Genomic DNA, 230,686 nt, shown 5'->3' with positions numbered 1-230,686 from the left:
GTACGCCGTAGTAGCGATGCCGATGACGGCGCGGGGGTGGAATCAGCGCCGCCAGACGCTCGATCAGTTCGAGCGGCGTGAGCATCAAGCTGACGCTGCCGCCGGGACCCGGCTTGACGCTTTCATAGACCAGGTGTTCGGCGTTGATCTCTCGCAGACGCTCCAGCGCGAAGGCCGGTCGGGCGCAATACCGTAGCAGCCGCTCCAGGCCCTGGCGGTCGGCCCCTTCGATGCGCACGCTGGCGTCGAGTGAGAAGCCGCCACCGTGCTCCCAGTTCGCCATCGTCTCGGCATCTTCCGGCTCAAGTACACCGCGGCGGGTCAGCGCGCGCAGCAGACGGCGGCGGACCTTGGCCTGCACTTCGTTGAGCAACTTCTGGTCGGGGGCACTGCTTTCGTGAAACGTCGCCGCCCCCGAGGCGTCCGCCTCGAAGACGCCCTCGATGACGAGGCAGTGGAAGTGCTCATGCGGATTGAGCAGAGCGCCAAAGCGGTGGATGAAGGCCACCGCCCCGATGCGGGAATCGGAACCCGCCGCCGGGCAGGCGCGGCGCAATACTTGTTCCTCGACGCTCAGGAAAATGCGCAGCGCCAGGGTCTCGATCGCCGAATCGTGTTGGATGTGATAACGCAGCCGCTTGGGAACCGACAGCACCCACTGACGGACCGACAGTCGCGGCAGAACGTGGTCGGCCAGATGGGCAGCGGTTTCGACCATTCGCCGAGTGTTGCAAGCGGGACAGACGCCACGACCTGCAAGACTCAGGTTCATGATGACTTTCAAATGCAATACAGGTTCTCTGTGCCCAAAGTAGGTACGAGACCTTTTGGATCAGGTGAAGTCATCATCGCGTACCTAAGGCTCACTTGGCGAGCCTTGCCTCTTCTAAAATGGTTCAGATCAACCAATCAACACTACGCGGAGAGAAAGTGAAACTAGACCTTAACCTAGAATTGACCGAGGTCGATTGCGCTGTTGCGACGATTCGGAGTCTGACAAAGGCAATGGCTGACGCTGAAGCCCGAATTGCAGAATGCCATAAGCGCCAGACATTGGCAGAAGAGATGCTCGCTGCGCTCATGGCCCAAGCGAAGACCGCCACAAACGATGAAGACTTGAAAGCACGCAAAAAAGCCTGCCAACTAAATATAAAAGCCTGGAAACTAAGCCTCTTGGCGTATCAAAGTGACATCGATACCTGCAGGATGGACATTAATGACATTATGATGCGCTTCCCCGAGGCCAGAATGGATAACTAGGTCAGCCGTGATTCGATACTGGCTCATGCACGAATTACAAATTCAAATACACCAAGGAATAACATGGCACTTATGCATGACGACTTTAGTTTGACCGATGAGCAACTCGCGAGGATCAATAGTTACAGCGCCAGGACAGGTGCTGCTTATGCCAATGAGTGTGAAGGGCCTGCCATGGGCGGGCTCAAGGTGGAGTTTACCTGGACACCCGGTTTAGGCAGGGCTTCCGCACTCGGATATCATATAGCCTGGGCTACATAACCGTATGATTCATTACAACTATATTTCATTGCTTGTCCTTCTCTTACATCGCTTCGTATCGCCGAGCACTGGCACACATGATGGCAAGCTGAGCGTTGGGTTGCCGCAACACCCAACAAAAGCAAGAGATTACATTAAAAACAATAACTTGACTTATGCATTCCGAGTGCGGAAGCCCTGCCGGTTTAGGCCGATCGATCACCGTCTACTATGACGGCGCAGTAGAAGGTTGTCCAATAGAGTCCTGTTTCGATTGGTCTGCCGATAAGCCAAGCTGACCTACCCGCTGACCTACCCGTAGTGCGTCCTGGCTTTAGCACGCACTCCTCCCGACAGCGGTATTGATTTTTGCAGATGGGCTAAATCCTGCCCGTGCTCCAGAAATCACTTGAACGCCTCGTTCGGCTGCTCTACTGCGCAGAATGGAAGTTTGAGCCAGGCTCAAGTAAATCAAAATTAAATAAAGGAGAAAATTTTGGCTGTCCAGATTGAATTTTTGAATATGATCATCCCAATTACTGTAATCGACAAAAAGTACCCTGGAGGATGGAAACAATACCAGCACGACAACGAATTTAATGCTGCAGAGAGTGATGATAACTTTACGGACGGTGAACTACTCCGCCTGGGGGCAATGAACGAATTCTCACTCTATTTGATTGTAAGCGAATGGGAAGATCTGGGGCTCAAGGGATATGTGCGTGCAGGAAAAAAGAAAAAATGGAGAGATTTCTGCCTGTGTAATGCTTTCGATGGGCCCGTGGATTGTGATTGGCTCGCCTTCGACGCTACAGAAAGGAAGGTTAGCTGGCTTTGTTCTGGCCAGTAAGTCCTGCCATCTGACAACGGGGAACATGGGCAAGGTTTGAAAAAAGAATTTGCGCTACATACCGGCCAGGCTCATCTGGTGAGCGTGCTCCACTTTAAGATGAACTCCAACATCACTTGGAGAGCACCTTATGGCACACAACATCGGACAAATGTTCTACGTCGGAGAACTCCCGTGGCACACCCTTGGGCAAAAGCTCAAGCGAGCCGCTACGCTGGAAGAAGCCCTGGTGGCCGGCGGACTGGATTGGGAGGTGGGTACGGTTCCCATCGCGCCCCTTAATGAACCAAATTCCCGAATTTCTCACCGGGTCGCCGTAGTACGGTCTGACCGAAAACCTGGAGAAACCGGCCGCGTCGTCGGGGTCGTCCATCCCGGATTCGAGCCACTGCAGAACCGGCAAGGCGCCCTGATGTTCGATGCGCTGATGGGGCAGGGCAAACGCATTTACCACACCGGGGGCTACCTCAAGAACGGCGAAATCATTTGGCTGCTCGCCCGACTGCCCAACGACATTCGTGTTCGTGGTGATGATGTCCTTGAAACCTATCTTCTGTTCACGAATAGCCACGATGGCTCGGTGGCCATCGACATTCGATTGACGACCATACGCGTAGTCTGCCAGAACACACTGTCTTTGGCCCTGCATACGGGAGGAGCCGGCAAGGTATTTCGCCGGGCACACAACGGCAGTTACGCATTACTCAAGTTGGCAGCCCGGCAGTTCTTCGAGTTTTCCACCCGGCAGTCCAGGGAGGCTGAATCCCTTTTCACCCGCCTCGCCCAAAAACCCTGCACAAATGGCGAGTTTCAGGGGTTTCTGGAAAAACTGATGCCTGATCCGGGCAAACCCGCCACGGCGGATCAGAATCCATCCGTAAGCGCCTAGCAAAAAGTCATTCGATAATGAGAGCCGAAACCGTCCAGAATTTTGTCGACGTCAGCCTCAAGCCCGGCAGAGTTCCGTGCTTTGAAGGCCATCCACTCGTACTTCATTTTGTGCCAGAGCTTCTCGACGCGGTTCAGTTCCGGACTGTAGGGTGGCAGGAAGTAAAGCGTGAGGCCCTTCTCTTTCAGCAGGGCCAACAGGGGCTGGATTTCCTTCGCCTTGTGGATGGAAGCATTGTCCAGAATCACCGTCAGGGGTCTGCCGACGCTTTCCAGGAGGAGACCGAGGAAGCCGCCAAAAAGAGCTGCGGTCGTTGTCTCCCAGAACTTGGCCGTGAACAATTCACCCGTCGAGATCAACGCGGCCATCACATTCAGACGCTTTCCCCGCGCGGCCGTGATGCGGTGCACCTCTCCTGTCTCGGTCCAGGCGCTCCGATTGGGCTGGGTCTGCACAAAGCCGGCTTCATCCATATACGATAACGTGAGTTCGCCAAGCTTTGTTTTTTCAAGCAATTCATCTATTTCTACCTGGGCTGCTCGAAATTTCGCCTCATCCCGTTTTTTTTAGACTGTGCCGGGTCCTTTTCCAGACATAGTTCTTCTCTTTCAAGGCCGCCTGAACCACTCCCACCGAAACCTGTACGCCATGTTCCTCTGACAGGCGGTCCCTCAACTGGGGGGCCGTACAGGCATCAGCCGTCGCCCAGGCGCAGAGTACCTGCTGATACGTTTCCGATAGTTTGCGAGGGGCACCACTGCGCGGCAGGTCGCGCAGCCCGATGAACCCCCTGGCCAGCCAGGCATCCCTGTGGTTGGCTACGGTTTCCTTGTGGAGCTTCTGCTGTTTCGCCACTCCGTCAAGGGACCCTCCTTCAGCCAGGAGAAGTACGGTCCGGGCTCGCCGGCGTTCGCGCCAGTCACTGCCTCGCTCCTCTACCTGCGTCAGTTGCTGGCGCTCTTGTGCTGTGAGGGTCAACGTTTTGGCTCTGCGGGACATGGCGAGGCATTCGGGAGGTTGGAGCGGACAGTATGCAGGCATACTGGCTTAACTCGAAATATTTATCAGGAAGCGCTTACTTCGCGGCTATGAGACCCGAATGGAAACAATGCGGACAATCCGGAAGGACATTCTGGGGGTCCATGTGGAGGGGATTCCTTCCCTCAACATCCCTCCAGCCGAGAGCGACTGGTGGGGGGCGTTAAATACGATCACCGCCTGGTCAGATCATCTTCAGACGACCGGAAGCGACCGTTACGCCCATCTCCTGCTCGGCAGCGGCGACAAGCTGAAGGCGACTGCCCTGGCCCGAATTCAAGCCACGACAGGCGTCGACTATGCCATGGCGCCCTGAATCCCTGTAAACATCGATCAACACCGGGACAACACCATGGTTTCACTGCAAGGACTTTTCGACCGCCTTGTCGGCATTGCCAACTACGAAACCGAACTGCGCGACAAGGCCCATCGGGTGTATTGCACCCCGGCGCAGAACCTGTTCAACCTCGAAAAACCAGCCTGCTGGCGACGACCGGTGCGGATTCTGGTTAGGCGTCGATCATGATCCTGGACTGCGGGAGGGGCAAACCGCCACGCAGGCTTCCCGCCTTGTGCCCAATCCTACAGAAACCGGGTAATATGCCATCAGAGGCTCATCATTCGAGCCCGACGAGGGGCGTCCTGTTAATTCCTCTCGGCCATCAGGATGAGGGGAGTGCAATGAGCCAGACCGAGCGGTATTACAAGATCGACCAGTTGCTCCACGACCGCAAGGTTGTTTCCTTCACTACGCTGATGGAAGAACTCAGTGTTTCGCGAGCCACCCTGAAGCGGGATCTGGCCTACCTGCGCGACCGGCTCAACGCCCCGATCATCCACGACCGCGATGCCGGTGGCTACCGTTTCGACCACATGACACCGAAGGTCGGCGGCCAGTACGAACTTCCGGGGCTGTGGTTTTCGGCCGAGGAAATCCACGCCCTGCTGACCATGCAGCACTTGCTGGTCAACCTCGATACGGGCGGCATGCTCGGGCCGCACATCAAGCCGCTTCTTTCCCGACTGACCGCACTGCTGGGGACGGCCGATAACCCGGCCGAAGAGATCGTGAAGCGAATCCACATCGAAACGGTCGGGGCACGCGAGTTCCATCTCGACAACTTTCAGGCGGTGGGATCGGCATTGTTACGCCGCAAACGGCTGTTGATCGACTACTTCGCCAAAGGAAAGGCGGAACAGTCACAGCGCGAAGTCTCTCCCCAGCGCCTCGTCTACTATCGAAACAATTGGTATCTTGATGCCTGGTGCCATGTGCGCAATGACCTGCGGGCCTTTGCGGTGGATTCCATTGAACGCGCCGAAATCCTTGAAAAGCGTGCCAAGGATGTGTCCGAGAAGATGCTGAAGGAAGTCCTGGGCGCGGGATACGGGATTTTTTCAGGGAAGGACGTTCGCTGGGCAACGCTCCTCTTTTCGCCCGAACGATCGCGCTGGGTGGCGAGCGAACGGTGGCATTCGGAACAACAAGGGCGCTATCTTGAAGACGGTCGCTATGAACTGACGGTGCCCTACAGTAGCGACCCAGAATTGCTCATGGATATCCTGAAATACGGAGCCGATTGTCTGGTGATATCACCCCCCGAGTTAAAGAAGCGTGTCAGCGAAGAGGTTCGCAGGATGGTCAAGGCCTGCAAGTCACCGTAAACACTCACGGGTCAGTCCGCCGCACTGTCCCTGAAGGGCTCCTTTGGCGGGACCTTTCCCCTGAATAATGGCAAGAATTCATTCGCAGCGATGCGCTGATCTGTCCTCAGTCGCATGACTAAAAGCCTTCAAGGTAGTTCCATGAACAAAGATAACCTCGACACACGGCTCCAGAAAACAGGAGAGGGTGTGCCAACCCAGGGGTCTTCCGTCGATGCGACGTATTGCGTCGTACATTCCCTCTACACTCCCTCGCTTGTCCCCGCCGACCACTGATCAACGGAGCCTGATTTGACCTCAAACCCCCTTTCGTCCGGCCTGATGCTGATCCACAGCAATCGCCCCGAGATGCTGCGCGACCTGCTGCTGACCTGGATGAAGCGCTACCCGCTCGCTCCCCTGGAAAAAGAGGTCATCCTGGTACAGAGCAACGGCATTGCGCAGTGGCTCAAGCTCGCCCTGGCCGCCGATGCGGGGGAGGGGGTCGGTAAAACAGACGGGGGATGCGGGATTGCTGCGGCGCTGGATATCTTGCTCCCGTCCAGTTTCCTCTGGCAAGCCTATCGCGCGCTGCTCGGACGCGAGGCGGTGCCGGAAACGTCCCCCTTCGACAAATCGCGCCTGCAATGGCGTCTGATGCGCCTGTTGCCTGATGTCATGGGCCAGCCGGTGTATGCACCCCTTCGGCGTTTTCTGGACAACGATGGCGACTGCCGCAAGCGCTTCCAACTCGCCGAACGCCTCGCCGATCTTTTTGATCAGTATCAGGTGTACCGTGCGGATTGGTTGGCCGCCTGGGCCGCCGGGGAGGTGGTGCTGATCGAGGCCCGCGGGGGTCGCCGCCCGTTACCGGACGAGCAACGCTGGCAAGCCGCGCTCTGGCAGGCGCTACTTGTCGATGTCGGGACGAACACTGCAGCGTCCAGCGAGCGTCGGACCGGACCCAATGGCGGACGTGCGGCGGTGCATGCGGCCTTCATGCAGGCGGCGGAGGCTTGGCCCGAGGCCAGCCGCCCTGCCGGCCTGCCGCGCCGGGTCATGGTCTTTGGTATCTCGGCCCTGCCAAGGCAATCGCTGGAGGTGCTGGCGCAGCTCGCACGCTGGACGCAGGTTCTGATGTGTGTCCATAACCCGTGCAGTCATTACTGGGCGGACATCGTGGCCGACCGGGATCTGCTGAGCGCCAAGCCCCGTCAATCGCGTCGCCTTGGCGTACCCGAGATTCTGTCCGACGAGCTCCTGCACCTGCATGCCCACCCGTTACTCGCCGCCTGGGGCAAACAGGGCCGTGATTTCATCGGTCTGCTTGACGAGCACGACAGCGATGAGGCTCGCGCGAACTATTTACCGCAGTTCACCGCAATACAGGAGCGCATTGACCTGTTCGACCCGCACGGGGGATCAACCCTGCTGCACCAATTACAGGACGATATCCACGACCTGCGCCCCCTGAACGAGACCCGTGCGGTTTGGCCTCCCGTAGACCCGCGGCAGGATGCCTCGATCCGCTTCCATGTGGCCCACAGCGCGCAACGCGAAGTGGAAATCCTGCATGATCAGTTACTGGCCGCCTTCAATGCCGATACGAGCCTGCGGCCACGCGACATCGTGGTCATGGTGCCGGATATCGATGCCTATGCGCCCCACATTCAGGCTGTATTTGGTCTGCTCGATGAGAAGGATCGGCGTTTCATCCCCTTCAGTCTGGCCGATCAGGGCCGTCGGCATTTTGATCCGCTGGCCCAGGCCCTGGAAAAGCTGATCGGGCTGCCACAGTCCCGCTTTGCGGCCAGCGATCTTCTTGATCTGCTCGAAGTCCCGGCGCTGCGCCAGCGTTTTGGCATCACGGAGGATGATCTGCCGTTGCTCCATCGCTGGATCCGCGGGTCCAACATCCGTTGGGGTTTGCACAACGAGCAGCGAGCGAGTCTCGATCTGCCGGTACAACCCGAGTCGGACGCCCGGAACACCTGGCTGTTCGGGCTGCGGCGGATGCTGCTCGGCTACGCCGTCGGTGCCAAGGCGGGGGATTGGCAGACGATTGAACCCTACGACGAGATCGGCGGGCTCGATGCCGCCTTGCTCGGCCCGCTGGTACGCCTCGTCGATCAACTGGATGCCACCTGGCGAACGCTGCGCGAACCGGCGACAGTCGGCGGGTGGTGCGTGCGCCTGCGTGCCCTGATGGCTGATTTCTTCCTGGCGGACGAGAGCGGCGATGCCTACACCCTGCAGCAACTGGACACGGCCCTGCAGCGCTGGCTCGAAGCTTGTGACGAAGCCGCACTCAATGAGCCGCTGCCCTTGTCGGTGGTCGGTGAATTCTGGCTCTCCCAACTCGACGAAGGGGGCCTGTCACAGCGTTTTTTTGCCGGTGCGGTAACCTTCGCCACACTCATGCCGATGCGTGCCATTCCTTTCCGCCACGTCTGCCTGCTCGGCATGAACGACGGCGACTATCCGCGCACCCGGGTGCCCATGGATTTCGACCTCATGGGCAAGGATTACCGGCCGGGCGACCGTTCGCGACGCGAAGATGATCGCTACCTGTTTCTCGAAGCGCTCCTGTCCGCTCGTGACAGTCTGTACATTTCCTGGGTGGGGCGCAGCATCACCGACAACACGGCACGCCCGCCCTCGGTGCTGATCGGCCAGTTACGCGACCACTTTGCGGCCGGCTGGAAACTGGCGGGATACACGGGCGACGGCGAAGCTCTGCTCGCCGCACTCACCGTGGAACACCGGCTGCAACCCTTCAGTCCCGACTATTTCCCGGTGGCACCGGAGCCCTCGCCACTTTTTACCTATGCTCGCGAATGGCGTGACGGTGCGTCCCCTCTCCGAGACGAGGTGGCTACGGCAGATGGGCTGCTGCCGCCCCTGCGCCGTGATGAGCCGCTTTCGGTGCGCAGTTTGGCGAGCTTTCTGAAGGATCCGGTCAAGACGTTTTTCCAGCAGCGACTGAGTGTCTATTTTGACCGTGAAGACCCGGCGAGCGAGGATCAGGAGCCCTTTGAGCTTGATGGGCTAGAAAACTGGACACTGCAAGAGGAACTCATTCGTGTCCAGGAAGATGCCCTCTTGCATGACCAAGCGATTGAACCGGTATGTGCTTCTCAACTCGCACGCATCGTCCGCCGCGGCGAACTGGCCGCTGGCGGGTTTGGCGAGATCATGGCGAACACCCTCGTCGAACCCATGCCGGATCTCTTCGCACGCTATCAGGAGGCGCTTCTGCGCTGGCCATTGATCAGCGAGGGCGAGGAGGAAATCCGCTTTTCAACCGACATCGACGGACAGACGCTGGACGTGGCGGACTGGCTGGGCGGCATCCGGACGACGAATACGGGTCAACGCGGCCGTGTCGTGCTCGAGACGAGCAATCTCGTCGACAAGTACAAGCACTATCGCGGCGACAAGATGATTCGCCATTGGGTCACGCATCTGGCAAGTCACCTGGCCGGCGGGCCGCTGACGACGATGATCGTCAGCCTGAAAGGCGAGGTCGAACTCAAGCCGATCGAGATCGGCGAAGCCGAGGCGCACTTCAAAGTATTGTTGGTCGCCTGGCAACTGGGCATGCGCAAGCCGCTGCCCCTGGCGGCCAAAACCGCGTTTGCCTGGCTCAAAGCCATGCCAGCCCCAGTTCAGGACACCGCTGGTGCGAAAGGCATCACCAACGAGACTGAAAGCCCTGACGGCGGGCCGGATGTGGCGCCGCCGGTGCCAGAGTCGACCCTTGACAAGGCAATGGAAGCCGCACGCAAGGCTTACGAGGGCGCCTTCATGCAACAGGGCGAGGTCGATACCTGCGCTTATCTTCAGCGCGCCTATCCGGATTTTGACGCACTTTTTGCGGACGGGGAATTTGCCAAACTCGCCGAATCCCTGTTGCAACCGCTGCAGCGCGCGATCCCTGCCGCCCCCAAGAAAACTGATAAATCTACCGCGCAAACAGATGCAGGAGTCGCCGCATGAGTCCCCCCGCTTTCCCGGCTGCTTCCGCAGTTCCTGACGCCCTTCCCGAGGTGCTCGATGCCCTTCGTTTTCCGCTGCACGGCAGCCGGCTGATCGAAGCCAGCGCCGGTACTGGAAAAACCTACACCATCGCTGCCCTCTATGTGCGCCTGGTCCTCGGTAACGGGAAGGCGGATGCGTATTCCCGTGCGCTGACCCCGCCTGAGATTCTCGTCGTCACCTTCACCGATGCCGCCACCCAGGAACTGCGCGATCGCATCCGTAGCCGCCTGGCCGAAGCGGCGAGCTATTTCTTCGCCGACCCGACACAGCCCGTAGCAGACGATTTCCTGCGTGCGCTGCGCGCCGAGTACCCGCCCGAACAATGGGTCGGCTGTGCGCGCAAGCTGCAACTCGCCGCCGAATGGATGGACAAAGCGGCAGTGTCCACCATTCACGGCTGGTGCAACCGCATGCTGCGCGAACACGCATTTGACAGCGACAGCCTGTTTATCCAGACACTGGAAACGGACCAAAGTGAGTTACTCGCTGAAGTCGTGCGCGATTACTGGCGTACCTTCATGGTCTCCCTTGAGGCGAGTTCGGTTGCCGATGTCCTGCCCTGGTGGACAGGGCCGGCCGCCCTGCAAGGCGATCTGCGCAATCTCGTCGAGCACGCCGGCCTGCTTGACGCCAAGATAGAGCCGGCAGAGGCCTTGCGGGCTGCGCGCGAGGAAAAGCAGCAGGGTCTGGCTGAACTCAAAGCGCCGTGGGCGGCCTGGGTGGACGAATTGCGAACCTTGCTCGACGACGCCGTCGCGCGCAAGTGCGTCAACGGACACAAACTGCGGCCAGGCTACTACCGGCCCTGGCTTGAAACGCTAGGCAACTGGGCGAGCGACGCCGAAGCGGTTGAACTCGACCTCAAGACCGGTTGGACACGCCTGACCCCAGCGGGATTGGCCGAGGCCTGGACCAAAGGCGAGCCGCCTGCGCACCCGGCCCTGGACGCCATCGTGGTTCTCCAGGCGGCATTGAATGCCTTGCCGAACGCCCGCAACGATCTCCTGCGCCATGCCGCGTGCTGGGTGGCGGAACGTTTTGCGGCCGAGCAAGCCCGCCACGCCCAGATGGGTTTCAACGATCTGCTGACCGGACTCGATGACGCCTTGCACGGCCCAAATGGGATGCGTCTGGCCGAGATCATCCGGCGACAGTTTCCGGTGGCGCTGATCGATGAATTCCAGGACACCGACCCGGTGCAGTACCGAATTTTCGATGCGGTGTATCACGTCGAGAAAAACCATCCGGACACTGCACTGATCCTCATCGGCGATCCCAAGCAGGCGATTTACGCGTTTCGGGGCGCCGATATCCATACCTACCTGGCAGCCCGGCGTGCGTGCGCCGGCCGGCTCTATACCCTGAAAAAGAACTTTCGTTCGACCCACGCCCTGGTCGCTGCAACCAATCGCTGTTTTGAGGCGGCAGAAACCCGCACGCTGGGGTCCGGGGCCTTTCTGTTCCGCAGCGAAAACGGCAACCCGGTTCCCTTTGTCACGGTCGAGGCCCAGGGACGCAAAGAGGCACTACTGGCCGATGGCAAAGATCTGCCGGCGCTGACGGCCTGGTGGCTACTGCCCAAGGATGTGGCGAAGCCGATCAGCAAGGAAGACTACCGTGACCAAATGGGGGAAGCGTGCGCCAGTGAAATGGTGCGCCTGCTCAATCTGGGGCAGGAGGGACAGGCCGGGTTCGGTTCCGGGGTCGTGTTCAAGTCATTGCGTCCGGCGGACATGGCCGTCCTGGTCAATAGCGGCACGGAAGCCCTTGCCATCCGCAAGTCACTGGCCGCACGGGGTGTGCGCAGCGTCTATCTGTCCGACAAGGACTCCGTGTTTGAAAGCACCCAGGCCGCCGAATTGCAGCACTGGCTGGCCGCTTGCGCGGAACCAGACGACGTTCGCCTGTTGCACGCGGCACTCGCCACGGCCACGCTCAACCTGAGCTATCCGGAACTCGACACCCTCAACCACGATGAACTCGCCTGGGAAGCCCGCGTCGTGCAGTTTCGCGGCTACCGCGAGTGCTGGCGTCGCCAGGGCGTACTGCCCATGCTTCGCCGCCTGCTCAACGATTTCCGGGTCCCGGCCCGCTTGCTTGGCGAAGCGGGGGACCGTTCGCAAAATGGGGAACGCATACTCACCAATGTACTGCACCTGGCTGAACTTTTGCAGCAGGCCAGCCTTCTGCTCGACGGCGAACATGCACTCATCCGTTTCCTCGCCGAGCAACGACAGGAGGCGGAACAACAAAGGAAGGGCGGACGCGGCAACGGGGGCGATGCGCGTCAGATTCGCCTGGAAAGCGATGCCGACCTGGTGCAAGTGGTGACGGTGCATAAGGCCAAGGGCCTTGAATACCCGCTGGTCTTCCTGCCGTTTGCCTGCAACTTCCGACTGACCAAACCCGACGACCTGCCGCTGAAATATCATGATGATGAGGGCCGCTTGCAGCTTGCACTCTCCGACGAGGGCCGTGTGCTTGAACAGGCCGACCAGGAGCGCCTTGGGGAAGACCTGCGCAAGCTCTATGTGGCGCTGACCCGCGCCCGTTACGCGACCTGGATCGGCATCGCCCCGCTGGCGTCGCTCGAACGGAGCGCCTTGGGTTACCTGATCGGTGGCGGGCAGGCGCTGGCGGCCGGTGCGCTCGAAACCACACTGAACGACGTGTGTGGATCATGCGAACACATCGTGGTGGAACCGGCGCCTGAGGCCACCCACGATCGCTTCACGGCCCGAGGCCCAAAAACGGTCAGCGGACCAGCTCGCGTAACACAACGCGCGGTGCGTGAGCACTGGTGGATCGCCAGCTACTCGACCCTCAAAACGATTGAAGCAGACAAAATCTTGGTTCCCGACACGCCGGCCGAGGATGTATTCCGCGAAACGCGCGCGACGCAGGCGGCCTTGCCCATCCCCATAACCATTGGGGCGAGCGAACCGACGGCCCCACCGCCTTTCCTCGGCGCGCTGCACGCCCTTCCACGCGGCGCAGAGGTTGGCAGCTTCCTCCATAGTCTGCTCGAGGCGGTGGCGGCCCTGGGGTTCGCCAAAGTCGCGGCCAATCCCGCGTGGCTGGGCGACATGGTTGCCCGACGCTGCAACTTGCGTGGCTGGGAACGCTGGATCGGAACATTGACTGCCTGGCTCCAGGACTTCCTGGTTACCCCGCTGCACCTTCCGGCGAGGCCTGGGGTTCCTGCGGCCTCGTTTTCGTTCGCGGGACTGGAATCCTCCCTGGCTGAAATGGAATTCTGGCTGGCAACGCACCACGTCACTATCGAGGAGATCGACCGGCTGATCCGTACCCATACGTTCAATAGTGCGTCGCGTCCGTCACTGCAACCGGGACAACTCAACGGCATGCTCAAGGGGTTTATCGATCTGGTCTTCGAGCATGACGGTCGTTACTACGTGGCTGACTACAAGTCGAACTGGCTGGGTCCGGACGATGCCGCCTATACACCGGAAGCGCTATGCGATGCGATTCTCGACGCGCGCTACGAGTTGCAATACGTCCTCTATCTCCTCGCCCTGCATCGTTTGCTCAAGGCCCGACTGCCCGATTACGACTACGAGCGCCACGTCGGCGGGGCGGTGTATATCTTTCTTCGCGGTCTGCGCGCGCCGGGACAGGGTGTGCACACCGATTGTCCGCCCCGCGCCCTGATCGAAGGACTCAATGAACTCTTCATGCATAAAACCACCAAGGAATTGTTATGATCCCCTGTGTCTTGCCCGAGTCCAGCGTTGCCCTCCTTGAGACTCAGGACACCACGATCCCCATGCATGACCTGCTGACAGACTGGGCAGGGCGAGGCTGGTTACGTGAACTCGATGTGGCCTTTGCCAGGTTTCTCCGGCGCGAAGTCAGTGATGCCCCCGCCTTGCTGATTCTTGCGGCCGCTCTGACCAGTCACCAGCTCGGACGCGGACACGCCTTGCTTGATCTCGCGGCGACTCTGGATGATACGGCGTTCGCCTTGTCGCTCCCCCCCGAAGGCGCGACCTCACAAGAATCCGGGACTCCGGCACAACTGCCCGGCGAAGTATTGGCTGGGCTGACCCTGGCGCAATGGCAGACGGCGCTTGACCATCCCGTTCTGGTGGCTTGCGGGCCGGGCGACACCCCGCTGGTTCGGGTCGGCTCGCGCCTGTATCTGCGTCGCTACTGGCAGTACGAACTGGACGTGCGTGCAGGAATCGATCAGCGTCTCCAGGCTTCGACCACTTTGCAGGGAGCCCTGCCGATCCCGGAAGTGCGCCAGACCCTTGACGTGCTTTTCCCGCCAGCCTCGACGGCGGAGTCAACGACGAACTGGCAGAAGCTCGCCTGTGCGCTCGCCGCACGCAGCGCCTTCAGCATCATTACCGGCGGACCCGGTACCGGAAAAACCACGACGGTGGTCAAACTGCTCGCGCTGCTGCAGGCTCTGGCCCTGGCGACGCCGGGGGCGCGACCCCTGCGCATCCGCCTGGCGGCGCCGACCGGCAAGGCCGCCGCCCGCCTGAACGAATCGATTACCGGTGCGGTGGCCCGTCTGCCGCTGGCCGGCCTCACTCAAGGGGAAAAAGTCCGCGCCGCCATTCCGGTGACCGTCACCACCTTGCATCGATTGCTCGGCAGCCGACCCGATACCCGGCACTTTCGCCACCACGCCGGCAATCCGCTGGCCGTCGACGTCCTGGTGGTCGACGAGGGCTCAATGGTCGATCTGGAAATGATTGCCTCCGTGCTGGCCGCTTTGCCGACCTCGGCGCGGCTCATCCTGCTGGGTGACAAGGACCAGCTCGCTTCGGTGGAGGCGGGCGCTGTGCTCGGCGAACTCTGTCAGCGCGCGGGGGAGGGTCACTACACGCCGGCCACCGCAGCTTGGCTGCAGGCCGTCACCGACGAGACCATCAACCCGGCACTCATCGATGAGGCTGGCACCGCGCTCGATCAGTCGGTGGTGATGCTGCGCCACAGCTTTCGCTTTTCTGCTGCTAGCGGCATCGGACGACTGGCCGAAGCGGTCAATGCCGGCGATGGCGCTGCGGTGGACCAACTCTGGACGGCGGGCTATCCCGATCTGGCCCTTCTGCCCGTTGACCGTAACAACGAGGCGTCCTTCAAGGCGCTGGTCATCGAGGGTCGCGCCGACAACGAGCAAACCACGACAAGCGCGCCGTCTTCAGAGGCTGCGCCCGCACGCCACGGTTATCGTTACTACCTTGAAACCTTGCGTCAGGCGCAGCCCGCGCTCGATGCGATGCCGGCCCTATTCGACGATTGGGCCCGAAAGACCTTGCAGGCCCATGGCCAGTTCCAGGTTTTGAGTGCGTTGCGACGCGGTCCGTGGGGAGTGGAGGGCCTCAACGAGCGCATTGCCCGCATGCTCTACGAGGCCGACTTGATTCCGGCGAGCGAGGGCTGGTATCTTGGGCGCCCGGTACTGGTTACGCGCAACGACTATGGTCTGGGGCTGATGAACGGCGATATCGGTATCACCCTGAGGCGACCAGGGGCTGACCGCACGAGTTGGAGTTTGCGCGTCGCATTTCCGGCCGTGGACGACGCACAGGGGATCAAGTGGGTCTTGCCGAGTCGCCTGCAGGCGGTGGAAACGGTTTATGCGCTTACGGTACATAAGTCACAGGGCTCGGAATTCACCCATGCCGTCCTGGTTCTGCCCGACACCCTCAATCCGATCCTGACGCGTGAGCTGATCTACACCGGGATCACTCGCGCCAAGGCCTGGCTCACGCTGGCCCATGCCGGCAGCGTAAAGGTGCTGGGACAAGCCATTGCGCGGCGGGTGCTGCGCATGAGCGGGTTGATGGCCAGCGATCAGTCGAAGCGGGCAGGGGAAACCGGGGAGCCGCAGTGAGTTTTTCCTCCGGGGTGGGACACCGTTGCGGACATCGATTGGACGAGCCGTTGCCTATGGTGCTGAATGATCGTGTGGCGGCTACCGTCTTGGAAAACGGCCCAACCAGTCATTGCGATCTCGAACCCGGAAAACACTCATGCCGGTAACCCTCGACAACCCACTGGTGGTGGCCCTGTCATCACGCGCCTTGTTCGACTTCGAGGACGAAAATCGTGTGTTTGAAGAGCAGAACCACCGAGCCTACATGGCCGTTCAACTTGAGCGCCTCGAACAGACCGCCCCGCCGGGCGTGGCCTTTCCCCTCGTCAAGAAACGGCTGTCCTTCAATAGCGACGGACAGCACCGCGTCGAGGTGGTCGTTCTTTCCCGCAACGATCCGGTGTCGGGATTACGGGTTCTCCGCTCCGCCGAGGGTAACGGGCTCTCGCTGAAGCGTAGCGTGTTCACACGCGGACGCGCGCCCTACGCCTATCTTCGGCCACTTGGCGCGCATCTGTTTTTGTCCGCGCATGAAAGTGATGTGCGTAGCGCCCTGGAGGCGGGTTGCCCGGCGGCACGCGTTTTTGCGGAATCCGTGGTGGATGCCAATCGCCACCCCGAGGAGGTACGCATCGCCTTTGACGGCGATTCAGTACTGTTTTCTGACGAAGCAGAAAAGATCTATCAGGCCGATGGACTATCGGCCTTCGAGACGCACGAAAGACAAAATGCCGATCGTTCACTGCCGCCCGGTCCGTTCAAGCCCTTTCTTCTGGCATTGCAGCGCTTGCAGGCGGCAGGCGAAGGTCTTCCGGTGAAAGTACGCACGGCGCTGGTCACTGCACGAAGTTCACGGGCTCAGGAACGCGCCATCCGGACATTGATGGGCTGGAATGTCGTCGTCGATGAGGCGATGTTCCTGGGGGGGCTGGAGAAAGGCCCGTTTCTCCGGGAATTTGAACCCGACTTCTTCTTCGATGACCAGAGGCGTCACTGTGATTCTGCGGTGAGTGCCGGACCAACGGGGCATGTCATCAGCGGAATAGCGAACACCAGGCCTTAGCGGAATTTGTTTGCACCCTATCGGTTGGGTTCGGAAACTTGAAAATGGAGAGGATTCATGGACTGGTTTGAACGTATTACAGGGTTTAAAGAAACGGGCTACGAAGCAACCCGTCGGCAACTCGAGGTCGAGGGCAATCAGTTGCGATCACGGGTCAATGGGAATAGTTACAGCATAGGAAAACTCGAACTCGTGTCGCTTCGTAACCGTTCACCCCCCTTAAGAAAAGCCGCCAGCCTGATAATTTGTATGGCATAGTAGCGGAACTTGCAGACGACCTGACAGACGCGGCGCGATGCACCTGAGCAAACATGACCTGTTCCAGATGAACGACGATTGGCTGAAGAAGCTGCCGGCGGAGCTATTGCTGGAAGTGTCGAAGCGCCTGTTGCACGACGTGAAAGAGTTGCAGGATCGGCTGAATCAGACCCCGGACAACAGCTCGCGTCCGCCGACCAGCCAGGCGCCCTGGGCGAAGGCAGGCGGCTCGCAGGAACAGAGTAGCGCGGCGGACGAGAGCGACACAGCAGACGCTGCCACGGAGACAGCGACAGGAAGCTCGACGAAAGAGACAGAACCGGCTCAGCCGGTCGATGGCCAGCGGCCATCGACCCAGAAGGGGTCGGGGAAGCGGCCCGGCAAACAGCCGGGCAGTCCAGGCCATGGCCGCAGTCAGAAACTGACGATCACCGCCCGCTGCGAGCACCGCCCCGAGACCTGCGCAGCTTGTGCGGCAGTGCTGGCGGCGGACGCTGCGTCGCAGGCCTACACGGCTTGGGACGAAGTCGACATTGCGCCACCGGTCGAGGGCCTGATCGGACTGACCTTCCGTGTCACCCGTCACACGCTGCTGGAAGTGAGCTGCTGCTGCGGCCATGTCAGCCGTGCGCAACCTTGGCGGGCGCCGGCCGACGGGCAATGGCAGAAAGTTGAACTGGGGGAATGTCGTCTCGTGGGTCCCCGCCTGGCCGGGGTGATCGTCCTGCTCGCGCTGCGCATGCGCCTGTCACGGGCGAGCATTCGCGAACTGCTGATGGAAATGTTCGAGTTGACGCTGAGTACCGGCGTCATCGACGAAACGATCCGGGAAGCGGGCCGCGCCAGTCTGCCGCTGGAGGACGCCCTGGTGGCCGACATCGTGCAGGCCGCGCAACGGCATGTCGATGAAACCTCGTGGCCGGAGTCCGGCGCCCTGCTGTGGCTGTGGGCGTTGGTGACGACCCACACGGTGCTGTTCCTGATCGGCCTGCGCAGCCGGGAAATGCTGGAGAACGCCCTGCAGGACGGCTTTCCCGGCCTGCTCATCAGCGATGGCTACGGCGTCTATCGCGCCTGGGCAAACCGCTTGCGCTGCTGGCCGCACCTGCTGCGCAAACTGAGGGGGCTGGCTGAATCGAGCGATGCGCGAGTCTCCGGGGTGGGACAAGAGATGGAAGGCCTCCTGAAGACGCTGATGGCCGCCATCTACGCGGCGCGGATCGATCCGCCGCCGGAGGGACTACCGGCCCGCTACGCGAAGGCCATTGAGCGACTACGGCACCTGTGCGAAGCGCATCGGATGGATGACCACTCGGTGCTGCGTAGCGTCGTGCGCGAGTTCCTGTACGACTGGAACGTGATCCTGCGTCCCGTCGCCGAGCCCCACCTGCCGCTTTCCAACAATGCCGCGGAACAAGCGCTGCGGCACTGGGTGATTTCGCGCACCATCAGCCACGGCACACGCTCTGAAGAGGGGTCCCGTGCCTTCGCTTTCCTCGCCAGCCTCATCGAAACCTGCCGCCGTCGCGGCGCATCCGCCTGGCAGTATCTCGGTACCGTCATCGCCGCCGCTCGCAAAGGCTTGCCGCTCCCCACGATCCCCGCCATCCCGGCAAACGTGTAGGGGAGTGAATGATTACCAGTCATGTGCTTGGCGGCTCACGACCTGAAGTTTCCCTGATGGACTCCCTGAAATGTCAAACTTCTACGGCCACCCCGGCAGAGCCGGGGGATTTCCCGGCTTGGTTAATCAGCGGCTCCTTAAGGGGAATGATGCGAAGCATTATTGTCCCACTTGAACCGTTGGTTGGACGAAGCCGCTGCGCGGAGGTTCCGGTGGCGATGCGCTCGCATCAGAATATGACCTCACCCCTCGAACGAGGGACTCTCCCCTGACGAAACTGGAGGTCATGTTACGATGAGCACATCACCGGAAGCAACGTTTGATCGCAACTACGCACGGCATCTGCAACACCTGACCCTCAAGGGGCTGCAACCGAAGACCATCGAGGCGTACTCGCGCGCCATCCGGCGGATCGGCGAGCGGTTTGATCATCAGATTGACGCACTGTCCGAGCAGCAATTGCTGGACTACTTCACCGAACTGGTGGCGTCGCACTCGTGGAGTTCCGTCAAGCTCGATCTGTATGGCTTGAAGTTTTACTACGAGCACGTCTTGCGCCGGCCCTGGGCGATGCCCGGCCTGATCAAGCCGCCCAGAAGTCAGCGCTTACCCGACATCGCCACGGTCGATGAAACCCAGCGGATCATCACCCGCACGCGGGTGCTCAGTTACCGCGTGTTCTTTTTCACGCTCTATAGCCTCGGACTGCGCCTGGGGGAAGGGCTGCGGCTGCAGGTCGGCGACATCGATGGCGCACGCGGGCGCGTGCATATCCGTGACGCCAAGGGCAACCAGGACCGTCTGGTGCCGCTGCCGCAAGCGACCCATCAACTCCTGCGCCGCTTCTGGCAGGTGCATCGTAACCCGGTCCTGCTCTTTCCCAGTCGCCACGACGGCCTGAAAGGCGCGGCGACCGCCACGACGCCGATGGACCCCGGTGGCGTACAGACCACCTTGCACCGGGTAGTCGAGGCCTGCGGGCTAAACAAAAGATCACCCCCCACAGCCTTCGCCATTCGTACGCGACCCACCTGATCGAGGCTGGCGTCGATCTGATCGAGGTGCAGAAATTCCTCGGCCATCACTCGATTCTGACCACCGCTCGCTACACCCATCTGACCGACCAGACCAAGCATCACGCCATCGCACGGATCAACGGCCTGATGGATGGCTTCTCCATCACCTGGGGGCAGGTCAAATGATCCGCCTGGCTTCCGTCATTGACACCTTCGAGGCGGACTTCCTGGCGCAATACCGGGATCAACTCACGCCTGATCACTACCGCGCACTCGCGGCCATGAAACATTGCCGCTCGCAGGCCAGCCCCATGATGCAGGTCAAATGCACGGCATGTGAGCATCAGAAACTGGTGCCACATTCCTGCGGCCACCGCCACTGCCCGCACTGCCAGCATCATGAGAGTCAGCAATGGCTGGAACGTCAGTTGAAGAAGCAGGTGCCCGCCGAGTACTTTCTGCTGACCTTCACCCTGCCCGCCGAATTCCGGACGCTGGCCTGGGCGCACCAGAACGTCGTCTATGATCTGCTCATGAGTTGTAGCTGGGAGACGGTGCGTACCTTCAGCCAGAACGACAAACCGCTTCAGGGGACGCCGGGTGCCACTGCGGTGCTGCACACGAACACGCGCCGGCTGGATTATCACCCGCATGTCCATCTCGTCATGCCTGCGGCAGTGGTCGACGGTAAGCAAAAGCAATGGCGAACCAAGCCGCGAGGCAAGGCCAAAGGGGGCTATCTGTTCAACCACAAGGCTCTGGCCAAGGTCTTTCGGGCGAAGATCCTGGCGGCGATCGAAACGGCCGGGCTGACGCTTCCTGCTCGCTATCCCCAGGAGTGGGTGGTGGATTGCAAGTCGGTGGGCAGCGGCGAGTCGGCCCTCATCTATCTGGGGCGCTATCTTTATCGGGGTGTCATTCAGGAGAACGATATCGTCGCCTGCGCCAACGGGCAGGTGAGCTTCCGCTATCGCAACGCCAAGACGACGAGGAGGGAGCGGCGGACCGTGTCCGGCGCTCAGTTCCTGTGGCTGGTCCTGCAGCATGTCTTGCCGAAGGGCTTCCGGCGGGCGCGCAACTTCGGCTTTTTGCACCCCAACTGCAAGCACGTGATCGCCTTGCTGCACGTGCTGCTGAAGTTCGTTCCTGGTCAGACCTTGGCCTGGGTCAAGCAACGGGCGCTGATTCTGTGCACCTGCTGTGGGGCCGTGATGGCGATCGTGCGAACGCGCATTCCTTCGCCGTTCACGGGGCAGCTGCCCACCTTCATCGCGGCCGAAGGGAACCCCTGATCGTGTAGGAGAACCTTCCCTGGAGTGGCACGGGACTTCAGCGCCCGCAAGCTGAGATGCGGGTTCGCCTCCAGTCGGCGCCCATCCGGGGTTCTTCGCCCACCACCGCCCAGATGGGGCATCGTCTGTCCCAACGGCAGGCATTCGAACCAGGTTCAAGTTCCCGCCAGCTGAGCTGAATGTTCAGCCAGGAGACTTCCCAAAAACATATTTTCTAGGCGGCCCAGTCGGCTCCCCACGGGCTCGTCCAACAATCGGATCAGATCGTGGCTTCGCACGATCTATCCTTATTCGTTAGGCTGGTGAACGCAGGAGCGGGCGTAACGAGTACGAAGCCATTGCGTAGGATAGTTTGGCCGTGTTGAACGCCGACTTATGCAACCTTTTCCCATGTGCGGCGGACCAAATTGGCGAGCTTAGAGAAGACCTCAGGGTTCGTGTTTATGGTTGCTGCATCTGTTGTGATGAGGAATGCTTTTGGTTTGCGGGTAAAGGAAATTTTCGCCCCGTCCAATAGCTGTTGTGCTTCATCGGCGAGATGCGGGGCAATGCGGAAGCCCAAAAGAGACTTACTGCTGCTGCGCTTGTGAAGCCAGAAGTAGTTGTTTCGACCAACGCTAATAGACACGTAGTTCTTCACGAAGCCAACCTGAGGCGATTGGAGTTCATTGCCGACAACACCAAGAAGTGTGTCGGCTGTATCAGCAGTCCACTTTGCTTTCTTGTTCCAGTAATCGCGATTGACTTCGACGTCTTGATCCGCTGCGCCGTCATCGATTTCTTCATATGTGTCGAGAACTTTCGTGAAGTGCAGTGCTTTTTTGCCGCCGACTTCCACTAAGGCTACTTGAATGGCGATGATCGGTATAGAGTGACTGAGAATGTGGATGACGTTGAAAAAGCGTCGAGTGATGCTTTCTGCGACAAGTACAGCATAGTGTTGCCGCTGTGGCCATCGGCGCTTCTCGTTGTCCCAGTACTCAATGGTGCGAATGATGTGGGTTTCATCTGATTCGCCCAACATTACTTCGACCTCGTACATTGAGTCGTCTTGCGGGTCTTTGAGCAAAATATCGACCCGACCGCCTGAGTTCTGACGTCGTTCTTTGCTCAACGCATCTAGATCGCCCAAGCCAAGCGCTGCAGGGTTGCCCCAAATTTGATCCTGAAGCCAGTATTCGTCATGTCCCGCTTCTCGGATAGCCACAGATTGAGCAAAAGTTATATCTTCAGCCATGTTTATGTCCTGGAGGGTTGAGCTTAAAGGTTTTCTAGAGCAATCTATTCGACACGTCGGCCTACTTCTTGATGGTGCAATTCGTGCAAAAAAGCCCAACTTTGTTATCGAGAGACAGGTTCGCGCCACAACTTCGGCGCCGGCTCCCTGATGCGGCGTCATGGATTGCGCTGAAGACCACACCGCAGCATGCTTGGCGTCGTGTGTGTACGTAGCCACAAAAAACCGTGTAAAGCAGCACGGCGACAAGGCAGTTCCTGGGCACACTGCGAACGATCTGACCCTTCGCGGCGACATCGCCACCGCTCGAAGTGAGTACTGGCACACCCGGACTCCCTACCAGCCAGCTACTGCGATCGCTGCCCACCAATCAGCCCGCGGGGTTCCATCAAGTATCCGTCAATGCGGTGCACTGGCTAACCTGATTGGCTTGCTTGTGCGGTGGCGCCATGCCGACTCCAGGAAGGCAGTGAACAAAGTCCAGCGCAGGGAGAGAGTGGAATACCTCCGCAAGACCCGCCCACACCTGAAGTCCTTCTGAATCCGGCGGCGGTCAGCAGCATGGTGGGAAGCATCAATGACCCCGTGCCATGGTCTGCTGGTCCGAGCCCTAGGATAGTAGATCCAACGCCACTTCCGCAAGTGTGTGTTCCAGGCTCTGATAAGCCCTGACAGCAGTCGTGAGTCGGGAAAGCGTGCCGACGGAGCCTGAAAACCTCGCCAGAACCGCAGCACGAGGATGGCCATGGGTCGCCGCGGTGGCCAACGAGGCTGCCTCGGCGACCCATGGTGCAAGCGATCCCTGACGAGCCCGATCGGATCGTCTTTGTGCGGCCTTTACCAGGCGATGGGCGATGCGCCGATCGAATTGGTAGTCCGGTGCTGGTTGAGCTGGCGGGTCGAACTCGCCCTGGTCGGCATCGGCCATCTCCCACAGTGGCGGGCCGCGGGCCGGCGCGATAGGCGGCGGTGACGTCTGCTCGCCCAAGTGCGAGAGGATCTCGCGCACGGCGCAGGCGACGGTAATGAAGGCGATGATTCGCATCTCGCCGCCACAGCGTGGGCAGACGAGCGGAAAGACCTCATAGATCCGCGCGAGCAGCAACGCCCAGGCGTAGCGGGCCGCGCGACGCAGGAGCGCTTCCTCTGCCTGCTCCTCGCTGTGGGACGACGCGCCTGGGGCGGTGATTCGCGCCGCGATTGGCTCAGTCTCCGTCGCTGTAACAAGCGGCGTGGTCGGACTGTCTGGCACGCCGGCAAGCGCGGTGACCTGTGCGCGTAGCGGTTCGTTGGGCGCCAGTACGCCGTAGTAGCGATGCCGGCAAGCACGCCGAGCCGCGCGGCGAGACCGCGAACAGCAGCACGACGCACAGCGTACGCAAGGGCGAGACGCTGGCCCAGGTCGCCAGCCGCTACGGCATGACGGTGGCCGAGCTGAAGCAGGCCAACAAACTGCGTGCCGACCAGGTCAACGCCGGAACCAAACTCGCCGTCGCGGCACCCGAAACGGCCAGCAAGCTGCCGCCGGCGCGGGCGCGCATCGACGTGGCCGAGGTCGAGAGCCGGCAGGGCAAGGGGTCCGACAGCCGCCAGCTCCTGGCCAAGACGGAAACCAGGCCGGCCGCCAGGAAAGCCGACGAATCGGCAAACGAACGCGCGCACCAGGGCGCCAGAAAACCGGCCAAGCTGGCGCAATACACGATTCGCCGTGGCGACACACTGGTGTCGATCGCCAGGCAGTTCAAGGTCGAGAAAGATGACCTGCTGCGCTGGAACCGCATCCAGAGCAACGACATCAAGCCGGGGCAGACGCTGACCATTCAACTCGTGCAGAACACGCTCTAGGGCACACAGCGCTTCAACCAGAAAAACGCCGCCTGCGGGCGGCGTTTTGCTGCGCGCGAAGCTAGCCGTACAGGTGGCAACGCACGCTGTGCGTCGTCGACACGCTGGTCGTCTCGGGATAACGTGCGCTGCAGGCGGCGATGGCCTGCCGGCAACGCGGATGAAAATGGCAACCGGTGGGCGGTCTGGCCGGCGAGGGAGTTTCACCCGGCAGACGGATGAACTCCGGCTGCGCATCGAGGTGCGGGCTGGGGACCGCCGACAACAGGGCGCGCGTATAGGGGTGCTGCGGCGAACGCAGGACTTCGTCGACCGTCCCCTGCTCGACGATCCGGCCCAGATACATCACCGCCACCGCATGCGCCAGGTGGTCGACCACGGCAAAGTTGTGGGTGATGAACAGGTAGGCCAGCCCGAGATCGGCCTGCAGGCTGGCCAGCAGATTCAGAATCTGGGCCTGCACCGAAACGTCGAGGGCCGAGGTCGGCTCGTCACAGATCACCAGATCCGGCTGCACCGCCAGCGCCCGCGCAATCGCGATGCGCTGCCGCTGACCACCCGAGAACTCATGCGGATAGCGCCCGGCAGCCTCCGCGTCAAGGCCCACCTGTAGCAGCACGGCGGCGATCGCCGCGCCACTGCCCTCTGGCGAATGCACCCGCAAGGCGCGCAGGCCCTCGCCAATGATCTCGCCCACCGCCATGCGCGGGTTCAGCGAGGCGAAAGGATCCTGGAAAATCATCTGCATGCGCTGGCGAAGCGGCTGCAGCGCGCGCCGCGACTGACCACCGAGCACCTGCCCCAACACTTCCACCCGCCCCGCAGTGGCGGGCAGCAGTTGCAGGATCGCCTTGCCGACCGTGGTCTTGCCGCAACCCGATTCGCCGACCAGCGCCAGCGTGCGGCCACGCGCGAGTTCGAGCGACACGCCATCGACGGCGCGCACGCTGCCGACGGTACGCTGCAGGATGCCGCGGCGAATCGGAAAATGCACGCACAGGTTTTCCACCGCGAGCACCGGCGTTGCCGGCGCCGCCACAGCCGCCGCGATGACCACAAGCGTGGCATCGGGGACGTCGGGCGCATGGCCCGCGCCCGAGCCGCCATTGAGGTGACAGCGGACGCGGTGAGCGACGGCCACCTGCTGCCACGGCGGTGCTTCCTGGCGACAGAGTTCCCAGGCATGCGGACAGCGCGCCGCAAAGCGGCAGGCGCGCGGCATCTGCGACAATGGCGGCACCTGTCCGGGAATCGTCTCCAGCCGGCCGCCACGCCGTGCCAGATCGGGCAGTGCGGCGAACAGCATCTGCGTATAGGGATGGCGCGGCGACGAGAAAAAGGCCGCGCGTGGCGCCTCTTCGACGATCTGCCCCGCATACATCACGCCCACCCGGGTGGCCATCTGCGCGACGACGCCCAGGTCGTGGGTGATCAGCAGCATGCCCGTCGCGCGCTCGCCCTGCAGGCGCCGCAGAAGTTCCAGAATCTGCGCCTGGATGGTGACGTCGAGGGCGGTCGTCGGTTCGTCGGCAATCAGCAGACGCGGATTGCCGGCCAGCGCGATGGCGATCATCACCCGCTGTTTCATGCCGCCGGAAAGCTGGAAGGGATATTCGCCGAGCCGCCGTTCCGGATCGGCCAGCCCCACTGCCGTCAGCAGTTCGAGCGAACGCGCGCGCACCGCCGGCCCGGCCAGGCCGAGGTGCCTTTCGAGCACTTCGGCAAGCTGCCGACCGACGGTGAGCACCGGATTGAGGCTGGTCGCCGGCTCCTGAAAGATCATCGCCATGCCGCCACCGCGCACGGCGCGCATCTCGGCTTCAGGCAGGTGCAGAAGATCGCGGCCGGCGAAACGCACTTCGCCGCCGAGCATCCGCCCGGCCGCCGGCAACAGGCGGAGCAGGCCCAGCGCCGTCGCCGACTTGCCGCAACCGGACTCGCCGAGCAGCGCCAGCGTCTCGCCGGCGGCGACCTCGAAACTGATCCCGTCGACCGCCGCGAGCAGCGAACGCCCGCTGGCAAAAGCGATCCGCAGATCGCGGACGTCGAGCAGCACGGCTTCTCCCTCCCGGTTCATGCCGACCCCACCAGGCGTGGATCGAAAGCGTCGCGTACGGCGTCGGCCAACAGGTTCGCGGCCAGGACCAGGATGAACATGAAGACGAAAGCGGCGGCCAGCGACCACCACACCATCGGTTCGCGGGCCAGTTCCATGCGTGCATTGTTGATCATCGTGCCGAAGCTGATCATCGTCGGATCGACCCCGATGCCGACATAGGACAACACCGCTTCGGCCAGCACCAGGCTCGAAAAATCCATCACCAGGGCGATGATCACGATATGCATCAGGTTGGGCAGGATGTGGCGGGCGATGATCCGCAGGTCGGAGACACCGAAAGCCTGCGCCGCCTGGATGTACTCGAGTTCACGGAGCTTCAGCGTCTCGCCGCGCAACAAGCGACACAGACCGGTCCAGCTGGTCACCCCGAGGATGCAGCACAGCGCCAGCAGGCGCATGTCGGCACGCTCGGCGGCGGTGGCGAACCATTCCGGATGTGTGTCGATCAGCACCTGCATCATCAGCACGGCGGCGGCGATCAGCAGCACGCCCGGGATCGAACTCAGCGTCGTATACAGATACTGGATCAGGTCATCGACCCAGCCCCGGAAGTAGCCGGCCAGCACCCCCAGGAAGATCGACAGCGGCAACATCACCAGCGTCGTCACCAGGCCGATGACCAGCGCCGTGCGCACGCTCTTGAGCACCTGATAGAGCACGTCCTGGCCGACCTTGTCGGTGCCGAGAACGTGGTAATCGGCCGCGAGGATCAGCAACGGCAAGGCGAACAGCAACAGCAGGCCGAGCGCGGCGAGCACCGCATTGCACGCAAAATCGCTTTCGTTGCGCCAGATGCGCCGCCACGCCGCGAGATGCGAACAGGCTTCGGCGCGTGCCAGGGCGGCCGCTGTTGCCGCCGCCAGCGCCCACCAGACGAGGAGCGCCAGTCCGAGCGCGCACAGCAGGCGCATGCCGACATCGGCATCACGCCGTGCCTCGTCGGCACCCAGATGGGTGCCGGCATGCTTCAGGCGCGGGTACTCGCGCACTTGACGAAGCTCGCCGTCGGCAGTACGCGTCTCGATCGATTCCTTGGCGTAGGCACGCGTCGCCAGCGGTTCGGAATAGGTCTTCTCGGTACGCGTGCGCAGCGAGCTCAGCAGGCCGTCGAGCACCGACAACACCTCGACGGCATAGGCCACCGGCGGCTGCCCGTCGGGGGCGACGCCCGGCACTGCCGCGGCTTCGAGGCGCGGCCGATAGTGGATCGAATCAAGTAGCCCGACGCAGACGAAGGCCAGCAGGATCGTCGCCGACGCCATCCCGGCGCGACTGCGGCCGACTCGCCGCCAGGCGGCGCGCAGCAGCGGATTGCTCGCCGACAGCCAGCCGCTCCCGAGCACGCCGACCACCAGCATCCAGATCAGGACATCGGACCAGAGAATGACCGGAAGGAAATCCATCAGTTGAAGCGAATCCGCGGGTCGACAAAAGTGTAGGAAAGATCGGTGAGGATCAGTCCGACGATGTACAGCACCGAGCCGATGAAGACCATCGCACGCACGACGGCGAAGTCCTGGGCATTGATCGCGTCGATGGTGTAACTGCCCAGTCCGGGGATGCCGAAGAACGACTCGGTGAGCAGCGAGCCCATGAACAGCAGTGGAATGACGACCACGACGCCGGTCAGGATCGGAATCAGCGCATTGCGCAGGACGTGCCGAAACAGTACGGTCACCTCGGAAAGCCCCTTGGCGCGCGCGGTGCGGACATAGTCGCGCGAAACTTCCTCAAGGAAGATCGTGCGATACCAGCGCGTCGAAGAACCGATGCCCGAGACGACGCCGATGGCCACCGGCAGGATCAGGAACTTCCAGGCATCGAGGCCGCCGCCATAGCCCGAGATCGGCACCAGCTTCCAGATCTTGCTGACCAGATACTGGCCACCGATGATGTAGAACAGGCCGGAGATCGACATCATCGCCACGCACAGCACGACGCCCCAGAAGTCGAGATAACTGGCGCGAAAGAAGGTCAGCAGCAGGGCCAACGAGATGGTCACCAGCAGGCCGAGGAGGAAGGTCGGCAGCGCAATGGCCAGCGAAGGCCCCATCCGCGACGCAATCTCCCTGGCGATGTCGCGCCCGTCTTCGGCGCGCCCGAAATCGCCGGCGAACATGCGCGCCGATTTGGCAAAGAAAATGGTATCGGTGAGCATGGCGCTGCCGGCAGCCGACTGGTTGATGAACAATGGCTTGTCGTAACCGCGTTCGCTTTTCCAGCGGGCGATCGCTTCCGGCGTCACACGCTTGACGCCGAGCTGCATGCGCGCCATGTCGTCCGGCGTGTTGACCACGAAAAACAGCGCGAAGGTGATCAGGTTCACGCCGATCAGGATCGGTAGCGCGTAGAGCAGGCGACGGACGAGGTAGGCTAGCATGGTTGGCGAATATACCTCAACGCTTGCCCGGGGGCGGCTGCCGCATGCAACAGATCGTGCCGCAGCGCATCCCGAGGCGACGCCACACGATCGAGGATCGGCGAGCGCATCAGCGGGCCGTGCTGCGCTCGCGGCGACGATAGGCAATCGCCGCCGGCAGGATCACCGCCACGAGCAGCGCCGCCGCCGCCGCCAGCGGCCAGAGCACCGGCCGATTCCATTCCTGCCGCAAGCGCTGCCGCTCGGCGACGTTGATGCGCTGGTACTTGAGAATGTTGTGCCCCACCTCGGTCGGCTTGCGGTTGCGCAGCCAGACATGGCTCAGCGTATAGCTCGTCGGATGAAAACCGTAGATCCACGGCGCATCATGCTGCAGCAGCGTGATCGCCTGACGGATGATCGCCAGGCGATCGACGCCGCGCGGACCTTCGCTCTCCATGTTCTTCATCTGCTCGAAGAGCCGGTCGAATTCCGGATTGGCGTAGTTGGAGGCGTTTTCCCCACCCTTGGCCACCTTGCCTTCAGGACCGGCGAGCAGGAACAGGAAGTTCTCCGGATCGGGATAGTCGGCGTTCCAGCCGAGATAGTAGAGCTGCACCGCGCCCTTGCGGACCTTGTCCTGGAAGCGGTTGAAGTCGGTCGAGCGGACCACCAGCTGGATGTCGAGCTTGGCGAACTGGCGCGTCAGCCAGTCCAGCCGCGACTTGTCGCCCATGCCGCCGCTGGTGGTGTCGAGGTTCAGGACCAGCGGCTCACCGGTCGTGGCATGCCGCCCATTCGGCCAGCCGGCTTCGGCCAGCAGTTGCTTGGCGACCGCCAGCGGCTTGCGCCGCGCCTGTCCATCGACCCAGTCATAGACCACCGGATTGCTGCCCGCGGCCCCTTCGAGATAGCCGAAGATGCCCGGCGGCAGCGGGCTCGAAGCGGCGATGCCGCGCCCATTCATGAAGATCGAGATGAACTCCTCCTGGTCGATGGCGATCGACAGCGCTTGCCGCAGCCTGGTCGGTTGTTCCGCCAGGCCGCCGACGACCGGATCGAGCATGTTGAAGCCCATGTAGAAGATCGACGCGCGCACACTGGTCAACAGGCGAATCCCCTTCGCGCGCATCTCGTCGGTCAACTGCACGTCACCGCCGACGCCGAGCCGTACCGCCTGATCGAAACTGTCGGAGGAAATTCCCGAGGCATCGTAGTAGCCCTGCAGGAACTTGTTCCAGTACGGAATGCTCTCCTTCTCGCGCGAGAAGACCGCCTTGTCGATGAACGGCAGCGACTGGCCGCAGTCGGCCAGCAGCCCGTCCGCCTGGTCTTCGGGCTCGCCGTGGCAGGGATAAGTCTCGCCGTGGAAGTTCGGATTACGTTCGAGAACCATGCGGCTGTTGGGATTGTTCTGGGTGAGCATGAACGGACCGGTACCCACCGGATACCAGTCAAGCGTCAGGTTCTTCGCGGCCATCCCGGGCTGGTGGTAGAAGCGGTCGACCTCGCGCGGCACCGGGGCGAAGAAGGGCATCGCCAGCCAGTACACGAACTGTGGATACTTGCCGCGCAGCGTGATGCGATACGTGTAGCGGTCGACGCGCGTCACGCCGCTGAGCGGGAAGCGGTCGAGATCCAGCCAGTCGCCGGGCGGCAGGTCCCTGGCAGCCGCCTGCAGCGCCGTGCCGAGTTCGCGCAGGCCGACGATGCGCTCGGCCATCATGCTGAAGATCGGCGAGTGCAGGCGGGGATGTGCGAGGCGCTTGATCTCGTAGATGTAGTCGTCGGCGATCAGCTCGCGGCTGCCGGTGCGCGCAAAATCGGCGATCGTCTCGATGCCGCGCAGCGCCTCGCGCTGGCCGGACCCCTCGCCGGGCGGCGCACCGGCGTCACCGGCAAAAGCCGGATGCGGCTGGTAGCGGATGCCCGGACGAATGCGAATCTCGTAGACACTGTGCGCGATTTCGGCAACCGGCGCGTCGGCAGACAGTTCGCGGCCTTGCACGTCGTAGTAGCGCGGCACCGGCACCGCCTCGCTGGTCAGGGGGATCAGCGTATAGGGCCGCTGCAGGTAATGGTATTGCAGCGGTGGCTCGTACACCTGCGCGGTGAAGGTGATTTCGTCCTCGGTGTACGACTGCACCGGGTCGAGATGCTTGGGACGCTCGGAAAAGGCGGCGTAGAGGATGTTCCTGCCGCGCTCGGCGCTCGGGTACGGATCGTTCTGCTCGCTCCCGCAGGCAGTCAGCAGGAGCAGCAGCGACAGGAAGACGAGACGAAAAACGAGCATGGGCGGCAGTGTAGCGCGAAGTTCGGCGGTTTTGGTCCGGTGGCGATGCCCTGGCTTTCGGCAGGTACGCGCGGGCGTGACAACGATCGTCGAGGCGCCGATCGAATCCTTTATAATGCTGGGGTTAAGCTGGTCCACACCAGATACTTCAACACCAGCCCATTTTCGTTACGGAGAACCCATGGGATTCCTCGCAGACAAGCGCATCCTGATCACCGGCGTGCTGTCGAAGCACTCGATCGCCTACGGCATCGCCAGGGCCTGCCACCGGGAAGGTGCGCAACTGGCTTTTACCTATCAGAACGAGCGTTTCAAGGATCGCCTCGCCAAGTTTGCCAAGGAATTCGACAGCACGCTGATCTACCCGTGTGACGTCGCCGAGGACGCCGAAATCGAGCGGCTGTTCGCAGAACTCGGCGAACACTGGGACGGTCTTGAAGGCCTGGTACATTCCATCGCCTACGCGCCCAGCGAAGCCATCGAAGGCGACTTTCTCGACGGTATCTCGCGCGACGCCTTCCGCATCGCGCATGACGTCTCTTCCTACAGCTACCCGGCGCTGGCCAAGGCCGCCCGCCCGCTGCTGCTGAAGGGCCGCAATCCGGCGCTGCTCGCACTCTCGTACCTCGGCGCCGAGCGCACCATGCCCAACTACAACACCATGGGCCTGGCCAAAGCCAGCCTGGAGGCGGCCACGCGCTACCTCGCGTTCTGCCTGGGTCCGCAGGGCATCCGCGCCAACGCCATCTCCGCCGGCCCGATCAAGACGCTGGCCGCTTCAGGCATCGGCAACTTCTCCCGCCTGCTGGCCTATAACGCGCACAACGCGCCGCTCCGCCGCAACATCACCATCGACGAGGTCGGCAACGCCGCCGCCTTCATGCTCTCCGACCTCGCCAGCGGTATCACCGGCGAGATCATGTACGTCGATGGCGGACTGAACACCACCGCTCTCGGCAACGCCGACCCGCTGCCGGCCTGAACCTTCAGCGCTCGCCGCTGGCGGGCGCACCGACCGCGGCGAGGATCGCCTTCAGCAACTTCCAGGCGTGCCCCACCGTCGCGATCTCGACGCCTTCACCGGGGGCGTGCGCGCCGCGTATGGTCGGCCCGAAGGAGAGCATGTCCAGATCCGGATAGTTGGCGGCGATCAGGCCACACTCCAGGCCGGCGTGGATCACCTGCACCCTGGCTTCGGCGCCGTATTCGCGCCGGTAGACCGACTGGCACAGCGCCAGCAGCGGCGACGCCGGATTCGGCTCCCAGCCCGGGTAGTGGCCGCCCTTCTCCGCCAGCGTTCCCGACAGGGCAAAGAGGCTGACGATCTCGTCGGCCAGCGCGCTGCTGCCGCTGTCGAGCAGCGAACGGACCATGAAATGGCATGCCCCGTGCGCCGGCGTGAGCGCGACGATGCCGAGGTTGTTGGAAGTCTCGACCACGCCGGGAACTTTCTGGCTGCGGCGCCGGACACCGTGTGGCGCGGCATGCAGCGACGCCAGCCAGATCGCCTGCTCGGCGCCGGACATCAGATGTCGCGCTGCGGCGGGAGTGCAGCGGATGCTCAGCCCTTCATCGACGCCGCACAATTCCTGGCGCAACAACGACTGCCACGCGGCCAGGCCTGCCGCCAGCGCATCGCCCTGCCCGGCCGGCAGCGCGACGATTGCCGAGGCTTCGCGGGGCAGCGCATTGCGCGCCGAGCCACCGCCGAGTTCCGCCAGCCGCAGCGGCCAGCGACGCTCCAGTCCCTGCAGGACACGCACCAGGAGCTTGATGGCGTTGCCCCGCTCGGCGTGGATGTCGACTCCCGAATGCCCACCGCGCAAACCATGCAGCTCGATCCGCCAGACTTCGAAACCCTCCGGCAACGGTGCCGGTCGACCTTCCCGCTGCACGTCGACATCCAGCCCGCCGGCGCAGCCCAGGAACAGTTCGCCCCATTCCTCGGTATCGAGGTTGAGCAACAGGCGCCCCTGCAACAGACCACCCTGCAGCCCGCGGGCACCGCCCATCCCGGCTTCCTCATCGACCGTCAGCAGCGCCTCAAGCGGCCCATGCGGCAGCGACGCATCCTCCAGAACCGCCAGGATCAGGGCCACCCCGATGCCGTTGTCGGCGCCGAGCGTCGTGCCCTCGGCGAGTAGCCAGCCGTCCCGACGCACGGGCCGGATCGGGTCGCGGGAAAAATCGTGCGACGTCTCCGGGGTCTTCTGGCACACCATGTCCAGGTGCGCCTGCAGTACGACCGCCGGTGCCTGCTCCCGGCCGGCACTGGCCGGCTTGCGGATCACCAGATTGCCGGCGGCATCAATGCGGGTCACCAGCCCCCTGGCGAGCGCCCACTGCCGAAGTTCATCGCGCAATCGCCCTTCCGCCTTCGACTGGCGCGGAATGCGACACAGCGTCGCGAAGTGTGCCCAGACGGCCGTCGGCTCCAGGCCGCAGAAAACCGCTTCGAGTGGTGCTTGCGTCATGCTGTTGATGATCCTCCCTGATACGGCTGGAAAGACGGAGCGTCCGACCGCTTTGTCGCATGCCATGCCGTGTGTGCCGTGCCCGCAGAGCTTGGCGTCAGTTATAGCCGAGCTTGAACGGGTTGCGCAAGGGCACGCCGAACGCGTCAGCGGGGTGGCAGTTCCGGTTCAGCCCACGCGTAGTCCGCAAGCCACAATTCCCTCATCAAGGCTCCTGACTAGATGGATGACCAGCGTACGCCAGGCTGGTCGCCGCCGTCAATTCGGGGCACGTCAAAATCGTCGCGGCCATGCAGTAAAATAAAGCTTGTCTGCCGTGATTAGCCAACGGTCAAACCGGAGGTACTCTCGTAGGCAGATGATCGCCACTCATTTTTGGCGAAGCTGGAGTGCCCTGATTCCTCAGACAAGTTTTCAAGGAGAAGACAAAATTGAATGTATCTTTTGCCATATCGTTTGCGATTGCGCTGACTGTGACATCAGTTCATGCTCAGCAACCAGGGCAGCCTAATGCAGGCGCTCCACTATCCGCAAGACAAGCCGCTCTTAATCCTAACGGCTTCAATGTCGACTGGAATTGCGGGGGTTCCTCGGGCCGTTCTTACCTTACCTTTCGGGATGAGGGAGAGAAGATCGTCGTTGACATCAACAACTACGCCCGTGGAGCATGTAAATCAGAGGCCAAGATTACTGAGTCCAGTTTCACGTTTGACGGCTGTAGAGATACTGGAATCATTGTGTCCTATGACCCAAGCAATATAGAAACTCCGTTTAAAGCGCAGAGCCCTCGCTGTTCCTATGAGTTCAAGGCAAGGTAACTCTCGATCGCACGCCCATCTCAGTGTGCTGGCGGCACACGGCGATTCGAACAACGTTTAACCGCCGCGATTCGCCAGCGCCGGGACCAAACGTTTTCGGCGCGTCGAGCAAACGCCATTCGCCGTACCTGCCAAGGGTTGCCGCCATGACCAGTCTCTTCCCACCGTGGCCGCTGTTCTCCGCCTTCGTGATGGCCAGCCTGGTGCTGGCGGTGACGCCTGGGCCGGGCGTGTTCTACATCGTTACCCGCAGCATCGTCCAGGGGCGCCGTTCGGGGCTGGTGTCGGTGGCCGGCGTCGCGCTCGGCAACCTCGGCAACGCACTGGCCGCTTCGGTTGGTCTCGCGGCCCTGTTTGCGGTTTCCTCGCTGGCGTTCACGATCGTCAAATACGCCGGCGCCCTTTACCTGGTCTATCTGGGTGTGCAGATGTTGCGCACGCCACACGCCGAGCCATCGGCACCCGCGCCGGCAGTTGCAACGCTCGGGCGCATCTTCCGCGACGGCTTTGTCGTCGCCCTGCTCAACCCCAAGACCACGCTCTTCTTTGCCGCGTTCCTGCCGCAGTTCCTGAGCCCGGCGGTGTCGCCCGTGTTGCAGAGCATGGCGCTCGGTGCGCTCTTCGTGGCCATCGCCGCGCTGACCGACAGCGCTTATGCCCTGGCGGCCGGCGCGGTGGCGCCCGTGCTGGCGCGTGCGGGCGGCGTTCGCCGCGTCGGGCGCCGGCTTGGCGGCAGCGCGTTCATCGGCCTCGGGGTGTTCACCGCCCTGGCCGGATCGCGCGGCGTAAAGTAGTTTGGGTGCGACTCTATTGCGCCGCGGTTTCTCGGCTATCACGCGGCCGACTTGATGTCATTGTTCTGGGGTGCCGACAGATAGTTGCGCTGGCGCTCTTGGCGATGGTGAAAGCCCATCTACTCCTCGAAGTCGCCGCTGGCACGAAGTGAGCGCAAGCGGAGCACCGCTTCCGCGACGTCCAGAATCCAGCGAGCGCCGGTGAGGTCCTGGTTACGGTGCCGGCCGGCGGCTGCGTGCCGTTTCGAGGTGCTGGCACAAACGCTCGGCGCCTTCAAGCAGGCGTGGCGTGTGGCGCTGGATCAGGTCGGGCGGCACGAAGAACAGGTTGCCGCGCGCGACCGCGGTGATCGTGGACCAGCGTCGCCAGTCATCGAGCCACTCGGGCCGCGCTTCGTCCATGCCGCTGGCGACGATCGCTTCCGGGTTGGCGGCGATCACCGCTTCGACGGTCACCGTCGGCGCCATCGTCTCCAGCTTGCCGAATACATTGTCGCCACCACACAGGCGAATGACGTCGGAGATGATCTGCCGGCGGCCAACGGTCATCAGCGGCTGTTTCCAGATCTGGTAGAAGGTCGGCACCGGCGGACGGCTGCCATAGCGCTTCTGCAGGGCAGCGAGCCGTTGGCGAAAGCTATCGGCAGCGTGATTGGCGACCGCCGGGCTGCCGGCCAGCACCCCCAGACGCTCGATCTCGCTGGCCACGTCCTCGATGCGGTTGAGCTGCGAGAGATAGATCGGGATTCGCAAGGCGCGCAGGCGGTCGAGATGCGCGGCGGCGTTGCCGCTCTGCCAGGCGATGATCAGTTCCGGCCGCAACGCCGCCACGCGTTCGAGGTCGACCCGTGAATAGCCGCCGACGCGCGCGATCCTGCTCGCCGCCGGCGGGTACTCGCTGTATTCGACGGTGCCGACGATGCGCTCGCCGGCACCGGCCGCAAACAGGGTCTCGGTCAGATGCGGCGCCAGGCTGATGATGCGTTTGGCCGGCTGCGCAAGGCTGATCGTCGCGCCGCTGTCGTCGACCACGCGCACCTCGGCCCGGACCGGCGTGCCGGCAGCCAGCAGCCAGGTGGCGCAGAGCAGTCTGAACCACACCTTGCGCATCTCAGGCACTCCAGCTCGCCAGCGCCGCACCCAGACGCTGCCATTCGCTCTCGCCGCCCGGCAAGCCGACGCGCAGCAGGTCATGCGCCGCAAAATGCCGGGTCAGGATGGCCTGCCGCGCCAGATGTTCAAAGAGCGCAAGGCTCAGCGGCGTGGCCAGACTGGCAAAAAGCGCGCTGCCGGTCACTTCGCCGAACGGCGCCAGCAGGGCCGCCAACCGCTGCGCCGCGGCACGCAGATCGCGACGTGTCTGCGCCTGCCAGGCGTGGTCGGCCAGCGCCTGCCGGGCAGCGGCACGGGCCGGGCCGGAGAGCGGCCAGGGACCAAGCGCTTCGCGCAGGGCTTCGAGCTTGTCCCGCGCACCAAAGACGAAACCGACGCGCGCACCGGCCAGGCCGAAAAACTTTCCCAGCGAGCGCAGGACGATCAGATTCGGCGCCTGCGGGCCGCCGGCCAGCGCGGCCAGAGCATGCTCGGGTTCGGGGTCGGCAAACGCTTCATCGACAATCAGCCAGCCACCCCGCCGCTGCAGTCGTTCAGCCGCGTCGAGCAGGTCGCTGGCCGGCAGGATCCGGCCGTTCGGGTTGTTCGGATTGCAGAGCACGATGATCGGTGTCGCTGCTGCCAGTGCGCGCGCCAATGGCGCATGCGGCAAGCGGCGCAACTTGTGGCCCGCACGTTCCCAGGCCTGGGTGTGCTCTTCGTAGGTCGGTGTCAGGCAGGCGACGACCACCGGCCTGAACAGCGCCGGCAGCAACTGGATCGCCGCTTGCGAGCCAGGGAGCGCGAGCAGGCGAGCGCTGCCGTAGTAGCCGGCAGCCACCTCGTCGAGTCCGTCATCGTCTTCGGGAAGGCGCCGCCAGCACGCCGGATCGATGGCCGCTACGGGATACGCGCAGGGATTGATGCCGGTCGAGAGGTCCAGCCAGGCCGCCGGATCGCCTGCGCCGGAAGCCGCATATCGCCGCGCGGCAGCGCGCAGGCGCCCGCCGTGTTCAAGCACGCAGCAGTCCCCAGCACAGCGGCACCGCCAGCCACAGCAGAAGGCTGCGGCGAACGAGGGTCAGCGCGCGGGCAATGTCCTGGCCGCCGGCCGGCCGGCCTTCGCCGAGCACGGGCCGCGGCTCCAGTCGGCCGTGGTATACCGCCGCACCGCCGAGCAGGAGGCCCAGACTGCCGGCACCCGCGGCCATCACCGGGCCGGCGTTCGGGCTCTTCCAGCGCGGTGCCTGCCGCCGCCAGCAACGCAGGGCAACGCGCGCGCGGCCGCAAAGGGCGTACGACAAGGCCGTCAGACGCGCGGGAACAACGTTCAGCAGGTCGTCGAGACGCGCGGCAGCCCAGCCGAAGTCGGCAAAGCGCTGGTCGCGATACCCCCACATCGCGTCGAGCGTATTCGCCAGTCGGAACAGCAGCGCCCCCGCTCCGCCGAATAGCGCAAACCAGAACAGCGTGCCGAATACCGCATCGTTGCCGTTCTCTAGGGTCGATTCGATGCAGGCGCCGGCGACACCGGCAGCATCGAGATCAGTGGTCTGCCGCGAAACCATCCAGCCGACGTGCCGGCGCGCCGCGTCGAGATCGCCGCTCGCCAGATCGTCGGCCACCCGGCAGGCATGTTCGCCGAGGCTGCGCGCGCCGAGCGCCAGATACAGCAGGGCGGCGTCGATCAGAGCGCCCGACAACCCGGACGGAATTGTCCACACCGCCAGCAGCGGCAGGGGCAGAACCAGCAAAGCCCAGGCCAGCAACCCACGCAGGCAACACCGGCGAGGCGACGCCCCACCGTTCAAAGCACCTTCCACGGCAGCCGCCAGCGCACCGAAACCCACCAGTGGGTGCCAGCGCCGCGGCTCACCGAGCAGACGATCGAGCCCGGCTCCGGCAATCGCCGCCAGCGGCAGGGACAGCGCCGTCGGCATGCCGGCAGCAAGGAATGGGAAGGAAAACACGTTGGGCATGCGACAATCCGGGCCACGAAACCCGGATTCTACGATGAACGCGCACCGCACCCCCAGCCTGATGATTCAGGGCTGCACTTCCGACGCCGGCAAAAGCGTGCTGGTCACCGCCTTGTGCCGCATCCTGCACCGCCGCGGCGTACGCGTCGCGCCGTTCAAGCCGCAGAACATGGCGCTCAATTCGGCGGTCACCGTCGATGGCGGCGAGATCGGCCGTGCGCAGGCGCTGCAGGCGCTGGCCGCCGGTCTGCCGGCGCACTCCGACTTCAATCCGGTGCTGCTGAAGCCGGCCACCGACAAGCGCGCGCAGGTGATCATCCACGGCCAGGCGCTGCGCGACCTCGACGCGCTCGACTATCACGCCTACAAGCCGCTGGCGATGGCCGCCGTGCTCGAATCGTGGCAACGCCTCTGCGCGCAGTACGAGTGTCTGCTCGTCGAAGGGGCCGGCAGCCCGGCAGAGATCAACCTGCGCGACCGCGACATCGCCAACATGGGTTTTGCCGAGGCCGTCGATTGCCCGGTGATCCTGATCGCCGACATCGATCGCGGCGGCGTCTTCGCGCATTTCTGCGGCACGCTCGATCTGTTGTCGGCCTCCGAGCAGGCGCGCGTCAAGGGTTTCGTGATCAACCGCTTTCGTGGCGACATCGGGCTGCTCGAGAGTGGCCTCTCCTGGCTCGAAGAACGCACCGGCAAACTGGTTCTCGGTGTGCTGCCGTATCTGCATGGCCTCTACCTCGATGCCGAGGATGCCCTGCCACGGCAGACCGAAAACAAGGCGGCGGCCGTTCTGCGCGTCGTGTCGCCGGTCTATCCGCGGATCGCCAATCACAGCGATCTCGACCCCTTGCGCTTCCACCCCGAAGTCGATTTTCGTTTCGTCGGCCCAAACGACCCGCCACCCGCCTGCGATCTGATCGTGCTGCCGGGCTCGAAAGCGGTACAGGCCGACCTCGCGTGGTTACGTGCGCAGGGCTGGGAGGAAGCCATCCGTCGCCACCTGCGCTACGGCGGCAAGCTGATCGGCATCTGCGGCGGCCTGCAGATGCTCGGCCGCGCGCTGCACGATCCGCTCGGACTCGAAGGGGTCGCGGGCAGCATGCCCGGCCTCGGCTGGCTCGACTACGAAACGCAGCTGGCCGCGGAAAAGACGCTGGAGAATGTCAGCGGCGAGTTGCTGCTGCCCGGATCGCCGGCGGTCGACGGCTACACCATCCACATGGGCGTCACGCGCGGCGCGGCGCTGGCCAGTCCGGCGGCAGTCCTCGCCGGCCAGCCCGATGGCGCCCTGTCCAACGACGGGCAGATTCTGGCCACCTACTGCCACGGCTTGTTCGATTCACCGCCGGCGCTGACCGCACTGCTCGCCTGGGCCGGCCACCGCCCGACCGAGGACTTCGATCCGCGCCAGCGCCGGGAAAACGACATCGACCGCCTGGCCGACGCCGTCGAGCAACACCTGAACCTGCGCCTCCTCGCCGAGTGGCTGCCGGGCGTCGACGAACGCCGGTAAACCCTCGCGGTCACCGACCTGGTCGCCGGTTGTTCCCGATTACGGCAGCGTCGTCCTGGCAAACAGGCCAGGTTCGCCCGTGCAACCGTCGGGCGGCTTGTCGCAACCCACATATTGACCGCCGTCGGCAGCGCCGGAGATACTCTCGGGTCTGCCGGCACGGATTGCACGCTTGCCCCCGGCATCGCCGAAGCAGGGTTTTCAGGCCATCGCCGTCTGGCGGTGCCGACGCTGCCTCGTTTGCACAACCTCACGGAGGAGAACGGAGCCATGCAAGCACGCCGCCCGGTCCAAGCCGCCAGCACACTCTGCGCCTGCCTGCTGGCGCTCGCCCCCGCCGCCGCACTGGCCGTGGCACCCGCGCCGGCATCGACGCGCATCGCCCTGGTCATCGGCAACGCGGCCTACCGTGAGGCGCCGCTCGACAATCCCGTCGGGGATGCCCGGGCGATCGCCGAGCGTCTGCGCGCGGCGGGATTCCGCGTGACGCTCAAACTCGACGCGCCGCGGCGCGAACTGCAGGAGGCGATCCGCGGCTTCGGCGATGCGCTGGCCGAAGACAGCCGCGCCGTCGGCGTCTTCTATTACGCCGGCCACGGCGTCCAGCTCAACTGGCGCAACTTCATGTTGCCGGTGGACGCACGCATCCATCGGCCGGCGGACATCGCGGCACAGGGTGTCGACGTCGGCCTGTTGCTGGAGAGTCTCGGTCGCGCGCGCAATCCGCTCAACCTGGTGATCCTCGACGCCTGCCGCGACAACCCCTTCGGCAGCAATTTCCGCAGCGTCGAGCGCGGCCTTTCGCAGCTCGACGCGCCGCCCGGCACCCTGCTCGCCTACGCCACGGCGCCGGGCAATACCGCCGGCGACGGCAGCGGCGCGCATGGGCTATATACCGGGCACCTGCTGCAGGAAATGCAGGTGCCCGGAGCGGCGGTCGAGGATGTCTTCAAGCGCGTTCGCCTGGCCGTTCGGCGGGCCTCCGAAGGAGCGCAGATCCCGTGGGAAAGCACTTCGCTGGAAGGCGATTTTGCCTTCGTCGGCGACGCCAGCCGCGACCTCGCCCGCGAGCAGCGGGAGTTCGAAGCCGATCTCGCGGCCTGGAACGTCCTGCGTGCGACGAACACGCCCGAGCCGCTGGAAGCGTTCATTCGTCAGCGGCCGAGCGGCAAGTTCGCCGAACTGGCGCAGCATCGGCTCGACCTGCTGCTGCGCGAGCGCGGCGAAAAGCCCGTCGATGCCGCGCCACCGCCGCCGCTCGGCCCGGAAATGTGCGTCCCCGGCAAGGTCGCGCCCTACGGTGGTCCGGCGGTCCCCTTCCTGCCCGGCGAGCGCTACACCTATCGCACCGTCGATCTCCTGTCACAGGCCGAGAAAGCACGCACGACCGACCGTGTCCTCGACATCGTCGGCGACGAGGTACGCTTCAATGACGGCAACAAGGTGAGCGATCTCTTCGGCAACAACGTGCGGGCGCCCGACGGCAAACGCTGGACGCCCTACCAGTTCTTCATCAACGACTACGCGCTCGGCAAACGCTGGCACGCACAGTTCATCATCACCCAGCCCGACGGCGCGACCGTCGGCGTGCGTTTCGACCTGCGCGTCGCCGCGCGCGAGCGCATCACCCTGCCCGCCGGCACATTCGACAGCTATCGCATCGAAGCCCGTGGCAGCGACCTCGCCAGCGGCGCGCAACTCGAGCGCAGCGCCTGGGTCGCCCCCGAGCGAATGCGCGGCCTGCTGGCGATGGAAAGCGTCGTCCGCAAGAGCGGCACGGTGGTCAGCGCGGAGCGCGTTGAACTCACCGAGCATGTTGCCGGCGAGAGCCCCGCGCCGGCGCGCGCCATGGCCACCGAGCCCGTGGACAAGCCGCCGCCTTCTCCGTTGGCCTACTGAGTCGGCCGCCTGGAAGCCGTGGCGGCGGCCCGGATCAGGGCTTGGCCGGCGTCGGGGCAAGTGGACAGGGCGGCGTCCCGGCGGCGCCGCAGGGGCCCATGCCTCCCATGCCTCCCATGCTACCCATGCCACCCATTCCTGGACCCATCCCTTGCTTGCCGGGGCCCATCCCGCCGCCGCGGGTCCCTGACGATGGGGGTGGCACAGGGTTTTCCTGCAGGCAGGCCTGCCGTTCGGGGCCATACTTGCCCTTGCACGCGGTTCTTGCCGACTGCATGGCGGCGCAGCGTGCGGGATCGGCAGATTTGCCGCAATCGGGCGGCGGCATGTGGTCGGTCATGCAGTCCTGCCGGGCTGGTCCGCGCAGATCCTTGCAGGCGGTCTGCGCCTGCTGCCGGTCGAGACAGTGTTGCGGGTTGCCGGCCTTGCTGCAATCGACCGCTGTCGCCTGCGGGCCGGGTCCCATGCCGCCCATTCCCCCACCCATGCCGGCAGGGCCGGGCTGGGCCTGCGCCGGGAACGCGAAGAAGGCGGCGACGAGACCGCCGAGGATGACACCGTGAGTTCGTTGCATGTACTTTCTCCTTGAAACTGCTGGCACCATCGATCATGGTGAGTCAGCTTTGATGCAGATACGCCTCCAGAATGCGGCCCTGCCCGTCGGGGACGAAGCTCAGCAGGATATAGTCGCCGGCGGTGAGCGCAACGAAATAATGGAAGCCATTCGGATCCCGAATGTCGGGTTCCCCCAATAGTTTCATGACCTGATCGCGGTGCATGGCGACAGGGGCATGCCGATTCAGAAAGTCCTGTGCCATGAGCTGACGACAGAACCGATTCGACTCCCGCCAGGCCTCCTCGGAAAATTCCTCCGGCGTGCTCGCAAAGGGGAGGGACCAGTACGGATACGACCTGATGCCGATCAACACGATCAGGCCAAGGGCGAGCACCAGGCCGACCATCCTTGCGCACCGCCTCATGGGCGTGGGCCTGTCGAGTGCATCGGGTTCATGGCCGTTTTCTCCGAGGCATCGCTGCGCGGCATGACACCATAGTTTTGCATGGCTGCCGCGACCTGCGACTGTTCTGTGACTTCGCCAGGGTACAGCCGATAGCTGGGTGCGAGGATTGGTTCGACTGCAGCGGCCTGGACGACAAGTACGCTGTGGATCGGAAACCGAGGCCCTGCCTTGGCCTCAAGCGGTGCAGACCATAGGGGGAAGTCATTGGCACTTCTGGAGACGTTCCGCGCCGTGCCAATGACTTTGAAACCCTTCTGAACGAAGACATCAACGAAGCTGACACAGACGCGCGGGTTGACCAGAACATTACGCACACTTTTTGGCGACGCGATATTTGCGATGACGATATGGGTAGAGTCAAAGACCGCAAAGATCTCCTTCGGAGAGACGTTGGGCTGACCGGCTTCATCGGAAGTTGCCAGCCAACAAAGTACGCTGCGAGTTGCGTATTCCAGGACTTCAGGCGACAGCATAAGCGCTCCGATGGTGGGATTTGCGATGCCCAACGCCAGATTCAGCGGCGACCGAAGCGAGTCCGCTGCAATGAAGAGTTGGGCACTGGGGGTGCAGACGGTGGAGAAACAAATGGGTGCCCAGCCGCAATATGCTCAGCCTCTGATTTCTTCAGGTCTTCATATATTGCACGCGCGTCGTAGCCAAACCTGGCGGCGTGGGTATCTCGAATGGCTCGTACTTCATCGACGATTTCGTCATTCAACATTTTCTTCTCCAGGAAGTTCTTCCGGGGTGCAGATAGTCAGCTAGCTGATGACGGATGTTTCAACGTAGATTTTGCGCTTCATGAATGCAGTCCTGGCTCAGAAAACCGTGGTACGTCCCCTATTTTGCTCTGGGCCGGTGTCAGGCGCCGGCGGAGAACAGCGGCACGCGTGCCAGGTGATGCGAAATCCGCTCGCGTGCCTGTGTGGTGTAACCCAGGTCGCCGCGCGAGGCGTGCCATGCCGTCATGATGTCTTCCCGGGCGCGTTCGAGACGATCCGCCATCCGTGTCTCGTCATCGCCAATCTTGCGCGCGAGGCGCAGGAAGGATTCGCGCGTGACGTCCTGCCAACGTTTCGAGCGCGCGAGGTTGAGCGCCAATTGGTCGTCGGTCTGGTACTGAATCGTCGAGACGAAATCATAAGCGGGCGAAAGCCTGGCGTTGACACCATCAGTGTAGATCAGGCTCCAGTTCTTGAGGTGCGCATCGCCGTTGCCGGAAGCCACGACGAAAACCAGTCGCCGGATGAATTCGTCCAGTTCGGATTCTCCGGCGAGCTTGTAGACCAGGTTGGCCAGCGTTTCGTAGTTGTAGCTGGCGTACTTCTGCTCGGGATAGAGGCCAAGAATCTGCGCGAAGTCCTCGATGTGCACGCGCCTGCCTGCCAACGGGCGGTCAAAGCGGCGGACGCCCAGAGCCGTTTGCCCTGCGACTGTAGCGGCCTCCGGTGGCAGGCCAGAAATCTCCGCCACCGGAACCAACTGGATTTCCGGGATAGTGATGCCGCTGGCCTCTGCCCAGCGCATCGTTGCCTGTTCGTTCTCAGGTACATCCGGAAAGCGGGCGTCCGGCAACTTGACGACCCAGTCGCCGCCGATACCGCTGACCGGGATGGTCATTCCACGTCCTGCGCGCAGGGCCGAAAACTTGAGTTGCACTCCTGCCAGTGAGAAGTGCCAGTCGTCCGCGCGCGGTTGTTTATCGGTCGCCGGCAGAGTTGCTCCTGAGGTTTCCGGAAACGCCTCGGCGGCCACGATGCGCACGGCACCGGGCAAGTCCTCTCCCAGGTGCTGAAGAAGGAAGAACTCGCGATAGACCGAAACCCCGGCCTGGCGGGCGATCAATTCACGCAGGGGGCCTTCCGGCAGCAGGTTGGAAAACCAGGGCGGCGTGCGCTGTCGCGAGGAATGCACCTGGTCCGGATTGTCGAGAAACTGTTGTCCGAGGATCGGCCGTGGATAAGCGTTCCTGTACGACTCGAACAACCTGAACTCGCAACCGTCGTTGCGCGTCAGGTTCAGTTGACCGACGGGGATTTCGTTGAGCCATACGCCAAGAGGGTGCGCCATTCAGCCCGCCTCGTCGTCGATAATCAGCGACGCAATGCTCGGCCGATCGGACTCGTCCCAGCGGACATGCCGATCGAAAAACGACTGCACGCGCGGCCGAATCCACTCCGCACGCAGCTTCAGGAAAGCGGCGCTGTCGCCCTCGACCAGGCGCTGTTGCGCGGCTGTGCTGATGCCATGCGACAGCAGGAGACCGGGATCAGTGATGCCGGTCAGCAAGCGGCGTATCCCTCCCTGGTGCGGCGGATGGAAGAGCCGGTTTGCCGCCGATTGCAGGTATTCTTCTTTTTCGCCGGGGCGTGCCGAAGAAAAAATCTGCAGCAGCGGTGACGAGTCATGAACTGACGGTACCCGGCGCATGAGTTGCCCTGCTGCCAGCCTGTCACCCGTCAACAGGTTGCGTGGTTCGAGGCTGAGCAGGGCAAGGGCCAGCAGCTTGCTCGCCGCGAAGCGGAAATTGAAGCGATCGGCGGCGTCGGGTAGGACCGATGGCCTTTCCTTGACCATTTCCAGCATGCAGTCTACCGATCGTTCCTCGCTCTCCGGGAGAATGCGCGCCAAGACCTTGCGTGTCGATACCGTGTTTCCCTGATGAGCGCCTTTCAGCGCGCCGCGCCAGATCCAGCGTGCCAGCAGTTCGCGTGATCGCGGCGTCGGGTGGGGATGGAACTGGAAGAACCGGCCCAGGGCGACGAACGCCTGCTTGCAAGGCAGCAGGTCGTAATGCGGAATCCCCGCATCGCTCTTGAGGAACAGGATGATCTGGCTGGCCGTGGCCGCAGTCCTCCGGTACGCCTCCTCGGCTTCCGTGTCAGCCAGGCGTGGTGGTTCGCTGCGCGCGCCTTCCACGACCGACAGCCCGAGCAGAACGCGCAGCAGCCGGTGCAGGATGCTTTCCTCGATTCGCCCGAACTCCAGCTTTTCCAATTCGGACGAAATCTCGGAGATCGTCGATGGCCGGCTCTGAAAGCGCGCGCCATTGAGTGCATCGAATACGTCCGCATCGTCCAGCGACTTGCCGGCCGAATTGATCCGGTTGAAGATGTCACGCAGGATGGCCTGGTCGTCGCTGCGGACAATGTAAGTGGGGATCTCGTATTCGCGGATGCGTCGCCCCAGCTGGATTGCCGTGTCACGCCTTTGCCGACTGCCGGGGTCGGCGGCGTGGTCGAACAGCCATTGCATCAGCTTTTCCGAATCCAGCACGACGGTCATCGGTAGCCAGCGCGAGGGGTCATCGCGACGTTTGCCGGTAACCGGAGGAATGACAAAGTCGGCGGTGTCGAGGTCGAAGTACAGGGCAAAGCCGTCTGCGTCCGGGTCGGCAGCGAGCAGGATGCGGGCAAGCGAGACGATTCGCTGCTGACCATCGACCACCCACAGCGCATTCTCCATCTGGGGAGCGGGCAGGGTCAGCGATCCGATACGCCCTTCGCCCGCCGGCGCTGCGGTTTCCCAGAGCAGCAGCGTCCCCACCGGATAACCGCGATAAAGGCTTTCCAGCAGGAGCTTGGCATGCATGCGGTCCCACTTGAGGCCGCGCGGGAAGCTGGGAATGCGCACCCTGCCGCGCGCCACCCCGTCGAGCAGATCCTGGACGCTGAAGGTCCGCGCCTCCGGGCGGCTGTCGAGCAGCGTGCTGGCGGAAAGCTTGGCGGTGATCGTCATGGGTGTCGTGGTGGGCAGGTGCGGGCGATTGTTTCACATGCCTTGCGTTCCTGCACGCTCAGTTCCGGACGGGTGCTTGTCAGGCATTCGCCGCGTGGCTGTTATGGCCGCTTTCCCGAAGTGAGACACTTACCCCCTTCTTTCCATCATGAGTAACCTCGCCGCCAGCCCCAGAAAAACCAGCCCCATCAGCCGCTCCAGAAATTGTTGACGACCTGAGCTCGCAAGTAACCATTGCCCCAAACTACCACTGGCGACTGATAGAAGCGACTGAAAGATCAGCCCGAGCAATGCCAATACCGCGCCCAGAGCAATGATTTGAAGAAATATTGGCCCGTAGCCTGGATTCGCAAACTGCGGAAGGAATACGCCCGAGAACAAAATCGCTTTTGGATTGAGTAGATTCGTCAGAAATCCGCGCCGAAAATTCGCTACTGCCGTACGCGACGTAACTTGCGCACCGGCTTTAAACGCACTGGACCGAAAAGATCGAAAGGCGAGATAAACCAAATACGCTGCGCCACCGTAGCGGATGGTATCAAACGCCAGGGATGACGTTGCAACCAGGGCCGCTACTCCGACCGCAGCAAACACGGCATGCGCGAACATGGCCAACGCGATGCCCAGCGACGCCCAGAGAGCCGGCCGGCGACCTTCGCTAACCCCGGTCGCAACAATGAAAGCCACATCCGGGCCTGGGGTAACCAAAAGCACCAGGCTCGCAACAAGAAAAAAAGGCAATACCGCAACATCGAATGGCATGTTGTCTCCCGAGAATGGAATAAGGGCTAACGTCGTAGGTGAGGGGCGTCCGGAGCTCGAAGGTCGGAGGGTAGTGTTAGATTTCATTGCCTTTCGCAATTTCATCAACCAATTTTGCACCAAAGAAGTCGCTTTGAATCATTGGCTTCATTGCCTTTCCCCATGCTTTGCGTTCTTCGACTGGTAACGCTACCGACGCACTGATTATTCTTCTCTTTTCCCAATCGTCGCAACGGTCGAACCACTCTCGCACGGTTCTAAATTCACCCCGTGAAAGCCGACCTTTTAGACCCTCAAGCGCGATCATTGATGGATAGGTAACGCTCTCTTTGTTCGGTGTCTTGATAATTTGTAGCAACGCGGGTTTTCGAAAGTACTTGGTATGGCTTAAAAGAGATGCAAGCGTTGCCTGGTGCCACTCCAATGCACCAAAGGCTGAAGACGTGACCATTTTGGTATAGTAATCAGCGATCGCTGCTCGATTTTTTTCAGGTATCACATCTGCATTTTTCTTTAGCATATCAACGAAGTAGTCAAGGGAATAAAGGTAGTCGCCGCATAACTTTGCTACCTCTTCAAGCTGATCAAATTTCTGTTGCACGAGGCATGAAATAATTAGCTTTTGGATACCCTCAAACTCAGGTATTCCTTGCAACCGTAGTACAACTATCTCCTTGGTAACATCTACGCTGCGAAAGACCTCATATCTCTCGCTAGACGGCATGAAGAATGTCCGAACTATTCGGTTGTATCCACCGGTGAGCATCGTCACCTTCTTGATGATTGTTTCCGGACTTTCTTCAGGCTTGTGTTGTGCTTCTTCGTCTTCCTTTCTTGCAAGATATAGCTTTGTCTTGCCCGTATTCAGCATTAAGCCATCTCGAAAGAGTCGCGTTGTCAGAGAGTTCATCCAACGCTGTGCCGTTATCAGGTCCGGCGCAAATATACGGTAGTCGTCAACATACCTGACGAACCGTATACCTTCCGACAGAAGGAAGTGATCTATATCGATGAGCGCGGCTTCCGCGAGTATTCTGCTTGCTGCATTTCCTACCGGAATACCGTAGCTATCCTTCTTTGACCAGAGTAGCAAGAGGTCATTTATTTTTTTGACCAGCCCCTGACTTACGCCAATGTCAAGTAGTGTGGACTCGATTCTATGCAGATTGACCCGATCGTAGAAGGACGCTATATCACATTGAACAACGTAAGTACATTGCGAATCGTTGGCAAGTTCCTTAACTCTTTCGCGCCAAGTGGCATAGGTCACATCCTTACTGAACAATTCAGATCCGCTAGGCTGGAACCTTGCTGAGAAAACGACCTTCTCAGATATTGGAATTCGTGCCTTTTCAATATCCTCGGCCGCGAGCAGTACTAGTGACGTATATTTCGCGACGCAGTGTGGGTCAATTATCGCCGCCTTACGATAGTCAAAGACATACCGGTTCTTCGGAGTAAGAATATACTGTATTGGTTTAAAACCCATTTCATAAACGCCACCCCTATTTATCTTGGCTTTCGTTTCTGCAATAAAATCCTGTTTGAATTGACTGATTAACTGATTCTCTAGGCATTCGCGAGTGATGTCGCTGCATCCATGGCCGGCAAGGTGTTCGACACTTAGTGCGCAAGCCTGATCTGTGTTCATATAGATATCGTGCGTCTGGGAAAGATTTTAAGAAATCTTTGTGATCGAGAGCAGTTTTGCTACATACCGCTGCCGCCTACTCTCTGGCTTGGCGTCGCGTACCGCGCTGCAAGCCGTCTGGTTGCGGGTTTTCATTGATCCGTCTGCGGCTTCCGCATGGTACTAAATTTCCATGAAAATCGGCACTACGCAGTACAGCTCAGTAGCACGCAGCAGGAGCGCTTTGATGACTGCCTTGGGCAAGTTTCTTCTCCGTCCGATGCCCGATGGTTGTCGTTGATCTCTTATCCCGATACCACTCGCCCGCTGCGAGGTGATTGAGCAGTGAGGAAAAACAGATTCGTCGATCGAAGCTGCTCCGTCGTCGCTCGGAGAAATGGTGACGCAGCTTCGTGCTGCAAAGTCGTTGCTGCGAGCAACGACGCCGTTGCGCGGGGGGATGGTGTTTGTTCTTCGGAACAACGACATCGCTGCGCCAAGGGACGCGTTCGTGGTTCAAGCGAGGGAATGCCGTATCTGCGGACGACGCTGGCGCAGTTCCGAACGACGACAGCGTGCCTCGGCGGCACGGCGGCGTCGTTCGGAGGAACGGGCGCGCGCCGTGGCGGAATGCAGGCGAGTCCGCGAACCTGCCGGGTCCGGTGATGCGCCCCGATACCGGGGTGGCAGCAGGCGGGCGCGCCGACAGTTCATTCGGTGGCTGGCCTGCTTGTCCGGCGGCGGCCACTGAAACGGGTTGCCATGGTTTCCTTGAGTGCATCGAGTCCGACACCCTTGCCGATGGCCTTGGCGAGCGCATAGCCTTCGAGGGTGGCGATCAGGATGTCGCTCCGAGGGCCATTTCGGTGTCTTCGGCCTTCCTGTTCAACTGCCGCAGGCGGCTGAAACGCGAGTGCAGCAGATCGCAGGTGGCGAGATCGTGTTGCGCTTCGGCCAGGTCGTAACCGGGCGGGATGAGCTGCGCATTCTGGCCGGGCAACATCAGCGTCTGGCGGCACAGCGATTCGGACCTCTCGCCCATCTCTGCGCTCGGCGACCGCGCTCGGCGACCGCGCCCGCCGATAAGGCGCCGCGGTCACCACGCGCCGGCATCACAGCCAGCCTTCGACCTTGCTGCGCGCCGGCACGCCGCCGGCATGCACCACGCGGCCGTCGATGACCACGCCGGGCGTGCTCATCACACCATGGCGCATGATCTCCGGCAGGCTCTCGACCTTTTCGAGGGTGATCGCCACGCCCTTTTCCCTGGCCACCGCCTCGATGAGGGCGACCGTCGCGCGGCAGTTGGCGCAGCCGGTGCCGAGGACCTTGATGTTGTGCATGGAATTTCCCTTCCTTGGGTCAATAGTCGTTCGCCGCGGCCGGCGCGGCCGGGGGGTCACAACAGCCAGTTGAAGACGTAGCCGACCAGCAGGATGCCGGTGGCCACCACTGCGGCGAAGGTGGCGATCAGGGTCGGCTTCAGCGCCTTGCGCAGAATGATCATCTCCGGCGCCGACAGCGCGATCACCGCCATCATGAACGCGAGCACGGTGCCCAGCGCCGCGCCCTTGCCGATCAGCGCTTCGACGATCGGAATGATGCCCGCGGCGTTGGTATACATCGGTACGCCGAGCAGCACCGCGGCCGGCACCGCCCACCAGACGTCGCGGCCCATGAACGCGGCCATGAAATCCTCGGGCACATAGCCGTGGATGCCGGCGCCCAGGCCGATCCCGGCGAGCACGTAGGGCCAGACCTTGCCGACAATCTCGCGCACATGCGCCGCGCCGACCTGCAGCCGTTCGAGCCAGGACAGCTGCTCGCCGACCGCCTGCGCCATTTGTCCGGAGAGGATCTGCTGCACCCAGTCCTCGAGGTATCGTTCCATCTTCAGCCGGCCGATCACCAGGCCGGCGACGATGGCCACCAGCAGCCCCATGCCGAGGTAGAGCCCGGCCACCTGCCAGCCGAACATCCCGAACAGCAGTACCAGCGCGACTTCATTGACCATCGGCGCGGAGATCAGGAACGAGAAGGTCACGCCGAGCGGTACGCCGGCCGAGAGGAAGCCGATGAACAGCGGCACCGCCGAGCACGAGCAGAACGGCGTGACGATGCCCAGGCTGGCCGCCAGCACGTTGCCGAGGCCTTCGCGCCGGCCGGAAAGCAGCGCCCGCGTCCGCTCCGGCGAGAAGAAGGTCTGCACGACGCCGATGACGAAAACGATGCCGGTCAGCAGCAGCAACACCTTCGGGGTGTCGTAGAAGAAGAAATGCACGGCCTCGCCGAGCGGCGTCCGCCGCGACAGGCCGAAGACACCGATCACCGCGTCGGCGAACTCGCCGAGGTGACTGTAGGCGGCGACCCACAGCACGCCGCCCAGGGCCAGTCCGGCCAGCCAGAGGCCGAGCCTGGTGGCCGGACTCCGGCCCATCGCTGCAAGGTTCATGCGCCCACTCCAGATCATTCCGGCACACTGCTGATCGCTGGCCGGCGAAGTACCGGCCTATTATCGGGGAGACGGGTGAAGCGCGCAAAGGATGTACGCTTGCGGCCGGCGCGAGCGGCTTGCGAGTGCCCTTGTGCCGGTTTGCCGTCATTTCCCGACGCTGAATTCATCGCGCGCAGGGCGTGTTGCGACAGCACGACTGGCCACCGCGATGGTGAGCGCTATGGCGGCCAGCAGCGCCGCGACGGCGAAGGTGATCCGCATGCCGCGGGCAATGGCCTCGGGAGGCGCCGTGGCGATGTCGGGGGTGGCTGCCGCGAGCGCAAACACCGCGCCCAGCACGGAGGCGCCGGTGATCAGCCCGAGATTGCGCGCCAGGCCGAGCATCCCGGAAATGACGCCGCGCTGCGCCGGGCGGGTGACGGACATCACGGCGCTGTTGTTGGCGGTCTGGAACAGGGCATAGCTGGCGGTGATGACGATCATCGGGGCGAGGTAGCCGGAGATGCCGAACCGCGTCGGCAGCACCGAGAGCATGCACGAACCGGCCGCGACGCCGATGAGCCCGACGATGGTCATGCGAGGAGCGCCAAAACGGTCCACGCTGCGCCCGGCCGGCACGCCGCTCAGCGCGGCGGCGAGTGGGCCCGCCGACATGGCGAGTCCGACAAATGCTGCATCGAGCCCGAGCGCCCGCGCAAGATAGAACGGCCCGACCACCAGTGTCGTCATGATCACCGTCGCCACCAGCGCGCTCATCGCGAGACCGGCACGCAAGCCGGGATCGCGGAATATCGCCAGGTCGATCAATGGCGCGGTTGCTCGCGCCTCGACGCGCACGAAGAAACCGGCTCCGATGGCTGCCGCCAGGAGCAGAGCGATATTGAGCGGACCGAAATGGCTAAGCGCCATCGTCATCGCCAGGGCATAGGCGGCGAGCGTCAGGGCCAACAGCAGCATGCCCAGAGTGTCGAAGCCGGCCCGCTCGGTCTGCGGCCCCCGGCGATCCACCGGTAGATGGCGACGCGCGAGCAGAAAGGTCAGGAGGCCCAGCGGTACGTTGACCAGGAAGATCGCCCGCCAACCGAATCCGGCGATCAGCACGCCGCCGAGCGACGGACCGAGTGCCGTGCCGATTGCCGACATCGTGCCGAGCAGCCCCATGGCGCTGCCGGTCCTGGCCTGCGGAACCGCCTCACCGACCATGGCCATGCTGAGCGCGATCATGATCGCCGCGCCGCAGCCCTGCGCCGCGCGCGCGGCAAGCAGTTGCCCCAGCGTCGAGGCGACGCCGCAGAGTAGCGAGGCCACGCTGAACAGGACGATGCCGGCCAGCAGCAACCGGCGGCGGCCAATGATGTCCCCGACCCGTCCGACGCCGACGATCAGGGTGGTGATCGCCAGGAGATAGGCGAGGACGACCCACTGGACCTCCTGGAAAGAGGCGGAGAACACCTGGGCCAGGGTCGGCAAGCCGACATTGGCGATACTGGTGCCGAGCGAGGACAGCAACATCGACAGGGCCAGGCTGGCCAGCGCCCAGAGCACCGCCGGACAGCGTTCCGCGCTGCCGGCGACCAGCGCGTTGCGTATGACATGGATCGGTGGCATGTGCCCTCCTGTTCCGCGGACTCCCGAAGTGGAGTTGTCTGAGAGCTACTCTATGCCTTTGCCTGGCCTAGCGGAAGGCGCAGCGTTTGCACTTTGTGCGTGCGTTTGACGCCGCATCACGATCAGGCCGTGCTATGGTCGCGGCATGTCGATGCCCGATCTCAACCTGCTGGTCACCCTCGATGCCCTGCTCGCTGAAGGCAGCGTGGCGCGCGCCGCGCAGCGCTTACGGCTTAGCCCGTCGGCGATGAGCCGGGCGCTGACGCGATTGCGCGAGACGACCGGCGACCCCCTGTTGGTCAGGGCGGGACGCGGCCTCGTTCCGACCCCGCGTGCGCTCGAACTGCGCGCGCAGGTCAGCCGGCTGGTGCAGGAGGCCGGAGCGGTTCTACGGCCGGCGGAAAAGCTCGACCTCGAACGGCTGCAGCGAACATTCACGCTCCGGACCAGCGAAGGCTTTGCGGAAAACTTCGGGCCGGAGCTGATTGCGCGCGTCGCCGCGGAAGCGCCCGGCGTGCGACTGTGCTTCGTGCCGAAATCCGGCAAGGACAGCGCGCCGCTGCGCGACGCAAGCGTCGATCTGGAGACGGGTGTCGTCAGCCCGACGACGGCGCCGGAACTGCGGGTGCAGGCCCTGTTCCGCGACCGTTTGATCGGTGTCGTGCGCATCGGGCATGCGCTGAGCCAGGGCGAGATCACGCCCGAACGCTACGCGGCGGGCAGACACCTCTGCGTCTCGCGCCGCGGGCTGGACCGGGGGCCGATCGATGATGCCCTGCAGACGCTCGGGCTGGAACGCGCGGTGGTCACCATCGTCAGCGGCTTTGCGACCGCGCTGGCGCTGGCCCGCGCTTGCGACTTGATCGCCAGCGTCCCCGAGCGGCACACCGGTAGCCTGCGCACCGGGATGCACAGTTTTCCGCTGCCGATCGCCATGCCGGAGATCACCGTTTCATTGCACTGGCACCCGCGGATGGATGCCGACCCGGCGCATCGCTGGCTGCGCGGCTGCGTGCGGGAGGTTTGCGCGCAGGTGCTCGCCGATGCGTCGCGATGAAGCGGGCTTGCCGGATGCCGGATGGCTGTCCACACCGGGGCAGGATGTCCGGAATGCAGCCCTGCCGGTCTCTGGTTATACTCCGACGCAACCCGAAGCGACGCGCCTCGACACCGGCGCCGGCTTCCGGCCAGGCCATGACCATCCACTCTGCAGATCAGCCAGGAGAACGCCCATGAACCAACCATTCACTCAACTTCGCGTCGGCGCAGTGTGCGCCATGATCGCCGCGGCCGGGCTGGCCGGATGCGCGACGACGACCGATCCGGTGGCCATCGCACAGGTCGCGGACCGGAAGGCGGGCAGCACGGTGCCGGGCATTGGCGAAACCCGGGCCATCGCCGAGGAAGCGTTCATCTACGGGCTGCCGCTGGTCATGAACTACGCGGTGATGCACGAGTTCGTGGTGGACAAGAACTCGGGGCAATACAAGGCACCGTTCAATACCATCTACAACGAAGCCCGTGTCTTCACCTACCAGGATACGGCCGTCGTCACGCCCAACAGCGATACGCCCTATTCGATGCTCTGGCTGGATCTGCGCAGGGAACCGATGGTGATCTCGGTGCCGGCCGTGCCCAGGGGGCGCTACTACTCGGTGCAGTTGACCGACGGCAATACCTACAACTATGGCTATATCGGCAGCCGGGCGACGGGCCATGCCGCCGGCGACTATCTCGTTGTCGGCCCGGAGTGGCAGGGCGAGGCGCCCGCCGGAATCAAAAAGGTGTTCCGCTCGTCGACGCCCTTCGCGCTGACCATCTTCCGCACCCAGCTCTTCAACGCCAAAGACATGCCGAAGGTGCAGAAGGTGCAGGCCGGCTACCAGGCGCGGCCGCTGTCCGCGTACCTCAAGCAGGCCTCGCCGCCCGCCGCGCCGAAAATCGATTTCCGGCCGGCGACGACGGCGGGGATCAAGGAAAACTTTTACGAGTATCTCGACGCCGCGCTCGAATTCGTGCCGGTGACGCCGGAAACCAGGGAACTTCGTGCCCGGCTCGCCAGCATCGGCATCGGACCCGGCAAGACCTTCGCCTTCAAGGATCTGTCTCTGGAACACAAGGCCGCCGTCCTGCTGGCGATGAAGGCGGGCGACGACAAGGTGGACGCCTATCTTTCAAGCGGCGCCAAGGACATCAATGGCTGGAAGGTCGCTTCGGTCTTCGGCGATGCCGCCTTTTACCAGGGCGACTGGCTGAAGCGTGCCGCCGCCGCCAAGGGCGGCATCTACGGCAATGACGCGGTCGAGGCGATGTATCCGATGACGCGCGTCGACGCCGCGGGCGAGACGCTCGATGGTAGCAAACACAACTACACGCTGACTTTTCCGGCCGGGCAGTTGCCGCCGGTCAATGCCTTCTGGTCGGTGACGATGTACGACGGCAAGAGCCAGCTCCTGATCGAGAACCCGATCAACCGCTACCTGATCAACTCGCCGATGCTGCCGGCCATGAAAAAGAACGCGGACGGATCGCTCACCCTTTACATCCAGAAGGATTCACCGGGCAAGGCCAGGGAAGCGAACTGGCTGCCGGCACCCGCCGGCACCATCTACCTGGTCATGCGCCTCTACTGGCCGAAGACCGAAGCGCCGTCAATTCTGCCCGCCGGGGCCGGTACCTGGAGTCCGCCGGGTATCGTGGTGGCCAGGTAAGCGCCCTTGTCGCTGCGCTGGATCCGGGCTGCGCGGTGGACTGCCGGTGGTCGCCGCGAAGCACCGCCCTGGCGACGGTCGGCGCCCCCGACCAGCCGCGCTGGAATCGCCCGCGCCGGCGGCCACACCGTTGCATGATCGATGCGCGTCCGGTAGCATCCGTTGTTCAAGGGCGTGGTATCGGGGTTGCGGACGGCAGCGTGGCAGGCATGGCGGGTGACGGTTGCCGTTGTTGCCCGGCACCACGAGACATTCTGCCGCGCAGGGTGTTTTGCAAGAGGCTCCAGTGAGACCATTGTACGTCCGAAGCGAGAGCCCACACTGGACGGCGCCGGTGGCCCGCTGGGCCATCTGGGAACCCGTGCGGTCGGAGGGGCCGGGCGCGACTCCCGACGTTGGATTCATCGAGCCGATGCTGCGCCGACGGCTGAGTTCGCTGGCCAGGATGTCGTTGCGCGTCGCGCAGGACTGCGCCCACGACAAGAACGACGTACGCTTGGTTTATGCATCGGAGCACGGTGAGCTGGTACGCACGACATCGATGCTCCAGGATCTTGCCGCCGGCGAAGCGCTCTCCCCCACCGCCTTCAGCCTGTCGGTGCTCAACGCGACGGCCGGGATATTTTCGATTCTGCAGGGCAGCACCGCGCCCACGACGGCGGTTTCGGCCGCCGCCGAGAGCTTCGGTTACGGGCTGCTCGAAGCCTGCCTGCAGCTTGCCAGCGCGCCAGACGTTCCGGTGCTGCTGGTTTATGCCGACGAACCGGCTCCGGAGATCTATGGCCTGGTCGAGGACGGCGAGCGCAGCCGACACGCGGTGGCGATCCTGCTTGAAAGCGGCGCGGCACTCAACATCGACTGCTGCCGCACCGGCGCCGACATGCCGCGCAGTTCCGGGAGCCAGTCGCGGGCCTTCCTGCGCAGCCTGGCAACGGGCAGCAGCAGTTGGTACGCTGACGGTACGGCGTGGCACTGGAGCAGGAGATGAGCGACGGCCTCAACTACTGCTGGCGACTGCTGGCCACCGCGGGCTGTTTTGCGGTATTCGGCATCGGTGGCTTGCTGCTCACGCTGCTGGTCTTTCCACCGGTCGCGCTTTGCAGCCGGCCGCCGACCCGTTCGACGCGTGTGCGATGGATCATCCACAAGGCGTTCGGCGCGTTCATCTGGCTGATGGAGAGCGTCGGAATCATGCGCTTCGAACTGATCGGAGGAGAGAGCCTGCGGCATTGCCAAAACACCCTGGTGCTGGCCAACCACCCCACCCTGATCGATGTCGTCGCCCTGATCTCGCTGATGCCTGCCGCCAGTTGCGTCGTCAAGCAACGGCTGTGGCGCAATCCGTTTCTCGGCGGCGTGGTGCGCGCGGCCGACTACATCAACAACTCGCTTCCCGAGACCCTGATCGACGACTGCAGCAAGGACCTCGCCGCCGGGCATCCGCTGATCATCTTCCCGGAGGGTACGCGCAGCGTGCCGGGGCAAGCGCTGCGTTTCCTGCGCGGCGCTGCGTACATCGCCCTGAAGAGCGGCATGCCGGTGCTGCCGGTGTTGATCGACTGCCAGCCGACGACCCTCGGCAAAAACGACCGCTGGTACCGGATTCCGCAACGACGATTCCACCTGCGCCTCGAAGTACTGAAGCCGATTTCGGTCAAGGAGTGGGTCTCACCGAACGTCTCCCTGCCCATCGCCGCGCGCCGACTGACACGCGCCCTCGAGGCCTATTTCACCCTGGAACTGAACAAACATGGACGCCTTGAAGCTTGAAATCAAACGCCTGATCATCGAAGCACTCGATCTCGAAGACCTCACCGTCGACGACATCGATGATGATGCGCCGCTCTTTGGCGAAGACGGACTCGGGCTCGACTCGATCGACGCACTGGAACTCGGCGTTGCCCTGCGCAAGAAGTACCATATCCAGCTCGCAGCCAACGACGCGGCCAACCGCCAGCATTTCCGCTCGGTCAGCACGCTTGCCGAACTGGTCGGCAGTTCCGGGTCGACGCTCTGACAGCGCGTCCAACACCAGGAGACTCTCAGGGAGAAAGTCATGACCGACGAACAGATTCTCGAAAAACTGCAGGCCATTCTCTTCGAGGCCTTTGAAATCGACCCGGGGCGGGTCGGCCTGGAAACGCATCTGTTCGATGAACTCGACCTGGACAGCATCGACGCCGTCGATCTGGCGATCAAACTCCAGGAAATGACCGGCAAGCGCATCCGGCCGGAGAATTTCAAGTCGGTGCGCACGGTCAGCGACGTGGTGAGCACTGTGCGCACGCTGCTCGCCACCTGAAGAAACCGGTACTCCACCGATGATCGCCGCGCGCATTTTCCAGGTGCTGTTGTGGCTCGCCTATCCGGCGCTCATTTTCTGTGGGCTGCAGATTCTTGAGCCACGCTATCTGGCCCTTCTGCTGGCCATGCTGCTGCTGTTGCGCCGCCGTCGACTCGCGAGCCGTCTGCTGGCGGATCTGTCGCGTACCGATTTCATGATTCTGGTGGCGCTGCTGATGCTTTCGGGGCTGACCGCGGCGACCAACAGCGAGCAGTTGCTCCGCCTTTACCCGGTGGCGGTCAACATCGGCATGCTGCTGCTGTTCGGCCTGTCGCTCCGGCATCCGCCATCGATGATCGAGCGCTTCGCCAGACTCGGCCAGGCCGACCTGCCGCCGGCCGCGGTGCGCTACACCCGCCGCGTCACGCAGGTCTGGTGCGCTTTCTTTGTGTGCAATGGCCTGCTCGCGACCTACACCGCGGTATGGACCAGCCGTGACCTGTGGGCCCTGTACAACGGGCTGATCGCCTATCTGCTGATGGGCACCCTGTTCTCCGGTGAATGGCTGTTGCGCCGGCGGCTGCTCGCCGCGAATGGCTGACATGTCCGTCCCGGCGATCAACCACCCGGCCCCCCTGCACGCCTTGCTCGACACCCGGCGAGCGCTGGCACAGCCGGTTTGCCACGACGGGGGGCGCTACATCGACTGGGAAGAGTTCCGCGCCCGCGTGCGACAGCGCGCGCGGGGGGTCGCCGGCAGCGGCGGCGAGCGCTGGCTGCTGGTCAGCGAGTCACCGCTGGAATTCGTCATCTGGCTGCTGGCCGTGCTGCACGCCGGCAAGACGGTCGTCGTCCCCCCCAACACGCAGCCGTCGACCATCGCCCGCCTGGAGCGCTTTTTCGATACCGTCGCCGAGCAGGAGGCGGTCAGCGACACGTCGCCCGACGCGCCGCTGACCGCGCTGCAGCCACGGGCCGCGCTGATCGACCTTTACACTTCGGGCAGCACCGGCAAACCGAAACGCGTACGCAAGACCCTGGCCTGCTTCGAGGCCGAAATCGAGACGCTGGAAAAGCTGTGGGGGGAAACCCTCGGCACCGCGACAGTGGTCGCGACGGTACCGCATCAGCACATTTACGGCCTGCTCTTCCGTCTGCTTTGGCCGCTCGCCGCCGGCCGCTGCTTCGATGCCGTGACCTGCGCTACCCCGGACACGCTACAGCAACGGCTGTCGCTCTTCGCGGACACCGTCCTGGTGTCGAGTCCGGCGCAGCTTGCGCGCCTGCCGGCCCTGATCACCCTCGCCTCGCTGCAACCGCCGCCGTGCATGTTCTTCTCCTCGGGTGGCCCGCTGCCGGTCGCTGCGGCCGGCGAATTCACACGTCAGTTTGGTCAGGCGCCGACCGAAGTCTTCGGCAGCACCGAAACCGGGGGAGTCGCCTGGCGCAGACTGGAAAACGGCGACGCCTGGACACCGTTGCCGGGAGTCAGGGTTGATGCCGCGGCTGACGGCGCGCTGATCCTGCATTCGCCATTTGTCGATGGCCACTCGCCGTGGCGCATGGACGATGCGGTCGAATTGTTGCCGGGCGGCTGCTTCCGCCTGCGTGGCCGCCTCGACCGTACCATCAAGGTAGAAGAGAAGCGCCTGTCGCTGCCGGAGATGGAAGCGCGGCTCAGCGAACACGCGTGGGTCGCGGCGGCGGCGGCAGTACCGTTTGCCGGCGCCCGGCAAACGGTCGGCGCCGTCGTCGTGCTCAACGCCGACGGCGCCGAACGGCTGCTGGCGCTGGGGAAGCTCGCCGTGCGGCGCGAACTGACGCGCCACCTGGCGGGCTGCTTCGAGGCGGTCCTCCTGCCGCGACACTGGCGGTTTCCGGACGACCTGCCGGTGAACGAACGCGGCAAACTGACCGACGATTCCCTGCGCGCCCTGTTCTCCACCGGCACCGGCAACGCCGGCGAACGTGGATTGCTGCCGGCGGTGATGGCGGTGCGCCGCGACAGCGCGGCGGCGGTCACGGTCGATTTGCACGTGCCACCGCAACTGCTCCATTTTGCCGGACACTTCCCCGGCCTGCCGATCCTGCCCGGGGTGGTGCAAGTCGACTGGGCGCTGCGCCTTGCGCGCAGTCATTTCGCCCTGGATACCCGCTGGACGCGCTTCTCGGCGCTGGAGAAACTCAAATTTCACGCGCCGGTTCTGCCCGACGCGCGCCTGCGCCTGCAACTGCACTGGGACGCCGCCAGCGGTCGACTCGACTTCGTTTACCTGACGCCGCAGCGCAAGCATGCGAGTGGGCGGATTGTCCTGGATGTCGAGACATGAGTTTCAAACCCTGCGTCCTGATCCCCATCTACAACCACAAAGAGCGCATCCGCGACACCGTCGAGCGCCTGCTGCCGCATGCCCTGCCCATCTTCGTCGTCGACGACGGCAGCGACGACGCGACACGGGCCGTGCTCGCCGTGCTCGCTTCCGAACAGCCGCTGCTTCGCCTGTTGCGTCTCCCGGAGAACGCCGGCAAGGGAGCGGCGGTGATGGCCGGCATGCGCGCGGCGCGGCGGGCCGGCTTCAGTCACGCCCTGCAGGTCGATGCCGACGGGCAGCATGACCTCGCCGACGTGCCGCGCTTCCTGGAACGGGGCTTCGCCAACCCGGAAGCCGTCGTCTGCGGCAAGGCGCTGTATGATCACACGGTCCCCAGGAGCCGGCGCTACGGACGCTACCTCACGCATTTCTGGGTCTGGGTGGAAACCCTGTCGCTGGCCATCGGCGATTCGATGTGCGGCTTCCGACTCTATCCGCTGGCGGCCAGTTGCGCGTTGATCGACGGGGTGCGCATCCCGACGCGCATGGACTTCGACATCGAGATCATCGTACGCCTGGCCTGGGCCGGACTGCCCGTCGAAAATGTCGCGACCAGGGTCACTTACCCCAGCGACGGGATCTCGCACTTCGACCTGTGGCACGACAACGTGCGCATCTCGAAGATGCATGCCCGGCTCTTCTTCACCATGCTGCCGCGCCTGCCACGGCTGCTGTGGCGCAAGCTGCCGGCGCACGACCGGCGAGCCGCGCATTGGTCGCGCCTTGCCGAGCGCGGCAGCGGACTCGGCTTGCGTATCGTGTTCATCTGCTACCGCCTGCTCGGCGCGCGGACGGCACGACTGCTGCTCTATCCGATCGTGAGCTACTTTTTCCTGACCGGCAGCCGGGCGCGTGCCGCCTCGCGCGATTACCTGCAACGGGTTGCGCAGGTCAGCGGCCGGCCGCCACCCCGCTGGCGCGACAGTTTCCGCCACATGCTGGCCTTCGCGCAGGCGGGCCTCGACAAGGTCGCCGCCTGGATGGGAAAAATCGACGATCGTGTCGATTTTCCCAATCGCCCGGCCTTTGAGGAACTGCTCGCTTCGGGACGCGGCGCCGTTCTCATCGGCTCGCATCTGGGCAACCTCGAAATGACGCGTGCGCTGGCCAGCAACCAGCGCCTGGCGACCATCAACGCGGTCGTTTACAGCGCGCACGCCCGCCGGTTCAACGCCATGCTGGCCGCGGCCAGTGCGAACTTCGCGGTGAATCTGCTGCCCGTGTCGAACCTGGGCCCGCAAACCGCGATCCTGCTCAAGGACAAGATCGACGCCGGCGAGTTGCTGGTCATCGTCGGCGACCGCACGCCGCCGGCGCAGAACGGACGGGTCAAGACGGTCGAGTTTCTCGGTGCGCCGGCGCCTTTCGCACAGGGACCGATGATCCTCGCCAGCCTGCTCGCCTGCCCGGTCTATCTGTTCTTCTGCCTGCGCGAGAGCGACGGCTACCGCATCCATTTCGAACCGTTCGCCGAGCGCATCGAGCTACCGCGCCGCGAACGCCAGCAACGCCTGCAGGCGTACCTGCAGCAATACGCGCGACGGCTCGAGGCCTACTGCCTGCGGGCACCCGAGCAGTGGTTCAATTTCTATGACTTCTGGCGGCAGGACGCCGCCACCCCGGCACTCGCCGAACAACTTGAGGCGTGAACATGGATAACAGGGTAGCCGCGTGCCCGGCGAGCATCGAAATCGGCGGCCGCCGCCTGCGCATCGAGGACGTCCTGCAGGTGGCGCGCGACAACGCCGTGGTGGTGCTCTCCAGCGCACCCGAATTCGCCCGGCGCATCAGAAGCGGCGCGGCCTTCCTCGAACGCCTGCTGGCCGACGACGGCGTCGTCTACGGGGTCAACACCGGTTACGGCGATTCCTGCACGATTCGCGTCCCGCCCGAACTGGTTGCCGAACTGCCGCTGCACCTGACGCGTTTCCACGGCTGCGGCATGGGCGAATATCTCGACGACGAAGCGACGCTGGCGGTCCTCGTCTGCCGGCTCAACTCGCTGGCGCAGGGCTATTCCGGCGTGCGCTGGGAGCTGCTCGAGCAACTCGCCGCGCTGATCGAACACCGCGTGTTGCCCTTCATCCCTGGCGAGGGGTCGGTCGGCGCCAGCGGCGACCTGACTCCGCTCTCGTACGTCGCCGCCGCGCTGGTCGGCGAGCGCGATGTGCGGCACGCGGGTACCCGCCGGACGGCGGCGGAAGCGCTCGCCCTGCTGCGGCGGGCACCGCTGCGACTGGCACCGAAGGAAGGCCTGGCGATCATGAACGGTACTGCCGTGATGACCGCGCTGGCCTGTCTCGCGTGGCACCGCGCCGATGCGCTGTCGCGCCTGTGCTGCCGCCTCACCGCGCTGGCCGCGATCGCCATGCGCGGCAACCGCGGCCACTTCGACCCGCGCCTCTTCGCCGCCAAACCGCATGCCGGCCAGAACCAGGCCGCGGCCTGGATCTGGAGCGACCTGCACGCCGGCGAGCCGGGAGCACGCGCGGAACCCATCCGCCTGCAGGACCGCTACTCGATCCGCTGCGCCCCGCATGTCATCGGCGTCACGCGCGACGCGCTCGGCTGGATGCGCCGGGACATCGAGAACGAGCTCAACAGTGCCAACGACAACCCGCTGATCGACGGCGATGCCGAACTGGTGCTGCACGGCGGGCATTTCTACGGCGGTCACATCGCCTTCGCCATGGACGCGCTGAAGACCGCGGTGGCCAATCTCGCCGACCTGATGGACCGCCAGTTGGCACTGCTGGTCGATAACAAGTACAACCATGGACTGCCGCAGAACCTCTCCGGAAGCCGTGGCGAGCGCGCGTCGATCAACCACGGCTTCAAGGCCGTACAGATCGGTGCTTCGGCGTGGACCGCCGAAGCCCTGAAGCTGACCATGCCGGCCAGCGTTTTCTCGCGCTCGACCGAATGCCACAACCAGGACAAGGTGAGCATGGGCACCATCGCCGCGCGCGACTGCCTGCGCGTGCTCGAGCTCAGCGAGCAGGTGGCCGCCGCCCTGACGCTGGCCAGCGTGCAGGGGGTGAAGCTGCGCCAGCGTCTGCCGGACCTCGCCGCGGCCGAACTGACCCCGGCGGTCACGGAATTCATCCACCTGGTCAGCCGACATTCGCCGTTCCTCGACGAGGACCGTGCGCTCGAAGGCGAACTGCGCGCGCTCAGCGGCCTGATCCGCGCCGGCCGCTGGTCCCTGTATCCCGATGCTTGAACTCGTCGCCAGCGTCGAACTGGAAGTGCCCTTCCACGATGTGGACGCGATGAACGTCGCCTGGCACGGCCACTATCTCAAGTACTTCGAGATCGCCCGCTGCGCGCTGCTGCGGCGCTTCGACTACGACTATCCGCAGATGCACGCCTCGGGCTATCTGTGGCCGATCGTCGACTGCCATCTCAAGTACGTTCGCCCGGCGCGCTACGGCCAGCGACTGCGGGTAACGGCCAGGCTGCTCGAATACCACAACCGCCTCAGGATCGGCTACGAGATCCATGACCGGGAAAGTGGCGAACGACTGACCAAGGGGAGCACCATCCAGGTCGCCGTCGACGCCACGACCGGCGAGCTGCAATTCGTTGCTCCGGCGATCGTGCTGGCCAGACTGGAGCAGGCATGCGCCGACTGATCCAGTGGCTGCTGTTGCTGGCGGCGGCCCCGCTGCTGGCCGCCGAAGCGGATACCCTCGCCCGCATCGGCGCGCAGATCGAGCAGTACGGCGTGCTGCGTGCCGACTTCGTGCAGACCAAGCAGATGGCCGCGCTCAAGCGCCCACTGGTGACCTCCGGCCGCCTCGTCTATTCGCGGCGGCACGGCGTGCTGTGGTTGATCGAGCAGCCTTACCGGATAGGCTACGTCTTCGGCGACGAGCGCATCGTCGAGATCGCCGCCGACGGCACGCGTCGCGAGCGTGGCCTGCGCGACGTGCCGGGACTGGCACAGGTGAGCCGGGTTTTCCGGGCCATGCTCGGCGCCAACACGACGGCCCTGCGCGAAGTCTTCGAGGTCAGCGTACACGGCGATGCCGCTAAGTGGGAAATCGAACTCAAGCCACGCCAGGCGCAGATCGCGCAGTTTCTGATTGGCCTGAAGTTGTCGGGCGGGCGCTTCGTCGACAGCATCGGTATCGAGGAAGCTGGCGGCGACAGGACGCAACTCCGCCTGCGTAACACCCAAGGCGCGAGCGCGCCTGCCGAAGCCGAGTTGCAACTGTTCGGCGTCGATGCGGCCAGACCATGACCGCCTCGCCCACACAGCCGGGGGCAAGCACGGCCATGCAGTTGCGCGCCGGGTTGTGGCTGCTGCTCGCGCTCGCCGTCACGCTGGTCTGCACGGCACAGTTCGCTACCGCTGGCCGCGTGCCGTTGCAGACCAACCTGCTCGCACTACTGCCACCAACCGAGCGCAATCCGCTCGCCGAGGAAGCCGTGCGCAGGCTCGCCGATGCCGCCGGCGACCGTGCCGTGTTCCTGGTCGGGGCGGCAGAACCCGCAGCAGCAGCCGCCGCGGCGCGCGCCTTCGCCGCCACGTTGCGCGGCTCCGACGCCTTCCGGCAGGTGATCGCCGATATCCCGGCGTTCGATCCCGGGCAGCTCACCGCACTGTACGTGCAACACCGCTTCTCGCTGCTCGCGGCGGCCGACCGCGCGGCACTGGCGAGCGGCGCGGTCGGTCCTGCCGATCTCGAAGCACGCCTGCAGCGCAAGCTCTACACGCCCTTCCGCTTCGGCCTGACCCTGCCGCCGTCCGATGACCCGTTCGGCTTCAGCGATGCCTGGCTCGCCGAACTGCCTCTCAGGAGTCTCAGGCTCGAAACCGAGAACGGCCTGCTGGTCAGCCACGACCAGCGCCGGACCTGGGTGGTCATCACCGCCGCGCTGTCCGCGTCAGCCTACGATTCGACTCTGCAGCAGGGTGTTGCTGCCGCCGTCGCGCAAGCCGAAAGCGCTCTCCGGCACGCCCATCCAGACGCCGTGCTGCTCCGCGCCGGAACCGTTTTCTACGCCGACGCCGCGCGCCGGAGCGCCGAACGCGAGTTCGACCTGATCGCCGCTGGCTCGCTGCTCGGCATGTTCTCGCTGCTGTACCTCGTCTTCCGGTCGCTGCGCCCATTGGCGCTGGGCCTGCTCGCGGTCGCCTTCGGCAACGGCACGGCGATCGCCGTGACCCTCGCCGTCTACGGCGAACTGCATCTGATCACCCTGGTCTTCGGCGCCAGCCTGATTGGCGAGGCGATCGACTACGCGGTCCAGTATTTCGCCGCCCACCTCGGCGCCGGCGCCGGTTGGGAACCGATGGCGGACCTGCGGCGCATCGCTCCCGGCCTGACGCTGGCGCTGGCGACCAGCCTGCTCGGCTACGGCGCACTGCTGCTGGCCCCCTTCCCGGCGCTCTCGCAGATCGCGCTGTTCGCCATCGCCGGCCTCGCCGCCGCCTGGCTCTCGGTCTTCCTGCTGCTGCCGGCTCTCCTGGTTCGCCCCAACCGCCGCGACCCGGCAGCCGCCGTGTCCGGCGCGCAGACCTTCCTGAACTGGTGGCGTCGACGCATGCCTCGCCGCCGCTGCCTGCTGCTCGGCGGCCTGCTGCTGATCGCCGCCGTGCCGGGCTGGCTGCGGCTTGCCGGCAACGACGATGTCCGGCTGCTGGTCGCCCGCCCGCCATGGCTGGTCGCGCAGGAAGAGCACATTCGCGCACTGACCGGTTTCGGCAACAGCAGCCAGTTTTTCCTCGTCGAGGGTGCGACGCCGGACGCCGTACTGGCCGGAGAAGAGAAGCTTGCCGCCCGCCTCGACGCGCTCGTCGCGCAAGACCGAATCTCCGGTTATCAGGCACTGTCCACCTTCGTCCCCTCGCTGGCCCGGCAAGCCGAGAACTACCACCTGTGGCAGGCCAGGGTCTTTGCCGACGAAGGCGCGCTACGGGCGCTGTTCGCCCGCAGCGCCCTGCGCGACGAACTCGCCGAGCACCTCCTCGCCAGCTTCAAGGCCTCGGCCGGGCAGGCCCTCAGTCTCGACGAGTGGCTGCAGTCACCGCTGTCGACGCCCTTCCGCCATCTCTGGCTGGGCCGTTCCGGGTCGGGCTACGCGGCGATCGTGCTGCCGCAGGGGACGCGCGAAGTCGCACACCTCGCCGAATCGGCCGCCGGACTCGCGGGCGTCACGCTGGTGGACAAGGCCGGCAGCGTCAGCCGGTTGTTCCGCGATTACCGCCAATGGGGCGTGCTCTGGCTGCTCGGCGCCTGCGCTCTGGTCTACAGTGTGCTGTGCGTCCGTTACGGCCCCGTCCAGGCGGCGGTAACGCTGGCCCCGACGCTACTCGCCATGGGCCTGGCGCTGGGCGCTTTTGGCTACGCCGACGCGCCGCTGACGCTGTTCAACCTGATGGGCCTGATGCTGGTGCTCGGTGTCGGCGTCAATTACGCGATCTTCCTGCGCGAGGGCGGGGTGCGCGCGGCCGCGACGCTTGCCGGAGTGCTGCTGTCGGCCGGCACGACCTTGCTGTCGTTCGGCCTGCTCGCCTTCAGCTCGATGCCGGCGCTTGCCGGCTTCGGGCTGACGCTGCTCGTCGGCGTCGGCATGGCGGTGTTGCTCGCGCCGATGGTCCTGACCTTCTCTGCTGCCCAGACCGCATGCCCCGGCGACGCCTGCTGATCCGCCTCTGTGCGCTGCTGTTGCTGACGGCCTGCGGCGAGGGCAGCCGTGAATCGACTTGTCCGGCTCTCGGCGGCGGTGGCGGCTATTGCCTGCAGGCGACCAGCGCGCCCGGACCCTTTGCCGTGCGGCAGAAGGTCGAGGCCAGCTTGCGCGGCCGGCAGGTGACGCTGATCGCGGCCATCGAGAACGACGCCGACGGGCTGCGGGTCGTCGGCCTGACCCCCTTCGGCCAGAAACTGCTGCAGATCAGCTACGACAACCGCCAGGTCAGCGCGGCGACACTGCCCGATAGCCGTCTCGATCCGACGCTGCTCGTCGCGCTGCTGCAGATCACGCTGTGGCCGGCCGACGCCGTGCGCGCCGGCTTGACCTCGCCGCTCACCCTGGAAGATGATGGCGCTCAGCGGCGCGTCCTGAACGCCGGCCAGGTGATCCTGAGCATCCGCTTCAGCACCGACGAGGCACCCTGGCGCCGCATGCACCTCAGCGAACACGCCCTGGCGCTGGAACTGGAAATCGAAACCCTGCCTGAAGAGCTGAACGAAGGACTGGAACCGCAACGATGAGCCAACGCGCCTATCTGCCGGTGTTGGGCATCGTCAACGCCCTCGGCGGCGACGCCGACACGGTCGCCGCCGCGCTGTTCGCCGGCGACACCTCGGGCATGCTCCTCGAAGAGCACTGGCTCCCGTCCGGCCCAGCCCGCGTCGGTCGAGCACGCGGCGCCCTGCCCGCGCTGCCGGCGCGATTCGCCGCTTATGACTGCCGCAACAACCGCCTGCTGCTGGCTGCCCTGGCGCAGATCGAAGCCACCGTCGACGCCATGCTGGGGCGTTATGGACGAGCGCGCGTCGGCAGCGTGCTCGGCACCAGCACCTCCGGAATTGCCGAGGGCGAGGCGGCGCTCGCCGCGTACCGCGCAACCGGCACGCTGCCCGACGGCTACCGGTATACCCAGCAGGGAATCGGCATGCCCGCCGTCTTCCTCGCTCGCTATCTCGGCCTGCGCGGTCCGGCCTATACCGTCTCGACGGCCTGCACCTCGAGCGCCAAGGCCTTCGCTTCGGCGCGCGAGCTGCTGCGCCACGACTTCTGCGACGCGGTGCTGGTCGGCGGTGTCGATTCGCTGTGCCGCCTGACGATCAACGGCTTCACCGCGCTCGAATCGACCACCACCTCGCTGAGCAACCCGATGAGTCGCAACCGGCGCGGGATCAACATCGGCGAAGGCGCGGCGCTGTTCCTGTTGACCCGCGACGAGGCCGCCGTCGAATTGCTCGGCATCGGCGAAAGCAGCGATGCGCACCACATCTCGGCACCACACCCCGCAGGCAGCGGCGCAGAAGCGGCGATGCGCGCGGCGCTGGCCGACGCCGGCCTGACGGACAGCGCGGTGGATTACCTGAACCTGCACGCCACGGCGACACCCAGGAATGACGAGATGGAGAGCCGCGCGGTCGCGCGCGTCTTTCCTCAGGGCGTCGCGGCCAGTGGGACCAAGCCGCTGACCGGTCACACACTGGGTGCCGCCGGCGCCACCGAACTGGCTTTCTGCTGGCTGGCGCTGCGCGACGGTCGACTCCCGCCACACCTCTGGGACGGCGTGGTCGACCCCGAACTGCCCCGCCTCGACCTGATCGGCGGCGAACGCCACTTTGCGCGTTCACGCGGGCGGGTGTGCATGAGCAATTCCTTCGCGTTCGGCGGCAGCAACGCCAGCCTGCTGATTGGCGACGCGCGATGAACGCGACGACATCGCTGCCAGCGATCGAGGAGATCCTGCCGCATCGCGGCACGATGCTGCTGCTCGACCGCCTGCTGACTTTCGATGCCGAAGGCGTCTGCGCCGAATACACGCCACGCAGCGACGCCTGGTATGCCAATTCCGACGGCGACATGCCGGCGTGGATCGGCATCGAGATGATGGCGCAGGCCATCGCCGCGGAAGTCGGCCTGCGCAAGCTCGGTGCCGGTGCGTTACCCAAACCGGGCGTAGTGCTCGGCACGCGGCGCTACGCCGCGAGACGTCCGGTCTTTGCCGGCGGCGAGGCGCTGCGCGTACATGCCGCACTGCTCTACCGCGACGCCGGCGGCCTCGCTGCCTACGCCTGCCGGATCGTGCTCGGCACCGAGGAAGTGGCCAGTGCCACGCTCACGGTGTTCGAACCCGACGACTTCCCGACCTTTCTGCAAGCGAGTCTTCCATGAAACAGCGACGTGTCCTGGTCACCGGGTCGAGCCGTGGCATCGGCCGCGCCATCGCCGTCCGTCTTGCCCGCGACGGTTTTTCGGTGACCGTGCATTGCCGTGGCGAGCGGGCGCAAGCCGAGGCCGTGGCCGCCGCAATCGCCGGCACCGGCGCCGTCGGTCAGATACTGCAGTTCGACGTCTGCGACCGCGCCGCCGCGCGCGCCGTGCTCGACGCCGACGTCGCAACCCACGGCGCCTACTACGGCATCGTCTGCAACGCCGGCATCAGCCGCGACAACGCCTTTCCGGCGCTCTCCGACGAGGACTGGGACGGCGTACTGGACACCAGCCTCAACGGCTTCTTCAACGTCGTACAACCGCTGACCATGCCCATGGTGCGCGCCAGACAGGGCGGCCGCATCGTCACCCTGGCTTCGGTCTCCGGCGTGACCGGCAACCGTGGCCAGGTCAACTACAGCGCGGCCAAAGCCGGCCTGATCGGCGCCAGCAAGGCGCTCGCCGTCGAACTCGCGAGCCGCGCGATCACCGTCAACTGCGTCGCCCCTGGACTGATCGAAACCGACATGACCGCCGACCTGCCTCTGGCCGAAGCACTCCGGAGCGTGCCGATGAAGCGCCTCGGTCAGGTCGCTGAAGTCGCCGCGGCGGTCGCCTTCCTGATGTCCGACGAAGCCTCCTACATCACCCGCCAGGTGATCGGTGTCAATGGCGGGATCGTCTGATGGCGCGTGTCGTGGTCACCGGCATGGCCGGCATCAGCGCCCTCGGCGACAACTGGGAGGCGATCGAGAATCGGCTGCGTGCGCGTCGCAACGGTGTCCGCCGGATGCCGGAATGGGACTATTTCGAGCAATTGCACACCCGCCTTGGCGCACCGGTCGACGACTTCCTTACTCCCGCCCATTACTCCCGAAAGATGGTCCGATCGATGGGCCGCGTCTCGCTGCTGGCGGTGCGCGCCAGTGAAATGGCGCTGCTCGACGCCGGTCTGCTCGACGACCCGGCGATCTGCGACGGGCGGATGGGCATTGCCTACGGCTCGTCATCGGGCAGCGTCGAGCCGGTACGGGTTTTCGGCCAGATGCTCGACAGCGGCTCGCTGCAGGGCGTCACCTCGACGAGCTACATCCAGATGATGCCGCACACCACGGCGGTCAACATCGGCCTCTTCTTCCGCCTCAAGGGCCGCGTCATCCCGACTTCGAGCGCCTGCACCTCGGGCAGCCAGGGCATCGGCTACGCCTACGAGGCGATCCGCTTCGGCCGCCAGACGCTGATGCTGGCCGGTGGTGCCGAAGAGATCTCCGCGCCCGGCGCGGCGGTCTTCGACACGCTTTTCGCCACCAGTTGCCGCAACGATGCACCACAGACCACGCCACGCCCCTTTGACCGCGACCGCGACGGACTGGTGGTCGGTGAAGGCGCCGCGACGCTGGTGCTCGAGGACTATCGGCACGCGCAAGCGCGGGGCGCGAAGATTTACGCCGAGATCGTCGGTTTCGGAAGCAACTCCGACGGCAGCCACGTGACCCAGCCGGCAGCCCCGACCATGGCTCAGGTCATGCGCCAGGCGCTGGCCGACGCCGGGCTGGCACCGGCAGCCATCGGCTACGTCAGCGCGCACGGCACCGCCACCGACTCCGGCGACATTGCCGAGAGCCGTGCGACCGCCGAGGTTTTCGGCAACCGCATGCCGATCAGCTCGATGAAAAGCTACCTCGGCCACAGCCTCGGCGCCTGCGGCGCCATCGAAGCCTGGTGGGCGATCGAGATGATGCGCGCCGGATGGTTTGCGCCGACACTCAACCTCGAACATGTCGACCCGGCCTGTGCCGAACTCGACTATTTGCGCGGCGACGGACGCCGGATGGATCCGGAATATGTGATGAGTAATAATTTCGCTTTCGGAGGCATCAACACCTCGATCGTGCTGCAACGCTGGAAGTAAACCCCCTCACCACCCCAAACCCAAGGATCCGAAAACATGACAGCCTTTGCCTCGCGGAAGTGGCAATGCGGCCTGCTCCTTGCCGCCGCCCTGCTCAGCGGCTGCGCCACTTCGCGCAGCGTCGTTGCACCACAGATCGATGCCGTCGCCAACCCGGCGCAAGGCATCGCCGTACGCATCGAGAAAATCGACGATGCGCGCCTTTTCGCAATTGATCCGCCGGAACCGTCGGCCCCCTCGCTGATGGACAACCAGATCGCCGACGACGCCCTGCGCAGCCGCGCCATCGCGCGCAAGCGAAATACCTTTGGCAAGGCGCTGGGCGACGTGCTGCTGCCCGAGGGACAATCGGTGGCAAAGCTCACCGAGTCCGCGATCACCAGGACCTTCCGCGCGGCCGGCTACCGGGTGCTCGGCGTTGACGATCCGGATTACGCTCAGGCCATCCCGGTGAGCGGCCGCGTGGAAAAGCTCTGGGCCTGGTTCCGCCCGGGCTTCTGGGCGCTGGCGCTGGAAGCAAACTACGAGGTGACGCTCAGTACGACCATCGCAGCGCTGCAACGCAGCCCGAAGCTGACTGGCCAGGTGCGCAACACCATGCAGATCGCGACCGAAGACGACTGGTCGGCGATCATCGCCAAGGCGCTCGACGACTTTTCCGCCCGTCTGCAGGACAGACTGCTCGACAGGTAATACAGGCCATCCCTACCTCTCTCGCTTTCCAGGAGTCATCCGCATGCCATCGAAACTGCTCGCCGCTTTCTTCATCGCCTGGGCACTGCTCGCCACGCCGGCCATGGCCCGGTCGTCGGTGCCCATCGTCAATCACGAGAATGTCTCGGTCCCGTCGAGCGAAGACAAGGTGCCGACCGCCGCCGAGGTCAGGCAGGCGATCCTCGCTGCCGCGGAGGACAAGGGCTGGGTGATCGCCCCACAGCCGGACGGCAAGCTGCTGGCAACCCTCAAGGTGCGCAATAAACATGCGATCGTCGTCGAGATCAGCTACGCCGCCGACCAGTATTCGCTGACCTACAAGGAGAGCATCAACATGAATTACGCCGAACGTGACGGCGAGCAGTTGATCCACCCCAACTACAACAAATGGACTCAGGGCCTGATCGACGCGATCCACACCGAAATGCTCAACCTGTAGTGCGTGCCGTGCGCCGCCTTTCGCCATTCCTGTGCCGCGGCGGCTTGCCTGGGACCCCGACCGGAAGCGCTCCTTGAGGCGGGTGGTGATCACCGGGATGGGCATCGTTTCCTGCCTGGGCAACGATCTCGACCGGGTCGCCGAGGCGCTGCGCAGCGGCGTTTCCGGCGTGCGATACATGCCGGAGCATGCGGCCCTGGGCCTGCGCAGTCTTGTCGCCGGTGTCCCGTACATCGAGCACGAACCCCCGATCGACCGCAAGACTCGCCGCTTCATGGGCGACGCCTCGCTATTTGCCTATCACGCCATGCGGCGTGCGCTGGCCGGTGCCGAGCTGACGCCGGAACTGCTCGGTTCGCCGCGGACCGGGCTGGTGGTGGGCTCCGGCGTGGGTTCGCCCTTCGAACATGTGGCCGCCGTCGATACGCTGCGCCGTAACGGCATCGACAAGGTCGCTCCCTACATCGTGCCACGCGTCATGGGCAGCACCACCTCGGCGTGTCTGGCCACCGCCTTCGGCATACGCGGGATCAGCTATTCCCTGACCTCGGCATGCGCCAGTTCGGCACACTGCATCGGCCACGCCGCCGACCTGATCCGCTTCGGCAAGCAGGAAATGGTCATCGCCGGTGGCGCGGAAGAACTGCGCTGGACGTCCACCGTGCTGTTCGATGCGATGGGCGTGCTGTCGACGGCCGTTCAGGACTCAACCGCTTCCCGCCCCTACGACCTGAGCCGCGACGGCTTCGTCATCGCCGGCGGTGCCGGCATCCTGGTCTTGGAGGAACTGCAGCAGGCACGCCGGCGCGGCGCCCGGATTCTCGCCGAGCTTGCCGGCTACGGCGCCTGTTCGGACGGCCAGGACATGCTGAACCCGGCGACCAGCGGTGCCGTGCGTGCCATGCGCCTGGCACTCGCCGAAGCGGGCGGCGAGGTGGATTACCTCAACACGCACGCGACTTCGACGCGCGTCGGTGACCTCAGCGAACTGGCCGCGGTGCGCGAAGTGTTCGCGACGCGCGTGCCGCTGCTGTCATCGACGAAGGGGCTGACCGGCCACCCGATCGCCGCCGCCGGCGCGCATGAGGCGATCTTTTCGCTGCTGATGATGGAGCGTGGTTTTGTCGCCGGCTGTGCGCACCTGCAGCAACCCGACCCGGCCACGGAAGGGATGCCGATTCTTCGCCACAGCATTGAACGCCGGATCGACAGCGCGATGTCGAACAGCTTCGGATTCGGCGGTACCAACGCCAGCCTGATTTTCCGGCGTTTCAGCGACTGAACGCAGCAGCGTTTTCGCTGGAGTTCAGCGCGGCCTGGTGGCCACCACATTGAGCAGCGTCGGCTCGGGATTCCGCGGCAGGCGCAGGCCGATCCACTCGAGGAAACCGATGTCGGGCCGGCTCCACCACAGATACGGCGTCGAGATACGCCGCTCGGGAAGATCAAAGCCTGCGGCGCGAATCATCGCCACGTATTCCGCGGCACGCTTCTGCACGTTCATCGGGTGCCGAAACAACAGCCGAATCGGAAGCGAGTGGATGTAGCGCCGCGTCGACTCGGCCAGCAGCAGTAGCCCGTTCGGCTTGAGAACCCGAAAAAACTCCGCCATCGCCTGTTCCTGCTCGACGATGTGGTGGAAGGTCTGATGGCAGAAGACGAGGTCGAACGAAGCGTCCGGGAAATCCATGCGTGCGGCATTGGCGGCATGCAGTTGCACCGGACAAGAACAGGCCACAGCGGCACCCGCGCTCCGGCTGCCAAGCCTGGGATCGGCGTCGAGACCGACGATCAGTGCAGGCGAAAAACGCCGCGCCAGCTCTGCGAAGGAATGACCAAAACCACAGCCGACGTCGAGCACCCGGTCAAAGCGTCGCTCGCCCGGCGGCAACAGGCGCTGCAGATCGTCGAGCGCCGCACACAGGACATAAGCCTTCCAGGTAGCGGTCTTGAGGAACCAGTTTCCGAAGCGCGTTTCCTCAATGAAAGGCGGATGTCCGGTCACCGGGTGCGCGCCCCCGCGTGGCGATGCCAGGCAGGCATGCGGTCGGGAACCACCGAACGGAGGGCAGCAAGGTCCATGTAATCGGGAATGCAACAGGACATGCGCGGCTTGACCGTCCTCCAGGGGCAGCAATGGTGAACGTTCTCAGCGCCGACGCGGGCGATGACCATTCTCGTGACGAGATTATACACAGCCGGCGCGTGTCGCAAGGCACGCGCGCGGCGACGGCTGCCGGAGCCGGCCACACGGGTGCACACCCTACCGAACAAGCAACCGACATTCAAGTCAAGCGGTGCGAAAGGAATCGTCCCAGGATTTTCCGGTTCTGACCCTGGCGTTGAGGAAGGCCTGCAAGCGACGAGGGCGACCTTCTTGGGCCTGCCGACGACGAGGCGGTGCGACCTTGCAGCGGAGGGCGGCCGGCGCGGCCATGTAGAGGCCACTGCGGACCTGTCCGCGCCGGCCGAAAATAGCCCGCTGACGCGGCCAAGGCGGCGCAGGCCAACCGGGAGGGCGACATCGCCGGCGACCCGATGCTGCGCTACTGCACGGCTTCGAGCGGAAAACCCGCGCCCTTCCAGGAGAAGAGCCCGCCGGGAAAGCGATAGACCTGCGTATAGCCGAGTTTGCGTGCCCATGCCGCGGCGTTGTCGCTGCGCGTGCATTTGACGAAGCCACAGTAGAACACCAGCGTCCTGGCCTTGTCGGCACCGAGCAAGGCCGCGAAATCGGCTTCCGTCCTGCCGTCGGTTTCACGGGTGTCCCAGGTGCTCATTCTCGGCACCGGGAAAAGGAACTGCTGCGCACCCGGAATGTGTTCCTTCCGGTAGCTGGCGTCGTAGGGCATGGTGTCGACCAGCAGCATCGGCTTCCCTTCCTCGATCATCTTCTTCAGTTCGGCCGCCGTCAGCAGTTCGTAGCCACCGGCCTGGGTGTCGCGCGCCAGCTTGACGGCCTCCGCTTCCCTGGTGGTCTCGGCCTCGAACCTGGCGTCGGCGAAAACCGGGCCGGCGAGCAGCAGGCCGTAGAGCAATGCCGGAACAAGTTGTCTGATCTTCATTTGAATCGCTTTCTGGAATGGGTTGAGCGGACAGCGTAGACCAAACGGCAAGCTGCGGTCGCCGTTTGGCGTCGGCGGCACTTTATCGCAGCGAGGCACGTCTGTCATCGCCGGTGGGCGCCTGACCAGTCGAGCCCTCGTGCCAACCGCAACATCGACCGCATCCACCCAGGCAAGGTATATTTCGCCTGTTCGAGGCGAGCGTCCATCCACCGGCCGGCGGCGCGCGCGGGCTTCAGAAAGGGGAGCTGGCTGTGGCTGAAAACATCGTCTTTTCCACCGCCGATCTGCGGCCCGCCGAGCAGTTCTCGTACTGGCGCGAGGTGGTGTGCGCATCGATCACCCGCCTGAGCGTCGAGCGGCGTGGCTCCGGCCCCTTCCTTGCCGAAATGCGGGCCAGCAGCCTGGGCGGCCTGCACATCGTCACCGCCCGCGCCGATGCGCATCAGCGTCGGCGCAGCCGCGAAGACATCGCCCGCGAGACCGACGATCCCTTTTTCCTGTATCTGCCGCTGGCCGGCTCGCTGCGTCTGGAGTACGCCGACGGCCAGCAACTGGTGGCGGCGCCGGGAACACCGTGCTTTCTCGATCCACTGCGGGTCGCGCGGGCCGATGCCGAAGCCGGCCTCGCGCATCTGACGATCAAGGCGCCGCGCCCGCTGCTGGCGCCGCTGCTGGCGCAACCGGCGATGCGACCACCACGCGAGCCGCTGTTGCCCACCGGGCTGAACGCGCTGCTGGTCTCCTATGCCCGCAGCCTGATGCACGCCGGGCCGATCGACAGCGACTGCCAGGCGGCCGTGGCGGCAAACTTCTGCGGCCTGCTGGCGCTGGTGCTCGGGGCCAGCGATGGCGGCCGCGACGCCGGGCGCGGCGGCACGGCCCAGGCCCTGCTGACGGCGGCGCAGAACTGGCTGAGCCAGCACCATGCCGACCCTTCGCTCAACCCGGCGGCGCTGGCCAGCCACCTCGGGGTGTCGCTCCGTTATGTGCACAAGCTCTTCGAAAGCAGCGGTCGCAGTTTTTCCCGGACACTGGTGGAACGGCGCCTGCACGCCTGCCATGCGGCGCTGGCCGACCCCTTCCGTGACCGCCAGACGGTTGCCGACATCGCCTTCGCCAACGGCTTCAACGATCTCTCGCACTTCAACCGCCATTTCAAGGCCGCCTACGGGATGACGCCCCGCGACTGGCGGCAAGCCAGCCGCAACTGACGGCCGGGCAAGCGGCGGGCAAGACCGACCCCTGACGCCGGACAGTGGGAAATTTCCGATTGACAGCCGCGGCGCAGATCCGAGACACTGATCGCGGCATCCCTGCGCACATCGGGTTTCCTATCCATCCGCCAGGATGGAAGAGAAATCGACATTTATCAATCGCTTGCTTTCGTCAGCGTGACCGGCGCGCAGCGGGCGACAGGGCTGCCGGGCCGTGGGGTTCCCCGTACGGCCATCCATAACCAAGAGGAGAGTCCGATGCTTTACGCCCCACCCGGCGCCGCTGGCGCCAAGCTGCAATTCAGGGCCAGATACGACAACTTCATCGGTGGCGAGTGGGTCGCCCCGGTCAGGGGAGAATACTTCGAAGTCATCACGCCGATCAGCGGCCGCCCGTACACCTCGGTGGCCCGTTCCACCGCCGAGGACATTGAACTGGCGCTCGATGCGGCGCACGCCGCCGCCGAGAAGTGGGGCAGGACGGCCGCCGCCGACCGCGCCAACATCCTGTTGAAAATCGCCGATCGCATCGAGGCCAATCTCGAAGTGATTGCCTACGCGGAAACGGTGGACAACGGCAAGCCGATTCGCGAGACGCTCAACGCCGACATCCCGCTCACCGTCGACCATTTCCGCTACTTCGCCGGTTGCCTGCGCGCGCAGGAAGGCGGGATCAGCGAAATCGACGAAAACACCGTCGCCTACCATTTCCACGAACCGCTGGGTGTCGTCGGCCAGATCATCCCCTGGAACTTCCCGATCCTGATGGCCGCCTGGAAACTCGCCCCGGCCATCGGCGCCGGCAACTGCGTCGTCCTCAAACCCGCCGAATCGACGCCGATCAGCATTCTGGTGGTGGCCGAACTGATCGCCGACCTGCTGCCGCCGGGGGTACTGAACATCGTCAATGGCTACGGCCGCGAAGCCGGCATGCCGCTGGCCACCAGCAAGCGCATCGCCAAGATCGCCTTCACCGGCTCCACCTCGACCGGCCGTGTGATCGCCCAGGCCGCCGCCAACAACCTGATCCCGGCGACGCTGGAACTCGGCGGCAAGTCGCCCAACATCTTTTTCGAGGACGTCATGGCTGCCGACGACGGCTTCCTCGACAAGGCCATCGAAGGCCTGGTGCTGTTCGCCTTCAACCAGGGCGAGGTGTGCACCTGCCCGTCGCGCGCACTGATTCAGGAATCGATCTACGACCGCTTCATGGCGCGCTGCCTGGCCCGCGTCGAGGCCATCAAGCAGGGCAACCCGCTCGACACCGAGGTCATGATCGGCGCCCAGGCGTCGCAGGAGCAGTTGAACAAGATCCTCTCCTACCTCGACCTCGGCAAGCAGGAAGGCGCCACCTGCCTGATCGGCGGCGCGCGCGCCAACCTCGGCGGCGACCTCGCCGGCGGCTACTATATCCAGCCGACGCTGCTCAAGGGCCACAACAAGATGCGCATCTTCCAGGAAGAGATCTTCGGCCCGGTACTCGCGGTCACCACCTTCAAGGACGAAGCCGAGGCTCTGGCGATCGCCAACGATACCCTCTACGGTCTGGGTGCCGGCGTCTGGAGCCGCAACGGCAATGTCGCCTATCGCATGGGCCGCGCGATCAAGGCCGGACGCGTGTGGACCAACTGCTACCACGCTTATCCGGCGCACGCCACCTTCGGCGGCTACAAGGAATCCGGCATCGGCCGTGAAACCCACAAGGTGATGCTCGACCACTACCAGCAAACCAAGAATCTGCTGGTCAGCTACAGCGAACAGAAACTGGGCTTTTTCTGAGCGCGGCGCGCCGTGGCTGACCCGCACGGCGGGCAGCCCGGCAGGGGCGGGCAACCGCCCCGCGCTTTTCCGGAGGTTCCCGACACGAGGAGAGCAGCATGGTCGCACGCGTCATCGCCACACCCGCAGCGCTGGAACTGATCGAACGTCTGAAGACAAAACACGGGGAACTGATGTTCCATCAGTCGGGTGGCTGCTGCGACAACAGCGCGGCCAACTGCTATCTGCCGACCGACCTGACCATCGGTGCCGGCGATAAACACCTCGGCGACATCGGCGGCGTGCCTTTCTACATCAGCAAATCGCAATTTGAATACTGGAAGCACACGCAACTGATCATCGACGTCATCGACGGCCACGGCGGGACCTTCTCGCTCGAAGGTCCGGAAGGCAAGGCCTTCCACACCCGCTCGCGGGTATTCAACGACGCCGAGCGGGCTGAGCTTCAGGCGACCGACGACTGAGATAGGAAACCCATGCCCTCGGCCACGACGGCAATGCTGATGGAAACTCCCGGAGATCCCGCCAGGCGGTGGCGATGCCGCCGGTCAACAGCCCTGTGGCGACACGGCGCTGCCGCCCGATGATGCACTGGTCGCTCGATGTGCGCACGGTCATCCTGCTGCTGTTCTTCGGCAATCTGGTCACCGTTGGCATCCTTTCGGCGTACACCCGTGATCAAGGCGCGGCACGACCGTACCGCCTGTTCCTGATCAGCAAGCTCATCCAGGCCGCGGCCTGGGCCTTGCTCGGCCTGCGTGGCGAAATTTCCGACCTGCTGTCGGCGCCGATCGGCAATACCCTGCTGTTCATCGGTTTTTCTCTCGAAGCGGTAGCCTTCGTGAGCCCGTACAAGCAGGATCAGCGCCTGGAGACGCTCTTCGCCACCTTGGCCGGGGTCGGCAGCGTCGCCTTCTGGGTGTTCGGCAATACGCCCAGCCAGCGTGTGGCGATCGCCTCGCTGACCACCATCGCCCTGTTCGGCACCGCCGGTGTGGCCATACTGCGCAACCATGGGACCTCGCAGGTGCGGCGGGTGATCGCGAGTTCGTATGCCCTGCTTTGCCTGGTGCTGGTGTTCCGAACCGGCAGCGCCTTGTCCGGACCTGCAGAAACAGGCCTGATGTCCGGCAACCCGGCGCAAACGGCGGCCTTCATGACCATGTTTCTGTTCATGCTGCTCGGCAGTACCGGCTTCCTGTTGCTGATGAAGGAACGGACCGACCAGCTGCTGTCCGAAGCGCACCGGGAACTGCAGGCACGCGAGGCGCTGCTGACAAACGTTTTCAACACCTCCAGCGTCGCCATCTTCGTGGTCGACAGCGACGGGCGGATCACTCTGGCCAACCAGCGCATGGCCGAGATGTTCGATCGCCCGCTCGATACCCTGATCGGCAGCCTTTATGTCGACTATATCGATCCCCTGGAGCGGGCCATCGCCCAGCAGCGGATGCTCGCCCTCCTCGACAACAGCAACGCGTTCCTGAAACTGGAGCGGCAGTACGTCCGTCTGGATGGAACGTCCTTCTGGGGGTTGTTGACCGGCGCCCGCATGTACGACCCCGGCGCCAAGGCGTACCGACTGGTTGGCGTCGTCGCCGACATCAGCGACCTCAAGCAGGCCGAAAGCCGTATTCGCGAGATGGCGCAACGCGACCCGCTGACCGGCCTTGCCAACCGTCTCCTGTTCTCCGACCGCCTGCAACAGGCGATCTCCGTCGCGCAGCGCGATCACTCACCGCTGGCGCTGCTGTATCTCGATCTCGACAACTTCAAGCCGGTGAACGACGATTACGGGCACGCCGTCGGTGATCTGCTGTTGCGCGAGGTGGCGCAACGACTGACGGCGTGCGTTCGCCACTCCGACACCGTCGGCCGGATTGGTGGCGACGAATATGTGCTGCTCCTGCGCACGATGAATGGCGACGGGAGCGCGCAGGCGATCGCCGAGAAGGTTCGCCAGGCGATACAGCAGCCGTTCGTTATCGAGAACCATCGGATCAGCATTTCCTGCAGCATCGGCGTGGCGCTTTACCCGGACCACGGCGGCGATGAACTGACACTGCAACGCAGCGCCGATGTGGCCATGTACCGGGCAAAGCGGGATGGACGCAATATGGTGCGGGCAGCAGAAGCCGCCACACCCACGCTTCCTGCAGGGTAGAATACCGCGAACGGTTTTGCCGGCTTTGCTGTTGCATGCCGGCAGGGCATTCGACCGGCAATCGCCGGCCTGGAATCCCCGGTCGGCGGGGCGCTGACCGGAGCGCATGCGGACTTACGGACGGCCTCGTGGAAACGCTTCCTAGTGCAACGCCGAATCGGTCCTGGCCCGGGGAGACTGACCCTGCTCCCGACGCATGCGCCCTGACGGTCGATGTCCGTTCGTTGACGATTCTCCCTGCTGAGCGACGCGCCGCAACGGCACGCGCCCGGGCGGCCGGAGCTTGAGCGCATGAACCCGCGCATCCGCCCGATCCTGACCGCCACCCTGGCTTTTCTGGTGGCCCTGTTCGCCATCTGGGCGCTCGACCGCTGGATCGTGCGGCCGGCCTTCGTCGAGATCGAACAGGCGCAGGCTTTCGAGGACGCGGCGCGCGCGCGCGCGGCAATCGATGGCGAGTTGCGCGAACTCGGCGAAGAGTTGAGTGACTGGGCGCAATGGGACGACGCCTACGCGTTCGCGGCCAGCCGCGACCCCGCTTTCGTCGCCTCCAATCTCGGCGACTGGCGCCTGCTGGAAAAAAACTCGCGGCTGAATCTCTGTTTCATCTTCGCGCGCGACGGCCAGGTTCTCTACGGTGGCGGCTATGACGCTCAACTGGGTGGCTTTCTGACGCCGGCAGCATTTGCCGGCGAGACGCCGCCGATCTGGTCGATACTGGCGCCGCGGCTGGCGAGGGAGGAACCCTACGGCGGTGTTCTGTCCACCGAGAATGGCCTGCTGCTGCTCGCCGCACGTCCGATCGTGACCACACGCGGAACCGGTGTGGCCCGCGGCATGCTGGTCTTCGGCCGCTTTCTCGACGACAAATTGCTGCGCGCGCTGGGCACGCAGACCCAGGTCACCTTCGAACTGCTGTCGGCAAGCGACCCACGCCTGTCGCCCCTGGAACGTGATTATCTGGATACGCTGCGGACTGGAGAAGCCGTGTTGCGACCCGCCACGGACGGGACGCTGTTCGTATACGAAGCGCTGGCCGGGCTCGATGGCCAGGCGTTGGCGCTGCTGCGCACACCGATCCGACAGGAGATCTCCGCGACTGCCGCGCGCACCAGCCAGACCCTGATCGGATCCCTCGGGTTGGTGATGCTGGCGCTGTTGCTGATACATACCTGGTTGCGATCGCGCGCCGAGCGTACCGACAAGGATCGCCACGCCGCCGCCGCGGGTGTGGCCGCGCTGGTGCTGCTGATCGGGCTGACCCTGACCTACGGCCTGTTTACCGAATGGCGCGAGCGCAGCCGGCAGGCGCTGACCCGTGATTTCCAGGCCGCAGCCGCGGAAAGGGCCGAACGCGTGCGCGCGTCGATCGAAAACAACCTCGACGAGATCGAAACCGTTCGACGCTTCTTCGCCGGCGTCGCCAGCGTCAGTCGTCAGCAGTTCAGCACGTTTGTGACGCCAACGCTGGAGCGGCACAGGTTTCAGGCGCTGGAGTGGCTCCCGCGCGTGCCGCACGCGCAGCGCGCCGCCTACGAGGCCGCAGCCCGCCGGGACCACCTTGAGGATTTCCAGTTTACCGAAAGCAATGCCGAGGGCCGGCTGGTACGCGCCGGCGACCGCGCCGAGTATTTCCCCGTGTATTACCTGGAGCCGCACGCCGGCAACGCGGCGGCACTGGGTTTCGCCCCCGGCCCGGAGCATCCGGCGCGTGGCGCGCCGCTCGCCAAGGCGCGCGACCAGGGGCAACTGACGGCCACCGCGCGCTACGTCCTGGTGCAGGACCGGGCCAGCAGCGAACGTTATTCGATTCTGGTGTTTGCACCGGTCTACCACGGTCTGCCGATGCCGGCCGAGGTCGATCAGCGCCGTCGTCACCTGCACGGCTTCGTGCTCGGCGTCCTGCGTGTCGGCGACATGGTCAGCGACGCACTGCAGGGCGCCGAACCCGGGCAGTTGTCGTTCCGCCTGCTCGATCTGACGGCCGGCAGCGAGCAAGGCTGGTTGTACGATCATCCGCCAGGCGGCGCTTTCCCGGCAGCGACGACCAGCGACCTGCGGTTCTCCCGTGACTTTCCTCTCGCCGACCGCTTCTGGCGCATCGAAGTGGCACCGAGCGCTGCCTTCGTTGCCCGTCACCACGATCAGAGCTATCGCTGGATTCCGGCCGGCGGCGGCCTGCTCACCCTGCTCGCGGCGATGTATCTGTTCGCTCTGGTGGCGCAACGCCAGCGTGCGGAACAACTGGTCGCCGAACGCACCATCGCGTTGCGCGCCAGCGAGGCGCAGTTCCGCCAGATCATCGAGCATGCCCCGTTCGGCTTCCATCTCTACCGCCTGACTGCGGATGGCCGGCTGCTGCTCTGCGGCGCCAATCCGGCGGCCGAAGCGATGCTCGGCATCAGCCAGGCGGCTTGCATGGACAGACCGGTCGAGGAGATTCTCCCGGGCCTGCTGGCCAGCGAAATTCCCGCCGCTTGCCGCCAACTGGCACGCACCGGCGGAGCGCGACGCTGGGAAAGGGTAGCGTATGGCCAGTCGGGAAAGGATGACAGCTTCGAGATGGTGGCCTTCCAGACCGCGCCGGGTCTGGTCGCCGTGGCCTTCGCCGACATCACCGAACGACGGCGTGCGGAAGCGGCGCTGCACGACAGCGAGCAACGTTTTCGGGCGATGATCGAGCACGCCCCCGACGGCATTGCCCTGTTCAACGGCAGCATCCGCTATGCCAGCCCGGCAGTATCCCACCTCCTCGGCTACACCCCGGAAGAAGCCCTGGCTCTGGATCCCGAGCAAGCGACGCATCCCGACGACCTGCCGTTCATGCTGCCGCTGCTGAACGAGCTGACGCAGAGGCCGGGAGATGTGGTCTCGGCACGCTATCGCTTTCGCCACAAGGACGCCTCCTGGCGCTGGCTGGAGAGCACGATCAGTAACCTGCTCGACAAACCGGCAGTGAACGCGCTGGTCTTCAATTTCCGCGACGTGACCGAACGTCAGCAGGCCGAAGCTCACCTGCGGCTGGCGGCGGCAGTGTTCGAAGCGGCGCGCGACGCGATCATGGTCACCGACTCGAAGTGGAACATCGTCGCCGTCAACCCCGCCTTCAGCACCCTCACCGGCTATGCCGAAAGCGAGGTACACGGACGCAAGCCACACCTGTTGTGGGCCGAGCGGCAACCGCCAGCGTATTTCGAGAGCATGGCGCGGACCCTGGCCGTCGCGGGCGTATGGCAGGGTGAGTTCTGGGCCCGGCGCAAGGACGGCGAGCGTCGCGCCGCGCTCGCCAGCCTGGGGACGGTGCGCAATGCCAACGGCACGATCAGCCATCACGTCGGCGTGGCCACCGACATCACCGCCCTCAAGATTGCCGAACAGCGCATCGAGCACCAGGCCTACTACGACGCATTGACCGACCTGCCGAACCGCTCACTGCTGGCACAGCACGCGGAACTGGCGCTGGCCCGGGCAACACGCCAGCGCAGCGCGCTGGCGCTGCTGTTTCTCGACCTGGACCAGTTCAAGGAAGTCAACGACTCGCTCGGACACGCCGAGGGCGATGCCCTGCTGGTGCAGGCGGCGGCTCGCCTGCAGGAGATTACCCGCGGCGAGGATACGGTCTGTCGACTGGGCGGCGACGAGTTCGTGCTGTTGCTGCCGGGTACTGCTCAGGACGGTGCGTTGCGGGTGGCCGACAAGTTGCTGACGGCGTTCCGCGAACCGTTCATGGTTGCCGGCCATCCCCTGCGGACCACGGTATCGATCGGCATCGCCCTTTTCCCGAACGACGGCACCAGCTTCGCCGAACTGCTGAAAAACGCCGACACCGCGCTCTACCAGGCCAAGCAGGAGGGTCGCAACACGCGCATGTTCTACGACCGGCAGATGAACGCCGCCATCCTGCAGCGCCTGGTGCTCGAAAGCGAGTTGCGCCAGGCGCTCGCCAGCGGCCAGTTGCGCGCTTACTACCAGCCCAAGATACGGCTGAGCGACGGCCAGACGGTCGGCGCCGAAGCGCTGCTGCGCTGGCCACACCCCGAGCACGGCATGATTCCACCGGGGCGCTTCATTCCGGTCGCTGAAACCAGCGACCTGATCGTCGAACTGGGGGTCTGGATGCTCGGCGAAGTCTGCCGGCAACTGGCGCGCTGGCGCGCCGCCGGTCTGCCGATCCTGCCGGTGGCAGTCAACCTCGCCGCCCGCCACTTCCGCCAGCCGGGTCTCGCCGACTGCATCCGCGGGCTGCTCGAAGCCAGCGCCCTGCCTGCGCAGGCACTGGAGCTGGAACTCACCGAGTCGAGCCTGCTGGAAGCCGGACCGCAGACGGCGGAAACCCTGCAGGCCCTGGAAGAACTCGGCGTCGGCCTGGCCATCGACGACTTCGGCACCGGCTACTCCAGCCTCAGCTATCTCAAACGTCTCCCCCTCAGCGCCTTGAAAATCGACCAGAGCTTCGTCCGCGATCTGGTCAGCGATCCCGATGACCGCACCATCGCCGCGGCCATTGTCGCCCTTGGTCACGGCCTGGGTTTGAAGGTGATCGCGGAAGGCGTGGAGACCGCCGAACAGCAGCGCATCCTGCTCGACCAGGGCTGCGACCTGGCGCAGGGCTACTGGTTTGGCCACCCCGTGCCGCCGGAAGCCTTCGTCGCCGCGTGGCAGGCAAACTCCGCCATCCCGGCTCAGGCTTGCTGACTTGATCGCCAACGAGCTGCAGCGGGCGAAGGATCTGTTCTCGGCGCGCCGGCAACGCGATCCCTGGTATGTCGCCCGGCTGTGGCTCCGCTATCGCTTTCGCCTGACGCGCGACCAGTCGCGATTCCCCCCTCTGGCAGGCAAAGCCCGCAGGGCGTGGCAGGGGAATTCCCGAACTCCCTCACCTTCACGCATTCGGCGCCTTTGCGCCGAATGCGTGTCACTGCGGTCGGCATTGCCGAATCATACATGCGCATCAGATCCCTGTTGACGGTCGCGGTTTCCCTGGCCATGCTGGTCACGGTCGGGCTCGGAGCGGTCCTGTGGTTGGTTGCCGAGCAGCTTGCGCAAGTCTCTGCGGAGCAGGCACGCGCCCAGGCGGTTGCCCGTGACGCCTCGGCCCTGCTGGTACTGACGCATGAATATGCGCTGCACGCCGAGGAACGCATACGGCAACAATGGCGGGCACACCACGCACACCTTCTCGATACACTGGCGGCGCCCTCCGGTGACGTTCGCTCGACGCCGCAGGAAGCGGCCGCCCAGGCCAACGCCCTGTCCACACGCTTCGATCAATTGGCGGCCACCACCGGCACCAGCAAGGACCAGGTTCAACAGCGCCGGACCCTGCTGCTCGATCAACTGCTGACCCATACGCAGGCCCTTTTCGACACCGCCAATCGCTGGGGCGACACGGCCGGCGCCAGCCGGCAAGCCGTCGAGCGGGGCTTGCAATGGCTGCTGATTGCTGTTCCGGGGGGGATGCTGGTCATTCTCGTCGCCCTCGCGGCCCTGCTCGCCCGGCACGTGCTGGATCCGCTCTCCAGGCTTCATGCGGCGGTCCTGGCGGTGGCGCGCGGTGATCTTTCGGTGCGCTGCGCCAGTACCGCCGCGGATGAATTCGGGGTACTGGCGCGGACCTTCGATGCCATGGCCGTCGATCTGGTCAGCCAACTGCGCAGGGAGGTCGCCGAACGCCAGCAGGCCGAACAGTCGCTCGCCGAGTTCAGCCGGGAATTCGAGACGTTTCTGGACCAGACCCCCGAGTTCGTCTATTTCAAGGACCGTGACAGCCGTTTTCGTTTCTGCAGTCAGACGCTGGCCCGCATCACCGGTCACGCCAGTTGGCGGGAAATGATCGGCAAGCACGACCTCGAGGTCTTTCCCGCCGATACTGCCCGGATCTACTTTGAGGAAGAGCGGCCGATCTTCAGCGAGGGCCGGTCGCTTCTCGACAAGGTCGACCCCTATTATGACGCCGATGGCCGACCCGGTTTCGTACAGACCTGCAAGTGGCCCCTCTTCGACGACCACGGCCAGGTGGTCGGACTGATCGGCACCAGCCGCGACATCACCGAGCAGAAACGCAACGAGGGCCGCCTGCAACTGGCTGCCAGCGTGTTCACGCACGCCCGCGAGGGGATCATCATCACCGACGCCGACGCGCGCATCGTCGAGGTCAACGACGCATTCACCCGCATCACCGGCTGCAGCCGGGCCGAAGCCCTGGGCCAGAACCCGCGCATTCTCAAGTCCGGTCGCCAGGCGCCGGAGTTCTACACCGCGATGTGGCAAGCGCTCACCGAGCAGGGACACTGGTCCGGCGAAGTCTGGAACCGGCGCCGCAACGGCGAGGTGTACGCGGAACTGCTGACCATCAGCGCGGTACGCGACGCGGCCGGGACGACGCAGAACTATGTCGGCCTGTTCACCGATATCACCCTGATCAAGGACCATCAACGCGAACTCGAGCACATCGTCCATTACGATGCCTTGACCCGCCTGCCCAATCGCGTGTTGCTCGCCGACCGCCTGCACCAGGCCATGGCGCAGAGCCAGCGCCGCGGCCAGTCGCTGGCGGTGGTCTACCTCGACCTCGACGGTTTCAAGGCGGTCAATGACCAGCACGGCCATGAAGCCGGCGACGAATTGCTGATCTGCGTCGCGCGCCACATGCACGACGCCCTGCGTCAGGGAGATACCCTGGCACGCATCGGCGGCGACGAGTTCGTCGCGGTACTGGTCGATCTGGCGGATCCATGTGACTGCGAACCGGTGCTCCTCCGCCTTTTGCAGGCGGCTGCCAGATCGGTGACCGCCGCCGAGACGCTGCTCAATGTTTCCGCAAGTATTGGCGTAACCCTGTACCCGCAGGACGAGGCAGATGCCGACCTGCTGTTGCGCCACGCCGACCAGGCCATGTATCTCGCGAAGCAGGCGGGCAGGAACCGCTACCATCTGTTCGATGCCGATCAGCTCGCAGCCGTGAAAAGCCAGCGCGAGACTCACTGACACCTGCGCCAGGCCCTCGACCAGCGGGAACGATGGAGTAGAATCACACGCCGTGACCACCCTGCTCGTCCTGACCAACCTGCCCGACCGCCCTGCCGCCGAAGATCTGGCGCGGGAACTCGTCGAGGCGCGGCTGGCGGCGTGCGTGAATATCCTGCCGGCGTGCCACTCGATCTACCGCTGGCAGGGTGTTCTCGAAACGGCCGACGAGGTACCGCTGTTGATCAAGACGACCAGTGAGCGTTACCCGGCGCTGCAGGCAGCGATTCGCAATCGTCACCCCTACGAGCTTCCGGAGGTGATCGCGCTACCCGTGATCCAGGGGCTGCCCGACTATCTCGCCTGGGTCGCCCACGAAACGCGCCCCCCCGACTGACTTCTCCATGATTCCCGCCATGATCCGCTGGTTGCTCGCTTTCACCATGCTGCTAGGCACCCTGGTGTGCGCCGATGAATTTCTCGACCCGGCACTCGCCTTCAAGCCGACGGCGCACGCCCTCGACGGACAAACCCTGGAAATCCGCTTCGAGATCGCCAAGGGCTACTATCTCTACCGTGACAGGTTTCGTTTCACGGTCGAGCCGGCGACTGTGGAACTCGGCGCACCGCTCCTGCCGCCGGGCAAGGAGAAGCGCGACGACACTTTCGGCGACGTCGAGGTGTACTACCACGAAGCGATCATCCGTCTGCCGGTCGTGCGCAACACCTCGGGACCGCTGCCGCTGACGCTCATCCTGACCTCACAGGGCTGTGCTGACGCTGGCATCTGCTATCCGCCACAGCAGCAGAAGCTCGCGGTGCAGTTGCCGGACCCGGCGACGGCACCGCTCGTCGCGACAGCCGCGCGCGCGGGCCCCGCAGGCGACGAGTCGGGACACATCGCACAGCTGTTCCGACACGCCGATTTCTGGCTGCTGATCGGCAGCTTCTTTGGTTTCGGGCTGCTGCTGGCGCTGACCCCCTGCGTCTTCCCGATGATTCCGATTCTGTCGAGCATCATCATCGGTGCCGGGCGCCATGGTCGCTCGGTGTCGCACGCCCGCGGCTTCTCGCTGTCGCTGGCGTACGTTCTCGGCATGGCCGTCACCTATGCCGCGGCCGGCGTCGCGGCCGGGCTGACCGGCACCCTGCTGGCGGCGGCGCTGCAGAACCCCTGGGTGCTGGGAGGCTTCGCCGCGGTGTTCGTGGTCCTCGCGCTGTCGATGTTCGGCTTCTACGAAGTGCAACTGCCGACCTTCCTGCAAAGCAAGGTGTCCGAGGAGGCACGCCATATCCGCGGTGGCTCGCTGCCCGGCGTCGCTGCCATGGGCGCATTGTCGGCGGTCATCGTCGGACCTTGTGTCGCCGCGCCGCTCGCCGGAGCCTTGCTCTACATCGGCCAGACCGGCGATGCGGTACTCGGCGGCGCGGCGCTGTTCGCGATGGGCCTGGGCATGGGCGTACCGCTGCTCGCCGTTGGCGTCTCGACCGGCAGCTTGTTGCCCCGATCCGGACCGTGGATGGAGGCCATCAAGAAGGCGTTCGGCGTGGTCCTGCTGGCGACCGCCGTCTGGATCGTCTCACCGGTGATTCCGGTGGTCGCCCAGATGCTGGCATGGTCGCTGCTGCTGATCGTTCCGGCGATCTATCTGCATGCGCTCGATCCCTTGCCGCCGCACGCCAGGGGCTGGCAACGCTTCTGGAAAGGCATCGGCATCGTCCTGCTGCTGCTCGGCGCGGCGATGCTGCTGGGAACGCTTGCCGGCTCGCGCGATCCGCTGCAGCCGCTGTCGGTCCTGCGCGGCGGCACGGCGAGCGCCGACACCCGGCCCCTGGCGTTTACCCGCGTGCGCTCGCTGGCCGAACTCGACAGCCGCATCGCGGCTGCTGCGGGGCAGCCGGTATTGCTTGATTTTTATGCCGACTGGTGTGTGTCGTGCAAGGAAATGGAACGTTTCACCTTCGCCGATGCGCGCGTGCAAGACAGGCTGGCCGGCTGGACCTTGCTGCAGGTCGACGTCACTGCCAGTTCGGATGACGACCGGGCTTTGCTGCAGCGCTTCAGGCTCTACGGGCCGCCGGGAATCATCTTCTTCGACCGCAGCGGCAAGGAGATCGAGGGCCTGCGCGTGATCGGATTCCAGAACGCCGAGGCGTTTCTGGCCCTGCTGTCGCGCGTGTAATAGTTTGCCTGGCTACTGTAGTGCGCCTGGCGACAGCGGCTTGCCGACGGCAAGTTGACGTGTGCCGACAGGAAAGCGGAATTCCGCCGTCGGGACCAGACTCTGCTCACGGACGAACCCGGCGGGGCTGGCCTGGCCGCGCAACGGCGAGTTGCTCGGCAGGGCCAGCGCCTGCCCCCCGTTGTCGATCAGCATGGCCTTGTCGGCAAACTGGTTGCCTGCATGGCGCCCTGGGGCTTGCGGCGTGAAAGCGCCGCGGCCGACGAGCAGGTTGTTGATCGCCCAGACTTCGGTTCCCGCCGGCATCCGCTCCGTCCAGACGCGCAGAAAGCGGCCATCGGGCCGGTCATCGATCAGCGTGTTGTGCGCCAGGTACAGCGCATTGTCGGGCCAGCGTTGCCCCTCGGCGGCGTAGGAAATCAGATCCGGATTGTCGCTCGTCGGACTCTGCCCGATGACATTGCCGATCACCCAGGCCAGCCCACCGTTCGGGAACTCGAGCTCGTACGAGGCGCTGCCGCCGACACCGTCAACGATCAGGTTGTAGAGGATCGCACTTTCGCGCGCCCGCGACTTGATCAGATGTCCGCGAAAGCCTTGCTGGAAGCGGCTGCCGCGGACACTCAGGCGGCCAATCCCTCCGGCATAGAGCAGGTGATGCAGCGCGCCACTGGCGTGCTGGGGTGCCTCACCGAACTCGCTATCCTCGACTTCGAGCACCGTGTCGGCAAAGTTGCCCGTCAGAATGCCCATCTCGTTGTCGAAGAACGCGCAGCGCAAGACCTTCAGATGCCCACGCTCGAAACGAATGCCGGCGCCGTTGCCGTTCGGGACGCGCGCGCCCCTGAATTCGATGTTCTCGATCAGCATCTCGGCGTTGCGCACCACCCACAGCGCCTTGCCTTCGGCGCTGGCCCCATCGGCAAGCAACAGCGGGCGCTTGCCGACGCCGCGAATGGTCAGCCGGCCTTGCGTCCAGACCACCGCTTGTTGCCGATACTCGCCGGGCAGGATCTCGATGGTGTCGCCGTCACGCGCCAGGCGCGCGGCTTCGCTGATGCTCCTGACCTCTTCCTGCGGGCCGACGACGATGGTCCTGCCGTTTGCCGCAGCACTCGGCACCTTCTTGTCCAGATCCTGCACCTGACTGCCGTCCCTGCCGACCGCCGGGCCATCGGCAGGCGGTTTGACGACCTCGATCCGACCCTGTTCGTTGCGACGAATCGGGCCCAGCTCAATGGCTGCCGCGGGCAGATTGTCGGCCAGTACCGGCGTGGCGGCCAAAACCACGAGCAGCGTGGCGGCAAGGCGTCCGGCGTGGATCATGGCTTCCTCCGTTGCGTTGGCGCTGGCCTGACGACGTCCGGGTAGCCGGTAGAAAGGGCGCGGCCTACGATAGTTCGACCTGCGCGCCCAGTTCTACGACGCGGTTGGGTGGCAGCTTGAAGAACGCGGTCGCGGTATCGGCGTTACGGAACATCCAGGTAAACAGAATCTGGCGCCAGCGGGCCATTCGCGAGCGCCTGGAGATCGGCATGCTGACGACGGTCTCGCGACCGAGGAAAAACGAGGTCTCCATCATCTCGAAGTCCATGCCGTGCGCGGCGCACAACGCCATGGCGTGCGGCAGATCGGGGTCGTCCTTGAAGCCGTAGCGGACGAACACCCGATGAAATCCCGCCGGCAGCGGGTCGACGCGCACCCGCTCGCTTTCGGGAACATGCGGCACGTCTTCGGTAAGCACATTCAGTAGCACCACGCGCTGGTGCAGGACCTTGTTGTGATACAGGTTGTGCAGCAGCGCCCGCGGCACGCTCTCGGGGTCGGCAGTCAGGAACACGCCGGTACCGTCGACCCGATGCGGCCCGCCCATGGCGAGACCGCTGATGAAGGCATGGATGGGTACCGAATCCTGCTTCAGTTTTTCATAGAGCAGTTTGCGACCGAGTTTCCAGGTGGAAAGCAGGGCGAACACCGAAAAGCCCAGCGTCAGCGGGAACCAGCCGCCGTCGAGGATCTTGATGACGTTGGCCGAAAAGAAAGCGAAGTCGACGACCACGAAGAACACCAGAAAAAGCGCCGCGCGCCGCCAACTCCACTTCCACAAGGCGTGCACGACGACAAAAGCGAGAATCGTGTCGATCATCATCGTCAGTGTGACGGCGATGCCGTAGGCCGAAGCGAGATTCGACGACGAGCGGAAGCCGAGCACGACGATGATCACCGTCAACAGCAGCAGCCAGTTGATGTTCGGCACGTAGATCTGGCCCTTTTCGCGCTCCGAGGTAAATCTGACCTGGATGCGCGGACAATAGCCGAGTTGCATGGCCTGGCTGGTCAGCGAAAAGGCACCGGAAATCACCGCTTGCGAAGCGATCACCGTCGCCACGGTGGCCAGGATGACCAACGGGATCAGCAGAATCTCACTCGGCGCCATCAGGAAGAAAGGACTCTCGATCGCCTTCGGGTCGTTGAGGATCAGCGCCCCCTGACCGAGGTAGTTGAGATACAGCAGCGGAAAAACGAAAGCGAACCAGGCCCACTTGATCGAACGGCGACCGAAGTGACCCATGTCGGCGTACAACGCTTCGCCGCCGGTAATCGCCAGCACTACCGACCCCAGAGCCAGGTAGGCCAGGCCTTGGTTGTCGATGAAAAACTTCACTGCATACCAGGGATTGATCGCCGCCAGGACCGATGGATACTGGATCACGTTCCACAGGCCGAGCAGGCCAAGGGTAGCGAACCAGAACATCATCAGCGGTCCGAACAGCGCGCCGACGGCGGCGGTACCGTGCCGCTGGAAGAAGAACAGCAGGACCACGATGCTGATCGTGACCGGCAGGACATAGGGTTTCAGCAAGGGGGTGACGACTTCGAGTCCTTCGACCGCCGAAAGCACCGACATCGCCGGGGTGATCACCGCATCGCCATAAAACAGCGCGGCACCAAAAATACCCAGCGCCGACATCAGCCAGAGTATTCGCGGCGAAGCATTCGCGGTGCGCAGCGCCAACGCGGTCAGGGCCATGATGCCGCCCTCGCCCTTGTTGTCGGCACGGGTGATGAACACGACGTATTTCAGCGACACGGTGATGGTCAGCGCCCAGAAGACCAGCGAGAGAATGCCGAGCACGTTTTCCGGAGTAACTGGCAGTGGATGGTGACCGCCAAAGACCTCCTTCATGGTGTACAAGGGACTCGTGCCGATGTCGCCGAAAACGACGCCCATTGCCGCCAGCGCGGTAGCCGCGAGGCCGGTCTTCTCGCCGTGCGGCGCGTGTGTTGCGGTCATGTCCCCTCCCGGAACATCAGTTACGGAATGCCATCCACCTGCCCGGTTCATTGATAGGGCGCCCCAATTCACCCTGCCAATGTATCCGCCCGGGCAGACATCGCCGCTGCGGCCCAGCCCGCCCGCTGCGGTGCAGCAACAAGGGCAGGATTGTAGGACGATTATGCACCCGCCACAAGGACGGCAACCGCCGCACGGGGGTGTCCGCAAACAACGCAGGGGCTTGTGCGGAAAGGGATTTCAAGTTGTTTCGGGAGCCAAATAAAAGGTCTTCACGGCGGATCCGGCAACACCGGCGGTGCTACAATCGGCACCCCTTTTCAGCATCCGATCATCAGGGAGTCAAGAGCGTGAGCGAAGAAAACAGACCGCATGTCCCTGAAATGCTGCAAAAACGCCTTGCCGAAGTGCACCTCACCGAGGTGCGCTCACTGCTTTCGCTGCAGAAGCTGGTCGAAGATCTGGTACGCGAGCAGGAAACGCCGAATCAGGACGAGGTCGACGTCGAACTCCAGCAGCAATATCGCAAGGAGCTTCGCCAGAAGCTCAAGCTGATGCCACCGAGGGAAGTCGCTTATATCCTTGAATCACTCGAACCCAACGAGCGCCTGGTCGTCTGGGATGAAGTCAAGGAAGGAGCCGACCCGATCCTGGCACTGCTCCCCGACGACGTCCTCGAGGAGTTGATCGACGACAGTCACTACCGCAACGAGAAGACGGCGGTTACTGCTTTCGAGATTCGTGACGGGCGACTGCGCCAGATCACGGTCACCAGCCCCGAGGATCTGAGCAACGTCAAGCCGATCTGGGTCGACCTGGTCGCGCCGACGAAAAAAATCCGCGCCTGGATCGGCGGCTTGTTCGACGTCGATCTGCCGGACCCCGGCAACCTGACCGACCTGGAAGCCAGCGCCCGCTTCTATGTGGACGAGGAGGGGCACACCCATCTGCACTCCGACTTCCTGCTCGACACCCGCGAGGAATCGCGCAACGTTCCGGTCGCTCTGATCCTTCAGAACGATGTGTTATTCACGGTGCGCAGCGAGGAATTGCCGGTGTTTCGCCTGCAGCGCGCGCGCGCGCGCACCCGCCCGGGCTACGTCAGCAATGGCACCGATGTGCTGCTCGACCTCTACGCAGCCGATGTGGAGTACTCTGCGAATGCCCTGGAGGATGTCTACGGCGAGCTGGAGAAAGTCGGCAGGCAGGTGTTGCGCTCGCATACCACCGACCAGGAAGCCTCAAAGATACTGACGGCGATTTCCGAGGCCGAGGATCTCAACGGGCGCACGCGCCGCAGCGTACTCGACACCCGACGCGCCCTGTCCTTCCTGCTGCGCGGCAAGTTCCTCTCCGACACGCAGCATGCCGACGTGCGCGAGATCCTGCGCGACATCGAATCGCTCGATGGTCACACGGCTTTCCTGTTCAACAAGATCAACTTCCTGATGGATGCCACCGACAGTGCGATCAACATCAATCAGAACAAGGACATCAAGCGGCTGACGATCCTTAGCGTCATATTCATGCCGATCAATGTATTGGCCGGCATGGGCGGCATGTCGGAATTCTCGATGATGACCGAAGGGATTCCCTGGCCGATCGCCTACGGCACTTTTGCCTGCGCCATGGTGGGTGTCGGCGCCTTGACCTATTTCGGGCTACGGCATTTCGAGCAGGGCCGGGCAAGCAACAGCCAAGCGGCAAACCGGCGGACCGACTGATTCTTCGTCCGCAGCGGCCGGATGCCCCTCACCAGGCGCTGAACACCGCTTCCGCAGCAGCGATGGTGCTGGCGATGACGTCCTCGCTGTGCGCGGCCGAGACGAAGCCGGCTTCGAAGGCCGACGGAGCGAAGTAGTGACCGGCATCGAGCATGGCGTGGAAGAAGCAATTGAAGGCGTCCTTGTCGCAGTCCATCACTTCGGCGTAGCTCTGCGGACACTGCGAACGGAAATACATCCCGAACATGCCGCCGATCGCTTGCGCGCAGAACGGCACGCGATGTTTGTCGGCGGCCGCAACCAGGCCGTCAGTGAGTTGCCTGCTGCGCTGCGCCAGCGATTCGTAGAAACCCGCGCCGCGCAGCAGTTGCAGCGTCGCCAGACCGGCGGCGACGGCCACCGGATTGCCGGACAGGGTACCGGCCTGGTACACCGGGCCGAGCGGGGCGATCATGGCCATGATCTCGCGCCGGCCACCGAAAGCACCGACCGGCATGCCGCCACCAATCACCTTGCCGAGCGTCGTGAGATCGGGAGTGATGCCATAAAGACCTTGCGCACCCCTGGCACCGACACGAAATCCGGTCATCACTTCGTCGAAGATCAGCACTGCCCCGTGAGCCGTGCACAGGTCGCGCATCGCCTGCAGGAAAGCAGGCTGCGGCGCGATCAGGTTCATGTTGCCGGCGACCGGCTCGACGATCACCGCGGCGATCTGCGGGCCGTGCTCGGCAAACGCCGCCGCAAGTCCGACGCAATCGTTATAGTCGAGCACCAGCGTATGCCGGGCGAGATCGGCGGGGACACCGCCTGAACTCGGATTGCCGAAGGTAAGCATCCCCGAGCCGGCCTTCACCAGCAGGCTGTCGGAGTGGCCATGGTAACAACCCTCGAACTTGATCAGCAGGTCGCGCCCGCTAAAACCGCGTGCCAGCCGGATCGCGCTCATCGTCGCTTCAGTGCCGGAACTGACCAGGCGAACCATTTCGAGCGTAGGCAACATTTCGCACAACAGTTCGGCCATCTCGACCTCGCCGGCGGTCGGGGCACCGAAGGAGAGTCCCTGCAACGCCGCCGCGCGGACCGCGGCGACCACTTCGGGATGCGCGTGCCCAAGAATCAGCGGCCCCCACGAGCCAACGTAATCGACGTAACTCTTGCCGTCTACGTCGACGACGCGCGCACCGGAACCGGAGGCGAAAAAGCGCGGCGTACCGCCAACCGAACGAAAGGCCCGGACCGGCGAGTTGACGCCACCCGGGATATGCCGCTGTGCGCGCTCAAAAAGTTGCTGATTGCGGGAACTCACGAGTTTCGTCCTTGAACAGTTGTTGATAGGCCGCGGCGCGCGCCGCCACATCCGGCGCGTCGAAAAGATCGCTGATCACCGCCAGCAGATCGACGCCGACTGCCAGCAACGGCGCCGCGTTATCCAGCCGGATACCACCGATGGCGCAGGCCGGCAACCGCAATTCGGCGCGGCAGCGGCTGAACAGCGTAATCGGCGCGCGCACCGCCAGGGGCTTGGTCGGCGAGGGGTACACTGCCCCAAAGGCAAGGTAATCGGCACCCGCCGCTGCAGCGGCACGCGCGCACTCGAAATCGGCGTAACACGAGGCGCCGAGCAGACGACCGCGGGCAAGTGCCTGCCGGGCCGTCAGCAGGTCACCATCCGTTGCTCCGAGGTGTACGCCGTCGGCGTCGACCGCCAATGCCAATGCCAGGTCATCATTGATCAGCAGACGCGCGCCGAACTGCCGACATAAGCGCTGCAAGGCGCGTGCCGCCTCCGCACGCCGTGTCGAATCCCGGCTCTTGTCCCGATACTGGACGAGCGCCGCACCACCACGCAGGGCAGCCTCCACATGCGCCAGCAGGCCAGCCGGCGGCAACCCTTCGGGGGTGATCGCGTAGAGACCGCGCAGGCTATTGGCGACCGCTTCAGGCATCGAGGGCTCCGCTACGTAAACGGGTCTGGTAGAAGCGGTCCGGAATGTATTGGCCCATTCCCGGCCGGAAGCCGGCCGCCAGCGTCTGCCAGGTGTATTCCTGGGCGGCCCACACCGCGGCATCGATCGACAGGCCGCGGGCGAGATGCGCGGCAATGGCCGAGGCCAGCGTGCAACCGGAACCGTGATAGCTGCCGTGCAGACGATCCCAGGCGTCGCTGCGCACCAACCCGAGCCTCTGGGCATAGAGATCATTGACCACGCGCGCAGTATTTTCATGCGTGCCGGTCAGCAGCACATACTCGCAACCCAGGTCCAGCAAGGTCTGCGCACATTCGGCCAGAGGCGCCGGGCTGGCCTCGTCATGTTCGCCTTCACCAGCACGTTCTTCGCCGACAGCCAGTCGGCGAGCTTCGAGGGAATTCGGCGTCAATATCGTGGTCAGCGGCAGCAACAGTTCGCGCAAACCCGAAATCATTTCCTCGTCCGCGAGTTCGTCGCCCCGCCCGGAAGCCAGCACGGGGTCGAGCACCACTGGCAAGCCGGGGTAATCGGCGAGAATTTCGGCGATTACCACGATATTCTCGATGCTGCCCAGCAGACCGATCTTGAAAGCGGCAACCGGCATGTCCTCCAGCAACGTTCGCGCCTGATCCTCGACACAATCGGAATCGATGGCCAGGACGCAACCGACGCCGACAGTGTCCTGCACGGTCAGCGCCGTCGTCACCGACAACGGGTGGCAGCCAAGCGAAGACAGGGTCATCAAGTCCGCCTGCATGCCGGCGCCGCCGGAGGGGTCGCTGGCGGCAAAGGTCAGCACGATGGGCGGCAACTGCTGGGGAGATCGTGGAAGCATGAGGAAAAGTCTGGGCAGCGGAGTGGTCTGGTGCACAAAGTCTTGGCAGCAACCCAAGGGTTTGGCTAGAATCTCGATGATTTTTCGATTCTAACCGAAAACAGACAGCGACCATGAACCCAGCAAGCGCCGAAACCTACCGCACATGGATGTGCCTGACCTGTGGTTTCCTCTACGAGGAGGCTGCGGGACTGCCGGACGAAGGCATCGCGGCGGGGACGCGCTGGCCGGATGTGCCGATCAACTGGACGTGTCCGGAATGCGGCGCACGCAAGGAAGATTTCGAAATGATCGAGATCTGAAGACAATGCGGTATAGTAATGCCGGCAGGAGATGATGTCGGATCCGGGACTTCATTAGAATAATGACTGGGGACACCCTGGAGGAGTGAATTGGCTGAAGCTGCAAGCCCGCGCGGCGTCAAGGTCATGGTCATCGATGACAGCAATACCATACGGCGTAGCGCGGAGATTTTCCTGGTGCAGGCCGGCTGTCAGGTGTTGCTTGCCGAGGACGGCTTCGATGCACTCGCCAAAGTGGCCGATCACCAGCCCGACGTGATCTTTTGCGACATCGTGATGCCGCGCCTCGACGGCTATCAGACCTGTGCCCTGATCAAGAAGAATCAACGTTTCCGCGCCACGCCGGTGATCATGCTGTCGTCAAAGGATGGCCTGTTTGACCGCGCACGCGGGCGCATGGTCGGCTCCGACCACTATCTGACGAAGCCATTCACCAAGGACAGCCTGCTGCAAACGGTCGCCACCTTCGCGCCGCCGACAGCCTGAGAAAACCCGAACTTGCCGAGAGGGAACTGCGAAAGCAGAAAGCCATGACCATCAAGAAAATTCTCGTGGTTGACGATTCACCGACCGAACGTCATGTCTTGAAAGTCCTGCTGGCCAGCAATGGTTACGAGGTGCTGACCGCCGAGAGCGGCGAAGAGGGTATCGCCAAGGCCAAGAGCGAGTTGCCTGACCTGATCCTGATGGACGTCGTCATGCCCGGCCTGAACGGCTACCAGGCAACCCGTACCCTGACCCGCGATCCGACGACACGGAACATCCCGGTCATCGTATGTACGACCAAGGGACAGGAGACCGACAAGATCTGGGGCTTGCGCCAGGGTGCCCAGGACTACCTGGTCAAGCCGGTCAATGGTCAAGAGTTGCTGGCCAAGATTGCAGCGCTCTAGACGGCGGCCAGGGCATGACCAAGAAGATCAGCCTGCATGAATTCCAGTCCTACCTCGCGGCCCGGTTGGCCGGGACCAGCAATCAGAGCTCTGCCGGACTCCTCGGCATTCAGGCGGGATCGGACTTCTGGCTGCTCGATCTCGCGGACTCGGGTGAAATCGTACCGCTGAGTCCGCTGACCAAGGTGCCGCTGACCAAACCCTGGTTCGCGGGGATCGCCAACATTCGCGGCAATCTGTACTCGGTCGTCGACCTGTCCGCTTTTCTGGGCAAGGACGTCACCCCCCAGAATACCAGTTCGCGACTGCTGCTGATTGGCACCCGCCATGGCAGCAACGCGGCCCTGCTGGTCACGCGCATGATCGGCCTGCGCAACGTCGAGGCCTTGAATCCGGAACCGCAAAATGGCGCCGCACCAGCCTGGGCACACGAAGCCTATACGGACAACGAAGGCCGCCGCTGGAACAAGCTCAAGGTGCGCGAGTTGCTGGCAGACGAGGCGTTCATGGACATTGGCGCTTGAGCCGCTGTCGTATCACGGAGCCCCTGACGGCGACGAACGTCGCGGTCAGGGCTGTGTAACCGGAGAAGCAAGATGACCTTCAAACCCAAGCTGCCGGCTTTCTTGTCGCGGACGCCAGACCCGGCCGGTGAAACCATTTTGGTGCGCAGCACGCCGATGGAACCCGACGAGCCGGCGAGTAAAGGGACAGTGCCGTTGTCGCTTGCTTTCCTGCAGCGTTACCCGATAACTCAACAACTGCAGATCCTTGGCGGCTGCCTGGTGCTGGTCATGCTGTTCATTGCCGTCACGGTTTACCGCGACAGCCGGCAGGCGACCTACAACACCGCCTATATCGCCACCGCCGGCGAGATGCGGATGCTTTCGCAACGACTGGCCAAGGCTTCGAGCCTGGCCCTGCTGGGCGAGCCCCTGGCCTTCAAGCAACTGGCAGAATCGCGTGAAAGTTTCGCCAGCAACCTCGACCGCCTGACCAGCGGCGGTGAATTGGCCGGCACCCAGGTACCGCCTTCTCCGGATGGCGTGCAGCCACAGTTGGTGGCGCTGACGCAGTTATGGGACAAGACCGACAAGAACGCGGCTCGACTGCTCGAAATGGAGAAGAACCTGATCTCTCTCGGCAAGGAAGTCGCGATCATCAACGACAAGAATCCGCAACTGCTCGACCTGGCCGAACAGATCGCCGCTCTCAAGCTGCAAAGCAGTTCCGGAGTCCGTGAGATTGCTGCCGCCAATCTACTGGTCATGCTGACGCAACGGATCGCCAAGAACGCCAGCGCACTGCTGGTTGGCGATGCCATCGACCCGGAGATCACCTTTCTCCTGGGCAAGGACACGAATACCTTTCGCGACACGATACACGCCCTGGCCAAAGGCAGCGACACACTGCGTATCGCAGGCACCAATGACCCCGACACCAAGCTCAAGCTCGGCGAACTCGAAGCCAGCTTTGCGGAGTATCGCACCGCCGTTGGCGGCATTCTGGGTAACATGCAGAAGCTGATCATCGCCAAACAGGCGGGCTCGCAAATCTTCCGGGACAGCGAAGAGTTGCTTTCCGCCACCGACGAGTTGGCGCATTCCTACCAGAGCAGCGTCCTGAAAAGGACGGCCTATGGCGTCGTCCTGCTGGTGCTGATTCTGCTGGCCACCGGTCTGGTCGTCCTGCTGGCCGCGACCTACCTGGCAGAAACCCGGCGCCAGACCGAACAGGCAGAACAGGCCCGCCACGAGACGGAGTTGATCAACCGCCAGAATCAGGACGCCATCCTGCGACTGATGAATGAACTGGGCGACCTCGCCGACGGTGACCTGACGGTAACCGCTACCGTGTCCGAAGACATCACTGGCGCCATCGCCGACTCGATCAACTACACGATCGAAGAATTGCGGGTCCTTGTCGGCCGCATCAACGATGCCGCCGGGCGGGTGACGCTGGCGACGGAGCTCGCCCAGCAGACGTCTACCGAGTTGCTCGCTGCGGCCGAACGCCAGGCATCCGAGATCAAGTTTGCCGGCCAGTCGGTTCTGGCCATGGCCAGTTCGATGACCGGCGTGTCCGGCGACGCGAAGCAGTCGGCGACCGTTGCGCGGCAGTCGCTGGCGGCCGCGAGCAAGGGTGCGCAGGCGGTCCAGGACTCGATCAAGGGGATGAACAAGATCCGCGAGCAGATCCAGGAAACCTCGAAGCGCATCAAGCGGCTAGGCGAGTCGTCACAGGAGATCGGTGAAATCGTCGAACTGATCTCCGACATCACCGAGCAAACCAACGTACTGGCGCTCAATGCCGCCATCCAGGCCGCGTCTGCGGGGGAAGCCGGGCGCGGGTTCACCGTCGTCGCCGAGGAAGTGCAGCGCCTCGCCGAACGTTCCGGGGAAGCGACAAAGCAGATCGGGGCGATCGTCAGAACGATTCAGACCGACACTCAGGACACGGTTTCGGCGATGGAAGAGTCCACCCGCGGTGTGGTGGAAGGCGCCAGGCTCTCCGATGCCGCGGGTCAGGCCCTGGCAGAGATCGGCGAGGTCTCGAAGGCGCTCACCGAACTGATTCAGAACATTTCTGGCGCGACACGCCAGGTTGCCGACTCGGCGACCAATGTAGCCCGCAAAATGCAGGACATCCTGCTGGTCACCGGGCAGACCACGGCCGGTACCCAGAAGACGGCGACGGCAATTGGCGAGTTGGCCAGTCTGGCCACCGAACTGAAGGGCTCGGTGGCCGGCTTCAAGGTCGTCTGAGAACGACCGAACCACGCTAACCATCAGGCCGGGCAGCGCGATGCACGCGTACTGCCCGACCCCGCAGCAGATTGATGCACGGCCGCTGAGCCCTCGTGCCAAGAGACTGGACTGGAGAGACTGCCCCGGATGAGTGCCCCGACGGACTTCGATATCGGCCCGCTGACTTGGGTCAAGAGCGAGATCGACCTCGCCCTGGAGCGTGGCGAAAAGGCGTTGCAGAGCATGACTGCGAGTGCCGAGGATACGCACGGCGACCACACGCAAATCCGCTTCTGTCGCACTCATCTGCACCAGGTGCAAGGCGCCCTGACGATCGTTGGCCTGGACGGGGTTACCCAGTTTGCCGAAGCGCTGGAGTCGATGCTCGAGGCCATCGAGAGGGACGAACGCCCAGCCACTCCAGCGGTCATCGAACTGGCGCAACGTGCCATGGCGGCGCTTGGGCATTATCTCGCCGATCTGATCGGCGGCCAGCCGAACCAGCCTCTGCGGCTTTTGCCGTTGTACCGTGAAGTGCAGGCCGCACGCGGGCAGGAGAGGGTATTGGCAACGGATCTCTTCTTCCCCGACCTGCGCGTACGACCACCGCAACGAGCCGAGCGGACGGCGAAAATCGGTCGCAGCGAACTGCAGGCCCGCCTGCGTCAGCAAAGAGCCCATTTCCAGCGCGGTCTGCTCGGTTGGTTGCGTGCGCCCCAGTCCGGTGCCGGAGTTCCCGAGATGCTCGACGCCGTCAAGCGCATCGAGTCCCTCCAGGACGCCCCGTCCGCACGCGCCTTCTGGTGGATCGCCACCGCTTTCCTGACCGCGCTGGGTGAGCGCGCGCTACCGGCGGACGCCGATGCCAGGCAACTCTGCAGCCGTATCGACCTGCAGATCCGCCGCCTCCTCGAAGGTTCGAGCAATGTCGCCGAGCGCCTGGTGCGCGATGCCCTGTATCTGGTCAGCAACGCCCAGAGCAGCAGTCGCGCGGTGTGCCAGGTCAAGGACGCCTACCACCTGGCAGACCTGCTGCCCGGACCGGCAAGCGCTACTCCGATCGCCATGGAGTCGGTCCGCCGCCAGGTGCGTGAAGCGATCGCCGCTACAGAAGAAACCTGGAACAAGTTCTGCGCCGGAACAATGCAGGTTCTGCCGGTATTTCGGGCCAACACCACGACGTTGACCACGCTGGTCGACGAACTGGGTCACGCAGATTTCCGTCGCCTCGTGCATGCGATCAGCGAGGTGGCGGGCCTGCTGACGCATTCTCCATCGCGCCACAGCGAAGCTCTGGCCATGGAAACGGCGACGGCGATCCTGCTCGCGCAGCACGCGCAGGAGAACATGCAGTACCTGGGCAGCAGTTTCTCTCACCAGGTGGACGTGATGGTCGCCCGCCTGCACGACTGCATCGCGGGCACTCCGCCGAAGCCGGAATCCGAGCTTCCCTCACTCGACGAGATGTCGCGCCAGGCGCAGGAAAAGATGCTCGTCGGCCAGGTCGCCAGAGAAATCCAGAACAACCTTGCGCAGATCGAGCAGGTCCTTGACGGCTTCTTCCGCGACGCCGAAAAGAGTGCCGATCTGGGCAGCCTGGAAACACCGCTGCGACAGGTCATCGGCGCGCTCGCCATGATGCGCCATGACGGCGCGGTGACGGTTCTCCGCCAGTGCGCAACAGCCATCGAAAGCTTTGCGCAACCGGACTATGTCCCGCACGAGGCCGACTTCGTAGGCGTTGCCGAGCAATTGTCGCTGATCGGATTCTTTGTCGATGCGATGCAACACGGAGCCGCCGACTTCGAGACTTTTGTCAGCCAGATGCAGTCGGATGCGGCCAGAATATCCGTCGACGAAGAACCGGCGGCAACGGTCGAGCAGGAACTCGAGCAGCAGAAGCGCGAAACACACGCTCTGCTGGTGGCGCTCAAGGAACAGCCCGGCGATGCCGGTCTGCGTCAGGAGGTCCAGCAGAATCTGACGGCGCTGCAAAAGGACGCCGACCTGGTCGCCGACAAGGCACTCGGACAACAAACCAAGCATGTACTCACCGCGCTCGCTGCCGGCGGCGACGCCGCCCGGCAGATCGACGCGGCGATGGCAACGCTCAAACCGCAAGCACCCGAGGCACCGCCGCCCTCGGCACAGACCTTGCAGCTCTCGCAGGCCTCCACCGAAGAAGTCGATGCCGAACTTCTCGGAATCTTTCTTGAGGAAGCCGATGAAGTTCTGGCCAGCGTCGATGCCAACCTGCGGGCACTGAAGGACAAACCGCATGATGTCGAACTGCTGACCGCAATCCGTCGTTCGGCGCACACCCTCAAGGGCAGCGGTCGAATGGTCGGGCTCAGGGATCTCGGTGACGCCGCATGGGCAGTCGAGCAGGTTCTCAACCTCTGGTTGCGCCAGGAACAAGCGGTTACCCCGCCGCTCCTCGACCTGCTCGATCAGGCGTATGCCGTCTTTCTCGCCTGGATGACGCACCTCAAGACCGGGCAGGGGCACGCCCCCGACCCCAGCAGCATGATCGCGACCGCAACGTCATTGCGCGACGGCAGCGAATTGCCGATCGGCGTGCCGCCGGGCATGGCCTTGTCTACTGCTGGTGAAGGTGACGAGGCGCAGGCCACGCTGCCACCTTCGGCGGAAAGGGTTGTCGCATTGCCGGCGAGCGAGGAAGAAGCCGCTGCGCAGGGAACGCTGCCGCGCCTGTCGATCGCCCCCGCCCTGGCCGAGATCTTCAACGACGAGGCCGGTACGCACCTGTCCACGCTGCAGCGCGAGTTTGCACAGCTTGAGAACAACCTCGCAGCTACGACAACGCACGAAATGTACCGGGCCGCCCACACCCTTGCCGGCATCGCCGGCACGGTCGGTATCGCGGCGATCAACCGGCTCGGCCACGCCCTTGAGCTGGCTCTGGTACGGCGCAAGCTTACACCCCATCCCGAGAGCCTCGAAGCCCTGGAAACCGTTCGCCAGACGATCGCCGTCCTGTCTCTGATGCTTGCGGATGTCGCCCGCGACCACGAGCCGGAAGCGGCGCCGAGCCTGGTCGAAGCCCTCGATACGCTATACCCCGAGCCGGTGGTCGCGCCGACGTCCGCGCTTGCTGAAACCGACGCGCAAGCAGAGGCGGCAACCGCCGCCGCGCAGGTGGCGGTGCCGACGTCTGCGCCGCCGGCAGTTGCGGCGACGGAGGCAGTTGCGTTTGAGCTTCCGGAACTGCACGACGAACTGGACGAGCAACTGCTGCCCCTCTTTATCGAGGAAGCGCTCGACCTCAACCAGAACATCGCGGCGCAGTTGCATGCCTGGCGAAACAATCCCGCCGATAGCGAACCCGTCCGCCGCTTGGCGCGCTTGTTCCATACGCTCAAGGGCAGCGCCAGGATGGCCGGGGCGATGAATCTCGGTGAAATGACGCACGCCATCGAAACGCGCATGAGCGAAGCGCAGGATGCCGGTACCGCGCCACTGGACCTGATTGACGATATCGACAATGCCTTCGACGTGATTGTGCAGATTGTCGAGCACCTGCAGCGCGGGGAATCGTCCGAGGCACCCGTGGACATACCGGACGAAGCGGCGTCGCAACTGCCGACAGCGGCCCAGCCCACCCCCGATCTGGTCGCGGCTGGCGATCAGGGCAGCGTGGCGGTCACGGCCGAGACGCCAGACAGCGAAAGCGATGCCGCCGTCCAGCGCGCGATGCTGCGCGTGCGTGCCGACCTGATCGACCGGTTGGTCAACGAGGCAGGCGAACTGTCGATCGCCCGCTCGCGTATCGAAGGCGAGATGCGAGCGATCAAGGCGTCGCTGCTCGACCTCACCGAGAACGTCATCCGCCTGCGTCGGCAATTGCGCGACATCGAACTGCAGGCCGAACTGCAGATGCAGTCACGTGCGGCGCAGACCGGCGAGCACCACGCAGATTTCGATCCGCTCGAGTTCGATCGCTTCACGCGTTTCCAGGAACTGACGCGGATGATGGCCGAATCGGTCAACGATGTGGCTACCGTCCAGCAGAATCTGCTGAAAAACCTGGACGACGCCAACGCGGCGATCGTCGCGCAGGCACGCCTGAACCGAGAGGTTCAGCAGGAACTGATGTCGGTACGCATGGTGCCGTTTGCCAGCATTGCCGACCGCCTTTACCGTATCGTTCGGCAGGCGGGCAAGGAAGTCGGCAAACGCGCCAATCTGGAAATCAGTGGTGCGCAACTGGAACTCGACAGGACGGTGCTCGACAAGATGCTGGCGCCGCTCGAACACATGCTGCGCAACGCCGTCGCACACGGACTTGAAGACGCGCCGCTGCGCCTGGCCAAGGGCAAGCCGGAAATCGGCGAGATCTCGCTGAAACTGGCGCAGGAAGGCAACGAGATCATCCTCACCTTCTCTGATGACGGCACCGGCCTGGACCTTGACCGCTTGCGCGAGCGCGGTCTGCGCGCCGGCCTGCTGAGCGAAAGTGAAGCCGCCGACACGACACGCGTGGTGGATCTGATTTTTGCCCCGGGAATCTCGACGGCCAGTGAGGTGTCGCGCCTGTCCGGTCGCGGCATCGGGATGGATGTCCTCAAGAGTGAGGTGACCAGCCTGGGTGGCCGCATTGAAGTGCTGTCCGCCCCCGATCAGGGAACGACGTTCCGGCTTTATCTGCCGCTCACGCTGGCGGTGACCAAAGCCTTGCTGGTGCGCTCCGGCAACCGCGAGTACGCGATTCCTGCGGCGATGATCGAGCAGGTGCTCGACCTCAAGGAAAAGGGGCTGACCCGCATTCGCGAAGCGCGTGCCGCATCCTGGACGGGGAATCAGTATCCCTTCAGCTACCTGCCGCATCTCCTCGGCGAAACGCGTGCGCTGCCGGAGAAACATCAGCAGTATTGGGTCCTGCTGCTACGCAGCGGCACCCAGCGGGTCGCGCTGCAAGTCGATGAACTGCTGGGCAACCAGGAAATCGTGGTCAAGAACATCGGACCACAACTGGCCCGGGTCATCGGTGTCGATGGCGCCACCGTTCTCGGCAACGGCCAGGTGGTGCTGATTCTCAACCCGATCGCCCTGGCCAGTCGCGACCGCGCGGGGGCCGCGGTTTCGCCGGTGCCGACGGTACGTCAACCCACGGCTGCCGATCTGGTCACGGCCACACTGCCGACGGTAATGATCGTGGACGACTCGCTGACCGTGCGCAAGATCAGCAGTCGGCTGCTGGCACGCGAGGGCTACCAGGTGATGACCGCCAAGGATGGCGTCGACGCGCTCGAACAACTCGTCGCCGTGGTCCCGGACGTCATGCTGGTCGACATCGAGATGCCACGCATGGACGGATTTGAACTGACCCGAAACGTGCGTGCCGATGCGCGCCTGCAACAGGTGCCGATCATCATCATCACCTCGCGAACCGCTGACAAGCACCGTCAATACGCCCTTGAGCTCGGCGTGAACCACTATCTCGGCAAACCGTACCAGGAAGACGAATTGCTGCGCCTGGTAGCGGGGCACGTCAGGGCCCAGCGCCAGTCTTGACCACCGCGTAGCGCTGCAGTGTCCGATGCCTGGCCTGCGCATGGTCGACCAGCGGTGCCGGCGTGTCGCGACCGATGTGCACGCCGCAGGCGGCCTGCTGCGGCTCACTCATGCGCCATGGCGCATGCACCCACTGGTCCGGGACACTGGCCAGCTCGGGAAGATAACGACGGATGAACCTGCCGGCGGGATCAAAGCGCTCCGATTGCGTCACCGGGTTGAAGATGCGGAAATAGGGTTGCGCGTCGCAACCACTTGACGCCGCCCATTGCCACCCGCCATTGTTGGCCGACAGATCGAAATCGTTGAGCTGACTGGCAAAGTAGCTTTCGCCGCGCCGCCAGTCAATGCCCAGATCCTTGGTCAGAAAGGAAGCCACGAGCATGCGCAGGCGGTTATGCATGTAGCCGGTGCTGTTAAGTTGCCGCATGGCAGCATCGACCAGCGGATAGCCGGTGCGGCCAGCGCACCAGGCGGCGAAGGCCGCGTCCGCAAGCGGCCCCTGCTCCCAGACAATGGCGTCGTACTGCGGCTTGAACGAGCGCTCGCTGACGTATGGAAAGCGGTCGAGAATCATGAAGTAGAAGTCGCGCCAGACGAGTTCGGAAAGCCAGGTCGCTGCACCCCCGGTCGGCGCATGCAGGGCGCCGGCGGCAATCGCCTGCGCCACCAGCTCGCGGACCGAGAGGGTCCCGAAGCGCAGATGCACCGAGAGATACGACACCCCCTTGACCGCCGGGAAATCACGCTGCTCCCGGTACCGCGCCATGCGCCCCAGAAAGTCGCTCAGACGCTGCCGGCCACCGGACATTCCCGGCACGATGCCGATTGCGCGCAGATCGCTGGCGGCGAAACCGAGTTCCGCCAGCGTCGGCACGCCACCGCCCACCGGCGCCACGGCGAGCCCCTGGACTCGGCCGGCATGCGGCTGCCAGTCGTCCTCCCCGAGGCGCTTGAGCCAGGCGTTGCGGTAGGGTGTGAACACGGTATAAGGACGCCCGGCCTGCGTCAGCACCTCATCAGCGTCGAACAGCACCTGATCCTTGAACGACTCGAAGGCAATGCCGTCCGCCTGCAAAACCGTGGCGACCGCACTGTCACGTCGCTTGGCCAGCGGTTCATAGTCACGATTGGCAAACACCGCGGCCACACCAAGCGACCTCGCCAACTCGGGAATCTCTCGAGTGGCCCAGCCGTGGCGAACGATCAGTGCGCCGCCGCGTGCGCGCAGCGCTGCGTCGAGTTCGACCAGCGACTCGCGGATGAACTCGACGCGACGGTCGCTGCGTCGCTCCAGGGTGTCGAGAATCTCCCGGTCGAAAACGAAAGCGCAATAGGCCTGTCGTCCACGGCGCAGCGCTTCGGAAAGCGCGACGTGATCATAATCACGCAGATCGCGCCGAAACCAGACAAGAATCGCTTCCAACATCCTTCCCCCAATGGTAGAACCGGCCCGCGCGGACGTGCCCGTCGCGCCCCGGCCACCCTCTGGACAAGCACCAGGGGCCGCAAAATCAGGCATGATGTTCGTGTTTGCCTGCATCGGACAAGGCGATGAACGTTTGTGTCAGCCGCCAGCGCCGTTTAGAATGAGCCCATGCAAAGAATCAATCTGACGGACCATTTTCTCATTGCCATGCCGGCAATGGTGGACTCCTACTTCTCCAAGTCTCTGGTCTACGTCGCCGAACACAACGAGCGAGGTGCCCTCGGGGTAATCGTCAACCGGCCGATCGACATGAGCCTGGGTACGCTTCTCGAAAAAATCGACGTGCCCCTGGAGGTCGATGGTTTCGCCAATCTACCCGTTCTCTTCGGCGGCCCGGTGCAGACTGATCGCGGTTTCGTCCTCCATCGACCGGTCGGGCAATGGCAGTCTACGCTGGCGATCAACGACCAGGTCGGACTGACCAGTTCGCGCGACATCCTGCAGGCCGTCGCCCGCAGCGGCCAGCCACGCGATGTGATGGTGACCCTGGGCTATGCCGGCTGGGCTGCCGGGCAGCTCGAACACGAGCTGACGCAGAACGCCTGGTTGACCGTGCTTGCCGAACCGCACATTCTTTTCGAGCTCCCTTACGAGGAACGGCTGGCCTCGGCACTGGAACTGCTTGGCGTCAATCTCGCCAATCTCGCCGATGCCGCCGGCCATGCTTGAGCCAGCCCGCAAGTCCACCGGCACGGTCCTCGCTTTCGATTTCGGAGAAAAGCGAATCGGCGTCGCCGTCGGTGAGTGGCAGCTGCTGCAGGCACATCCGCTGACCACCATCCAGGGCACCGGCGACGGTGAACGTTTTTCCGCAATTGCCACCCTGATCCGTGAATGGCAGCCGACCAACCTGGTCGTCGGGCGACCGGTCGCGCTCGACGGCACGCCACACGCCATGACCGCGCGCTGCACGCGCTTCGCCAACCAGTTGCGCGGCCGCTTCGGACTAGGCGTGGCTTACGCCGAGGAACGGCTTTCTTCATGTGCCGCCGAGGAGCGGTTACGCAGCGCGGGTCACGACAGCCGCAGCGCCAGAAGGCATATCGACGCCGTCGCCGCGCAACTGATCCTGCAGGGCTATTTTGACGCCATGGCCGGGCAGACGCCTGACCTCGCCCTCCCCCCACCCCAATCTTCCATTGACCGCGAAACCGATGCCTGCATTTGATCTCCCCGACGCCGAAGCGCAATGTGCCGAACTGGCTGAACTGATCCGTCCACGATTGCAGCCGGACACGGTGCTGGTCGGCATCCACAGCGGCGGCGCCTGGGTTGCCCGACGCCTGCGCGAGCTGCTTGGATTGCGCAACGAAATCGGCCTGATCGACGTCTCGTTCTACCGCGACGATTACCGTGCCCGGGGCTTGCATGCCCGTGTCAAACCAAGCTCGATTCCCTTTGATGTCGAGGGCCGGCCATTGATCCTGGTGGACGATGTGCTCTACACCGGACGTACGACGCGCGCGGCAATCAACGAACTTTTCGACTACGGCCGCCCGTCCAGCATACAGCTCGCGGTTCTGGCTGATCGCGGACGCCGCCAGCTTCCGATCTGCGCCGATTACTGCGCCTGGCGAGTCGATCTCGATGCATCGCAGGAACTGATCCTTTCGGCGGAAACCGGTGATCGACTGCAGTGGAGCCTCGCCGAGCATGCATAATCCACAACTCAACGCCAACGGTGAGTTGACACACCTGCTGTCGATCGAGGGCCTGCCGCGGGCAGTGATCAATCACATTCTCGACACCGCATCGAGTTTCCTCAAGGTCTCCGACCGGAATGTCAAGAAGGTGCCCTTGTTGCGGGGAAAAAGCGTCTTCAACGTCTTCTTCGAAAATTCCACGCGCACGCGGACGACTTTCGAAATCGCCGCCAAACGGCTGTCTGCGGACGTGATCAACCTTGATGTCACGCGTTCTTCGACCGCCAAGGGCGAAACCCTGCTGGACACGGTAGACAACCTGGTGGCCATGCATGCCGACATGTTCGTCGTCAGGCACGCGGCCAGTGGCGCGCCGCACCTGATCGCCGACCACCTGCGCCGCCTCGGACGCAACGATGTGCATGTGGTCAACGCCGGCGATGGCAGCCACGCGCATCCGACGCAGGGGCTGCTCGACATGTATACGATTCGCCACTACAAGAAGGATTTCACCAACCTGGCGGTGGCGATTGTCGGCGATATTCTGCATTCGCGGGTCGCCCGTTCGGATATCCACGCATTGACCACCCTTGGCGCCGCCGAAGTGCGGGCTGTCGGCCCACAAACGCTGCTCCCGACCGCCATCGAGAGGATGGGCGTGCGTGTCTGCCACGATCTGGGCACCGGACTGCGCGATTGCGATGTGGTGATCATGCTGCGCCTGCAGAACGAGCGCATGAATGGCGCCCTGCTGCCTTCGGCCCGCGAGTACTTTCGCTGTTACGGCCTGACGCCCGCAATGCTGGCGCTGGCCAAACCGGACGCCATCGTGATGCACCCCGGGCCGATGAACCGCGGCGTGGAAATCGACAGCGATGTCGCCGACGGACCACAGGCAGTGATCCTGCCGCAGGTCACCTTCGGGATTGCCGTCCGGATGGCGGTCATGGGAATCCTGGCGGGGAACTGAGCGATGAACAGACAACACCTGCACCTGCGCAACGCTCGCCTGATCGACCCGAAAAACAGTCTTGATGCCCGCCTCGACCTGTTCATTGCCGATGGCCTGGTGGCGGGCATCGGCCAGCCACCGACCGGCTTCGCGGCGGCACGCAGCATCGACGCCAGCGGCCTGATCGCCTGCCCTGGTCTGGTTGACCTCTCCAGCCGGCTCGGTGGCATCGAACCCGAACTCAACGCAGCGGTCGCCGGCGGCGTCACCTCGCTCGCCTGTCCGCCAGACAGCAAACCACCGCTAGACGAACCGGGCCTCGTCGAACGGCTGGTTCGACGCAGCGAGACGCTCGGCCTGGCGCGCGTTTATCCCATCGGCGCCCTGACACAGCAACTGGCCGGCGAGAAACTCGCCGAAATGAACAGTCTGGCGCGCGCCGGTTGCATCGCTTTTTCACAAGCCAAACGGGCGATCGTCGACACCCAGTTGTTGCTGCGGGCGATGCAATACGCCGCCACTTTCGGCTATGCCGTGCGCTTGCGGCCGCAGGATCAGTTTCTCACCGGCGACGGCGTAGCCCACGATGGAGAGGTGGCTTCACGGCTCGGACTGGCCAGCATTCCGGTATCGGCCGAAACCGTCGCCATCGCCACGGCACTGCTGCTGGCATCCCAGACCGGGGTTCGCCTGCATCTTTCACGCCTGTCGTCAGCCGCAGGCATCGCCCTGATTCGCCAGGCCCGACGGTCCAATGTGCAGGTCACTTGTGACGTCGCGGTCCATCACCTGCACCTATCGGAAATGGACATCGGCTACTTCGACAGCAATGCCCGCTTCGACCCGCCACTGCGTTCGGCGAGCGACCGTGACGCGCTTCGCACCGCGGTTGCGGAAGGTCTGGCAGCGATATGTTCGGACCATACCCCGGTCGATGCAGACGGCAAGCAACTCCCGTTTGCCGAAGCCCTGCCCGGCGCGTCCGGACTCGAACTCCTGCTGCCGCTGACGCTGCAGTGGGCGGCGCAGGAAAAACTGCCGCTGGCTCTGGCGCTCTCCCGCATCACCTGCGATCCGGCCGCCATTCTCGGCATCGAGGCAGGTTCGCTGAGTGTCGGCAGTCCCGCCGACGTCTGCGTCTTCGATCCCGATGAAACCTGGCGCGTCACCCCGGATGCCTTGCGCAGCCAGGGCAAGAACACCCCGTTCATGGGTTACGAAGTCAGCGGTCGAGTGCGCATGACACTGGTCGGAGGACGCATCGTTTTCGAGGCCTGAGCCCTACCGCAGAACCTGGCGTGGCAGCAGACGCCTGCTCGCTCACTGCCCCAGCAGGCAGTGCCCGGCGTCGGGGCGCGCACCCGTAACCCGCAGCGACTTGCGTCGTGAGGTTAGGCCGCTTTTCAGTTCCACCGCCGAGCGTGCGAGGCCCAGCCGCTGGGCGATGAACGCCAGCAATGCGGCGTTGGCCCGGCCGTCTACCGCCGGCGCGGCGAGGCGGATTTTGAGGGCATCACCATACTCACCGGCCACCTCGCTGCGCTTCGCTCCAGGCTGAACATGAATGGTCAGGATGATCGCGCCGTCGACCTCGCGCAGCCAGTCGGGCACCGCGCTACAGAAAGATGAGCAGCAGTTGGGCGAGGACGATGGCAATCAGCGGCGACAGATCGATGGCGCCAATCGGGGGCACCACGCGCTGAATCGGTTGCAGGACGGGTCTCGTCAACTGCGACACCGGGTGGCTGAATGGGGAATAGGGATTGACCCACGACAGCACCGCCTGCGCCAACAGTGCGCCAATCAGCAGGTAGAGGCTGAGACGCAAGGTCGCCACGACGCCGCGCCACAACAGCAGGGGAATCAGACCCTGCGGCGACCAGGTTTCCATGGCGATGCCGCCACTCAGCACGAACACCGCGCAGGCAAACAGAACCTGCAGCACATAAGCCGGCAGCAGGCTTGCCAGATCGAGCCCGAATAATCCCGGTAGCACCTTGCGCAGCGGTCTGACCAGCCAGTTGGTCAATTCGACGACGAAAGTGCCGATCTGGTTGTTGAACGAGACGCGACAGGCCTGCATGTAGAAACGCAGGAGCAGGGCAAAAGTCAGAAAACCAGTCAGCGCTTCAATCAGAAACAGGCTGGCCTGGATGATCATCAGGCGTCCCCGCCAAGCAGCTCGCCCAACTCGCGACCACGCGCATTGGCGGCAAAGACCCCGGCGATGAAACCCTCCTTGACACCGCGCTCGGCCATCGTCCGCAATGCCGCCTCGGTGGTGCCGCCTTTGGAGGTCACTCGCTCCCGCAGCACGCTGGCCGCTTCGTCGGACTGCGAGGCCAGCTTGGCGGCCCCGAGTACGGTATCGATCGAAAGTTGACGCGCCTGTGCCGGCGTCAGTCCCAGTTCCTTTGCTGCCTGCTGCAGGGCCTCGATGAACAGGAAGACATAGGCCGGCCCACTCCCCGAGATGGCGGTCACTGCGTCCATCTGCGCTTCGTCGGCAATCCACAGCGTGCTGCCGACCGCCTGCAGAATGCGCTCGGCACCGAGTCGCTCAGCCATCGACACCCCCGGCAAGGCATACAGGCCGGTCACGCCGGCGCCAATCAAGGCAGGGGTGTTGGGCATCGCGCGCACGATCTTGCCGTAACCACCCAGCCAGCGTGAAACGTCTGCCAGGCGCAGACCGGCAGCGATGCTGATGATCAATTGCTGCTTGAGATGGCGAAGCAGCGGCTCACAAGCGTCCCGCAACTGCTGCGGCTTGACGGAAAGCAGCACCGCATCGCAGTCGAGAGCCGCCGCCGTCGGCGCTTCGTAACAGCGCACACCGTACACCAACCGCAACTTGGCTCGCCCCTGCGCACCGAGTTCAATGACGGCGATGTCGGCTGCCGAAAAACCGGTCTTCACCAGGCCACCGATCATCGCGTTGGCCATATTGCCACCGCCAAGGAAAGTGATCTTCATGCTGTGTTTCTCTCACCAAAAATTGCGGTGCCAACACGCACCAGCGTCGCCCCTTCGGCAATGGCTGCTTCCAGGTCGTGTGACATACCCATCGAAAGTGTATCAAGCTGCAGACCATCGGCCTGCAATCGCTCGGAAAGTTCCCGCAAACAGCGGAAAGGTTGGCGCTGCGTCATGAAATCCCCGCTCGGCGCCGGCACGGCCATCAGGCCACGCAGGCGTAGTCGCGGCAGCGCCGCGACTGCCTGCGCCAGGGTCGGTGCTGCTGCGAGGGAAACACCACCTTTCGTTGCCTCGCCGCTGATGTTGACCTGCAGGCAGACCGACAACGGGGGCAGCGAGTCTGGACGTTGTTCGGAGAGGCGCTGCGCAATCCGCAGCCGGTCCACCGAATGCACCCAGTCAAAAGACTCGGCGACGATGCGCGTCTTGTTGCTCTGCAGCGAACCAATGAAATGCCAGTCCAGCCGCAGCGGACGTAACGCGGTAATCTTGTCAACCCCTTCCTGAACATAACTCTCGCCAAATGCCCGCTGGCCGGCGGCGGCCAGTTCAGCCACCGACGCGGCGGGCCACGTCTTGCTTACAGCGAGCAGCAGTACCTTGGCGGGATCACGGCTGTGCTGCTGCGCAGCGCGCGCGATTCGCGCGAGAACGTCTTGCAGCCTGGCACCAAGTGTGGTCATAATCGGATGTTGCGGAAATTTACGAGAGTATAGCACCGCGCCCTGCCCACCGCCCGAGGACGAAAACGGATGGACATCACCGAACTACTTGCGTTCAGTGTCAAGAACAAGGCCTCCGACCTCCATCTGTCTGCGGGCCTGCCACCGATCATCCGGGTCAACGGTGACGTGCGGCGGATCAACCTGCCGGCGATGGAGCACAAGGACGTGCACGCCATGGTCTACGACATCATGAGCGACGTTCAGCGCAAGCAGTACGAGGACACGCGGGAATGCGATTTCTCGTTCGAGATTCCCAATCTGGCGCGTTTCCGGGTCAACGCTTTCGTCCAGAATCGCGGTGCCGGGGCGGTATTCCGGACGATTCCGTCGAAGGTGCTGACGCTCGAAGAACTGAACTGCCCGAAGATCTTCAAGGACATCTCCGATTATCCGCGAGGCATCGTGCTGGTCACCGGGCCTACCGGCTCGGGCAAGTCGACCACCCTGGCGGCGATGATCAATCATGTCAATGAAAATTCGTATAGCCACATCCTCACCGTCGAGGATCCCATCGAGTTTGTGCACCAGTCGAAGAAATGCCTGATCAACCAGCGTGAGGTCGGCCCGCATACACTGTCATTCCAGAACGCTCTGCGCTCGGCCTTGCGCGAAGATCCGGACGTGATCCTGGTCGGTGAGTTGCGCGACCTCGAGACCATCCGTCTGGCGTTGACCGGTGCGGAAACCGGGCACCTGGTCTTCGCCACCCTGCATACCTCGAGCGCCGCCAAGACGATTGACCGCGTAATCGACGTCTTCCCCGCCGCCGAAAAGGAAATGGTTCGCTCGATGCTTTCCGAATCCCTGCGGGCGGTGATCTCGCAGACCCTGCTCAAGACCAAGGACGGCCAGGGCCGCGTCGCGGCGCATGCGATCCTGATCGGCACACCGGCGATCCGCAACCTGATTCGGGAAAACAAGGTGGCACAAATGTATTCGTCCCTGCAGACCGGGCAACAGCACGGCATGCAGACGCTCGACCAATGCCTGGTCGACATGGTCCGACGCAATGTCGTTTCGGCAGCCGAAGCTCGCAACAAGGCGGCCAATAAAGACACTTTCCCCGGCCTTTAAGCCAGTCTTGCGAGCAGGAGGTAATGCGTGGAAACTGACCAGGCGTTAAAATTCATGCACGAACTGCTGCGACTGATGACGCAGAAAAACGGTTCGGACCTCTTCATCACGGCAAACTTCCCGCCGGCGATCAAGATCGACGGCAAGGTGGTACCGGTTTCCAACCAGCCCCTGCTGCCGCAGCACTCCGCTGAACTCGCGCGTTCGATCATGAACGATCGGCAAGCCTCCGATTTCGAAGCCACAAAGGAATGCAACTTCGCCATCTCGCCGACGGGCATCGGCCGCTTCCGTGTCAGCGCTTTGGTACAACAGGGCAAGGTCGCCATCGTCTGCCGCACCATCAACCTGGTCGTACCGTCCCTCGACGAGCTCGGCCTGCCGCCGGTACTCAAAGACATCGCGATGACCTTGCGCGGCCTGGTCGTTTTTGTCGGGGGCACCGGCACCGGCAAGACCACCTCCCTGGCGGCACTCGTTGATCACCGCAACCGCAATAGTCAGGGTCACATCATCACCATCGAAGACCCGATCGAGTTCGTCCACGAGCACAAGAAATGCATCGTCACCCAACGCGAGATCGGTGTTGATACCGAGAGTTGGGAAATCGCGTTGAAGAACACGCTGCGGCAGGCACCGAACGTGATCATGATGGGCGAAATCCGCGATCGCGCGACCATGGACTACGCCATCGCCTTCGCCGAAACCGGGCATCTCTGCCTCGCGACGCTGCATGCCAACAGTACCAACCAGGCCATTGACCGGATCATCAACTTCTTCCCCGAGGAACGCCGCCACCAGTTGCTGATGGACCTGTCGCTGAACCTGCGGGCCATGGTTTCGCAGCGGCTGCTACCGAAGAAGGACGGCAAGGGACGTGCCCCGGCAATCGAGATCATGCTCAACTCGCCACTGATTTCAGACCTCATCTTCAAGGGCCAGGTGCAGGAAATCAAGGAGGTCATGAAAAGGTCGCGCGAACTGGGCATGCAGACCTTCGACCAGGCGCTGTTCGATCTGTACGAAGCCGGCCAGATCAGCTACACCGATGCCATGCGCAACGCCGACTCGCTCAACGACCTGCGCCTGCAGATCAAGCTGCATGGCAAGGAATCGAAGGATCGGGACCTGACCGCCGGCATCGGACATCTGGACATCATTTGACTTGCCAGTGGTGGCAGGAAACCCGGTGACCGCCGTGTCCCGGCCGCAACCGGTTCTGCCGTCAGCAGCCAGTACACCGACTGACGGCTACACCGGCGGCGTCGCGGCCGTACCTCGGTTGCTGCCGGCCACCATCCGGAATTCATAGAGGCGGCATTCGAGCGCGCCATTGAACAGGGGCGTCTTCCTGCTTGGTGTCAGGCGCATCAACTTCGGCAAACGCGTGTCGGCGCTCAACAGGTAGCAGTTCCAGCCCGCGAACCGGCGCTTCAGGGCACTGCCGAGCAAGGGGTAGAACTCGGCCAGTTCGTCATGATCGGACACGCGCTCGCCATAAGGGGGATTGCTGACCAGGATGCCATGACTGGCAGGGGCGCTGATTTCGAGCAGATCGCCAGTACTGAGCGTGACCGCGGGCAGAAGGCCGGCGCGATCGAGGTTGGCCAGCGCCGCACGCACGGCGACTGGTGACAGGTCGCTGCCGAAGATTCCGACGTGGTCAGCACTTTTCTCCCCGGCCTGTGCGGCATCGAGCAGCCGTTTCCAGGCTGCCGCATCAAACTGGCGCAGCCGTTGGAAAGCGAAGCTCCGTCCGGCCCCTGGCGCAATGCCGAGTGCGATCTGCGCCGCTTCGATCAGGAAGGTGCCGCTGCCGCACATCGGGTCGAGCAGCGTGACCCCCGGATGCCAACCGCTGAGGCGGAGAATACCCGCGGCCAGGTTTTCCTTCAGCGGCGCATCCACGGTCTTCTGGCGACAACCACGCTGGTACAGGGGGGCACCCGAGGTATCGAGATAAAGCGTACAGTCCTCGCTGCCAAGGAAACCGTGTACCCGCACGTCCGGTTGACGCGTATCGACGCTCGGGCGCTTCCCCGTATCGCGGCGGAAACGGTCGCAGATCGCATCCTTGATGCGCAGGGTCACGAAATCAATGCTCTTCAGAGCGCTTTTTACGGCAGTCACATCGACCCGAATGGTCTGCTCGGAATCAAAACTGCGTGGCCACGACGTCTCCAGTGCCAGGCGGTAGATGTCGTCCTCGGTGCGGTAAGGCGCATGTGCCACCCGCCACAGGATGCGCGTGGCAATTCGCGAGTGCAGATTGGCCCGGTAGCAAACCGTCCACTCGGCACGAAAATGCACGCCTCCGGAGATCTGTTTGAGGTCCCGCGCTCCGGCCGCCGAAAGATCGTCAACCAGCAGTTGTTCCAGGCCGCGCGGGCAACTGGCAAAGAATGTTTCCACAATTGTCTCCTGGCCAGGTGAACTAAAACGGCTTGAGAACGGCAAGGTAAGTCACCGCCAGCAGGACCAGCACCGGCATTTCGTTGAACCAGCGGAACCAGACGTGGCTACGCACGTTGCGGCTGGCGCGAAAGTCGCGCAACAGCCGACCACAATAGGCGTGGTAGGCCAGCAGCCCCACCACCAGAGTCGTCTTGAGGTGCAGCCAGCCACCTGAAAAGCCGAAGCCAAACCACAGCCAGCACCCGAGAGCGACTGCCAGAACAGCGATCGGGGTCATGAAACGATAGAGCTTGCCAGCCATCAGCAGCAAGCGATCGCGTTCGGCGACGCTGTCCGGTGCAACCATCGCCAGGTTGACGAAAATGCGCGGCAGGTAGAACAGGCCCGCAAACCAGCTGACCACCATCCACAGATGCAGAACCTTGACTATGAGCACCAGTTTTTCCTTTCGATCCGCGCCGCTGCCACGCCATCCTCGACACGCGCATAACGCAATTTCACCCGCAGTTCCTGTTTGATCCGCTGGTTGAGCAAACGCCGTGATTCACTCATGAACGAGAACTGCAGGGGCGAGAGCCGCTCCTCGGCCTCGCGACGCGACAGGCGCGGTGCCCTCGGCAAACCGAAACCATCGGCCACCAGATCAAAATAGTCCCCCATCTTGATCTGCGAATCGTCTGTCGCATTGTACGTGCGGTTGTTGCGTCCATAACGAACTGCAGCGCAAGTCAACATCGCCAGATCGTCGGCATGAATATGGTTGGTATACACGTCGTCCGGCGCGTACAGGGCGGGAATACCCTTGCGCAACCGCTCGATCGGCAGGCGATCGGCGGCATAAATGCCGGGGGCACGCAGAATGCTGACCACCACCCCACGGCGCCCGAAGGCGCGCAACTGGCGTTCGGCGTCAACCCGGCGACAGGCTCGGGCCGTGGCTGGCCGCAAGGCATGCGTCTCGTCAATCAGATCGCCGTCGCAATCGCCGTACACACCGGTGGTGCTGATGTACACGATTCGCTGTGGTAGACTCCAGCCGCGGGCCAGGGCGGCGAGCAGGGCGCTGGTCCGGGTATCGCGCCCGTCACCGGTGACACGGCGGCACTTGTCCGCGGCCGCCGGCGGTGCCAGATACAGGATGATGTCGGCCAGACCGGCGATGCGCTGCAGGCTGTCTGGCTGATCGAGGTCGGCAAGCACGGGACTGGCCCCGTGTTCGCGCCAGAAGGCGCGCTGGGACGGGTCGCGCAACAGCGCGAAAACACGGTAATGGCCGCGCAGGCGGGGCAGGATGCGGCGGGCAATGTCACCGCAGCCGACGATCAAAAGTTTTTGCACTGCGCAATTTTACCGGATTGGGACATCAGCGGAGAGGCAATGGGTTTTCAGGTCAGTGTCGAACCTGGCCGGCACAGTTTTCAAGCCGAGTCCGACGAAACGATTCTCGAAGCAGCACTACGCCAGGGGCTGAGCCTTCCTTACGGCTGCCGCAATGGTTTCTGTGGCAGTTGCCGAGGCAAGGTGCTGACGGGAGGAGTGGAGCACGGCGCGGCACCCGTCGAGGTACTCAGTAACGCCGATCGCGCGGCCGGCTTCGCCCTCTTCTGCTGCGCCATGGCCAGAAGCGATCTGCGCATCGAAAGCCGGGAAGTTCGCTCGTTTGAAGACATCCCGATCCGCACCTTGCCGGCGCGAGTGCAGCGGCTGACGCGCGCAGCTCCCGACGTGATGATCGTCGAACTCAAACTGGCGGCCAACGAGCGGCTGCAGTTTCTCGCGGGACAGTATGTGGACATCCTCCTCAAGGATGGGCGCCGCCGTGCTTTTTCGCTGGCCAACGCCCCGCATGCGGACACCTGCCTGCAGTTGCACATCCGGCACGCACCGGGCGGACAGTTCACCACCCAGGTTTTCGAAACCATGAAGGAACGCGACATCCTCCGCCTGCGTGGACCACTGGGAACTTTCATTCTGCGCGAGGAATCGCCGAAACCCATGCTGCTGATTGCCGGCGGCACCGGATTTGCGCCGATCAAGGCGATCGTCGAACATGCCGTCGCTGAAACCAACGCCAGACCGATGCACATCTATTGGGGTGGGCGCCAACGTGCCGATCTCTACCTGCTGCAACTTGCCGAGCAGTGGCCAGTGGAACATGCGCACATCCGCTTCACCCCGGTGCTCTCCGACGCCACCACGGCAGACCGCTGGAATGGTCGCCGCGGCCTGGTTCACGAGGTGGCGATGGCCGATCACCCCGACCTTTCCGAACACCAGGCCTACGTCTGTGGTTCCCCGGCAATGGTCGCTGCTGCAAGACGGGATTTCGTGGCTCGATGCCGATTGCCTGCGGAAGAGTTCTTCGCCGACTCCTTCGAGTTTGCTGCCGATACGCTGAATGCCATGGTCACCAGTCCGCATCCGGCAAGTCGCGCTGATGCCTTGTCCTTACCTTCCGGATCATGAATACCATGACCTTCCCCCTCACCTCGCCCCCCGCATTCGCGAAGTGCGGGCTTCGAGAATCGCTGTCAAGTGGATTCGAAACGCATGACTGAAGTCTTCATGTCCCGTCAACCGCTGGTCAATCGCCAGCGCCGGATCATCGCCACGCGCCTGACACTGCATCTGGAAAGCGGGGGCATGCCGGATGCGGTAAACGCCCTCAGCGCGCTGGCAAGCGTCTGGCCACAGGGGGAAAAACCGGTATTCGTCAGCTGCGGCCGGACCCCATGTGACGCCAGCCTGCTCGACTGGTCGGCCCCCGAAAATGCGACCATCGAATTGCCGGCTGCGGCGCTACTTGATCAGAACGGCCCCGATCTGATCGCCGCACTGCAGACCTGGCAACCGACGGTCTGCCTGCATTTCGATCCGCAGGCGACGCAGGCCTTGTCGGCCGGCGTCGCCTGCCGCTTCATCGGCTTCGACGCGCAGCATTTCGCTCTGGCCCAACTCAAGCTGCTCGCTGCGCGAACGCGAACTTACGGCATGGGCATCGCTTTCAATGTCGAAAATACTGCGGATTTTCGCGCCTGTGTGGATGCCGGAATGACTGCCGCCGCCGGATGGTTTTTTACGGCACCCAGCAGCACGCCTGCGAAAGCCCTCAATCCGGGGCAGGCGAATATCGTGCGGGTACTCAACCTGGTCCGCCACAACGCCGACATCCGGGAAATCGAAGCCGCACTCAAGCAGGATGTCGCGATTTCCTACAAGCTGCTGCGCTACATCAATTCAGCCGGTTTTGGCTTGTCCTGCGAGATCCAGTCCTTCCGCCATGCAGTCAGCATGCTCGGATACGACAAGCTGAACCGCTGGTTGTCATTGCTGCTGGCAACTGCAAGCAAGGACCCGATGGCACCCGCCTTGCTGTACACGGCGCTGCTACGGGCACGCCTGATGGAATTGCTGGCCAACGGCCTGGTCGAACCATCGGAATACGACAACCTGTTCATCACCGGTGCGTTTTCCTTGCTCGAAACCTTGCTCGGCATCGGCATGGAGCAGGCACTGGAAACCATGCGCCTGCCCGAGCCCATCTGCGATGCTCTGCTGGGCAACGGCGGACGCTACAAACCCTTCCTTGATCTGGCCCTGGCCAGTGAAGGCGATGATGGTCAGAACATCGCCACGCAGGCAGGCATGCTTGGCCTGACGGCCAGCCAGTTCAACCGGGCGCAGTTGCAGGCCCTATCTTTCGCCGACGCGATGGAGTTCTAGGGCTTCCGGGATCCGGACGTCTATTCCCCCAGATAGGCGGCGCGGACCTTGGGATCGGCAAGCAGCCGCCTTGACTCATCGGTCACAGTGATCTCGCCACTTTCCATGACGTAGCCGCGCTGACTGACTTCCAGCGCAAGTTTGGCATTCTGCTCGACGAGCAGAATGGTCATCCCTTCGCTGGCGACCGTGCGAATCACTTCGAAAATCTTTTGCACCATAATCGGAGCGAGGCCCATCGACGGCTCGTCGAGCAGCATCAGCCGTGGTTTGCTCATCAGCGCGCGTCCGATCGCCAGCATCTGCTGCTCGCCACCCGAGAGCGTTCCTGCCAATTGCTGAGCCCGTTCCTTCAGCCGTGGGAAATGTCCAAGAACATGCTCGAGGTCGCGTTCGACGCCACTCCTGTCGTTGCGAGCGTAGGCACCCATGCGCAGGTTCTCGATACTGCTCATGCGCGGGAAGACACCCCTGCCCTCGGGAACGAGTGCGATTCCTGCGCTGACCAGCGCGTGTGGCGGCAAGGACAAAAGTTCCTTGCCGCGATAGCGGACGCTACCGCCTGCCGGATCGAGCAATCTTGCCAGGGCGCGCAAGGTGCTGCTCTTGCCGGCACCATTCGCACCGATCAGAGCCACCATCTCGCCTTCATTGACATGAAAGGTAATGCCGCGAACGGCCTGGATACCACCGTAGGAAACGCGCAGTCCGTTAACTTCGAGCATGATTCATCGCTCCTTCAGGCTACCGAGCCACCGAGGTAGGCCTCGACGACACGCGCATCCTTTTGCACCACAGCCGGCACGTCCTCGCAGATCTTCTCGCCATAGTCGAGCACCGCAACCCTTCCGCACAAACCCATGACCAGTTTGACGTCATGCTCGATCAGCAACACCGTAACCCCGTCGCGACAGATACCCTCGACCAGCACGCGCAAGGCTTCGGTTTCGGTGCCGTTCATCCCGGCTGCCGGCTCGTCGAGCGCCAGCAGCTTCGGTTCGGTCGCCAGTGCGCGAGCAATCTCCAGGCGTCTCTGGTCTCCGTACGAAAGATGTTTTGCATAGTCGTGCGCGCGCGCGTGAATGCCGACATAGTGCAGGAGTTCTTCCGCGCGACGAGCAATCCCCGCCTCTTCGGCACGCGTCGCCGGATTGCGAATGATCGCCCCGACAACGCCGGCGCGCGTGCGCAAGTGGCGGCCGACCATGACATTTTCGAGGGCCGTCATGTTCCCGAACAGGCGGATGTTCTGAAATGTGCGGGCGATCCCGACGGCCGCGGCCTTGTGCGGCGCATCCGCCTGAAGTCTGACCCCGTCAAAGATGAAGTGACCACCCTCGTTTCGGTAAAGTCCGGTAAGACAATTGAAAAAAGTGGTCTTGCCCGCCCCGTTCGGACCGATCAGCCCATAGATCTCGCCCCGCCGTATGGTCAGGGAAACATCATGCAAAGCCTTGACCCCGCCGAAGTGCTTGGCCACCGCGTGAGCCTCAAGCAACAACTGTTGTTCGCTCATCGTCAACCCGCACTCTCGGCAAGTTCGCGGCGTCGTTGCGACGAGGGCCACAGGCCCGCCGGACGGAAGCGCATGACGAGCACCAGCGCAAGCCCAAAGACCAGCATCCGCAAGCTCTCGGGATCAACGATCATGCGCCCGAAGAGCGCTCGCTGTAGCGGCTCGATGCCGTAACGCAGGGCCTCGGGGAGGCCGGTCAACAGGATGGCGCCGAGGATCACGCCGGGTATATGCCCCATGCCGCCAAGTACGACCATCGCCAGGATGGTAATCGATTCCATCAATGAGAAACTCTCTGGACTGACGAAGCCCTGCATCGCGGAAAAAACGCCCCCGGCGATACCGCCGAAAGAAGCCCCCATGGCAAAAGCCAGCAACTTGATGTTTCGGGTGTTGATCCCGCAGGCCTTGGCAGCAATCTCGTCCTCGCGTATGGCCTGCCAGGCACGACCGATTCGCGAATCCTGCAAGCGGATATTGACCATTATCACCAGCAGGGCGAGGGCAACCAGCAGGAAATAGTACTTCTGCGGTCCGGAAAGGGTCACCCCGAGGAAACTGCTGGTCTGGGCAAAGGAAAAATCGCCAATCCGAATCGGGTCGATCAGGGTGATTCCCTGCGCACCGTTGGTAATGTTCACCGGCGCATTCAGATTGTTCATGAAAATGCGGACTATCTCACCGAAACCCAGCGTCACGATGGCCAGATAGTCGCCGCGCAACTTGAGTGTCGGCGCACCCAGCAAGACGCCGAAGATGCACGCCAAACCGGCGCCGAGGGGCAGGATCACCCAGAACGGCAGGTGAATGCCGAAATGCGGCGACGCCAGGAGTGCGTAGGCATAGGCGCCGACGGCGTAAAAAGCGACGTAACCGAGATCCAGCAGACCCGCATAGCCAACGACGATATTCAGACCAAGTGCGAGGAAGACGTAGAGAATCGCGAAATTCGCAATCCGCACCCACGCCTGCCCCCCCAGCGCGGCAACAAAAGGAACGGCCAGCAGCACGACGCCGAGCAGCAGGAAGCCCAGCCAATGTCTCTGCCGAGAGGAAGACGGTCTGGCTCGGCCGTTCATGCGCGATCTCCTGTACGCTCGCCAAAAAGACCCGAAGGACGAAAAATCAGAACGATGATCAACACGATGAAGGCAAAAATATCCTGATAGTGACTGCCGAGGATGTCACCGGTCAGATCACCGATGTAACCAGCACCCAGCGCCTCGATCACACCGAGCAACAGGCCACCCGCCATGGCTCCGGCGAGATTGCCGATGCCTCCCAGGACAGCCGCCGTGAAAGCCTTCAGGCCAAGCATGAAACCCATCTGGTAATGCGCAATTTCGTAATACGAACCGACCATGCAGCCAGCAACGGCGCCCAGCGCGGAGCCGATGATGAAGGCCATGGCGATGACGCGGTTGATGTCGACACCCATCAGCGACGCCACGTGCGGGTTCTGTGCCGTAGCCCGCATGGCCATGCCGATGCGCGTACGATGAACCAGGTAAATCAGACCCAACATCACCACCGCTGCCAGTGACACGATGGCGACCTGAACGTTGGTGAAACTGGCGCCGCCGATGTCGTAAATCTGTTTGTGAATCATCGGAGGAAAAGTGATGTAGTTCCGGCCCCAGATGATCATCGCCACATTCTGCAGGACGATCGACATGCCGATCGCCGTGATCAACGGCGTCAGTCTTGGCGCATGCCGAAGGGGGCGATAGGCCACACGTTCGAGTGCCCAGCCGAGCACCATGCAGACCACCACCGAAACCAGCAGGCCGATGCCGAGAACCAGGAGAGGCGGCATGCCGGAGCCGGCAAGGGAGACAATCACCGTAAAGGCAACCATCGTACCGATCATCACCACCTCACCGTGGGCGAAGTTGATCAGGCCGATAATGCCGTAAACCATCGTGTAACCCAGAGCAACGAGCGCGTAGACAGCGCCCAGGGTGAGGCCGTTGATCAGTTGCTGGAGGAGAGTGTCCATAATCAAGCTTTCCGCAACAAGGTGCTGCTGGCGTACCGTATGTTCCGAGGCATGCCGCCAAGGAGGCGGCCGCACAAAAGCTGGGCCCGGTTGGTGCTGAGCGGATGCGGATGCAGGAAAAACGAGGGAATGGCCGGAGCCATTCCCTCGGGATCAAGTTGCTGAGGGGCCCTTACTTCTTGGCTTCCGGAGCCGGGGCGGGTGCAGCAGCAGGTGCTGGAGCCGCCGCAGGTGCAGGCGCCGGGGCCGGAGCAGCCGCAGCAGCGGGCGCGGCCGGGGCCGTACCGCCTTCGGATTTCAGGGTAACCAGCTTGCCATCCTTGATTTCGAAAACGGTAATCGCACCGTTCTTGATGTCACCCTTCTCGTCGAACTCGATCCTGCCGGTAACGCCATCGTAGGAGGTCTTGCCAACCTCCGGCAAATACTTGACCGGGTCGGCAGAGTTGGCACGCTTCATGGCGTCGACCAGGACCATCACTGCGTCATAGCTGTAGGGAGAATAGATCTGAATCTGACCGTACTTCTTGGTGAAGTCTTCGACGAATTTCTGGCCGTTCGGGAGCTTGTCGACCGGCAGGCCGGCCTGCGTACAAACCACGCCCTCGGATGCCGGACCCGCGAGCTTGATCAGTTCGGGTGAGCAGCCACCGTCGCCAGTGGTGAACTTGGCGGTGATGCCGAGTTCCTTCATCTGCTTGAGCATCGGACCACCCACCGCATCCATCCCGCCAAGGAAGATCACGTCAGGCTTCTTGGCCTTGATCTTGGTCAGAATGGCTTTGAAGTCGGTCGCCTTGTCGTTGGTAAACTCGCGCGCGACGATGGTCGCGCCGGCAGCCTTGGCAGCCTTCTCGACCTCATCCGCCAAACCCTGACCATAGGCCGTGCGATCGTCGATGATCGCAATCTTCTTGGCGCCCAGGTCCTTCACCGCGTAGGCACCGACTACCGAGCCCTGCTGGATGTCATTGGCCATCACGCGGAAGGCGGTATTGAAGCCCTGTTGGGTGTACTTCGGATTGGTTGCCGAGGGCGAAATCTGCGGCAGACCGGCGGCGTTGTAAATCGCCGAGGCAGGGATGGTCGTACCCGAGTTGAGGTGCCCGACGACGCCGGCCACTTTGGCATCAACCAGCTTCTGGGCGACGACGGTACCGGTTTTCGGGTCGGCCTGATCATCTTCGCCAAGCAACTCAAACTTGATGACTTTGCCATCGATCTCGATCTTCTTCGCGTTGGCATCGTCGACGGCCAAGCGGGCACCGTTCTCGTTGTCCTTGCCCAGGTGCGCGATCGGGCCGGTCAGTGGCGCGACATGGCCGATCTTGACCACCATTTCGGGTTTCGGCGCCGGCGCGGGCGCTGCCACCGGGGCAGGAGCAGGGGCCGCAGCCTTGGGTTCCTCTTTCTTGCCGCAGCCGATCACGGCCAGCGAGGCTGCCAGAACGAGCAATACACCGGGTGTACGAACACTCTTCATAGGTTTCATCTCCGATATTGTCTGTGTAGAGGGTGGGAAACGGGCGATTGTCCAAGCACATCAGAACCTTGTCAACATGCATATGATCTCTCGACCTGCATATCAGCTTTCGGCACCACATCCCTGAAACGGAAAACCGGCAATTGGCCGGTTTTTTTGTTCATGCAACGATCACTTCAGACTGAGGATCCACTTGACCAGCTTGTTCGCCTCGTCGGGCGTTACCGAAGGATTTGGCGGCATCGGCACTTCACCCCAGGAACCCTTGCCGCCCTTGATGACCTTCGCAGCGAGCATGGCTTCATCCTTGGCCGTGTACTTCTTGGCCACGTCCTTGTAGGACGGCCCAACGACCTTCTTGTCGACGGCGTGACAAGACAGGCAGTTCTTGGCCTTGGCCAGGGCTTCATCAGCCTGGACGGCGCCGGCAGACATTACGCCGGCAGCAGCCAGCAGGCACACGTAGATCGCTTTCATGCTATTACTCCGTTCAGATAAGGGGTTTGAAACGCCTCGATATTATTTCAGTTTGGTCAGCTTGGAAAGCCTCTTGATCCGCAGCGCCGGTACACGCACTCCGCCCCGTCACTAACGCGTTGACCATGCCGCCCGTTGACCTGCGACCGCGTCGCCGGCCGCATCCCGAACGACGCGCGAAACGCCTCGGACACCTCGAACCGGGTCCGTCATGCCAGTCGAGCCTTGGCTCAGCGCCGCTGCAACTGCTTCAGATCGCGCACCGCGCCGGTAGCCGCCGAGGTGGTCATCAGCGCATAGGCCTGCAGCGCCTGCGACACGACACGCTGGCGCGCAACCGCCGGCCGCCAGGCCGCCGCGGCTCTCGACTCCATCGCCAGCCGCCGCCGGGCCAGTTCGGACTCGTCGATCGCCAGTTGGATACGACGCCCCGGGATGTCGATCTCGATCAGGTCGCCCTCTTGCACCAGGCCGATCGCGCCACCTTCGGCGGCCTCGGGGGAAACATGCCCGATCGACAACCCGGAGGTACCACCGGAAAAGCGGCCATCGGTGAGCAAAGCACAGACCTTGCCCAGGCCCTTCGACTTCAGGTAGGACGTGGGATAGAGCATTTCCTGCATGCCCGGCCCACCTTTCGGACCCTCGTAGCGAATGACCACCACCTCGCCAGGCAGTACCTGGTCACCGAGGATCGCCTGGACGGCATCGTCCTGGCTCTCGAACACCCGTGCTTTGCCGGCAAAGACCCAGATGCTCTCGTCCACACCGGCAGTTTTCACGATGCAGCCGTCACTGGCGATGTTCCCGTAGAGCACGGCCAGGCCACCTTCCTGTGAGTACGCATGCGCCTTGTCGCGAATGCAACCCTTGGCGCGATCAAGGTCGAGCTCCGGGTAACGCCGGTTCTGCGAGAAGGCCTTCTGGGTCGGAATGCCACCCGGCGCCGCCTTGAAGAACTCGCAGAGTTGTGGCGCCTGCGTACGCATCACATCCCAGTTGTCGATCGCCTCGCCTAGCGTCCTCGCATGCACTGTCGGCACCTCGCGATGGAGCAGACCGGCGCGATCCAGTTCGCCGAGAATGCCGAAGATGCCACCCGCGCGGTGCACGTCCTCGATATGGTAGTCGGGTGTGGCGGGCGCCACCTTGGCGAGACAGGGCACCTGGCGCGAGATGCGGTCGATGTCGTCCATCGTGAAGCTGACGCCACCCTCCTGTGCCGCCGCCAGGATGTGCAGGACCGTATTCGTTGACCCCCCCATTGACACATCCAGCGTCATCGCGTTCTCGAAGGCAGCGAAACTGCCGATAGAGCGCGGCAGCACCGAGGTGTCGTCCAGCTCGTAATAGCGACGACAGAGGTCGACGATCAGGCGTCCGGCCTTGAGGAAAAGTTCGCGGCGATCGGCATGTGTGGCCAGGACGGTGCCGTTGCCGGGCAGCGAGAACCCGAGCGCTTCGGTCAGGCAATTCATCGAGTTGGCGGTAAACATTCCCGAACACGAACCGCAGGTGGGACACGCCGAGCGCTCGAAAGAGTCGACCTCATCGTCGGAACAATTGCTGTCGCCGCCCTTGACCATCGCGTCGACCAGGTCGACGGCAATCACCTTGCCGCCCCACTTCACCTTGCCGGCCTCCATCGGGCCGCCGGAGACAAATATGGTCGGGATATTCACGCGCATTGCCGCCATCAACATCCCAGGAGTGATCTTGTCGCAGTTCGAAATGCACACCATCGCGTCGGCGCAGTGTGCGTTGACCATGTATTCGACGGAGTCGGCAATCAGGTCACGCGAAGGCAACGAATAAAGCATGCCGTCGTGCCCCATGGCAATGCCGTCATCAATGGCGATGGTATTGAATTCCTTGGCGACACCGCCGGCGGCCTCGATTTCGCGAGCGACCAACTGTCCTATATCCTTGAGATGCACGTGCCCCGGAACGAACTGGGTGAACGAATTGACGACGGCAATGATCGGCTTGCCGAAATCTCCGTCCTGCATGCCGGTGGCGCGCCAGAGAGCGCGCGCGCCCGCCATGTTGCGGCCATGTGTCGAAGTGCGGGAACGATAGTGGGGCATTGCCGATCTCCAATCCAGAACACGCCCGAGGGTGGCGCGATATAATGCGAATTCTATCCGAAAGGCCCACGGGTGTTCGCAACGTGTTGATCCATCCGCAGTTCAACCCTGTCGCAGTCTCGCTTGGCCCGCTCAGCGTGCACTGGTACGGGTTGATGTACCTGGTGGCCTTTCTCCAGTTCTGGTGGCTCGGCCGGCAGCGGATCCTGACCCATCCGGAGCTGGCCACCACCGGCTGGACGCTGCGACAACTCGATGACCTGCTGTTCTACGGCGTCCTGGGAGTCATCGTCGGCGGCCGCCTAGGCCAGGTCCTGTTCTACGAGCCGGCGTACTACCTGGAGCATCCGCTGCAAGTCCTCGCCGTATGGCGAGGCGGCATGTCGTTTCACGGCGGCTTCCTTGGCGTGCTGATCGCGATGTGGCTATACGCCCGCAAGAGCAAGCGGCGCTGGCTCGAACTCACCGATTTCATTGCCCCGCTGGTGCCGCTGGGCCTCGCTGCCGGGCGCATCGGCAACTTCATCAATGGCGAACTCTGGGGGCGCGCGGCTGATCCGGCGCTGCCGTGGGCAATGCTTTTCCCCTGGGTAGACGATGTGCCGCGCCACCCTTCGCAACTCTACCAGGCCGGTCTCGAGGGCCTCGTTCTGTTTGTTTGCCTGTGGCTCTATTCGAGCCGCAAGCGACCCAGCGGTGCCGTTTCGGGAGTCTTTCTGATCGGTTACGGCGTCCTGCGCTGGGTTGCCGAGTATTTCAGGACGCCGGACGAAGGAATCTTTGGACTTTCGTATTCTGTCAGCATGGGACAGTGGCTGTCGCTGCCGATGGTCCTGTTCGGTATCATTTTTGTCGTCGCGGCGCATCACCGACGCGTCTGAGCAGAACACGCGTCGCGGCCGGCCGTGAGACCGAGGAGAAAGAAATGCCTGCAGGAATTGTAGTCCGGGGCTTGCGCAAGGTGCGCACGCTGCTTGCCGACAGTGGCGGTGCACGTGGCCTTGCGGGCAAGGAACTGGTCCGGACCCGCGAACTCCTTCACGAATGCGCAGCCGGAGTCGGCGGGGAAATCTCGGCCAGGCAGCGTGCAGGGCGTTTGGCGGAAACCTACCTGCGTCTCGAAGACGAGGGTCGCGCGACCTTCCTGCGCATGCTGGCCACCGAATTTGGCCCCGACCCGCAGTTGGTCGCCACGGCGCATGCCAGCTATCAGGCGGCCATTGGCAGTGACGCGCAATGGATGGCCGAATCGGAACTGCGCAAGGCCATGCGCTCGTCGCGCCTGCGTATCCTGGCGCAATTCAATACCCTGCCGCAAGGCGTCAAATTCCTGGTCGACCTGCGCGCCGACCTGCTGCGCTTTGCCGACACCGACGCTGCGCTGCGCTCGCTCGATCGCGAACTCGAGTCCCGGCTAGGCGCCTGGTTCGACGTCGGTTTCCTTGAACTGCAAAGAATCACCTGGAGTTCGCCGGCAGCGCTGCTCGAAAAACTGATCGAATACGAGGCGGTGCATGAGATCCGCTCCTGGAGCGACCTGAAGAACCGTCTCGATTCCGACCGTCGCTGCTATGCCTTTTTCCACCCGCGCATGCCCATGGAACCGCTGATCTTCGTCGAGGTCGCTCTGACCGACCACCTGGCGGACAATGTGCAGATGCTGCTCGACGAGCAGGCGCCGGTTTTCGACGCGCAGCGCGCCAGCACGGCGATCTTCTATTCGATTTCCAACACGCAACCCGGCCTGCGCGGCGTGTCCTTCGGCAATTTCCTGCTCAAGCGCGTCGTTGACGACCTGAAACGCGACTACCCGCGTCTGGTCAGTTTCGCCACCCTGTCGCCGCTGCCCACATTCCGGCGCTGGGCCGAAAAGAATCCGGAAGCCTGGCAGCAGTCTTTCAGCGCCGCCGATCTGGAGCGGATCACACGCCACCTCAAGTCGGACATGGCACCGCCAGCGGACGCCAGCGAACTTGCCAAACTGCTTGCGGATGATCGCTGGGTGAATGAAGCGCGCCTCGCGCGTGCCCTGCAACACGGCCTGATGCGCCTGGCCGCGCGTTACCTGGTAACCGCCAGCAAGGGCGGCCGGCCTTTCGACCCGGTTGCCCGCTTCCACCTGGGCAACGGCGCACGTGTCGAACGTCTGAATTATCTGGCCGACACATCGGCACGCGGACGGCAGCAGTCCTATGGCCTGATGGTGAATTATCTGTACGACCCTGATACCATCGAAGCGAACGTCGAAGCTTTTTCGCGTGGCGGCGAGATTGCTGTCGCGACGGCGATACGTCGTTCTGCACGCGATTGAGATTGCGCAGCCAGAACTTTTTTCGATCCTCCTACGAGAAAGAACAACACATGAAGCAACAACGTCCCTTCAAAGTCCTCGGAATCCAGCAAATCGCCATCGGCGGGCCCGACAAGATGAAACTGCGTCAACTCTGGGTTGACATGCTGGGCCTCGAAATTACCGGCAACTTCGTCAGTGAGCGCGAAAATGTCGATGAAGACATCGTCGCGATGGGCACGGGCCCTTTCAAGGTTGAAGTCGATCTGATGCAACCGGTCGACCCCGAGAAGAAACCCGCAGTACATGCAACCCCGCTCAATCACGTCGGCCTGTGGATCGACGACCTCCCGAAGGCCGTCGAATGGCTGACCGCCAACGGCGTTCGCTTCGCCCCCGGTGGTATCCGCAAAGGAGCAGCAGGCTTCGACATAACCTTCCTGCATCCGAAAGCGAGTGCGGAATTCCCGATCGCCGGAGAAGGAGTGCTGATCGAAATGGTCCAGGCCCCACCCGAAGTGATCGAAGCCTTCGCCAAACTCGGCTGAGGACGCAGCGCCTCCAGAAACCCGAAGGTCATGGACTGGCCGCCCCGGATGGGGCAGCCAGTTTGTCATGGCCGTTCCCTCGCGCACCCGGCAGGATCTGCTCCTGCCGTCCTGAACCACACAGCAATCGGCAATGCGACGGACAGGCATTGCCGCTCAACGATCAGTGCCTGCGCGGCGTCACAATAAAGCATCGCCGGCCGGCATTTCCGGTCGTGTGCGGCGTCTGACAGGCAACGTGACATCGGTCACAACGCCGGCATGGAAAACTGCTACTGTCCGCGCACGTCCCGAGCCCGCATGCGACACGCCGGCACCACACCAGCAACGCCTTTGGCATATTGCACGTTTCGTGCACGGCAGTGTTCATTTTTGCGAAAAAAAGGACGATAATTGCCGCCCACGGCCTTTCCGGCGCAAAGAGGAAACGAACCATGCCAACAATTCAAGGCAGTATCGAATTGTCGAGTCTTAACAGCAGCGAAACCAAGGCATAAGTTCGCCCTGTGCCCGTCCATTCACATTCCTCTTGTGCTGCACTGAAGCAACCGGCGTTAGCCACGCCCAGCGGGCAGCGAGGGCTTGTTCGCTTCGCCATCATTGCTGGCATCATCTGCTGCATGGCATCGGCAGCCGACACAACCGAGCCAGTCAACTCGTCGTCACGGTCGTTCACCGAACCCTGAGTCCGCGGCTTAAACAGCTACCCAGGGCCTGACGGCAGCAGCCGTTGGCGCCCCGGAAGCTTGCCGCGTATTGTCCGGGGGGTCGTCGACAAAAGCGGAGCGAAGTCTTCCGGGACAGCATACGTTTTCATTTCCCAGCAGTTTCTAGCCACACCAAGGAGGCATCAATGAGTGAAGTCAAGACCGTGCAAGAAGATGTCGTACCAGAAAGTGATCAAGCCGCTCCCGCAGCAGTGACCGTAGAGCAGCCGGTATCGCCACCGGCTGCCGCCGCCGGCAAGGCAGCGCGCGCGACGGCCAAAAAGGAGCCCGTGAAGGCCGCCAAGGCGACGAAACCGGTCAAAGGCAAGCCGGCAGCAACACCGAAGGCGGTAGCAACCCCGGCCAAGGTGAACCTGAACGAGGCTCCGCATCCCGCTCCGAAGCCTCCGCTCAAAACCAAGGATTACGAACGGACGCTCGCCAAGCTGCAGATCGAACTCGTGAAACTTCAGGAGTGGATCAAGTTCAAGAAACTGAAAGTGGTCGTGCTGTTCGAAGGGCGCGATGCGGCTGGCAAAGGCGGCACGATCAAGCGCATCACCGAGAGCCTGAGCCCGCGCGTCACCCGCGTTGCTGCGCTGCCGGCGCCGACCGACCGGGAACAGACACAGTGGTATTTCCAGCGCTACGTCCAGCACCTTCCGGCCGGCGGCGAAATGGTTCTTTTCGACCGCAGCTGGTACAACCGGGCCGGCGTCGAGCGCGTGATGGGATTTTGCACCGAAGAGGAATACCGCGAGTTCCTGCGCACCTGCCCCGAATTCGAACGGATGCTTGTCCGCAGCGGTGTCATCCTGATCAAGTACTGGTTCTCGGTCAGCAACGAAGAGCAGGAGCGCCGTTTCCAGAAGCGCATTTTCCATCCGGAAAAGCACTGGAAACTGAGCCCCATGGATCTGGAATCGCGTGCGCGCTGGGTCGAGTACTCGAAAGCCAAGGACGCGATGTTCGCCCACACCGATATCAAGCAGGCCCCGTGGTACGTGGTCGACGGCGACGACAAGAAGCGCGCCAGACTGAACGTGATCACGCATCTGCTGAACATGATCGACTATGAAGACCTGACGCCACAGCCGATCGTGCTGCCGCCCCGCCAAGACGAGGGCGGTTACGTGCGCCCGCCGATCACCGACCAGACCTTCATTCCAGAAGTGTACTGAACGACAGGCTGCCGTCGCACCAAAGACACAGGCCGGCGCGGAATTCCGTCGCCGGCCTGCGTCGTTAATCGTCCTGCACGTCGCCGGCGCAGCACTCGCGCGCGACACCGGAACAGCAAGATGCCGCTGCACATTGAAACCCCACTCATCGAGTCCCCGTTTCTGAGCCATGCCGGTCATTGCGCGGCGTGGCTGAAGCTCGAAGCGCTGCAGCCACCGGGATCGTTCAAGATTCGCGGGGTCGGCGCGGCCTGCGAGGAATACCTGCGGCGCGGCGCGCGCCGCTTCGTTTCATCATCCGGCGGCAATGCCGGACTGGCCGTCGCCTACGCCGGCCGCCGCCTGTCGGTCCCGGTCACCGTCGTGGTGCCCGAAACCGCATCCGCCCGAGCCAGGGAACTGCTGCAACTGGAAGCGGCACAGGTCATCGTGCACGGCGCCTCCTGGGACGAAGCCAACTTGCTGGCGCTGTCGATTGTTGGTCAGTCAGACGCTTTCATCCATCCCTTCGATGACCCGCTGCTCTGGTCCGGCCATGCCACCCTGGTTGACGAAGTCGCCCGCGCCGCCCTGCGCCCGGACGCCGTCGTCCTGTCGGTCGGCGGCGGCGGCCTGCTCTGCGGCGTGATCGAGGGCTTGCGACGCAACGCCCTCGGCCATGTCCCCGTGATCGCCGTCGAGACCACAGGCAGCGCATCCTTCAATCATGCGCTGCGCGCCGGTCACCCACTGGAACTCGAGACGATCAGCAGCGTCGCCACCTCGCTCGGTGCCAAACGCGTTTGCGACCGGGCATTTCAGTGGTCGACTGAGCATGCGATCGATAGCGTCGTCGTTTCCGACGGAAGCGCTCTCGATGCCTGCGAGCGCTTCCTCTCCGACCACCGCCTGCTGGTCGAACCCGCCTGCGGGGCCACCCTCGCGCTGGCTTACGAGGGCTCAGCGGCGCTCGCGGGTTTTGCCAGGGTCCTGTTCGTCGTCTGCGGCGGCGCAACGGCCAGCATCGATCAGATCCGCGCATGGTCGGCGAAGGCGGCACAGCCCGTGTGAGGGATACGGAGGGTTTCCTACCCCGGCCAGAACGCAAAACCGACCAGCAGCGCGGCGAACAGTCCGGTCAGCACGTCCAGCGTCCAGTGTGCCCGCAACACGATCACCACCAGCATCTGCAACACCGCCAGCAGGGTCGCGACAACAGTAAGGACGGGAATGCCGAGAGTGGCGATCTGGATGGCGCCATAAACGGCCAGCGCGGTGTGACCCGAAAAAAAGAAGTCGTTGCCGACGGCATAGGTGACGAACAAGGAAGGGAAGCCCGGATCGCGCCAGATGATTCCCGACGGTGCCGGTAGCGCCACCACCGCCTGGCTCGCCTGCCGCAGACCGAACAGGCACAGCAGCCCCCAGAACGGACTGAAGCTCGGACCGACCACGGCGTAGCCGAGAACGAACAGGCTGACCGCATCGACGCCCAGCGAACTGGCGATCAGCGCCGCCCTGGCGGCACCCGGATGGACGTGCAGCCAGGCGTTGCCGGCGGCGGTCAGGCGGTGCAGATGATCGTAGATGCCGCCGCCTTCGAGATGGCGCTGGCCGATCATGCGCTGCGTCACGAACCAGGCCACCAGCCCGCAGGCGATGCCCAGCAGGCGCAGGCCAATGGTGTCCCAGGCCGGCAGTTCGATCATCATTCAGTGCGGCTGCGTGCCGTCGGTGCTGCTCGCCGCGACCCGCTCGAGTTCCACCCGCTGCGCGGGAATTCCGGCCCAGGTCTCGCCGGCCGGTATCCGGGTATTGGGCAGGACGAAGGAGCCGGCCAGGACCTTGGCCTTCTCGCCGACCTCGACACCGCCCATCACGATCGCGCGCAAGCCGATGGTGGCGCCGGCGCCGAGTCGTACCGGCGCAATCACCAGGTAGCCGCCCTGCGCGTAGTGCGCCATGACGCTGGCCGAACCGCCGATGGTCACCCCCGCAGCCATTTCGATCATCGACGGATCGGCGATGGCCGTCGAATTGATGGTCACGTTGCTGCCGATCTTCATGCCCATCAGGCGGTAGTACAGTTGCGCGAAGGGCGACGGCGTCACGAACTCCAGGAACGAGTAGCGAACCACCAGCGTCAGCGTGCAATGGACATACCAGCGCAGTGCGGTCAGGGACACGGCCGAGCCGCGATACGGTTGCAACCGCCCACCGAGAAGAAAGTTCAGGAGCGGCGCCACCAGCAGCAGCGTCAGGCCGTAGGCAAAGTAACTGGCGGCCAGCGCCAGTCCGGTCAGCGGGTAGCGCCAGCCGGCGGCAAGCGTCGACAGTGCCGGCGCGAAAATCCCGGCGTATAGCCAAACGGCAACGCCGAGGGAAAGACCGGCCGCGATGATGGCCAGTGCGATGAACGGCAACGGCCCGACGAGGGCAAGTAGTCTCTGCATGCAGGATGACCAGGCGAGGGGAAGAAACGGCGCTGGGGCGGATATTACGACGAACCGGCACCGTCCGGGGGCAACACCGTGTCCGCAGGCAACGCGGACTACGAGCGGCTGAGGTTCGCTTCGGCCTCGGCCGCCGTTTCGTAACTCTGTGCGGCAATCTGCCGCTTCTCCAGGGCCTCGCCGAGTTTGGCGCGCAGGAAGGTGTTGGAGGTAAAGCGGGTCACCTTGTGGTAACAGTTGTCCATCAGGACCTTGACCATGTCGATATAGTCATCGACCAGTTCGGGCAGGATCGAGAAGCGGTCGTAGTTGACAATCGCATACACCTTGTGGCCGATCGGTGCCAGCTTCTCGTGCACCGCCAGCCGAACCCGTTCGATGTCGGCCGCGCTGCGGATGCTCAAGCCCTCGAAGTTGAGAAAGAGAATGTTCTTGTCGGCGTTGTACGCCAGGCGTTCAGCCAGCGGCATCTCGAGCATCTCGGCTCGCAGCCGCATCGGCTCTTCCCGGAAAATCCGGCTGTCCATGAGGACCGGCTCGGCACGCATCAGCGGTACGAAATCCATCCGCTCCAGGATGTCCTTCTGCAGATCGACACCGGGTGCGATTTCCACCAGTTCCAGCCCTTCGGGACACAACCGGAAGACACAGCGTTCGGTCACATAGAGCACACTCATCCCTCGCCGCTGCGCTTCAGCACCGCTGAAGGTCCGATGTTCGACCTCGTCGACAAACTTTCTCGCCTGGCCATCCTCGACGATGCGCAGTTTGCCGTCCTCCAGGGCAACCTCCAGTCTGCCGGCGGTAAACGTGCCGACAAAGACCACCTTCTTGGCATTCTGCGAAATATTGATGAAACCACCGGCGCCCGCCAGGCGCGGGCCGAACTTGGACACATTGAGGTTGCCGTGCCTGTCCGCCTGCGCCAGACCCAGAAAGGCGATATCGAGGCCACCCCCATCGTAGAAATCAAACTGACTGGGCTGATCGATCACCGCCTGCGCATTGGTCGCCGCCCCGAAGCTCAAGCCGCCGGCCGGGATGCCACCAATCACCCCGGGCTCGGCGGTCATGGTAAGCAGATCGGCAATCTTCTCTTCGGCGGCGACGCTGGCGACACCTTCCGGCATGCCGATGCCGAGATTGACCACCGCATTCGGCTTCAACTCCAGCGCCGCGCGACGCACGATGATCTTGCGCTCACTCATCGGCATGGCCGCTATCGCCGACAACGGCACCCTGATCTCGCCCGCAAAGGCAGCGCTGTACTGCTCACCGAAGGTCTGCATGTGGTACTCCGGCTTTTCCGCCACCACCACACAATCGACGAGAACCCCCGGCACCTTCACCTGACGCGAATTCAAGGTACCGCGCTCGGCAATGCGCTCAACCTGGACGATGACGATGCCGCCGGAGTTCCGGGCGGCCATGGCGATGGCCTGCGCCTCCAGGGTCAGCGCCTCCTTCTCCATGGTCACGTTGCCATCCGGATCGGCGGTGGTGCCGCGGATGATGCCGACATTGATCGGAAACGCCTTGTAGAACAGGTACTCCTCGCCGTCGATTGCCATCACCCGCACGATGTCGTCGGTGGTCATCGCGTTCAGTTTGCCGCCGCCGAAACGCGGGTCGACGAAAGTGCCCAGGCCGACGCGCGTGATCGTTCCCGGTTTGCCGGCGGCAATGTCACGAAACAGATGGGTGATCACCCCCTGCGGAAGGTTGTAGGCCTCGATACGATTGGCAACTGCCAGTTGCTGCAACTTGGGCACCAGCCCCCAGTGACCCCCGATGACCCGGCTGACCAGGCCGGCGTGGCCGAGGTGGTTGAGTCCGCGCTCCTTGCCGTCACCCTGTCCGGCCGCGTAGACCAGCGTCAGCCGGCGCGGGTGCCCGAGACCATGGGTATCGTCACTCTCGCTTTCCAGGAAAAGGGCTTCGAGGGCCACGGCAATATTCTCGGCGAAGCCGATACCGACGAAACCACCGGTGGCGACGGTATCGCCGTCACGAATCAAGCGTACTGCATCGCGCGCGGAGACAATCTTGCCGCTATCGGAAGCGCGCAGCGACGACGCCATGGGATGACTGTTGAGTGGCATGACGGGTTCCCCTTGCATTCCGGGCATCCGGAGGGCACCCGCAGTCTGCGCCCAACTGCCCGCTTTGCGCAACCTTGCCACCAGAATGGGCCTCCAACCGGGAGCCCCCCCATGTACGGTGACTCGGCCGCCCTGCTAGAATCGTTGCGCAGTTTTGCCGACGCACCTGCGTCGAGCCCATGGCCAACAAGGAGTGATCATCATGTCCGACAGGAAGAGATTTCTCGCCTCCGGCCCCGAACTGCGGGACGACCAAGAGCCATTCGACGAGCCATTGCAACGACCGACCGCCGATGGCGCAGGCAGCGAATCCGGCAGCTGGCAAGCGACGCCGAGCGCCGTCGCGCCCGCAACCGACAGCTTCGGCCAGCACGCCCAACTCGCTGGCGGCGGGGCCATTGCGCAAGGCGAGCATGCCGTCTCTGTCGGCTCTGCGGGGGTCTATGTCGGCGGCGACAACTCCGGCAATATCAGCATCCACGTCGGGGCCCCGGGCCGACCCAGGCAGACGCCCTTCCAGGCACCGCCACCGGCCCCCGACCACGTCCAGCGATCGCAGGAGCTGGCCCTGATCAAGGCGCACCTGCTCGACGGCAACGGGCAACTGCTGGCCAACAGCGTCGGCCTGTGCGGCTTCGGCGGTGCCGGCAAGACCACCCTCGCACGCCTGTTCTGCGCCGACCCGGCCGTTCTGCAGGCCTGCCGCGACGGCATCCTGTGGGTGCCGCTGGGCAAGAATCCGCCCGACCCGCGCGCGCAGATTGCCGATCTGGTCAGCGCCCTCCGCGGCGACTGCGACGGCTGTACGACGCTGCCAGGCGCCCGCGCCCAATTGCTGGCGGCGCTGGCGCAACGCACGTTGCTGCTGGTGCTCGACGACGTTTGGGACGAGTCCCAGATCCGGGACATCGTCGCCGCCAGCGGTGGCTGTGCCCGCCTGATCACCACCCGCAACGCGCTCACCCTCCCCTTCGAAGCCGAACTGCTGGACGTCGGCAACATGCAGGCAGCGGATGCCAGGGAACTGCTCGGCGCCGATCTGCCGACAGGACAGGACGCCCGTCTCCTGAGTCTGATCAGCCGGTTGGGTTACTGGCCAGTCTTGCTGCGGCTGGCCAACCGGACCCTGCGGCAACGTATCGGGCGCCAGAAAATGCCCATCGCCAAAGCGCTCGACGCCGTCGAGCGCGACCTGGCACGCAAGGGCGTGCTGGCTTTCGACCCCGCCCACGACGCCCTGGAGCGCGACCAGGCGGTGGCCGCCACAGTCGAGGCCAGTCTGGAACTGCTGGATGCCGCCGAGCGCCAACGTTACGCCGAGCTGGCGATTTTCCCGCAGGATGTACCGATCCCCCTGGCAAGCGCCGCCGAACTCTGGCAGATCACGGCCGGGCTCGACGCGACCCAGGCCGAGGAACTGGTCTCTTCGCGGCTGGAACCGCTGTCGCTGCTCGACTACGACGCCGGCTCAGGGACTCTGCGCGTGCACGACGTGCTGCGCAGCTACCTGTCGCTGCAGCTGACCGACAAGGCCGCGCTGCACCTGCGTCTGACCGAGCATTGGGGGGAACGGCCGGCCAGGGAGCATGCCTACGCCTGGCGCTGGCTGGCCTTCCACCTCGCCCAGGCGGCCCTGGCCAGCGCGCAGCCGCAGCGGCACGGCCTCGTCGAACGTCTGCTGGTACTGGTCGGCAACACCGACTGGCAACAGGCGCATGAGCAGGCACTCGCCGACCTGCCGGCACTGCGCGAGGCCCTGTCGTGCGCGCTCGACGCGGCGGTATCCGACGACCTGCCCCTCGGCGTGCCGCTGATCGTCGACGCTGCCGACACCCTGACGCGCTTCCGCCGCCGGCACCTGCGGCCGGAACCGATCTTCGAACTGGCGCAGCAAGGAGACCTCGACGGTGCCCGCCGCCGCTGCGCCCTCTTTGCCCTTGACGAACACTGGCGCCAGGTCCTCCTGCTGACCGTCGCCTGGCTGGCGCCGGCGCACAAGCGCGCACAGGCACGCGCCCTGTTTGCCGAAGTCGAAACCGAGTCGATTGCGCAGCCGGCGGTGCGCACCCTGCTGCTCTGGCTGCGAGCGCAGATCTGGGAACAGCCGGCGCCAGTCTTCGCCTTCCAGGTACCGCCGCAGGAAGCCGACACGGCACTGATCGAAGAGTTGCTCAAGCGTGTCGGCGGCGGCGAGTACCAGCGCGAGTTGATCATCAGCCGTGGGCTGGATCCCGACCTGCACAACCCCGACCGGCCGCCGCCGACGCGCGGCATCTACCACGGCGCAGCGGCCGACGGCAGCGCTGACGACGCCGAGCGCGGCACGACGCGATATCTCGCCGAACTCGACGGCCCTTACCTGGCGGCCTACGCCGCGCAGGACCCGGACCGCGGCATGGATGCCCTGCGGCGCTACCTCAGCGTCTATACCAACTACAACTACTCCGAATATCGCTTCAGCACCCTCTGGCTGCTATTCGGCTTCATCGTCGAACTGCCGCGCCCAGACGGCAGCGAGTGGCTGCGCGAGGCGGTGGTCGGCATTCTCACCGCGGCCCTCAGCGGCGATAGTGTCGAGTTCGAAGAGGGCCTGCCGACGGCGGCCACAGCGCTGCGTGCCCAGGCGCAGGATGCGGCGGCGCGGACCGCGCTGCACGAACAGGCGGCCGGGCTGATCGACGAGGCGATGTGCCTCAAGCCGGGACGCGAAGTGCAGGGCAGCGACATCTGGGCGCAGCACAAGCGACGGATGCTGGCCAGCGCCCAGGCACTGGGCTGGCTGCTCGGAGAAGAGGCCCTCGCCGACCAGGTGCTGCAGGAAGCCATGGCCTTGGCCGATTCCGGCTTCGCCGGCTACCAGGCGCCGGCGTGCATGGCGCTGGCCGAAGCCATCGAGATCTGCCAGCGTGGACAGCCCCAAGCCTCGCCGGCGATCGAGCAAGCCCTGGAGTGGGCGCAACGGGCCGCGCACAACGTCCAGGATCCGACCTTCTGCGCCCGCATGACGGCGCGTGTCAATGCGCTGCGAACGCACTGGTGGCCGGGCTTCGACATCGAGGCGCGCGCCCGGCATCTGTCCGAAGGCGCCTACCTTCCAGAGTTCGCCGGCCTGCACCGGGTGGGCCACAGCTACGCCGGCCGCCGTCCGGACGCGCTGCAACTGCCGGCATGGGCCCGCGACGACGGCAGCTTCGACGGTCTGCAAAAGCTCTATCAGCGCCCCAGGGCGGATTTTCTCCGACTCAACGGCAACGACCGCCCGCTCCACCCCGGCGACGCGGTGGCCGTGCCCGACCCGGGCTTGGCGCCGCATCTGGCGGCGCGACTGGCGGCGGCGACGCTGGCCGCGGCCGGCTCGTGGCCGTTGCCGCCGGAACGGCTGCAATTGTTGCGCTCGCTGGTGCCGCACGCGCTCGGCAGCCCGACCGCCCTGGATGCGGTGCTCAGCCGCCTGGTGCTGGCGCAGGCACGGCGTGCGACGCCGCCGGACCTCGCCGAAGCGACCGCGCTCGACGCCGTGCTGGCTCGGCGCGTGACCGCCGAGGCGGCGCCGGCACTCCGCGAACCGCTCGTTGCGCCCGCGCCGGCGCGGCTGCCGACCTGACACGGCGCGGCGAAGGAGTCTGCGGCGTTGGCTTCGTGCCTCCGGAGGAGTGTCAGAGCGGATGGGCGGTGAACGCGTACACCATGTCGCCGACGAAACGGCGAAACGACTCGTTCTCGACGAACTGCTTGTAGACCTGCGTGTCGTCCTTGAGGAGGATCTGCATCACCTTGCCGAGCGCCTGGTCGTGTGCCATGCGCGCCGTGTGCGGGGTGTTCTCGCGGGCGTTGCGGTAGGCCGCGTCGGCGGCGACCTTGGGCGCGATGTCTTCGCGGATCCGCTTCGCGACCCGGTCGCCGTCGGTAAACAAGGTTCCGAACTGTTCATTGAAGGTCTTGAGGATGTTGCTCAGCCGATCCATCTCGGGTTCCGGCTGGTGGCCGCGCGTATCGGTGGGCAGCGGCTCGATCTCGGCATCCTGGTCGGCGAGCGCGATGTTCATCGCCGCCTTCTTCTCGACGCGGTAGCTGTCCATGTCGATCGCTTCGAGGATGCCCCTGGCGAGGTCTTCCTCCTGTGGCGCCGGCAGCCTGGGCGTCAACAGGTCGAGGAAGATCGACAGCTTCTCCCACCCGGCGTTGCGGTAAGCGATCACCGACGAGAGGAAGGCGTAGCTGCGGCAGAACACCCGCGCCTTGCCCTTGAAGTCCACCTGGCCATCCTCGTCGAGCGCGTCCACATAGACGGCGACGCACGCATCGAGGATCGGGTCGAGCTGGTCGCGGTCGGCACCATCGAGAAACATCGCCACCACCTGCCGGACCTGCTCCGGCGAGTAGACCTGCGCCGCGTCCAGCGCCGCCTTCAGGTCGTGCAGCCTGTTCGGATCGGTCTCGTCGGCCAGCAGCGTCGTGCGGTAGTAGTCCTGGAAGGCGTAAGTGATCGCCTCGCTGTTGTTCTGGAAATCGAGCACGCAGCAGTCGTGCTTCTGCGGGTGTCCGCGGTTCAGCCGCGACAGCGTCTGCACCGCCTTGATGCCGGCCAGCAGCTTGTCCACGTACATCGTGTGCAGCAGCGGCTCGTCGTAGCCGGTCTGGAACTTGTCGGCGCAGATCAGGAAGCGGTAGGGGTCGGTCCGGATCTGCCGCGCGATGTCGCCGCTCGCGAAGCCGTTGAGCGACGCCTCGCTCACCTTCGCTCCGCCGACCTCGTGCTCGCCCGAGAAGGCGACAATCGCCTGGTACGGGCTCTTGCGCTCGCGCAGATACGCCTGGAAGGCGTGGAAGTACTGGATCGCGCGCTCGATGCCGCTGGTGACCACCATCGCCCGCGCCTGCCCACCGATCTTCCCGGCCGCCAGCACCTGCGCGTGGAAGTGGTCGACCATGATCTCGGTCTTCAGGCGGATCGCGTGCACGTGGCTCTCGACGTAGTGGCGCAGCTTCGTGTTCGCCTTGCGGGTATCGAACTCCGGGTCGTCCTCGCTCTTCCTGACCAGCCTGTAGTAGCTGTCCACCGGCGTGTAGGCCTTGAGCACGTCGAGGATGAAGCCTTCCTCGACCGCCTGCTTCATGGTGTAGCTGTGGAAGGGCCGATGCCTGACGCGCCCGGCCGCGTCGAGCGGCAGCGGCTCGCCGAACATCTCCAGTGTCTTGTTCTTCGGCGTCGCGGTGAAGGCGAAGTAGCTGGCATTGGCCAGCATCTTGCGCGCCGCCATGCGCTTTTCGAGCGCCGCGTTCACCGTGTCCTCGGGGTCCGGTCCCGCGTCGTCGTCTTCCGCCGGCGCGCCGAGTGCCTGGCTCATCGCCGCCGAGGTCTTGCCGCCCTGGCTCGAATGCGCCTCGTCGATGATGATGGCGAAGGTCCTGCCGCTCTCGATGGCGATCTCGTCGAGGATGAAGGGGAATTTCTGCACCGTCGACACGATGATCTTCCGGCCCTGTTCGATGAACCGGCGCAGGTCGCCCGCGCGCTCGGCGTGCCCGACGGTCGCGCCGACCTGCATGAACTGCCGGATCGTGGTCTGGATCTGGTCGTCGAGCAGGCGCCGGTCGGTGACCACGATCACCGAGTCGAAAATCTCCCTGTTGGCCCGATCCGCCGGATCGCCGTCGCGCTGCAGACCGATCAGCTGGTGCGCCAGCCAGGCGATCGAATTCGACTTGCCGCTGCCCGCCGAGTGCTGGATCAGGTAACGCCTGCCCGCTCCATGGGCACGCACATCGGCCAGCGCCTGGCGCACAAGCCTAAGCTGGTGATAGCGCGGCCAGACCTGCCGGCGCTTCTTCCTGCCCGTGCGCGGATCCTTCTCCTCGACGATCTGCGCGTAATTCTCGAGGATGTTGGTCAGACCCGCGGGGGTGAGCACCTCCTGCCAGAGGTAGGCGGTCTTCAGGCCGTGCGGGTTGGGCGGGTTGCCGGCGCCGTCGTGGTGACCCTTGTTGAACGGCAGGAACCACGAACCCCGGCCGCGCAACTCGGTGCACATCCGCACCTCGCTCTCGTCGACCGCGAAGTGCACCACGCAGCGGCCGAACTCGAACAGCCGTTCGCGCGGGTTGCGGTCGCGCCGGTACTGCTCGACGGCATCGTCGACCGTCTGTTTGGTGAGGCTGTTCTTCAGCTCGAAAGTGGCGATCGGCAGGCCGTTGATGAACAGGCACAGGTCGAGCGCGCGGCGCGGCGCGTCGCTGCTGTAGGTGAGCTGGCGCGTGATCGAGAAGCGGTTCTGCGCGTGCCGCGCCGCGGCCCTGGCGTTGCCCGGCGAGGCCGTGCCGTAGAACAGGTCGAAGTGCTGCGGCCCGTGCGCCACGCCCTTGCGCAGCACGTCGATGACGCCGCGCTTGCCGATCTCGGCAGAAAGGCGGGCGAGGAACTTGCGGCGGTTGATGTCGCTGGCGTCGTTCGCTTCGGCCAGCGCCAGCTTCCTGAAGGCCTCGGGCTGCGTGGCGCGCAGGAAGGCGAAGCGCTGCGGCACGTCGAGCGCGTGCGCGCGGTCGTAGTCCCGCGCGCTGCCGGCGATGTAGCCGGTGCCGCCGTACGGCGCGCGCACCTCTGCGGCGGTGTTCGGGGCGACGACAAGGCCATCCACGCCGGTCATGTGGCGCATGATCAGGCTTTCCAGGCCCTTCTCGCTGGTGTCGGTAGTCGTCATGCACAGACCTGTGCATCGACGGGAGGCGTCCACCCCGTCTTCGCCAGCACACCTGCGGCAATGCCGATCTGCCGACGCGTGAACCGCCGTTTGCGCGGGTTCCAGGCATAGACGGCTTCGACCAGGTCATCGAGGGTCGTAACGCTCTCGTGCTTCATCACCCAATGCACCGTGGACAGCAGCTCCAGACCGAAAGACGACTCGAAGCCATCGACCAGCGCCGCCACGCTGTTGAAACGCTCGCGTGTCTCGGGATGTTGCGCGAGAAAGCTTGAGGCGTCCTCGACCGCGCCCGGAACCAGCGTCAGGGGCTTGTCCGGCGCGTCACCGCCGTCGGCGTAGCCAGCGATCAGGTGACCCTCGATCGCGTGCAGCACATGCCGCAGGTTCTCGGCGTAGGGACCGTAAGGCGCCTTGACGTACTTCAGTTTCAGCGGTTCACCCGCTTCCTGCATGAAGTACATCAGCTTATGCACCTCCAGCAGGGTGACAAAGGGGTCGAGCAGACCACCGAGATAACGGTGCATCAACTCCACCAGCGCCGCTCGCCCGGCAGTCATCCTGGGCACTTCGCGGCTGTGCGCCATGGCGTCGGAAGTGGGCGCACCGCTGGGCTCCAGGATCAGCACCCGCACATCGGCAAGCCCCGCAAGTGCGGCTTCGATGCGCGGCCTGACCTCGATCCAGTCCAGTCCACCCAGGCCACTGCCCAGCGGCGGAATGGCGATCGAGCGGATACGCCGGGCACGGATCAACTCCACCAGCGCGGCCAGGCCGGCCTCGATGTCTTCGATGCGGCTCTTGCCACGCCAGTGGCGCTTGGTTGGAAAGTTGATGATGTAGCGCGGCGCGGCGAGCTGCCCCGTCTCGAACACAAACATCCGGCCCGGCTGCACCTCGCCGCGCCGGCAAGCCGCAGCATAGGCCCTGAAGTTCTCCGGGTAGGCATGCCTGAACTGCAACGCGATGCCACGCCCCATCACGCCCACACAGTTGACCGTATTGACGAGCGCATCCGTCCCGGACTTCAGGATGTCGCCGCTGGCGTATTCGATCATGGCTGACGCCTCCTCTGTCAATAATACCAATCGCTGACTATTTCGACCGCTGGCCGGTATCCACTGGTTGGCAGCACGTTGGACACCTGCTGGAAGATCGGTCGCGACGGCACGCCGATGCGCTCAACCAAATGCCACGGCAAACTATGCTCCAGTAGAAACTCCGCCTGCTTGCCCTCCTTGCACTGCCGCCAGTCGCGCGCCTGCACGGCATTCCAGTCGATCTCGCCGAGTTGGGCAAGTTCGCAGCGATCCTCGAAGAAGCGTGATCCCGCGTTCGACAAGGTGAACGCCCAGCGGCGGCCCTGCCGATCGGCCCAGTCGACCACCGCGCCAAGATCGGCCTCAAAGTGGATGATCGGACCTTGACCCCCACGATAGGCGAGTTCCGGATGATTGCCCTGATGGATCAGGTACAGCATCACCGAACGCGCGCAGAAATAGAACGGCACACAATCGCCGACGTGCAATCCCGGATGGCTGCTCAGCGTGAGCTCGCTCAAGCGCCGCTGCTTGATGCTGCTGATGCCGATCATCGTTCCCGCCGGCGCGCGCCGCGACACCTCGGCGTCACACCACAGGCAGGCGTCCGCCACGATGGACGGCAGGCGGTCCACATGGGCGATGTGGTAGAGCTTGGGCCCTGCCGGCAGGATCATGCCTCAGCCGCCTCGTCGGCGAGTTCCGGGTCGAGGTCCGCTTCGCTGTCGCCGTTGTCAAGCGCGGCGTCCTCGGGCAGCCGCGCCGCCGCCTCGCGCACGTCGAGCTTGCCGGTCACGACGTCGGCGACGAGGCGGGTGCGGTATTCGCGAAGGAGTTCGATCTCGCGTTCGAGGCGGCCGGTGGCGGTGTTCACGCCGGAGAGATCGATGTCGAGTTGAATCATGATGCGCTTCTGTTCATTAACGGGCGGGACGGGTACCCGAATATTGTAGAAATCGTCGGTGTAAAGCCGCCAAAAGCCCTGAACGATTCCCTTAGTTCGCTGGCGAAGTTCGACGCGGCATGCGGGGCTACGATAAACCGCCTCGAAGAACCGTTCATCAAGTTCCCGAACAGGGCGGAGGACCGTGTAGTCGGGGCTTACGAGCCCACGCTCCGGGGCTAGGGCAAACACACCGAGATGTGCCTTGAGCCGATTCAGCACGAGGTCGCCTTTCTCACACAGCTTCGCGCCAGCGTAGGACTCAGAAACCAAGCGACTGGCTTCAATCTGAGTGCTTGAAATCAAGCCGAACTTCTGGCTCATCGAGAGGTGCGTCTCTTCACCAGTGGCAGATCGGTTGTCGACCTCGCGGTAGACGTACTTCGATCGCAACACCTTCCAATGCTGCGGAATGTCGCCGAGCCAGGGGATGCCGGAGAGTTTGAGGGGGACGGAGGGGTCGAGGCCGCGGGTGACGGCGCGATGGATGATGACCTGCTTCTGCTCGTTGAGCAGCGCGATGACCTTCCGCTTCGCCCGGATCGCCCGCTCCAGCCGCCCGTTCGCCCAGTCCAGAAACCGCACAATCGCCGCTTGCTCTGCGGGTGGTGGGAGCGCGACGGGAATCCGCTTGAAGTGCGAGAAGTCCAAGCCCTGGCGAAGTCCCGAGCCGTAGCCGTAGATGGCCTTGCTCATATCCCAGACGTTGAGGAACTGAAAACCAAAGTCGGGACTGACACCTGTGTTCACTCGCAGAGCCAGGTAGGCTGATGTGATGATGCCACGATCGCGGACAATTCCTACACGGAGGCTGGTGTGGTCATTCTGAAGATCGGTGGTGCGAAGGACGATGTCGCCCGGTTTGACGATTTGATAGGTTTCGAACGATTCAGGTACTAGGCCGTGGAGTTTCTCCGCAGGCTTGATGACGATGCGACCATAGCTGAGCGAAAGCACGGTCTTCTCCTTCATGCCGTGGTTGCGCTCGTGATTGGGCACGAAGGCACCAAACGCGGGCCGCACCTCCCAATGCCCCGGCACCTGCCCGAGCCACGGTAGCCCCGACTCCTTGTACTCCGCATACGGCTTGAGGTCGGCGATCATGGCTGGTCCTCATCCTTCACTCGCCGGGCGGCGCTCTCGCGGGCGTGTTCGATCGCCTGGTGCAGCCGCGCACGCAGCAACGGCAGCGGCGGCAACTCCGCGAGGTACTCGCCGACGCGGATCGATTTGGCGTCGAGCTGCAGCAGTTCCACCTGCTCGGCGTCGGCGGAGGCGCAGAGGATGAGTCCGATCGGGGGTTCCTCGCCGGGAGCGCGTTCGTGCTTGTCCAGCCAGCGCAGATAGAACTCCATCTGCCCGACATGGCCCGGCTGGAAGGATTCCAGCTTCAGTTCGACGGCGATCAGCCGGCGCAGGTGGCGGTGGAAGAACAGCAGGTCGAGATGAAAATCGTCCTTGCCGACACTGATGCGCTTTTGCCGGGCGACGAAGGCGAAGCCGCTGCCCAGTTCGAGCAGCACGCCCTCGATCTCGCGCAGGATGGCGCTCTCGAGGTCGCGTTCGCTGTAGGCACCCTTGAGCCCCAGCAGGTCGAGCAGGTAGGGATCGCGGAAGACGATGTCGGGGCTCACCTGCCCGTCGCGAAGTCTGCCGATCTCGGCCGCGATGACGTCTTGCGGCTTCTTCGACAGCGCGGTGCGTTCGAACAGCAGGCCGCCGATCTTCTGGCGCAGCGTGCGCACGTCCCAACGCTCGATGCGGCACATCTCGGCGTAGAAGTCGCGGGCCAGCGGGTCCTTGAGCGGCAGCAGCTCGATGAAGTGGCTCCAGCTCAATTGTGTCGACAGCGTCGACACAATCTCCTGGTTCGTGAAACCCTGACAGAACTGAATGGCGCGGTAGAGCGAGCGGAGGCTGAAGGCCTGCCCGAACTCGACGGTCAATTCGCGTGACACGGTCGCGAGAATGCGTTTTCCGTATGGCGCCCGCTCATCCTGAAGACTCTCGGCGAGGAGTCGACGCCCGAGATGCCAGTACAGCAGCGTCGTAGTCGAGTTCGCAACCGTGGCAATCCGCTGGCGGGCGGACTGGATCAGTTCTCGCAAGTCAGTGAGGAGCGCCGCCTCATCCACAGTGACAGGTATCTGCGCCTCTGCGACATGGCCGGCGTGCTCTTGCCTCCCGGTCTGTAGTGCAGGGGGCGAAGTGATGACTTTCTTCTTCATCGCTGACCGACCTTGAGCAGACCATCCAGCAAACCCTCGGCCTCCTTCTCGATGGCCAGGATGTCGGCGCTGATCTCTTCGAGCGTGCGCAGCGGCTGCGGCTGGTAGAAGTGGCGCGTGAAGCTGATCTCGTAGCCGATCCGGGTGGCGTCGTCCCTGATCCACGCGTCGGGGGTGTACGGCAGCACCTCGCGGCGGATGAAGGCCTCGATGCCGCCGTCTTCGAGCAGCGGCACCTGCTCGGTATCGCGCAGGTCGGCGTCGGGCTCGTACTCGACGATGGCGGGCTGGCCGTCCACGCTCACCGCGTAGCGGCCGCGCAGCGGCTCGGCCCTGACCTTGCCGGGCTTGTGCACCCTGGCGATGACCGGGGCTGCGGTGTCGACGCGCCAGCTCACGGCCCTGAGGAGCTGCTTGAGGTCGGCGGCGGCGAGCTTGATCCCGGCCGCCTTCAGCGCGGCGTCCACACGGTCGCGGAAGACGTTGTGGTCGTCGAAGAGTGCATCGCCGAGCAATGCGCGCAGCCGGGTAGCCACGTCGAGCAGGCGGCCGTCGCGTTCCCAGGTCCTGGCGTCGAGCAGCTTCTTCTTCTGCCGCTCGGGCAGACCCCTCTTCGTGGCGCCTTCGTCGTCTTCGCCTTCGGGGTCGTCGCTACTGCCCCAGTCGGCGAGGCGCTTCTCGAGCGCGGCGGAAACCGCGGCGAAACGGATGCACAGGTCGTCGCCGAACACATCAACGAGCGTGGCGCGCAGATCCTCGTCGCCGGAGTTGAAGCGCAGCGTTTCGATGGCCTTGAGCGAAAGCTGGCTGTGCAGGCGCAGCGGCCGCTCGACGGTGACCTTCCAGTAGCCGAAAGCGGCATTCGCGAAGATCTTCGATTCGGGCGTTTCCGCGAAGTCGAGGAAGCAGCGGCTGATGCGCTCGACGTCTTCGGGCGAGAGTTCGCAGTTCTTCTTGCCGAGGTTCTTCCTGAGCGGCTTGAACCACTGGCTGGCGTCGATGAGCTGCACCCGACCCTGGCGGTGCGCCGGCTTGCGGCTGGACAGCACCCAGATGTAGGTGGCGATGCCGGTGTTGTAGAAGAGGTTCAGCGGCAGGGCGACGATGGCTTCGAGCCAGTCGTGGCAAGTAGGCCGGAGGAGTTGCACCCCCGGCCTCTCACAGAACGGTGCGTGAACCTCTCGATTCACACCGCTCCCATCAAGCAAACGCACCGGCCATGCCTTTCTGCCAATGCACGAAGAGATACGGCTTCTTCTCGGAAAGCTGTTCGAGAAACCTGCTCGCCCGTATCTTGTGGCCCTTCAGCCGTCTGTACTTCCTCATCGCCCAAGCCACCAACGTTTTGTTGAAGTGCCTGAAGACGGGGTACATCGCCGACCGATAGAATCTTCCGTAATACGCGAGCCAACCCCTCAGGATCGGATTGTGTAGTCGGGAAATGTCAGCCAGGCTCAGTTCCGTCCGATTTCGGTAGCTCAGTTTGCGTGTCGTTGCCCGCATCGCCGTCAGCGCTTTGTTGCTGACCGCCGGGGTGAAGCTCACAAACAGGCTGTTGCGCTTGCTGTTCTTCACCACCCTTGGCCGAAAGGTATATCCGAGGAAATCAAACTGCGTGACCGGATACCTCCCCTTGCGACTACCGTCTTTGCAGTACACGATCTTGGTCTTGTCCGGATGCATCTGCAGGGCGCATTGCGCAAACCTCGCATCGAGCGCCGCCATCAGGGCCTGCGCCTCCTGCTCGGTCCGACAATGGACCAACCCATCATCCGCATACCGGCACCAGGGGTTATCCGGATAGTGTTTCGTCATCCAGACGTCAAACGTGTAGTGGAGGAACAAGTTGGCCAACACCGGACTGTTCACTCCTCGTACACAAAGGATAACTTGCGGCGGAACGTTGGCCTTCTGAAGATTGATGCAGAGTGGATGAGTCATCCGGGTTCCCGGAAGATGGAACGGGGGTTGGGATCGAATGGCGAATGGTGATGCTGTCAGAACTGACGACGACTTCCTTGACCAGCAGCCGCACGATACGCTGACGTTCGGCGATATCGAGGGTGTGAACATTTTCCCGCATCCGCCCAAGGAATGCCGATAGCGTTTCCGCCAATCGGAGGTAGGCGGCTTGGTCGGAGAACTGGGCGCTGAGCGACTCGACTTCGGCGTGCAGGGCCAGCTCACGCTGGCGCAGCGCAGGCATGCGCCGACGCAGTTCCGCCAACGACAGCAAGTCCTCCTGATAGGCGGTGAGAAGCCGCTCCATGCTCTTTTGTACTCGCGCCAGATCCCGGTGGAGCGTTTCTTGCCGACGCTGCGCAGGATGTGTCTGGCGCGCCACTTCAAGCCGCCGATCCAACTCGGTCTGGATGAGCGCCTGATCCTCCAACAGGCGCAGGACTTCGGCCCATACGATGCTTTCCAGCAAGTCCAGCCGGATCGGGCGCTGATCACAGCGGGCCTGGCCGTCGTAGCGATAGGCATCCGAGCCGAGGCAGCGGTAGTAGAAGAGCTTGCGTGCCGTGCTGCGGGTCGAGGTTCGATAGAGAGCATAGCCACACTGGCGGCAGTGTACGAGTCCCTGCAGCAGGCTGGGCTCGACGGTGCGCCGAGCCGCGTACTTCTTGTTCACCACCAGACGTTCCTCGGCGAGGGCAAACGTCTCCTCATGGATCAAGGCGGGAACCGCGATCTCGAGCCATTCCTCGCGTGGGCGCTCCAGGCTGGCGCTGTTGCGTACCGGCAATCCCCCGCGTTGCCGGGCCAGACGATTGAGGCGCTGTCGTACTGCGACCTGGGTCTTGCCAAAGCAAGCCTGTCCCTTGTACGCCGGGTTGCGAAGCATCGCCCAGACGGTGGAGCGTTCCCATCGGGTGCCTTCCTTTCGGGTCGGCACCTCCTGCTCGTTCAGCCAACGCGTGATCGCACCGATCGACAAGCCGCCAGCGGTATAAAGATCATAGACTTGGCGCACCACCTCGGCTTGTGCCTCGATCACCTCATAGCGAGCGTTCGCCTCATCGCTCTTGCACACGTAGCGGTAGCCATAGGGAGCGCCACTCAACACACTGACTTCTCCCAGTTGGGCGCGGTGGCGCTTGCCGCGGCGCGAGCGCTCCAGGATTTGCGCTCGCTCGTATTCGGCGATCATGCCCTGGAACTGCAGCAGCAACTGATCTTCCGGGGTCTCGCTGCGCGGGGCCCGCAGGAAAACGGCGGCCACCCCGTGGCGAGCCAACTCCTCGGTGAGCAGGACCTGATAGGCGTACTTGCGGCTCAGCCGGTCAGGCGAGAGCACGAGCACCGCTTCAATCTGTCCTCCCGCCGCCAGATCGCGTACCCGCTCCAGCCCTGGCCGCAGCAGGCTCGCCCCGCTGTAGCCCTCGTCCTCGAAGATCCATTCAGCCGGCACGCAATAGTCCTCGCTTGCAGCGAAGGCCACCAGTGCCGCTGTCTGGCTGGCAATCGTGTGCTCCTCGCGCTGTTGCGCCGACGACACGCGGGCGTAAATGGCTGCTGTCTTCATCGCTCTTTCCACTCAGCCCGGACGGCCGCCCCGTGCGGCGTGCCCGATCCGGTACCAGGATCTCGTAGACTTGCTCAAGCTTGGCGGCGAGCAGGCGGTCAAAGACATAGTCCAGATACACGTCATGACCCTGCCGGCGCCGATCAACCATGTTGGCGTGCCTTGGCCAGATACGCCGATACCGCGCACCCAACAATCTCGCCCATCGTCCGGCCGCTTTCTTGAGCATACGCGCGCAACTCCCCCACGACCTCGCCGGGGATTTTGATCGTGACGGGAATGGTCGGTTGGGCAACCGGCAGCGGCTGCGCGAGTTCCTGTGCCTCCTGCAGGTATCGATAGGCTTGGCGACGCGACAACGCGAATGATTCGGTCAATACTTGCGCGGCCTCGCTGAGGCTGTGACCACGAACAAGCAGAGCGAAGGCGCTGTTCACCCGTTGTGCCCTTTCGGAATCGGTGGCGCGCGACATGTGCCTTAAGCATATGACCTCCTGCGACGCAAATCAAGTGTCGTTTCAGAACGATGAAGGGGAATTTGCCGATCGAACTCGAAGTTATCTTTTGTGTACGTGGCGTGACGACGCCGCCTTGCGGTGTCCCCCGGGTACGTTCTACCCGGGTTCCGTCCGCCTGTTGCAGCGGCGCAGTTAGCCAGCGCCTGATATAAAGCATGGCCCATTCACACTCCACGTGCTTCTCGAGCGCCTTCTCCAGCAATGCATGGTCGATGTTGTCAAACAGGCCTTTGATATCAAACTCCAGAACCCAGGAATACTTCCAGCACCGTTCCCGCGTTACCCCCACGGCGTCCAGCGCCGATCTTCCGGGCCGATAACCGTAGGAATCCGGTAGAAACTTGGCTTCCATCCCGGGCTCTATCACCCGCTTGACCACCGTCTGCGCCACACGATCTGCCACCGTTGGAACACCCAATATGCGCTCCCCGCCATTCTTCTTGGGAATGGCAACCGCTTTGACCGGCGGCGGAAAGTAGCTTCCCGACGACATCCGGTTCCAGATCTTGTAAAGGTTCCCCTTCAGATCCTTCTCGAAGTCGCCGATCGATTCCTTATCCACCCCTGCCGATCCCGCATTGGCTTTGACCGCTTGATACGCTTCGTACACCAGCCATTTGTCAATGGCAAATGGTTTTGTTGCACTCATCCGTTTCCTCCTGTTGCCAGTTGAACGCCAAATGCAACCGCTTGATCCGACCCCTTTGCTCCAGCCGCATTACCAGCCTTCATCGCTCGTACGGGTCGGTCCGTCCCAGTGCTCCGCATCGGTACTCTCGCCTCGTGGTTTCTGCCACTTGGGCTTCTCCCTTGACATCGGAACGACTGGTTCCCGCAGTTCCACACAGAAGCCTGGATCAGCTTCACGCCTCCTATACGCCGGCCGCCGCTTGCCCAGTAATCAGGTGCCCGGCAAGCTTGTCCCAGAAGATAGAAACGCCCCTGGTTTTGACGACAAGTCCCTGGATTACGACGCGTCAGCGAAGGTTCACTTTCGTTCGTATCTCTGATCCTTACCTGCTCGAGGTACGTCCTCGACGCTTTGACCCCAACGCTCACCACCACGGCTCTTGACCGCAGCAGCTTGGGGTGGTTTGAGGCCCGCTCCTGAAAGCCGACCCCGAGGGACCTACCCTCATCTTCCGTGTAGCTTCTACACAGTTCGTCAGTCCATTACGAACTTCCTTTCTGTGTGCCTGCGGCACACTCTCGATCAGCCAGCGGCGGATGTTGCTCTCGCCCTGGCCGGCGTCGCCGGTGAACAGCGAACTGCCGTTATGCACCTCGGCGATGCGGCTGCCGAGGGCCGACTGGCCGTTCATCTTCGACGCCATGTTGGCGAGAAAGAGCATTTGCCCGTCGCCCGAACGCGTGACCAGCGACAGTTCCTCGCCCTGGTGCATGACCCTGAAGCGCGGGTCGCGCATGCCGTCCTTGCCGCCCAAGGCTTCCAGATCCTTCTTCCAGCTCTTGCCGTAGGGCGGGTTGGCGAGCATGAAGTCGAACTCGCGGGCGGGGAAGGCGTCGTGCGCCAGCGTGGACCACTCGGCGGCGCCGACGATGTGCTCGGCGCTCTCGCCTTCGCCCTTGAGCAGCATGTCGGCCTTGCAGACGGCGTAGGTCTCGGGGTTGCCTTGTTGATCAGCGAGCCGATGGCGTCGGCCCTGGACAGCGTCGGCAACTGGTTGCGGAATTTGAAGTTGTCGAGGATGTCCTGGACGTTGGCCGAGAAGCCGTTGAGGTAATCCTCGAAGTCGGCCAGCGGGCGCTGCTGGCTGCCGCGCGACCTGAGGTCGCGCAGGGTGAACCGCGAGGTGTTGTAGAAGGCCTGGCCGGCGGCATCGCAGAGCGCGGCGTGCTGTTCGGTAATGCCCGCCGCGTCGAGCATCCTGCGGGTGTCGAGCACCTTCTGCTTGGTCGGCTCCAGCACCGCGTCCATGCGCCGGATGACGCACATCGGCAGGATCACGTCGGGGTACTTGCCGCGCTTGAAGAGATCGCGCAGCACATCGTCGGCGATGCCCCAGATGAAGGAGACGATCTTGTGGTGAGTGCTCTGGTCCAATGTCGCTTTCGTTATCGGTTGGCGCGGTGCCTGCCCAGGTTTTCAGCCGTGGCCGGCTTCCCTGAGGAAGCGCCGTTGTTCGTCTTCGTGGTCGATGTGCCGGGCCAACGCGCGGCACAGGGAATCGAGGTCGCCGGCCTGCGCGGACTCGCGGCGCAACAGCACCTTGGCCAGCGGCCCGATGTGGCGCGCGAAGATCTTCCCGATCCGCTCCAGGTCGGCGTCGGCGAAGGGGCTGCCGGCCGGCACACCCGCGGGCGCAGCCGTGGCCGTCGTCGGCGCGGCCGACACCGCCGCGGACGCAACGCGCAGGCTGCTCGGCGGCGTACCAGCCGACGCCGGCTGCGCAGACGGCTGCGAAGTCGGCTGCGCAGCGGCCGGCACGGCGGCGAGGAACGCCGCCTGCGCAGCGGGATCGGGAATCATCCCGGCCAGCAGGCGATGTAGTTCTTCACGACTGCCGGCACGCGGCAGGGTCTTGCGGACGAGGATCCCGGCCATCGGACCGATGTGCCGGCTGAGCAGCCGCTCGGCCGCGTCGACCGTCTCCGCGCCGAGCTCCGCGCCGGTCACCGACGGGGCACTCGCCGAGTCGGGCAGCGCGCTCGCCTCGACCTCGCTTTCGCCGCGGTAGAGATGGATCTCGTGTTGCCGCTCCTGCGGGTCCCGGCGTTGGCCGAGATGCCGGAAACACGCTGCGGCGCTGTGCCGGAGTTGCCGCAGGAGATCGACATAAGCGCTGCTCGCCAGCACCTGCCCCGGCGCGGCGAAGCGCATCACGCGGTAGGCGGTGGTGATGCCGTCGCCGAGAATGCGCGAACGCCCGCTCGGCGACGGCAGCACGCGCACCGGCCCGAGGTTGATGCCCATCTGCAGCGCAAGGTCCCGGCTCGCCGCAGCCGCGCCCAGGTGCCGGGCCGTACGTAGCGCATCCTCGGGATCGCCCAGGCAGGCCACGGCGCAACCCTCGCTGGTATTCACCGCCAGACGGCTGCTGGCCGGCAGCGCCGCAACCGCCTGGCTGACCAGCGCCGCCAGCAGGGTGCGCCGCTCCTTGTGCGCCGCCTCGGCAGCAGGATCCTCGGCCGTGACGTCGGCGAACAGCACCGCACCGATGACGCTGCAGCCCGCGGCCAGCGCGGCAGCGGTGGTCGGGAGGCTCGCTGCCGACGCGCCGTCGGCCTCGCCGCCGAGCATCGGCAGGCAGGCCCGACGGAAATCGGCCACCCGCCGCGGGCGCTGGCTTTCGTCGGGATTCAGCGCCCAATCGATGGATCTGAGCATGGCGCCCCCGAAGACTTCGACGTTGCCGATCGCCGACGCGCCGGGCATCGTATCCTCGCGCAGACGGGCCAGGGCGTCGCTCGGCCGCTGCCCGGTGACCAGCCAGTAGAGCACGCCGGCCAGGGCGTAGAGGTCGGTCCACGGCCCCTGCTTGCCGTCGGGATAGTATTGTTCGGCGGGCGCAAAGCCGGGCGTCACCACCGCGGTCATCATCTGTTCCTGACCCTCGACGCCGAGACGGCGGGCGGAACCGAAATCGAGCAACACCGGCGAGCCGTCGGCACGGATGTAGATGTTGCGCGGGTTGATGTCGCGATGCAGGAAGCCCGCCGCATGGATCGCCTCCAGTCCGTCCAGCAGCGGTCGCAGCAGACGCAGCAGCGTCGCGTTGTCGACCGGCAGTCGGCCCGCCAGCCAGGCGTTGAGAGGCTCGCCGGTTTCGTACTCCATGACCATGTAGGCGGTGTCGTTGGCGCGGAAATAGCGCAGCACCCGCACGATGCCCGCATGGTGGAAGCTGGCCAGCGCCCGCGATTCCAGCAGAAAGCGCTGCAGCCCCCATTCGAAGGGCTGCGCCGTGGCCTCGGAATGCGGGCACACGGATTGTTCGGGGCCGCGCCCGGCAACCGCCCGCGGCAGATATTCCTTGATCGCCACCGGGCAGTCGAGGTGGCTGTCACGGGCCAGATAGGTAACGCCAAAGCCACCCCAGCCCAGCACCCGCTCGATGCGATACTCGTTGAGCGTGTACCCCGCCGGCAGCGCCAGCAGGTCGCCCGCCGGCGGCGCTGAAGCGCTCGGCGAGCCGCCCGGCAGTTCGTCCGGCGATGGCAATGGCAATTCGCGCATCACTTGCTCAGGGCCGGTCAATGCAGCGTCCCCGCGAGCTGACTGTAGTTCCGTTCATGCCCCCCTCCACGCATGTTCCCGGCCGCGCCGTCGTGGCAGCGGGCCCGGCGCTCTTCCCCAGATCAGCCATCGATCATCTGCATCGCCTTTTCGAGGCTTCGACGCATGCGGTTGAAGGAACTGGCAAGCACCGCCACCTCGTCACTGCCGGTCTCGGCAAACTCGGGCTGGTCGAAGTCGCCGGTACTGATCTTGTCGGCGGCGGCGGACATCCGCGACACCGGCTGGATGATCAGCCAGGAGAGTAGCAGGTTGAGGACCACGAAGACCATCACGAACACCGCCGCCAGCGAGATCATGAATGTCCGGAAAGCCTGCGCGGCGTTCTCCAGCGGGACCGACATCGGCACCGAGACCACCTGCGCGCCGACCACCTCGTTGAGGTTCCAGCCGAAGCCGTTGGCCGAACCGTAGATCCTGAGCATCGACGGTGGTGCGGCATCGGGCGTGCTGTGACACTGCAGACAGGCCGGCGACTCGATGCGGATCGGGTGCGCAATGTACAGCAGCGGACCGACGGGGGTGTCTCGCTGGCCGCTGACCTCCGTGTCGGTGGCGTGATTGCGGAAGTTGTGAATCAGGTCCGCCTCCCAGTCGGCCGGCCGGTCGCGAAGATTGGTGGGGTTGAGGGTGGCTTCCTTGTACGCGTAGTTGGGATATTTCTTGCGCAGCTCGTTGAGCGTCTCGGTGGCTGCAAAGGCCGGCACCGTCTGCGGCAGGAACTGCCGGTCCAGCTGGCCGATCAGATGCGGCCGTACCCGCTCGACGGTATAGCTGCGGATCGCCAGCGCAGCCTCCAGCACCAGCCGCGCTTCGCCCAGCACCTGCGCGCGCGCGTGCCGGTCGAGCAGGCTGCGCGAGACGTAACCGGTGACGGCGAATCCCGCCAGAAAGACTACCAGCAGCACCAGGTTGAACTTCAGTCGCAGACCCATCGAGATGCCTCCTCCAGTAGCCGGCAGCGCACCGGCAGCGTTTACGGGTTGATCCTTGCCTTGCCTCGCCGACACTTCTGGCACGCGACCCTGCGAGTATCCCGGACCTTGCTCCCGGCAGTCAATCAGGCGACGCATCCGGCCTGGCCGCGCAGTCCGCCGGACGGCCTGCGGCGCGCGGGCCCGACAAGCTTTCCGCCCGCCAGGGCGCGCTTTGCATACAATCCGACCTGACACTCAACCGCCACCTGCCCGACGCCGTCGGCCAGGTGGCGAACACACGCCAGGAGACGGGCATGACTCGAACATCGAAGGCGCGATTCTGCTGGGAAGACCCATTGCTGCTCGACGCGCAGTTGCGCGAGGACGAGCGCCTGCTGCGCGACGCGGCGCGCGACTATTGCCAGGGCCGGCTGTTGCCGCGCGTCCTGGAGTCGTTCCGGCATGAACGCACCGATCCGGCGATCTACCTCGAAATGGGCGAGATGGGCCTGCTCGGCGTGACCATCCCCACCGAATACGGGGGCGCGGGACTCAGCTACGTGAGCTACGGCCTGGTCGCGCGCGAAGTCGAACGCGTCGATTCCGGTTATCGCTCGATGATGAGCGTGCAGTCGTCGCTGGTGATGCTGCCGATCTACCAGTTCGGCAGCGAGGCACAAAAGCGCCGCTATCTGCCGCGGCTGGCAACCGGCGAAGCGATCGGCTGTTTCGGCCTGACCGAACCCAACCACGGATCCGATCCTGGCGGCATGGAAAGCCGTGCGCGCGCGGTAGACGGCGGCTATCTGCTTTCCGGCAGCAAGATGTGGATCACCAACTCACCGATCGCCGAGGTGTTCGTCGTCTGGGCCAAGGACGACGGCGGTTCGATTCGCGGCTTCGTGCTCGAACGGGGAATGCCGGGCCTGTCGACGCCGGTCATCGAGGGCAAGGTCGGGCTACGCACTTCGATCACCGGCGAGATCGTGATGGACGAGGTTTTCGTGCCGGAGTCCAACGTTTTCCCGGAAGTCCGCGGCCTCAAGGGACCATTCACCTGCCTCGATTCGGCGCGCTACGGCATCGCCTGGGGAGCACTCGGCGCCGCCGAATTCTGCTGGCACACGGCGCGGCAGTACACGCTCGATCGCCGGCAGTTCGGTCGTCCGCTGGGGGCCAACCAACTGGTCCAGAAAAAGCTCGCCGACATGCAGACCGAAATCACCCTCGGCCTGCAAGGCTGCCTGCGCCTCGGACGGATGAAGGACGAGGGGAGCGCCACGCCCGAGATCACCTCGATGATGAAACGCAATTCGTGCGGCAAGGCCCTCGACATCGCCCGCACCGCCCGCGACATGCTCGGCGGCAACGGCATCTCCGATGCCTATGGCGTGATTCGCCATCTGGTCAACCTCGAGGTGGTCAACACCTACGAAGGGACGCACGACGTGCATGCGCTGATCCTTGGCCGGGCGCAGACCGGCATCGCGGCGTTCTGAGGCCGGCGCGCGGCGGCCCTACTTCTTGTCCGCTGGCGGAGAGGTCGGCGCCTCCTCCTGCTTCGGCGCATCGCCGATCACGGTTTTCAGGGGACAGAGGGAAAACGCCGGGCATTTCCTGCAGCCGGCAACAATGGCGATCGGGCACAAGGTCATGGGATGCCTCTTTCGGTTGAGAGTGGATAGCCAGCATACACCATCGACTGCGCCGCCGGGCGCTACAGCATGTGCTCAAGAAAGGCCTGCGTACGCGGATGCGCGGGGCTGGAAAACATTTCGGCTGGCGCGCGCGCTTCGACAATTTCGCCCGCGTCCATGAACACCACGCTGCTGGAGACCTCGCGGGCAAAAGCCATTTCGTGAGTGACCACGAGCATGGTCATGTGCTCGTCGGCCAGCTGGCGCATGCTGCGCAACACTTCGCCGGTCAATTCGGGGTCGAGCGCCGAGGTCGGCTCGTCGAAGAGCATGATGTCCGGTTCCATGGCCAGCGCGCGGGCAATCGCGACGCGCTGCTTCTGCCCGCCCGAAAGACGCGCCGGATAACTGTCGCACTTGTCGAAAAGACCCACCTTGCGCAGCAATTCTTCGGCCTTGGGGACGACCGCGTCGCGCGCCAAGCCCTTGACCGTCAGCGGCGCCTCGATGATGTTCTGTAACACCGTGAGATGCGGAAACAGGTTGAAATGCTGGAACACCATGCCCATCCGGCGGCAAATGCGACGCAGTTCGGCATCCGGCGCGTAGCGGCAGACGCCGGCGGCGTCGCTGCTCACCAGGGTTTCACCGGCAATCAGTACTTCGCCGGCGTCGACGGTTTCGAGGTGGTTGAGGCAGCGCAGGAAGGTGCTTTTCCCGGAACCTGACGGACCGATCACGGCGACCACGTCGCCCTTGGCGATTTCCAGAGAGACGCCCTTCAACACCTCGACAACGCCAAAACGCTTCCGAATGTCGCGGGCCACGATCATCGGGGTGACGTTCGCCAGCTCATTCGTCGTAGACGGCATGTCGCTTCTCCAGGTAATGGAAGCCCCAGGTGAGCACCAGTGTCATCAGCAGATAAAAGGCCGCGGCGACGACGAATGGCATGGTCGTGAAATCGCGCTGCACGATTCCCCGCGCGGCGCGCAGCAGGTCGTTCATCGCCAGGACGTAGATCAGCGAGGTGTCCTTGACCAAGGTGATGGTCTCGTTGCTCATCGGCGGCAGAATGCGCTTGACCACCTGCGGCAGGACAATGCGGCGCATGGTCTGGCCGTAGCTCAGGCCGAGGACGCGGGCGGCCTCGTACTGCCCGCGCTCTATCGACTGGATGCCGGCGCGGAAGATCTCGGCATAATAGGCTGCGTAATTGAGCACGAAGGCGACGATGGCAGCCGGGAAATCGGGCAGCCGCACGCCGATCACCGGCACGAACGGCAAGGCGAAGTAGATGAACAGCATCTGCAGCATCAGCGGCGTGCCGCGCATCAACCAGATGTAGCCATTGACCATCGTGCTGGCCAGGTGAAAGCGCGAAACGCGCACCAGCGCAAGGCCCAGCCCCAGCGGAACGGACAGCAGCAAGGTCAGCAGGAAGACCTGCAGCGTCACCGCCGTGCCCTGCAGCAGCGGGCCGAGGATTTCGATTATGTAGTCCATGCCATCCTTGTCACCAGGGTGCGCAGCCGGCGAGCGCCACTGGCGCTGAGCCGCGCACCAGGACGGTGGGGAAGAGGGAGGAATCGACAGGGCGACGCACGCCCTGTCGCCCGCCGAGCGCAACTGCCGGTCGGCGGGCAGGCCAGGCTTACTTGATGATGTCCTTGCCGAACCAGGTCGTCGAGATACGGGCGGCGGAACCGTCCTTCTTCATCTCGTCCATGGTCTTCTGGAGCTTGGCGAGCAACTCGGTATCGCCCTTGCGGACTCCGACGCCGTACTCCTCGGTGCCGAAATGTTCTTCGAGCACGACGTATTCGCCGGGCTTCTTGGCAACGTAGTAACGGCCCACCACTTCGTCCACCACCAGCGCGTCGAGGCGGCCGGTGGAGAGATCCATCAGGGCCGTGACGTTGTCGCCGTACTTCTTCAGTTCCTTGATCGATTTTGCGACAGCATCCTTCTCGACCGCCTCGACCGCGCTGCTGCCTTCCTGCAGACCGACCACCTTGCCGGCCAGGTCGGCCTTGCTCTTGAGCGGCGACTTGGCGACGACCACGACAATCTGGCGGTTTTCCAGGTACGGCGTGGTGAAGGCGATGTTCTCCTTGCGCTTTTCGGTGATCGTCAGACCGTTCCACAAGGCGTCTACCCGTTTGCCATTGAGTTCGGCTTCCTTGGCGTTCCAGTCGATGGGCTTGAACTCGACCTCGGCGCCCAGCCGCTTGGCCGCTTCACGCGCCAGGTCGATGTCGAAACCGATCAGCTTGTTCTCTTTGTCGCGGAAACCCATCGGCGGGAAGTTGTCGTCGAGGCCGACGACGATCCGGGTGACCGCAGCCGGCTTGGCCGCCGCGGCTTGCGGCGCTTCCTGCTTGCCACAGCCAAGAAGCAGGACGCCGGTCGCCAGCGTGGTGAGCAACAATGAAATGCTTTTCTTCATGCGTGTTTACCTTGATTGATGGGAGGTGAAAAAGGTCTCGGGTCGCCCGCTGTAGTGGCAGTCGCCCCGGTTCTGGGGTGCGACTTTCGAGCAACCTGCAATTATCCCGGAAAATATGCCCTGCGCCGGCGTCGGCGACGATTTTCCCGGCAGCGGCCGGGGTGCGGCCTTCAAGCCGGGCGAGGAGCGCGTCGTGAACTGGCCTGCTGGTGCAGCCAGGCATGCAAGGGCTCGGCGGGCATCGGCGGAGCGTACAGGTAACCCTGCGCCACGGCGCACCCCAGGTCGCGCAGAAAGCCCGCCTGCTCCAGGGTTTCGACGCCCTCGGCAACCGACTTCACCCCCAGTTTGTCGCTCAAGCCGACGATGGTTTCGGCAAAGACGCCGCCCTGCCCATCGCGGATTTCCTTGACGAAGGAACGGTCGACCTTGAGGCAATCGATAGGCAGTGACTGCAGGTGCCCCAACGAGGAATAGCCGGTGCCGAAGTCGTCGATGGCAATCTGGACGCCCAGTCGTTTGAGCGCTTGCAGTCCCTGCAACACCACCTTCGGCTCATCCATGGCAATGCTTTCGGTGATTTCCAGTTCGAGCAGCGAGGCCGGCATCTGGTAGCGCGCGAGCGTACCGGCGACCTGTTCGACGAAATCGGCCTTGCGGAATTGCGGCATGCTGACGTTGACCGCCATGCGCAGCGAAGCGAACCCCGCCGCCGCCAACTGTGCGCGCTGCACGCACGCCTGCTCGAGCACCCACGCGCCGATATGGACGATCAGGCCGGAGTATTCGGCGAGTGGAATGAAGACATCCGGGGGTTGGACGAAACCGGATTCGCCCGGCCAGCGTACCAGGGCTTCGACGCCAACGACCTCGCCGGTCGCCAGAGCCACTTGCGGCTGGTACCACACCTGCAGCTTGCCCAACTGAAAATCCAGGCGCAGGCGGCGGGTCACTTCCACCCGCCAGCGGGTGTTGTCTTCCATTTCCGCCAGATAGCATTCGTAGTGTGCCGAGACACTGCGCTTGGCGCGGTTGAGTGCGATATTGACCCGCTTGAGCAGGGTGATGCCGGAATCGGCCTGGTCGGGGCTGCCGCACAGGCCGAGCGTGACGGTGACCGGCAGCTGGTAATCGCCGACCTCGAAGGGCTCGTGGAACAGCGCCAGCAACCGTGTGGCATTCACCTGCGCTTCGGGTCCGAGCACGCCGAAGACATCCGCACCCACCCGCGCCAGACGGCAGCCGGGCGCCAGCCGGGCTTGCAGCCGCTCGCCGACAGCCAGCAGCAGGGCGTTGCCGATGTCCTGGCCGAGGCCGTCGTTGAGATCGGCGAAATGGTCGATATCGAGCAGGGCCACGACGGTGTCGGCAGGCCGGCCAGCCACGCCATCGAGGTCGGCAATGAACTGCACGCGGTTCGGCAGCCTCGTCAGCGGATCGTGAAAAGCGATGTGGTTGAGGCGCTCGACCAGTTTGACATTGCCGAAACAGGCGGCGATGTTGGCCACGAAGACGTCGAGCAGAGGCCGGTCGAGAGCCGCCGCGACGTGCCCGGACTCGAGATACACGGCGGCTTCCTGGTTCCCGGCGGCTTTCAGGTAGAGCACGGTGTGATCCGCGGCGAAGACGTGCTGCGCACGCGCCACGCTGTTCTGAATTGCCGCGACAATGCCCGCTTCCGGCAGCGCCTCCAGCGGCTGCGCGATGTAAGGCGCGTGCCGACCGGCAGCACCGACCACGTAGCAGTGCTCGCCGTCGCCACCGAACGGCGATCCCTTCTGCGTACAGACGATGCCGTCCGCCGGTAGCTTGAGCAGCGCGGCGAGTTGGGTGAGCACGCCTTCGGCGAGGTCGGCGACGGCATGCTGCTCAAGCAGGCCGGCGGCTGCATGCACAATCAGTTCCAGCCCACGTCGGTGCTCGGCGATGGCGCGCAGTTGCTCGTAGGCGCGCAGCGCGGCGCTGACCGTGGTGATCAGACGGGTGTGGGTGAGTTCGCTCTTGGTCCGGTAGTCGTTGATGTCGTATTCGTTCATCACCGACAGTTCCGGCGCATAGCCCGGCTCGCCGGTGCGCAGGATGATGCGACATTCGGCCAGGCCCAGTTCGTCGCGCAGGTATCCCACCAGGTCGAGCCCGGCGCGCTCGGTTTCCATCACCACATCCAGCAGGGCTACCGCGGTATCGGGATGCTGGCGCAGCACCGCACGCGCCTGGCGGGCACTGTGCGCGTACAAGAGGTTCAGGGGCCGCCCGAAAATCCGCAGATCGTGGAGCACGAAGCGCGTGACGTCATGCACCTCGTCATCGTCATCGACCACCAGCACCTTCCATGGCGTACCACCTGACGGGGGTGACTCGTGTTCCTGGATGTCATCCCCAAACGGGACCAATTCGTCAAGCATGCAGGCACTCCACTGTAGGGCCCTCGGAGGCGGTCCGGGGGATCGCTGGGTCAAGGCGTGGGCTTGGCCCGCGTTGCTGTATCCCGGCATCGTCTCGCCGAGTAGACCAGTGGCCAGATTATAGACAATATAGCGGCCGCACCCACAGCGACAAACGCCATGCCGGCTGGGCCGGCGTTCTGCGCCGGCCGCCCGGCCCGCCATCCACCATCCCGAAAGCAATCACCATGCGTTCTCCCCCTCTCGCCGGCCTCCGCGTCCTCGATCTGACGCGGCTGTTGCCGGGGCCCCTGGCCAGCATGCACCTCGCCGACCTTGGTGCTGACGTGATCAAGATCGAAGATACCGGCGCCGGCGACTACGCGCGCAGCGCCGGCGCCGTGCACGGCGACATCAGTTATTTCCAGCTCGTCAACCGCAACAAGCGCAGCCTCAGTCTCGACCTCAAGCAGGCGGCCGGCGTCGAGGCCTTCATGCGCCTTGCCGCCACCGCTGACGTGATTCTTGAGGGGTTTCGACCCGGCGTGGTGGACAAGCTCGGCATCGGCTACGCGAGCGTGGCCGCGCTCAATGAACGCATCGTGTACTGTGCGATCACCGGCTACGGTCAGGATGGACCCTATCGGGACCGCGCCGGACACGACCTGAACTATCTCGGCTACTGTGGCCTGCTCGACCAGATTGGCGTCGCCGGCAGCGCGCCGGCGATCCCGAACTTTCAGATCGGCGACCTGCTCGGCGGCTCACTGAGTGCGCTGGTCGGCCTGCTCGCCGCGGTGGTCGATGCGCGCGCCACAGGTCGTGGGCGCTATGTCGACGTGGCGATGACCGATGCCGTTTTCGCGCATACGATCTTTCCGTTGCTCGCCGTAATGGGCCTGGGGCAGGCACTGCCGCGCGGCGAAGATGTCCTCTCCGGCGGCATGCCCAGCTACGGCGTCTATGCCACCAGCGACGGGCGCCATTTGGCCGTCAGCGCGATGGAGCCGAAGTTCTGGCAGATGCTGTGTTCGGCCATCGATCGTCCCGACCTCAAGCCCTTCGCCTTCGCCACCGGCGCGGAGGGTCTGCGCATCCGTGGCGAACTCGCAGCGGCCTTCGCCGAACGCAGTTTCGCCGACTGGACGGCGGTCTTCGAGCGCGTCGACTGCTGCGTCTCACCGGTGCTGCGTTTCGAGGAAAGTCTGGAGAACGAGCAACTGCGCGCGCGCGCGATGATCGTCGAGGTGGCCGGAGTCAAACAATTCGCGCCACCGTTCAAGATCAGCGAACTGCCTTTCGAAACCCGCCTGCCGCCACCGGCCGCCGGCGAGCACAGCGAGGAAATCCTTCTCGAGGCCGGGTTCAGCACGGAAGAAATTGCCCGGTTGCGCACGCAGAAAGTGATCTGAACCCGTTGACCAGGTTGCCGGATGGGCAGCCTTGCCGGGTACGCGCCCGCCCCTACGGCGTGCGCACCGGGTCCGTCGCCAGACGCTGCAGATCCGCACAGGTGTTGATGTTCTCGAAAGCTGCCGCCTGGTCATCAAATGCGACCTCGACCACCGTCAGCGTATCGTGCCAGCGCGCGACCTTGCGCCCGCCCTTGCCGAGATAGTCGCCCAGCGACGGCAGGAGTTCGCGTCGGCACAGGGAAAACACCGGTTGCGGCTGCGCACCGGTGCGTACCACCGCGAGGGAAGCACCTCTCGCGGTCAAGGCCTGTTGCAGGCGCGCCACCAGGTCGGCTGGAAGAAAGGGTGAATCGCAGGGAGCCGTGACGACCAAAGGGTGCCGGGCCACCGACATCGCGGCGTGCAGACCGGCCAGCGGCCCGGCGAAGTCAGCGACCTGATCGGGCACGACTCGATGGCCAAAAGCGCTGTAGCGCTCGCCATTCTGGTTGGCGTTGATCAGCAGTTCGTCGACCTGCGGACCGAGCCGTTCGATCACCCAGGCAATCATCGGTCGCCCGCCGAGCTCCTGCAGACCTTTGTCGAGCCCACCCATGCGCCGGCCGAGCCCGCCGGCGAGGACGACCCCCGTTATCCCATCGACGCGCAAGGCGAATGCCTCTCGCCGTTCGCGCCGCCGACCCCCGGACGCTGAGCGAGGGTCATTCGCCGTGCTCGGCGGCGGGGTGCGGCGCCGCGGCCTGTGGCGTGGGCTCCGCTGGCCGCAGGGCAAGAACCACCACGGAAACATTGTCGTGGCCGTCGCGTTCAAGGGCCAGCGCCACCAACTCCCGACAGGCCTCTTCGACCCCCCGGGAAGTCACAATTTCGGCGATGTCACCCGGCTCGACACTCTCCCACAGCCCGTCGGAGCACAACACGAAGCAGTCGCCGGACAAGAGCGGCGCGCAGCGCTCGGCCACCACCCGCAGGTCGGGCTGCGTGCCCAGGGACGACACCAGCACATTGCGTGCAGGATGATGACGCGCCTGTTCAGCACTGAGCAACTTGTTCTTCACCAACTCCGCCACCAGCGTCTGATCCTGCGTCAATTGCACGCACTGCCCGGCCGAGCAACGGTAGAGGCGGCTGTCACCGACATGCGCAAACCACCCGCTGCCGCCGACCAGGACCAAGGCCGTCGCCGTCGTGCCCATGCCGTCCAGCGCGGCATCGGCCTGCGCGGCACGAAAAACCGCGTCATTCGCCTCGCGCAACGCCACTTCCAGCGCGCGCCGGGGGTCGTCACCCGGCGTTGCATAATAGCTGCGGCAAATCGTCTCGATCGCCAGCCCACTCGCCACTTCACCGGCGTTGTGCCCGCCCATGCCATCCGCCACCACCGCCAGCACCCCGCGACGCAGCCTTTGCGCAGGATCGCTCGGGACCATGAAAACCACCGCGTCCTGATTGCTGTTTCGCACCAGGCCGATATCGGTCGCCGAACCGCACTCGACGACATGACTTGCCGCCGCGGGATTCACCGACCTCCCTCCGGCGTGTTCGCGGCCAGATTTGCCAAGCCTGAGGCCCGCCACCGCACGCGCCACGCGCGCACTCCACTTGCCCATATTCCCTGCCCCTGTTCGAGCATCCCCGCGCCAGATGTCGCCGTTGCAACTGCTCTTTCGGATGCAGTTGCCATTGTGCCAGTCTGCGCTCGTCGAAGGGGTGTATGCGCGAAGCGCTTGCGTCTCAATCCGGCGCAAACCAGCTCAAAGTGGCCGAATGACCGACAACGCGCCGCGTACCTGCCCGGTGGCATAACCCGTTGCACGATCATGCGGGTAGTCTCTGGCCAGGGCAGTCTTGAGATCAGCCGACAGCGAATCTACGGCACCGTGGCAGCTCAGGCAGACCTCGACTACCGGCAAGGCTTTCATGTAGCGATAGCTACGCTTGCCATCAGGGGCGGTGACCACCTCGCCAACCTCGAGCTGCTCGGGCTTGGCGCCATTGGCGACCTGAATGTTGAAGCCAGCGAGTTGGCGCGTTTCCCAAGCATCGGGCGTGCCGGTCGCTGGATTGCGTGTCTTCAGGCTGACGCGGCGAATATTCCAGCCCGTCTGCCGACGCATGTCCTGCAGCAGTTGTGGCGCCTTCTCCTTGCAGACGGAAATGGCACCGACCGGACCTTGTTCGCTGACTGCAGTCTGCATCGCCTGGACAACCTTGGGCAGCACCGGCAGCGCGGTCTTGCGCGTGTCGGCAAGCAAGGCCGCTTCCTCCTGCGCCCACGTCAGCTGAACGGCGGAAGCAAGCGACAGGGAAACCATGACTGCTGCGAAAACCTTCATGTGGACCTCCGACAATGTATAAGCATGAACTAATTTACCATCATCTCGTGCCAACCGTCACGAAACCATCACAAAGAAGCTTGCAGGCAGTTCTGAAAGGCTTCGCGCAGCGGCATTTCGGGGAGATTTTTGCCAATCAGGACAATTCTTGAACGGCGTTCCTCCTGCGGCTCCCAAAGGTCGCCGTAATCGAAGCCGACGACGCGCTGGACACCCTGGAAGATCAGTTTCCGGTCGTCGTCGGCGATCGCCAGGATGCCTTTGTAGCGCAGCAGTTCCATGCCGAGTTTCTTGAATTCCGTCGACTCGTCGATCAGCGATTGCACGAAGGCACCGATGCGATCGAGATCCACCTCCCCGGCGTCAAGCACGAACGCAGTGATTTCGTCGTGGTGGGCCGCCGGCCGGCGCGACCAGCGCGTAGCGCCGGTCGCGCCCGGCAGTGGCAGGAAGCGGGCAATGGGTGGCGCGTCGGGCGCCAGCAGCGTGGCATCGAGGTTGAAGCCGCCGATGCCCAGTAAAGATCCGGGAGCGGCGCGCCCGCGCACCAGCGACTGCTGCGACGCGCGCGGATTGATGCGGCCGAGGCGTGCGGACAGATCGACGATCGCTTCGGCATCGACGAGATCGCATTTGGCCAGCAGCAAGCGGTCCGCGAAACCCACCTGACGCTGCACGACGCGGTGTTCATCGAGTTGCTGTTGCGCGTGCAGGGCGTCGACGACAACGACGATGCCGTCGAGCATGAAACCGGTTCGCAGCTCAGGCGCGGCAAAGAAGGTCTGGGCCACGGCACCGGGATCGGCCAGGCCGGTGGTTTCGATGATGATCCAGTCGAACGTCAGTTCGCCGGCCGCGCGTCGAGCGGCGAGATCCTGCAACGCACGCACCAGATCGGCATTGACCGTGCAGCAGACGCAGCCGTTGCTCAACTCGATGATGCCGCCACTGTTGCGCGAAATGAGCTGACTATCGATGTTGACCGCACCGAATTCGTTTTCGACGACGGCGAAACGCAGACCGTCGGCGTGATTGAGCAGTTGGTTGAGCACGGTGGTCTTGCCGGCACCAAGGAAGCCGGAAAGCAGGGTAACGGGGAGCGGTGCGCCGGCTGTCGGGGTCATGAACGTTCCACAGGGCGAAGAAGGGCCATCCTGACCGACGCGCCCTTCCTCGCTGCGCGCCGGCCGGTCCGGTGGCCGGTCAACAGCAGCCGCCCGAACGTCCCGATCCGTAACGTGCTTCCTGACGGTTGCGGAAAAACTCGACTTCGTTCATCACCGGCAACTCGGGATGCGTAGCGCGCATGTGGGCGACGTAGGTGTCGTAGTCGGGCAGGCCGACCATCAGCCTGGCGGCCTGCCCGAGATACTTGCCGAACTGGGTCAGATCCTTGAACAAGGGATCACGCCCTGGCCGTCGGCATGGCTTCGTACGGCAGTTCACAACTGGTCGGCTTGCCCTCGTGCCAGGCCTTCACACAGGCGACGATGGTGTAGAACAGGATGCTGACCACCACGAAGATGAAGAACATCGCCAGGACGGCATCCAGATAGTTGTTGAAAACGATCTGCTGCATCTGTTCGACGCTCTTGGCCGGAGCCAGGACCTCTCCCTTGTCGATGGCTGCCTGGAACCTGTTGGCCAGCGCCAGGAAACCGATCTTGGGGTTGGCGTTGAAGACCTTTTCCCAGCCCGCGGTCAGCGTGCAGATCAACAGCCAGCACGCCGGTACGATCGTCACCCAGGCGTATTGCTGGCGTTTCATCTTGAACAGCACGACCGTGCACAGCATCAGCGCCACACCGGCAAGCATCTGGTTGGAAATGCCGAACAGCGGCCACAGACTGTTGATGCCGCCGAGCGGATCGACCACGCCCTGATAGAGGATGTAGCCCCAGGCAGCGACGCAGAGACCGGTCGCCGTCAGGTTGGCCGGCCAGGAGTTGGTCTGCCTGAACGACGGCACGAAGGTTCCCAGCAGATCCTGCAGCATGAAGCGTCCGGCACGCGTTCCGGCATCGCAGGCGGTGAGGATGAACAGTGCCTCGAAGAGGATCGCAAAGTGATACCAGAAAGCCATCATCGTCTGCCCGCCGATGACCTGCGAGAAGATCTGGGCCATGCCCACGGCCAGCGTTGGCGCCCCACCGGCGCGCGAGAGGATGCTGTTCTCGCCGACATCCCTGGCGGTCTGCACCAGCACCTCCGGGGTAATCACGAAACCCCACTGCGAGATGACCTGGGCGGCGCCTTCGACGGTCTTGCCGATGATCGCCGGCGGGCTGTTCATTGCGAAGTAGACACCCGGATCGATGACCGAAGCGGCGACGATGGCCATGATTGCCACGAACGACTCCATCAGCATGCCGCCATAGCCGATCATGCGCGCGTTCTTCTCGTTGTCGAGCAGCTTGGGCGTCGTTCCCGAAGAGATCAGCGCATGAAAACCCGAGACCGCACCGCAGGCAATGGTGATGAAGATGAACGGGAACAGGCTGCCCGACCAGGCCGGACCGGTACCGTCGATGAACTGCGTGACCGCCGGCATGCGCAGGTTCGGGGCGACAAAGACCATCGCCAGGGCCAGACCGACGATGGTGCCGATCTTGAGAAAGGTCGACAGGTAATCGCGCGGTGCCAGCAGCAGCCACACCGGCAACACCGAGGCGACGAAACCGTAACCGATCAGCATCCAGGTCAGCTGTTTGGGGTTGAAGGTGAACAGCGGTGCCCAGGTCGCGCTCTCGGCGACCTGCCCACCAACGACAATCGCCGCGATCAACAGCACGAAGCCGACGAGCGATATTTCGCCGACCCGTCCGGGGCGGATGAAGCGGTTATAGACGCCCATGAACATCGCGATGGGGATCGTCGCCGCGACGGTGAAGGTTCCCCACGGACTGTCGGCCAGCGCCTTGACCACGATCAATGCCAGGACCGCAAGAATGATGACCATGATCATGAACGCCCCGAAGAGGGCAATGATCCCCGGCACCAGGCCCAATTCGGTCTTGATCAGGTCGCCGAGCGAACGTCCGTCACGGCGCGTCGAGACAAACAGCACCATGAAATCCTGTACCGCACCGGCCAGCACGACGCCGACGATGATCCACAGCGTTCCCGGCAGGTAACCCATCTGCGCCGCGAGTACCGGCCCGACCAGCGGTCCGGCGCCGGCAATCGCGGCAAAGTGGTGGCCGAACAGGATGTACTTGTTGGTCGGAACGTAGTCGAGGCCGTCGTTGTGGCGGACGGCCGGGGTCGCGCGCGTCGGGTCGAGCTGCATGACCGTGTCGGCGATGTACAGGCTGTAGTAGCGGTAGGCCACCAGATAGATCGAGATTGCCGCAGTGACGATCCACAAGGCATTGATCGTCTCGCCCCGCGATAGGGCCACGGTGCCGAGCGAAAATGCCCCGACCACCGTCAAGAGCCACCAGATGGCATGTTTGGAAATGATATTCACGGCCACTCCTCAAGTGAGTTGTGTTTTGTCGGCCTGCCGCGGCTGCTCGCGAAGTCGTTGCGGCCGTCTCGAAAAACCGGCCGTCCAGGTCGGAGAACCCGCCGAACGACCAGGCACTTGCAGGAGATGCGTGATGACATCACCGCTCCGGTAGTGGTGCGCCCCGAAATCTAGTCGGCTTTTTCGTCTCGGTGCGTGCTATCTGGCGAGCGGTTGCCACGGGGACTGAGCGGTGTTCCGTGCGCGGTCAGCGGCACTGATTGAAATCAGACCGAACAGGCCAGTCAAGGTTCACTTCCCTCTTCTCCGCGCCCCAAGACTGGCGGCAATTGCTCAGGTAATCAGCAGTCGATCCTTCATCTCGCGCAGATGCCGGCGACTGACCGGCACCCTTCGGCCACTGCCGGTGACGATTTCCGCACCGCCGTTCTCAAGCAACTCGATCTCGGCGATGCGCTCGGGATTGATCAGGTACTGGCGGTGGCAACGGATCAGCGGCGTGCGCTCCTGGAGGATCTTCAGGCTCAGTTCGGTCACCCCCTGTCGCTGCACGCCAACCACCTGCACCCCGGCAAGGTCGGTGTGCACGAACTCCACTTCATCGACTGCGAGCAGCAGGATGCGATTGCGGCCCATGCAGGGGATCTGACGCAGCATCCCCGTCGCCAACGGAAAAGCCCGCAACGCGGGGCGCGCCCCCGAACGCAGCCAGTCGAGCGTCCTGGCCAGGCGTTGCGGGTCGATCGGCTTGAGCAGATAGTCGGCCGCATGCTCTTCGAAAGCCTGCAGGGCATGCGCTTCGAAAGCGGTGACGAAAACGATCTGCGGCAGCGCCGAAGCCTCGATCATGCCGACCATCTCCAGGCCGCTGACGCGCGGCATCTGGATATCCAGGAACACCACGTCCGGACGCAGACGATGGATGGCGGCAAGGCCTTCGATGGCATTGGCGCATTCCCCGACGACCTCGATGTCGCGGGCAGTGGCCAGCAGGGCTTTCAGTTCCTCACGCGAGGGCACCTCGTCGTCAATCAGCAGGGCGGTCAGCATGCGGCAAGCTCCTCTTCTACGGGCAGGCGAATGCGCACCCGCGTCCAGCAATCGGGTTCGCAGCTCACCTCGATGCCGTAGGCGTCGCCGTAGCGAAGCTTGATCCGTCGGTCAACAAGGTTCATTCCCAAGCCGTCACCCCCGGGCAGGGGTTGGTAGAGCCCGGCACTGTCTTCGATCAGAATGCACAGCAGGGCTTCTTCACGACGAGCGCTGATGATGACCCTGCCTGGTTCGAGCATCTGCGAAATCCCGTACTTGATGGCGTTCTCGACAATCGGCTGCAGCGAGAAAGCCGGCAGGCGCAACTGCAGCAGATCGTCGGGAACGGCGTATTCGACCTTCAGACGGTCGGCGAAACGCGCCAGTTCAATGTGCAGATAGGCATCGACGTGCTCGATCTCGTCCTTGAGCGTGGCGTCATTGCCGACCCGCTTGAGACTCTTGCGGAAAAATGTGGACAGGTATTGCACGAGTTGTCGAGCGGCTTCCGGATCGCGCCGGATCACCGCCGCCAGCGTGTTCAGCGCGTTGAACAGGAAGTGCGGGTTGATCTGTGCCTGCAGCAGCTTGATTTCGGATTGCGCCAGCAGGCGCTTCTGCGCCTCGACCTTCCCGGCCAGAACCTGGTTCGAGAGCAGTCGGGCGATCCCCTCGCCAAGCGTACGATTCAGGGAGGAGAAGAATTTTGTGCGTGGTTCATACAGCTTGATCGTTCCGAACACCTGATTCTCCTCACCGCGCAACGGGATGACCAGGCACGAGCCAAGTTTGCAGTCCCGGGCCAGAGAGCAACAGTAGGGCACGCTGGCGCCATCGGCATAAACGACTTCATTGTGCTGGATCGCGCGCAAGCTGTGCGGCGAGGCAATCGCCGTGCCCGGCAGGTGGTGATCCGCGCCCACCCCGACAAAACCCAACAGCTTCTCGCAATCGGTGATTGCCACCGCGCCGACGCCCGTTTCTTCCTGAATGATCTTCGCCAGGCGGCTGCAGTTGCTTTCGTTGAAACCCTGCACCAGCACCCCGATGGAACGTTCGGCAATGCGCAGCGCTTTGGCCGAGAAGGCAATCGAGTACTTCTCCAGCGTCGCGCGGCGGTCGAGAATCAGGCGCATGAACAGCGCCGCGCCAAAAGCGTTGGTCAGCGTCATCGGCAGGATGATATGCGCAACCAGGCGCGCCGCGTGATCGAAGGGGCGAGCCATCAGCAGAATGATCAGCATCTGCATCAGTTCGGCGCAGAGCGTCGTACCGAGAGCGATCATCGGATTGAGCAAGCGGTCCGCGCGGTGACGCCGCAATAAATAGAGATGCAGGCAGCCACCGATCAGCCCCTCGATCGTCGTCGACACAGCACAGGCAGATGCCGTGAAGCCGCCGAGCGAGTAGCGGTGCAGGCCGCCGGTCAGACCGACCGCGAGCCCGACAAAGGGTCCGCCGAGAAGGCCTCCGAGCACCGCGCCGATGGCCCGGGTATTGGCGATGGCGCCTTCGATCTGGAAACCGAGATAGGTGCCCATGATGCAGAAGCCGGAAAAAACCAGATAGCAGACCAGTTTGTCCGGCAACCGGACGGTAACCTGCATCAGCGGCGCGAACAGCGGTGTCTTGCTCAGGAGATAGGCAATCACCAGATACACGCACATCTGTTGCATCAGCCCGCCGATCAGCGCCAGGTGATTGATTTCCTCGAACATGGTCTGGAGATCCCTAAGTCAGCGGCCTCGATTCTACGAGCTTGTCGTGCCAACGCCAGCCCTTCCTGCCGACGGCAGCAGGAGGTGCCGGATTGGGCAAACCCAGGCCGGCCTGTTATTCTTCGCAGATACGCAACCCTTCTTGCGTCACTGGCAAACCCGGCCCGCCCAACTCGAGCAACGCATGCCCATGCATGGCCGCCTGGAGCGGGGACATTTGCGGAGTCATGCGGCCATGAACTACACCTTTGCTTCGGCGACGATCCTGCTGATTCTGATCACCGACCCGATCGGCAATATACCGATCTTCGCCAACGCGCTCCGGCACGTGGCCCCGGAACGCCGACCGTGGGTGATCCTGCGCGAGGTGCTGATTGCCTTCGTGCTGCTGCTGACCTTCATGTTCGTCGGCGAGGGTTTCCTGCGGATGATGAACCTGAGCGAGTTGTCGCTGCAGATCGGTGGTGGCGTGATCCTCTTCCTGATCGCATTGCGCATGATCTTTCCCCCGCCAAGCGCCGATGCCCCCGAAGCCGCTGGGGAACCGCTGATCGTGCCACTGGCCATTCCGGCCATTGCCGGGCCTTCGGCCCTGGCCACCGTGCTCCTGCTGGTCTCGCAGGCACCTGACCGGCGCACGGAATGGATTGGCGCACTGTCGATCACCATGGCGGTGAGCGCGATCATACTGGTGCTTGCCGAACGCATCCAGAGAATCGCCGGCGATCGCTTCGTGGTCGCACTCGAACGGCTGATGGGCCTGGTACTGGTCGCCATGTCGATTGAGATGATGCTGCGCGGCATCAAGACCTTCGTCATGCAACTCACGCACCCCTGAGTCGATTTAGACGCGTCAGGCCATTGCACTCAACTATACTTGGGTGATGGGATCGCCATGAGATCCGAACGCTCAAGGAAAGGAGAACACCATGTCGAACAGCACACATGCCATGACCTGGCGGAACATCGCCGTGCTGGCTGTGGCCGTGGCCAGCAGCGCGGGGTGCTATGTGGTACCAGCGACGGCGCCGGACGGCACGGTTTATTACAGTCATTACCCCTTGCCACCGGTGGGAACGCCGATAGCGGTGCCGCCGCCAGCCACGAGTACCGCGCCGGCGACGCTGCCGGTCAAACTGTACCCGTCCAACGACCAGGCAAGCCACACCGGCATTGTCAGCGGCAGCGTCACCAACATGATGACCGGCAAGGGGCGTTTCGTGGTCAACTACCTGGGTGAGGTCCTCGGCGGTGAAGCGACGCGCGTATCGAACGATGAAAGACGCGGCGTCGCGAGCGCATTCAGTCCGGGCGGCATGTACATGTCTTGCGAGTATCAGATGAACACCCCCTATCAGGGTGCCGGTACGTGTTCGTTCGCCAACGGCGCCAGGTACCAGATGCACATCGGCAATTGAGCGTGGGGTAAGTGGTCGCCCTGCCGCTCCCCGCGATGCGCAGGGCGACCACGTACCCCGTCTTTTTGCCCGCGCGTAGCGGCAACCTGGTGACACTGCCACGGTTAGCGCGAGTTTTCAGATCCTGGTTTGCGGTGTCGCCAGGCGTTGATCAGGTAGAGGCGCCACGCTGTCCTGGTCAACATGTAGCCGAGGACTGCAAGGCTGGAGGCGAGCGCGACCAGACCCACCGCCAACGGTTCGGCAACCTCGAGCATCCACTCCTGCATGGCCTGAGCCCAGGCGGCAACGGCTGTGGCGCTGAACTCTGGCGGCAACATGAAGCCGCTGTCATCGCCGGTGAGCTGCCGGCCAATCTGGTACGCCAGCAGGTAGAGCGGCACGATCGTGAATGGATTGCTGTAGAGCGTGACGAGCAAGGCTAGCGGCAGGTTGACTCGCAAGAGCAGCGCACCGAGCGCCGCCCCCAACATTTGCAACGGCCCCGGAATCAGCCCACAAAACAATCCGACCGCCACGGCGCCGGAGACCGAGTGGCGGTTGAGGTGCCATAGCCGGGGATGCAGCAATACGACCTGAAAAGGACGCAGCCAGCGATTCCGGAGAATGCTTTCGCGATCGGGGAGGTGGTTTTTCAGGAGACGGCGCATCGGTGCATTATCCTGACAATTGCGCCTTGATGCGCCCGACACCGCCTCCGGCCGCCGGCTGGCGCAATGTTATTCCGCTTTACTTCCCTTTCTTCTTGGCGCCCTTGTCGGCTGCCGCGGACTTGTCGGCCATCTTCTCGGCCATCGCCGTGCTGGAATTCATCCGCCCGTTGTCGGTCTGCTTGCCGTCACGGAACTCGCCTTCCCAGTAGTCGCCCGTGGTCCAGGTCAGGCGACCGAAGCCATGTCGGTTTCCGTTGACCCAGGCACCGGTATAGAAATCGCCGTTACGCAGCGTATAGGTTCCAGTGCCGTGTGGCTCGCCATCCTTGAATGTTCCTTCGTAACGGTCGCCGTTGGTGTAATGCAGTACGCCCTTGCCGTTGATCAGGTCATCGGCCCACTCTCCATCGTAACGCTGTCCGTTACCCCAAGTGAAGATGCCTTTGCCGTTCTTCCTGCCGGCAATCATCTTGCCCTCGTAGCGGTCGCCATTCGCCCACTCGATGACCCCTTCACCGGTCATCGCACCCGTCGAGCGATCAAGCGACAGCTTGCCGGTCGCGGTGAACGCTTCTGTCTTGATTACCCGTTCCGTAGCTTCGGCAAGCGGGTCCGGTTTGGCAAGGACCGCAGCGGGTTCGGGCGGCGGCGGCGGCACTGGCGCCGACGCAACTGCAGCCAGCGTTTCCGGCCTGACTTGAGTGGCTGCGGGCTCCGGTGGCGCTGCCGGAACGGCGGGGCGGGGGGTGACTTGCGGAACAGGCGCTTGCGGCGGTGGCACCTGCGGCGACGCGCTGGTCGTCACCAGGGCCAGGTTTGCGACCTCCGCCCCATTCTGGCTTGACCGCGTGGCGGGCTGCGCCATCTCCTGCACCTGCGCCGGGGTACTGGCCACGGCGGTTTTCTCGGGCGGGCGCCCGGCCGCCTGCGGGGTGCTTACCGCAGACTGGCGAGAGCCTGGGACGAAATAGAAGTCACCGGTCATCGACGACGATTCCCAGGGAATCTGCCCATCGCGAGTCGCCTTGGCCACTTCCCTGCGCACGTTCTTGAACACCTGCTCGATGGTCAGACCCTGCACCTGAATCTGCTTCAGAAGTTCCTGGGTGTACAAGCCGTTGCGACCTTCGCCGTCGGCCGCTGTCCGGCCCGGCGCCGTCGCATAGGCGATCAGACTGCCCTTGGGAGCCTCCATCTGCGCCAGACCAGCAGCGCCCATGCTGCGGTTGGCTCGCCGCTCGAACGGATTGTTGCGGCAGGCGTCCAGGATCACCACGTTCAGATCACTGGTACTCAACTGGTCGAGAACGCCATCGACATCCACCGACTCGACACGCACCGAGGATTCGCTCTTGATCTCTGCGTCGATCGGAATCAGGTAATTCTTGCCGCGCACCTGCATGCCGTGCCCGGCGTAGTAGAACAACGCGACGCTATCCAGCGTGAGGCGATCGCCGAACTTCGCTATGGAGCGGTTCATTTCCTTTTGCGTGGCGTCTAGCGCGATGATCACTTCGAAACCCGTGCGCTGCAAGGCCGCAGCGATATCGCGCGCATCGTTGACCGGATTGATCAGCGGAGCCTCTTTGTATTTTGCATTACCGATCACCAGCGCAACCCGACGCTCTACCGCCAGAACCGACGACCACTGAGCCAGCGAGAAGACCGCCAGCGCGATACATAAAATGCGCCTGAACATCACAAGACCATCCATCAGCAGCGTACCGGACAGGCGACGACCACCGCGAGTCCCCCATTTGAAGTGATGCCGTTGTCGCGACCACTGCTCACGTTGCCCGCGACTGCAAGAGAGCGGAGACCCGACAGACGACACCGGAAAACACCGATCAAGACAGCTTATCGTATGCGGAAAGAAACGGCCGTGACATTTGACATCGTCCGTTGATCGGCCTTCCCCAACCCGATAGCCATCAACGGCACGCTCAGCGGCCAGAGCAAGAGTATCCACGCGCTTGGCAGACAAAGTCAATCTTCGGGCAGCATCTGTGGGGACCTGGCCCGAATTCCGCGACAACGGCGAGTATTGCCTGCCCAGATCAAAGACAACCGCGCAGGGTTCCTGGAGAATGCGTCTTCCCGACCCATCTTTTTTCGCGGAGAACTCCATGCATGCTTGTGACCAACCAACTATCCAGGCCATCTATCCTTTCGACGCCCGCGGCGTTGCCAAGCGTTTTCGCCATGCGGCGATTTTCGGTGCGCTCGATGTACTTGCGGCGGGCGAAACGATGCGTTTCTGCAACGACCACGATCCGCTACCCCTGCTGGCCCAATTGCAGACCCGTTATGTTGAAGCACTGGAAATCAGCTATGTGCAACGTGAAATCGGCGCCATCGTCATCGATTTCACGAAGCGGGCCTGATAACCGCAATTGGTGACCGACGACCGACGGCGTTGTCGGCACCAGCAGCCTTCGGTACAGGCGCATGCTGATCTATCTCGGTTTTTCGGCAGTCGTTGCGTTCATGGCAACGCTGCTCCTGCTGCGTTTCGGCCATCCGTCCTTGCCCGCGGCAGCCCATCTGGTCTTTGCGGTCGGGATCATGCCTCTGATCTTTGCCGCGATCAGCCACTTCGTTCCGGTCCTGACGCGCAGTGGCCATCCGCACCGCCACCTCCTGCTGGCGCCGCTGCTTCTGCAACTGACCGGCGTGCTCGCCTTCCTCGACTTCACCGGCGCCGTGCCGGCGGGGAGCACGCCCGCCGCCGTCGCCGCGCTGCTGGTGTCGATCCTTTTCTCCGGATGGCTGTTGCGACGGGCCAGGCATACGGTCGGCCGACCGCATCCCGGCTGGCTTTGGTATTTCGCAGCCATCGTTAACCTGGACCTCGCCCTGATGCTGGTCCCGGCCATGAACTGGTGGCCGCAGGTGCGAAACGAATTGCGCCTGCTGCATCTTCATCTCAACACCCTCGGCTTCGTCGGGCTGACGGCGCTGGGCACCCTGCAGGTCCTGCTGCCAACCGCCCTGAGCGACCCCGATGCCGACGCCGCGCAACGCCTCCGACACGACCTGCCATGGGCGGCGGGTGGAGCGCTGCTGGTAGCCATTGGCGCCGCTTGCTGGCCACCTCTCGCACTTTCTGGGGCAGTCATGTACCTGGCCGTTGTGTTCAGGATCGGTCTCGCATGGCTGCGGCGCTATGGCTGGCGAACCATTGCCGGTGACGGCGCAGCGGCATCCCTGGCCGCTGCGCTGGCCGGATTTCTGCTGGTGCTTGTCCTGGGAATCGCCCATGCCTTCAAGGCCCTGGACGGCCGCGATGCGGTGCCGGCGTTTGTCGTGGCCTTCCTCTTGCCGCTGGTCACGGGAGCGCTGGCGCAACTGCTGCCGGTGTGGTTCCACCCAGGAAAACGTACTCCGGCGCGCACCCGGATGCACGCCGCCCTGCGTTGCGGAGGGTCGCTGCGCTCGCCGGTGTTCATCCTGGGCGGTATCCTGCTGGCGCTTGGAATAGACGAAGGCATGTGGCTGGCGGCGGCAGGGATGCTCTCCTTTTCCGGTGCGCTGACGAACTCTCTGCTCGCCATACGCTCGGAAAGTGATCAATAGGAAGGTGGATTCCCTACTACAAACAGTATGTTGAATGATTTTCGTGAATAATGTCTCAAGATCTCCGGCGGGCGTCCGTTGCTGGGAGTATGTCCAACCCTGAGTTGCACCCCTGACGGAGAAGCAAGAAAATGTTCAAGCATGACCACTCTGCCCCTGTTCATTCCTCGCGCTGTGCGTCTCGTCACCTGCACCCGCGCCCGCCAGCCATGACCCTCTCAGCACAGCCGCAGATGCTGCTGCCCATAGCCAACGGCCGTACGCAGCACACCCACGTTCGCCGCATTGATTCCCCTCGACCGCAAGCAACGGTGCTGGATCTGATGGCAGCGGAACTGCGTATCGGAGAACTCGAAACAGCTTTGTGCGAAGCGCGTGCGGCCGCTTTCACCGATACCCTGACGGGCGCCCTCAACCGCCGTGGCTTTGATGATGCTCACCGGCGCGAACTGGCACGCGCACGCAGAAGTGGCAGCTCGATGGCCCTGGCACTGATCGATATCGATGATTTCAAGCGATTGAACGACACCTTTGGACACCACGTGGGCGACCAGGCACTGGTCCACCTGGTCAAGGTCCTGTGCGCTGCTCTGCGCCCGTCCGACATTCTTTGCCGCTTCGGGGGCGAAGAGTTTGTCCTGCTGCTGCCGGAAACCGAGCTGAACGCGGCGGCGGCGGCAATTTCGCGTTTCCAGCGACAACTTGCGGCGCACGCCATCCCGGGCACTGATGCCGTCCTGACCTTCAGCGCAGGCGTCGTCATGCAGGAAGTCGGCGAAGCCCTGGACCACACGATTCTGCGTGCGGATGCGGCGACCTATGCTGCCAAACGCGCGGGCAAGAATTGCGTGATCACTGGCTGAGCTTTCGGCCGGGGGTCCGCCGGCCCTCCAGTACCAGGGCGAGAGCGTGGTAGACTGCTCGCTTGCCGTCTTCCCTCTGCTTTCGCCCTCACGGTCATCGCCATGCGCTATATCTCGACTCGCGGTCATCTTTCCGGTATGCCCACTTCCTCAGGTCCGACCTTCAGCGAGATCCTGCTTGGCGGCCTGGCGCCGGACGGTGGACTCTATCTTCCTGAATCCTATCCGCAAGTCAGCAGCAGCGAACTCGAGCAATGGCGGCAACTATCGTATGCCGACCTGGCCTGGGCGGTGCTTTCCAGATTCGTCGACGACATCCCGCCGGCAGATCTGAGAGCCCTGGTGACCCGGACCTACACCGCAGAGGTGTATGGCAACGGCCGCCGCAAGGAAACTGCAGGCGAGATCACTCCCTTGCTCTGGCTGGAGCGACCGGACCCGGCGCGCGCCGAAGGTGGCCTGGCCATCCTCGAACTCTCGAACGGCCCGACGCTCGCCTTCAAGGACATGGCCATGCAGTTGCTTGGCCACCTTTTCGAATACGTCCTGGCAAGACAAGGCGCAGAGATCAACATTCTCGGCGCCACCTCGGGAGATACCGGCTCGTCTGCCGAATATGCGATGCGCGGCAAGCAGGGCGTGCGGGTGTTCATGCTTTCGCCGCACGATCGGATGAGCGCTTTCCAGCGTGCGCAGATGTATTCGCTGCACGATGCCAATATCCACAACATCGCCGTACGCGGCACCTTTGACGATGCCCAGGACATCGTCAAGGCGGTGTCCAATGATCATGCCTTCAAGGCAAAGTACAAGATCGGAGCGGTCAACTCGATCAACTGGGCACGCGTCGCTGCGCAGGTTGTGTACTACTTCAAGGGTTACTTCGCCGCCACGGCCGCAGCACCCAGAGGCAGCAATCACCAGGTGGCCTTTGCCGTACCTTCGGGCAACTTCGGCAACATCTGCGCCGGCCACATCGCGCGCATGATGGGTTTGCCTATCGGGCGACTGGTGCTGGCGACCAACGAGAACGACGTACTCGACGAATTTTTCCGCACCGGCGTCTACCGGCCTCGCTCGACTGCCGAAACCTGCGCCACGTCGAGCCCTTCGATGGACATCTCGAAAGCATCCAACTTCGAACGATTTGTCTTCGATTTGGTAGGACGGGATGCGAGCGTGGTGCGCAAGCTATGGGCAGAGGTGGATGCCGGTCGCAGTTTTGACCTCTCGGGCACGCCCTTCCTAGCCCGCCTGCCTCAATTCGGCTTCATTTCCGGGAGCAGCACACATGCCGATCGGCTGGCAACGATCCGTCAGACCTTCGCCAAGTACGGCCTGATGATCGATACGCACACCGCCGACGGGCTCAAGGTCGGCAGCGAGTTGCGCACGCCCGACATGCCGATGGTGGTTCTCGAAACGGCCCTGCCGGCCAAGTTCGAGCAAACGATCGTCGAGGCTCTCGGCCGGCAACCGCAGCGACCTGCCGGCTTGCAGGGCATTGAAGACCTGCCGCAAAGGGTGCAAGTGATGGACGTCAGTGTTGATGCCGTGAAGCGTTTCATAGAACAGCATGTTCGCTGATGGCGAGCAACCGCGCCATCAGCGAACAGCGGGCCTGCAACTGGCCTCAATAACTGGCCTCAAATCGTGGCGAACGCTTCCTTTTCAGAGGTAGATCACGGCAGGAAAAACGGCAGCAGCGAGCACCAGCACCAGCCATTCCAGGTTATGCCGCGCCAGGAAGCCGGTGAAGTGCATGATCAGAATCGTAATCGCCAAGACATAAAACAGCGCAAATAGCATCAGACCACCCTTTCTCTTTTTGCGCAGACCCCAACAATCCGTCTGCTTCCCGTCGCTCGGGCCGAATTATATAACCGCTTCGCCCGCTGTCCCCGTCCAGGGTAGTGCTGCCAGACTGCAGCTGTCTTGCTCGAAAATGTTTCCGCCCGGCTCGTTCTTCTGCTCCGGCTGGCGGCGCGCACCCCCGACCCGGGTGATCCAACTGCCGGCTCATGGACCCGATGGGCGCTTGCTAGCCCTGAAAACGCATTGACAGGTCTAGAGCGCGGACATCCTTGGTCAAGGCACCGACCGAGATGCGGTGTACGCCCGTCTCGGCAATGGCCCGCACGCGCTCCAGGCTGACGTTGCCCGAAGCCTCCAACACGGCCCGACCACCGGCGATGGCCACGGCTTCACGCAGTTGCTCCAGGCTCATATTGTCAAGCAGGATCATTACCGCGCCGGCATCGAGGGCCTGCTTCAACTCGGCGAGGGACTCGACCTCGATCTGCACGAACTGGCAGACCCCGGCCGCACGCTCGGCAAGCTGCATGGCGGCGGCGAGCGCTGCCGGAATGCTGCGGGCGGCGAGAATGTGGTTTTCCTTGATCAGGATTCCGTCATAAAGACCGAGGCGGTGATTGCCGCCGCCACCGCACCTGACTGCGTATTTTTGCGCCAGGCGCAAGCCAGGGATCGTCTTGCGCGTATCGACCACCTGGGCCCCGGTACCGGCCACCCGATCCGCATACTGGCGGGCCATGGTGGCAACGCCGGACAGCAGTTGCAGGAAATTGAGCGCAGTTCGCTCGCCGGTGAGCAGGGAGCGCGCAGGACCCTCGATCTCGCAAAGCAACTGATTGGGCTGCAAGCGCTGGCCATCTTCTGCCTTCCAGGTGATGGCGACCGCCGCATCCAGCTTCCGGAAGCAACGCTCGAACCAGGCACGCCCACAGAGTACCGCGTCCTCACGGGCAATGACCGTGGCGCAACTGAACTCGCCAGCCGGGACGAGTTGCGCGGTCAGGTCACCGCTACCGACATCCTCTGTGAGTGCGGCGGTGACATTGCGCTCGATTTCGGCATCAAGCAGGTCTGCAAGGGTCATGACAAATCCCGTACACTAAGGGGTGACTTGCTCAATTCTAACACTGATGGGAGCGGCAATTGCTTGACCTACTGCTTTCCGGACTGGGCGCACTGCTTGCCCTGGCCTTCACCGGCGCCCTGGTCTACCTCTACGTGCAGGACGTCACGCAGGAAAAACATGCCGTACTGCGGAACTTTCCGCTGGTCGGGCACCTGCGTTATTTTTTCGAGCGCCTCGGCGAATACTTCCGCCAATACTTCTTCCTTGGCGACCGTGAGGAAATGCCCTTCGACCGGGCGACGCGTAGTTGGGTCTATCGCATGGCGAAAAACGAGGGCGGGATTATCGGCTTCGGATCAACCTATCGGATTCACGAAGCCGGTGCCCTGGTTTTCGTCAACGCTCCGTTTCCTGTGCTTGAGGAGGAACAACTGCCGACACCTGTGGTGGTAGTCGGTGAAGGTTATTGCCGGACACCCTTCGCCGGCAGATCGCTGGTGAACATCAGCGCGATGAGCTTCGGAGCGATTTCCCGACCAGCCGTACGCGCATTATCCCGCGGTGCGGCCGCGGCTGGCTGCTGGCTTGATACCGGCGAGGGCGGACTGTCTCCTTATCATCTGGAGGGTGGTTGCGACATCATTTTTCAGATCGGAACCGCCAAATACGGTGTTCGGGACGAGCACGGCGAACTGTCGGAGGTCCGCCTGCGCGAACTGGCGGCGAACGCAACGGTGCGCGCCTTCGAGATCAAACTTTCGCAGGGAGCCAAGCCGGGCAAGGGTGGCGTTCTGCTCGGCAACAAGGTCACGCCCGAGATCGCCGGCATTCGCGGCATTGCCGAGGGTCGCGATTCGATGAGCCCGAACCGTCACCAGGATATCGCCAACATCGACGAACTGCTCGACAAGATCGAGCAAGTTCGGAAAGTGACCGGCAAGCCGGTAGGCATCAAGACCGCCATCGGTGGTGATCGCTTCATGCTTGAACTCACTGCGGCGGTCGCGCGGCGTGGTCTGCAGGCGGCGCCCGACTTTCTGACCATCGATGGCGGCGAGGGGGGCAGTGGTGCGGCACCGCAGGCCCTGGCCGATCATATGGCGCTGGCGATCGACGAAGCGCTGCCGCTGATCGTCGACGCGCTGCTTGCCAGCGGACTCAAGGAGCGCATTCGGATCATTGCCGCCGGTCAGTTGGTGACCCCGGCGCGTGTCGCCTGGGCATTGTCGGCGGGAGCCGATTTCGTGAACACCGCCCGCGGCTTCATGTTCTCGCTGGGCTGCATCCAGGCCTTGCGCTGCCATACCAATACCTGTCCAACCGGCGTCACCACACACGACCCGCGCCTGCAACGCGGCCTGGTCGTTGCGGACAAGGCCGCGCGAGTAGCGTCATACTGCCGCAACATGAACAAGGAGGTCGCGATGATCGCTCACTCCTGTGGTCTGCGCCATGCCCGCGAACTCCGCCGAGAACACGTGCGCATCGTCCAGCCCTCAGGTCAGAGTGTCGCGCTCGACGCTCTCCACCCCTACCCGGTCCGAGCCACCTGAACTCAGTCGCTGGCAGCAACGAGGGTCAGCAATTCCCGGCCATAGCGCTCGGCTTTGGCCACGCCGATCCCCGGAACGGCAAGCAGCGCTGGCACGGAATCCGGGAGCAGTGTGGCGATCTCGTGCAGTGCCCGATCATGGAGGATCACGTAAGCTGGCACACCCTGCTCACGGGCCTTCTCGCTGCGCCAGGCACGCAATCTGGCCAGCAGCGGTGAATCATCGGCTCGCCGGGGGCGGTCGGGACTGACCTTGTTCCTGGCTTGTCTGCCCTTTGGCGTTTCCAGCCGCCGCCGCAACTTGATGCTGGCTTCTCCCTTGAGAATCGGCCGCGCTTCGTCGGTCAGCTTCAAGGCCCCGTAGGCTGTGGCGTCGGCTTCGAGGACACCGCCCGCAAGCAACTGGCGAAAAACCGAACGCCAGCCCATGTCATCCATTTCCGCACCAACGCCGAAGGTGGGCAGATGTTCGTGGCCAAACTGCTTCACCTTGTCCGTAGACTTGCCGCGCAGGATGTCTATCAGATGCCCGGCGCCAAAGCGCTGACCGGTGCGCAAGGCTGCCGACAACGCCTTCTGCGCCGCGATGGTGCCATCCCACAGCAACGGCGGATCGAGACAGACATCGCAATTGCCGCAAGGTGCCGCTTCCTCGCCAAAATAGTTCAGCAAGAGTACACGCCGGCACTGCGCCGATTCGCAATAGGCCAGCATGCTGTCGAGCTTCTGCCGCTCGATGCGTTTCTGCTCGGGTGGCGCCGACGACTCGTCAATCATCTGTCGGTGGATCACCACATCGTTGAGCCCGTAAGTCATCCAGGCTTCGGACGGGTCGCCGTCACGCCCCGCCCGCCCGGTTTCCTGGTAATACGCTTCGAGGCTCTTGGGTAGATCGAGGTGCACAACGAAGCGTACGTCCGGCTTGTCGATCCCCATACCGAAGGCAATCGTTGCTACCATCACCAGGCCGTCCTCGCGGAGAAAGCGCTGCTGATGGTGCTGGCGGTCGGCGGCCGTCAGCCCGGCATGGTAGGGCAAGGCGGCCACACCCTGTGCATTCAGCCACACCGCTGTTTCATCGACCTTGCGGCGTGACAGGCAATAAACGATTCCGGCTTCCCCCCGATGGGCACCCAGGAAGGAGAGCAGTTGCTTGCGAGGATTGTCACGCTCAACGACCGTATAGCGGATGTTTGGCCGGTCGAAACTCGCCACGAACAGCCTCGCCTCGGCAAGACTCAGGCGGGTGATGATTTCCTGGCGTGTCAGCTGGTCGGCAGTCGCCGTCAACGCAATTCGCGGCACGGAAGGAAAGCGCTCGTGCAATTGCGAGAGCTGGATGTACTCCGGGCGAAAGTCGTGCCCCCATTGCGAAACACAGTGGGCCTCGTCAATCGCGAACAGTGCGAGCTGCTGGCGTCCCACAAGCTGTTCGAGCAAGCCGATGAAACGGTCGGTGAGCAAACGTTCGGGAGCGACGTAGATCAGATCCAGTTCGCCACGCAGCAAACGACGTTCGGTGTCGACCAGCGACTGGAAATCCAGCGTCGAATTCAGGAACGCTGCGCGCACACCCGCCAGCCGCAAGGCGTCGACCTGGTCCTGCATCAGCGCAATCAGCGGCGAGACGACCACCCCAACGCCCGGCCGGACGAGTGCGGGGATCTGGTAACAGAGCGACTTGCCGCCGCCGGTCGGCATCAGCACCAGGGCGTCCCCGCCTCTGACGACCTGGTCGACGATCTCCGCCTGCTGACCGCGAAAAGACGCATAGCCAAAGACGCGGCGGAGGATGTCGACGGCTGGAGAAGTCATTGCCGGAGTAGTAACGACGATGGTAAGTCCTCAGGCAAAGGACAGAGGGGACTTCCGCCAGCGCAGCACCGTATTGTCGGCGCTGACAGGTGACAAGGTTTGAAATCAGTCAGCGCAAGCGCTCCCGGGTGAGATTCGAGCCGCTCCAGCACAGGCACTCACCCTGTGTCTCGGTCCAGTCGGCGAGCACCCAGCGCTCGACGTGGATGCCGTCGACGAGATGGTCGTGGGTCGCCGGACGATGCGTGTGACCGTGGATCAAGCTTGCATAGCCGTGCGCGCGCAGAAAATCGTCGGTGGTACCGGGATTGACATCCATCAGGTACTCCGCCTTGTCACGCTTGGCCGACTCGCTTTTCTGGCGCAGCGCCACCGCCACTGCCCGACGTTCTGCCAGTGGCCTGGCGAGAAAGGCGGCTTGCCACTCCGCGCGGCGAACGAGCGAACGAAACGACTGATATTCGTGATCGTCCGTACACAACGCGTCACCATGCGACAGCACGAACTGCCAGGTGGGCAACGACAGGACATGCGGATCCGGCAGCAGCCGCGCGCCGCTCCGGGCCGCAAAAACCTCACCGAGCAGAAAGTCGCGATTGCCATGCATCACCGAAACGCCAATGCCAGCCGTGACCAGCAAACGCAGTGCGGCGACAATCTCCGCCGCAAACGAATCCCGCGCATCGTCAAGACAATCGTCGCCCGGCCAGGCTTCGAAAAGATCGCCAAGAATGAACAGGTGCTCGGCCGCACGCGCCCGTCCGCCGAGAAAATCAAGAAAGAGTCGCGCGACCCCCGGCGCTTGCGGCGCCAGATGCAGGTCGGAAATGAACAGGATCAAGGAGGCTAGCGATCGGTCACCGGCACACGCCTCAGCAAACTTCGGCGCGCTCGATCAGCACGTCCTCGACGGGCACGTCGCTGTGGCCACCGGCAGTGGCTGTCTTGACGACCTTGATGCGGTCGACGACCTCTGAACCCTCCACGACCTTGCCGAAAACACAGTAGCCCCAACCTTGCGCATTAGGCGCTCGGTGGTTCAGGAAGTCATTATTCACCACGTTGATGAAAAACTGCGCGGTGGCCGAGTGCGGTTCAGCGGTGCGTGCCATGGCGACCGTGTAAGCCACGTTCTTCAGTCCGTTGTCGGCCTCATTCCTGATCGGTGCCTGACATGCCTTCTGCTTCATGCCCGGCATGAAGCCGCCACCCTGAATCATGAAGCCGGGAATCACACGGTGGAAAATGGTATTGTCGTAGTGGCCGGCGGCGACGTAGGCCAGGAAATTCTCGGACGACAGGGGTGCCTTCTCGGCGTCGACTTCGATACCGATGATGCCGAAATTGGTGTGTAGCTTGATCATGGCTTTCCTAGATGTGGGAGTTGCTTCGGCAACCCGCGTAATCGCCTCGCACGAAAATGTGGAAGCGGGGATGGAGTGAGGGAATCGGTCAGCACCGGCTTGTGCTGAGGTCTTAACAACCCGTAACCGCTATTTTTTTTCGGGAATGACCCTGACCGACTGGATGGTCACCGGTTCGAGCGGCACGTTCTGGTGCATGGAGCGGTTGCCGGTAGCCACCTTGGCAATCCTGTCCACCACATCGAGTCCCTGCGTGACCTTGCCAAAAACGGCGTAGCCCCAGCCGTCGGATCCCGGGTAGTTGAGCGATGCGTTGTCACGGTGGTTGATGAAAAACTGCGAACTCGCCGAATTCGGGTCCGCCGTACGGGCCATGGCAATCGTGCCGCGGTCGTTCTTCAGGCCATTCTTTCCTTCGTTATCCACTTTCCGGGGCGCCGCCTTCTGTTCCAGATCAACCGTAAAACCACCTCCCTGGATCATGAAACCCGGAATGACGCGGTGAAAGACCGTGCCGTTGTAGAACCCTTCATTGACGTACTGTACAAAATTCTGGACAGTCTTTGGGGCTTTCTCGGAATCGAGTTCGATCACGATTCTGCCCATGCTGGTCTGCATTTCGACGCTTGGCGCAGCCAAAGCGGCGAAGGACAGCAATCCACCGATAATCAAGGCGAGTTTCCTGTGCATCACACCATTCCTTCCCAAGTGATTTTTCGGGTGCCGCCGACACCTGCCGGGCGCGCACTCGTTTCCCGGCGCCTGGCAGCTACCGCAGGGCGGTGTCCCGCTCTCTGAGCGTCCTCACGCCTCTGTGCTGCTCATCCACCCACACGTTCCTGCTGGATCAACCATCGCCCCCTGACCCTGACGAGGACCATGGTCTTGCCGACAGAAGATTTCAGATAGGGGGAAGCATAGTGCTGCTTGAACCGGGCAGTCGCCTTGTCGTCGGCAAAGGACACCTTGATGTCCTCGATTTCGACCAGCAATTTGCCCGGTTTCTGCATCGGTCGCATACGCTCGATTTCCCATGCCTTGCGTGACATCCCTCGTGGTGGCAGGAAATCGGCGGCGTAATAAGCAAGGTAAGCCTTCGCGTCCTTGCGTGACCAGGCGTGCGCCCAGGCTTGCAACGCCCTGTTCACCGCCGCTTCTTCAGCGCCGGAAGCAGGTGCAGGGGTCCTGGGCAGCGCTGCTACGGCGTCCACCGCTTTCGGCACCGACCGCTCGGCCAGCGTCTCCGCCGCACGGAGCGGTGCGGGCTTGTCCGTCGTTCTGGCCGCAGGCGTTGTCGTAGCGCCGACAGTCAGCGTGGTATCCGTCCCACGCGTGGCCTCGATCTTGCCCGCCTCGCCGATCGTGGCGACTTGCTTGCCTGCCGCCACACCCGCAGTGCTGATCAGTTCACGCAGCCGGAACAACTTGGTCTGTGCGATTTTCTTTGCCGGATTAAGTTGCAAAGCCTTGTCATAAGCCTGGCTGGCGAGATTGGCATGCACATCGCCAAGGTTCTCGTAGGCAGTGGCGTAACCCGGATAGGTTCTGATCGCCATCTCAAGTGCCGTACGCGCCTTGTCGTACTGTTTCTGCCGGGCATAGAGCACAGCGAGGTTGTTATACGGTTCGGGAAGTTCGGGATAGTCTTCGGTCAGCTTGCTGAACACGGCTATCGCTTCAGCGGGACGCCCCATCTCGGCGAGGATCAGGCCCTTGAGAAATTGCCCCTGCGCCTCCTTCGGCTTGCCGGCCAGATAAGTGTCGACTTTCTCGAGGGCCTGCGACGACAGCCCCTGTTTCAACAGGCGCTGCGCATCGGCCAGGCTGTCTGCAATGGCCGGGGAGTCTGCGCAAATCAATATCAGGGCAAGGAGCAAAGCATGCAAGAGCGTCGGCAAGGGCCTCGGGAGGTTCGAGCGCATCGTTATGGTATACTTGGTCTGGCAACGGTTGGTAGTGGTTGGCGACTCGACCGATCGATTCTAACAAAAGCCGCGACCAAACCAAAGCACTGTACGCCGCCAGCGCCACGCTTTCCGCGGCTCATTGCCGTGGACCCGAAAATGCTGAAAATTTACAACTCGCTGGCCAGAGAAAAGCAGAACTTCGTACCCATCACCCCGGGCAGCGTCCGCATGTATGTCTGTGGGATGACAGTTTACGATTACTGCCATCTCGGTCATGCCCGTGTTCTGGTGGTGTTCGACATGGTGCAGCGCTGGCTGCGTGCGAGTGGACTAGAGGTCAACTACGTCCGGAACATTACCGATATTGACGACAAGATCATCAAGCGCGCCTTCGACAACAAGGAAAGCATCGGCGAACTGACGGAGCGCTTCATCCGCTGCATGGACGAGGACGCCGCCGCCCTGGGAGTGGAAAAACCGGATCATGAACCGCGGGCGACGGCATACATCCCGCAGATGCTCGAATTGATCCGGCGGCTGGAGGCGAACGGACTGGCTTACCAGACGGCGGCCGGCGACATGAACTTTTCGGTACGCAAGTTTCCGGGCTACGGAAAGCTCTCGGGCAAGTCGGTTGATGATCTGCGGGCCGGCGAACGCGTCGACGTCGACGGGACCAAGGACGACCCACTCGACTTCGTCCTGTGGAAACACGCGAAACCTGGCGAGCCTTTCTGGGCTTCGCCTTGGGGCAATGGCCGACCGGGCTGGCACATCGAATGCTCGGCGATGGGTTCGGACCTGCTCGGCAAGCACTTCGACATCCACGGCGGCGGCCAGGACCTACAGTTTCCCCACCACGAAAATGAAATCGCCCAGTCCGAGGGCGCACATCGCTGCCGCTTCGTCAACTACTGGATGCACAACGGTTTTGTCCGCGTCGATGACGAAAAGATGTCGAAATCACTCGGCAACTTTTTCACGATCAGGGAGATTCTCAAGAAATACGATCCCGAGGTGCTGCGCTTCTTCATCCTTCGTGCCCACTACCGCAGCCCTCTGAACTATTCCGAAGGCCATCTCGACGATGCCCGGCAGGCGCTGAGCCGTCTCTACACTGCGCTCAAGGCAGTGCCCGCGGAAATCGCGCCGATCGAATGGAATCAGTCACCAGCGCTTCGCTTCCGGCAGGCCATGGACGACGACTTCAATACACCCGAAGCCTGCGCCGTGCTGTTCGAACTGGCTGGTGAGGTCAACCGCAGCCAATCTCCGGTCCTCGCGGGGCAATTGCGGGCGCTGGCGGGTCTGCTGGGTCTCCTGACGCGAGACCCGCAGGTCTTCCTGCAAGCCACGCCGCGGAACGAAGGCGAAATTTCCGCCGCAGACATCGAAGCGCTGATTGGGCAGCGCGTGGCCGCCAAGCAGCGCAAGGACTACGCGGCAGCGGACCGGATCCGTAGTGAACTGGCGACAGCGGGAGTGATCCTCGAGGATGGCGCCAAGGGCACCGGCTGGCGACGCGCGTAACCTTGCTGGGAAGCGCCTAGCGAAGAACGCGGCCGCCGCTTCCGATGACCGTCAGGTCGACAAATCGCGAGCCGAGCCTGTCGTTCGCCGAGTAGCTGACGCGATAACCGCCGAGGTCGTAGTTGTGCATGCCTTCCAGACTGCTGATCAGTTTTTCCCTGGTGGGATCCTTGCCTGCTTTGCGTAGCGCTTCGACCAGCACCTTCGCCATGGCATAGGCCTCGACGCCGTAGTAGGACGATTTGCCCTGCCTATCGAGCAGTTTCTGGTATTCGCGGATCATCGGTGTGGTGTCGTTCCACGGATAGGGCATGACCTGCGAGATACCGATACCACGCGCCTCATCACCAAGTTCCTGGACCAGCAGGTCAGCCCCAACCGGTGACAAGGTCATGAACTGCGGTTTCTGGTTGGCTTTGCGCATGGCGCGCACGAAGGCGGCCGTCGGCTTGTAGAGGGTGACCATGATCACCGCTTGCGGGCTGACCTTGGCGATGTCCTGTACCGCCTGGCTGACTTCAACGGAGTTTCGCTCCACCGTGGCAATCGCTGACGGCACCTGATTGTGCTTCCTGAGCGCTGCCACCACGCCATCGAGGCCAGACTTGCCGAAACCATCATTCTGGTACAGGACCGCGATGTTCTTGAAGCCCAGCGAGACCAACTGGTTGACGATGGCTTCAGTCTCGTTCGCGTAGCTCGCCCGGACGTTGAACATATAGCGATTGTTCGGATGGTCCCTGGGCGACTGCCGGATCGAGTCGGTGCCGGAGATGGTGCCCACCAGCGGCACCTTGGCCACACCGAAAACCTCATTCATGGCCGCTGTCGTTGGGCTGGACCCGTATGAGGCCAGCAGGGCGAAGACCTTTTCCTGGTTGATCAAGGCACGGGTATTGGCCACCGTCCGATCGGTCTCGTAGCCGTCGTCGAGTGCACGCAGTTCAAGTCGTCGGCCATGGATGCCGCCGGCGTCGTTGACCTGCCGGAAGAAGGCGTTGATCACCATCTTCATGTCCAGTCCGTACGCCCCGCTCGGACCAGAAAACGGCGCCGTCATGCCGATCAGAATGCTGTTGTCGGTGACCCCCACCTCGGCTGCAGCGACACCGCCCAACCAACCCAAAAAGCATAACAGCAGCGCTTTTGCAATACCCATGCCATGACCCTCCCCTAGCTCAACAGCCGTGGTCGGCCCTCGGCCACGTCCAAGACTGACGAAGAATGGCCAAGGAAACTGACACCTCCCTTACAGGAAGAGAAGAACCGGGTTGTTGCGCGCCTTCACGCGGTAGGGGCGACTGTCACCGCGATCACGGAGCCGCAAAGAAGTCCCGTACGCGATCCATCCAGGACTTGGCGCGCGGGTTATGGTGCGCAGAGTTTTCGCGACTCGATTCCTCAAGCTCGCGCAACAATTCCTTCTGACGATCGGTGAGGTGAACCGGGGTTTCCACCACCACGTGGCAAAGCAGGTCGCCGTGGTTATGGCTGCGAACCCCCTTGATGCCCTTGCCGCGCAAGCGAAACGTTTTTCCCGACTGAGTCTCTGGGGGAACACGGATCTTCGCCACACCATCGAGCGTCGGAATATCAATTTCTCCACCAAGGGCAGCGGTGGTGAAACTGATCGGCATCTCGCAGTGCAGATCGTTCTGCTCGCGCTGAAACACAGGGTGCGACTTGAGGTGAATCTGAACGTAGAGATCTCCGGACGGGCCACCGTTGATGCCGTGCTCACCTTCGCCTGAGAGGCGAATCCGGTCTCCCTCATCGACCCCAGCCGGAATCTTGACCGCCAGCGTCTTGTGCTGCTTGACGCGGCCCGCTCCGTGACAGGCACCGCAAGGCTCGGCAATAAAACGGCCGGTGCCGTGGCACTTGGGGCAAGTCTGCTGGATTGAAAAGAATCCCTGTTGCAGTCGAACCTGGCCACTGCCCTGACACGTCGGACAGGTCTTCGGTTGTGTGCCCGCCTTGGCACCGCTGCCATGGCAAGCGTCGCAAGCTTCCATCGTCGGAATGCGAATCTTCGTTTCCGTTCCGAACGCCGCTTGCTCAAGGGTAACTTCGAGGTTGTAACGTAGATCAGCGCCGCGATAGATATTCGAACGTCCACCACGACCACCGCCGAAAATCTCGTCAAAGATGCCGCCAAAGGCGTCGGAGAAGCCTCCTGCCCCGGCAGCACCCATGCCCGCCTGCGGGTCAATCCCAGCATGTCCGTACTGGTCATAGGCAGCTCGTTTCTGCGTATCGGTAAGAATCTCGTAGGCTTCCTTGACTTCCTTGAAGTGCTCTTCGGCCCTGGGATTGTCCGGATTGCGGTCCGGATGGTATTTCATCGCCAGTTTGCGGTAGGCCTTCTTGATGTCATCGTCGGATGCATCACGGTTGACGCCCAGAATGTCGTAAAAGTCGCGTTTTGCCATAGGTTCTTGAGCACTTTGAGGGGCGAAGCGAGGCGCGATTATACGCCTCGCGTTTCAGGCGGATGCCTACTTTTTGCCTTTTACTTCGGTAAATTCGGCGTCGACGACATCACTGTCATCCTTCTTCCCCTCACCGGCGGTACCGGCACCGCCGGCGGCACTCTCGGCACCCTCGGCATGCGCTTGCTGCTTGGCGTACATCTTCTCGCCAAGCTTCTGTGCTGCCGTCCCGAGCGCCTCACTCTTGGCCTTGATGGTTTCAAGGTCACTGCCACGAATCGCCTCCTCGGCTTCCTGCATCGCTTTCTCGATGACGCTTTTCTCGCTGTCGGAAAGCTCCTTGCCGTATTCGGCGAGTGACTTCTTGACCGTATGAATCATGCCGTCGCACTGGTTACGCGTTTCCGCCAGTTCGTGCGCTTTCCGATCCTCTTCCGCGTGCACCTCGGCATCCTGGACCATGCGCTGCACTTCCGCCTCGCTGAGACCCGAAGAAGCCTGGATCTTGATCTTGTTTTCCCTGCCGGTGGCCTTGTCCTTCGCCGAGACATGCAGAATCCCATTGGCGTCGATATCGAAAGTGACTTCGATCTGCGGCATACCGCGCGGCGCCGGCGGAATATCGGAGAGGTTGAACTGCCCGAGGCTCTTGTTCCCCGAGGCCATTTCTCGCTCACCCTGCAATACATGAATGGTTACCGCAGACTGGTTGTCGTCCGCCGTCGAGAAAACCTGCGTCGCCTTGGTCGGAATGGTCGTGTTCTTCTTGATCAGCTTGGTCATCACCCCGCCGAGAGTCTCGATACCCAGGGACAGCGGGGTCACGTCGAGCAACAGAACGTCCTTGACTTCGCCTTGCAGTACGCCTCCCTGAATCGCCGCGCCGACGGCGACCGCTTCGTCGGGATTGACATCGCGGCGAGGTTCGCGGCCGAAGAACTCTTTGACGCGCTCCTGCACCTTGGGCATCCGTGACTGGCCACCGACCAGAATCACGTCGTTGATGTCACCGATCTTGCATCCGGCATCCTTCAGCGCGATGCGGCACGGCTCGATGGTACGCTCGATGAGTTCGTCGACCAGCGACTCGAACTTGGCGCGCGTGATCTTCAGTGTCAGGTGCTTGGGTCCGGAACTGTCGGCAGTGATGTACGGCAGGTTGATCTCATTCTGCTGCCCCGACGACAGTTCGATCTTGGCCTTTTCGGCAGCATCCTTGAGGCGCTGCAGGGCCAGCACGTCGGCCTTCAGGTTAACCCCGGATTCCTTCTTGAATTCTTCGATGATGTAGTCAATCAAGCGCTGGTCGAAGTCTTCGCCACCGAGGAAGGTATCGCCGTTGGTTGACAGCACCTCGAACTGATGCTCGCCTTCGACCTCTGCAATTTCGATGATGGAAATGTCGAAGGTCCCGCCACCAAGGTCATAAACGGCGATCTTCTTGTCGCCCTGCTTCTTGTCCATACCGAAGGCCAGTGCCGCCGCCGTCGGTTCATTGATGATGCGCTTCACTTCAAGGCCGGCGATCCGGCCGGCATCCTTGGTCGCCTGCCGCTGGCTGTCGTTGAAGTAGGCCGGCACGGTGATGACCGCCTCGGTGACTTCCTCGCCAAGATAGTCCTCGGCGGTCTTCTTCATCTTGCGCAGGACCTCAGCGGACACCTGCGGGGGGGCAATCTTCTTGCCTCGCACCTCGACCCAGGCGTCGCCGTTGTCTGCCTTGAGAATCTTGAAGGGCATCAGCGAGATGTCCTTTTGTACTTCCTTTTCCTCGAAGCGACGACCGATCAGCCGCTTGACCGCGTACAGCGTGTTCCTCGGATTGGTCACCGCCTGGCGCTTGGCTGGCGCGCCACAGAGGATCTCGCCGTCTTCAGCGTAGGCCACGATCGATGGCGTGGTACGCGCTCCCTCAGAGTTCTCGATCACTTTCGGTTTGCCGTTCTCCATTACCGCGACGCAGGAGTTGGTTGTACCGAGATCAATACCGATGATCTTGCCCATTTCAGAATCCTTTCAATATCTCATTATTTTGTAAACACATTCGCCAAAACCGGAAGGTCTGGTTATGAACCGCAACTGGGGATCATGCCGAAGATTTCAAGTTGTCCCCTTGGCCACTACGACGAGCGCCGGACGCAGCACGCGATCGGCCAGCAGATAGCCCTTTTGCAGTACGGTGACCACAGTATTGGGTTCCTGCTCCGATGCGACAACGCTGATTGCCTGATGGCGATGCGGGTCGAACTTCTCGCCAAGCGGATTGATTTCGGCTAGTGTGGATTTTTCGAAAGCGGCGACCAGTTGCTTGAGGGTCAGTTCAGTACCCGACCGAAGATTCTCGACACTCGACGTCTCGCTGGCCAGGGCCGCTTCAAGGCTGTCCTTGACGGCCAGCAACTCGCGAGCGAAACGATCAATGGAGAATTTGGCGGCCTTGGCGATGTCTTCCTGGGCGCGGCGGCGCACATTCTCGGTTTCGGCCTTGGCACGCAGCCATGCATCATGGTACTCGTCAGCCTTCGTTTGCGCTTGCCGCAGCGCTTCTTCGAGGGCTGGCCCGGCGTCAGCTGGCAGCGCGGATTCTGCGGCTGCTTCGAAGCTTTCGGGCGTGGCTGTTTCGGCAGCTGCCGGTTCGGATTCTTTGTCGTTTGCTTGCATAGATGGTGATCTCCCGGAAAACGCAAAGGAGGTTGGGGCAACTTGCCCGATTTCAAGCTTTTTTGTCGTCTCGATGGGCTTGAACAGTGCCGCACGTCGTGCATAATTTTTCATCCGCGGGCACTTCTGCTGCTAGCATTTCAATTCCCCTGATCATCTATAGAACGCGGTACCGGCATGATGGAGAAGATCGGCAAATATGAAATCATTCGCTCCCTCGGCCGGGGAGCTACCGCGATCGTCTATCTCGCGTGGGATCCTGACCTTCAGCGCCAGGTCGCCATCAAGCTGATCCACTTCGGCGAGAACAATGCCGCCATGTCACGGCGCCTAAGGAAGCTCTTCCAGACCGAGGATGCGATCGGTCGGAGGCTCGATCACCCGAACATCGTCAGGATCTACGACGCCGTGGTCGAAGCGGAACAGGCCTATCTGGTGATGGAGTTTGTCGACGGACCGGCGCTCGACAAGTTTTGCGCAATCAATCGACTATTGCCGATGCACCGCGTCATCGGCATCATTTTCAAGTGTTGCCTGGCCCTTGATCATGCCTTCCGGCGTGGGGTCGTGCATCGCGACATCAAGCCGGCCAATATTCTGATCGATGCCAACGACAATCCGAAAATCACCGATTTCGGCCTCGGCCTCAATCTGCAAAAGGATATGGGCAAGGACTCCACGTTCGTGATGGGTGTGGGCTCGCCCGCCTACATGTCACCCGAGCAGGTCAAGAACTATCCGCTCAATCACAAGACCGACCTCTACTCGCTGGGCGTCCTCCTGTTCCAGTTGCTGACCGGACGGCTGCCGTTTCGTGCCAACAACGCCGCCGCTCTGGTCTACAAGATCGTCAACATGGACGCGCCTTCGGTCTGCGCGTTACGGCCGAATTTGCCGCCCGGCCTCGACCCAATCATCCGGAAAGCACTGGAGAAAGATCTCTACAGCCGCTACCGCAATGGCGCCGAGTTCGCCAAGGATCTGACACCCGTGCGCTACCAGATGCAGGAAGAGGATCAGACGCAGCAGGATCTGACACACTTCGAGCGCTTGCGGCACCTGACGTTCTTCGCCGAGTTCGAGGACATCGAGTTGTGGGAGGTGCTGCGCATCAGCGTCTGGCGGGAATTGTCGGAGAAAGTGACCGTGGTCCGCGAAGGAGATAATCACCGCAAGTTTGGCGTGATTGTTGACGGCTTTGTCGAGATATCTTCCAATGGGCGGGTGATTTGCCGACTCGGCCCCAGCGAGGTGGTCGGAGAAATGGCGTTCCTGCATCCGACCGACAGCCAGCGCCACGCCACAGTGGTCACTCTCGAACCCACCTTGTTCCTTGAAATCAATAGCGCGGCCCTCGAGTTGAGCTCTGACGAGGTACGGGAGCGCTTCAACAAGGTCTTGCTGGTCAAAGTGCTGGGCCGCTTGCGTGAAGCCAACAAGGTCTTGGCAAAACTGGGTCAGACTGCGGTTCAGGGCAGCTTTTCGAGTTCATCTCCCGGATTGACGCCGCCCCTGGAGTTGCTGTGATTCCGGTTCATGGGGATCAAGTGCCTGCGCATGTCGCCGGAAAGCCCGGAGACTTCGGTTCGTGGGTTCGAGAAACGCCGTCAAAATGTGCGACAATCGCCGGCTGATGATGCCAAGCGTGCTCCGCGCCGCCCGACGGGTGGTCGCACTTGCCGCAGATCTAGCCACGCGTTGGCGACGCCTTCCTGCACGTATGGACACGCCATATGCCTGATCTCGCTTCCCCGACCTTCTGGCTCGCCGTACTCCAGATCATCGCCATCGACATCCTGCTCGGTGGCGACAACGCCGTGGTCATCGCCCTGGCCTGCCGAAAGCTGCCGGAGGCACAGCGCAACAAGGGCATCTTCTGGGGCGTCTTCGGCGCGATCGGGCTACGCATTGTACTGATCTACTTTGCCCTGCAACTGCTGGCGGTCCCTTACCTCAAGATCATTGGCGGCCTGCTGTTGTTCTGGATCGGGATCAAGCTCGTGCTGCCGGAAGACGAGGACGCACACGGCAATGTGCAGGGGAACACCACGCTGACCGGAGCAATCAAGACGATCATCGTCGCCGACGCCGTCATGAGCCTGGACAACGTCATTGCTGTCGCTGCTGCGGCGCACGGATCGATCGTTCTGGTCATCTTCGGCATTGTGGTCTCGATCCCGATCGTCGTCTGGGGAAGCAAGCTGGTACTCACCTTGATGGATCGGTTTCCGGTAGTGATCACCGCCGGCGGTGGGCTGCTGGGCTGGATCGGTGGCGGCATGCTGGTCACTGACCCGGCACTGCCAGAGCGCTGGCGTGAGGTTGTTCCACACAGCGCTTACCTGGCGTCAGCGCTCGGTGCGCTGCTGGTCATCGTCGTCGGCAAATGGCTGGCGAGTCGGCAGCACCAGGCACACACGACGGTCGAACTGATTTCTGCGGACGCCGAGAGCATAGAGAAGGGAAAACAGGGATGAAGCCACTTTGGTTGCTACCGGTCGATGGCTCGCCGCTGGCCTTGCGCGCGGTAGACCATGTCGTTCGCGAAGCCGCCAGGGACGCCACTGCTCCGGCGATCCTTCTGGTCAACGTGCAACCTCCCCTGCCATCGGACGTGGCCCGTTTTGTGAATGGCAGCGTGCTTCAGGACTACCACCGCGAGGCCGGAAGTGCCGCGCTGGCAGCCGCCCGCGCCAATCTGGACACCGCCGGGCTAATCTACTCGGCGCACATTCTCATCGGAGACCCCGCACAGACGATTGTCGATTTTGCCAGTGAGCAACACTGCACCTTGATCGTCATCGGGGCTCGCGGGCTCGGTTCAGTGGCCGGCATCCTGCTCGGTTCGGTCACCAACCGGGTCATCCATTTGACTGACCTGCCGGTCCTGGTAGTGAAGTAGGGCGGAAAGACGTCGCGGACCCGCGAAGTCACCGAGCCCGCCTCGTCCAGGGGATCACGAAACCGGCGCAGGCCGCCAGAACGAAGCCGCCACGGCAGGCAGCGCGCAGCGCTACAGAACGTAGCGGGAGAGATCCTCGTTCTGTGCCAGTTCGGCGAGGCGGCTGTCCACATAGCCGGCATCTATGGCAACCATCGCCAGGCCTCCCTGGCTGGCCGAGAACGACACCTCCTCAAGCAGCCGCTCCATTACCGTATACAGGCGTCGCGCACCGATGTTTTCGGTCCGCTCGTTGACCGACCAGGCAATCTCGGCCAGCCGCCTGATGCCATCCGCAGCGAAGTCGAGCGTTACGCCTTCGGTGGCCAGCAGCGCCTGGTACTGCTTGGTCAGGCAGGCGTCGGTCTGGGTCAGGATGCATTCGAAGTCGGCCACCGACAGCGAGTCCAGTTCGACTCGGATCGGCAAGCGGCCCTGCAACTCGGGAATGAGATCCGAAGGTTTGGCCAGGTGGAAAGCGCCGCTGGCGATGAACAGGATGTGATCAGTACGGATCATGCCGTACTTGGTTGATACGGTCGTGCCTTCAACCAGCGGCAACAGGTCGCGCTGCACGCCCTGCCGCGAGACATCGACGCCGTGCGTGTCGCTGCGCGAGGCGATCTTGTCGATTTCGTCGAGGAAGACGATGCCGTTCTGCTCGACATTCCTGACCGCATCGAGCTTGACCTCCTCGTCATTGACCAGTTTCGCCGCTTCCTCCTCGATCAGCAACCTGCGCGCCTCGAAGATCTTCAGTTTTCGCGATTTCTTGCGACCACCACCCATGTTCTGAAACATCCCCTGGATCTGCGCGGTCAATTCCTCCATTCCGGGTGGCGCAAAGATCTCGGCCTGCATCGACGGCGCCACGACCTCCACCTCGATTTCCTTGTCGTCAAGTTCGCCTTCGCGCAATTTCTTGCGGAATTTCTGGCGCGTGGCGTTGTCCTCGGTCGATTGTGCGTCATTGAAGAAATTGCCGCGCGCCGGCGGCAGCAGCGCGTCGAGAATGCGATCTTCGGCAGCGTCGTCGGCGCGCACACGCACACCGCGCATGGCTTGTTCACGTCCGCTCTTGACGGCGATCTCGACCAGGTCACGGATGATCGTCTCGACATCGCGGCCCACGTATCCGACCTCGGTGAACTTGGTCGCTTCGACCTTGATGAACGGGGCATTGGCCAGACGTGCCAAACGGCGAGCGATTTCGGTCTTGCCCACACCGGTGGGTCCGATCAGCAGGATGTTCTTCGGGGTAATCTCCTGCCGCAAGGGCTCCGCCACCTGCGCACGCCGCCAACGACTGCGCAGCGCGATGGCCACGGCCTTCTTGGCCTTGCCCTGACCGACGATATGTTTGTCAAGTTCGCAAACGATTTCCAGCGGGGTCATCGACGACATGATTATTCCAGTACCTCGATGGTGAAGTTCTGATTGGTATAGATGCACAGATCGCTGGCGATCTGCAAGGACTTGCGCACTACCTCGGCAGGATCGAGTTCGCTGTTCTCGACCAGAGCACGTGCCGCCGAGTGCGCAAAAGCCCCCCCGGAACCAATGGCCACAATGCCGTGCTCCGGTTCCACCACATCCCCGTTGCCGGTGATGATCAGCGAATTCTCCCGGTCGGCCACCGACAGCATGGCATCCAGGCGGCGCAGGGCGCGGTCGCTCCGCCAGTCCTTGGCGAGTTCAACCGCCGAGCGCAACAGATTGCCCTGATGCTTGTCGAGCTTCGCCTCGAAGCGTTCGAAGAGGGTAAACGCGTCTGCCGTCCCACCGGCAAAGCCGGCGAGGATCTGCCCCTGATGAATGCGCCGAACCTTGCGCGCGCTGGCCTTGATCACGATGTTGCCAAGCGTCACCTGCCCGTCGCCGCCCATGGCAACACGCTTGCCGCGGCGGACTGACAGAATCGTCGTGCCATGGTACTGATCCATGCGAACTCCTTTTGGTGTGCCTGTCTGGAGTCCCTAACTCCTGGCGAGCACGACATCGGCGACGGCTTTCAGCCCGACAACGCGGAACAACTCGGCAAGCAGGTAGTTGGGGTGACGAAAGATGATCTGTCGGCCCGTTCGCCTGACCGTGGTCAACACGTTGAGCAAGGCACCGGCGCTGAGGAAGTCCATGCGCGTCGCAGCCGAGCAGTCGATCAGCACCGGATCGTTGGCCGCAGCGTACGCCAGCAGATCGCCGAAACGGGAACCCTTGATATCGCCTTTGATGACATACGCCTCGGTCACCAATTGATCGTCGATGGCCAGCATCAACGGGGCGTGCTCGGTCACCTGCACCCGCTTGGAGTCCCAGGACGGTGGCGAAATCTCGAACGTCACGGCATAGTTGATCGCCACTTCCTCGAAGGCTTCCAGTTGCCCTCGCAACTGGCAAAACTCGAGCTTCAACAGCCAGCAGGGTCGGTCTTCCGGGCACCCCGGGACGACCCGACTGTCCAGCAGGGCGGCAATGTAATCGCGCCCCTGCAATTCGATTTCGCGCTTGCCTCGCTGCGCTTGCTGGAGCAGTTCCATAAGTCGCTCGCAACCGGCGGCATCCAGCCTGCGCACCTTGGACAGGTCGAGACGCAGGTACGCGTTCTTCGCGAGTGCCTGACGCACCGCTTCGAAACCCGCGTCGTTGTCACCGCTGAGCTCGCCCTTGAACAGCACGGTCCCCATCGCTCTGGCCTGCACTGGTGGAGCGGCGGTATCCCCGCGCCAGCCGGGCGGCGACTTCTCGAAACACTGCGCGTACTCGATTCCCAGCGATTCGAAGGCGGCTTTCTGGCCCGTCAGCCGGAAGAGGTCGAAAAGCATCAGCCACAAGCGCTCACCGGGGCCAGACCGGTGGGTACGGGTCGCATTCTCCAACAGCGACCGAACCACGACATCCTGGCCATTCGCATACAGCATGGCTGCCTCTTCGGCTTCGGCATCAATCGGGTCGACTTCGGTTTCGATCTGAAAATTGGTTGCCGTCTCGCTGAACACGAACTCGCTGAGGTCCAGTGGCGGCGCATCGGTCGCGGTAACCGGCGTGGCGAACGGGATATCCGCCCGAGCCAGGCCTACGGGTGTCGCGTTCGATGGCTTCTGCTTGTCATCCCGCGGCGCGCCCGGGGAAACGCCCCGCTCCTCGTTTGGGCGAGGTACGGCCGCTGGGCGAGCCACCATTTTCTTTTCCGGCGGCGGCTTCTTGAAAAACGAAAAAACCATAGGGCAACCAGGACAGCGGATGAATTCGCGATAAACTCACCTTGTAACACATCGTCCGGTGCACTGCAATTTCAATTCACCGAGGGTCAATACTTTGGTTTGGGAGCGCTTCTTGTTAGAATCGACCGGTTTAGCGACACTCAACCGCTGCCAGGCCAACTACCCGATAACGATGCGCGCAAACCCTCAGAAATCTTTGCCGACCCCCTTGACCGCCTTGCTCGTCGGCCTGGCTCTGAACGGCATGATCGCCTTTGCCACTGCAGACGAGTTTTCGGACGCGGAGCGCTTGCTCAAACAGGGGCAATCGTCGGAGGCACTTGAAAAAGTCGACAGCTACATTGCCGGCAGGCCGAAAGAAGCCCGTGGCCGATTTCTCAAAGGCTTGATCCTGATCGAGATGGGCCAGCCGACCGAGGCGATAGCGGTGTTCAGCGCACTGAGCGAAGATTATCCCGAACTGCCCGAGCCCTACAACAATCTTGCGGTCGTTTACGCCCAGCAAAAACAGTACGAAAAGGCGCGGACGGCGCTCGAAATGGCCATCAGAACCGACCCGGGCTATGCCCTGGCGCGCGAGAATCTCGGGGACGTCTATGCCCGCCTGGCCAGTCAGGCTTATGACCAGGCGCTGCAACTCGATCCTTCGAACAAGGTCACCCAGTCCAAACTGTCGAGGCTGCGCGAACCCGGCAGCAGCGTGTCTGTCAACCCGGGCAAGCAGGCCGATGCCGCGCGGCCGAGCAGCGGAACCGGCAAGACCGGCTTCGCCGCGCAGGCTCGCGGAACTGCCGCGACGCCCGCTGGCGCGGCCGCGGCAAAGCCGGTCGACAAGGTATCGGCTGCGGCTACGCCTGCCGCACAGGCGAGAGTCCAGACTGCCGCAGCCGGAAACGATGCGCCCAAGAGCACCCCTGCCATGACCACCAGTCAGGGTCCGGTCGCCACCTCGCCACCAAACGAGGCCACCGTTCAGGGCTGGGATCTGATATTCAGCCCCTACACGGTCCATTTCAATCCCGACGAGGACCACAAGCCAGTGGTCGCGCTCGGGCTCCTGAAAGGACTCGAAGGGCGATGGCTAGCCGGCGGCGCGGTGTTCTCGAACTCGTTTGGCCAACCGAGCGCCTACGCTTTCGCTGGCCAGCGTTATCTGGACCCGTTTGGCTTCGAAAACTGGTACCTTCAATGGACCGCCGGCCTTCTCTACGGCTACGTCGGGGAATACGAAGACAAGGTCCCGCTGAATTACAAGGGCTTCTCGCCGGGATTCGTACCCAGCCTCGGCTACCGCTTCAGCAAGCGGATCTATGGCCAGCTCGATCTGCTCGGCACGTCGGCCCTGATGTTCACCATTGTGGCGCCATTGCCGAAGGACTGGCCCTGAGCACCGCCAGTGCGGTGGTCTGGGCGGCCCACGAGAGTCATTGATGCCCCGCTCATCCTCCCCCAGCACCTAGCCCTGCCATGCCGTCAACCCTGCTCCGCCGTCTGTTCTTCGCGCTCCTTGTCCTGCTGCTGTTCGGGGCGGGTACCTGGTGGGCGACGCGACCGAAGCCGGTTGCCGTCGTATTGAAGGAAATCGAACGCGGCCTCGTCGAGTCCACCATCGCCAACACCCGCGCCGGTACAGTGGAGGCCTGTCAGCGCACCCGACTATCGACGATCAGCGGTGGCCGGATCGAGGTCCTGGCGGTCAAGGAGGGCGATCGCGTCGGCAAGGGCCAATTGCTGATGAAGCTGTGGAACGACGACCAGCAGGCACAGACCGCATGGGTGGCGTCGCAGGTGACCACGGCTCACCAGCGCGTCAGTGAAGCCTGTGTCGTGGCGGCCAATGCCGAACGCGAGGCTGATCGCCAATCGGCACTGCGCATCCAGGGTTTTGTCTCCGGCGCCAGGGAGGATAGCGCGCGCAGCGATGCGCTGGCCAGGCGAGCGGGTTGCGACGCAGCCAAGGCCGACCTCGCACAAGCCGAAGCGAGAGTCAGCCTGACCCGCGTCGAGCAGGGGCGGACGGTGCTCTATGCGCCATTTGCCGGCACCATCGCCAAGATCGTCGGTGAAGTTGGCGAGTACTCGACACCGTCGCCGCCGGGCGTACCGACGCCGCCGGCGATCGACCTGATCGACGACTCCTGCCTCTACGTCAAGGCCCCGATGGATGAAGTCGATGCGCCCCGGATCGCTGCCGGGCAGGCGGTTCGCATCAGCCTCGACGCGCTGCCGCGACGGTCCTTCCCCGGCAAGGTCAGGCGTGTGGCAGCGTACGTCTCGGCGGTCGAAAAGCAGGCCCGCACCGTCGATATCGAGGTCGCCTTCGACGATCCGGCAGCACCGGGCAAGCTGCTGGTCGGCTACAGCGCAGATGTCGAAGTGCTCCTCGACATCCGCGAGAAAGTCATCCGGATTCCCAGCTCGGCGCTGCTCGAAGGCGGACGCGTACTGGTGGCTGCCTCCGACGGCACGCTCGAAGAACGCCAGGTGAAGACCGGATTGGCCAATTGGGAATTCACCGAAGTGCTCGAAGGCTTGTCGACCGGCGAACAGGTGGTCACCTCGCTCGAACGCGCAGGCGTCAAGGCCGGTGCCGCCTACTCGATCGACAGCAAGCCGGCAACTGGCGGCAGATAGTCGATGGGCGCTGCGCTGATCGAACTCGCCGGTATTGAGCGGATCTTCCAGCTCGGCGACAGCGAGGTGCACGCCTTGCGCCGCCTGGACGTGTGCATCGCCGCCGGGGAATACGTGGCCGTCATGGGTCCGTCGGGCTCGGGAAAATCCACGCTGCTCAACCTGCTCGGCCTGCTCGACCGCCCCAATGCCGGCATCTACCGTCTCGCAGGCCGCGACGTCACCACCCTGTCGGCAGACGAACAGGCGAGCGTGCGCAGCGAGCGCATCGGCTTCGTCTTCCAGAGCTTTCATCTGGTGCCGCGCCTGACCGCCGCCGAGAACATTGCCCTGCCAATGATCCTCGCCGGTATCGCGCCGGCACAGCGCAGCGCACGCGTCACCCGCGCCCTGCGGGACTATGGACTGGAGAACCGCGCCGACCATCGCCCGGACCAACTCTCCGGTGGGCAGCGGCAGCGCGTCGCGATCGCCCGCGCGACGATCATGCAACCCGCACTGATCCTTGCCGACGAGCCCACCGGCAACCTTGATCGCGCCACCGGCGAAGAGGTGATGCGTCTGCTCGAAGAACTCAACCAGCGCGGGGTCACCTTGATCGTCGTCACCCACGACACCAGCCTTGGCGCCCGCGCCCGCCGCCAGTTGCTGATGGCCGACGGAGCGCTCGAGAGCGACCGCTGGCGCGGCAGCGAGGCGATTTCAGACCCGTGCGCACTTCCGACCTGATTCGCTTCGCTCGCGATGCGGCCAGCGGCAGTCCCTTGCGCACCGTGCTGCTGGTACTGGCGATGGCCATCGGCGTCGCTGCCGTGGTGGTGCTGACGGCGCTTGGCGACGGCGCGCGCCGCTACGTGCTCCGGGAGTTCTCGTCGATCGGCAGCAACCTGGTGATCGTCCTGCCAGGCCGCTCGCAAACCGGTGGCTTCAACCCCGGCAACGCCATCACCAGCACCCCGCGCGATCTGACCGTCGATGATGCGCAGGCCCTGCTGCGCGCCAGCGCCGTGCACCGCGTCGCACCGCTGGCCGTCGGCACTTCCGAAATCAGCGTCGGTGGCAAGCTGCGCGAAGTCATGGTCGCCGGCACCACTGCCGAGTTCATCGACGTGCGCCGCCTGGCCCTGGCGCAAGGGCGTTTCCTGCCACCCGGCGACTGGCGGCGCGGTGCATCCGAAGCGGTCATTGGAGCCAGGATACGCGATGAAATGTTCGGTCGCGAGGAAGCGCTGGGGCAACTGGTGCGCATCGGTGACCGACGCTTCCGGATTGTCGGCGTCCTCGCAGCGAGCGGCCAGGGCCTGGGCATGAACACCGACGAACTGGTCATCGTGCCGGTGGCACTGGCGCAAGCGATGTTCAACAGCAACACGCTGTTCCGCATTCTCGTCGAGGCCACGAACCGCGACACCATCGAGCTGGCCAAGACCCAGGCCGGCGAGATCATCAAGCTGCGTCATGAAGGTGAGCAGGACGTGACGATCATCACCCAGGACGCTGTCCTCGCGACCTTCGACCGACTCCTCGGCACCATGACCGTCGCCGTTGCGGGCATCGCAGCGATCAGTCTGGCCGTCGCCGGCATCCTGGTGATGAACGTGATGCTGGTCTCGGTGACCCAGCGGACCGCCGAAATCGGCCTGCTCAAGGCACTCGGCGCCACTGGCGCGACGATCCGCAACGCCTTTCTGACGGAAGCGGCGATGCTGTCCGTGGCCGGCGCCCTGCTCGGGTTTGTGCTCGGTCAGTCTGGCGCGGCGCTGATCCGGCAACTCTACCCCGCCTATCCGGCGTTTCCACCCGACTGGGCGGTGCTCGCGGGGCTCGGCACGGCGCTGGTCACCGGCATTCTGTTCGGGGTGCTGCCGGCACGCCAGGCAGCACGGCTCGACCCGGTGCAGGCGCTGGCCCGGCGCTGAGCCGGCACGCCGTCGATGATCCGCCCGACCGACTCCCTGCAACTCGCGCTGCGTGCGATCACCGCGCACCGGTTGCGCAGCTTCCTGACGCTGCTCGGTATCGCCATCGGCATCGCCGCAGTAATCCTGCTGACCTCGATCGGTGAAGGCATCCACCGTTTCGTGCTCGCCGAATTCACCCAGTTCGGCACCAACGTGCTCAGCATCGCCCCAGGCAAGACCCGGACATCCGGACACCTGCCCACCGGCATCCCGACTTCGGTGCGCCCGCTGACCCTTGATGACGCGCGCGCGCTCGCCCACCTGCCGCACATCACCGGCATGACCGCTACCGTCTGGGGCAACACCGAGGTCAATGCCAACGGCCGCCTGCGACGCACCACCGTCAATGGGGTCAGCGCCGAGATGCTCAAGGTTTTCAGCATCAAGGTCCGCAGCGGCCAGTTCCTGCCCGAGGAAGACTCCGATAGCGCCCGCGCCTTCATCGTCCTCGGCGCGAAACTCAAGGATGAACTGTTCGGCACCAGCAATCCGCTGGGCGCGAGGGTACGCGTCGGCGGTCTGCAGTTTCGCGTCATCGGCGTGCTGGAAGCCAAAGGGCAGTTTCTCGGCGTCGATCTCGACGACGCGGCTTACATCCCGACCGCGCGCGCGCTCGAACTCTACAATCGCGACGGGATCATGAAGATTGACCTCTCGTATGAGGAAGGCGTACCGGCCGCCAGGGTCGGCGCGCTGGTCACGGCAATGTTGAAAGCCCGGCACGGGCGGGAAGATTTCACCATCACCACACAGGAAGACATGTTGCGGACGCTGTCGAACATTCTCGATGTGCTGACCATGGCGGTCGGCGCGCTCGGCAGCATTTCACTGCTCGTCGGTGGCGTCGGCATTGTCACCATCATGACCATCGCCGTCTCGGAACGTACCGGCGAGATCGGTCTGCTGGTCGCCCTTGGCGCGCCACGCCGCAGCATCCTCGGGCTGTTTCTCGGCGAAGCCATCGCACTCTCGGCAGTCGGTGGCCTGCTCGGGCTGCTGCTCGGGATCGGCCTGGCGCAACTGATCCACCTGGTGCTGCCCGCCCTGCCGGTACATACGCCACTCAGTTTCGTCGTCCTTGCCGAGTGCATCGCGGTCGGCATTGGCTTGCTGGCCGGGGTGCTACCGGCACGACGCGCGGCACGACTGGACGCTGTAGACGCGCTGCGAGCCGAATGAGAAGGCCTGGGAACCATCGCTGCGGCACAAGAATCCCGCCGGGCGCTCCGCTTGACGATACCGGTCGCGCTGCGTCAACTGTCAAAAAATAACTGTCGAAAAATTTTACACACACATCCCAGTTCGTCTCCTGGCGAACGTCACACGGCTTGCAAATCAGAAGCCTAGGTAATTTGGCGTGATTTGTGCTTGATCGTGAAGAACGAAAAACGTTGGCTGCACTGCTGCACAGAAAAAGCAGGCATACGGGCCGGATGCGTCACGCAGCCGGCCATTTTTTGTTGCAGATTTCCAACGCTTACTGACCACAGGAGGAATACGGAATGGATGAAACGATGAGTCACCCCGGCACGGCTGCCGGGGTCACCGCAGAAAACATCGGCCGGGCTGATGGCGCGCGTACCCGCGCCACGCACCTGCGCTGGCATCGTCCGCTGTTGCAGGGGCTGCTGGCCTTGACCTGCCTTGTCGGCGGCACCGGGGCACAGGCTGGCTACTCCAAGCTGTTCCTGTTCGGCGACAGCCTCTCCGATGCCGGCAACAACGCGGTGGTTTTCGACTACGTCATCGGTCCGCCACTGGGTCTGCCGCCAGGCACGCTGCGCACCCCCGTGCCCACGCCCGACAATTCGTTCGTGCCCTCGCTCCCCTATGCCACGCCGGTTGGCGGCCGCTACTCGAACGGTCCGGTGTGGGCGGAAACCTTTGCCCCAGCCTTCGGCCTCAGCGCCGTCGCTTCCAATCTGCTCGGCACCAACTATGCCTATGGCGGTGCACGCATGGGACCGGTTGACCCTAGCGGCAGCGTCTTTCCACCGAGCCTGTCGACCCAGGTGGCGGCATTTCTGAACCCCTACGTGACACATTCGCTACCGGTACCCGGAGATGCGCTCTACGTCGTTGCCGGTGGGGGAAACGATGCGCGTGACAGCATTACCGAGGCGGCCAAGGACCTTGCCAGCGGCAAGACCGTGTTGCAGATGCTCGACGGCATCCAGTCGCGTGCCGCAATCTACGCCGGTTATCTCGATACCCTCATCGAACAGCTCGAGTGGGCTGGTGCGAAGAATATCGTCGTCTGGAACACGCCGAACGCGGGTGTCGCACCGGCCATCCTGGCGCAGGGAGCGGGGCTGCTGGGAACTACGGTGTCGCAACTGATGAACCAGGCACTGCTGCAGGCCCTCGATGACGACATCGCTGAGGGCGTGCGCATCTTCGATGCCTACGGCTTCATCAGCGACGTCGCGGCCCATCCCGGCGCCTATGGGCTGAGTAATGCCAGCGACGCCTGCTCGGTTGTGGTGCTCGATCCCACCGTAGACTGCGGCAAATATTTCTTCTGGGATGGCATCCATCCCACGGCCGCAGGCCACCGACTGCTGGCCAATGCGATGATTACCTTCGTGCCTGAGCCGGCCGCCGTGCTACTCATCGCCATCGGCCTACTGGGAATTGCCGCGTCACGCAAATCTCGTTAAAGGCGGCTACAATCGTCATTGCTGCGGCCCGCTCCGGCGGGCCGCAGCTTGTAAGCGGATGACGAGGGTGCAGTACCCGACGAGGAGAACAGCGTGTTTTCGGTTTATGGTATGGGTGGACCGATTTACCGTGGCACTTTCGAAGGCCTGAAGGGTGTCGCCGGAATCTTCCGCAGCACGGCCGTGCGTCCGGTCGCCGGAGAAGACCAGCGCACCACGCTGAACGCGCCCGCCGCGCAGGCGGTGAGCGCCTACCGGGAGATGCTGCGAGCGGACCATGATCGCGGCCCCCTCTACCATGCCTACCAGATCATGCAGCGGCAGGTCGTTTCGGTGTCGAGCGAAGACGCCGTTGAACACGCGTGGCAAGTCCTGCTCGAACAGCGTGTTCACCAGGCGCCGGTCCTCGACCCCGGCTACCGTCTGGTTGGCATCGTCAGCGAGCGGGACTTGCTGACCGTGCTCAACGTCGACGCAGGCCGCGTCCGCGATGTCCTGGCCCGCAAGGTCGCTGATGTCATGAGCACGCCGGTGGTCTGTGCGCACCCGATTACCGACATCCGGCGCATCGCACATGTCCTGCTCGAACACCAGGTCGATGGCGTACCGATCATCAACGAAACCGAGGCCCTGGTCGGCTTCGTTTCGCGCAGCGACATCGTGCGCGCCATCGTGGCCGATCCGCCGCTGAGCTTGTGGCGCTAGATCTGTCGCCGGCCAGGCGACCACTGTTTTTCCGAGCGTGATTTCGACGAGGATCAGCGATGAACGAACCGCCTGTACGCATCTATCACCACCCGCGTTGTTCGAAGAGCCGCGCGGCCTGCCAGTTGATCGCCGACAACGGCATCGTGGCCGAGGTCATCGACTACCTGAAGACGCCTCCGGACCGGGAAGAACTGCGCCGCTTGCTACGCCTGCTCGGCATGCGGCCAGGCGAACTTGTGCGCCGAGGCGAGCTGGTATTCAAGGAACACTTCGCGGCGCGTACCCTGGACGACGAGCAATGGCTGGATGCACTGCTTGCGCATCCGATCCTGATCGAGCGCCCGATCGTCGTGCGCGGCGACCGGGCCGTTCTCGGACGGCCGCCGGAGAAGGTACTGGAGTTGCTGCAGGGAAGCATCTCTGCCGGAGTCGACCGGTAGTGACAGCCGTAGGTCAGTAGACTCAGCGCTGTCGGCCGGGCTTGGCCGACCACGAATCCTTGAGCGTTACCGTCCGGTTGAACACCGGCGCACCTGGCTGCGAATCGACGCGGTCGGCAACGAAGTAGCCGTGCCTTTCGAACTGAAAACGCTCCTCGGCCCTGGCATGCTTCAGCGCGGGCTCGAGCCAGGCCTTGATGACCCGAATGCTGTTCGGGTTGATGTCGTCGCGGAAATCGCGTTCGAGATCCTCGGCATCGCCTTCACGCCGCGCGCCGGGCGAAGGAACGGCGAACAGTCGGTCGTAGAGACGAACCTCGGCCAGATAGGCCTCCGCCACCGCAACCCAGTGTAGATTGCCCTTCACCTTGTACGTGTCGGCGCCGCTGGTGCCACTCTTCGAGTCCGGCAGGTAGTCGCAGTGCACGGCCATGACGGCGCCGCTGGCATCGCAGTCGTAGCCCGTGCATCTGACGACGTAGCCATAGCGCAGGCGAGCCATGTTGCCGGGATAGAGGCGGTGGTAGCCCTTGCTGGGCTGCACCATGAAATCCTCGCGCTCGATCCACAGTTCCCGACCAAAAGGCATCGCTCGCTTGCCTAGTTCGGGCTTCAGCGGATGGTTCGGAGCGAAGGCCGCTTCGCGCTGGTCCGGCGGGTAGTTGTCGATAATCAGCCGGAGTGGGTCGAGCACGGCAACACGGCGCTCGGCCGATTCATTGAGCACCTCGCGCATGGTGTCTTCGAGTTGCGTATATTCGATCAGGGATTCTGAACGGGAAGCACCGATGCGCTCGGAAAAAAGGCGAAAACCTTCGGCAGGGTAGCCGCGTCGGCGAGCACCGACGAGTGTCGGCAAACGCGGGTCATCCCAACCGTCGACGTGCTTCTCCTCGACGAGCTGGATCAGCTTGCGCTTCGAGAGCACGATGTAGGTCAGGTTGAGACGCGAGAACTCGATTTGCTGCGGCAGCGGGCGCTGCAACAGACCGCCCTCGGCCAGGCGCTCGAGCAACCAGTCGTAGAAAGGCCGCTGGTCGGCGAATTCGAGGGTACAAATCGAGTGCGTGATGTTCTCCAGCGCGTCCTCAATCGGGTGGGCGTAGGTGTACATCGGATAAACGCACCACCTGTCGCCGGTATTGTGGTGACTGGCATGACGGATTCGATAGATCGCCGGATCACGAAGATTGATGTTTGCGGCGGCCATGTCGATGCGCGCGCGCAGAACGTGCGCGCCGTCCGGAAACTCACCCTTTTGCATGCGCTTGAAGAGATCCATGCTCTCCTCCACGCTGCGCTCGCGAAACGGAGAGTCGGTGCCGGCTTCGGTGAGTGTGCCGCGGCTGGCACGCATTTCCTCGGCGCTGTGACTATCGACATAGGCATGGCCACTGGCGATCAGGTATTCGGCGAACTCGACCATCCAGTCGAAGTAGTTGGACGCGAAGTAGAGGTTGCACTCGCCATCCGATGACTCCGCCGATGCCGGCTCGGTCCAGGAAAAACCGAGCCAGCGCACCGAATCGACGATCGAATCGACGTATTCCTGCTCTTCCTTTTCCGGATTGGTGTCGTCGAAGCGAAGGTGACAGCGGCCGCCGTAATCCTGGGCCAGTCCAAAGTTGAGGCAGATCGACTTGGCATGTCCGAAATGCAGGTAGCCGTTGGGCTCAGGTGGAAAACGTGTGCGGATCTGCGCCGGATCGGGCGGACCCGCGAGCTGTTGTGCAGCCGGGCCGGGGCGACCCGACCATCTGCGCGTCGCATGCCTGGCGGCGGCCAGATCGGCTTCGATGATGTTGCGGATGAAGTTGGTACTGGCAAGTGCGGATGAACTTGCCTCGTTGCTTTTGGGCTCCTGGCTCACGGTGCAGTCCTTGATTCGAGAAGCCTCGCATTTTAACCGGCGATGCCTGCAGGACTGCGAGAAATCCTGCCCGGCAGCCCACTGAGCGCTGTGCACGCGCGTTCTGGCGCCTGTCTTCAAGGATCTCTCGGATCCTCCTCGGCCCGGTTCGGCACCCGCCACCCTGCCGCAGCGCCGGCGTCGGCAGCCAGCGCGTACGCTCTCGCCTCGAAGGCAGCCACCATGCTGGTTGCCATGGGCATGACCAGGAGCTCGATGACCGGCATGAGAAAGAGCGAGCGCGTCGTGCAGTCAAGCGCAAAGTCGACCTGACAGTGCTCGTCGTGGCGCTCCGAGAAAGTCCAGCGGATGTCGAACCGGCAAAAAGAACGATCCGCCGAGGTGACGACGATGGCACGTGGACGCTTGAGTTCGGTGCGCGTCCGGAAGCGATGTGTCAGCAGACCGAGAACCAGGCTCTGCTCGGTTTCGTACGCCTCCGCGTAACGGTTGAGGATCCGCGCTTCGCGGACCAGCGGCAGGAATTCCGGATAGCGTTCGACATCCGCAACGATATCGAACAGCCACTCCGAAGATAGCGCAATGGCACGGTTCTCACGATGGGTTGCCATGCCGCTTGCGGCTCAACCCTTCGGACGACTGAAGCGCGTCAGGTTGTTCATCATCTCGACCATGGCCGGACGGATCTCGCTCTTGGCTTGGTCGCGATCGCTGACCGGGCGATCGTCGTCATCCAGTACCTGAACTCGGACGACCCCGGAAGCGTTGACCGGGAACGAGATCTTGAATTTCTCGCCGAGGTAGGCAATGCTGTTCCAGCCTGCGGCAACCGCGTAGTCACGATGAAAGTCTGCCGCGAGCAGATTCTGCCCGAGCGAGAAATCCGCCGGCGGGTTCTGCACCCCGAGCAGCGGCATCAGCGTCGCCGGAAGGTCAAGATGGCTGCTGATGCCGCTGATCCGGCGCGCGTTCTGACCCGGGACCCAAAGGACCGCCACCGTGCTGGTCTGAAAACGATTGAAGTCCGCCGCGTGTCCCCAGCGACCACGCTCCATGAATTCCTCGCCGTGATCGCCAAGCACGATGACGATCGTATCGTCGAGCAGCTTCCTTGTCCGCAGATGGGCGATGATGCGTCCGATCTGCTGGTCGACGTGGTGGGCAGCGTTGATGTAGCGGTTCTTGATCGGCACCATCTGCTTGGAGAAATCAGCCGAGAGATAGTTGAAGTCCTCAAGATACGGTCGGGCGATGACACTTTCCGGCGGGAAAGTGTATTTGGCATGGGTGCCCTCGAAGAACATGTAGGTCATGAACGGCCTGGATTGATCACGACTGTCGATGAATTTAAGGATGTCATCGATGTTCTGCCGGTCGCGCTGCCAGGCGGGAGGCCCCTCGGACAGGGCGTGCATGTCGGCCGGGTTCATCCGGGCAAAAACGGTTTCCTGGAACGGAGGATAGGTGAAACTCTGGCTGGTATGCAGACTGAACTGGTAGTTCTGTTGCTGCAATACGTCCATCAGCAGGGGGGACCGGCGCGCGGCCTGCATCGGAAACCAGTAGTTGCCGTACAAGCCGTAGAACATCGAGAAAATGCCCATCTGGGTGGTGTTGCCACCACTGTAGTGCTGCTCGAGGCGCAGGGCATGTTCGGAAAAATCCCAAAGCTGCGGCATGATCGTGCGATCAAGCAAATCGTAGCGCAGCGACTCGACAGCTAGCCAGACGATATTGAGCGGACGTGCAGGCGGCTCGACACGTAGCGGCACCAGTGGATAGTTGAGCACGCTGTGCTTGACATGCAAGCCGTCCGCGGCTTCGGAAGCAACGCTCACGCCCAGGCGCGAGGCCAGTTTGCGGAAGGTGGTGGGCAGGTACAGCGGGTAGCGCTCGCTGGCAAAAAGGATGGGCTGGTAGTTGGCGGCTGCACTGAAACCATAGGCCACCCGCTCGCCAACCGCAAAACTCAGGACCGCCAGCAGCAACCAGCGCGCACGCGGCATCCACCGCCTGGGACGCCGACCCGCAGTACGTCGCGTTGCCCAGTAGTAGGTGGCCGCCTGCAGTGCCAGGAGGGCGATGACCACCAGGGTGGCGGTCAGTTCAGTGCTGCGACTTGCCCCCAGCGAAGCGATCCCGCCCGGGGTGAACACCAGATCGAGGACAAAGCCGTTGATGTGAAATCCGTACATGCTGTAGATCACCCGGTCGGCGAACAGCAGCACCTGAACCATCCCGGTCAGGCCGATCAGCAAGATCGCCAACGCGACCACCCCGCCACGGCTCGCAGCACGCCGGGCCAGGAATCCGTACAGCAGATAGCCGGGGAGCAGTGCCGGCAGCAGGTAGAGGAACGCGTAGCTGACCGTGGTTGCCAGCGTCCACAGCGCCACCGCAAGGGTGCTGTAGGCCTGCTGGGTGGTAAACACGCTGACGTGCAGGGTCACCCACAGTCCGGAAAGAACGAAGAAACGGTTAATACTGTCGCGAGAAGGCAATGGGCTCATCGGCATCCTTGGGGGTAAGCCGATATTTTAGCGGAAAAAGATTAGCCTGGCCTTAAGCCGTGCACGCACGGTCGACCGGCGTTGGCGCGGCGTGGCCAGCGGAGCCGTCCTAACTGATGGGACGGACGATGAGGCATTGATGTCGGTTAGAATATCCGTCATGAGCAACCATCATCATGATCACGACGAGCACCAGCACGCCGGCCACGAGCATGGCGCGCAGGCGCATCATCACCACGCTGATGCCGGTACACGACTGATCTGGGCCTTGCTGCTGACGCTCGCCATTGCCGCCGTCGAAGAGTTGACCGGCTTCTGGTCGGGATCGCTGGCGTCGCCTCGGTGCCCGGCCTGCATGTCTGGACCCTGTCTTCTCGGCGGATTGCCTTGTCGGCGCATCTGATCGTCGAATCGCTCGAACAGTGGCCGACCATACTCGCCGCCAGTCGGCACACACTCGCTGATCAGGGCATCACCCACGTGACACTGCAGCCGGAACCCCTGCGCAACAAGGTGCACTGGCTGCCCGCGCCCGCACAGCGCCTCCGGCAAGTGGTACAGGAATGAGTCAATGGCTGCTGACCGAGCCTGCGGTAGACGATCTGCCTGAACTGCTCGCGCTCCTGCAAGAATGCGGACTGCCGCATGGCGACGTCACCGCCGACAAACTCGCAGAATTTCTGGTCTGCCGTGCCGAGGGACGACTGATCGCTACGGCTGGACTGGAGGTCTGCGGCGATACCGTATTGCTGCGCTCGCTGGCGATTCTCCCCGGCTACCGACAACGCGGACTGGCCAGTCGGTTGCTCGAAGCGCTACAACAACGCACGCGCGCCAGGCGGCAAAGGCAAATCTTTCTACTGACCACCACCGCGCAGGAGTTTTTTGCCGCCCGCGGTTTTGTGCGGAGTGCCCGTCAGCTTGTACCGCCGGGGATTGCCGATACCGCCGAATTCCGCCAGTTGTGCCCGGCATCGGCGACTTGCATGCACCAACAGCTTGACGACCAGGTATTGCCATGAGGGTGGTCGTGCAGCGCGTGACCTCGGCGCGAGTCGAGGTTGCGGGAGAAGTCGTCGGCGCAATCGGACAGGGCCTGCTGATCCTCGCCGGTTTCGAGGACAGCGACAGCGATTCCGATCTCGGCTGGATGTCGAGCAAAGTCGCCCGGCTGCGCATCTTCCCCGACGCCGCCGGGGTGATGAACCGCAGCGTCGGCGAAACCCACGGGGAAATCCTGGCGATCAGTCAGTTCACCCTTTTCGCGTCGACACGAAAAGGCAATCGGCCATCCTGGAACCGCGCCGCACGACCGGAAATCGCACAGCCGCTGTTCCAGCGCTTTGTCGACCAGCTCCAGGACGTGCTCGGGCAAGAAGTGCAAAGCGGGGTTTTCGGTGCCGACATGCTGGTCCACCTGGTCAACGACGGGCCGGTGACGATCAGCATCGATTCGCGCCGACCGGAGTAGTGTGACGGGACATCTCAGACACGACCAAAAAAAACGGTCCCACTTTCTCGGATAACCAGTGATGGTCTAGCCGGCGTCCCACCGCTTTTTTGTCACCAGAAACCTTCGATGCTGTACTGTGCGACCGCATCAGCCCGCTCTTCAAAAGCGGGGAACTGCTGGCGTCCCCACGGGGATTCGAACCCCGGTACCTACCGTGAAAGGGTAGTGTCCTGGGCCTCTAGACGATGGGGACCCGGAACTGTCTTCTTTCGGCGCCTGGTGGAGGTACGCGGGATCGAACCGCGGACCTCTTGCATGCCATGCAAGCGCTCTCCCAGCTGAGCTATACCCCCGCGCGAAAGAAGCCGGCATTATAGGGAGTGGGCCCGCTGCTGTAAAGACTGACTGCCTTGCTCGGCGGATGTCCGTCCCGGTGCCGCCGCAGCGCGCTAGGAACACCCGGTCGGTGAATGCCTGGCCTCACTGATTGCAGTCAGTCGTTTGAGCACCATCTCGCGCGGGAAAATCGCGACCAGTGCATCAACCGACGGTGTTTGCTCAAGGCCCGTCAGCAGGATGCGCAGCGGCATCGCGAGTTTGGGCATCTTCAACCCGTGCCTGGCGACGCAGTCCTTGATCAATGCGCCGATGGCACCGCTCTCCCAGGCGACATCGGTGAGGTGGGCAACGAAATCGCTCAGCACCGCGAAGGTTTCCGGCGTCAGGTGTTTCGCCAGGAGTTCGGCTTTGGGCTGCAGGTCAATATAAAAAACTTCAGCCACGTTGGCCAGTTCGTTGAGGTTGCCAACCCTTCCCTTGTGCAGCGCGATGATGGCGGCCAGCGACGGACTCGCCGCGACGGTAACGCCGCGCGCCTCCAGGCGTACCCGGAGCAGTGACTCCAGCCGCTCCGGGTCGACGGTCCTGAGGTAGTGGGCATTGAGCCAGTTCAGCTTTTCGGTATTGAACTGCGCCGCCGATGGCGTGATATGGTCGAGTTCGAACCATTCGCAGAACTGCGACATCGAAAAAATCTCGTCGTCGCCGTGCGACCAACCCAGGCGCGCCAGGTAATTGAGTACCGCTTCGGGCAGGTAGCCTGCATCGTCGTATTGCATGACACTGACCGCGCCGTGCCGCTTCGACAGTTTCTGGCCATCGCCGCCAAGAATCATCGACAGGTGCGCATAAAGCGGCACCTGCGCGCCAAGCGCCTGCAGGATGTTGATCTGGCGCGGCGTGTTGTTGACGTGGTCGTCGCCCCTGATGACGTGTGTGATGCCCATTTCCCAGTCATCGACGACGACGCAGAAGTTGTACGTCGGTGTACCATCGGCGCGCGCAATGATCAGGTCATCCAGTTCGGCGTTGGCGATTTCGATACGTCCCTTGACCAGATCGTCCCAGGCCACCACCCCCGCAGCGGGATTTCTGAAACGCACCACGGCCGGCATCCCAACTGGCGGCGTTGGCAGCGTCTTGCCCGGCTCGGGCCGCCAGCGGCCGTCATAGCGTGGCTTGAGGCCCTGTGCACGTTGCTCTTCGCGCAGACGATCGAGTTCATCCGGCGTCATGTAGCAGCGATAGGCGCTGCCAGCGGCGAGCATCTCCTCGATCACGGCGCGGTAACGGGGCATCCGCTGCGTCTGGTAGAACGGCCCCTCATCGTAGTTCAGACCCAACCACTGCATCCCGTCCAGGATCGCCTGCACCGCCTCGGGTGTGGATCGGGCGAGGTCGGTATCCTCGATGCGCATGATGAAGCTGCCCGCGTGGCGGCGGGCGTAGGCCCAGGAAAAAAGCGCAGTGCGCGCACCGCCGATATGCAGGAAACCGGTGGGAGAGGGCGCAAAACGGGTGCGGATCATCATCGCTGGTCGCAGTCTGGCAAAACGCCCATTCTAGTGGAAGCGGACGGCAGGAGTGCGGCTCCCACGCGGGTTCTCGACAAGACGCGGGCGACAGCGGACGCCAACTGAAACGCCCAAATCTCGAACTCAGTGCGGCGGTGCATACGCCCCCATCCCCTGTGCGGTAAAGCACACGTGCATCCACACGCCATCCGCCGCCCCCCCCTTTGTCTTGCCGGGTCTGAAACCAGGCCCGCCCTGCTCCAGGTGAACCGGATCGTGACCTATTGGCCGAGGTGGATTGTCCCTATTTCCCCTTTACAGCGAATGGCTAATTCGAGTTAGACTTGCACGCTGCAATCATACGTCTTGGAATTGATGCAACATGGGTTATGTCTTCGGCGTTCTCCAGGCTTTACCCCGGTTGACCCGCCATCGCTCCTTGGCACTGGCCATCAGGAACCGTAGCCCTCTGCATGAAAGATGTCAGCCGTGAGACTTTCGGTGGTAATCGTCGACGATTCAGACATCAACTTGATGCTGTTCAAGAATCTGGTAGCACGCTGCGGCGATATTGAGCCCTTGACCTTCAAACACTCCATCGCCGGGCTCGAATGGTGCAAAGCGCATGGCGCGGACATCGTTGTGGTGGACTACATGATGCCGGCGCCGGATGGCATTGAGTTCATCCAGCGATTTCGCCAGTTACCGGAAATGGGCGACATCCCTGTCGTCATGGTTACTGCCAACAATCTCGTGGAAGTTCGCTACAAGGCACTGCAGGCGGGTGCTACCGATTTCCTGACGAAGCCTGTTGACAAGAACGAATTCATTGCCCGAATCCGCAACATGGCTGCCCTGCGCCGCAGCCAGAAACTGCTGGCTGATCGGGCGGCCCTGCTCGCCAGTGAAGTGGCCGCTGCGACAAAAGTGATCGCGGCAAGAGAGCGCGAGACCATCTTCTGCCTTGCCAAAGCAGCCGAGTATCGCGATCCCGAAACGGGGGCCCATATCATGCGCATGGCACATTATTCACGCTTGATTGCCGCCGGACTCAAGCTGCCGGTCCAGGAGCAAGAACTGATCTTTGAGGCCGCTCCGATGCACGACCTGGGGAAAGTCGGAACTCGTGACGAGATTCTCCTGAAACCAGGACGACTGACCGAAGACGAGTTCGAAATCATGAAAACACATGCCACCATCGGCTATCAAATCCTTCTCGGCAGCAGTTCGCCCAAACTGCAAGCTGCGGCGGTCATTGCCTGTAGCCATCATGAGAAGTTCGACGGCAGCGGTTATCCCAAGGGACTCGCCGGCAATGAAATTCCGCTGTATGGACGCATCGTTGCGCTAGCCGACGTTTTCGACGCCTTGACCTCGTGTCGCCCCTACAAGAAAGCCTGGGATGTATCGCGCGCAGCCGCGTACATCCGGGAACAGTCCGGATCGCATTTCGACCCAGCATGCGTCAAGGCTTTTTTCGAAGCATGGGACCAGGTTCTCGCGATACGAGAGAACTACGGCGACGAGTAAGAGTAACCGATCCGGCAATCCTGTCACTGGCTAGAAAATGTTCTGCAAATCTGACCGATCGGAGGAATGTCCATGAAACGGTGCAAAATACTTTTCAGGTTTCTCATCTGTGGCTTCCTGACCCTGGTAGTCGCAAGTCAAGCCTGGGCCGCCGATCTCAAGGAAATTCAGGCACGCGGCGAAATTCGGCACCTCGGCATCCGGTATGCCAATTTCGTTACCGGCGACGGGGACGGATTTGACGTTGACCTGGTGAAGGGCTTCGCCAAGCATATTGGTGTCAAGTATCAGCTGGTTTATACCGACTTCTACAACGTCATTCGCGATTTGCTGGGCAAGAATGTCGTGCGCAAGGACGGTAACGTCTTGCTGGATGGCGACTTCCCGGTGCGCGGTGACATGATTGCAACGGGATTCACCGTTCTGCCCTGGCGCGAAAAGGTTCTGTTGTATTCGGAACCGACGTTCCCTTCACAAGTGCTCCTGGTCGCCCGAGCCGAATCGCCTTATACGCCGATCAAGGACAGCGGCAGTCTCGAAAAGGACATCCACGAAACCAAGGCGATGATCGGCAAGAAAAGCCTTCTGGTCATGGAACGAACCTGTCTCGACCCGGCAAACTATGGCCTGAAGGGAACGGGTATCGATCTTCGCGCCTATACCAGGAGTACCAATCTCAACGAGATGATTCCGGCACTCTTGAACAAGGATGCGGAACTCACCCTGCTGGACGTGCCGGATGCCATCCTCGACCTGCAAAAATGGGCTGGCAAGATCAAGGTTCTGGGTCCGATCTCGGAAGAGCAACAATTGGCGGCAGCATTCCCCAAGTCTTCTCCGGAACTGCGAGCCGCGTTCAACGACTACCTCCGCAAGATCAAGGCTGACGGAACTTACGACAAGCTGGTCAACAAATATTATCCGGGCGTCCGGCGCTATTTCCCGAGCTTCTTCGCCAGGAAAGGCTGAGATCAAAGTCGAAGCCGGTCGTGCTTTCATCGATCCGCTCCCGATGGCCCCTGTTCGTTGCGGCTGCTTTCTGCATCTATGCGTGGTTGCTACTCTGGCACGCATTCAGTTCTCAGGAGCAACTACGGGCGGCGGCCGAAGTCCGCATTGTCGCTGACAGCAATCGGCGCGCGGCGGCACTTGCCGACTTCGCTGTCGATCGACTGAACGGTACCGCGGAACTCGCGGAAGTACCTGAAATCCAGAACTTTCTGGTCAATAAAGCCCTGGGGATGTCGCTCAAGTACGGGCTCAACGCCAACCTTGATGCCATCGATGTCCGCTTCCGGCGGCAAATGGACAAGAAGATTCGCGGGGAGCCCATTTACAGCCGCATCCTTCTCTATGGCGATGACGGTGAAATCCTGGTAGACATCCCCCCCGGCGGCGACCCTCCTGGCCTGCCAAGGTCATCCCAAGACGCATCGGCGCTGGACATTACCCCGGCGAACCGGCAGATCGTCGCCACCGCGCCGGTGCACTACAAAGAGAGCCAGGCCGGTACTGTCGTGACCATTGGCGACCTGGGACAGCTTTCGAGATACCTGATTTCCCCTTCACCCGGAACCGGGTATGAGGAACTGTTGCTTACTGATCAGGGACAGCCACTCCAGCTTGTCGGGCAAGATTCGGCCATTGCAGGGAATGCTCAGTCATTGGTGAACTTACCCGAGGACAAACTGACGGCGATCAACGAAAACCCGTTTTCGGCGCTTCAGGGTGACCCGAGATCACATGATTCGGAACTGCTGGCCCTGAGGACCAAGATCGCGGGAATGCCCTTGTCCCTGGTCACTATCCTGTCCGCAGAAGATATTTATGGTCACATCACCCCCCGCCTGCTCCTGTATCTGGCGAGTGCTGTCCCGCTACTGGTCCTGTTCGGTGCGGTCATGTACGACCGCATGCGGCAACGTACCGCCAAGCTGCAGGAGGATATGCTTGAGTCCAGCCTGCGAAGTTCTGCGCTGCAGGAACTCAATGCTTCACTGACCGGCGAAATTCAGCGACGCGAAAGGGTGGAGAGTGAGTTGCGTGAGAAAAGCAGGCAGCTCGAGGAGATGGCCGGCAACCTCAGGGTCAGCGTGATGCGTGCGGAGGATGCCAGTAGAGCGAAATCGGAGTTCCTGGCGAGCATGAGCCACGAAATCCGGACGCCGATGAATGGGGTCATCGGAATGACCGACCTGGTGCTTGAAACGGAACTCGATGACGAGCAGCGCGAGTTCCTGAACATCGTGAAATCCTCGGCCGCCGGATTGCTGACCATCATCAATGATATCCTGGACTTCTCCAAGATCGAGGCCGGCAAGCTCAGCGTCGAAACGATTTCGTTTGACCTGATCGGATTGATTGGCAGCGTCCTGAAACCCATTGCGATCCGCGCCAACGAGAAAAATCTTGAACTGTTGAGCGACGTGGCCCCGAATGTGCCGCGGCAGTTGCTTGGCGACCCGGGCCGGCTGCGGCAGGTACTGATCAACCTGCTCAACAACGCGATAAAGTTCACCGAACAGGGTGAGATCCTGCTCAGTGTCGGGCTGGAACGTAGCTGCGGCAGCCAAGCCGAGGTGCATTTTGCCGTGCGGGATACCGGCATCGGGATCCCGCCAGACAAGCAGGCAGAAATCTTTGAAGCGTTCACCCAGCAGGACACTTCGACGACCCGTCGTTATGGCGGAACCGGGCTTGGCCTGACCATCTCAAGACGCCTGCTTGGTTTGATGGGCGGACGTATTTGGGTCGATAGCGAGCTTGATCGTGGTAGCACCTTCCACGCTGTCATCGGCTTTGGCATCGCACCAGACAGGCAGAGTACCCCGGTAACTGAAAACCTGCTTGGCAAACGGGTTCTGATCGTCGATGACAATGCGGCAAACCGACGGATCCTCACCCGCAATCTGAGCAATTGGGGAATGGAGGTCGTCGAAGCTGCCGACGGTCCGACTGCGCTCATGATGCGTGCCGCAAGTCTTGCCGAGGGCAAGGCTTTTGAACTGATTGTTCTGGACTGCAACACGCCGGGAATGGATGGCTTTGAAGTTGCCGAGAGACTCCATGAACTCGAACAGAAACCTAGCCCAGTACTGATGATGCTTTCTTCCGTTGGCGTGCGGGGAGACGGCACCCGCTGCAACGAGGTCGGCATCGGAGCCTACCTGACAAAACCCGTCGATCGGGATGAACTGAGGGCATCGATAATTGCCCTGCTCGGTCTATCGCAGGATGCCGGTGTTTCTGGGCAACTCATAACGAGGCATTGGCTGAGAGAGAGTGCCACATCGCTACACATCCTGGTTGCTGAAGACAATCCGGTCAATCAGAAGTTGATGATCGAGTTGCTGGGCAAGTGGGGACACCGTGTCACCATCGCCGGTGACGGCCGTGAAGCCATAGCCCGGTGGGAAGCTGATCGCTTCGACATCATCCTGATGGACATTCAAATGCCCGGAGTGGATGGATTTGCAGCGACTCAGCAAATACGTTCTCTCGAAAAGAGCAGGGGTGTGAGTCACACCCCCATCTATGCGCTCAGCGCCGCCGTCTTGCCGGAAGACCGGCAGCGAGGCGTCGCTGCCGGCGTCGATGGTTGCTTGACGAAGCCGTTACACCGCGAAGAGTTGCAGGATATTCTGTCCCGCCTGAACCGCGATCCAGTTCCGGACGCGTTGCCAGCGTCCGACTACCGTGCCGCTCTTGCGGAGGCCGACGCCGAGATCATTGACATCATTGGCGAAGCATTCCTGGCGCAAGTACCAGGCGACCTGGCTGCGTTGCACGACGCAGCCGACAGATCCGACTGGACACAATTGGCCCAGTTGGCCCACCAGTTGCGAGGGCTGGTCGCCAACTTTGGTGCCGTCCGCCTCGAAAAGCAGCTTGCTGCCCTTGAGCAGCAGCAAGGGGCAACGGACGCAAAGGAAATCAACCTGTCTGCGGTTGATGAAGAAACCAGGGCGTTGTGCGCATCGCTGGAGTCGTATCTGAAGGAAAGGTGTCGGCATCACGAGAGCTAGGAGCGGCGCCCTGGCAGCTTCTCTTACCACGCCAGAGACCGTGAGCGAAACCCGGGAATATGCTCCACCGACCTGGCCACATGACGTTCACGGGCATTCGCCGGGAATTTTGCCGACTCGCCGTTGCCGCCCCAAGTTGCCGCGCAGCAGGGCAATTCGCAGCAATAGTTAGGACATACCCGCTATGGCATATCAACAATGCTTATAAAACATTACCCTAGGTGCACATGCAATTTGGTGCGGCGCAACAAAAAATGCTTGACAAGTCTTTTCGGACGACTATAATGCAGCCCATGGTGCAGTGCAACAAAACATCTGGGCGCACGCAGAGTGCGGCAATCGGTGAGGTAGACATTGCACATGTATGTTGTGTTGTGCCCCCATTTTTTCCTGAGGAGATTGACCATGTTTAATACGCCCGAGCAATTCGCCGCCGCCAACAAGGCTTCCGTTGATGCCCTGCTGACTCTTGCCAACACCGCCTTGGCCAGCGCTGAACGCATCGCCGCGTTGAACCTGAATACCGCTCGCTCGGTTCTGGAAGACGGTGTTGCCAACGCCAAAGCCCTGCTGGGCGCCAAAGACCCGCAAGAGTTCTTCTCCGTGCAGGCTTCGCTGGCTCAACCCAGCCTCGAAAAAGCCGTGGCCTACTCGCGCAGCGTTTATGAAATTTCGGCTCAGTCGAAGGAAGAGTTCGCCAAGCTGCTCGAAGCACAGTTCGCCGACTTCCAGAAGCAGTCTCTCTCCCTGCTCGAGAAGGCCACCAAGAATGCGCCAGCCGGTTCCGATATCGCCGTCTCCGCCGTCAAGTCGGCAATCGCATCCGCCAGCTCCGCTTTCGACAGCTTGAACAAGGCTGCCAAGCAGGTTGCCGATATCGCCGAAGCGAACGTCGCCGCAGCGACAAACGCCACTGTCAAGGCTGTCGGCGCCACTGCAGCAAACGTCAAGAAATAGGTCGCGACCTGTTCTGTTCCAAGGCCTGAACGACAGCTGAGCACACAGCCTGCGGCAAGCCCCCGACCTGGTTCGAGGGCTGCGCCTCACGAAGGTTTGGCTGCATGCTTCAGCAAGTATCCGCCACGAGTTTCACCAGTTTCACCATTGCCATTCTCGGAGATATTCATGAGCACCATCGATCTCGAACAACTCGCCCAAAGCCAAAAAGCCAGTGCCCAAGTGTTGCTGACTCTCGCTCGCACTGCTTTCCACGGACTGGAGCAGTTGTCCGCTCTTAACCTCGCCGCCAGCCGCGAACTGTTCAACACCGGCACCACCGGCACGCAACAGCTTCTCGGCGTCAGGGACCCACAGCAGTTGAAGGACGTTGCCGCCTCGCTGGCGCGTCCGAACGTAGACAAGCTCATGGAGTACTCGCGGAGCCTCTACGATCTGTCGGCCAATCTGCAGCGCGAAGTCACATCCGTGCTGGAAGAGCAGTACAGCAACATCCGCCACAATGCAGCGGGCCTGATTGAAAAAACCGGCGCCACCCCGATCGCCGGCGACGTTTTCGGCGCCGCGGTGAAGCAGCTACTGAACGCTTCGAATACGGCCTTCGAGAACATGTCGCAGATGGCCAAGCAAGTGACCGACATCGTCGACACCAACGTCAAGGCAGCCAGCAACGCCACCGCCCAGGCCGCCGCCGCACTCACGAAGAAATGATCAGATTCTGCCGCACCTGATCGGCGCGAAACCCCGGCTCTGGTCGGGGTTTTTTGTTTTCCGGGGGGCTTACTGTGGTCGCGACCGCCAGGTGATCCCGCGCCGCTCGACCTCCTGGCGGATCGTCGCCATTGCCCGCTCAACGAGGGTCGGATCGCCTTCGACGCCCAGTTCCAGGTGCCGCCGCTGCCCGTCGTCGGAGATCGACGGCAGGCTGAACAGCCGTAGCGTTGGAAACTCGGCAACGATACGTTCCATCAGGCCGAGCAGCGCGCTCTCGTAAGCATTCGTACCGGTCAGCAGGAATGCCTCTTCGACCGTTGGCCGCTGGTTGAAGAGATGCCCATAGAAGGTGTCGAGCACCCACTCTGCCATCGGGTGAGCCATCTGCGGAAAACCCGGGAGAAAATGGTGATCGCGTACGCGGAAACCGGGAATGCGGTTGAACGGGTTCGGAATGATGTCCACGCCGCGCGGGAAGGTGCCGAGCAGCAGGCGAACATCATTGATCTCAGCGCCGAAACGCGCACGGATCTCGCGTTCGGCATCGGGATGCAGGACCAGGTCGACGCCCAGCGCCGCCGCCACCGCCTGGCGGGTATGGTCGTCGGGTGTATTGCCGATACCGCCAAAGCAGAACACCACCTCACCGGCGGCCAGGCTGCGCTGCAGCGCCGCGGTGATGCGCGAGCGCTCGTCGCCGAGGTATTCTGCCCACGCTAGGCGCAAGCCGCGCACTCGCAACAGCTCGGCGATTTTCGTGAAGTGCCGGTCGATACGTTTCCCCGACAGGATCTCGTCGCCGATGATGATCGCCCCGAAACTCATCGCAGCTCCTTCAATATGGGTTGCTGGCCGATCACCGTGACCACGGCTCCCTGTCGCAGCCGACGCAGCGCCTCCAGGCAGTAGTGAGTATAAGCCAGAGCCGCCAGCGTCGGCGTCAGCAGGCCAATGACCGGAATGTGCGCGAGCAGCGCCAGGATGACGCCGAGCAGCAACATCGGGAAGCCGTGCTGGCGGCGCAGCAGGCACCACTCGTCAACCGTCGCGTGCACGGACAGCGCGTCGTAAGCAAAGGTGCGACGGGTCAGCCAGGCCATCCACAGCACCGGCAGCAGCAGCGCCAGCCCGGGGATCAGCCACAACGGCAGGGTCAGCAGCCAGCCGACAGTAAACACCAGCACCGCCACCAGGCTGTTCACAACCGCTCCAGCCAGACTGTCCTTGCCGAGGCGTGCCAACTCCGGATAGTCGGTCGATGACACGACCTCCAGCAGCAAGGGCATCACGAAGATCGCCGCCAGCAGCATTGCGGTAACGAAGGCCGCGGCGAGGATCAGCAGCCAGCCGCCGAGCGCGGCCGCGAGCTTGGCCAGCCAGAGTACCCCCCAACCGGCCAGCCAGCTCAGCGGGGGCTGCTCGACCAGGCTGGCAATCAGCCATTCGAGAGAAAAAACCGCCAACCCGACCCAGACCAGCAACCCCAACACCGCCGGTCCAAACACCAGCAGCCACACCCGCCCCTGTCCGAGGGTCTTGATACTGCGCAGCAATGCCAGTCCAACCTCAGTCATGGTCCGTCTCCTCTGGCCCGCGTGGGTACAGGTTCACATGCCTTCCCACATCTTCTGCAAACGCTTGCTCGATACCGGCACCGGCGTGCGTAATTCCTGAGCGAACAACTGCACGCGCAACTCTTCGAGCAGCCAACGAAATTGTTCGAGTTGTGCGTCGCGCACTCCCTGTCGGGCAAGCACACTGGCGCGTCGCTGGTAATTGCCCCACAGCGGCGCCAGTTCGGCCAGCAGGCGGGCATCGCGCAAGGCACCCGCGCTACCTCCCGCCTTGAGCTTGTCCAGGCGCAGGATGATCGCCTTGAGATAACGCGGATAATGCTGCAGACGCTCGAACGGTGTTTCGATGATGAAACGCTTGCCGATCAACCGCCCCAATTGTCCTTCGACATCCTGTACGGTGGTACCGAAGGCCTTGAAGGCCGGGAGCTTCTTCTGCAGGGCCAGCCAATCGCTGAGGATCTGCCCGACCAGTCGACAGATTTCCTGCGCCAGCAGGCCAAGCCGTGGTCTTGCCTCGGCGCAACGCGCCTTGAAACCCGCCGCGTCGGTCGGCCAGGAATCGAGCAGACAGGCCCGCGCAACGGTCAGATCAAGCAACTGCCGACGCAGTTCGTCGAGCGTTCCGAGCGTCATGAACTGCATCGCCATCTGGGTGAGCCCCGGCAAGTTCTTTTCGAGGTATTTCAGCGGTTCGCGAAACTGCAGCATGAACAGCCGCAAGAGCCCCGCCCGGTGTGCCTGGCGCGCCTCCTCAGGGGAGTCGAAGACGGTCAAAGAGACGCTGTCGCCGTCGTCAACCAGCCCTGGGTGACCGAGCACGCGCTGACCGCCGCTCAGTCCGACCTCCATCAGTTCCGGCAAGGCACCAAAAGTCCAGTCCTGCATCCCGACATACTCGCCAGGGGTTTCGTGCAACTCGGAGAATTCCTGTTTCGCCTCGCGCCCCCACTCGGCGCGCAGTTCACTCAGGCTGCGGCTCATCGCCAGCTGGCGCCCATTCTCGTCCAGCAGGCGAAAATTGAACGCGAGGTGCGCTGGCAGAGCGTCCGGGCGAAACGCATCCGGCGTGATCTCCCAGCCACGCGCGTTCAGCCCGCGCGATTGCAGAATGAAGGCGATCAGCGCCATCACCAGCGGTTTGTCCGCCGGTTGCACCTGCGCGACAAATTCCGCGGCGAAATCGGGTACCGGTACCAGTTTGGCACGCAAGCGCTGCGGCAGCGTTTTCACCAGTTGCAGCACTTTTTCCTTGAGCAGCCCCGGCACCAGCCACTCGCAACGTGCGGCGGGGATCTGGTTCAGTTGTGCCAGCGGCACGGTCAGGGTCACGCCGTCGCGCGCGCTGCCGGGTTCGAAGTGGTAACCCAGTTCGTAATCGACACCAGCGAGCCGCAACTGATGCGGAAAGGCCTCGCTGGTGACGCCGGCGGCTTCGTGCCGCATCAGGTCTTCGCGCTGCAGGTAGAGCAGGCGCGGAGTTTCGCGTTCGCTCTCACGCCGCCACTTGTCGAAGCTCGCACCGCTGTAGATGCCCTCGGGAACAATCCCGTCGTAGAACGCAAAGATCAACTCGTCGTCAACCAGCACGTCCGGCCGGCGCGACTTGTGCTCCAGCGTTTCGATTTCCAGCATCAACTGCTGGTTGTGGGTATAGAAACCCCAGCGCCGTTCGAACTCGTCGCTGACTTCGCCGTCGACCAGCGCCTGGCGGATAAACAGTTCGCGTGCCGCCTGCGGGTCCAGCGGCCCGAAGTTTACCCGCCGGCGAGGATCGACGACGATACCGTACAAGGTCATCCGCTCGAAAGCGATCGCCTGCATCGCCTTCTTCTCCCAGTGCGGGTCGAACCAGCTCCGCTTG

General features: G+C 63.3%; 196 protein-coding genes, 2 tRNA genes and 2 pseudogenes (2 of these 200 cut by a window edge). 100 read left to right on the top strand and 100 right to left on the bottom strand.

Annotation, left to right across the window (positions count from 1 at the left end; genetic code table 11):
• Positions 1-772, bottom strand: partial view of a transposase gene (locus AC15MQ_RS11700; RefSeq protein ID WP_483080209.1) — the 5' portion only. The gene continues 455 nt to the left of window position 1, outside the view; the window shows 772 of its 1,227 coding nt (coding positions 1-772); its start codon is at positions 770-772; its stop codon lies beyond the left edge, outside the window.
• A gap of 158 nt (positions 773-930) precedes the next feature.
• Here AC15MQ_RS11700 and AC15MQ_RS11695 point away from each other — a divergent pair, with 158 nt between their 5' ends.
• From AC15MQ_RS11695 to AC15MQ_RS11685, 3 genes are all read left to right on the top strand, one after another.
• The gene (locus AC15MQ_RS11695) at positions 931-1,260 is read left to right on the top strand and encodes a hypothetical protein (RefSeq protein ID WP_483080208.1); all 330 of its coding nucleotides are present in this window, start codon (positions 931-933) and stop codon (positions 1,258-1,260) included.
• Between the two features lie 736 nt (positions 1,261-1,996).
• Positions 1,997-2,350 carry a hypothetical protein gene (locus tag AC15MQ_RS11690; protein ID WP_483080207.1) on the top strand — a complete coding sequence of 118 codons (354 nt, stop codon included), beginning with the start codon at positions 1,997-1,999 and terminating at the stop codon, positions 2,348-2,350.
• Positions 2,351-2,480: 130 nt separating this feature from the next.
• Positions 2,481-3,239 (top strand): DUF932 domain-containing protein, encoded by a 759-nt coding sequence (locus AC15MQ_RS11685; RefSeq protein ID WP_483080206.1) that lies wholly within the window; start codon positions 2,481-2,483, stop codon positions 3,237-3,239.
• On the opposite strand, the gene AC15MQ_RS11680 is transcribed toward AC15MQ_RS11685, so the two are convergent.
• Both AC15MQ_RS11680 and AC15MQ_RS11675 read right to left on the bottom strand, forming a co-directional pair.
• Positions 3,236-3,754, bottom strand: a complete 519-nt coding sequence (locus AC15MQ_RS11680) for an IS630 family transposase (RefSeq protein ID WP_483079185.1) — start codon at positions 3,752-3,754, stop codon at positions 3,236-3,238. The genes AC15MQ_RS11685 and AC15MQ_RS11680 overlap by 4 nt on opposite strands.
• A 37-nt stretch (positions 3,755-3,791) precedes the next feature.
• Positions 3,792-4,238, bottom strand: a complete 447-nt coding sequence (locus tag AC15MQ_RS11675) for a helix-turn-helix domain-containing protein (RefSeq protein WP_483079186.1) — start codon at positions 4,236-4,238, stop codon at positions 3,792-3,794.
• 100 nt (positions 4,239-4,338) lie between these two features.
• Here AC15MQ_RS11675 and AC15MQ_RS11670 point away from each other — a divergent pair, with 100 nt between their 5' ends.
• The 11 genes and pseudogenes from AC15MQ_RS11670 to AC15MQ_RS11620 all read left to right on the top strand — a co-directional run bounded on the left by AC15MQ_RS11670 (position 4,339) and on the right by AC15MQ_RS11620 (position 21,069).
• Entirely contained in the window at positions 4,339-4,593 is a 255-nt protein-coding gene (locus AC15MQ_RS11670) for a hypothetical protein (RefSeq protein WP_483080205.1), read from the top strand.
• A 36-nt stretch (positions 4,594-4,629) separates the two neighbouring features.
• Complete coding sequence (locus AC15MQ_RS11665) at positions 4,630-4,803, top strand: hypothetical protein (protein ID WP_483080204.1); 174 nt, start codon at positions 4,630-4,632, stop codon at positions 4,801-4,803.
• Positions 4,800-5,942, top strand: a complete 1,143-nt coding sequence (locus AC15MQ_RS11660; protein ID WP_483080203.1) for a helix-turn-helix transcriptional regulator — start codon at positions 4,800-4,802, stop codon at positions 5,940-5,942. The genes AC15MQ_RS11665 and AC15MQ_RS11660 overlap by 4 nt, the downstream gene beginning before the upstream one ends.
• A 321-nt stretch (positions 5,943-6,263) precedes the next feature.
• Positions 6,264-9,920: an exodeoxyribonuclease V subunit gamma gene (gene recC / locus AC15MQ_RS11655; RefSeq protein ID WP_483080642.1), complete on the top strand. Its 3,657-nt coding sequence runs from the start codon at positions 6,264-6,266 to the stop codon at positions 9,918-9,920.
• Positions 9,917-13,687, top strand: a complete 3,771-nt coding sequence (gene recB / locus AC15MQ_RS11650; protein WP_483080202.1) for an exodeoxyribonuclease V subunit beta — start codon at positions 9,917-9,919, stop codon at positions 13,685-13,687. Before recC ends, recB begins: the two co-directional genes overlap by 4 nt.
• Entirely contained in the window at positions 13,684-15,834 is a 2,151-nt protein-coding gene (gene recD / locus AC15MQ_RS11645; RefSeq protein ID WP_483080201.1) for an exodeoxyribonuclease V subunit alpha, read from the top strand. Before recB ends, recD begins: the two co-directional genes overlap by 4 nt.
• 139 nt (positions 15,835-15,973) lie before the next feature.
• Entirely contained in the window at positions 15,974-16,879 is a 906-nt protein-coding gene (locus AC15MQ_RS11640; protein WP_483080200.1) for a 5'-nucleotidase, read from the top strand.
• A 57-nt stretch (positions 16,880-16,936) separates the two neighbouring features.
• Positions 16,937-17,137, top strand: coding sequence for a hypothetical protein (locus tag AC15MQ_RS11635; protein ID WP_483080199.1), 201 nt, complete (start codon positions 16,937-16,939; stop codon positions 17,135-17,137).
• A gap of 37 nt (positions 17,138-17,174) precedes the next feature.
• Positions 17,175-18,761: an IS66 family transposase gene (tnpC, locus tag AC15MQ_RS11630; RefSeq protein WP_483080198.1), complete on the top strand. Its 1,587-nt coding sequence runs from the start codon at positions 17,175-17,177 to the stop codon at positions 18,759-18,761.
• Between the two features lie 294 nt (positions 18,762-19,055).
• Positions 19,056-19,963, top strand: a pseudogene (locus AC15MQ_RS11625) (tyrosine-type recombinase/integrase).
• Positions 19,960-21,069, top strand: coding sequence for an IS91 family transposase (locus AC15MQ_RS11620; RefSeq protein WP_483080197.1), 1,110 nt, complete (start codon positions 19,960-19,962; stop codon positions 21,067-21,069). Before AC15MQ_RS11625 ends, AC15MQ_RS11620 begins: the two are co-directional and overlap by 4 nt.
• Before the next feature lie 373 nt (positions 21,070-21,442).
• Here the strand turns inward: AC15MQ_RS11620 and AC15MQ_RS11615 are convergent, their stop codons facing one another.
• A complete protein-coding gene (locus AC15MQ_RS11615; RefSeq protein WP_483080196.1) occupies positions 21,443-22,306 on the bottom strand; it encodes a hypothetical protein in 864 nt (287 codons plus the stop codon).
• Between the two features lie 610 nt (positions 22,307-22,916).
• Positions 22,917-23,351 carry a hypothetical protein gene (locus AC15MQ_RS11610; protein ID WP_483080195.1) on the bottom strand — a complete coding sequence of 145 codons (435 nt, stop codon included), beginning with the start codon at positions 23,349-23,351 and terminating at the stop codon, positions 22,917-22,919.
• 227 nt (positions 23,352-23,578) lie between these two features.
• Between AC15MQ_RS11610 and AC15MQ_RS11605 the strand changes: the two genes are divergently transcribed.
• Positions 23,579-24,151, top strand: coding sequence for a LysM peptidoglycan-binding domain-containing protein (locus AC15MQ_RS11605; RefSeq protein ID WP_483080194.1), 573 nt, complete (start codon positions 23,579-23,581; stop codon positions 24,149-24,151).
• A 61-nt stretch (positions 24,152-24,212) separates the two neighbouring features.
• Here AC15MQ_RS11605 and AC15MQ_RS11600 read toward each other — a convergent pair whose 3' ends face one another.
• From AC15MQ_RS11600 to AC15MQ_RS11585, 4 genes are all read right to left on the bottom strand, one after another.
• Positions 24,213-26,228 (bottom strand): ABC transporter ATP-binding protein, encoded by a 2,016-nt coding sequence (locus AC15MQ_RS11600; RefSeq protein ID WP_483080193.1) that lies wholly within the window; start codon positions 26,226-26,228, stop codon positions 24,213-24,215.
• Positions 26,225-27,673 (bottom strand): ABC transporter permease, encoded by a 1,449-nt coding sequence (locus tag AC15MQ_RS11595; protein WP_287666005.1) that lies wholly within the window; start codon positions 27,671-27,673, stop codon positions 26,225-26,227. The genes AC15MQ_RS11600 and AC15MQ_RS11595 overlap by 4 nt, the downstream gene beginning before the upstream one ends.
• Entirely contained in the window at positions 27,673-28,650 is a 978-nt protein-coding gene (locus AC15MQ_RS11590) for an ABC transporter permease (RefSeq protein WP_287655332.1), read from the bottom strand. Before AC15MQ_RS11590 ends, AC15MQ_RS11595 begins: the two co-directional genes overlap by 1 nt.
• Before the next feature lie 109 nt (positions 28,651-28,759).
• On the bottom strand, positions 28,760-30,922 hold the full coding sequence (locus AC15MQ_RS11585) for an ABC transporter substrate-binding protein (protein ID WP_483080192.1): 2,163 nt from the start codon (positions 30,920-30,922) through the stop codon (positions 28,760-28,762).
• 181 nt (positions 30,923-31,103) lie between these two features.
• Here AC15MQ_RS11585 and fabI point away from each other — a divergent pair, with 181 nt between their 5' ends.
• Complete coding sequence (gene fabI / locus AC15MQ_RS11580) at positions 31,104-31,904, top strand: enoyl-ACP reductase FabI (RefSeq protein ID WP_287655329.1); 801 nt, start codon at positions 31,104-31,106, stop codon at positions 31,902-31,904.
• A 4-nt stretch (positions 31,905-31,908) separates the two neighbouring features.
• Here the strand turns inward: fabI and AC15MQ_RS11575 are convergent, their stop codons facing one another.
• Entirely contained in the window at positions 31,909-33,396 is a 1,488-nt protein-coding gene (locus tag AC15MQ_RS11575; RefSeq protein ID WP_483080191.1) for an aminoacyl-histidine dipeptidase, read from the bottom strand.
• A 964-nt stretch (positions 33,397-34,360) separates the two neighbouring features.
• Here AC15MQ_RS11575 and AC15MQ_RS11570 point away from each other — a divergent pair.
• On the top strand, positions 34,361-35,008 hold the full coding sequence (locus AC15MQ_RS11570) for a LysE family translocator (protein ID WP_483080190.1): 648 nt from the start codon (positions 34,361-34,363) through the stop codon (positions 35,006-35,008).
• Positions 35,009-35,221: 213 nt separating this feature from the next.
• Here the strand turns inward: AC15MQ_RS11570 and AC15MQ_RS11565 are convergent, their stop codons facing one another.
• Genes AC15MQ_RS11565 through cbiB form a run of 3 tightly spaced genes read right to left on the bottom strand, consistent with a single transcriptional unit; the run spans position 35,222 to position 38,079 of the window.
• Positions 35,222-36,118: a cobalamin-binding protein gene (locus AC15MQ_RS11565; RefSeq protein ID WP_350496422.1), complete on the bottom strand. Its 897-nt coding sequence runs from the start codon at positions 36,116-36,118 to the stop codon at positions 35,222-35,224.
• A gap of 1 nt (position 36,119) precedes the next feature.
• The gene (gene cobD, locus AC15MQ_RS11560) at positions 36,120-37,121 is read right to left on the bottom strand and encodes a threonine-phosphate decarboxylase CobD (protein WP_483080189.1); all 1,002 of its coding nucleotides are present in this window, start codon (positions 37,119-37,121) and stop codon (positions 36,120-36,122) included.
• Positions 37,114-38,079, bottom strand: coding sequence for an adenosylcobinamide-phosphate synthase CbiB (gene cbiB / locus AC15MQ_RS11555; RefSeq protein ID WP_483080188.1), 966 nt, complete (start codon positions 38,077-38,079; stop codon positions 37,114-37,116). The genes cobD and cbiB overlap by 8 nt, the downstream gene beginning before the upstream one ends.
• Positions 38,080-38,113: 34 nt before the next feature.
• Here cbiB and AC15MQ_RS11550 point away from each other — a divergent pair, with 34 nt between their 5' ends.
• The gene (locus AC15MQ_RS11550) at positions 38,114-39,595 is read left to right on the top strand and encodes a cobyric acid synthase (RefSeq protein ID WP_483080187.1); all 1,482 of its coding nucleotides are present in this window, start codon (positions 38,114-38,116) and stop codon (positions 39,593-39,595) included.
• Positions 39,596-39,865: 270 nt separating this feature from the next.
• Positions 39,866-41,494: a caspase family protein gene (locus AC15MQ_RS11545; protein ID WP_483080186.1), complete on the top strand. Its 1,629-nt coding sequence runs from the start codon at positions 39,866-39,868 to the stop codon at positions 41,492-41,494.
• A 34-nt stretch (positions 41,495-41,528) separates the two neighbouring features.
• Here the strand turns inward: AC15MQ_RS11545 and AC15MQ_RS11540 are convergent, their stop codons facing one another.
• The 12 genes from AC15MQ_RS11540 to AC15MQ_RS11485 all read right to left on the bottom strand — a co-directional run bounded on the left by AC15MQ_RS11540 (position 41,529) and on the right by AC15MQ_RS11485 (position 52,709).
• Positions 41,529-42,068, bottom strand: coding sequence for a hypothetical protein (locus tag AC15MQ_RS11540; protein WP_483080185.1), 540 nt, complete (start codon positions 42,066-42,068; stop codon positions 41,529-41,531).
• Between the two features lie 43 nt (positions 42,069-42,111).
• The gene (locus AC15MQ_RS11535) at positions 42,112-42,474 is read right to left on the bottom strand and encodes a hypothetical protein (RefSeq protein ID WP_483080184.1); all 363 of its coding nucleotides are present in this window, start codon (positions 42,472-42,474) and stop codon (positions 42,112-42,114) included.
• The gene (locus tag AC15MQ_RS11530) at positions 42,471-42,989 is read right to left on the bottom strand and encodes a pyridoxamine 5'-phosphate oxidase family protein (protein ID WP_483080183.1); all 519 of its coding nucleotides are present in this window, start codon (positions 42,987-42,989) and stop codon (positions 42,471-42,473) included. The genes AC15MQ_RS11535 and AC15MQ_RS11530 overlap by 4 nt, the downstream gene beginning before the upstream one ends.
• A gap of 41 nt (positions 42,990-43,030) precedes the next feature.
• Positions 43,031-43,237: a hypothetical protein gene (locus tag AC15MQ_RS11525; protein ID WP_287666238.1), complete on the bottom strand. Its 207-nt coding sequence runs from the start codon at positions 43,235-43,237 to the stop codon at positions 43,031-43,033.
• 140 nt (positions 43,238-43,377) lie between these two features.
• On the bottom strand, positions 43,378-44,586 hold the full coding sequence (locus AC15MQ_RS11520; RefSeq protein WP_287653518.1) for a type II toxin-antitoxin system HipA family toxin: 1,209 nt from the start codon (positions 44,584-44,586) through the stop codon (positions 43,378-43,380).
• Entirely contained in the window at positions 44,587-46,254 is a 1,668-nt protein-coding gene (locus AC15MQ_RS11515) for a DUF262 domain-containing protein (RefSeq protein ID WP_483080182.1), read from the bottom strand. It abuts the gene before it with no gap.
• Positions 46,255-46,383: 129 nt separating this feature from the next.
• A complete protein-coding gene (locus AC15MQ_RS11510; RefSeq protein WP_483080181.1) occupies positions 46,384-47,016 on the bottom strand; it encodes a LysE family translocator in 633 nt (210 codons plus the stop codon).
• 76 nt (positions 47,017-47,092) lie between these two features.
• Positions 47,093-48,667 carry an RNA-directed DNA polymerase gene (locus tag AC15MQ_RS11505; protein WP_483080180.1) on the bottom strand — a complete coding sequence of 525 codons (1,575 nt, stop codon included), beginning with the start codon at positions 48,665-48,667 and terminating at the stop codon, positions 47,093-47,095.
• A gap of 817 nt (positions 48,668-49,484) precedes the next feature.
• Complete coding sequence (locus AC15MQ_RS11500) at positions 49,485-49,688, bottom strand: hypothetical protein (protein WP_483080179.1); 204 nt, start codon at positions 49,686-49,688, stop codon at positions 49,485-49,487.
• Between the two features lie 70 nt (positions 49,689-49,758).
• A complete protein-coding gene (locus tag AC15MQ_RS11495) occupies positions 49,759-49,989 on the bottom strand; it encodes a thioredoxin family protein (RefSeq protein ID WP_287666253.1) in 231 nt (76 codons plus the stop codon).
• 56 nt (positions 49,990-50,045) lie between these two features.
• Positions 50,046-51,098, bottom strand: coding sequence for a permease (locus AC15MQ_RS11490; protein WP_287666255.1), 1,053 nt, complete (start codon positions 51,096-51,098; stop codon positions 50,046-50,048).
• A 147-nt stretch (positions 51,099-51,245) separates the two neighbouring features.
• Positions 51,246-52,709, bottom strand: coding sequence for an MFS transporter (locus tag AC15MQ_RS11485; RefSeq protein WP_483080178.1), 1,464 nt, complete (start codon positions 52,707-52,709; stop codon positions 51,246-51,248).
• A 145-nt stretch (positions 52,710-52,854) separates the two neighbouring features.
• Between AC15MQ_RS11485 and AC15MQ_RS11480 the strand changes: the two genes are divergently transcribed.
• The 21 genes from AC15MQ_RS11480 (at position 52,855) to AC15MQ_RS11380 (ending at position 73,330) form a co-directional block, all read left to right on the top strand.
• Positions 52,855-53,766 carry a LysR family transcriptional regulator gene (locus AC15MQ_RS11480; RefSeq protein ID WP_483080177.1) on the top strand — a complete coding sequence of 304 codons (912 nt, stop codon included), beginning with the start codon at positions 52,855-52,857 and terminating at the stop codon, positions 53,764-53,766.
• Between the two features lie 175 nt (positions 53,767-53,941).
• Positions 53,942-55,420, top strand: coding sequence for a DUF1254 domain-containing protein (locus AC15MQ_RS11475; protein ID WP_483080176.1), 1,479 nt, complete (start codon positions 53,942-53,944; stop codon positions 55,418-55,420).
• 334 nt (positions 55,421-55,754) lie between these two features.
• Positions 55,755-56,408 (top strand): beta-ketoacyl synthase chain length factor, encoded by a 654-nt coding sequence (locus AC15MQ_RS11470; protein ID WP_483080175.1) that lies wholly within the window; start codon positions 55,755-55,757, stop codon positions 56,406-56,408.
• Positions 56,405-57,190, top strand: a complete 786-nt coding sequence (locus tag AC15MQ_RS11465; protein ID WP_483080174.1) for a lysophospholipid acyltransferase family protein — start codon at positions 56,405-56,407, stop codon at positions 57,188-57,190. Before AC15MQ_RS11470 ends, AC15MQ_RS11465 begins: the two co-directional genes overlap by 4 nt.
• Positions 57,171-57,437: a phosphopantetheine-binding protein gene (locus AC15MQ_RS11460; RefSeq protein WP_483080173.1), complete on the top strand. Its 267-nt coding sequence runs from the start codon at positions 57,171-57,173 to the stop codon at positions 57,435-57,437. Before AC15MQ_RS11465 ends, AC15MQ_RS11460 begins: the two co-directional genes overlap by 20 nt.
• A 39-nt stretch (positions 57,438-57,476) precedes the next feature.
• Positions 57,477-57,722, top strand: a complete 246-nt coding sequence (locus tag AC15MQ_RS11455) for an acyl carrier protein (protein ID WP_287653503.1) — start codon at positions 57,477-57,479, stop codon at positions 57,720-57,722.
• Positions 57,723-57,741: 19 nt separating this feature from the next.
• A complete protein-coding gene (locus tag AC15MQ_RS11450) occupies positions 57,742-58,305 on the top strand; it encodes a COG4648 family protein (RefSeq protein WP_287653502.1) in 564 nt (187 codons plus the stop codon).
• Positions 58,298-60,034 carry an ApeI family dehydratase gene (locus AC15MQ_RS11445; protein ID WP_483080172.1) on the top strand — a complete coding sequence of 579 codons (1,737 nt, stop codon included), beginning with the start codon at positions 58,298-58,300 and terminating at the stop codon, positions 60,032-60,034. The genes AC15MQ_RS11450 and AC15MQ_RS11445 overlap by 8 nt, the downstream gene beginning before the upstream one ends.
• Positions 60,031-61,725: a glycosyltransferase family 2 protein gene (locus tag AC15MQ_RS11440; protein WP_483080171.1), complete on the top strand. Its 1,695-nt coding sequence runs from the start codon at positions 60,031-60,033 to the stop codon at positions 61,723-61,725. Before AC15MQ_RS11445 ends, AC15MQ_RS11440 begins: the two co-directional genes overlap by 4 nt.
• Positions 61,726-61,727: 2 nt before the next feature.
• Positions 61,728-63,299 carry an HAL/PAL/TAL family ammonia-lyase gene (locus tag AC15MQ_RS11435; RefSeq protein ID WP_287653499.1) on the top strand — a complete coding sequence of 524 codons (1,572 nt, stop codon included), beginning with the start codon at positions 61,728-61,730 and terminating at the stop codon, positions 63,297-63,299.
• On the top strand, positions 63,292-63,711 hold the full coding sequence (locus AC15MQ_RS11430; RefSeq protein WP_287653498.1) for an acyl-CoA thioesterase: 420 nt from the start codon (positions 63,292-63,294) through the stop codon (positions 63,709-63,711). The genes AC15MQ_RS11435 and AC15MQ_RS11430 overlap by 8 nt, the downstream gene beginning before the upstream one ends.
• A complete protein-coding gene (locus tag AC15MQ_RS11425) occupies positions 63,699-64,322 on the top strand; it encodes an outer membrane lipoprotein carrier protein LolA (protein WP_483080170.1) in 624 nt (207 codons plus the stop codon). The genes AC15MQ_RS11430 and AC15MQ_RS11425 overlap by 13 nt, the downstream gene beginning before the upstream one ends.
• Complete coding sequence (locus tag AC15MQ_RS11420) at positions 64,319-66,733, top strand: MMPL family transporter (protein WP_483080169.1); 2,415 nt, start codon at positions 64,319-64,321, stop codon at positions 66,731-66,733. The genes AC15MQ_RS11425 and AC15MQ_RS11420 overlap by 4 nt, the downstream gene beginning before the upstream one ends.
• Positions 66,712-67,302, top strand: a complete 591-nt coding sequence (locus tag AC15MQ_RS11415) for a DUF3261 domain-containing protein (RefSeq protein WP_483080168.1) — start codon at positions 66,712-66,714, stop codon at positions 67,300-67,302. Before AC15MQ_RS11420 ends, AC15MQ_RS11415 begins: the two co-directional genes overlap by 22 nt.
• Entirely contained in the window at positions 67,299-68,480 is a 1,182-nt protein-coding gene (locus tag AC15MQ_RS11410; protein WP_483080167.1) for a beta-ketoacyl-[acyl-carrier-protein] synthase family protein, read from the top strand. Before AC15MQ_RS11415 ends, AC15MQ_RS11410 begins: the two co-directional genes overlap by 4 nt.
• Entirely contained in the window at positions 68,477-68,944 is a 468-nt protein-coding gene (locus AC15MQ_RS11405; RefSeq protein ID WP_287653493.1) for a hotdog family protein, read from the top strand. Before AC15MQ_RS11410 ends, AC15MQ_RS11405 begins: the two co-directional genes overlap by 4 nt.
• A complete protein-coding gene (locus AC15MQ_RS11400) occupies positions 68,941-69,669 on the top strand; it encodes a 3-ketoacyl-ACP reductase FabG2 (RefSeq protein WP_483080166.1) in 729 nt (242 codons plus the stop codon). Before AC15MQ_RS11405 ends, AC15MQ_RS11400 begins: the two co-directional genes overlap by 4 nt.
• A complete protein-coding gene (locus tag AC15MQ_RS11395) occupies positions 69,669-70,895 on the top strand; it encodes a beta-ketoacyl-ACP synthase (protein WP_287653491.1) in 1,227 nt (408 codons plus the stop codon). The genes AC15MQ_RS11400 and AC15MQ_RS11395 overlap by 1 nt, the downstream gene beginning before the upstream one ends.
• A 36-nt stretch (positions 70,896-70,931) precedes the next feature.
• Positions 70,932-71,588 (top strand): flagellar biosynthesis protein, encoded by a 657-nt coding sequence (locus AC15MQ_RS11390; protein ID WP_483080165.1) that lies wholly within the window; start codon positions 70,932-70,934, stop codon positions 71,586-71,588.
• A gap of 43 nt (positions 71,589-71,631) precedes the next feature.
• The gene (locus tag AC15MQ_RS11385; RefSeq protein WP_483080164.1) at positions 71,632-72,048 is read left to right on the top strand and encodes a hypothetical protein; all 417 of its coding nucleotides are present in this window, start codon (positions 71,632-71,634) and stop codon (positions 72,046-72,048) included.
• 73 nt (positions 72,049-72,121) lie between these two features.
• Entirely contained in the window at positions 72,122-73,330 is a 1,209-nt protein-coding gene (locus AC15MQ_RS11380; RefSeq protein WP_483080163.1) for a beta-ketoacyl synthase N-terminal-like domain-containing protein, read from the top strand.
• Between the two features lie 24 nt (positions 73,331-73,354).
• Here the strand turns inward: AC15MQ_RS11380 and AC15MQ_RS11375 are convergent, their stop codons facing one another.
• The gene (locus AC15MQ_RS11375; RefSeq protein WP_483080162.1) at positions 73,355-74,053 is read right to left on the bottom strand and encodes a class I SAM-dependent methyltransferase; all 699 of its coding nucleotides are present in this window, start codon (positions 74,051-74,053) and stop codon (positions 73,355-73,357) included.
• Between the two features lie 541 nt (positions 74,054-74,594).
• Positions 74,595-75,113, bottom strand: coding sequence for a rhodanese-like domain-containing protein (locus AC15MQ_RS11370; RefSeq protein ID WP_483080161.1), 519 nt, complete (start codon positions 75,111-75,113; stop codon positions 74,595-74,597).
• A gap of 254 nt (positions 75,114-75,367) precedes the next feature.
• Between AC15MQ_RS11370 and AC15MQ_RS11365 the strand changes: the two genes are divergently transcribed.
• The 8 genes from AC15MQ_RS11365 (at position 75,368) to dsbD (ending at position 89,422) form a co-directional block, all read left to right on the top strand.
• The gene (locus tag AC15MQ_RS11365) at positions 75,368-76,327 is read left to right on the top strand and encodes a helix-turn-helix domain-containing protein (RefSeq protein WP_483080160.1); all 960 of its coding nucleotides are present in this window, start codon (positions 75,368-75,370) and stop codon (positions 76,325-76,327) included.
• Between the two features lie 261 nt (positions 76,328-76,588).
• Positions 76,589-78,109 (top strand): aldehyde dehydrogenase, encoded by a 1,521-nt coding sequence (gene adh, locus AC15MQ_RS11360; protein ID WP_483080159.1) that lies wholly within the window; start codon positions 76,589-76,591, stop codon positions 78,107-78,109.
• Positions 78,110-78,207: 98 nt separating this feature from the next.
• Positions 78,208-78,573: a DUF779 domain-containing protein gene (locus AC15MQ_RS11355; protein WP_287653483.1), complete on the top strand. Its 366-nt coding sequence runs from the start codon at positions 78,208-78,210 to the stop codon at positions 78,571-78,573.
• Positions 78,574-78,647: 74 nt separating this feature from the next.
• Positions 78,648-80,273 carry a diguanylate cyclase domain-containing protein gene (locus tag AC15MQ_RS11350; protein ID WP_483080158.1) on the top strand — a complete coding sequence of 542 codons (1,626 nt, stop codon included), beginning with the start codon at positions 78,648-78,650 and terminating at the stop codon, positions 80,271-80,273.
• Positions 80,274-80,564: 291 nt separating this feature from the next.
• Positions 80,565-84,968 (top strand): EAL domain-containing protein, encoded by a 4,404-nt coding sequence (locus AC15MQ_RS11345; protein WP_483080157.1) that lies wholly within the window; start codon positions 80,565-80,567, stop codon positions 84,966-84,968.
• Positions 84,969-85,217: 249 nt separating this feature from the next.
• The gene (locus AC15MQ_RS11340) at positions 85,218-87,260 is read left to right on the top strand and encodes a diguanylate cyclase domain-containing protein (protein ID WP_483080156.1); all 2,043 of its coding nucleotides are present in this window, start codon (positions 85,218-85,220) and stop codon (positions 87,258-87,260) included.
• A gap of 52 nt (positions 87,261-87,312) precedes the next feature.
• On the top strand, positions 87,313-87,636 hold the full coding sequence (gene cutA / locus AC15MQ_RS11335; RefSeq protein ID WP_483080155.1) for a divalent-cation tolerance protein CutA: 324 nt from the start codon (positions 87,313-87,315) through the stop codon (positions 87,634-87,636).
• A gap of 19 nt (positions 87,637-87,655) precedes the next feature.
• On the top strand, positions 87,656-89,422 hold the full coding sequence (gene dsbD / locus AC15MQ_RS11330) for a protein-disulfide reductase DsbD (RefSeq protein WP_483080154.1): 1,767 nt from the start codon (positions 87,656-87,658) through the stop codon (positions 89,420-89,422).
• Positions 89,423-89,434: 12 nt separating this feature from the next.
• On the opposite strand, the gene AC15MQ_RS11325 is transcribed toward dsbD, so the two are convergent.
• Positions 89,435-90,748 (bottom strand): right-handed parallel beta-helix repeat-containing protein, encoded by a 1,314-nt coding sequence (locus AC15MQ_RS11325; RefSeq protein ID WP_287653478.1) that lies wholly within the window; start codon positions 90,746-90,748, stop codon positions 89,435-89,437.
• Positions 90,749-90,812: 64 nt separating this feature from the next.
• Positions 90,813-92,717 (bottom strand): potassium transporter Kup, encoded by a 1,905-nt coding sequence (locus AC15MQ_RS11320; protein ID WP_287653477.1) that lies wholly within the window; start codon positions 92,715-92,717, stop codon positions 90,813-90,815.
• A 350-nt stretch (positions 92,718-93,067) separates the two neighbouring features.
• Between AC15MQ_RS11320 and AC15MQ_RS11315 the strand changes: the two genes are divergently transcribed.
• The gene (locus AC15MQ_RS11315; protein ID WP_483080153.1) at positions 93,068-94,441 is read left to right on the top strand and encodes a CorA family divalent cation transporter; all 1,374 of its coding nucleotides are present in this window, start codon (positions 93,068-93,070) and stop codon (positions 94,439-94,441) included.
• Between the two features lie 28 nt (positions 94,442-94,469).
• Here the strand turns inward: AC15MQ_RS11315 and hemL are convergent, their stop codons facing one another.
• The 3 genes from hemL to thiD are packed head-to-tail and all read right to left on the bottom strand — an operon-like array spanning position 94,470 to position 97,249.
• Positions 94,470-95,750 carry a glutamate-1-semialdehyde 2,1-aminomutase gene (gene hemL, locus AC15MQ_RS11310; protein WP_483080152.1) on the bottom strand — a complete coding sequence of 427 codons (1,281 nt, stop codon included), beginning with the start codon at positions 95,748-95,750 and terminating at the stop codon, positions 94,470-94,472.
• The gene (gene thiE, locus AC15MQ_RS11305) at positions 95,722-96,390 is read right to left on the bottom strand and encodes a thiamine phosphate synthase (RefSeq protein ID WP_483080151.1); all 669 of its coding nucleotides are present in this window, start codon (positions 96,388-96,390) and stop codon (positions 95,722-95,724) included. The genes hemL and thiE overlap by 29 nt, the downstream gene beginning before the upstream one ends.
• Positions 96,383-97,249: a bifunctional hydroxymethylpyrimidine kinase/phosphomethylpyrimidine kinase gene (thiD, locus tag AC15MQ_RS11300; RefSeq protein ID WP_287666281.1), complete on the bottom strand. Its 867-nt coding sequence runs from the start codon at positions 97,247-97,249 to the stop codon at positions 96,383-96,385. Before thiD ends, thiE begins: the two co-directional genes overlap by 8 nt.
• 113 nt (positions 97,250-97,362) lie before the next feature.
• Here thiD and AC15MQ_RS11295 point away from each other — a divergent pair, with 113 nt between their 5' ends.
• From AC15MQ_RS11295 to AC15MQ_RS11270, 6 genes are all read left to right on the top strand, one after another.
• Positions 97,363-97,551, top strand: coding sequence for a rubredoxin (locus tag AC15MQ_RS11295; RefSeq protein ID WP_287666282.1), 189 nt, complete (start codon positions 97,363-97,365; stop codon positions 97,549-97,551).
• A 126-nt stretch (positions 97,552-97,677) separates the two neighbouring features.
• A complete protein-coding gene (locus tag AC15MQ_RS11290) occupies positions 97,678-98,037 on the top strand; it encodes a response regulator (protein WP_434735604.1) in 360 nt (119 codons plus the stop codon).
• Positions 98,038-98,081: 44 nt separating this feature from the next.
• Positions 98,082-98,444 carry a response regulator transcription factor gene (locus AC15MQ_RS11285; protein WP_287653470.1) on the top strand — a complete coding sequence of 121 codons (363 nt, stop codon included), beginning with the start codon at positions 98,082-98,084 and terminating at the stop codon, positions 98,442-98,444.
• Positions 98,445-98,458: 14 nt separating this feature from the next.
• The gene (locus tag AC15MQ_RS11280; protein ID WP_287653469.1) at positions 98,459-98,968 is read left to right on the top strand and encodes a chemotaxis protein CheW; all 510 of its coding nucleotides are present in this window, start codon (positions 98,459-98,461) and stop codon (positions 98,966-98,968) included.
• Between the two features lie 72 nt (positions 98,969-99,040).
• Positions 99,041-101,209 carry a methyl-accepting chemotaxis protein gene (locus AC15MQ_RS11275; RefSeq protein ID WP_287653468.1) on the top strand — a complete coding sequence of 723 codons (2,169 nt, stop codon included), beginning with the start codon at positions 99,041-99,043 and terminating at the stop codon, positions 101,207-101,209.
• 129 nt (positions 101,210-101,338) lie between these two features.
• Positions 101,339-106,726, top strand: a complete 5,388-nt coding sequence (locus AC15MQ_RS11270) for a hybrid sensor histidine kinase/response regulator (RefSeq protein ID WP_287653467.1) — start codon at positions 101,339-101,341, stop codon at positions 106,724-106,726.
• On the opposite strand, the gene AC15MQ_RS11265 is transcribed toward AC15MQ_RS11270, so the two are convergent.
• Positions 106,704-108,152: a cryptochrome/photolyase family protein gene (locus tag AC15MQ_RS11265; protein ID WP_287653530.1), complete on the bottom strand. Its 1,449-nt coding sequence runs from the start codon at positions 108,150-108,152 to the stop codon at positions 106,704-106,706. The genes AC15MQ_RS11270 and AC15MQ_RS11265 overlap by 23 nt on opposite strands.
• 171 nt (positions 108,153-108,323) lie before the next feature.
• On the opposite strand from AC15MQ_RS11265, the gene AC15MQ_RS11260 reads away from it, so the two are divergent.
• The 5 genes from AC15MQ_RS11260 to AC15MQ_RS11240 are packed head-to-tail and all read left to right on the top strand — an operon-like array spanning position 108,324 to position 112,088.
• Positions 108,324-108,884: a YqgE/AlgH family protein gene (locus AC15MQ_RS11260; protein WP_287653466.1), complete on the top strand. Its 561-nt coding sequence runs from the start codon at positions 108,324-108,326 to the stop codon at positions 108,882-108,884.
• Positions 108,877-109,383, top strand: a complete 507-nt coding sequence (gene ruvX, locus AC15MQ_RS11255) for a Holliday junction resolvase RuvX (protein WP_287653465.1) — start codon at positions 108,877-108,879, stop codon at positions 109,381-109,383. Before AC15MQ_RS11260 ends, ruvX begins: the two co-directional genes overlap by 8 nt.
• Positions 109,370-109,876: a bifunctional pyr operon transcriptional regulator/uracil phosphoribosyltransferase PyrR gene (gene pyrR, locus AC15MQ_RS11250; RefSeq protein ID WP_287653464.1), complete on the top strand. Its 507-nt coding sequence runs from the start codon at positions 109,370-109,372 to the stop codon at positions 109,874-109,876. The genes ruvX and pyrR overlap by 14 nt, the downstream gene beginning before the upstream one ends.
• On the top strand, positions 109,869-110,828 hold the full coding sequence (locus tag AC15MQ_RS11245) for an aspartate carbamoyltransferase catalytic subunit (protein ID WP_287653463.1): 960 nt from the start codon (positions 109,869-109,871) through the stop codon (positions 110,826-110,828). Before pyrR ends, AC15MQ_RS11245 begins: the two co-directional genes overlap by 8 nt.
• Positions 110,829-110,831: 3 nt before the next feature.
• Entirely contained in the window at positions 110,832-112,088 is a 1,257-nt protein-coding gene (locus AC15MQ_RS11240; RefSeq protein WP_287653462.1) for a dihydroorotase, read from the top strand.
• 42 nt (positions 112,089-112,130) lie between these two features.
• Here AC15MQ_RS11240 and AC15MQ_RS11235 read toward each other — a convergent pair whose 3' ends face one another.
• The 4 genes from AC15MQ_RS11235 to AC15MQ_RS11220 are packed head-to-tail and all read right to left on the bottom strand — an operon-like array spanning position 112,131 to position 114,472.
• On the bottom strand, positions 112,131-112,421 hold the full coding sequence (locus AC15MQ_RS11235; protein ID WP_287653461.1) for a DUF167 domain-containing protein: 291 nt from the start codon (positions 112,419-112,421) through the stop codon (positions 112,131-112,133).
• 4 nt (positions 112,422-112,425) lie between these two features.
• Positions 112,426-112,971 carry a YggT family protein gene (locus tag AC15MQ_RS11230; RefSeq protein WP_287653460.1) on the bottom strand — a complete coding sequence of 182 codons (546 nt, stop codon included), beginning with the start codon at positions 112,969-112,971 and terminating at the stop codon, positions 112,426-112,428.
• The gene (gene proC, locus AC15MQ_RS11225) at positions 112,971-113,786 is read right to left on the bottom strand and encodes a pyrroline-5-carboxylate reductase (protein WP_287653459.1); all 816 of its coding nucleotides are present in this window, start codon (positions 113,784-113,786) and stop codon (positions 112,971-112,973) included. The genes AC15MQ_RS11230 and proC overlap by 1 nt, the downstream gene beginning before the upstream one ends.
• Entirely contained in the window at positions 113,783-114,472 is a 690-nt protein-coding gene (locus AC15MQ_RS11220; protein ID WP_287653458.1) for a YggS family pyridoxal phosphate-dependent enzyme, read from the bottom strand. Before AC15MQ_RS11220 ends, proC begins: the two co-directional genes overlap by 4 nt.
• Positions 114,473-114,541: 69 nt before the next feature.
• On the opposite strand from AC15MQ_RS11220, the gene AC15MQ_RS11215 reads away from it, so the two are divergent.
• A complete protein-coding gene (locus AC15MQ_RS11215; protein WP_483080150.1) occupies positions 114,542-115,588 on the top strand; it encodes a type IV pilus twitching motility protein PilT in 1,047 nt (348 codons plus the stop codon).
• Positions 115,589-115,615: 27 nt separating this feature from the next.
• Positions 115,616-116,752: a PilT/PilU family type 4a pilus ATPase gene (locus AC15MQ_RS11210; protein WP_287653455.1), complete on the top strand. Its 1,137-nt coding sequence runs from the start codon at positions 115,616-115,618 to the stop codon at positions 116,750-116,752.
• Between the two features lie 87 nt (positions 116,753-116,839).
• Here AC15MQ_RS11210 and AC15MQ_RS11205 read toward each other — a convergent pair whose 3' ends face one another.
• The 3 genes from AC15MQ_RS11205 to AC15MQ_RS11195 are packed head-to-tail and all read right to left on the bottom strand — an operon-like array spanning position 116,840 to position 119,341.
• The gene (locus AC15MQ_RS11205; protein WP_287653528.1) at positions 116,840-118,003 is read right to left on the bottom strand and encodes a THUMP domain-containing class I SAM-dependent RNA methyltransferase; all 1,164 of its coding nucleotides are present in this window, start codon (positions 118,001-118,003) and stop codon (positions 116,840-116,842) included.
• 19 nt (positions 118,004-118,022) lie between these two features.
• The gene (locus tag AC15MQ_RS11200) at positions 118,023-118,439 is read right to left on the bottom strand and encodes a CopD family protein (protein WP_287653454.1); all 417 of its coding nucleotides are present in this window, start codon (positions 118,437-118,439) and stop codon (positions 118,023-118,025) included.
• The gene (locus AC15MQ_RS11195) at positions 118,430-119,341 is read right to left on the bottom strand and encodes an SDR family oxidoreductase (RefSeq protein WP_287653453.1); all 912 of its coding nucleotides are present in this window, start codon (positions 119,339-119,341) and stop codon (positions 118,430-118,432) included. Before AC15MQ_RS11195 ends, AC15MQ_RS11200 begins: the two co-directional genes overlap by 10 nt.
• 39 nt (positions 119,342-119,380) lie before the next feature.
• Between AC15MQ_RS11195 and AC15MQ_RS11190 the strand changes: the two genes are divergently transcribed.
• Positions 119,381-120,469: a CDP-6-deoxy-delta-3,4-glucoseen reductase gene (locus AC15MQ_RS11190; protein WP_287666304.1), complete on the top strand. Its 1,089-nt coding sequence runs from the start codon at positions 119,381-119,383 to the stop codon at positions 120,467-120,469.
• Between the two features lie 84 nt (positions 120,470-120,553).
• The gene (locus AC15MQ_RS11185; protein WP_287653451.1) at positions 120,554-121,726 is read left to right on the top strand and encodes an EAL and HDOD domain-containing protein; all 1,173 of its coding nucleotides are present in this window, start codon (positions 120,554-120,556) and stop codon (positions 121,724-121,726) included.
• 20 nt (positions 121,727-121,746) lie between these two features.
• Here the strand turns inward: AC15MQ_RS11185 and AC15MQ_RS11180 are convergent, their stop codons facing one another.
• From AC15MQ_RS11180 to ilvD, 7 genes are all read right to left on the bottom strand, one after another.
• Positions 121,747-122,451 carry an ABC transporter ATP-binding protein gene (locus AC15MQ_RS11180; RefSeq protein ID WP_287666306.1) on the bottom strand — a complete coding sequence of 235 codons (705 nt, stop codon included), beginning with the start codon at positions 122,449-122,451 and terminating at the stop codon, positions 121,747-121,749.
• A gap of 14 nt (positions 122,452-122,465) precedes the next feature.
• A complete protein-coding gene (locus tag AC15MQ_RS11175) occupies positions 122,466-123,242 on the bottom strand; it encodes an ABC transporter ATP-binding protein (protein ID WP_287653449.1) in 777 nt (258 codons plus the stop codon).
• Positions 123,243-123,244: 2 nt separating this feature from the next.
• A complete protein-coding gene (locus AC15MQ_RS11170) occupies positions 123,245-124,321 on the bottom strand; it encodes an ABC transporter permease subunit (RefSeq protein ID WP_287653448.1) in 1,077 nt (358 codons plus the stop codon).
• Entirely contained in the window at positions 124,318-125,241 is a 924-nt protein-coding gene (locus AC15MQ_RS11165) for a branched-chain amino acid ABC transporter permease (RefSeq protein WP_287666308.1), read from the bottom strand. The genes AC15MQ_RS11170 and AC15MQ_RS11165 overlap by 4 nt, the downstream gene beginning before the upstream one ends.
• 172 nt (positions 125,242-125,413) lie before the next feature.
• A complete protein-coding gene (locus AC15MQ_RS11160; protein ID WP_287666310.1) occupies positions 125,414-126,724 on the bottom strand; it encodes a branched-chain amino acid ABC transporter substrate-binding protein in 1,311 nt (436 codons plus the stop codon).
• A gap of 171 nt (positions 126,725-126,895) precedes the next feature.
• Positions 126,896-127,201: a c-type cytochrome gene (locus AC15MQ_RS11155; RefSeq protein ID WP_332335398.1), complete on the bottom strand. Its 306-nt coding sequence runs from the start codon at positions 127,199-127,201 to the stop codon at positions 126,896-126,898.
• A 230-nt stretch (positions 127,202-127,431) separates the two neighbouring features.
• On the bottom strand, positions 127,432-129,288 hold the full coding sequence (gene ilvD / locus AC15MQ_RS11150; protein ID WP_287666316.1) for a dihydroxy-acid dehydratase: 1,857 nt from the start codon (positions 129,286-129,288) through the stop codon (positions 127,432-127,434).
• An 83-nt stretch (positions 129,289-129,371) separates the two neighbouring features.
• Between ilvD and lgt the strand changes: the two genes are divergently transcribed.
• From lgt to AC15MQ_RS11125, 5 genes are all read left to right on the top strand, one after another.
• Positions 129,372-130,169, top strand: coding sequence for a prolipoprotein diacylglyceryl transferase (lgt, locus tag AC15MQ_RS11145; RefSeq protein ID WP_287655528.1), 798 nt, complete (start codon positions 129,372-129,374; stop codon positions 130,167-130,169).
• Positions 130,170-130,213: 44 nt separating this feature from the next.
• Positions 130,214-131,599 carry a malonyl-CoA decarboxylase gene (locus AC15MQ_RS11140; RefSeq protein WP_483080149.1) on the top strand — a complete coding sequence of 462 codons (1,386 nt, stop codon included), beginning with the start codon at positions 130,214-130,216 and terminating at the stop codon, positions 131,597-131,599.
• Positions 131,600-131,649: 50 nt separating this feature from the next.
• Positions 131,650-132,126, top strand: a complete 477-nt coding sequence (locus AC15MQ_RS11135; protein WP_287655524.1) for a VOC family protein — start codon at positions 131,650-131,652, stop codon at positions 132,124-132,126.
• Between the two features lie 1,081 nt (positions 132,127-133,207).
• The gene (gene ppk2, locus AC15MQ_RS11130; protein WP_434735603.1) at positions 133,208-134,014 is read left to right on the top strand and encodes a polyphosphate kinase 2; all 807 of its coding nucleotides are present in this window, start codon (positions 133,208-133,210) and stop codon (positions 134,012-134,014) included.
• 120 nt (positions 134,015-134,134) lie between these two features.
• Positions 134,135-135,064: a pyridoxal-phosphate dependent enzyme gene (locus AC15MQ_RS11125; RefSeq protein ID WP_350495654.1), complete on the top strand. Its 930-nt coding sequence runs from the start codon at positions 134,135-134,137 to the stop codon at positions 135,062-135,064.
• Between the two features lie 17 nt (positions 135,065-135,081).
• On the opposite strand, the gene AC15MQ_RS11120 is transcribed toward AC15MQ_RS11125, so the two are convergent.
• The 3 genes from AC15MQ_RS11120 to AC15MQ_RS11110 all read right to left on the bottom strand — a co-directional run bounded on the left by AC15MQ_RS11120 (position 135,082) and on the right by AC15MQ_RS11110 (position 138,548).
• Entirely contained in the window at positions 135,082-135,705 is a 624-nt protein-coding gene (locus AC15MQ_RS11120) for a phosphatase PAP2-related protein (protein WP_287655520.1), read from the bottom strand.
• Positions 135,706-136,446, bottom strand: coding sequence for a hypothetical protein (locus tag AC15MQ_RS11115; RefSeq protein WP_483080148.1), 741 nt, complete (start codon positions 136,444-136,446; stop codon positions 135,706-135,708). It lies immediately after the preceding gene.
• A 98-nt stretch (positions 136,447-136,544) separates the two neighbouring features.
• Positions 136,545-138,548: an acyl CoA:acetate/3-ketoacid CoA transferase gene (locus AC15MQ_RS11110; protein ID WP_287666324.1), complete on the bottom strand. Its 2,004-nt coding sequence runs from the start codon at positions 138,546-138,548 to the stop codon at positions 136,545-136,547.
• Positions 138,549-138,750: 202 nt separating this feature from the next.
• On the opposite strand from AC15MQ_RS11110, the gene AC15MQ_RS11105 reads away from it, so the two are divergent.
• Entirely contained in the window at positions 138,751-142,152 is a 3,402-nt protein-coding gene (locus AC15MQ_RS11105; protein ID WP_483080147.1) for an NB-ARC domain-containing protein, read from the top strand.
• Positions 142,153-142,204: 52 nt separating this feature from the next.
• Here the strand turns inward: AC15MQ_RS11105 and AC15MQ_RS11100 are convergent, their stop codons facing one another.
• The 12 genes and pseudogenes from AC15MQ_RS11100 to AC15MQ_RS11045 all read right to left on the bottom strand — a co-directional run bounded on the left by AC15MQ_RS11100 (position 142,205) and on the right by AC15MQ_RS11045 (position 158,697).
• Positions 142,205-145,246: a type I restriction endonuclease subunit R gene (locus tag AC15MQ_RS11100; RefSeq protein ID WP_483080641.1), complete on the bottom strand. Its 3,042-nt coding sequence runs from the start codon at positions 145,244-145,246 to the stop codon at positions 142,205-142,207.
• Complete coding sequence (darG, locus tag AC15MQ_RS11095; protein WP_483080146.1) at positions 145,243-146,304, bottom strand: type II toxin-antitoxin system antitoxin DNA ADP-ribosyl glycohydrolase DarG; 1,062 nt, start codon at positions 146,302-146,304, stop codon at positions 145,243-145,245. Before darG ends, AC15MQ_RS11100 begins: the two co-directional genes overlap by 4 nt.
• Positions 146,305-146,321: 17 nt before the next feature.
• On the bottom strand, positions 146,322-146,963 hold the full coding sequence (gene darT, locus AC15MQ_RS11090) for a type II toxin-antitoxin system toxin DNA ADP-ribosyl transferase DarT (protein ID WP_483080145.1): 642 nt from the start codon (positions 146,961-146,963) through the stop codon (positions 146,322-146,324).
• Complete coding sequence (locus AC15MQ_RS11085; RefSeq protein WP_483080144.1) at positions 146,960-148,333, bottom strand: restriction endonuclease subunit S; 1,374 nt, start codon at positions 148,331-148,333, stop codon at positions 146,960-146,962. The genes darT and AC15MQ_RS11085 overlap by 4 nt, the downstream gene beginning before the upstream one ends.
• A complete protein-coding gene (locus AC15MQ_RS11080; protein ID WP_483080143.1) occupies positions 148,330-149,457 on the bottom strand; it encodes a PDDEXK nuclease domain-containing protein in 1,128 nt (375 codons plus the stop codon). The genes AC15MQ_RS11085 and AC15MQ_RS11080 overlap by 4 nt, the downstream gene beginning before the upstream one ends.
• Complete coding sequence (locus tag AC15MQ_RS11075) at positions 149,454-150,605, bottom strand: N-6 DNA methylase (protein WP_483080142.1); 1,152 nt, start codon at positions 150,603-150,605, stop codon at positions 149,454-149,456. Before AC15MQ_RS11075 ends, AC15MQ_RS11080 begins: the two co-directional genes overlap by 4 nt.
• A gap of 52 nt (positions 150,606-150,657) precedes the next feature.
• On the bottom strand, positions 150,658-151,314 hold the full coding sequence (locus AC15MQ_RS11070; protein WP_483080141.1) for a group II intron maturase-specific domain-containing protein: 657 nt from the start codon (positions 151,312-151,314) through the stop codon (positions 150,658-150,660).
• Complete coding sequence (locus AC15MQ_RS11065; RefSeq protein ID WP_483080140.1) at positions 151,280-152,986, bottom strand: recombinase family protein; 1,707 nt, start codon at positions 152,984-152,986, stop codon at positions 151,280-151,282. The genes AC15MQ_RS11070 and AC15MQ_RS11065 overlap by 35 nt, the downstream gene beginning before the upstream one ends.
• Before the next feature lie 12 nt (positions 152,987-152,998).
• Positions 152,999-154,153 carry a reverse transcriptase domain-containing protein gene (locus AC15MQ_RS11060; RefSeq protein ID WP_483080139.1) on the bottom strand — a complete coding sequence of 385 codons (1,155 nt, stop codon included), beginning with the start codon at positions 154,151-154,153 and terminating at the stop codon, positions 152,999-153,001.
• A gap of 556 nt (positions 154,154-154,709) precedes the next feature.
• Positions 154,710-155,569: pseudogene (locus AC15MQ_RS11055) on the bottom strand (type I restriction-modification system subunit M); the annotation flags it as partial.
• Positions 155,570-155,611: 42 nt separating this feature from the next.
• Positions 155,612-157,702 (bottom strand): protein kinase domain-containing protein, encoded by a 2,091-nt coding sequence (locus AC15MQ_RS11050; protein ID WP_483080138.1) that lies wholly within the window; start codon positions 157,700-157,702, stop codon positions 155,612-155,614.
• Positions 157,703-157,824: 122 nt separating this feature from the next.
• Positions 157,825-158,697, bottom strand: coding sequence for a c-type heme family protein (locus tag AC15MQ_RS11045; protein ID WP_287655577.1), 873 nt, complete (start codon positions 158,695-158,697; stop codon positions 157,825-157,827).
• Positions 158,698-158,993: 296 nt separating this feature from the next.
• On the opposite strand from AC15MQ_RS11045, the gene AC15MQ_RS11040 reads away from it, so the two are divergent.
• Positions 158,994-160,178, top strand: a complete 1,185-nt coding sequence (locus AC15MQ_RS11040; RefSeq protein WP_287655576.1) for an acyl-CoA dehydrogenase — start codon at positions 158,994-158,996, stop codon at positions 160,176-160,178.
• 218 nt (positions 160,179-160,396) lie between these two features.
• Here the strand turns inward: AC15MQ_RS11040 and AC15MQ_RS11035 are convergent, their stop codons facing one another.
• The 4 genes from AC15MQ_RS11035 to AC15MQ_RS11020 all read right to left on the bottom strand — a co-directional run bounded on the left by AC15MQ_RS11035 (position 160,397) and on the right by AC15MQ_RS11020 (position 165,170).
• On the bottom strand, positions 160,397-161,188 hold the full coding sequence (locus AC15MQ_RS11035; RefSeq protein ID WP_434735539.1) for an amino acid ABC transporter ATP-binding protein: 792 nt from the start codon (positions 161,186-161,188) through the stop codon (positions 160,397-160,399).
• Positions 161,169-161,822: an amino acid ABC transporter permease gene (locus tag AC15MQ_RS11030; protein ID WP_483080137.1), complete on the bottom strand. Its 654-nt coding sequence runs from the start codon at positions 161,820-161,822 to the stop codon at positions 161,169-161,171. The genes AC15MQ_RS11035 and AC15MQ_RS11030 overlap by 20 nt, the downstream gene beginning before the upstream one ends.
• 148 nt (positions 161,823-161,970) lie before the next feature.
• The gene (locus AC15MQ_RS11025) at positions 161,971-162,765 is read right to left on the bottom strand and encodes an amino acid ABC transporter substrate-binding protein (protein ID WP_287655574.1); all 795 of its coding nucleotides are present in this window, start codon (positions 162,763-162,765) and stop codon (positions 161,971-161,973) included.
• A 170-nt stretch (positions 162,766-162,935) separates the two neighbouring features.
• Positions 162,936-165,170, bottom strand: coding sequence for a putative bifunctional diguanylate cyclase/phosphodiesterase (locus tag AC15MQ_RS11020; RefSeq protein ID WP_287655573.1), 2,235 nt, complete (start codon positions 165,168-165,170; stop codon positions 162,936-162,938).
• A 227-nt stretch (positions 165,171-165,397) separates the two neighbouring features.
• Here AC15MQ_RS11020 and AC15MQ_RS11015 point away from each other — a divergent pair, with 227 nt between their 5' ends.
• On the top strand, positions 165,398-166,561 hold the full coding sequence (locus AC15MQ_RS11015; RefSeq protein WP_287655572.1) for a CaiB/BaiF CoA transferase family protein: 1,164 nt from the start codon (positions 165,398-165,400) through the stop codon (positions 166,559-166,561).
• Between the two features lie 52 nt (positions 166,562-166,613).
• Here the strand turns inward: AC15MQ_RS11015 and mobA are convergent, their stop codons facing one another.
• From mobA to AC15MQ_RS10975, 8 genes are all read right to left on the bottom strand, one after another.
• Positions 166,614-167,213, bottom strand: coding sequence for a molybdenum cofactor guanylyltransferase MobA (mobA, locus tag AC15MQ_RS11010; RefSeq protein WP_483080136.1), 600 nt, complete (start codon positions 167,211-167,213; stop codon positions 166,614-166,616).
• Positions 167,214-167,265: 52 nt separating this feature from the next.
• The gene (locus tag AC15MQ_RS11005; protein WP_287655589.1) at positions 167,266-168,174 is read right to left on the bottom strand and encodes a protein phosphatase 2C domain-containing protein; all 909 of its coding nucleotides are present in this window, start codon (positions 168,172-168,174) and stop codon (positions 167,266-167,268) included.
• 144 nt (positions 168,175-168,318) lie between these two features.
• Positions 168,319-168,900 carry a Tll0287-like domain-containing protein gene (locus AC15MQ_RS11000; protein ID WP_287655590.1) on the bottom strand — a complete coding sequence of 194 codons (582 nt, stop codon included), beginning with the start codon at positions 168,898-168,900 and terminating at the stop codon, positions 168,319-168,321.
• 68 nt (positions 168,901-168,968) lie between these two features.
• Positions 168,969-170,024, bottom strand: a complete 1,056-nt coding sequence (locus AC15MQ_RS10995; RefSeq protein ID WP_287655592.1) for a CobW family GTP-binding protein — start codon at positions 170,022-170,024, stop codon at positions 168,969-168,971.
• A gap of 79 nt (positions 170,025-170,103) precedes the next feature.
• Positions 170,104-170,301: a YbdD/YjiX family protein gene (locus AC15MQ_RS10990; protein ID WP_332335382.1), complete on the bottom strand. Its 198-nt coding sequence runs from the start codon at positions 170,299-170,301 to the stop codon at positions 170,104-170,106.
• A 4-nt stretch (positions 170,302-170,305) separates the two neighbouring features.
• Positions 170,306-172,369, bottom strand: a complete 2,064-nt coding sequence (locus tag AC15MQ_RS10985) for a carbon starvation CstA family protein (RefSeq protein WP_332335381.1) — start codon at positions 172,367-172,369, stop codon at positions 170,306-170,308.
• A 333-nt stretch (positions 172,370-172,702) separates the two neighbouring features.
• Positions 172,703-173,419, bottom strand: coding sequence for a two-component system response regulator BtsR (gene btsR, locus AC15MQ_RS10980; RefSeq protein ID WP_287655596.1), 717 nt, complete (start codon positions 173,417-173,419; stop codon positions 172,703-172,705).
• Positions 173,413-175,119, bottom strand: a complete 1,707-nt coding sequence (locus AC15MQ_RS10975; RefSeq protein ID WP_332335380.1) for a sensor histidine kinase — start codon at positions 175,117-175,119, stop codon at positions 173,413-173,415. Before AC15MQ_RS10975 ends, btsR begins: the two co-directional genes overlap by 7 nt.
• Before the next feature lie 235 nt (positions 175,120-175,354).
• On the opposite strand from AC15MQ_RS10975, the gene AC15MQ_RS10970 reads away from it, so the two are divergent.
• Positions 175,355-175,957, top strand: coding sequence for a MarC family protein (locus AC15MQ_RS10970; RefSeq protein ID WP_287655598.1), 603 nt, complete (start codon positions 175,355-175,357; stop codon positions 175,955-175,957).
• A 91-nt stretch (positions 175,958-176,048) separates the two neighbouring features.
• Positions 176,049-176,537, top strand: coding sequence for a hypothetical protein (locus tag AC15MQ_RS10965; protein WP_287666345.1), 489 nt, complete (start codon positions 176,049-176,051; stop codon positions 176,535-176,537).
• Between the two features lie 104 nt (positions 176,538-176,641).
• Here AC15MQ_RS10965 and AC15MQ_RS10960 read toward each other — a convergent pair whose 3' ends face one another.
• Complete coding sequence (locus AC15MQ_RS10960) at positions 176,642-177,187, bottom strand: DUF2062 domain-containing protein (RefSeq protein ID WP_483080135.1); 546 nt, start codon at positions 177,185-177,187, stop codon at positions 176,642-176,644.
• Positions 177,188-177,266: 79 nt separating this feature from the next.
• Complete coding sequence (locus AC15MQ_RS10955; RefSeq protein ID WP_483080134.1) at positions 177,267-178,889, bottom strand: caspase family protein; 1,623 nt, start codon at positions 178,887-178,889, stop codon at positions 177,267-177,269.
• 427 nt (positions 178,890-179,316) lie between these two features.
• On the opposite strand from AC15MQ_RS10955, the gene AC15MQ_RS10950 reads away from it, so the two are divergent.
• From AC15MQ_RS10950 to thrC, 4 genes are all read left to right on the top strand, one after another.
• The gene (locus AC15MQ_RS10950) at positions 179,317-179,574 is read left to right on the top strand and encodes a DUF2249 domain-containing protein (RefSeq protein WP_483080640.1); all 258 of its coding nucleotides are present in this window, start codon (positions 179,317-179,319) and stop codon (positions 179,572-179,574) included.
• Positions 179,575-179,638: 64 nt separating this feature from the next.
• Positions 179,639-180,766 carry a hypothetical protein gene (locus tag AC15MQ_RS10945; RefSeq protein WP_483080133.1) on the top strand — a complete coding sequence of 376 codons (1,128 nt, stop codon included), beginning with the start codon at positions 179,639-179,641 and terminating at the stop codon, positions 180,764-180,766.
• Positions 180,767-180,999: 233 nt separating this feature from the next.
• A complete protein-coding gene (locus tag AC15MQ_RS10940; protein WP_287655322.1) occupies positions 181,000-181,629 on the top strand; it encodes a GGDEF domain-containing protein in 630 nt (209 codons plus the stop codon).
• Positions 181,630-181,731: 102 nt separating this feature from the next.
• Positions 181,732-183,216 (top strand): threonine synthase, encoded by a 1,485-nt coding sequence (thrC, locus tag AC15MQ_RS10935; protein WP_287666355.1) that lies wholly within the window; start codon positions 181,732-181,734, stop codon positions 183,214-183,216.
• Between the two features lie 84 nt (positions 183,217-183,300).
• On the opposite strand, the gene AC15MQ_RS10930 is transcribed toward thrC, so the two are convergent.
• Complete coding sequence (locus tag AC15MQ_RS10930; protein ID WP_287461646.1) at positions 183,301-183,438, bottom strand: hypothetical protein; 138 nt, start codon at positions 183,436-183,438, stop codon at positions 183,301-183,303.
• 232 nt (positions 183,439-183,670) lie between these two features.
• Entirely contained in the window at positions 183,671-184,528 is an 858-nt protein-coding gene (gene nadC, locus AC15MQ_RS10925; RefSeq protein ID WP_287666358.1) for a carboxylating nicotinate-nucleotide diphosphorylase, read from the bottom strand.
• A 59-nt stretch (positions 184,529-184,587) separates the two neighbouring features.
• On the opposite strand from nadC, the gene AC15MQ_RS10920 reads away from it, so the two are divergent.
• Positions 184,588-186,063, top strand: coding sequence for an FMN-binding glutamate synthase family protein (locus tag AC15MQ_RS10920; protein ID WP_483080132.1), 1,476 nt, complete (start codon positions 184,588-184,590; stop codon positions 186,061-186,063).
• 2 nt (positions 186,064-186,065) lie between these two features.
• On the opposite strand, the gene recQ is transcribed toward AC15MQ_RS10920, so the two are convergent.
• The 5 genes from recQ to AC15MQ_RS10895 form a co-directional block, all read right to left on the bottom strand.
• Entirely contained in the window at positions 186,066-187,877 is a 1,812-nt protein-coding gene (recQ, locus tag AC15MQ_RS10915) for a DNA helicase RecQ (RefSeq protein WP_483080131.1), read from the bottom strand.
• 109 nt (positions 187,878-187,986) lie between these two features.
• On the bottom strand, positions 187,987-188,718 hold the full coding sequence (locus AC15MQ_RS10910; RefSeq protein ID WP_483080130.1) for a UDP-2,3-diacylglucosamine diphosphatase: 732 nt from the start codon (positions 188,716-188,718) through the stop codon (positions 187,987-187,989).
• Positions 188,719-188,749: 31 nt separating this feature from the next.
• A complete protein-coding gene (locus tag AC15MQ_RS10905) occupies positions 188,750-189,241 on the bottom strand; it encodes a peptidylprolyl isomerase (protein WP_483080129.1) in 492 nt (163 codons plus the stop codon).
• A gap of 129 nt (positions 189,242-189,370) precedes the next feature.
• Entirely contained in the window at positions 189,371-189,931 is a 561-nt protein-coding gene (locus AC15MQ_RS10900) for a peptidylprolyl isomerase (protein ID WP_287666370.1), read from the bottom strand.
• Between the two features lie 131 nt (positions 189,932-190,062).
• A complete protein-coding gene (locus tag AC15MQ_RS10895) occupies positions 190,063-191,127 on the bottom strand; it encodes a L,D-transpeptidase Cds6 family protein (protein ID WP_483080128.1) in 1,065 nt (354 codons plus the stop codon).
• Between the two features lie 177 nt (positions 191,128-191,304).
• Here AC15MQ_RS10895 and cysS point away from each other — a divergent pair, with 177 nt between their 5' ends.
• A complete protein-coding gene (gene cysS / locus AC15MQ_RS10890) occupies positions 191,305-192,678 on the top strand; it encodes a cysteine--tRNA ligase (protein ID WP_332335369.1) in 1,374 nt (457 codons plus the stop codon).
• Positions 192,679-192,694: 16 nt separating this feature from the next.
• Here cysS and AC15MQ_RS10885 read toward each other — a convergent pair whose 3' ends face one another.
• From AC15MQ_RS10885 to grpE, 4 genes are all read right to left on the bottom strand, one after another.
• Complete coding sequence (locus AC15MQ_RS10885; RefSeq protein ID WP_287655312.1) at positions 192,695-193,837, bottom strand: ABC transporter substrate-binding protein; 1,143 nt, start codon at positions 193,835-193,837, stop codon at positions 192,695-192,697.
• A gap of 154 nt (positions 193,838-193,991) precedes the next feature.
• Positions 193,992-195,110 carry a molecular chaperone DnaJ gene (gene dnaJ / locus AC15MQ_RS10880; protein WP_287655311.1) on the bottom strand — a complete coding sequence of 373 codons (1,119 nt, stop codon included), beginning with the start codon at positions 195,108-195,110 and terminating at the stop codon, positions 193,992-193,994.
• Positions 195,111-195,176: 66 nt separating this feature from the next.
• Positions 195,177-197,114 (bottom strand): molecular chaperone DnaK, encoded by a 1,938-nt coding sequence (dnaK, locus tag AC15MQ_RS10875; protein ID WP_287655310.1) that lies wholly within the window; start codon positions 197,112-197,114, stop codon positions 195,177-195,179.
• 96 nt (positions 197,115-197,210) lie between these two features.
• On the bottom strand, positions 197,211-197,771 hold the full coding sequence (gene grpE / locus AC15MQ_RS10870) for a nucleotide exchange factor GrpE (RefSeq protein WP_287666377.1): 561 nt from the start codon (positions 197,769-197,771) through the stop codon (positions 197,211-197,213).
• Positions 197,772-197,948: 177 nt separating this feature from the next.
• Between grpE and AC15MQ_RS10865 the strand changes: the two genes are divergently transcribed.
• The 3 genes from AC15MQ_RS10865 to AC15MQ_RS10855 all read left to right on the top strand — a co-directional run bounded on the left by AC15MQ_RS10865 (position 197,949) and on the right by AC15MQ_RS10855 (position 200,673).
• Positions 197,949-199,298, top strand: a complete 1,350-nt coding sequence (locus AC15MQ_RS10865; protein ID WP_483080127.1) for a protein kinase domain-containing protein — start codon at positions 197,949-197,951, stop codon at positions 199,296-199,298.
• 206 nt (positions 199,299-199,504) lie between these two features.
• Positions 199,505-200,248 (top strand): TerC family protein, encoded by a 744-nt coding sequence (locus tag AC15MQ_RS10860; RefSeq protein ID WP_332335367.1) that lies wholly within the window; start codon positions 199,505-199,507, stop codon positions 200,246-200,248.
• A complete protein-coding gene (locus AC15MQ_RS10855) occupies positions 200,245-200,673 on the top strand; it encodes a universal stress protein (protein WP_287655306.1) in 429 nt (142 codons plus the stop codon). Before AC15MQ_RS10860 ends, AC15MQ_RS10855 begins: the two co-directional genes overlap by 4 nt.
• A 111-nt stretch (positions 200,674-200,784) precedes the next feature.
• On the opposite strand, the gene hslU is transcribed toward AC15MQ_RS10855, so the two are convergent.
• Genes hslU through AC15MQ_RS10840 form a run of 3 tightly spaced genes read right to left on the bottom strand, consistent with a single transcriptional unit; the run spans position 200,785 to position 203,891 of the window.
• Positions 200,785-202,116 carry an ATP-dependent protease ATPase subunit HslU gene (gene hslU, locus AC15MQ_RS10850; RefSeq protein WP_483080126.1) on the bottom strand — a complete coding sequence of 444 codons (1,332 nt, stop codon included), beginning with the start codon at positions 202,114-202,116 and terminating at the stop codon, positions 200,785-200,787.
• A gap of 2 nt (positions 202,117-202,118) precedes the next feature.
• A complete protein-coding gene (gene hslV, locus AC15MQ_RS10845; RefSeq protein WP_287655304.1) occupies positions 202,119-202,655 on the bottom strand; it encodes an ATP-dependent protease subunit HslV in 537 nt (178 codons plus the stop codon).
• Positions 202,656-202,688: 33 nt separating this feature from the next.
• Positions 202,689-203,891 carry an STAS domain-containing protein gene (locus AC15MQ_RS10840; protein WP_483080125.1) on the bottom strand — a complete coding sequence of 401 codons (1,203 nt, stop codon included), beginning with the start codon at positions 203,889-203,891 and terminating at the stop codon, positions 202,689-202,691.
• Between the two features lie 250 nt (positions 203,892-204,141).
• On the opposite strand from AC15MQ_RS10840, the gene AC15MQ_RS10835 reads away from it, so the two are divergent.
• The 8 genes from AC15MQ_RS10835 to arsC all read left to right on the top strand — a co-directional run bounded on the left by AC15MQ_RS10835 (position 204,142) and on the right by arsC (position 212,336).
• Positions 204,142-205,320 carry a tetratricopeptide repeat protein gene (locus AC15MQ_RS10835; protein ID WP_483080124.1) on the top strand — a complete coding sequence of 393 codons (1,179 nt, stop codon included), beginning with the start codon at positions 204,142-204,144 and terminating at the stop codon, positions 205,318-205,320.
• Positions 205,321-205,400: 80 nt separating this feature from the next.
• Complete coding sequence (locus AC15MQ_RS10830; protein ID WP_287655503.1) at positions 205,401-206,567, top strand: efflux RND transporter periplasmic adaptor subunit; 1,167 nt, start codon at positions 205,401-205,403, stop codon at positions 206,565-206,567.
• A gap of 3 nt (positions 206,568-206,570) precedes the next feature.
• Positions 206,571-207,296 carry an ABC transporter ATP-binding protein gene (locus tag AC15MQ_RS10825; protein WP_287655501.1) on the top strand — a complete coding sequence of 242 codons (726 nt, stop codon included), beginning with the start codon at positions 206,571-206,573 and terminating at the stop codon, positions 207,294-207,296.
• Positions 207,278-208,486 carry an ABC transporter permease gene (locus AC15MQ_RS10820; protein ID WP_332335363.1) on the top strand — a complete coding sequence of 403 codons (1,209 nt, stop codon included), beginning with the start codon at positions 207,278-207,280 and terminating at the stop codon, positions 208,484-208,486. The genes AC15MQ_RS10825 and AC15MQ_RS10820 overlap by 19 nt, the downstream gene beginning before the upstream one ends.
• A 15-nt stretch (positions 208,487-208,501) precedes the next feature.
• Entirely contained in the window at positions 208,502-209,707 is a 1,206-nt protein-coding gene (locus tag AC15MQ_RS10815) for an ABC transporter permease (protein WP_332335362.1), read from the top strand.
• Between the two features lie 323 nt (positions 209,708-210,030).
• Positions 210,031-211,188 (top strand): SGNH/GDSL hydrolase family protein, encoded by a 1,158-nt coding sequence (locus AC15MQ_RS10810; RefSeq protein ID WP_483080123.1) that lies wholly within the window; start codon positions 210,031-210,033, stop codon positions 211,186-211,188.
• A gap of 93 nt (positions 211,189-211,281) precedes the next feature.
• Entirely contained in the window at positions 211,282-211,893 is a 612-nt protein-coding gene (locus AC15MQ_RS10805; RefSeq protein ID WP_483080122.1) for a CBS domain-containing protein, read from the top strand.
• Between the two features lie 59 nt (positions 211,894-211,952).
• On the top strand, positions 211,953-212,336 hold the full coding sequence (gene arsC / locus AC15MQ_RS10800; RefSeq protein WP_483080121.1) for an arsenate reductase (glutaredoxin): 384 nt from the start codon (positions 211,953-211,955) through the stop codon (positions 212,334-212,336).
• 22 nt (positions 212,337-212,358) lie between these two features.
• Here the strand turns inward: arsC and AC15MQ_RS10795 are convergent, their stop codons facing one another.
• The 3 genes from AC15MQ_RS10795 to AC15MQ_RS10785 all read right to left on the bottom strand — a co-directional run bounded on the left by AC15MQ_RS10795 (position 212,359) and on the right by AC15MQ_RS10785 (position 216,716).
• A complete protein-coding gene (locus AC15MQ_RS10795) occupies positions 212,359-214,206 on the bottom strand; it encodes a glutamine--tRNA ligase/YqeY domain fusion protein (RefSeq protein WP_483080120.1) in 1,848 nt (615 codons plus the stop codon).
• A 116-nt stretch (positions 214,207-214,322) separates the two neighbouring features.
• Positions 214,323-214,817, bottom strand: a complete 495-nt coding sequence (locus tag AC15MQ_RS10790) for a type II toxin-antitoxin system RatA family toxin (protein WP_287666389.1) — start codon at positions 214,815-214,817, stop codon at positions 214,323-214,325.
• Positions 214,818-214,829: 12 nt separating this feature from the next.
• Positions 214,830-216,716: a sulfatase-like hydrolase/transferase gene (locus tag AC15MQ_RS10785; protein ID WP_483080119.1), complete on the bottom strand. Its 1,887-nt coding sequence runs from the start codon at positions 216,714-216,716 to the stop codon at positions 214,830-214,832.
• A gap of 160 nt (positions 216,717-216,876) precedes the next feature.
• Between AC15MQ_RS10785 and AC15MQ_RS10780 the strand changes: the two genes are divergently transcribed.
• From AC15MQ_RS10780 to dtd, 4 genes are read left to right on the top strand one after another with little or no spacing between them, the layout of a single operon-like run.
• Entirely contained in the window at positions 216,877-217,119 is a 243-nt protein-coding gene (locus tag AC15MQ_RS10780; RefSeq protein WP_483080662.1) for a hypothetical protein, read from the top strand.
• Positions 217,059-217,283: a hypothetical protein gene (locus tag AC15MQ_RS10775; RefSeq protein ID WP_483080118.1), complete on the top strand. Its 225-nt coding sequence runs from the start codon at positions 217,059-217,061 to the stop codon at positions 217,281-217,283. The genes AC15MQ_RS10780 and AC15MQ_RS10775 overlap by 61 nt, the downstream gene beginning before the upstream one ends.
• Positions 217,280-217,738 carry an arsenic resistance N-acetyltransferase ArsN2 gene (gene arsN2, locus AC15MQ_RS10770; RefSeq protein ID WP_483080117.1) on the top strand — a complete coding sequence of 153 codons (459 nt, stop codon included), beginning with the start codon at positions 217,280-217,282 and terminating at the stop codon, positions 217,736-217,738. Before AC15MQ_RS10775 ends, arsN2 begins: the two co-directional genes overlap by 4 nt.
• The gene (gene dtd, locus AC15MQ_RS10765) at positions 217,735-218,187 is read left to right on the top strand and encodes a D-aminoacyl-tRNA deacylase (protein WP_287655487.1); all 453 of its coding nucleotides are present in this window, start codon (positions 217,735-217,737) and stop codon (positions 218,185-218,187) included. Before arsN2 ends, dtd begins: the two co-directional genes overlap by 4 nt.
• A 159-nt stretch (positions 218,188-218,346) precedes the next feature.
• On the opposite strand, the gene AC15MQ_RS10760 is transcribed toward dtd, so the two are convergent.
• From AC15MQ_RS10760 to gltX, 3 genes are all read right to left on the bottom strand, one after another.
• Positions 218,347-218,422, bottom strand: a tRNA-Glu gene (locus AC15MQ_RS10760).
• A 24-nt stretch (positions 218,423-218,446) separates the two neighbouring features.
• Positions 218,447-218,522, bottom strand: a tRNA-Ala gene (locus tag AC15MQ_RS10755).
• A gap of 96 nt (positions 218,523-218,618) precedes the next feature.
• Positions 218,619-220,040: a glutamate--tRNA ligase gene (gene gltX / locus AC15MQ_RS10750; protein WP_483080116.1), complete on the bottom strand. Its 1,422-nt coding sequence runs from the start codon at positions 220,038-220,040 to the stop codon at positions 218,619-218,621.
• A 462-nt stretch (positions 220,041-220,502) separates the two neighbouring features.
• On the opposite strand from gltX, the gene AC15MQ_RS10745 reads away from it, so the two are divergent.
• The gene (locus AC15MQ_RS10745) at positions 220,503-221,552 is read left to right on the top strand and encodes an HD domain-containing phosphohydrolase (protein WP_287655379.1); all 1,050 of its coding nucleotides are present in this window, start codon (positions 220,503-220,505) and stop codon (positions 221,550-221,552) included.
• A 72-nt stretch (positions 221,553-221,624) separates the two neighbouring features.
• Positions 221,625-222,521 (top strand): transporter substrate-binding domain-containing protein, encoded by an 897-nt coding sequence (locus tag AC15MQ_RS10740; protein WP_483080115.1) that lies wholly within the window; start codon positions 221,625-221,627, stop codon positions 222,519-222,521.
• A 122-nt stretch (positions 222,522-222,643) separates the two neighbouring features.
• On the opposite strand, the gene AC15MQ_RS10735 is transcribed toward AC15MQ_RS10740, so the two are convergent.
• On the bottom strand, positions 222,644-222,856 hold the full coding sequence (locus AC15MQ_RS10735; RefSeq protein ID WP_483080114.1) for a hypothetical protein: 213 nt from the start codon (positions 222,854-222,856) through the stop codon (positions 222,644-222,646).
• 765 nt (positions 222,857-223,621) lie between these two features.
• Between AC15MQ_RS10735 and AC15MQ_RS10730 the strand changes: the two genes are divergently transcribed.
• The 3 genes from AC15MQ_RS10730 (at position 223,622) to AC15MQ_RS10720 (ending at position 227,245) form a co-directional block, all read left to right on the top strand.
• The gene (locus AC15MQ_RS10730) at positions 223,622-225,577 is read left to right on the top strand and encodes a response regulator (RefSeq protein WP_483080113.1); all 1,956 of its coding nucleotides are present in this window, start codon (positions 223,622-223,624) and stop codon (positions 225,575-225,577) included.
• A 405-nt stretch (positions 225,578-225,982) separates the two neighbouring features.
• The gene (locus AC15MQ_RS10725; RefSeq protein ID WP_287655376.1) at positions 225,983-226,534 is read left to right on the top strand and encodes a phasin family protein; all 552 of its coding nucleotides are present in this window, start codon (positions 225,983-225,985) and stop codon (positions 226,532-226,534) included.
• A 168-nt stretch (positions 226,535-226,702) separates the two neighbouring features.
• A complete protein-coding gene (locus AC15MQ_RS10720; protein ID WP_287655375.1) occupies positions 226,703-227,245 on the top strand; it encodes a phasin family protein in 543 nt (180 codons plus the stop codon).
• 69 nt (positions 227,246-227,314) lie between these two features.
• Here the strand turns inward: AC15MQ_RS10720 and AC15MQ_RS10715 are convergent, their stop codons facing one another.
• The 3 genes in view from AC15MQ_RS10715 to hrpA are tightly spaced (at most 33 nt apart) and all read right to left on the bottom strand, a layout consistent with a single transcriptional unit that may run on beyond the window.
• Positions 227,315-228,073 carry a competence/damage-inducible protein A gene (locus AC15MQ_RS10715; RefSeq protein ID WP_483080112.1) on the bottom strand — a complete coding sequence of 253 codons (759 nt, stop codon included), beginning with the start codon at positions 228,071-228,073 and terminating at the stop codon, positions 227,315-227,317.
• Complete coding sequence (locus tag AC15MQ_RS10710) at positions 228,070-228,822, bottom strand: EI24 domain-containing protein (protein ID WP_287655373.1); 753 nt, start codon at positions 228,820-228,822, stop codon at positions 228,070-228,072. Before AC15MQ_RS10710 ends, AC15MQ_RS10715 begins: the two co-directional genes overlap by 4 nt.
• Before the next feature lie 33 nt (positions 228,823-228,855).
• Positions 228,856-230,686: the end of an ATP-dependent RNA helicase HrpA gene (gene hrpA, locus AC15MQ_RS10705; protein ID WP_483080111.1), read on the bottom strand. 2,102 nt of this gene lie beyond the right edge of the window; only the last 1,831 of its 3,933 coding nucleotides appear in the window; its start codon lies off the right edge, out of view — the gene reads right to left on this strand; its stop codon occupies positions 228,856-228,858.

It is taken from the genome of Candidatus Accumulibacter propinquus, from assembly GCF_056856495.1.
Note: the sequence above shows the minus strand (reverse complement) of the source record. Positions and strands in the feature narration are given on the sequence as shown.

Excerpts from the sequence above, each read along its gene's own strand:
- AC15MQ_RS11685 (WP_483080206.1), top strand. The coding sequence starts at position 2,481 with ATGGCACACAACATCGGACAAATGTTCTACGTCGGAGAACTCCCGTGG.
- AC15MQ_RS11675 (WP_483079186.1), bottom strand. The coding sequence starts at position 4,238 with ATGTCCCGCAGAGCCAAAACGTTGACCCTCACAGCACAAGAGCGCCAG.
- AC15MQ_RS11670 (WP_483080205.1), top strand. The coding sequence starts at position 4,339 with ATGGAAACAATGCGGACAATCCGGAAGGACATTCTGGGGGTCCATGTG.
- AC15MQ_RS11665 (WP_483080204.1), top strand. The coding sequence starts at position 4,630 with ATGGTTTCACTGCAAGGACTTTTCGACCGCCTTGTCGGCATTGCCAAC.
- AC15MQ_RS11660 (WP_483080203.1), top strand. The coding sequence starts at position 4,800 with ATGATCCTGGACTGCGGGAGGGGCAAACCGCCACGCAGGCTTCCCGCC.
- recC (WP_483080642.1), top strand. The coding sequence starts at position 6,264 with ATGCTGATCCACAGCAATCGCCCCGAGATGCTGCGCGACCTGCTGCTG.
- recB (WP_483080202.1), top strand. The coding sequence starts at position 9,917 with ATGAGTCCCCCCGCTTTCCCGGCTGCTTCCGCAGTTCCTGACGCCCTT.
- recD (WP_483080201.1), top strand. The coding sequence starts at position 13,684 with ATGATCCCCTGTGTCTTGCCCGAGTCCAGCGTTGCCCTCCTTGAGACT.
- AC15MQ_RS11640 (WP_483080200.1), top strand. The coding sequence starts at position 15,974 with ATGCCGGTAACCCTCGACAACCCACTGGTGGTGGCCCTGTCATCACGC.
- AC15MQ_RS11635 (WP_483080199.1), top strand. The coding sequence starts at position 16,937 with ATGGACTGGTTTGAACGTATTACAGGGTTTAAAGAAACGGGCTACGAA.
- tnpC (WP_483080198.1), top strand. The coding sequence starts at position 17,175 with ATGCACCTGAGCAAACATGACCTGTTCCAGATGAACGACGATTGGCTG.
- AC15MQ_RS11620 (WP_483080197.1), top strand. The coding sequence starts at position 19,960 with ATGATCCGCCTGGCTTCCGTCATTGACACCTTCGAGGCGGACTTCCTG.
- AC15MQ_RS11615 (WP_483080196.1), bottom strand. The coding sequence starts at position 22,306 with ATGGCTGAAGATATAACTTTTGCTCAATCTGTGGCTATCCGAGAAGCG.
- AC15MQ_RS11610 (WP_483080195.1), bottom strand. The coding sequence starts at position 23,351 with ATGCGAATCATCGCCTTCATTACCGTCGCCTGCGCCGTGCGCGAGATC.
- AC15MQ_RS11600 (WP_483080193.1), bottom strand. The coding sequence starts at position 26,228 with ATGAACCGGGAGGGAGAAGCCGTGCTGCTCGACGTCCGCGATCTGCGG.
- AC15MQ_RS11595 (WP_287666005.1), bottom strand. The coding sequence starts at position 27,673 with ATGGATTTCCTTCCGGTCATTCTCTGGTCCGATGTCCTGATCTGGATG.
- AC15MQ_RS11590 (WP_287655332.1), bottom strand. The coding sequence starts at position 28,650 with ATGCTAGCCTACCTCGTCCGTCGCCTGCTCTACGCGCTACCGATCCTG.
- AC15MQ_RS11585 (WP_483080192.1), bottom strand. The coding sequence starts at position 30,922 with ATGCTCGTTTTTCGTCTCGTCTTCCTGTCGCTGCTGCTCCTGCTGACT.
- fabI (WP_287655329.1), top strand. The coding sequence starts at position 31,104 with ATGGGATTCCTCGCAGACAAGCGCATCCTGATCACCGGCGTGCTGTCG.
- AC15MQ_RS11575 (WP_483080191.1), bottom strand. The coding sequence starts at position 33,396 with ATGACGCAAGCACCACTCGAAGCGGTTTTCTGCGGCCTGGAGCCGACG.
- AC15MQ_RS11570 (WP_483080190.1), top strand. The coding sequence starts at position 34,361 with ATGACCAGTCTCTTCCCACCGTGGCCGCTGTTCTCCGCCTTCGTGATG.
- AC15MQ_RS11565 (WP_350496422.1), bottom strand. The coding sequence starts at position 36,118 with ATGCGCAAGGTGTGGTTCAGACTGCTCTGCGCCACCTGGCTGCTGGCT.
- cbiB (WP_483080188.1), bottom strand. The coding sequence starts at position 38,079 with ATGCCCAACGTGTTTTCCTTCCCATTCCTTGCTGCCGGCATGCCGACG.
- AC15MQ_RS11550 (WP_483080187.1), top strand. The coding sequence starts at position 38,114 with ATGAACGCGCACCGCACCCCCAGCCTGATGATTCAGGGCTGCACTTCC.
- AC15MQ_RS11545 (WP_483080186.1), top strand. The coding sequence starts at position 39,866 with ATGCAAGCACGCCGCCCGGTCCAAGCCGCCAGCACACTCTGCGCCTGC.
- AC15MQ_RS11540 (WP_483080185.1), bottom strand. The coding sequence starts at position 42,068 with ATGCAACGAACTCACGGTGTCATCCTCGGCGGTCTCGTCGCCGCCTTC.
- AC15MQ_RS11535 (WP_483080184.1), bottom strand. The coding sequence starts at position 42,474 with ATGAGGCGGTGCGCAAGGATGGTCGGCCTGGTGCTCGCCCTTGGCCTG.
- AC15MQ_RS11530 (WP_483080183.1), bottom strand. The coding sequence starts at position 42,989 with ATGCTGTCGCCTGAAGTCCTGGAATACGCAACTCGCAGCGTACTTTGT.
- AC15MQ_RS11525 (WP_287666238.1), bottom strand. The coding sequence starts at position 43,237 with ATGTTGAATGACGAAATCGTCGATGAAGTACGAGCCATTCGAGATACC.
- AC15MQ_RS11520 (WP_287653518.1), bottom strand. The coding sequence starts at position 44,586 with ATGGCGCACCCTCTTGGCGTATGGCTCAACGAAATCCCCGTCGGTCAA.
- AC15MQ_RS11515 (WP_483080182.1), bottom strand. The coding sequence starts at position 46,254 with ATGACGATCACCGCCAAGCTTTCCGCCAGCACGCTGCTCGACAGCCGC.
- AC15MQ_RS11510 (WP_483080181.1), bottom strand. The coding sequence starts at position 47,016 with ATGCCATTCGATGTTGCGGTATTGCCTTTTTTTCTTGTTGCGAGCCTG.
- AC15MQ_RS11505 (WP_483080180.1), bottom strand. The coding sequence starts at position 48,667 with ATGAACACAGATCAGGCTTGCGCACTAAGTGTCGAACACCTTGCCGGC.
- AC15MQ_RS11500 (WP_483080179.1), bottom strand. The coding sequence starts at position 49,688 with ATGGGCGAGAGGTCCGAATCGCTGTGCCGCCAGACGCTGATGTTGCCC.
- AC15MQ_RS11495 (WP_287666253.1), bottom strand. The coding sequence starts at position 49,989 with ATGCACAACATCAAGGTCCTCGGCACCGGCTGCGCCAACTGCCGCGCG.
- AC15MQ_RS11490 (WP_287666255.1), bottom strand. The coding sequence starts at position 51,098 with ATGAACCTTGCAGCGATGGGCCGGAGTCCGGCCACCAGGCTCGGCCTC.
- AC15MQ_RS11485 (WP_483080178.1), bottom strand. The coding sequence starts at position 52,709 with ATGCCACCGATCCATGTCATACGCAACGCGCTGGTCGCCGGCAGCGCG.
- AC15MQ_RS11480 (WP_483080177.1), top strand. The coding sequence starts at position 52,855 with ATGTCGATGCCCGATCTCAACCTGCTGGTCACCCTCGATGCCCTGCTC.
- AC15MQ_RS11475 (WP_483080176.1), top strand. The coding sequence starts at position 53,942 with ATGAACCAACCATTCACTCAACTTCGCGTCGGCGCAGTGTGCGCCATG.
- AC15MQ_RS11465 (WP_483080174.1), top strand. The coding sequence starts at position 56,405 with ATGAGCGACGGCCTCAACTACTGCTGGCGACTGCTGGCCACCGCGGGC.
- AC15MQ_RS11460 (WP_483080173.1), top strand. The coding sequence starts at position 57,171 with ATGGACGCCTTGAAGCTTGAAATCAAACGCCTGATCATCGAAGCACTC.
- AC15MQ_RS11455 (WP_287653503.1), top strand. The coding sequence starts at position 57,477 with ATGACCGACGAACAGATTCTCGAAAAACTGCAGGCCATTCTCTTCGAG.
- AC15MQ_RS11450 (WP_287653502.1), top strand. The coding sequence starts at position 57,742 with ATGATCGCCGCGCGCATTTTCCAGGTGCTGTTGTGGCTCGCCTATCCG.
- AC15MQ_RS11445 (WP_483080172.1), top strand. The coding sequence starts at position 58,298 with ATGGCTGACATGTCCGTCCCGGCGATCAACCACCCGGCCCCCCTGCAC.
- AC15MQ_RS11440 (WP_483080171.1), top strand. The coding sequence starts at position 60,031 with ATGAGTTTCAAACCCTGCGTCCTGATCCCCATCTACAACCACAAAGAG.
- AC15MQ_RS11435 (WP_287653499.1), top strand. The coding sequence starts at position 61,728 with ATGGATAACAGGGTAGCCGCGTGCCCGGCGAGCATCGAAATCGGCGGC.
- AC15MQ_RS11430 (WP_287653498.1), top strand. The coding sequence starts at position 63,292 with ATGCTTGAACTCGTCGCCAGCGTCGAACTGGAAGTGCCCTTCCACGAT.
- AC15MQ_RS11425 (WP_483080170.1), top strand. The coding sequence starts at position 63,699 with ATGCGCCGACTGATCCAGTGGCTGCTGTTGCTGGCGGCGGCCCCGCTG.
- AC15MQ_RS11420 (WP_483080169.1), top strand. The coding sequence starts at position 64,319 with ATGACCGCCTCGCCCACACAGCCGGGGGCAAGCACGGCCATGCAGTTG.
- AC15MQ_RS11415 (WP_483080168.1), top strand. The coding sequence starts at position 66,712 with ATGCCCCGGCGACGCCTGCTGATCCGCCTCTGTGCGCTGCTGTTGCTG.
- AC15MQ_RS11410 (WP_483080167.1), top strand. The coding sequence starts at position 67,299 with ATGAGCCAACGCGCCTATCTGCCGGTGTTGGGCATCGTCAACGCCCTC.
- AC15MQ_RS11405 (WP_287653493.1), top strand. The coding sequence starts at position 68,477 with ATGAACGCGACGACATCGCTGCCAGCGATCGAGGAGATCCTGCCGCAT.
- AC15MQ_RS11400 (WP_483080166.1), top strand. The coding sequence starts at position 68,941 with ATGAAACAGCGACGTGTCCTGGTCACCGGGTCGAGCCGTGGCATCGGC.
- AC15MQ_RS11395 (WP_287653491.1), top strand. The coding sequence starts at position 69,669 with ATGGCGCGTGTCGTGGTCACCGGCATGGCCGGCATCAGCGCCCTCGGC.
- AC15MQ_RS11390 (WP_483080165.1), top strand. The coding sequence starts at position 70,932 with ATGACAGCCTTTGCCTCGCGGAAGTGGCAATGCGGCCTGCTCCTTGCC.
- AC15MQ_RS11385 (WP_483080164.1), top strand. The coding sequence starts at position 71,632 with ATGCCATCGAAACTGCTCGCCGCTTTCTTCATCGCCTGGGCACTGCTC.
- AC15MQ_RS11370 (WP_483080161.1), bottom strand. The coding sequence starts at position 75,113 with ATGAAGATCAGACAACTTGTTCCGGCATTGCTCTACGGCCTGCTGCTC.
- adh (WP_483080159.1), top strand. The coding sequence starts at position 76,589 with ATGCTTTACGCCCCACCCGGCGCCGCTGGCGCCAAGCTGCAATTCAGG.
- AC15MQ_RS11355 (WP_287653483.1), top strand. The coding sequence starts at position 78,208 with ATGGTCGCACGCGTCATCGCCACACCCGCAGCGCTGGAACTGATCGAA.
- AC15MQ_RS11350 (WP_483080158.1), top strand. The coding sequence starts at position 78,648 with ATGCCGCCGGTCAACAGCCCTGTGGCGACACGGCGCTGCCGCCCGATG.
- AC15MQ_RS11345 (WP_483080157.1), top strand. The coding sequence starts at position 80,565 with ATGAACCCGCGCATCCGCCCGATCCTGACCGCCACCCTGGCTTTTCTG.
- AC15MQ_RS11340 (WP_483080156.1), top strand. The coding sequence starts at position 85,218 with ATGCGCATCAGATCCCTGTTGACGGTCGCGGTTTCCCTGGCCATGCTG.
- dsbD (WP_483080154.1), top strand. The coding sequence starts at position 87,656 with ATGATCCGCTGGTTGCTCGCTTTCACCATGCTGCTAGGCACCCTGGTG.
- AC15MQ_RS11325 (WP_287653478.1), bottom strand. The coding sequence starts at position 90,748 with ATGATCCACGCCGGACGCCTTGCCGCCACGCTGCTCGTGGTTTTGGCC.
- AC15MQ_RS11320 (WP_287653477.1), bottom strand. The coding sequence starts at position 92,717 with ATGACCGCAACACACGCGCCGCACGGCGAGAAGACCGGCCTCGCGGCT.
- thiE (WP_483080151.1), bottom strand. The coding sequence starts at position 96,390 with ATGCCTGAAGCGGTCGCCAATAGCCTGCGCGGTCTCTACGCGATCACC.
- thiD (WP_287666281.1), bottom strand. The coding sequence starts at position 97,249 with ATGCTTCCACGATCTCCCCAGCAGTTGCCGCCCATCGTGCTGACCTTT.
- AC15MQ_RS11295 (WP_287666282.1), top strand. The coding sequence starts at position 97,363 with ATGAACCCAGCAAGCGCCGAAACCTACCGCACATGGATGTGCCTGACC.
- AC15MQ_RS11290 (WP_434735604.1), top strand. The coding sequence starts at position 97,678 with ATGGTCATCGATGACAGCAATACCATACGGCGTAGCGCGGAGATTTTC.
- AC15MQ_RS11285 (WP_287653470.1), top strand. The coding sequence starts at position 98,082 with ATGACCATCAAGAAAATTCTCGTGGTTGACGATTCACCGACCGAACGT.
- AC15MQ_RS11280 (WP_287653469.1), top strand. The coding sequence starts at position 98,459 with ATGACCAAGAAGATCAGCCTGCATGAATTCCAGTCCTACCTCGCGGCC.
- AC15MQ_RS11275 (WP_287653468.1), top strand. The coding sequence starts at position 99,041 with ATGACCTTCAAACCCAAGCTGCCGGCTTTCTTGTCGCGGACGCCAGAC.
- AC15MQ_RS11270 (WP_287653467.1), top strand. The coding sequence starts at position 101,339 with ATGAGTGCCCCGACGGACTTCGATATCGGCCCGCTGACTTGGGTCAAG.
- AC15MQ_RS11260 (WP_287653466.1), top strand. The coding sequence starts at position 108,324 with ATGCAAAGAATCAATCTGACGGACCATTTTCTCATTGCCATGCCGGCA.
- ruvX (WP_287653465.1), top strand. The coding sequence starts at position 108,877 with ATGCTTGAGCCAGCCCGCAAGTCCACCGGCACGGTCCTCGCTTTCGAT.
- pyrR (WP_287653464.1), top strand. The coding sequence starts at position 109,370 with ATGCCTGCATTTGATCTCCCCGACGCCGAAGCGCAATGTGCCGAACTG.
- AC15MQ_RS11245 (WP_287653463.1), top strand. The coding sequence starts at position 109,869 with ATGCATAATCCACAACTCAACGCCAACGGTGAGTTGACACACCTGCTG.
- AC15MQ_RS11240 (WP_287653462.1), top strand. The coding sequence starts at position 110,832 with ATGAACAGACAACACCTGCACCTGCGCAACGCTCGCCTGATCGACCCG.
- AC15MQ_RS11230 (WP_287653460.1), bottom strand. The coding sequence starts at position 112,971 with ATGATCATCCAGGCCAGCCTGTTTCTGATTGAAGCGCTGACTGGTTTT.
- proC (WP_287653459.1), bottom strand. The coding sequence starts at position 113,786 with ATGAAGATCACTTTCCTTGGCGGTGGCAATATGGCCAACGCGATGATC.
- AC15MQ_RS11220 (WP_287653458.1), bottom strand. The coding sequence starts at position 114,472 with ATGACCACACTTGGTGCCAGGCTGCAAGACGTTCTCGCGCGAATCGCG.
- AC15MQ_RS11215 (WP_483080150.1), top strand. The coding sequence starts at position 114,542 with ATGGACATCACCGAACTACTTGCGTTCAGTGTCAAGAACAAGGCCTCC.
- AC15MQ_RS11190 (WP_287666304.1), top strand. The coding sequence starts at position 119,381 with ATGGGTTTTCAGGTCAGTGTCGAACCTGGCCGGCACAGTTTTCAAGCC.
- AC15MQ_RS11185 (WP_287653451.1), top strand. The coding sequence starts at position 120,554 with ATGACTGAAGTCTTCATGTCCCGTCAACCGCTGGTCAATCGCCAGCGC.
- AC15MQ_RS11180 (WP_287666306.1), bottom strand. The coding sequence starts at position 122,451 with ATGCTCGAAGTTAACGGACTGCGCGTTTCCTACGGTGGTATCCAGGCC.
- AC15MQ_RS11175 (WP_287653449.1), bottom strand. The coding sequence starts at position 123,242 with ATGAGCGAACAACAGTTGTTGCTTGAGGCTCACGCGGTGGCCAAGCAC.
- AC15MQ_RS11170 (WP_287653448.1), bottom strand. The coding sequence starts at position 124,321 with ATGAACGGCCGAGCCAGACCGTCTTCCTCTCGGCAGAGACATTGGCTG.
- AC15MQ_RS11165 (WP_287666308.1), bottom strand. The coding sequence starts at position 125,241 with ATGGACACTCTCCTCCAGCAACTGATCAACGGCCTCACCCTGGGCGCT.
- AC15MQ_RS11160 (WP_287666310.1), bottom strand. The coding sequence starts at position 126,724 with ATGAAGAGTGTTCGTACACCCGGTGTATTGCTCGTTCTGGCAGCCTCG.
- AC15MQ_RS11155 (WP_332335398.1), bottom strand. The coding sequence starts at position 127,201 with ATGAAAGCGATCTACGTGTGCCTGCTGGCTGCTGCCGGCGTAATGTCT.
- ilvD (WP_287666316.1), bottom strand. The coding sequence starts at position 129,288 with ATGCCCCACTATCGTTCCCGCACTTCGACACATGGCCGCAACATGGCG.
- AC15MQ_RS11140 (WP_483080149.1), top strand. The coding sequence starts at position 130,214 with ATGCCTGCAGGAATTGTAGTCCGGGGCTTGCGCAAGGTGCGCACGCTG.
- AC15MQ_RS11135 (WP_287655524.1), top strand. The coding sequence starts at position 131,650 with ATGAAGCAACAACGTCCCTTCAAAGTCCTCGGAATCCAGCAAATCGCC.
- AC15MQ_RS11125 (WP_350495654.1), top strand. The coding sequence starts at position 134,135 with ATGCCGCTGCACATTGAAACCCCACTCATCGAGTCCCCGTTTCTGAGC.
- AC15MQ_RS11120 (WP_287655520.1), bottom strand. The coding sequence starts at position 135,705 with ATGATGATCGAACTGCCGGCCTGGGACACCATTGGCCTGCGCCTGCTG.
- AC15MQ_RS11115 (WP_483080148.1), bottom strand. The coding sequence starts at position 136,446 with ATGCAGAGACTACTTGCCCTCGTCGGGCCGTTGCCGTTCATCGCACTG.
- AC15MQ_RS11110 (WP_287666324.1), bottom strand. The coding sequence starts at position 138,548 with ATGCCACTCAACAGTCATCCCATGGCGTCGTCGCTGCGCGCTTCCGAT.
- AC15MQ_RS11105 (WP_483080147.1), top strand. The coding sequence starts at position 138,751 with ATGTCCGACAGGAAGAGATTTCTCGCCTCCGGCCCCGAACTGCGGGAC.
- AC15MQ_RS11100 (WP_483080641.1), bottom strand. The coding sequence starts at position 145,246 with ATGACGACTACCGACACCAGCGAGAAGGGCCTGGAAAGCCTGATCATG.
- darG (WP_483080146.1), bottom strand. The coding sequence starts at position 146,304 with ATGATCGAATACGCCAGCGGCGACATCCTGAAGTCCGGGACGGATGCG.
- darT (WP_483080145.1), bottom strand. The coding sequence starts at position 146,963 with ATGATCCTGCCGGCAGGGCCCAAGCTCTACCACATCGCCCATGTGGAC.
- AC15MQ_RS11085 (WP_483080144.1), bottom strand. The coding sequence starts at position 148,333 with ATGATCGCCGACCTCAAGCCGTATGCGGAGTACAAGGAGTCGGGGCTA.
- AC15MQ_RS11080 (WP_483080143.1), bottom strand. The coding sequence starts at position 149,457 with ATGAAGAAGAAAGTCATCACTTCGCCCCCTGCACTACAGACCGGGAGG.
- AC15MQ_RS11065 (WP_483080140.1), bottom strand. The coding sequence starts at position 152,986 with ATGAAGACAGCAGCCATTTACGCCCGCGTGTCGTCGGCGCAACAGCGC.
- AC15MQ_RS11060 (WP_483080139.1), bottom strand. The coding sequence starts at position 154,153 with ATGAGTGCAACAAAACCATTTGCCATTGACAAATGGCTGGTGTACGAA.
- AC15MQ_RS11050 (WP_483080138.1), bottom strand. The coding sequence starts at position 157,702 with ATGCGCGAATTGCCATTGCCATCGCCGGACGAACTGCCGGGCGGCTCG.
- AC15MQ_RS11045 (WP_287655577.1), bottom strand. The coding sequence starts at position 158,697 with ATGGGTCTGCGACTGAAGTTCAACCTGGTGCTGCTGGTAGTCTTTCTG.
- AC15MQ_RS11040 (WP_287655576.1), top strand. The coding sequence starts at position 158,994 with ATGACTCGAACATCGAAGGCGCGATTCTGCTGGGAAGACCCATTGCTG.
- AC15MQ_RS11035 (WP_434735539.1), bottom strand. The coding sequence starts at position 161,188 with ATGCCGTCTACGACGAATGAGCTGGCGAACGTCACCCCGATGATCGTG.
- AC15MQ_RS11030 (WP_483080137.1), bottom strand. The coding sequence starts at position 161,822 with ATGGACTACATAATCGAAATCCTCGGCCCGCTGCTGCAGGGCACGGCG.
- AC15MQ_RS11025 (WP_287655574.1), bottom strand. The coding sequence starts at position 162,765 with ATGAAGAAAAGCATTTCATTGTTGCTCACCACGCTGGCGACCGGCGTC.
- AC15MQ_RS11020 (WP_287655573.1), bottom strand. The coding sequence starts at position 165,170 with ATGCTTGACGAATTGGTCCCGTTTGGGGATGACATCCAGGAACACGAG.
- AC15MQ_RS11015 (WP_287655572.1), top strand. The coding sequence starts at position 165,398 with ATGCGTTCTCCCCCTCTCGCCGGCCTCCGCGTCCTCGATCTGACGCGG.
- AC15MQ_RS11005 (WP_287655589.1), bottom strand. The coding sequence starts at position 168,174 with ATGGGCAAGTGGAGTGCGCGCGTGGCGCGTGCGGTGGCGGGCCTCAGG.
- AC15MQ_RS11000 (WP_287655590.1), bottom strand. The coding sequence starts at position 168,900 with ATGAAGGTTTTCGCAGCAGTCATGGTTTCCCTGTCGCTTGCTTCCGCC.
- AC15MQ_RS10995 (WP_287655592.1), bottom strand. The coding sequence starts at position 170,024 with ATGACCCCGACAGCCGGCGCACCGCTCCCCGTTACCCTGCTTTCCGGC.
- btsR (WP_287655596.1), bottom strand. The coding sequence starts at position 173,419 with ATGCTGACCGCCCTGCTGATTGACGACGAGGTGCCCTCGCGTGAGGAA.
- AC15MQ_RS10975 (WP_332335380.1), bottom strand. The coding sequence starts at position 175,119 with ATGTTCGAGGAAATCAATCACCTGGCGCTGATCGGCGGGCTGATGCAA.
- AC15MQ_RS10970 (WP_287655598.1), top strand. The coding sequence starts at position 175,355 with ATGAACTACACCTTTGCTTCGGCGACGATCCTGCTGATTCTGATCACC.
- AC15MQ_RS10965 (WP_287666345.1), top strand. The coding sequence starts at position 176,049 with ATGTCGAACAGCACACATGCCATGACCTGGCGGAACATCGCCGTGCTG.
- AC15MQ_RS10960 (WP_483080135.1), bottom strand. The coding sequence starts at position 177,187 with ATGCGCCGTCTCCTGAAAAACCACCTCCCCGATCGCGAAAGCATTCTC.
- AC15MQ_RS10955 (WP_483080134.1), bottom strand. The coding sequence starts at position 178,889 with ATGTTCAGGCGCATTTTATGTATCGCGCTGGCGGTCTTCTCGCTGGCT.
- AC15MQ_RS10950 (WP_483080640.1), top strand. The coding sequence starts at position 179,317 with ATGCATGCTTGTGACCAACCAACTATCCAGGCCATCTATCCTTTCGAC.
- AC15MQ_RS10945 (WP_483080133.1), top strand. The coding sequence starts at position 179,639 with ATGCTGATCTATCTCGGTTTTTCGGCAGTCGTTGCGTTCATGGCAACG.
- AC15MQ_RS10940 (WP_287655322.1), top strand. The coding sequence starts at position 181,000 with ATGCTGCTGCCCATAGCCAACGGCCGTACGCAGCACACCCACGTTCGC.
- thrC (WP_287666355.1), top strand. The coding sequence starts at position 181,732 with ATGCGCTATATCTCGACTCGCGGTCATCTTTCCGGTATGCCCACTTCC.
- AC15MQ_RS10930 (WP_287461646.1), bottom strand. The coding sequence starts at position 183,438 with ATGCTATTTGCGCTGTTTTATGTCTTGGCGATTACGATTCTGATCATG.
- nadC (WP_287666358.1), bottom strand. The coding sequence starts at position 184,528 with ATGACCCTTGCAGACCTGCTTGATGCCGAAATCGAGCGCAATGTCACC.
- recQ (WP_483080131.1), bottom strand. The coding sequence starts at position 187,877 with ATGACTTCTCCAGCCGTCGACATCCTCCGCCGCGTCTTTGGCTATGCG.
- AC15MQ_RS10905 (WP_483080129.1), bottom strand. The coding sequence starts at position 189,241 with ATGATCAAGCTACACACCAATTTCGGCATCATCGGTATCGAAGTCGAC.
- AC15MQ_RS10900 (WP_287666370.1), bottom strand. The coding sequence starts at position 189,931 with ATGCACAGGAAACTCGCCTTGATTATCGGTGGATTGCTGTCCTTCGCC.
- cysS (WP_332335369.1), top strand. The coding sequence starts at position 191,305 with ATGCTGAAAATTTACAACTCGCTGGCCAGAGAAAAGCAGAACTTCGTA.
- AC15MQ_RS10885 (WP_287655312.1), bottom strand. The coding sequence starts at position 193,837 with ATGGGTATTGCAAAAGCGCTGCTGTTATGCTTTTTGGGTTGGTTGGGC.
- dnaJ (WP_287655311.1), bottom strand. The coding sequence starts at position 195,110 with ATGGCAAAACGCGACTTTTACGACATTCTGGGCGTCAACCGTGATGCA.
- dnaK (WP_287655310.1), bottom strand. The coding sequence starts at position 197,114 with ATGGGCAAGATCATCGGTATTGATCTCGGTACAACCAACTCCTGCGTC.
- grpE (WP_287666377.1), bottom strand. The coding sequence starts at position 197,771 with ATGCAAGCAAACGACAAAGAATCCGAACCGGCAGCTGCCGAAACAGCC.
- AC15MQ_RS10865 (WP_483080127.1), top strand. The coding sequence starts at position 197,949 with ATGATGGAGAAGATCGGCAAATATGAAATCATTCGCTCCCTCGGCCGG.
- AC15MQ_RS10860 (WP_332335367.1), top strand. The coding sequence starts at position 199,505 with ATGCCTGATCTCGCTTCCCCGACCTTCTGGCTCGCCGTACTCCAGATC.
- AC15MQ_RS10855 (WP_287655306.1), top strand. The coding sequence starts at position 200,245 with ATGAAGCCACTTTGGTTGCTACCGGTCGATGGCTCGCCGCTGGCCTTG.
- hslU (WP_483080126.1), bottom strand. The coding sequence starts at position 202,116 with ATGTCGTCGATGACCCCGCTGGAAATCGTTTGCGAACTTGACAAACAT.
- hslV (WP_287655304.1), bottom strand. The coding sequence starts at position 202,655 with ATGGATCAGTACCATGGCACGACGATTCTGTCAGTCCGCCGCGGCAAG.
- AC15MQ_RS10840 (WP_483080125.1), bottom strand. The coding sequence starts at position 203,891 with ATGGTGGCTCGCCCAGCGGCCGTACCTCGCCCAAACGAGGAGCGGGGC.
- AC15MQ_RS10830 (WP_287655503.1), top strand. The coding sequence starts at position 205,401 with ATGCCGTCAACCCTGCTCCGCCGTCTGTTCTTCGCGCTCCTTGTCCTG.
- AC15MQ_RS10825 (WP_287655501.1), top strand. The coding sequence starts at position 206,571 with ATGGGCGCTGCGCTGATCGAACTCGCCGGTATTGAGCGGATCTTCCAG.
- AC15MQ_RS10815 (WP_332335362.1), top strand. The coding sequence starts at position 208,502 with ATGATCCGCCCGACCGACTCCCTGCAACTCGCGCTGCGTGCGATCACC.
- AC15MQ_RS10810 (WP_483080123.1), top strand. The coding sequence starts at position 210,031 with ATGGATGAAACGATGAGTCACCCCGGCACGGCTGCCGGGGTCACCGCA.
- arsC (WP_483080121.1), top strand. The coding sequence starts at position 211,953 with ATGAACGAACCGCCTGTACGCATCTATCACCACCCGCGTTGTTCGAAG.
- AC15MQ_RS10790 (WP_287666389.1), bottom strand. The coding sequence starts at position 214,817 with ATGGCAACCCATCGTGAGAACCGTGCCATTGCGCTATCTTCGGAGTGG.
- AC15MQ_RS10785 (WP_483080119.1), bottom strand. The coding sequence starts at position 216,716 with ATGAGCCCATTGCCTTCTCGCGACAGTATTAACCGTTTCTTCGTTCTT.
- AC15MQ_RS10780 (WP_483080662.1), top strand. The coding sequence starts at position 216,877 with ATGAGCAACCATCATCATGATCACGACGAGCACCAGCACGCCGGCCAC.
- arsN2 (WP_483080117.1), top strand. The coding sequence starts at position 217,280 with ATGAGTCAATGGCTGCTGACCGAGCCTGCGGTAGACGATCTGCCTGAA.
- dtd (WP_287655487.1), top strand. The coding sequence starts at position 217,735 with ATGAGGGTGGTCGTGCAGCGCGTGACCTCGGCGCGAGTCGAGGTTGCG.
- gltX (WP_483080116.1), bottom strand. The coding sequence starts at position 220,040 with ATGATGATCCGCACCCGTTTTGCGCCCTCTCCCACCGGTTTCCTGCAT.
- AC15MQ_RS10745 (WP_287655379.1), top strand. The coding sequence starts at position 220,503 with ATGTCAGCCGTGAGACTTTCGGTGGTAATCGTCGACGATTCAGACATC.
- AC15MQ_RS10740 (WP_483080115.1), top strand. The coding sequence starts at position 221,625 with ATGAAACGGTGCAAAATACTTTTCAGGTTTCTCATCTGTGGCTTCCTG.
- AC15MQ_RS10730 (WP_483080113.1), top strand. The coding sequence starts at position 223,622 with ATGGCCGGCAACCTCAGGGTCAGCGTGATGCGTGCGGAGGATGCCAGT.
- AC15MQ_RS10725 (WP_287655376.1), top strand. The coding sequence starts at position 225,983 with ATGTTTAATACGCCCGAGCAATTCGCCGCCGCCAACAAGGCTTCCGTT.
- AC15MQ_RS10720 (WP_287655375.1), top strand. The coding sequence starts at position 226,703 with ATGAGCACCATCGATCTCGAACAACTCGCCCAAAGCCAAAAAGCCAGT.
- AC15MQ_RS10715 (WP_483080112.1), bottom strand. The coding sequence starts at position 228,073 with ATGAGTTTCGGGGCGATCATCATCGGCGACGAGATCCTGTCGGGGAAA.
- AC15MQ_RS10710 (WP_287655373.1), bottom strand. The coding sequence starts at position 228,822 with ATGACTGAGGTTGGACTGGCATTGCTGCGCAGTATCAAGACCCTCGGA.